Source organism: Flavobacterium psychrotrophum (assembly GCF_003403075.1).
Taxonomy (GTDB): Bacteria; Bacteroidota; Bacteroidia; order Flavobacteriales; family Flavobacteriaceae; genus Flavobacterium; species Flavobacterium psychrotrophum.
In genome coordinates, this window is the sequence record NZ_CP031557.1 from 230,686 (window position 1) to 461,371 (window position 230,686).

Genomic DNA, 230,686 nt, shown 5'->3' on the forward strand with positions numbered 1-230,686 from the left:
TACTATGCATCACAATTAGTCAATAAAATTCCAATAAATATTGACGAACTTAAAAATCAAGAGTATGAATTATTCAATCCAATAACAATTTTACCAGAATCAAACAGTTCTGTTAATCTAGTTCTCGGAGATGTTCTTCACCGCTCAAAAATGAGTATATCGAAATCAAGTAATTATTATTTAGAAGCATACTACCAAAAGAAACCAGAGGGAAAATGGTTTTTCATTGACAAGTTGTATTTATATAACAAAGGTCAATATTCAAACTCAACAAGTCAATACATACAATTTTCAATTTTAAACACAGATGCAACAAGAGAAAAATTAAATAAAAAAATAAGACCTCAAAAAACAAATCTATATTTAGGAGCTTCTCAAAAGCATCTTTCTGGAAAATGGATTAGATATAGATATCTCATTTTTTACAGACCTTTGAGGAGGATTGCAGATTTATTTTATAGTGTGCCATTTTATACAAGTTTTGTTTTATCTTTTGCAATAGACAAATTCATACGAATTCCTATTATAAAAAAATATGGTAAAAATATTACTAGAGCAAATATTACATTTGGCTCACCAAAAGAAAGACCAGTAACTGAAGCTGCTTTCAATCAAATCTATTTAGAGCTTAGTAAACTTATCACAAAAGTCAATGACGGTGCAGATAGAAACGCATTAATTTCATTAGAAAAAAAAGATTCCTATATTATTCTCTCAAGATATAAGTTATCAATCAAGTTTTATATTTCTGGCGATAGATCTATTTACGTACAGGAATTAAATGCTCAATTAGGAAGTAGATTTACATATAACTTAAGTCTGGAAAATGCAATTTGGGGTAAAAATTATTGGGAATTAAAAAACTATGGGTTTATAAGTATTAAATCATTTTCAGTAAAAGTTTTAGATGCTTTTATAATACATTCTAATTACTAATTTAACTGTGGGTAATAGTTATTTACGCGATAGCTGTTTTAGTATTTCTTAGACGAAAACTACTAAATTGAAACTTGTTTATCCTTATTATTAAAAAGTCGCCACTGCGTAAGACGGCGGAGCATTGTAAAATACTTCATTTTACATACTCAAAAAGCATCAGGACTGGCATCAAGTGTTCGACTGTGATCCCTGACAGCCCACCACTACGAAAATCATTGAGAAATCAATGATTTTTTACTTTAAAAATGATTAATTATATAGTGAAATGTTGATTTTTTAAGAATTAATGTGATATTTGGTCTTCGATAAGATACCTCATAGTTTATATTTTTTTAGTAGATAAATTATGGCAAATTTAATAGCGACTATCACTATTAAATTATAAGAATTTTTTCGGCTTCAAAAAATGGCTATAGTAAACAATAAGTACCAGAGAAAAAACTACCATATAGTACACTGAACAAAAGTGAGATCTTGTGCAATCTCTGTTATTGGAGGGTTTTATGGCCATCTCCCTCAATGAATCATCATAGATACGTTTATTCCGATTATCAAATTTGATTGTTTATATCTAAAAATTAAAAGTAAATTCCTGCGGTTAAATATAGTAACTTCACTCTGACTTGGGATAGTTCTTTTTAACAATTATTAAGCCTTCCCAACCTTTCTGATTAAAAAACAATCTATATAAGTATTGATTATTTTTTTAGTCCTATTTTTACGTAATCCATACCAACTGCTGCAACGCCATGAAAAAAAACATACTGCTTTTTTGCTGCCTTTTTATTTTTAGTAATGCCATAGCCCAGGATTATGATACGCTTTGGGAGAAAGTAATAGCTTTTGAAGCTGAAGGACTCATAAAATCGGCGGCAGCGCAAACCGATACTATTTATCTAAAAGCAAAAAAAAGTGATAATGAAGCACAGCTACTTAAAGCCTTTTTTTTCCGGTCGCGCTATATGCAAACCCTTGAGGAAGATGCCCAGCTTCGCATAATTGAAGATATACGGGCTGAAATGAAAACCGTTTCGCCGCCCACTAAAGCCTTTATGCAAAGCCTTTATGCAGAAATGCTGAATGATGTGTATAACCGAAACAGTTCTACAATAAACAACCATGCAGATGTAACCGATACCGAAACTGCCGCTATAACACTATGGGGAAGTAATAATTTTAAAGCCGCCATTATAAAAGCATACAAGAAAAGCCTGGAACCTAAAGAGCTATTGTATAAAACTCCACTTTCGGTTTATAACGAAATACTCGATGTAAGCCCGATGGCACCCGACAGAGATCGCCCCTTATATGATTTCCTGGCGGAAAGGTATATTAATGAATATAAACCTTATGAAAAAGACTATAAGGAGATGCCGAAAGAAATAGCAAAAATGTTGCTGGGCACTTATGGCGTTTTTCAGAAAATATCCATTCCCGATAGTGTTGCCTTTACCAAAGACCCGATATATAATAAACTGCAACTGCTACAGAATATAGAAAAATGGTATGCTTTAAAAAAAGATACACTAAGCCTGCAAAGGGCCATAATGCGCAGGCTGGCATTTGTTTATGTGTCGTTTCCTTCGGCGCTAAATAAAGAGCAGGTGTATATGGATACCCTACAGGAGCTTATAAAACAATGGAAGGATAGCCCTTATGCTTACCGTGCAAAAGCAGAGCTTGCCCGCATGTATGTACAAACGGCTACTAAAACACTACACCCGGAGTATAACGATAAGGCATTGCAACTGTGCAATGATATAATAGCCCATTTGCGGGTAAACGATGTGGCAACACGGGCGCAGGTTTTAAAGAACAAACTGGTAAACCGCACGCTTGCTATATTTGCAAACAGTAGCGCATTGCCAGGTAAACCGCAACTGGCAAGGGTTACATATAAAAACATCAATTTTGTTCAGCTTGATGTTTTTAAACTGATCTATACAAAAGCGCAGGAATTTCCTAAGGTGATTCCTAAAAGCTATGCAGATTCGCTTACCGCAGGGAAACAGCTGTTGAAAAAGATAGAATACATACTGCCCGAACGGCACGATCATTTTGAGTATTCTACGGAGGTTATTATTCCCGGGCTTGCTGCCGGTGCTTACCTGGTGCGTGCGGTAGATGATAAAGGCGTAGCGCTGGGTTATGAGTTGCTTACCATAAGCGGTATTAACATGGCAACCGTTGAGATACAAGACGATAATAATGCATGCCAGATACTTAATGCCGAAACGGGTGCCCCTATTGTAAACGCAGTAGTAACCATAGACGGTAAAAAGGTAAAATTAGACAGCGAAGGGCGTTTTATGTACAAACCAGAGAAGGTAAAGAAAATACCCAACCACCCCACAAACAATGTTTTAGTAGCCGTAGCAGGAGATACACTTATAGACCATTTCCGCAAGTATGCGCTGTATTACAAAGATACCAAAGCTGAGGATGATGAAGAGTTTCCGGTGGCAGCAAAGCTGTTTACAGACAGGGCCATTTACCGACCGGGGCAAACCGTATATTTTAAAGGCATTATTTACCAGAAACGGAAACAAAAACTCAGTACCGTGCCTAACCTGTATGTATCGGTGGTTATAAACGATTCTCACTATAACGAGTTAAAAAGTTTCAGGCTAAAAACAAATGAGTTCGGGTCGTTTACCGGCAGCTATACACTGCCCACAAACGTAATGACGGGCGAGTTTATGATAGAGCTGGATGAGGATAACGAGATGGAAACTGACCCAGCCTATAATAAAAGGCACGACGAGCATCCTTTTTGGGACTATGCCGATTTTGATTTCGACGATGTAAGTTTTCGTGTAGAGGAATACAAACGGCCTACGTTTGATGTAAGCTTTGAACCCGTAACAGACGATACCCGCTTGGGCGAAAAAGCAACGCTTACAGGTGTGGCAAAAAGTTTTAGCGGTGTGCCGGTATCTGGGGCAACGGTAACTTATAAGATAACAAGAACCGGGGTTTGGAGCGGCAATGGCTATTCTTACACTGAGATAGGTAAAGGCACCGCCGTTACTGATGCCGAAGGCAAGTTCGCCCTTAAGTTTACAGCCCTGGCAGACCAGGCGGCGGCTCCGGCTAAAATGCCGGTTTTTACCTTTAACGCAAACGCCGAGGTAACCGATATCAATGGTGAAACCCACAGTGCAGAGGGAAGTATGAGGGTGGGATATCATTCGCTAATGCTTACGGCAGCAATAACGCCAGAGGTAAATCCTAAAAATAAAAATGTGCTTACGCTAAACAGCACTAACCTTAATGGTGCGTTTAACCCGGCAAAGGGAACGGTGAACATTTATAAAGTGGTGCCTAAAAAAGGCCCATATCTCAATCGCCCCTGGCCGTCACCGGAAATACAAACCATCCCGCAGGACGAATTTGAAAAAGCATTTCCGTATTATCCGTATTCGTCGGAACAGAAAGACACCGTAGTCTATTCAGGAAAAGTATTCGAAAAAGAAATAAACACCGACGAGGCTAAAGAGCTGACCCTTACCGATTTTAGAGCATGGCAATCGGGCTTGTATGAAGTGGTATATACCGCCCGTGATTCGGCGGGTTATAAAGTAGAAACAAAACGACAGTTTACCCTTAAACGCGATGACGATAAGGCCGCGCCAGATAATCTGCTTTTTGAGAGCAGGGTGGCCGATTATAAAATCAGTGGCAACAACAGCTATGCCATACTGGAGTTTCGCTCTACATTTCCGCTGTATATAAACATCAGTACGCTCGACAAAAAAAGTGTGTTTTTTAAAACCGTACAGATAAAAGATGGCTTAATAACGGTAAAAGTACCGGTTACATTAGTGCAGGATCATTTTACCTACCAGGTAGATTATATATGGCAAAATACGTTTGAGCATAAAGCGCCCTATACATATATAGATCGTTCGCTAAAAGGGCTTGAGGTAGAAACGCAAACCCTTACCGATAAGCTAAAGCCCGGCAAGAGCGAAACCTGGTCGTTTACCATAAAAGGAGGCAAAATGCCTGCCGAGGTACTGGCCTCTATGTATGATGCGTCGTTAGATAAGTTTACCAAAGCAGATTGGGAATTTAATACCGACAACGATAATATATTTAGTGATTATGAAAAGGATAAGAATGATTATATCGACCTGTCAAGCCGTAGGTTAGCGCGTAACGATCGGTTAAGTATAAATTACAATAATAATTACGGCTATGTAAACCAGGGCTTTTTTGATTACGAACAACGGTTAAATACCTTTGGTTTTAACATCAATAAATCGGATAATATTTATGCGAAAATTGAAGTGGGCAATGTAGTATACGCCAATGGCCTTAGCGTTGTTACCGGTATAGTAACTGATAGTAATGGTATGCCTTTACCTGGTGTAAGTGTAGTAACCGATAAAAAACTGGGTGCGATTAGCGATTTTGATGGCAATTACCGCATAGCCGCCGCAAAAGGGAGTAAGCTGTATTTTAGCTTTATAGGTTTTACATCGGCTGATGCGGTAGTAGACGGCAAGATTTTAAACATTGCCCTTGCCGAAAATAGTGGGCATTTGGATGAAGTTGTAGTAATAGGTTACGGTACCACACATGCACAAAGTTTTGGGGCTGGGGGCGATATTATTACGGTTACCAGTAAAACACTAGAAGGCAGGCCTAATGCTTCGTTTATTCAAATGCTGCAAGGGCAAGTGCCGGGTTTAAACATGCAACGTATGTCGACGACCGGAAGCGTTACAACAGTTGTATTGAGAGGGGCAGCATCTATAAATGGCGTGGCAGAGCCTTTGTTTATTATAGATGGCGTTCCGGTTTCGGGAGAGCAATTCAGAAAAATGAATCCTAATGATATCAGTTCTGTAACCGTCTTAAAAGATGCAGCGGCCACATCTATTTATGGAAACCGGGGAGCTAACGGTGTTGTACTCATAAATACACAAAATGCCCAAAAAGAGCTTGAAGCCCTAAAGCAGGTGGAGTCGCGCAAAAGCTTTAACGAAACGGCCTTTTTTTACCCGCAGCTAAAAACTGATAAAAAAGGCAACATCAGTTTTACATTTACAACGCCGGAGTCGCTTACCGAGTGGAAACTGCGCCTTTTAGCCCATAACAAAAACGTGCTTTCAGGATATTTTCAGGGCACCTTTGTAACCCAGAAAGACCTGATGGTGGTGCCTAACATGCCACGGTTTTTACGCGAAAAAGATACGGTTGTGGTATCGGCAAAAATAACAAACCTTACACCCGAGGCTAAAAACGGCAGCGCCCTGCTGCAACTTTTTGATGCGGCCACTATGCAGCCGCTTGATGAGCAAATGATAAACATACAGCCGGTAGTGCCTTTTGCTCTTGCCCCTAAAGGCAGCAGCATTGTGAGCTGGACGTTTACAGTACCCGTAGGCATACAGGGCGTGCAGTATAAAATTGTGGCTAAAGCAGGCGATTTTAGCGATGGCGAAGAAAACATACTGCCGGTACTGAATAATACGATTTTAATTACCGAAAGCGTACCCCTGTGGGTAAAATCTGGCGAGACTAAAACGTATACGCTTCAAAACCTTAAAGATGCTGCACCATCTGTAAAACATCAATTGCTATCGCTTGAATATACAACTAACACGGCATGGGTGGCCTTAAAATCATTACCATATCTCACCGAATTTGAATACGAATGTTCTGAACAGGTGTTTGCACGCTTTTATGCTAATAGTATTGCAAAGCATATTTTAGACAGCAACCCCAGAATAAGCGAGGTGTTTAATTCGTGGAGAGAAAAAGGCGCAAACTTAAATAAACTTGCCCAGAATGCCGAACTAAAAAGCATTGTACTGGAAGAAACCCCCTGGCTACTGGAGGGTAAAACAACCGAGGAGCAAAACAACCGCCTGGCTACCCTTTTTGAAATGGATAAGTTAAGCAGTGGCCTTGCTGCTAACCTCAATAAACTTAGGGATAGGCAAATGCCGTCGGGTGGTTTTCCGTGGTTTGAGGGTGGCAAAGAAGACGCTTTTATTACCCGCCATATTGTAGCCGGGCTGGGGCATTTAGAAAAGCTGGGCGTGCTCCAAAAAAGCGATTCTGAAAGTGTAGCGCTTATTACTAAAAAGGCAATTAATTATCTTGATGCTGATTTTCTCGACGGATATAAAAACCTGAAAAAACAAAAAGAGTATAAAATTACCACCCATACTAATGAGTTGCATTACCTGTATATGCGCAGTTTTTATGGTACAACCTTAAAGCCCGGAGATACCCTTGCAAAAGTAGCGGAATTGTATGTAGCTGAGGCTAAAACACATTGGAAGGACTACCCGCTTTATGAAAAAGCCATGCTTGCGCTAGTAGTATCGCGAAGCGGCGACAGTATAATGGCCAGTAAAATTATTGCCAGCCTTAAAGAAACATCGGCAAACAATACCGAGTGGGGCATGTACTGGATAGCGAATACTCCGGGCTATTACTGGTACCATGCCCAGGTAGAAACCCAAGCCGTGCTAATGGAGGCTTTTAGCGAAATAGCTAACGATACCCAAAGTATTGATGCCATGAAGGTATGGCTTATTAAGCAAAAGCAAACCCATAACTGGGCTACTACTAAGGCTACAACCGAGGCCGTGTATGCCCTGATGATGCAGGGCAGCAACTGGCTCGCCGAAAAAGAAAGCACGGTTATGAAACTGGGCAATAGCGAAAAGAATATAAGCGATAAGATGGGCGCGGTAGAAAAGGAAGCCGCGACCGGTTATATGAAATTGCGATGGCAGTCCCAGGAAATTAAAAATGAACTCGCGCAACTTACTATAACCAATAATGGCAAGGTACCCGGTTATGGTGGTTTTTACTGGCAGTATTTTGAAGATGCCGATGCTGTAAAACCCCTGCCGGATGGTGCCATAAACATTACCAGGCAGCTCTATTTAAAAACAACGGGAGATGCACCCTTACAGCCTGTAAATGAAAATACAGTAGTAAAGGTGGGTAATAAACTTACAGTACGGCTTATAATAACCGTTAAAGAAGATCTGGAATATGTGCATGTAAAAGACCTGAGGGCAGCGGCGTTAGAACCAGCCGATGTGCTTAGCAGCTACCATTACCTTAATGATGCGGGGTATTATAAGAGCACCCGCGATGCCGCCACACATTTCTTTTTTGCAAAACTGCCACGTGGCACTTATATATTGGAATATGATGTTACAGCAAATACTGCTGGTAACTACAGTAACGGGCTTAGTACTGCCCAGAGCATGTATGCCCCAGAGTACGGCGCGCACGGAAAAGGTAGTAGAATTACCATAGATTAGTACTTCATTTCTAAATGGCAATAGGATTATTTTTATAGAAATGAAAATAGCCATTATTGGATGATGGCAAAGGAAGTAGCTACATTTAACAGGTGAAAGTTATTTATATCTTAATACACAAATTTTATGGTAGGTAGTTACTAATTTATGGAATTTCTTATTCACTCTTCAAACCTAAAAGTAGATATTTTAGATTAGGCTTGAAACTCAAACTTTGTTAAACAATTGTGTTCGATAAACCCTCATACATTAAAAATAGATATTTTACTCCAAATTTTAGCTCTCAATATTGACCAATTGTGTTATGAAATCATAAAATGAATATTCCAAAGTAAAAATATATGCGACAACAAGCGTTTCTTTAAATTATTAATAATCAATGAATTTAATATTTTAAATCTCATTAAATATAGTTAAAATAGGTATAAGGTGTTCGACTGTGATCCCTGACAGCCCACCAATTACAAACTCTTCAGGAAGCTGAGGAGTTTTTTTATTTTATTCCCCCACAGGTTTTGGTCCCTAGAAATGGCTGTTGAGTTGTTAAACCAATCAAAAAACCGATAGTATATGTATTATCCGTTTAAATATATATATTTGTGTAGAAGTAAACAACGAAATGGGGGCAAGGAAAAATTGGAAAACTTACTTAAGCCAAGTGCTCACAGCAATTGTATTAATCCTTTTTTTTAAAGCACACGCCCAGCAATCTGACTTCAGTACACTCTACAAAAAAGTTTCAGAGAATATTTTTTATGACCATTCTAATATAACTAATATTCTTAGTTATTTAAGTAATAAAGCTAGCGGTTACCAAGAAACAGCCCAGGTAGATATTATGTATTCTGACTATTATTATTCCAGGGAGAATATGATAAATCTGTTGAACATATATTCAGGGCCGGAGCGAGTTATGAAAGTATAAATGATTCATTAAAATTAGGAATAGTTTTAAGAAAAGAACGTTTAGCCCACAACCTCAAGCTACAAAGCCAGTTTGACGATTATGGAAATATTGCTCATGAAATTATAAAAAAACATACTAAAACCTGGTGTAAAGGTTTGCAGCTAAAAGCAGGTTTTGAAAGAGCTAATAATCTTATTACTAATAACAGGCTTAAAGCCGCAAATAGTGTGCTAAATGCTACATATAGTCAATTTGCACCTACTGTTACAGCTGATAATGACCTGTATGCTGAGTACATTATTTTAAAGGCTTTAGCAACTAAAGAGAGCAAGTATCAAAATTTTGTAACAGCGCTTGAAAGATATAAACCGGCAAAAGCTTATAACAAGTTTAATAAAGCCACGCTATTGCTACTGCTTTCAGATAAGTTACGAGAAAGCAATAATAAGGATAAGGCCATTTCTATATTGCATGATGCCGAAAATGAAACATCTGTTTTTCAAAATCCTTATGTAGACAGCAATATATATGAAAGGCTTTCAACATATTTTTCCGGAAACATCACGCCTGAAACACAAAAAAAGTATAACGAGAAATTTCTTGCTGCCTATAACAAGATACAGGAGAATGAAATAACGGCATTAAACAGTTTTTATAAATTATATAAAGGCGACCTCGAAAATGCCTACAAAGCCAGAGAAGCAACGCAATATATTTATTACTATGTACTTGGACTGGTAGTATTCTTAATACTAATTTTATGGTATGCAATGTATGTTTATAAAACATTACGAATGCGTAAGCTAAAGGAAATTATAAGTTATCTTGAAGTGCCTAACAAGCTCCTGGAGAAAATGAAACCTGCGCCCGGCACTGAAAAAAAAGAAGAAAAAATAAAGGAAAAGAAAATTACCATGCCGGATGAGACCGAGCGTATGATACTCGAAAAACTGAAGGTTTTTGAACAGTCGGGCAAGTTTATCAATCCGTCAATGTCATTAGCCATGTTAGCAGGTGAAACGGATGTAAATACAAAATACCTGTCTGAAGTTATAAATAAGCATTATAACGATAATTATAATACATATATTAATAAGCTCAGGATAAATTATATAATAGAAAAGCTTAAAAATGACCCAAGCTACCTCAATTATAAAATTAGCTACCTGGCAGAAGAAAGCGGGTTTGCGTCGCACAGTAGCTTTACAACTGTATTCAGGAATATTGCAGGAATATCGCCCACAGAGTTTATAAACGTTATAAGCAAACAATAATGAATATAAGCAAGATTACATATTTGCTGTATTTTCTACTATTTATGTTATGGATGGGATATCCTTTGCATTGTTATGCACAAAAAAAAGGTAGTACTGAACAAGTACCATTAGATAGTATTATTGCACGTTCAAAGCTCAGCATGTATAAAAACCCTGACAGGCTAATATATTTAGGCGATTCTGTTTATAAAAGCTCAGCTAAAGATTCTCCGGAAAGGGTTAAGGCATTAATGCTTAAGATAAATGGCTACACTGCAAAACGCGACTATGAAAAAAGCCTCAAATTGCTTTTAAAAGCACAGGAAATTGTTCAAAAAACAAATGATATTGATTTGCAGGCATTAGTAATTAACAGGCATGCCATTATATATCAGCAATTAAAAATATATGACAAGGCGCTTGAAAACGTAGATAGAGGGAATGAATTTATAAAAAATCATCCTGTAAAAAATGCCGAATTTTTGCAGGCTACAAATTTTCTGGTAAAAGGAATAATATATAAAGAGCAGCTAAGCTGCGAGCTTGCCATAAACTACTTTAACAAGGCCGTTGCTAAGTATGGAGAGACAACCAGTATAAAAAAAGCTTATCCAAATCTTAGTATAGCAGAATATAATAAGGGGCAATGCTATGCGTCATCCCAAAATTATGAAATGGCAGAACAGTGTTATAAAAAAGCCATAGCTAATGCAAGTGCGGTAAATGCTAACAGCCTTGAGGCTTTTGCACTAAAGGGACTTTCAGATTTATACCTGCACCAGGAGAAGTATGAACTGGCAATAGCTAATTTGCAAAAGGCGCTTGAACTTTGTAAAGATGTGGGAGATTTATTGCTTGAAGGGACCATATATCATGGCCTTGCAGAAAATTATCTTTTAACCGGAAATACAAAAAAATTTACATACTATAGAGAACTGTCTTTAAACAGCCAGAACACTATAAAAGAGGCTGAGCGAAAAGCCATCAGCGATTCTGTAAATGGCCTTGCCAAATCTCATAAAGAAAGTATAAGCATGCTCAATAATCAGTTTTTTAAGTTTATTAGCCTGCTTACCGGAGTAATTTTATTGACTGTTTTTTTTGCTGCCAGGTATTATATAAGGTCTAAGAAAGCTATGGCGGGGCAAAAAAACAAACTCGACTTAATATTAAGCACACAACAGCAGCGTGAGGCCTAAAAAAGGGTTAGGAAACTAAAGTGCCGATGTATAATGTGTTACATTTGTAAAAAAGCTTTCTAAATTCCCGAATTACAAAAGCCATTAAATAGTTAAAGGGTTAAGTTTTCGTCAAATTTGCTTTTTGAGTTTAAAATTTAAAAAACATTTTACTTAATGGCTGTAAAACTACTCCGACCAAAAAAGCTGACAGGGCAAATCCAGACGGATCAAACCGGTGCTCATTTGCCTGCCCGGAAGAACATGATTGCAATGCTACTTGTTGCTTTTTGTTTCTTTTGTGGCAATTTTGCTAATGCGCAGTTGGCGCTCGAAAATTTTAGCAACGGAATACCTTCAACCTGGGCGCAGGTAAACACACCTACAGGCAGTGCCACATGGGGTATTTCTACAGATGGTTACCAGGATAGCAGTGCGGCCTATATAAACCCGGCAGCAGCAAATATAGGTGCCGGAAACACGTCTACACATTACCTTATAACGCCACTGGTTACTGTACCGGCCAATGGCGAAATCAGCTTCTACACAAAACAGTCTGATGCTGTAAACCATGGTAACATTTACCAGGTGCGAGTATCTACCGCAGGACAAACAGACCCTGCCGGCTTCAGTACTATTTTAGCAACCTGGACAGAAGCTGAATTAAACACTGCCACACCAATAGGCTACGAACGCAAAACGGTAACCATACCATCGAGTATTGCTCCGGGTCTTGGTGTATACATTGCGTTTGTGGTAATAAATGATCAGCCTGCTGCTGCCCCTGATGCAGATACATGGTATATTGATGATGTATCAGTAACTTCGGCACAGTTGTGTGCCCCTGTGCTTGCAGACAGTTTTCAGGCTGCGGGTATCAGTACTACATCAGCCACACTTTCGTGGGCACACGCTACAGCTACAAACTTTGAAATACAGATAGTAGCCAATAATGAAACGCCTGGCACAGCAGGTACAGCTACAGGAAACACTTATAATGTATCAAACCTGGAGCCTGCAACAACCTATGACGTTTATATAAAAACGCTTTGCTCATCATCGTCAAGTGTATGGGCAGGACCATTTGAATTTACAACACGTACAGCCGGAACCTCTTGCGACACGGCAATTGTTATTCCGGTAACAAGTACTCCTTATGTATATGCCTCAAACCTGGATTTATTTCAAAATCCAGATGTAACTTATACTACGCATGGCAGCAACTGTTTACCTGCTACGGTTACTGAAAATTATCTGAACGGAGATAAGGCTTTCTTTTCTTATACACCAACCCAAAACGGGTACATAAACATCAAACAATTTACGCTTCCTTACGAGCAGGGAACAGGATGTTTTGGTAATGCACTAACCGGTGTTTTTGTATATGAAGATTGTGCATCGGTAGGGGTAAACTGTTTAGCAGGTTTAAATACTACTACAACAGAGGTGCCTAAATACATTTCTAACTTATATGTAACAGCCGGGCATACCTACATTATTGTTATATCATCTGTATTTGATACTGCAACAAGCATCTGCTTTAATTTTGAATTAAACTTCTCTGTTTGCCCTGCACCAAGTATTTATACATATAAAGATTTATTGCAAACCAGTATATCTGTATCATGGAATAATCCTTCGGGTGCTGCAAGCTGGCAATATGCAGTTCAGCCTGCTGGTGCCGGAGTTCCTACAGTAGCCGGCACGGTTACCAATACAAATACAGACAATCTTATTAATACAGGCCTTGTTGCAGGAACTGCTTATGAGCTGTATGTAAGATCGGTTTGTAATGGTACACCGGGCGAGTGGGGTATACCTTTAGCATTCACCACGCAGTGTGAGCCATTTAACACGCCATATACCGAATCTTTTGATGGTGCAACAGAATCTGACCCTTCAGCATGTTGGACACCTTTAAACATAAATGGAGATGATGTGGTATGGAGAAACTCGTGGGAGAATTTTATGATCTCTACGGGCAACAACGCTACAAATAATAACGACATGCTTGTTTCTCCTACTATAAACCTTGGCACAACACCAAAAAGGCTAAGGTTTAAATACCAGACTTCGGGTGGCGTTAGCCGTTTCTCGGTAGTACTGTCTACAACAGGTATTGGTGCCGGCAACTTTACAACGGTAATAATGCCTACAATTAGCCAGGATACTGACTATGAAGTTGTAGAAAAAATAGTAAATATACCTACCAATATTACCGGAAACGTAAATATTGCATGGTATGTAGATGCAGGAGCAGATGAAACAGCATACAGCTTAATTCTTGATGACGTAGTTGTTGAAGATAAACCAGAATGTTCTGATCCGTTAGCGCTTACTGCCGTAGATATTACAACAGCCGCAGCTAACCTTTCATGGCAAGCAGGCGATACAGAAACACAGTGGCAAATTGTAGTACAGCCAAAAGATACCGGAGTGCCTACAGGTACAGGTATACTGCTTACAGATACTGCTTATGCTGCAACCGGCCTTACACATGCCACGCAGTATGAATATTATGTAAGGGCATATTGCTCTTCTGCGCAGCAAAGCAACTGGGCAGGGCCGTTTTATTTTACAACGCTGTGTAGTGTATTTGATACGCCATTCTATGAAAGCTTTAACGATGACGATCCGGGTACGCATAAATCGTGCTGGACTACAAATGATGTGAATGAAGACGGGGTAGCATGGCAAATTACAGCTAACGCAACATCAATTCAGGGCAACAGGTTTTGGGGTACACCATCATATGATGACTGGTTAATATCTCCTGCAATTAATGTAGTGGGCACTAAAGCCTTAAAGTTTGATTACAGGTCTGCATTTTCAGTTTTCTATCCTAACCCAAGATTTGGTGTTGAGGTTTTAATGTCTACTACAGATACTAATCCTGAAAGTTTTAGTGTGGTAATGCCATTAATGACTTTTACTAATATTGAATATCTTCAAAAAACGATATATATAAATGCTAACGGACCTGTTTATATTGCATTCAGGGTACCGCCTGCATTCTCTACAGTAGGGGGTACATCAATATTAAATATAGATAATGTAAGAATAGAAGATGCTCCGGCCTGTCCGGATCCATCAGCACTAACCGCATCTGGCATTACCCAGAGCACGGCAACGCTTGCCTGGTCTACAGGGAATCTGGAAACACAGTGGGAAATTAAAGTTCAGACAGCTGGTACAGGCTTGCCTACAACAGCAGGAACACTAACAACTAATAATACAGCTTATCCTGCGGCGTCTTTACTGCCAAATACAACATACGAATACTATGTAAGGTCATATTGTAGTGCTACAGAACAAAGCCAGTGGGTAGGGCCATTTACCTTTACCACGCTTTGTGAGGCATTTACAACACCTTTTACAGAAACATTTAATACAAACTCAGCATCAGAGGCATGCTGGAGGGTAATCAACGGAAATTCTGATTCTTATACATGGAATACTAACATAACCATTAATACATATGAAGGTAACCAGACAGCAGGTATGTTTACCGGCAGTAACGGTGCTAATGATGACTGGCTAATTTCTCCAACAATAACCGTTAGGGCAGGGCAGCGTTTACGTTACTATTACAGGGTATACAGTTCAGATTTTCATGAAGATATAGAGGTTAAATTATCGACAAATGGTATAGCTCCTGCCGAGTTTACCACGATGTTATATGAAAGAGATTTTTATGATGATCCGCCGCTAAATAATGTTGAGTGGAAAGAGAAAATCATAAACATTCCGGCAGGTATAACGGGTGATGTTAATTTTGCATGGCATATACCTCAAAAAGAAGAAAATTGGGAAGGATACCGCGGGCAGATGTTGCTTGTAGACAATGTTGTTGTAGAAGATATACCGGCTTGTCCTGCGCCATCTAACCTGGCTATTAACGGAGTAACAGATACAACTACCACACTTACGTGGGATGCTAACGGTGCAGAAACACAATGGTATGTATATGTGCAGCCTGCAGAGCTTGATGCTCCCGTAGGAGATGGAGATGCGCAGTACCGTAGCCTGGTAAGTACTAATCCTTACACGGCAGAAGGTTTAACACCGGCTGTAAAATATGAGTACTATGTAAAATCGGTATGTAGCGGTACAACTACCAGCGAGTGGGTAGGGCCGTTTGAGTTTACTACAATGTGTAGCTTTGAAAATCTTTGTGAATATACAGTTACTCTAAGCGGAGGTCCTACAGGTGGTGTAGGCGGAGGCATAGACGTAATGCAAAATGGTGTAAAACTCCAAACGATGGAGTTCCCTACAAGTGCGTGGAACGAAGTGCCGGTACCTGTAGATTTTACACTGTTTTTATGTACAGGAGTTGAGTTTTCATTATTCTGGGATGCAGTAGGTACAGCACCGGGCCAATATCCTGGCGCTATGGTTACAGTAAAAAATAGCGAAGGAGCTGTTGTATGGACAGGAGACCTTGGTAACATTACACCAAGGAGCACCATATACAGGGCAATATCAACCTGTGGGCCTATTACATGTCCGCAGCCTACAGATCTTGCCGTAAGTGCAACCTCTGTGCTATCATGGACGGCTGGCGGTACAGAAACGCAGTGGGAGGTAAGCATCCAGCCGGTGGCTAATAATACATTGCCACAATCAGGTACAATTGTAACTACAAACTCATACACACCACAGGATTCAGATTTCCTAAACCTGCAATCAGGAAGCTATGAGTTTTTTGTAAGGGCAATTTGTGGTTCAGGAGACAATAGCTTCTGGTCAGGGCCTCATACATTTGTACGCAACGACGATGCATCAAGAGCAATTACAATTCCTGTAAACGCAGGCGAAGTTTGTGAGCAGTCAGTAAGTACAGCAAGTTTTATGGGTGCTACTGCATCGGCAGAGCCTATGTCTTGTAACGGTGCTAATGCCGGCGATATATGGTTTGACTTTACTGCAGCATCTAAGGTTCACTTAATATCTTTAGGTAATTTTTCTGCAAGGCACCAGTATGAAGCAGGTAACAGTGCCGATGTTATTGAGCCAAAAATTACAATGACATTATACAAAGTAAACGGTACGGCATTACAGGAAATGGCTTGTACTTACAACAATATTATCCTGGCTGTTTACAGCACAGAGTTAGAAGTTGGAGCAAGCTATAAAGTAAGGTTAACGCTAAATAGTACAATTCCAAACATAAGTACATTCGATGTTTGTGTTACCACACCGGCAGATACCTGTGGACTGGATATTGTAAACGGAGGCTTTGAGAGCCCTCAGGCCGGTTTTGGAGGATTGAGTAACTTCTATTCTCAAAACATAGTACCGGGATGGAGAAACAACTTACTGGAAACAGATGCACCTTCATTATATGAAACATTGTACATTCAGAGTGGGTTAGGCCTTGACGGCTTTACACCATATGAAGGCGGACAAATGGTACAGTTAATGGCTCCTGATTCAGATCAGCCCCTGCCGGATCCTGCCGATCTTGTAAACATAAAAGGTATGTTCCAGGATTTAGATAGTAGCGAAATCACTAAGTACGCATATAGTTTTTCTTATTTATCAAGAAGCCAGGGCAATGCCGTGCAGTTATATGCTGGCCCGCCTGCAGGTCCGTTTGAGTTGTTACAAGAACAAAACGGCGTTATGACGTGGAGCAATTATGAAGGTACATATAATGTTCCTGCGGGACAAAATGTTACCCGATTTATATTCAGGGCTAAAGACAACGGAATAGGCAATATGCTTGATGCGGTAAGTATAGTGGCACAAACAGCAATACTTACACAGCCGGTTACACTTAGCTGTACACAACTATCTACAAATCTGGAAGCAGAAGGTGTAGGCGTATGGACAGCTGACGCAGGCAACCCATCTGAAGTTACTTTTGCAAATGCAACTTCGGCTAATACAACAGTAAATGGCTTTACACATTCAGGAGCATATAAATTATACTGGACTACCCGCTACTGCCAGGAAAGTGTAATAATTACAAGCCAGGCTAATGATGCCGTACCGGCAGTTACCACACCGGTTACATATTGCCAGAATGCACAGGCCGATGCACTTACAGCACCTGCGCTTACAGGCTATACACTGGTATGGTATGATGTGGCTCTGGGCGGTACGCCGCTTGCTGCCGTACCTGTACCGGCTACCGCTGCTACAGGAACTACAAATTATTATGTAGCTTATGTAAACGGTGATGGCTGCGAAGGTGCCAGGGCTGCTATTCAGGTAATAGTTAACCAGGCTACAGCTGTGATAACGGAGTTTAACTATGCTGATAAAATTTGTCTTGATACAAATGAAACTATACTGCCGGTAACAGCCGAAGGCTTTAGGGCAGGTGGTACATATACATCTGCTACGTTAACAGTTAATGCAACGACCGGGCAAATTGATGTTGCTTCGGCAACAGCGGGTACACATACAGTTACTTATACCGTAACCGGTAATACTACAGAATGTTTAAGCGGAGGCACACACTCGTTTGAAGTTGAGTTTACGGCTCCGGTTACCCCGGTTACCGCATTTACTTTTGCTGAAAGCTACTGTGTTGATAGCGCAAACGCGCTTCCTGAACTTCCTGCAGATTTTACTGCCGGAGGTACGTTTAGTGCACCACAGGGTGTTGTAATTAATTCTCAGACAGGAGAGATTGACATCGTAGCCAGCCAGCCGGGAACTTACGAAATTAAGTATACCATAGCTGCTGCAACCTGTAATTTGGGTGGGTCGTCTACAGATTCTGTTACTATATACGGTAACCTGTCTGCTACTATTACACAGGAATGCCGGGATAACGATACATGGCTTATAGCGACTATAAATGGTGCAGCATCTGATGATGTATCTTTTGAATGGACTAATACATCTGGTGCAGAAGTTGGTTCTGGTAATGCTGAATTTAATATTACAGATTATTACAGCAATACTACACTAACATTACCGTTGAATCTTACAGTAACGGTTTCTGTTGGCAACTGTACTGCCGTAGCACAACATACTGTAGAAAGTATTATGTGTAACATTCCTAAAGGTATATCTCCTGATAACGATGGGCTTAACGATAGTTTTGACCTTACTGGTATGGAGGTAGACAAGATTACGATCTTTAACCGTTATGGTCTTGAACTATGGCATTACAACGGTAGATATACAAACCAGTGGCACGGGCAGGACAGCGGCAACAAAGAGCTGCCTACCGGTACTTATTTCTATAGCATTACACAGGCTGGAGGAAAAACAGTTACAGGATGGGTGTATATCAACCGCAAAAATTAGTGAATATCATTAGATTGAGTATAGAAAGTATTGCATTTCAGGTCTTGGAACATAGGCATCTAAATACTGAAGTGCATTATAGATTTTAAGTTTTGTTAATAGACGGTTCGCTTTAAGCGACCGTCTATTTCTGTTTTTTTGAAAAAATATTGTTAAAAAAGTGAAAAAGATTATTGTTTTAATATTTATCCTGATGTTAGGTGTAAAAGGATTTGGACAAAATCCGCCAAACGACTGCGTAAATGCCATAACAGTTTGCGGTAACGGAGTTTTTGCATCAAACGCTACCGGCATAGGAAATATTCAGGAGGTTTCAGGATGCGGTGGGCTTGAACATAATTCACTTTGGCTCCATATCAATATTGTACAGGCGGGTACGCTTGGTTTTGATATTATTCCTGACGACCCGGATGTAAATGTAGATTATGATTTTTGGGTATATCCGGCAAATGCGCTGTGTGGTAGTCTTGGTTCTCCAATACGTTGTGCAACTACAAATCCCGGGTTGGCAGGCTTGTCGAATAATCGTACCGGTATGTCTGGGAGTACTTTAGTTACACAGGCAGGACCTGGTGCAAATGGTAATGGATATGTAAGGTGGCTACAGGTTTCTCCGGGACAGTCATACTATATAGCCATAGACCGCCCCGAAGGAGATGGTGGTTTTACCCTGCAATGGACAGGTACAGCTACAAACGGTACCGGTGCATTTCCTGAATCGCCTATTGCAAACCAGCTTGGCGAAGTGCGTTCTTGTAGTAATACGCCAGGCCTTGGTATATTTGACCTTAATGCGCTGCGTACTCAGATTAATCCTGATACGACAAACAATACAATCAATTTTTATAGCTCTCTTTCAAACGCTATAGACGGAATCTCACCGCTTAACAATATAATTTCTAACAGTACAAATCCCCAGCAGATTTATGCTAAGGTTACTAATAATGCTTCCGGTTGCTCTTCGGTTACCGATTTTTCATTAGTAGTATATGCACTTCCTAGTGCTACGGTTTCCGCGTCACCCGCACAGGTTTGTTCTGGAGACAGCACTACCGTTACATTTTCGGGAACACCTAATGCTATAGTGTACTATAAGGTTAATAATGGTTCGGTGCAAAACATTGCGCTAAGTAGCTCGGGTAGTTATGTTTTAAATCAGGTATTTACACAAAATACTACATTTGTACTTCAAAATGCTACTATTCTAACCTCTGACGGAAGTGTAGTTTGCGACCAGCCTTTAAGTGGTACTGCTACTGTTACGGTGTCTGCACTTGCACCTTTTAATGTCAGCCAATCTACCGTAATTTGTGGGCAGGGAGATACGACACTTCAACTAACAGGTGAACCAAATGCTGTAGTAGAATATTATATAGAGCCAAATGCCACATCGCCTCAATACATAACTTTAAGTGCTTTGGGCAATGGTAATCTTATCTTTAATGGCCTTACACAAAATACGACAGTAAATTTTGTAGAAATGACTGCGGCAACAGCACCAAATTGTGTGCAGCAACTGGGACAGCGTGTACAAATTGCAGTCAACCCGCTTCCGGTGGTCAATCCGGCCACGACGCCGTATTCATTATGCGATGACGGCACGGGTAGGGCTACCTTTACACTGTCTGCAAAAAACAATGAGATAACCAATAATAATACAGGCTACACGGTACGCTACTACGCCACGCAACTGCTTGCAGAGGGTGGAGCTACAGGTACCGAGCTTGCCAACAGCTACTATAGCGCTACCACAACAATCTATGCCCGTGTGCAGGATGCTACCACAAACTGTTATGTTGTAACACCATTACAATTGCAGGCACTGTCAAGCCCAACGCTAAGCCCCGTTGCAGGCCTAGATGTCTGCGAAGACGGCAGGACAGGCTCCGGCACGTTCAACCTTATTCCTGCGGGTGCCGCGGTTGTCAACAACCAGGCAGGCTATACAGCTACCTTTTACACTAGCCAGGCCTTCGCCGATGCAGGCGGTACAGCAGGCCAGATCAGCAGCCCGGGTACCTACAGCAGCACAGGTGGCACGGTGTACATCAGGGTAGTAGCCACAGGAGTGACAGGCAACTGTTATTCGGTAGGGCAGGTAATCCTGACGGTAAACCCACGCCCGGTGATCAACCCAATCCAGGATATAGTACTTTGCGACGACACTGCCCCTGCATTAGACGGCAAGGAAGTGTTTGACCTTACGAGCCGTAATACGCAGGCTACGAGCGACCCTACGGACGTTGTAACCTACTACAGGAGCAACAGCGATGCGCAGCTTGACCAGAATGCGATCATCTCACCTGCGAGCTACCAGAATGAAACCCGTGACAGGCAACAGGTATGGGTTAGAGTAGAAACAATACACGGCTGTTATGATGTAGGGAGTTTTACCCTGATCGTTAACCCGCTACCATTAGCGGATTTAAGCAGCCCAATTTTCTACGCGTGTGAAGAAACCCCGGGTGAAGGCTTGTTCTATTTTGACAGGCTGGACCCTGTAATGATGGGCGGGCAGGCCGGTTATACGGCACTGTACTATGAAAACCAGGCCGATGCGGTACCTGGCAATGCGAACTTCATTACGGTCAACCCGTACCTTTCGGTAAACAAAACGATCTATGCACTGGTAACCAATACGGCTACGGGCTGTAGCGTTGTTGCACCGGCCCAACTGGAAGTACAACCGGCGCCTATCGCACCAAACCCGACCGATCTTGAAGAATGTGACTTCAACAACGATAATGTAACTACGTTCAACCTTCAGGATGCACTGGATGAGATCCAGGCGGCAATGGGAGGTACGGTAACCCTTACGATCCATGAGACGTCAGCGGATGCGAACTACCAGAACGGGACCAACCCGATCACCACGCACCTTAATGACTATACAAACATCGAGGCACAGACCACGGGAGGCATCCAGACGCTTTACATCCGTGTAAACTCAGCGACCACCTCATGTTTTGACGTAGTACCGCTACGCCTTGTGGTGCACCCTGTGCCTACAGCGACGGACCCACTTGAGGGCTATGCACTTTGCGACAACGGCGCCAGCGATACCGACGGGCAGGCAATCTTTGACCTTACCAGCTACCAGGCTATCGTGCTGAACACGATGAACCCTGCCCAGTTTACAGTAACGTACCATACCGACCTTAGCAGCGCACAGCTAGGCACGCCTGCTATCGCTACCCCGGGCACACATACGTCAGCCACAGCTACAGTATACATCAGGGTAACGAACAACGCTACGGGCTGTTACGACATTGTACCGCTAAACCTTGTGGTGAACCCGCTACCGGTAGTAACGAACCCAACACCGCTGGTACTTTGTGATGAGGACAACCCCGGCGATGAGGTCGAGGAATTTGACCTTACCGGTAAGACAGACGAGATCACAGGAGGCGTAAACGGTTTAACCACCACGTTCCACACGAACCTTGCGGATGCAGAAGCAGGTACCGGTGCAATCCCCAACCCTGAGACATATGAAAATAGAAGCTCTCCTGCGGTACAGCCCATCTTTGTAAGGGTTACTGATAATGTAACGGGCTGCTACCGTATCGTACTACTGGACATCCGTGTAGAGCCACTGCCAATATTGGTACAGCCAACAACAGATGAACTTACAGTATGCAGCACGACCAATAATAACCTAGGTAACTTTGACCTTGACCGGATCGCAGCAGAAATGATAGATGGCGGCACGGACATGACCGTAGCCTTCTACTATACCATGACCGATGCCGAAAGGGGGAATAATGCCATAACCGGTACTGCAAACTTTGAAAATACCGATAATACGACACTTTATGTAGTAGCGACCAATACCCTTACGGGTTGCCGCAGCATTGTATACACCATTACCCTTATTGTAAACCCTGCCCCGGCAGACGTACAGCTTACCGACCTAAGGGACTGTGATGATAATGATGCTACTAATGACGGGCGTGTGGTATTTGACCTTACACAGCAGGATGCAGCTATATATACCCTTACGGGAGAAGTACCGGGCAGCCTTGTGATCCGTTACTTTATTGACGAGCCAAGCGCTACTGCCGGCTTCCCAAGGATTACCAGCCCTGCTGCCTTTGCAGGGATTGACAACCAGGAGATCTGGGTAAGGATAGAATACCCTGCAACAGAATGTTTCATTGTAACAAGCTTTAAGCTGTTTGTAGACCGTCCACAGGAATTGGCCCATGCTACACCGCTTATTGTATGTGATGAATTACCTAATGACAACAAAGCTCTTTTCGACCTTACATCGAAAGACGACGAGATACTTACACCAACCGGTATAGGAGAGCAAAACCTGGTGCAGTACTTTATATTAGAGGCAGACCGTGATGCAGCCATAAACTGGATTACTACACCGGAAGCCTTTGAAAACACAGTCGCAGGCTACCAGACGCTATATGTACTGGTAACCACACCACAGGGCTGTATCAGCAAAGAAACCCTTACGCTGATCGTTAACCCTTCGCCAAACCCTAACATCAATCCGTTGACACTGGAGCTATGCGACAGCCATGATGCAACAATAGGCGATGGTATCGAAGAATTTGACCTTACCGATGCAGCGGTTAACATCCTTGCAGGCGATACACAATCAGTGCTTACCTATTATGCCAATGCTGCCGATGAGGCAGCAGGCATTGCGATACCTGATGAGACAAAATACCTGAACGTAACCCCTTGGGATGATACGGTAATCGTACGTGTAACGCGTACCGATACCCAACCGGGCTCACCGGCATGTTCAGTGCTTGTAACACTGCCACTGCACGTTAACCCACTGCCACCGGTATACGACAGCACAGGCGTAGTACCATTGTATGCAATCTGTAACGATCCAACAACCGGCTTTGAGACGTTCAACCTGATCGGCCATGTAACCGACCTTATTACGGCCGCAGGCGAAGTGCCAACGAACTTTGACATCAGGTTCTATGCCAGCATTGCAGACATAACAGCAGGCAGGGCACTGCCACACCTGTACACCAATACTACGGCAGGCCACCAGCAGATATGGGTAGTGGTAACCAACAGGACAACAACCTGTTCAATCACTACAACACTTGAGCTTTACGCCGAACAGGCAGCGGTAGCCAACCCGGTAACCTCACCGGCCAACAGCCCAATGGTGGAATGTGACTATGACAGCACGAACGACGGCTTTACGGCCTTTGACCTTACCCCAGCAGGCGCAGAAGTACTGGGCAGCCAGAACCCTGCACAATATACGCTGGGCTACTACACCAGCCAGGCCGCAGCCGAGGCAGGCGACATCACGGCAGCGGAATATATAGCAACGCCTGCAGCATTTACCAATACGGTATACCTTGGGCAGACGATCTGGGTGAGGGTAACCAACACCAGCACGTTCTCACCATGCTATGCAGTAACCAGCTTTAACATCAGGGTAAGTTTGCTGCCAACACCAAACATCACCAGTGAAGACAACGATGATACCTTGTGTGTAGAATACAGCAATGGCAACGTAAACAAACCGGTGTACCTGCATGCAGGCGACACCACGGCAGGCAACACCTACCAGTGGTACCTTAACGGTACGGCAGTAGCCACGAACGGCACCTCAGAAAGGTACACAGCAACCGAAGAAGGCCTTTACACGGTAGAAGTATGGAATGCAGACAACTGTATCTCTGATGCAGTGGCACCATTTGAAGTATTCCTTTCGGGGCCAGCGGAGATCATTAATACAGGCTATGTGGTAAGCAACGCCTTTGGGGACAACCAGACGGTAACGGTGCTTGTACAAGGCTATGGCGACTACCAGTACAGCCTTGCCCCTGAAGATGCAGACGGCAATGCCACACCACTGGGCCCATGGCAGAACTCGAATGTATTTACCAATGTACCACTGGGCTTCTTTACGGTATACGTTCGCGATGCGAACACCCTTGAGATCAATCCATGTGATATGCTGAGGATACCGGGTGTAAGCGTAGTGGACTACCCTAAATACTTTACGCCAAACGGTGATGGCATCAACGACTACTGGAACATCATCGGCTTACAGGGCACGGGGGCAAGGATCTTTATCTTTGACCGTTACGGCAAGCTGATCAAGCAGCTCAGCCCTGACAGCAGGACCGACAAAGGCCAGGGGTGGGACGGTACCTACAACGGTAACCCGTTACCGTCAGACGACTACTGGTTTACGGTTGAGTTCAACGAGAACGGCCATGCAAGGACCTTTAAGGCACACTTTGCGATGAAGCGATAACAATTAGTTTGCAGTGTTAAGAAAATATAAGATCACAGTAATAAGAAAACTAAAACAGGAATTATATATGAGAAAAATTTATCTTGGAGTTTTACTGGCCTTTGTAGGGTTTACGGATGCTGTAGCACAGCAGGACCCGCACTACACACAGTACATGTACAACATGAACGTAATCAACCCTGCATACGCTGGCAGCAAGGAGAACTTAGCCTTTGGGCTTTTATACCGCAAGCAGTGGGTAGATGTAGACGGAGCCCCGAGCACGGGCACGTTTTCAGGCCACAGCCCTGTGGGCAAAAATGTAGGATTGGGCTTATCGGCGATCACCGATAAGATCGGTCCGGTGAATGAAACCAATGTATATGCCGATTTCAGCTACACGCTGAAACTTGGTGGCGCGCACAGGCTTGCCCTTGGCTTAAAGGCGGGCGCTACCTTCCATAAAGTAGGATTGTTCAGCGATATTGGCAACGGCTTTGTACCGGACCCTAATGACCCTGCATTTGCAGAAAACGTAAACAACACCTACTTTAACATAGGAACAGGAGTGTTCTACTACACCGATAACTACTACTTAGCGTTTTCGGTACCCAACATGCTAAAGAGCAAACACCTTGACCTTACCCAAAGCGGTACCGACTACCGTTTTGGTTCAGAAGTATCGCACTACTTTTTAACAGGAGGTTACGTATTCCAGGTAACCGACAACTTCAAGCTGAAGCCCTCGTTCATGGTAAAATCAGCCTTTGGTGTAGACCCGTCTATCGACGGTTCACTAAACGCGCTGTTCTTCGAGAAATTTGAGATCGGAGCCACTTACAGGTTAGACGATTCATGGGGTGGTATGGTAAACTATGCCATCACACCGAACCTGAGGATTGGCTATGCATACGACCACATCGTATCCGACCTGAAGGTAACCACACCTGCCTCACACGAGATCATGCTGTTGTTTGATGTCAACTTCCCGAAAAAAGTATCACGTTCACCACGTTATTTCTAACCAAAAGCAAAAGACAGGACCATGAAAAATTTATATCTTACCCTTGGCTTTCTGCTTATAGCTGGTTCGGCGATGGCGCAGAGCGAAGAAACGAAGGCTGCCGACAAACTATTTGCGAGGCTTGAGTATGTAGACGCGGCGCAAGCCTACCTAAAAGTAAAAAAGAAAGACAACTATGTAGCAAAGCAACTTGCCGAAAGCTACTACAATATGTTCAACAGCAAGGAAGCGGTAAAATGGTTTGCAGAAGCCACCAAAACGCCCCAGGATGCCGAGACGTACTACAAATATGCACAGATGCTTAAAGCAGAAGGCAAGTATGAGGAAAGCAACGTACAGATGCAGAAGTTTGCACAACTGGCACCAAACGACCAAAGGGCGGTAACCTTTAAACAAGACCCAAACTACCTGCCTAAGCTCCGCAACCAGGCCAAACTTTTTGATGAAAAGGTACTGGACATCAACGACAAGAAATACGGCAGCTTTGGCGCGGTACTGACCAATGACAACACCCTGTACTTTACCAGCGCAAGGAACACGGCAAGGAAAACCTATGGAGCCAACGATGAGCCGTTCCTTGATTTGTACCAGGCTACCTATAATGCCAACGGTACGATCAGCGAACCCACCCCGGTAAGCGATGTGAACAGTAAATGGCATGACGGCCCTGCTTCGGTAAGCCCTGAGGGCAACACATTGTACTTTTCAAGCGAGAGCTTTAAAGAAAAGAAACAATATGTAAAAGACAAGGAAAGCAACAGCAAGCAAGGTCAGGTATACCTGTACAAAGCCACAAAAGTCAACGGCAAGTGGGGCAACATCGAGGAACTGCCATTTAACGGCAAGACCTGGAGTACAGGCAACCCATCAGTAAGCAAAGACGGTAAATGGCTGTACTTCGCATCGGACCGTGAAGGCTCGATGGGTGGCAGCAACGACATCTGGAAAGTAGAGATCAAGGGCAACAACAGCTATGGCGAGCCACAGAACCTTGGGCCAAAGGTAAACACCGAAGGCAGGGAAAGCTTCCCTTACATCACCGATAGTGACAAGCTATACTTCTCAACCGATGGCAGGAAAGGCTTTGGCGCATTAGACGTTTATGTGATTGACCTTAAAAAAGGCACCGAGGCACAAAACGTAGGCCAGCCAATCAACACCGGAAAGGACGACTTCGCCTTTACGTTTAACGATACCAAAAAGATCGGTTTCTTCTCAAGTAACCGTGACGGCTTTGACAAGATCTACCTTGCTACCCCGGTATGTGGTGTAGAAGCCATTGTAATGGTCAGGGACTCAAAAACAGGCAAAGCCATTGCAGCAGCCAAAGTGGCTATAGTAGATGAAAAAGGCAATGTTATCGAAACCCGCACGGCAGACAATAAAGGGCAGGTAAACTACAACATCGACTGTGACAGGCCATATACCGTACAGGCCAGTGCAGAAGGTTATGTAAACAACACCTTCCCGGTAGCCAAGACCGCAGGCGGAGAGGTAACGGTAAATGCTAACCTTGACCCGATCGAAACGATCGTAAAACCAACAGAGATCGTGCTTAATGAAATATTCTTTGAATACGACAAGAGTAACATCACCAAAGAAGCAGCCTTTGAGCTTGACAAGGCGGTAGCCGCGATGAAAAACAACCCGGCCCTTGTGGTATTGGTTAAGTCTCATACCGACAGCCGCGGCAGTGACCAGTACAACATGAGCCTGTCGAACAGAAGGGCAAAGAGTACGGTACAATACATCATCTCAAAAGGCATTGCTAAAGAGCGTATCTCAGGCAAAGGCTATGGCGAGAGCGAGCCTAAAGTTAAGTGCACAGCATGTACCGATGCTGAACACGCACAAAACAGGAGGAGTGAATTCCTTATCGTGAAGCAGTAAGCCAAACGTATAAGCACAAATAGATTTAGGGTAATTTTTTCTCAGGCCTGCCGGATGTTAACAGCAATCCGGTGGGCTTTTTTTATTAAGCTATGTACGATTAATAACATTTATTAATAACAGTATATTTTGACTCAGTAGGCAGTCTGACGTAGCATTTGGTTAAACTTTATATTATTATAAGTAAGTTAGGAACTGCTTAAAGATGGGCTTCATAAAATGAAGATTAACGGGACACTACATAATTTACTTTACTGATTATTAACGAAAACGTATTAGTTGTATGGTTTATGTATAGTCGAAAACGTTTGAATTTTAGTGTGAATTTTATAAATGTATAGTTTTAATATACTTTATTCTACAACATATAAAGATTAAATCGGCTAATATTGCGTAAATCAAAACAAATATGTTGAAAAATTATCAAAAATTTAAAATAATCAGTTGTGTAGTGATTCTGTTACTATCCGGTGGACTATACGCACAGGTTACAGTAGTAGGTAGTGGAAGCTATACAAATACATTTCCGGGAACAGACTCAGCCGGAAGAAATGGTTTTCCTTCAGGTTCGCCACAGGTAAGTGGTAATGCAGTAGGTAAGCCCGTGCCAACAAATGACTGGTGGTCATCTTTAGTTAAAGAGAACCATGCCGGTAACTTGTTTAATTATCCACTGGCAATGCGCACTGTAAATCAGGGGCTTGTTGTAAGCTATATTGTACCTACATCTACGCCAAATGGCAGTAGCCAGCCGTTAGATGATAGCCAGCCTATAACTGTTGGTGTTACGGGCTTAAATGCCGGGCAGGCTACAGTGTCTGATTTCTCTGACTGGACTGTAAATATGAATTGGAGCAATGCCGGACATTCATTTACAGCAACAGCCGGTATTGGTATGCCCTTTCTTTACTTTACCAAGAATACTTCTGATACTGCAGAGATAAAAATTAATGAGGGAACAGTAACGATTAGTAATGAGATGCTTATTGTAACTAATTCCCATCAGGGAGCTGATTTTGCAATATATGGGCCTGTAGGGAGCACCTGGACACAGACAGGAAATGTTTACACTTCTACTTTAAATGGCAAAAACTACTGGTCGATGGCATTTATACCGCCAACAGCAGCCGACATAACAAGTGTTGCTAATGAGTATAAAAAATATGCTTATGTATTTCCTACTAATACAACCGCTACATGGAGTTACAATCAAAACACATCTAAGCTAACAACGATATTTAATGTAACTACTGCTGTAAAAGAAGGTACTGAAACGAATGTGCTTTTAGGATTATTACCACACCAGTGGGCACATTTGGCTTCAGGATCTGCGCAACCAGCCGGATACAGTTACAGTTCTATACGAGGAGAGCTTAAAACCCTTAATGGTAATACCTTTACTGTTGAAAACACGTTTAAAGGCATATTGCCCACATTGCCTTATCTTGATAATTACAGCCCGGGGTTTAATCCTGCTGTATTGGGCAATAAAATTTCACAAATTGAAAATGATGAATTAGCAACCTGGACAGATTCTTATAATGAAGGCCAGGTTATGAACAGGTTAATACAAACAGCACGCGTTGCTGATGAAATGGGTAATACAGCAGCCCGGAATAAAATAGTGGCTACTGTAAAAGAACGCCTTGAAGACTGGCTTAAAGCAGAGTCTGGTGAAGTAGCTTTCTTGTTTTACTACAACAGTGCCTGGTCTTCCTTATTAGGATATCCGGCAGGGCACGGGCAGGATAATAATATTAATGACCACCATTTTCACTGGGGTTATTTTATTCATGCTGCCGCATTTATAGAACAGTTTCAACCGGGCTGGTCTGCACAATGGGGCAATATGATAAATTTATTAGTGCGAGATGCTGCCACAAGCGACAGAAACGACCCTCTGTTTCCTTATTTAAGAAACTTCAGCCCTTATGCCGGGCACAGTTGGGCTAATGGTTTTGCAACCTTCCCTTTCGGCAATGATCAGGAGTCTACATCGGAGAGTATGCAATTTGCTTCATCCCTGATTCATTGGGGTACAATTACAGAAAATAATGCCATAAGGGATTTGGGTATTTATATTTACACAACAGAGCAAACGGCAATTGAAGAATACTGGTTTGACCAGAACCAACGAATATTTAAGCCGGGGTATGGTTATAAAATAGCTTCGAGAATTTGGGGCAATGGGTATGATAACCAAACATTCTGGACGGGCGACATTGCTGCGGCTTATGGTATAGAAATGTACCCTATACATGGCGGATCATTATACTTAGGGCATAACACAGCTTATGTACAGTCTTTGTGGAATGAAATAACAACAAAAACAGGAATACTAAGCAACGAAGCTAATGCTAACCTGTGGCACGATGTTTACTGGCAATACTTATCTTTTATCCATCCGCAGCAGGCTATAGATCTATACGACTCTTATCCTGATAGGGAACTGAAATTTGGTATTTCAGATGCCTTTACATATCATTGGTTACATGCCATGAATACATTAGGAACAGTAAATACGGCTGTTACTGCAAACTATCCTATTGCTGCCTCATTTGTTGCTAACGGAGTAACCACTTATGTAGCTCACAATTACTCTGATGCACCCATTACAGTAACATTCTCAGATGGATATTTGTTAAATGTGCCTGCTAATGATATGGTAACAAGCAGGGATATTGATGCAGAAGGGGTTTTATCATCAGATTTTTATCAGGCTTATCCCGGTGGCAGTGTTAATCTTACTGCAACTATAACAGGTAGTGGAGTAACTAAGGTAGCATTTTTTGACGGAGAAACGCTTATTGGAGAAGATGTTGCTGCGCCTTACCAAATACAGGCACCTGATTTAACTTTGGGTATTCATACAATGTATGCAAAAGTATATGTAGAAGACCAGTTTAATGTAACAAATACCATTAATGTACAAGTTGGAGAACAGGTTCCTTACGATGGCGCTGCATTTCAGATTCCGGGTGTAGTACAGGCCGGAAATTATGATGTGTTTCAGGGAGGAAATGGTCAGAATATTGCTTATTTCGACAGTTCAGTAAACAATCAGGGTAATTATAGAACCTCAGAATATGTAGATGCCTCTTTAGATACACAGGAAGGACCTACGGTAGGCTGGATTACAGCAGGGGAATGGATGGAGTATAGTATTAATGTACAAACATCCGGTTTATATGATGTAACCTTAAGGTATGCTTCAGGAAACACGGCAGGCGGCGGGCCTTTCCATTTCGAGATTGATGGGGCTGCTATAAGTGCGAATGTAGCTTTTGCTACTACCACAGACTGGGGTACATGGGCAAATAAAATTATAACAGGAGTACCACTTACACAAGGAGAACATATTTTACGCCTTGTTGCAGACAATGGAGAGTTTAATCTTGGTAAAATGACATTTGCTTTGGCCGGGCCTCTAAATTATATTCCACCTGTAGCCCATGCCGGACAAAATGTTGTTGTTGTGTTACCTGCGTCTACAGCCGTACTGGATGGATCATCAAGCAGCGTTGCAGCAGGCCAGAACATAACGTATAGCTGGCAACAAATTTATGGTCCGTCTGTAATAGTATTTAATGATAATGCAGTAGTGTCTCCGGCTATTTCTAATCTTGCAGAGGGTATTTATAAATGTACTCTTACGGTTAGCGACGGCACGCATACAGCAACAGACGAGGTAATGATAATTGTTTCAGCAACCGGAAATGCAAGTCCGTCGGTTACAATTAATACACCGCTTAACGGTGCCAATTATGTTCAGGGCGCTACAGTTATTATTAACGCATCTTCAACAGATCTTGATGGTACTATAACGTCAGTAAAGTTTTATGACGGAACAACGTTGATAGGAGAAGACACTACAGCACCTTACAGTTTTGAATGGGCATCGCCGGGTGTAGGCAACCATAGTATTACTGCAGTAGCTACAGATAACGGAAATGCCCAGGGTACATCTCAGGTAGTTACCATAACGATATCTGAACTTATGACGTGTACAGAAATATCAAATGAAGCACAACAGGGCGCATTTTCAACGGGGTATAGGGCAACTTTCGAAACTGTTGGCAACACGGTGAAAATCAATTTTGAATTGCTTGATACCGATAAGGTTGGTGTAGTAGCATATCTATGGCAGCAAACACCTTTTGCAGAAACACAAATGGATAACGTTTCGGGGCTTAGCTTCTCTAAAACTCTAAACGGGCAAACAGTTGGTCAGGATATTACCTATGCGGTTAAATTTGCCTTTGCGGGAGGCCTTGCCGTTACTAAATATTTTACCTATACGGTTGGCGACAATTGTTCGCTAAGTGTCGAAAATCCGCAGTGGAGTCAATACGTTACGCTATATCCTAACCCATCACGCAGTATTGTGCACATTGACTCAAAATTAGCAATAGTATCTAAGATAGAAATATATTCTGTTTTAGGAAGCAAAATGATGGAAACCACAGCAACTGAAATTAACGTAGAAAGTTTGTCTGAGGGATTGTATTTCGTGAAGATATATACAGGAAACAAATCAATAACAAGGAAATTACTTGTTGAAAGAAATTAAACCTTTAAGAGCAAGGTATCATACCAGATACCTTGCTTTTTTTTACCAAACCGATTTATTGAACTAACTAAATCTAAATTTATGAAAGAAAATTACCAAAAACATTTTAGTTTTCTCATGCTCCTTTTTTGCATCCTGGCATCGCAATATAGCAGTGGCAGCATGGTGAAAAGTACTGATAATTCTATCCTTGTAAAGGATATTGCAGGCATGAGTTATGAAACTACACCATGCGCAGGAACCAGTGCTGTAGCAGACCAAGGTTCTTTTTCTACAGGCTACAGCTATAGCTTTCATACAACGGGCAACGATGTAACGGTTACTTTTGAACTTCTGGATACTGATAAAGTTGGCGTGGTAGCTTACCTGTGGCAGCAGGCACCTTTTTCTGAAACGCCTATGGATAATGTGTCCGGGCTTCGATTTTCAAAAACCATTACGGGTCAAACAGCGGGTACAACAGTAAATTATGCGGTTAAGTTTGCTTATGCAGGCGGGCTATCGGTAACGCAATACATAAGTTACGTAGTAGGAGAAAACTGCGATGGCGGAGGTAACGAAGACACCCAGGTACCTACAGGCTTTACTGCTACTGCCGGTACTATAACAGCAACATCGGCAGAGTTGCTGCTAAACGCTACAGACGATTCCGGTAGTGTAATTTACACGGTTACTTATGGCACTACTACAACATCTGTTACAGGTACTTCGGGTGTGCAGAAGGTATTCGTTATCAATGGGCTTACACCAGAAACGGCTTATAGCTTTAGTGTTACAGCCAGCGATGCAGCCGGAAACACAGCACTTAATAATCCTGTTGTAGTAACAGCTACTACACTTGAAGATGCTAATACACCATGTGCAGGAACCAGTGCTACAGCACAGGATGGTACATTTTCTACAGGCTACAGCTATAGCTTTCATACTACGGGTAACGATGTAACGGTTACTTTTGAGCTTCTGGATACTGATAAAGTTGGCGTGGTAGCCTATTTGTGGCAACAGGCACCTTTCTCTGAAACACCTATGGATAATGTTTCCGGGCTTAGGTTTTCAAAAAACATTACGGGGCAGACGACGGGTGCAACAATAAATTATGCGGTTAAGTTTGCTTATGCAGGCGGGCTATCGGTAACACAGTATATTAGTTATGTAGTGGGAGAAAACTGCGATGGCGGAGGTAACGAAGATACCCAGGCACCTACAGGCTTTACGGCTACTGCCGGTACAATAACAGCAACATCGGCAGAGTTGTTGCTAAACGGTACAGACGATTCCGGCACTGTAATTTACACGGTTACTTATGGCACTACTACAACATCTGTTACTGGTAGTTCGGGTGTGCAGCAGGCATTCGTTATCAATGGGCTTACGCCAGAAACAGCTTATAGCTTTAGTGTTACAGCCAGCGATGCAGCCGGCAATACAGCACTTAATAATCCTGTTATCGTAACAGCCACTACACTTGAAGATACTAATACACCATGTGCAGGAACCAGTGCTACAGCACAGGACGGTACATTTACTACAGGTTACAGCTATAACTTTCATACTACGGGTAACGATGTAACGGTTACTTTTGAGCTTCTGGATACTGATAAAGTGGGTGTGGTAGCATATTTGTGGCAACAGGCACCTTTCTCTGAAACACCTATGGATAATGTTTCCGGGCTTAGGTTTTCAAAAACCATTATGGGGCAGACGGCGGGTGCAACAGTAAATTATGCAGTTAAGTTTGCTTATGCAGGTGGGCTATCGGTAACGCAGTACATAAGTTATGTAGTAGGAGAAAACTGCGATGGCGGAGGTAACGAAGATACCCAGGCACCTACAGGCTTTACTGCTACTGCCGGTACAATAACGGCAACGTCAGCAGAGTTACTGCTAAATGGTACAGATGATTCCGGTAGTGTAATTTACACGGTTACTTATGGCACTACTACAACATCTGTTACAGGTACTTCGGGCGTGCAGCAGGCATTCGTTATCAATGGGCTTACACCAGAAACAGCTTATAGCTTTAGTGTTACAGCCAGCGATACAGCCGGAAACACAGCACTTAATAATCCTGTTGTCGTAACAGCCACTACACTTGAAGATACCAATACACCATGCGCAGGAACCAGTGCTACAGCACAGGACGGTACATTTACTACGGGCTATAGCTACAACTTTCATACTACGGGTAACGATGTAACCATTACTTTTGAACTTTTGGATACTGATAAAGTAGGTGTGGTAGCTTATCTGTGGCAGCAGGCACCTTTTTCTGAAACGCCTATGGATAATGTTTCCGGGCTTAGGTTTTCAAAAACTATTACGGGTCAAACAGCGGGTACAACAATAAATTATGCGGTTAAGTTTGCTTATGCAGGCGGGCTATCGGTAACAAAATATTTTAGTTATATGGTGGGAGATAATTGCACATTAGAAATTGTAGACAGGCAATTTGATAATGATGTCAAACTCTATCCAAACCCTACGGATACAGGAGTGGTACATGTCGTTTCCGAATTTTTAAGAGTGTCTAAAGTTGAAGTATATTCTGTTTTAGGCAACAAACTATTTGAAACGACAGAAAGAACTATTTCAGTCAATAATTTACAAGTTGGAATATATTTATTCAGGATATATGCAGATGATAAATTTGTAACTAAAAAACTGATTATTAAATAGCAAATATTACGGTAAGCATCTTGAAGAAATATCTCAGAGTCTACTGTTAAAAGGCTTCATTTTATAATAAAAGTAGTCAAGTTTCATAAAACCTGTGATTTACAAAGTCACAGGTTTTTTTATACAGCGTTAAATTTAAGCGCGGTGTAATTCATGAATGCGGCTTTGGCTGTCTGTCGGCTATATAATGAATGTAAAAATAGTTTGTGAAAATAATCTTAAGAAACATAAGCATACAGTGTAAAAGAACTTAAATTTACAGGTTTATTAGTATTTAAATCCCTACAAAAATTATTAATCAAATGACTGTTTTTTTAGCTGTCTTTTCATCTTTGCTATTGCTGTTTACCATAATGTCGCTAATAAAGAATGACTATTGGGTGTTCAGAGTTTTTGATTATCCTCGTCTACAAAAATTTGTTCTGTCTGCTGTATGTTTAACGTTGTTGCTTTCAAATTTAGAGGCGCGCTCCACTATGTTTTTAGTATTTGTGCCTTTAATAGCGCTTAACCTCATATATCTGGGCTGGCTTATTTGGCCATTTACTATTTTTTCTGCAAAACAGGTACTTCGCATCTCAAGCCAAAAGAAAGATGACCAGATTTGTGTAATGATATCTAATGTGTACCAGGATAATGATAATTATGCAGGCTGTCTTGCTGAAGTGCAAAGGGCTAACCCCGATGTCGTCTTGTTGCTTGAAACTAACGGTGCCTGGGATACTGCTACAGCTAAACTTTCTGAAACGTATAAACATAGCGTTAAAGTGCCTTTAGAAAACACATATGGTATGCTACTGTATTCTAAACTGGAGCTAAAAGAAAGTGTGGTGCACTATATGGTTGAAGATGGTATACCAAGTATACATACCCGTATTGTTTTAAAATCGGGCAGAGAGGTACAGCTTTATGCCGTGCATCCTACGCCGCCCGTTCCTAACGAAAATCCGCGTTCTACAGAGCGTGATAAAGAACTGCTTTTAGTGGCAGATCTTGCCAAAGAGTGTAAACTACCCGTTATAGTGGTTGGCGATCTTAATGATGTGGCGTGGAGCTACACGACTGAATTATTCCTGAAAATGAGCGGGCTCCTGGACCCGAGGCGGGGCAGGGGATTTTATAATTCTTTTCATGCACATTACCCCATTATGCGTTTTCCGCTGGATCATGCTTTTGTTTCCGCCGATTTTAAACTCGTAGGTATGAAGCGTCTCAGGAATTTTAAATCAGACCATTTTCCCATTTACATTCACCTCCAGTATGAAGCTGCGGCAGAACTGGAGCAGCAACCCCTGGAGACAGATAGTGAAGATATAGCCCTTGCAGAAGAGAAAAAAGCTAAAATATAATATACCCACCTGCTGAGGTAAGGATTAACCTGTAATAAGATTATTAACGCTATGACTATTTTTCCTACGCAATATTCTGTTTTATCTGCTAAGGCTTTACAAAGCTATCTGGCAGAGCAATATGGTTTTGCTGTCATCGGTTGTCAGCTTATAACACATAATGTAAGCGATACCTACTTAGTTGAGGCTGCTTCGGCCAAATATGTATTCAAAATTTACAGGGATGCCCACAGGCCTTATAATGAGATTATGGGGGAGATGGAGCTTTTAGACTATTATGAAAAAAATGGCGCAAGTGTTTCTTATCCTGTAAAAGACATATCGGACAAGTGGCTTCAGTCTTTTAATGCAGCAGAGGGTATACGCTACGGAGCGCTCTTTACTTATGCGCAGGGAAAAAATGTTTATATGATGAGCGATAAGCAGCTGGAAATGGTAGGCACAGAAATGGCAAAGCTGCATATACTGTCTTCATCTGCCGTATTAAATTATCCACGCAAAAAATATACAATAGCAACTACATTTACAGAACCTTTAAAGGTAATTCAACCCGCTTTTAAAGAAATGGAGGAAGAGTACAATTATCTTGTAGCGATTGCGGCTGATGCAGTACATGAGTTATCAAAAATTGATACATCAAATTTTAGCTACGGATATTGCCAGTATGATTTCCTGCCAAAGAATTTTCATTTTGATGGCGAGGATAAATTAACCTTTTTTGACTTTGATTTTGCCGGAGAAGGATATTTAATAAACGACATTACAACATTCTATATCCACTTTTTCTTCGATGTTTACTATGGAAAACTTACTAGGGAGGAAGCCGATAGGAGCTTTAACGTGTTTCTTGAAGCGTATAGAAAAGTAAAGCCTGTAAGCAAAGATGAGATAAGCAGTATACGATATTTTGGCTTAGGCTTCTGGCTGTTTTATTTTGGTTTTCATCAGGAAAACTTTGATGACTGGTCAAACTTTTTCTACACACCGGCATTTATAAAAAGCAGGATACCTCTAATAAAAAGGTGGATGGAGTATTAAGATCAGATACTGATTAAGCATCACGGTTTGCGGTCATTTCGCAAATTATTTTTTCACGATGGTTTAATCCCCACTGTACAAGCGTATCGGTAACAGGTACTACTGTTTTGCCATATTCTGTAATAGTATATATTACGCTTAAGGGCTTTGTTTGTACTTCGGTTCTGGTAATAAGTAAGTTTGCTTCAAGCTCTTTGAGCTCTTTACTGAGCATTTTTGCAGAGATACCTTCAATTTCCCGTACCATTTTTTTAAAGTTAATAACCTGGTGTGCCCTGTTGGTAAGGTAGCGCAATAGGCGCAGCTTCCACTTACCACCCAGTATATCAAGGGCGTCATGTATTGCCCTTAGTTCTTCGCTGCATATGGTATCTCTCAAGATGCCGTTGTCGTTAATTTTTGCCATACTGGTTACGCTTATGTTACCGGTTACCTGGTGTAAACCTATAACAAAATTAATCAATCAACACGGTAGTTTTGTGCTTTAACCATTAAAATCAAATCATGAAAACCATACCCAGGGTAGTAGTAACAGGAGAAAAGGACGGAAAATCGGTAATCATAAAAGATGAAATTACTACTAATACATCAGAACATTTTCCAGGGCTCATAATATCAGATATATGGGCTACAGATGCAATGCCGGCGGGGCAGGAGCAAACTACCATTAAAAATACTGCTTTCCCTAACACACCAGTGAATGGTACTTATTTCAGGTATGTACAAATACCTCCCGATACAGAACTTGGTGTAAAGGCAGAGCCGGGCAAGCAGCACCCGATGATGCACAAAACGCAAACGCTGGATTACATTATAATTTTATCAGGTGAATTATACCTTATAATGGAAGAGGGCGAAACGCTGCTTAAACCGGGTGATATTGTAATACAAAGAGGTACTAACCATGCCTGGAGTAACAGGGGTACTACGCCCTGCATTCAGCTTGCCATACTTATTGATGCTCAAAGTTAATGAGTTCTTTAAGTACTTTTTCTAATGCTTTTCCTTTGGGCGTAAGAATGTAGTTAAAACTTCTGCCGTATTTTTCTTTATATATAACTTCTGCGGCAATAAGCTCTTTGAGTTGCAGGGCAAGTATCCTGTCGCTTATGTGAGGCAATACTATTTTAAAGTCAGAAAACGTTCGTTCATTATTTTCCAACAAAGAAAAAACAAGAGATAGTTTCCAGCGTCCGCTGATAAGGGCAAGTGTTTTGGAGGCATTGCAAAATGCATTTAGGGTAACCTCATTTTCAAAGTTGGTAGAACTTTCTTTTCGCATACTAACAATTTTGTAAGCAGCACTATCAACGGTGCTGCTGCACTAATTTTGTACAAAAATAAACTATAATGGACTATACAATTACAGGTTTTCACCATTTTGCCATCAAGGCACAGGACTTTGAAGTAACAGTACGTTTTTATGAAACCCTTGGGTTTGAAATAGTGCATGGCTGGAGCCTGCCGGACTTTAATTTAAAGCAGTGTGTAATGATGCGCAATGCCCTTATAAACTGTTATATAGAGATATGCGATAAAGATGCTGATTTCCCTTCGCAGGGGCGCAAGCATATACATGGTGAGGGTTATGTGCAAAATGCAATTATGCATATATGCTTTACGGTAACAGATGCAGCCGCGGCCTTTGAGGCAGCACTAAAAAATGGAGCCGTTCCACTATCTGATAAAGAGACATTGCAATTAAATAGCGGAGTAAAATCTGTTTCGGTATCAAACAGCCTGGTTTATAGCCCTAATGGAGAGGTCATAGAGTTTTTAGAACAGGTTGTTTTTTGATGTAAACTGCCGGAGTAAAAAATCCCGACTGCAAAAAAATGCAGCCGGGACACTGATAAAACCCACAAAGTATAATAAGAGAATTCTTTAGTTCTTAATAATTTTTTCTGTTGCTGTTTGTCCGTTTACAAGGCCTATCTCTACAAAGTATACACCTTTTTCAATATTTGAAAGGTTTATCTCATTAGCAGCATTTGCGTAAACAGTTTGTCCCAACATGTTATAAATAGCAACCTGCTTTACAGGAACGTCACTTTTTATAAATACAGTTCCGTTAGTAGGATTAGGATATACCTTAACCAATAGGCTGTTGAACTTATCGGCCGAAAGGCTGCCGGTAATAACTATTTCTATATCATCAAACAAGGTATCATCTGCAACAGATGTAGCTCTTATTGTAGCTGTGCCGTTTGCAAGAGCTGTAACTAACCCGCTTGTGCTTACAGATGCAAATTCTGAACCTGATACTACAGACCATACTACACTACTATCTGTAGCATCGTCTGGGCTTACAGTAGCAACTAGTTGCAGGGTACCATTGTCTGTTATAATTGTTGCCGGTACATCATTTTCTGTTGTAACTATTACAGCAGTAACCGCTACAACCTGGTTTGTAATAATAATATCAATACTGTCAGATAATGTGCCATCGGCTACAGATGTTGCAGTAACAGTAACGGTGCCGTTTGCTGTAGCTGTAACAAGTCCTGTTGCACTTACCGATGCAAATGCCTCACCTGTAGTAACTGCCCATGTTACGCTGTCATCTGTAGCATCGTCTGGGCTTATAGTGGCAACTAATTGTAGCGTACCACCATTTGTAATAATAGTTGCATCGGCTTCATTTTCTGTAGTTACCGTAACTGCCGTAACCGCTACAACCTGGTTTGTAATAATAATATCAATACTGTCAGATAATGTGCCATCGGCTACAGATGTTGCAGTAACAGTAACGGTACCGTTTGCTGTAGCTGTAACAAGTCCTGTTGCACTTACCGATGCAAATTCACCACCTGTAGTAACAGCCCATGTTACGCTGTCATCAGTAGCATCATCAGGGCTTATAGTAGCTAATAGTTGTAATGTACCACCATCAGTAACAATAGTCGCATCTGCTTCATTTTCTGTCGTCACAGCAACTGCGGTAACAGCCACAACCTGGTTTGTAATAGTAATGCTTATGGTACCTGTGATAGCAGGCGTTGCTGAAGAAGTTGCCGTTACAACCACAGTACCGTTTGCCGTTGCCGTAACAAGTCCTGTAGTGCTTACTGTTGCAAACTCAGCACCTGTGGTAACTGCCCAAGTAACATCTTGTGGCGCAGCTGCTGGTGTAATGGCTGCTGCAAGTTGTAGCGTACCACCATCTGTATTAATGGTAGCAGGTGCACTGTTTGCTGTTGTGACGGCAAGTGCTGTAGCTACCGGTCCTGTTACATTTAGCGTATAATCATGGTAATTTCCACCAGCTTCGCGTCCGCTAAAGTTAGCGCATGCCTGCCCGGCTCCTACTTGTTGAGCGCTACTATCGCCCCACACGGCTAATACCCTAAGCCTGTAAGAACCGGCGGCTACGCCCTCAGGAATGGATATAGTTCCTGTAGTTGTTTCTATGGGTGACTCCCAAGCCGGATGGCCTGCAAGTAATAATTCATTAGTATCATCAAAATCGCCGTCGCCGTTAAAGTCGGCATAAATAGCAAAAGACATCCAGTTACCTAATGTAATAGAGTAAGGAACGGCTGTGCCTGGCAGCGCTGATGTAGACATTGCTGTATAATTAAATGTAGTACACTGACCTATGGCAGGTGCATTAGTTATACTGCCCAGAGTAACATTTCTTAAACTGTAGTTTGTGCAGGTATTAGATATAGTCCTGAACGTAGGGGAACAATATGTTACCTGGGCACTAGCTACAGTAGACAGTAACGAAATTACCAGGCCAAATGCCAGGCCAAGTTTCTTAGAGAACGAAACGTAATTTTTTTTCATAAAATTTTGATTGTTTAGTGTGGTTTTGAGTTAATAGGCATGATGTTTTTAAAATAAAACAGCACGACGTAAACTTCTTGTTTTTAATGTGGTTAGGTTGTAACTATCGTTTCAAAACCTGTTACTAATGTTTCAATAGCATTGAAAGACACGAATCTGAATTGATTTTGGGACAAAGTAGCCAGCCCAAACTCATTGGTATGCAATTTGTGCTTTTCTTCTACATATCGGCGCACAGTAAGGTAATTTTTCTGCTCAAAGGCAATGTTGACACGATTTGCATAAATTCTGAAATAGAATGCCACCAGTAAATTGGATTAAAACAGGGTATTTTGCGAAAACGAAATAGTTAAATCAGCTAAACAAACAATCTATGAAAACGAAACACGTTACAACACTACTTTTATCTTTTTTAATAAGTCCGCTTTTGGTTTCTTGTGGGGACGATGATAAAAGTGGTTCTGAACCTGTAAAAGCCCGACTGAACCCTATGCAGGCTGACCCAACCATCTTTCAGGATAATGGCACCTATTATTTATATGGTACAAACAATAATCCCAATGTAAAGGGAGAAGGCTTTGCAGTATACACTTCTACTGATATGCAAAAGTGGGAAGGGCCTGCCGGTGCACACGATGGCTTTGCTTTTAAAAAAGGAGATGGTTATGGTACTACAGGGTTCTGGGCGCCACAAATATTTAAACACAATAATAAATACTACATGGCTTATACTGCCAATGAGCAAATAGCCATAGCAGTTGCCGATAGCCCTGTAGGGCCATTTACAAATGCAGGTAATCCGCTGCCGTCTACCGGTAAGCAAATAGACCCATTTGTGTTTTTTGATAACGGCAAGGTTTATCTGTACCATGTAAGGTTAGATAACGGCAACCGCATTTTTGTTGCAGAAATGGAAGATGACCTTAGTGCTATTAAACCCGGAACGCTTACCGAATGTATACATGCTACACAGCCATGGGAAAATACTGAAAATGTAAGCTGGACAGTAGCAGAAGGGCCTACCGTTCTAAAGAATGGCAGCTTATATTACCTTATATACTCGGCTAACGATTTCAGGAATAAAGATTATGCAGCAGGCTATGCCACATCTTCAAGCCCTATGGGCCCCTGGACAAAGGCAACTTCAAGCCCGTTTATATCCAGGCAGCAGCTAAACTACCCGGGTACAGGTCACGGCGACGTGTTTTACAATCCGGCTGGAGATATGTTCTACGTGTTCCATACCCATTTTTCGAACACAAAGGTAGACCCTCGTAAAACTGCAATTGTGCCAATAACATTAAGTTCAGGTACATTATCTGTAAAAGCAGGAGCAGAAATGATGTGGCCTTATACTGAATAAGTTTGCCATAAATTATAACAAATAGCTACAACGACCTTCAGTGCATACTGAAGGTCATTTTGTTTTTGGGCGGCTTTAAATCCTATTTGTTTCTTCTCCTAACGAGGCCGATTTAATGTTTTTAGACTTTCCGTTACCAAAGTAGTACACAGCCTGAAAGAAAAACCGTCGCGTTTCCCAGCGGTTTGTCCAGTCGGTAGTTACATTATTTACCTGTGTTACCGTGTTGTAAAAGCTTCTTTTTAATAGATTACTACAGCCGGTACTAAGCTGAAGCTTTTTCTCGAGCAGGCTCTTTTTTACACTTACGCTCATATCATAAGTAGCGCGCGAATAGCCGTTAGCAGCAGTAGTCCTGCCGTTATAAAATCCGCTTATATTAATATTCCAGTCGTTTTTAAGTGTAAAGCTTTCATACATGTTTGCTGAGTAGCCCCAACCACTGCCGCTGTAAGTAAACCCCGGTATATAAGCCGACTCACTGTTGTAATTGCCATCAAGGCTTAGCTGCATACTCCACCATTTGTTTACCTCATAAGGCATAGAGGCCGAAAAGCCCAGCCTGTTGCCTTTAGCCGCATTGGCCTGATAGGTAATGTTGTAGTTATCGCTTTCCTGATAATCTATAACATTGGTAAAGCCATTTTTGTACCGGTATCCATAAAGGCTGAGGTTTAAAGCACTTTTGTATACATAGCTCAATTGCAGGCTGTGGTAAAGTTGTGGCCTTAAGGCAGGGTTACCTTTTTCGAGTGTGTAAGCATCAATATACTGGTAGTAGGGGTTTAGTGCCAGGTAGTTTGGCCTGCCAATGCGTCGGCTGTAACTAAGCTGATACTGGCTGTTGCCTTCTTTATAATTTGCAGAGAACGACGGGAAAAAGTTGGTATAGCTTTTATGGTTAGTTTGATTATTAATGAGCGATGCCGCAGTGTAATTCTGGTGTTCCATACGAAGTCCAGCCATAAAGTTCCATTTTTCAAGATCAAGCGATGCCTGGGTATAAGCAGAGGTTAAATGTTCTTTATAAGAAAAATCATTTACCAGCAGGCTGTCGGGTATAATTAACAATCCGGCATTATTAGTATCATAGCGGTTGTAATACGTCATATCAACAAACGAATATTTAGCTCCTGCTTCAAGAGTAACGCGCTTCCCTATTTTTTGAAGCAGGTCGGCCTGTACCGTGGCAACATCATACGTAGTTTTATTAGCCCCGTTAAGTTGCATAAACACATCGGCCGGGTAGTCGTTACGCAAATAACCGGAGTTGGTAGTTTTATAATGCGCATAATTAGCCTGTGCATCAAACTTAGTAGTAAGACTATCAGATGTGTAGTTGTAAAATAAGTTGCCTGTAATGCGTTCGCTGGGGCTTTTAATGTGTTGGCTAAGGTTTACAGTCGTTACGGGCAGGCCATTCATATATTCTTTAGTAGTGCCGTAAGTGTTCTCATCAGCGCCGGAATAGTCATATTGCAGCTCGGTACTTATCAGTTCATTTTTGCTCAGTTTCCTTTCTGCCGCCAGGTTTACATTTTTAGATGTAGTTACCGGCAGCCATTCATTGCGCTGGTCTATGTTGCGGGTACCTTCGTCTAAAAGGATGGTTTGTTTTACCTTGCGATGGTTTACAGATTTACCGTCGTAGTACGAAGCGTTTCCGTTTATGGTCCAGAGAGAGTCGTTATAGAACAGTCGGGTACCTTGTTGTGCCTTAAAATATTCGCCATAACCTGTATAGGTATAAACATTACCACTAATCCCGGCGGCCCGGTTCTTTTTCAGTACAATGTTTATAATACCTGCAGTTCCTGCCGCATCATAACGTGCCGATGGCTGGGCAATGATTTCTACATTCGCAATATCACTACCTTTAAGCGAGCGTAGGTATTCGCGCAGCGCGTCGCCCTGTAGCAAACTTTTTTTGCCATTTATCATAACCTGAACATTACTGCCCCTAAATATGAGGTTCTCATCTTTATCAAGGCTCATACCGGGCAACTGGCGCAGGGTTTCAAGGCCGTTATTGCCATTGCCCAGACCGGTTTTTTCAATGCTGTATATCATTTTATCCCCCTTTAGGGTTACGGCATCTTTTTTTGATGTGAGCGTAACTTCATTTAACTCCGTAGCATCAGGTAAAAGGGCAGCTTTTATAGTAAGGGGGAAATCTTTTTTTGCAATATCTTTTACCAGAGGAGTATACCCTACATAGCTAATGATAAGCTTACCCGAGGTAAATTCATTAGGGGTATTAAAGGTAAAGGTACCTTTGTCATCTGCTGTAACAGAGATAATTTCTTTTTGTGCATCTTTAAGTAGTACCGATGCAAAAGGTAATGCGTTACCTAAATTGCGATCTGTAACGGTTCCGGAAATGTCCTGTGCCTGTAATAGGGCAGTAGTGAAGGTGAATAGTAAGAGGAGTAATTTTTTCATGGTGTAATAATTTGAAGCAATATTACACTGTGGTAAAAAGTTTAAAATCTAAATAATATAAAGCGGACAAAATCTGCCACAAACAGGCTTTTTGAACGGTACATGGTTTTGATTGTGTAAAAAGAGGGGTTTGTACCTTAAAAATTGCAGTTGGTAGCAGCAGGCTTTGCATTATGGATAAAACATATAATTTAGCAGTATGACAAAGAAATTAGAAATTCGCTACCATATCATTTTCTGGCTCGTATTTATTTGCCTTGACCAGTTATTTAGCAACGTGCTGAGTGGTAAGCAAAGCATGAATATACTTTGGTCGGTTTTACAAAACACAGGATTTGTGGTTCTGAATATGCTGGTGTTCTACATCAACTATTTATGGATATGCCCGCGCACGATTCCGCAAAAAAAGTGGAAATGGTTTGCGTTGGGGCAAATAGGTTTCCTGTTTCTTTTTCCGGCATTGCGCTATCCTTATGAAGAGATAATTATTTTCCACATTACCGGTATGCACAACTATTTTGGAGATATTGATGCTCCTTATTATGTATACGATAATTCGCCTTATGTAATAACTATTGTGCTAATAAGCCTGGTAGCCTATTTTGTAAAATATCTTTTTGAAACCATACAGCAGGTTAATAAACTGCAACTGGAAAAAAAGCAGGCCGAACTTTTAGTACTCAAAAGCCAATTAAGCCCCCATTTTTTATTTAATACATTAAATAGCTTTTATTCAGATCTATATGATGCAGAACCAAAAGTAGCTTCAGATATTATGAAGCTTTCTGAGATGCTGCGGTACGTAACCTATGAGAATGAAAATAATACGGTGTTACTTAAGGATGAAACTGAGTTTTTAGAGAATTATATCGCCTTGTTTAACAGGCGGTATGACGGAACCATACCTGTAGTTTTCAAACATACCACAAAAGAAAGCCATACCCGTATACCTGCGCTGCTACTTATACACTTTGTAGAGAATGCCTTTAAGCATGGTGTGATAGACGATAAAAACTGCCCCTTATTTTTTGATCTTGCAGTAAATAATAACAGGCTGCTATTTACTGCAACAAACCACATAAGGAGAAGTGTGCACTATGACGAGCCGGGCATAGGCTATAAGAACATCAGGCAGCGGCTTGATATTATGTTCCCCGGCAGCCATACGCTGGATGTAAGAGAACAGGAAAATATGTACATTGCATCGTTAAGCATACCTTTACTACCATGAGCGAACACCTTACCTGCATAATAGTAGACGACGAGCCGCCTGCTATACGCCTGCTGCAAAAATATGCCGAACAAATGCCCGGCCTTGAGTGTGTTGCAACCACCACTAAAGCCATTGAGGCATTACAACTTATAGAGCAGCACCAGCCTGATATTGTGTTCCTGGACATTCAAATGCCCGACCTTACCGGGTTGCAGCTCTCTGCCATTATAAAAGATAAGGTAAAGATTATTTTTACAACGGCATATCCGCAGTTTGCAGTAGAGGGTTTTGAACTTAATGCTGTTGATTACCTGCTTAAGCCCGTAGCATTTAACCGCTTTATTACTGCCGTAGAAAAATGCCGGAAGGTAGCCGAGGCAGTACAAGTCAATACACAACCCGAAACTAATACGGAAGATTATTTTTTTGTAAAGACTGATGGCAAGAACCGCTATAAACGCATTGCTTTTAACGATGTATATTATATAGAAAGTATTCGAAACTATGTAGTAATACACACAAAAGACGAGCAGGTTATTACCTACAATACACTTAAGAATTTTGAAGAGAATTTACCCGAGCCGCTTTTTATTAAAATTCACAAATCCTACATTATTGCACTCTCAAAAATAGAAAAGACAGATAGCAATGAGGTGTGGTTACTTAATAAATCGCTTCCGTTAGGGGACACTTATAAAACCGAATTTTTTAAAAAAATAAACAAGTTCTCTTTCTGATAAAACAATAAACTCCGGCAACTGCCGGAGTTTATGTTAGCTTCGTGTTCTTTCAGTCACTATTTTCAGAACCGACATTTATTAAAACAATTTTGGAGTCAGCTTTGTGTTCCTGGTGTAAACCTTGTGTTCCTTGTGGTAAAACAGCAACAAAATTAAGCTATACTACTGTTCATTTTAGAAATAAAAAGCCTCCATATCTGCTAGCAACTCAGTATGTGTAGGCTGCCAACCGAGTACCTCTCTTGTTTTTGCACTCGATGCAGGGCAATGAAACGATGCAAAATGTGTAAACCATGTAAAGTGTTGCTGTGCTTCCTCTGCTGAAAGGCTTACTAAGGGAAGATTAAGGCCTTTGCTGATGCTACCGGCTATTTCTGCAAACGGAATACCTTGTTCTGCAACAGGGTGAAATACCCTTTGTTCCGGTGCTTTCTCAACAATAAGGCGGTATACGGCAGCGGCATCAAAGCGATGTACTGCAGGCCATAAATTTTGCCCGTCGCCTATATAAGCCGACTTGCCATTTTCTTTTGAGATATTCATAATAAAATGTACAAAGCCATGATCGCCTGCACCATGTGTGGTAGGAGGGAGGCGCACAATATATACATTTGCACCCTTTGCGTTAGCGCTGGCAGCGGCCTCTTCAGACGCAATTCTCGGCATTACTTCAGCACTTACGGTAGGCACATCATCTTCAGTAATAATGTTCTCACCACGCAGCAGGCCGATACCCGACGTAATAACAACAGGTTTTCCTGTGCCGGAAGTAGCATTGCCAAAAGTTTCGATAACCAGGCGGTCTGCCTCACAACTGGCTTTGTATTGAGAAAAGTCGTGGTTAAAGGCCGTATGGATAACAGCATCACATTCGGTAGCGCCACGGCGAATGATATCCTGGTCGTTGATGTCGCCAAGGAGCACCTCTGCACCGGTTTGGGCTAAGGTTTCGGCGGCACTTTCAGACCGCACCAGGCCTAATACTTTGTGTCCTGCCGATAATAGTTCTTTTACAACTGCAGAGCCTACAAAACCAGAGGCCCCTGTAACAAATACTCGCATAATTATAGTGTTTTAAGAACTACAAAGAACTATAATAATGATTGTAAAAACGTGGTCATTTGACCATACTTATAATTTAGCGCAGCAGTTGCGCATGACGAATGCGGGTAAGTGTTTTTAGCGAAATGCCAAGATGTGAAGCAATCATGTGTAGGGGTAATCGCGCTATCAGGCCCGGGAAACGTTGCGTAAAATCATCATATTTTTCTTCGGGGCTGGCACTTAGTATAGTTGCCATGCGTTGCCTGTTATAGTACATGGTACGTGCCACAAGCTGTTCAGAAAACTGTTTAAGCAGCGGAATGTCTGCCAATAGTTTATTGAAATCGGCTTTTTGCCATAGTAATACCTCGGTAGGTTCTACGGCGCCAATGGCAATTGCCGATGGAATTTCTTTATCATAACTTTCCACATCAAGCGTCCAGGTCAGTTCTGGCGAAAAATGCAATACGTGTTCGTTGCCGTTTGCGGTGGTTATAAAGTTTCGCAGCAGCCCGCTTACAATAAATACTTTGTGGCGGCATACCTCTCCCGGTTCTAACAACAGCTCGTTGCGGCGCAGCGTGCGGGCAATGGCGCAGCTGCTAATGGCGTGTATTGCATCATCTGTAAGTGTAGTTTGTGTACCCAAGTATTTTTGAAACTGCGATTCCATACCACAAAAATATTAAATATTTATTTCTTCGATTGATGTGAGATGGATTTAAAAATCTTCTGCTACCTCAAACTTCATCGATGCTCCTGTTACAGGATGTACAAACTCCAGGTAAGCCGCGTGCAAATACAAACGGTCAGCACCGGTGCCATAAAGATCATCTCCGGTTATGGGAGCATTAAGCCCCAGTTCGTGGGCGGCGTGCATACGTAGCTGGTGTGTGCGACCGGTTAATGGCCAAAAGTGTATTTTAGTTGAGGTTTCGTTACGCTGTATCACTTTCCATTTTGTTACGGCTTTTTTTCCAAATTCAAAACAAACCAATTGCCTTGGGCGGTTATCAAGGTCGCCACGCAATGGCAAGTTTATTTCGCCTTCATTTTCGGTAATTACTTTAGAAAGCTGCGCCGTGTACCGCTTTACAACTGTTCGCTTCAGGAACTGCTTTTGTATGTCCTTATGCGCTTCTTTGGTTTTAGCAACTACTAAAAGACCAGAGGTAGCCATGTCCAGCCTGTGGATAATTAGCGGTTCTATATTGCCAAAGGCGAGTTTAAGGCGGGCATAAACCGAGTCGTGTACTGTAATGCCGGGAACCGAGAGTAGTTCTGCCGGTTTGTTAACCACTACAAAACTATCGTCTTCATAAACAATCTTAAGTTCCTTGCCTTCGCCGGGATTTAGTAAAAAAGGGTTGTCTTCTATAACCATACCTTCAAGCATATGCTCCAGTATGGGTTTGCATTTTCCTGTGCAGGCAGGGTAGTATTGTTTGTGTTTTCTTACCTCAGATTTAGGCGGCGCTCCCCACCAGAATTCTGCCATGGCAAGCGGTGTGTAACCATGCAAAAACGCATATTGCAATAGCTTGGGCGTGGCACATTCTCCGGCAGCTGCAGGTGGTTTACCAAATACGGTTTCGCTAAAAATAGCGTGCAGGCTCTTTAGCTTGCCGTCTTTATTAAGAAATGCATATTGCTCAAAAAGCTGTTGTTGTAACGCACCCGATTTTTCTTTACGTTCTTTTTTCAGGGTTTCTATCCTGTCGTCAAATTGCGCCAATTCTGCTTTAGCTTCATCAAGGCGGTTTTGCCAGCCGGCAGCCAGTACATTAAACTGGTGCTTTTCGTGCAGGCTGTGCTTTATCATCAGGGCTTCAAATTCGGCATACTCAGCACCGGTTAAAATTTGCTGCTGTTCTTCACGCTGTTTTTTTCGAAGCTGTTTATTATCCTTCAGTTCCTTTTTTGCAGCGGCTATTTCCTGTTCTGCCTGTGCAGAGAGTGCCGCCATACCGGTTTTAAGGCTGAGGTAATTTTCATTTGCCTCAATACCTTTTACCTCGTCATTAATACTGTTAAGAATGTACTGTTCCTTCAGGAAAAAACTGTCTTCTAACAGCATGTCAAACACGGGCGGTACAAACTTTGAATGGTTGTTAGAGCCTGCCAGCTTTCCTGAAAAAGCAGACAGATAACCCAGTTTTCCATCGGCATCCTGAACCACGAGCACACCAAACATCTTGCCTATAACAAGGCCTTCCTGATCTTCTTTAAGCCCAAAATTATGGTCAAGATCTGTATGGGCTTCAAGGTACTGCTGCAATTCTTTTGCTGCAATTTCTGTTAGCGGATGTGGCTCATAGAAAAACGGAAAAGTAAAACGCTCAGGAAGTGCTATGCCTTTAATAGCGTTTTCAGAGAAATAGGTAATGCTGTTCTGGCTGTTGCCCACGGGTTTAATTTTTTTTGCGAAATTAATAAATAAAAAAAGGTAACGGGATTTTACCTCCGTTACCTTTCCAAAAAACTAACTACTATTTACGTACTACTATTTCTTGATTATTTTTTGCACTGTTTTTGCGCCATTGCTAAATTCTGCTTCAACAATATAAACGCCTTGTGCAACTCCGGTAAAGTCAACTGTATTGGTTTTACCTGTTTTAATAAGCTGGCCTATCTGGTTGTATACCTTAACTGCTTTTACCTGCTGGTTAGAAACAATGTTAAGATTGTTTTCTACAGGGTTAGGGTAAATGCTGAATGTTGTTTGGTTTACATCGCCAACGCCCAGGCTTTCTATGAATATAACAATTTCGATATCGTCATATTTTGCAGGATCCTGTACAGATGTTGCACGCACAGTTACCGTACCGTTAGCAACAGCCGTTACAAGGCCATCCTGATCGATGGTTGCAAGAGTATCGCCACTAACAATGCTCCAGGTTACATCCTGATTTGCTGTAGTAGGTGCAGCTGTAGCAATAAGCTGTAGTGTACCATTCTCTGTTGTAATAGTTGCTGCTGCATCATTTTCAACAGTTACTACGATGCTTTCTACAGCAATTACATAGGTTACGGTAACTTCTATATCATCATATTTTGTAGGATCCTGTACAGATGTTGCACGCACAGTAACCGTTCCGTTAGCTGTTGCCGTTACAAGTCCGTTAGCATCTACCGTTGCTACTTCAGTACCCGAAACAATGCTCCAGGTTACAGTAGTATTTGTAGCGTTTGCCGGTGTTACCGTAGCTACAAGTTGTAATGTGCCATTTTGTGTTGTAATAGCCGGTGCAGCGTTACCACTAACGGTAACCGTTACAGCTGTTACAGCCACAATTTGGTTAGATATTGTAATCTGTATCTCATCAAATAGCTCAGTACCTGCAATTGTAGCCCTTACGGTAACCGTGCCGTTAGCTGTTGCAGTAACAAGTCCGTTAGCATCTACCGTTGCGTTTGCACTACCTTCAGTAATTGTCCAGTTTACAGTATTTGCTACCGGAGTTACCGTAGCTGTAAGCTGAAGCGTACCTGCATTTGTAGTAATTGCTGCTGCTACATTGTTTTGTGTTGCAACTGTAATGGCTGCCGGGATAGGTTCCCAGTAAACATCATCCCAGTACATTCCTGCCCATGTTGTGCCAGGGTTTCTAAGTGCAAGGCGTGCATTAGCTGGTACTGTTACAGGTACAGTAAGTGTTCTTTCAGCATCTGCGCTGTTGTAGCTGCTGTTTGTAATGGTAAGGCTCTCGATAATTACAAAAGTAGCTGCATTATTGATGTCGGTAATGTAACCAAAATCTAAAGCTCCTGTATTGTTTGCTTTTGCTTTGAACCTGAACTGGTGCGTACCGGCATTAACATTGCTGAATTGCGGTAAAACTACAATCGAAACAGTATTTGCACCGTACCCAAACTGATATATCTGGCTTGTTCCTGAAGCAGGTTGTGTGCCCGAAATTATCTGGCTCGCTCCTCCCAGGCGAATGCTGTCCCAACAAGTTGGCACAACGCCCATTTCGCAACAAGAAAGACTGTCAAAATTCTCATATAAATAACTTATTGGCTGGCAGTCATTAGTAGGTGCGATAGTAACAGTTATGTTAAATTCTCCGTAACTGGTTGTGTTTTCTACCGAAGTAGCCTTTACAGTAACCGTACCGCTAGCTGTTGCCGTAACAAGTCCGTTAGCATCTATAGTTGCTATATCATTACCTGCAACAATGCTCCATGTTACGTTTTGGCTGGTTGTTGCCGGAGTTACTGTTGCTACTAATTGAAGCGTGCCATTAGCGGTAGTTATCTCTGCCGCTGCATTATTTTGTGTAGTTACAACAACGGTAGGTGCAGGTAGTGCTTCAGTAATATTGAAAGTATAATCTTCAATTTCACCAAAAGAGTTATATCCGCAGGCGCCGCTGCCTATCCAGCCGTTAACTACTTTAAGGCGTATCCTTGTTGCACCAAGTGCTGCATTTTGAGGAACGTTGGCTGTAAAGGTTAGTGTACTTGGCTCTTCTCCGGATGAAGCATATACCTGCTCATCATCAGAGAACGTAAAGTCGTGGTTCCAGTCAATCCATGCCGAAAGGTATGATGTACCTAATGATGCAGTATGGAAGTTAAGGTTAAAGTTTACGCTACTGCCTTGAGGAGCAGTAACCGACTGTGCTGTGTAATTTGCATAACCGGCAAGTGAGTTGTCATTACTACAGCCCGTACTTGTATTATTAATATTTGTAGTACCACCGGTAGTGGCTACACCAGAAATATAAACATAATCTGCACATCCGTTAATGAAGTATGCCTCGCAATATCCCGGTTCTGGTATTGTTACAGCAACCTGTATTTCGCCATAGTTAGCGGTATTTGCTACAGATGTAGCACGCACGGTAACAGTTCCTGTAGCTGTTGCGGTAACAAGTCCGTTAGCGTTTACTGTTGCAAAGGCAGTACCTTGTGTAACGCTCCATGTAACGTTTTGGCTTGCTGTTGCAGGAGCAATAGCGGCTGTAAGCTGTAGCGTTCCGTTTGCTGTTGTAATCGTAGCCGGTACATTATTAAGTGTACTTACAGTAACAGTGCCTGCTGCAGGCGCATCTACAGTAGCTATAGAAAGTACTGCAAACCTTATTTCGTTGCCATATTCAGCCGATGCATCTCCACTAAATGTAAAGGCAATACCTGTAATTGTTTTAGCCTGGTTTGCAGCATCAATTGCAATGCTATTTTCATACAGCCTTGGATTTTCTGCATTACCCTCCATGTTGTTGTTAGTCCTGTTAACACGGCCTATGCCTTTAATAGCAAATCCGCTGTTATCATACCAGTCTTTAGCTTGCAGTGTGGCCTGTTGGCTGCTGCCGTCGCTAAAGTTTACTGTAGCAGTAAACGGTAGGTTAGTAGAGCCTCCACCTGCTGCTGAAGATAGTATGTATACCGTTTGCTTGTTTTGCGCCTCAAAAGAAAGCGTACCTGAACTCTGGTTGTTGATAGAGTTTGTTACATAAGATGGTGTAAGGTATAGTGCGTTTGACCCTGAGTAGTTAGCCAGCTGGTAGCTGATGCCCGGGGTAGAAGCACTATTTATTATACGGTTTACAGGTAAGCCATATACAGGTGTAGTGCTGCCTGCAGTACCTTGGAAGTCAAGAGATACAAGCGCCCTTGAATTAACTTCGTCAAGGCCTATTTGTGATGTAACAGATGCGTTACCCACACCGTTTGCAATAATATCATAGTTATAACCTGTAATGCCATTTCCTGTAGAAGGTAGGGCAACAGTTATCTCAATGTCGTCAAATTTAGTAGGATCCTGTAAAGATTTTGCGCGTACTACAGCAGTACCGTTAGCCAACGCTGTTACAGTTCCGGTAGCGCTTAACGTTACAGCTGTATCTCCAGACACAAGAGACCATGCCACCAGTTGGCTGGCCGTAGTAGGTGCTACGGTAGCAACAAGTTGTAATGTTCCGCCCACAGTAGTAATTGTTGGTTGTGCTCCGCCTTGTACAGCTACTTCAACCGATTCTACAGCTACAACCGGCCTTGCATAGATACACCTTACACCAGCACCCTGACCGCGTGGCGCACCAGCAGCCGGATTAGCTATGGTTGTACCTATATACATATATTTAGCACCTGTGCTAGATGTAGTAGAGCTCCAGTAGTAACCACGTGCACCTACATAAGTAAAGTCGCCGTTAGTGTTGCTCCTGTAGCCATTGCCCGGTAATTTTAAAGAACTGGCAAAGGCCGATGCAGGGTTTGTAATGCTCTCTGCTGTAACCAGCGCCTGCCAGTCTTCCTGAGATGGTAATTTCCAATCCTGGCCAAGAAGTGCTTTACACGGGTCGCAGCCATTAATGTCGCTGGCTTGTGCCGGGGTAGCACCTGTCCAGGTGTCTGTAAGAGCATTGCCAGACCACCATGAAGCGGTACTACTACCGGTTATATATTGGCCTGTATTGTTTTCAAGTCCTGATGGATTATTAGGAGTTGATGAAGCACTGGTAGCCGAATCACGCTTTTGGTGTCCGTCTGCCCAGCGTCCCCATTGGTATAGGTCGCCATAAGCAGCTTCATCTGTAATAGCCCCGGCTATAGCGGTACTACCCAGGTTTTGTTGCAGCCATACTTTACCATCGGCACCGCGCACAGTAGCATAGTTTACCTGTTCGCCCATATAAGTAAGGGTAATACAGCTTGTATCGCCTGTATTAGGTCCTGGCTCAGCCCCGCTGCACACAGCCGGAGGCGCAGTTATGCTTATCCTTTTTACTTTTGCATTCCCTTCAGAATAAGTTAGTATTAGATAATCGTTTGCATTATCTACAATCAAATCGTTGTAGGTAGCCTGCCCGGTGCTTACAAAATCACCACCAAGAATAATCCAGCTACCTAGTGTAGAATCAAATTTATAAACCCTGTTCTTTAAAAAGTTATCATCTTCCCAGTTACTCGCTGCTACATATACCTCGCCACCCAGTGTTACTGCAAGAGCAATGTACTGTACCCTTCCTTCGGTAAAGTTAGCTTCGCCAACCTGTACCCAGGCTGTACCATCAAATTTCTTTACATTAAGCTTTTGTCCGTCTGCACTGTTAGATGCATATGCTACATAGATATTGTTGTTTCCGTCTATCGCAATATCAGTATTGTACTGCTCTGAGCTAGAAGCAGCACCTACTGTTGTACCGCCTACAAGTTCCCAACTGTCTGAACTTGTAGCTGTAGTGCTTATTTTATAAACCTGTGCTGCACCACCTGCAATATTACAGGTGTATACGGTATTGTTTGCAACAGCCATTTCGGCATAAGATGCTCCCCCGGAAAAACCGGTATTACCTACCTGTTCCCAGGCACCGTTAACATAGCGTTTTACAGTACCGTTGTTTTCATTATTATATGCAAAAACCACATTGTCCTGAGATACTCCTATGGCCTGGTAGTTAACCCCACCGTTAGTAACCTGCGGAAGTAATGACCATGTAGTGCCATTAAATTTACGCACAGCCATACCAGACTCAGGATATCCCAACTGGTTACTGTAATATACATTGCCCTGATTGTCTGTGGCAAGTGCGTTAAATGTAGCAGACCCCGTGGTTATACCGGCACTTCCGCCTGCGTAGGACCATGTGGTGCCATTAAACTTTTGCACAGAACCTTTTGCTACAGAAGTATCATAGTATGACAAATAGTAGTTACCATTGCCATCCATGACAAGGTTGTTGAACGAGGCACCGCCGGCAGAAACGGCTTCTTGCGAGCCAACGTTTTCCCAGGCTTGCGCACCTGCTTTGTGCACTTGTAGCATAACAAATAGTAAAAGACAGACAATTTTTATAGTGCCTGTGTATTTGTTAGTTACATAATGCAATAGTAAATTATTTTTCATAATTGTGTATTGATATTGATACCGCAAATTTATTTTATTTAGATTTAATAAAAATAACAAAACACCCGAATTGTGAAAATTTAGCTACAGATTGACTATTTTTTTTAACTGTCGTGTTTTTTAACATTTTTTCAGTCTTAACATAAAATTTGAAGATAATTTTATGACAAAAATGTTTAGCTGAGGTTCGTCACAATGCTTCTTTAAAATTATCTTTTCGAAAATGGTACTTAACGGGCAGATTGAGATAAAATAGTACATTTGTGACAGAACGTTTTTAAATCTATGGAAGATAAATTTGTTTTTTGTCTTGAGGCTGTTCGCGATGTTGAGGCAGAAAGTACGACAGAAGTGCTTAAAAATCTGGAACAGCTTGCGTTTGACCTGGGTATTGGCAGTATTTATAAAACCTGCGATACCATTGAGGGTATGGAAGAGAGCCTGAACGCATTACTGTATGACGATCATAATTTTAAAAATTATGAAATCATCTACCTTGTGATGCCCGGGGAAGAAAATAGTATTCGTATCAACGATTACTATTATAGCATGGAAGAGATTGCTGAACTTTTTGATGGTAAGATGAAAGGAAAAATCGTGCATTTTGCAAATGCAAAAGCACTGGACTTAACCAGTGAAGAGGCACAATATTTTTTAGATGTTACCCGTGCAAAAGCCGTATCTGGCTATGGTCATCCTTACGGGCAGGGAACCAGTGCGGGACTGGATAAAGCATTTTTTAGCCTGTTTCAGGATTCTGATGATGTGATAGATATTGTAGAAGAACTGCACGAAAAATATTATGCCGTTTGCAAGGCACTCGATTTCAGGTTGTATTATTAGGGCTTTATAAAAAAAAGGAAGGCCATTCTCTCACTGAATGGCCTTCCCGCATTTACTAACCTAAACTTAATCTAACCAAATTAACTTCTTTCCTTTTGGTATGGCTATAGTGCCATTTTTTAGAACCAATGGTACCATGGCTGTTTTTCTTGGGCCAACTTCTGTATCAGAAGAGTGGGTATGAAAAACATAGTACATATTTCCTTTTTTATCATAAAACACATCGCCATGCCCGGTGCCGGGATATTTTAGCCCCTGCCTCGAAATAAATGGGGTAGTGGTCTTTTTCCATGGCCCATACAGGGTTTTAGAAATAGCATAGCCCACAGCATAATCTTTACTCCTAAAATCGTTAGCAGAATATACCATATAATACAGGCCATCTTTTTTAAGTACAGTTGGCCCTTCAGTAACTGTCCACTGCACTTTTTCTGTATCTTCCCACTGCTCGGTAGCGGTTATACATTCTTTTAGTGTGGCAGGCTTTATAGCACTCAGGTCTTTTTCCATCTCAGCCACAAATATGCGGTTGCCATTATCAAGCCTTACATGGTACATATAGGGTGTTCCGTTCTCAAAAAAGATAAACGGGTCTATCTGGCGCACATCAGACGCTAAAGGTTTTCCATCGTTTTTAAATGGTCCTAACGGGTTGTCGCTCGTTGCAATGGCTATTTGCTCGTTAGCGGTATAGGCCATGTAAAATTTGCCGTTGTGCTCAAATATCTGCGGTGCCCAAAAACCGGTATCGCCATAGCCATCTCCTTTTTTAAAGGCAAAGCCATCTGTAGCTCCGGCAGGCCCACTCCATTTTTTAAGGTCGGTTGATGTATATACTAAAAAACCTTCGCCCTTAATAGCCTTATTTTCTTTAGTGCCATATAAATAAAAAGTTCCCTTGTGTTCAAAAATAGTAGGGTCTGCAAGCAGCGGATTTTGAGCCATTGCTAATGCGCTTATTATAAACAGGCATAGCGATAAATAAATTCTCATAATTGTATTATTTTTCAGTACTGAAACGATATTCAGAAACAGTGTGGTAGGTAGCGCCCGGTTCTAATAATATAGAAGGGAAACTCTTTTGATTTGGTGCATCAGGGTAGTGCTGGGTTTCCATAGCGAAAGCCGTACGGAAATCATCTTTAGCACCCGATTTGAATGTGTTTTTACCCTGCATAAAGTTGCCGCTGTAAAACTGCAGCCCCGGTTCCTGGGTATACACATCCATTACTATGCCCGATTTATCACCTACAACAGTTGCCGCTTTTTGAAGGTCATTGCCTGCTGTGCGGTTTAGTGCAAAGTTGTGGTCATAACCTTTTCCGTTCTTTAGCTGTTCATTATTTGTTTCTACACGCTCTCCAATAGTATGAAATGTGGTAAAATCAAACGGTGTACCGGCTACTTTATCCAGTTTGCCAAAAGGTATAAGACCTCCGTCTACAGGTGTGTAAGTGTCTGCGTTTATCAGTACCTTATGGTTTAAGATAGTACCACTACCTTCGCCGTTAAGGTTAAAAAAGGCATGGTTAGTAAGGTTTACCGGTGTTTTTTTATCGGTAGTTGCCTCATAATCCATCTTAAGGTTTTGATTGTCATCTACGCTGTAGGTAACTTTTACGTCAAGCTTTCCTGGAAAACCTTCTTCGCCATCAGGAGATGTGTAGGTAAATACAAGCGTCTTATCGTTAGGCTGCTGCACATTCCATACTACATACTGAAAGCCTTTTTTACCTCCGTGCAGGCTGTTTGCATCGTTGTTTAACGGCACATGGTATTCTTTGCCATCTACCTTAAAAGTACCTTTAGCAATGCGGTTACCCACACGGCCTATAGTAGCACCAAAATAAGGCTCGGTACTTTTCTGGAAACCTTCGGTACTGTCTGGGCCTGCTACTACATCGGTTTGCTTTCCGTCCTTATCAGGAACCCAGAGCCCAATGATACGGGCTCCGAAGTTCGTGAAAGCAACATTAATGTTTTTTGCCTTTATATAGTACAATCCTACCTCTTTACCGTCTATAGTAGTGGCAAAGTTTTGCTGTTTTAATGGTGCGGCTGTAGTATCAGTTGCTGTAGTGGTTTCCAGCTCTTTATTTTCCTGCTTTTTATTGCCTTCGCATGAAAGCAGTAGCGAAGTGCACAGTAATGAAGCAGCTGCTATTTTATAAACTTTCATATTATTTTACGCCGTTTAGCTTCTTAATAACATTTATTTCGTCCTGGCGGTATGGTGTACCATCCTGGCGGAATACATCATGAAACCAGATATCCGGCTCTGCACCCGATGGTACCGGGGTATCCCAGGCATAAATGGTATTCGATTTACCCGCAACAAGCCCCCAGTTTATAGCCCCTATATTTTCTTTTTTCATAAGTGCCATATGATTAAAGAAGCTGTTGTTTTTAGTACGCGCCATGTATTCAGTACAAATAAGTGGCCTGTCATGCGTTTTAAGCATGTTTATAATATGTTGGTGATCATCTAGCTGCTCATAAAAATGGTAGGTTATAATATCTGAGTTTTGTGCCTGAATCGTGTTTAGGTCAACTAAATCCCATTTCCATAATCCTACTGATATAGGCTGAGACGGGTTTGCCTCACGTGCCCACTTAAACACATTTTTTACAAGTGCAAGGCTTTTGTTTCCTTTATTGCTGTTGCCCGGTTCGTTATATAAGTCCCAAAGCAATATTCTCTTATCGTTGCCAAAAGTTTTAAGGATGTCTTTTACATACACCTCAAGATCTTTGTCGTTAGCATGTTCAACTTCCGGGTATCCGGGATCCTGCATCCAGCCGGAGTTGTGTTTTCCGGGAACTACATCCGGTTGTTTGCCTATAGCAGGATTAGGGTTCCAGCAGTCGTCAAAAAATACAAATAAGGTTTGTATATTGTGTTTTGTTGATATTTCAAGGTATTTATTAATGCGGTTTTTAAAACCCTTTGGGTCTGCTTTGTAAGCAAGGCTGTGCAAAAACACTCTCATAGTATTAAAGCCAATACTTTGTGCATAGCCTAGTTCCCTATCTATAGTAGTAGGGTCAAAAGTACTTTCCTGCCACATTTCGAGCTGGTTTATGGCAGTGCTAGGGTAAAAATTAGCGCCGCTCATCCATTTATGGTCAGCATACCATTTGTCGGCTTTTTCTTTGGTCCATTTCTGGCCTTGGGCAGATAGAGTTAAACTTGTAATACAGGCGAGTAAAATGAAAATTCTTTTCATAGGTAATTGATTTATTCTGATGGTATTTGTAAAATTTCTTTGTTAGATACAGGTGTGCCCAGGTTTGGTGTACCATCGGCATTCCAGTTTATTTTTTGCATCCTTGGCGAACGTTTGTTTCCACAGCCTTCGCCGGGATTGTCGTTAGCGTGGTATAAGATCCAGTCTTCTTTGCCATCTGCCGATTTAAAGAAAGAGTTATGACCCGGTGCGTATACACCGTTCTTTTCGCTCTTTACAAAAATAGGTTCGGGGTGTTTTGTCCATGATTGTGGGTTCATAGGGTCTGTACCTTTAAGGCGCAGCATACCCAGGCTGTAAAAATCAGTCCAGCATCCGCTTGATGAGAATATGATAAAAACATCATTGCCATGCTGTAAAAACTGGGGGCCTTCGTTAACGCTTACATGTGGTGGGTTAACAGCATCGTTAAGATCGCCCTGCTTTTCCCAGTTATAGGTAGGCTCAGAAATCAACACACGGCCACCCTGTATTGTCCAGGGGTTAGACATTTTAGCAATGTAAATGTTTTGTTGTACATTAACATCGCCTTCCCATCCTGCCCATATCATGTACAGTTGGTTCTTGTAGGTAAATACATCGCCATCTATAGCCCATCTGTCTGGGTCTGCGGCAATTTTACCTTTTAATTCCCATGTACCTTTAAAAGGGTCCTCATTTTTATTTTCGAGCACATACATACGGTGATTTTTGTTTTCACCATCATCGGCTGCAAAATAGGCATACCATTTATTGTTAATAAAATGAAACTCCGGTGCCCAGATTTCTTTAGACCAGGCGGTGCCGGCCGGGGGAGACCATACCAGTGTGCTTTCGGCATTCTTAAGATTGGCCAGGTTTTTTGTTTTCCACAGCATAAGCTTGTTGCCTAGTGTGTGTGTGTAATAGTAGTACCCATTATGATAGGTACTGTAAGGGTCTGCGCCCGAAGGCAACAGCGGATTTGTAAATGTTTTTTGCGCAAACAAATTCATGCACGCAAACAATGCTAACAGTAATACTTCTTTTTTCATTCAGGTTATTTTTCTATTCCAAATTTTTTAACCAGTACATCATACTCTTGTTTAGAGATGGTAATCATGCAGCCATGCCTTACGTTTTTTGGCATACTGTATTTATCCCAGTCGCTATAAAACGTATAGCCGGATGCCTGGTACCAGGGGCCGTTAAGGTTATCTGCCATAGACAGTCCGTAAGAAACGCCCGGATATTGTTCATAATACATATACCATGCTTTGCCATCCGGCGAAGGTATCAGGGCGGGGGCTTCCCTGAAATTAGGGCTTATAGATTCTGCCGGTAATGAATATGGGCCTGTAAGCGATGGTGCCTTGGCTATGCGTATGGTTTTGCCCGTAGTCCAGTAAAGAGTGGGATATGTTTCGTCTTTTAATATGGCATAATAACTGTCGCCTACCTTACGGATGGAAACATCTATAGTACCAAAGCTCCATTCAAAGAGTTTTTTAGGCGGCCCTTCAAATGTTTTCAGGTCTTTGCTTACTACATAAAGAGTGCGCTGGCTTGCCCAGTAGTCTTCTCCGCCTTCTTTATGCGGTGTGTGCCATGTCATTATGAATTTGCCCGAAGGTGCATCATAATACAGTTTGGGTGCACCTATACGCTGTAAAGCTTCGGCATAGCCGGGTGTTGCCTTAAGGTTTGGGGTATATACCGAGTGCTTTTTCCAGGTAATTAGATCATTTGATGCCCAGATGTTAATGTCTGGCGAAGCGTCACTTACATTTCCTGCTATGTAATATTTTCCGTCAGGTCCTTTTACAATATCAGGATGCCCTTGGTATTCTTCGGTTACCCGTTTGCCATTGTTTAGTCGCTGCCAGTGAAGCCCGTCTGTACTAACAGTGTAGTAAAGTTTACCATAATCTTCGTGCGTCATGTGGGCAAAAAGATAGGCCTGGTTTACTGCTGCATCACCTTTTTTTACCTGCCCGGGCGGGTCTGGCTGCTGTGCGAAGCAGGTGCTTACTGTACAACATAGCAAAAATGCTTTTAAAAAGTTATGTAACATTTCAGTGTTTTTTTAGATACATAATCCCATGGCGGTTAGCAATAAACCGCCATGGGAATAATAGTATTAATTAATAACCATGATTTTGTGTCAGGTTAGGGTTGTTGTCAACCTCACTTTGTGGTAATGGCAGGCGTATAGATTTGCCTACAATAAAGTTGTTAAAGTCAGGATCTCTTTGTGCAATAACATCAACAGCCGCCTGAGTGTCAAGGTCGCCCCAACGCTTAAGGTCTAACCAGCGCACGCTTTCGCCACACAGTTCCAGTACCCTTTCTTTTTTAAGGCGTGCCAGGAACGAGTCATGGTTATTGCCTATTTCCGGGTGAGCCGTAGCAAGTGAAACCATTTTAGCCCTGGTTCTTACCATATCTACATATTGGTAAGCATCAGCTGTTTGCCCCAGCTCATTAAGCGCTTCGGCGTACATAAGCAAAATGTCGGCATAGCGTACCAGCCTGTAATTTACTTCAGCATAGTAATCTTCGTTATTACGGTAATAATCTCTTGCTCCCTTGCGGAACCATGCTTCATCAGTTCCCCACTGCCAGGTACGGCCATAAGTAAGGTCGCCAAAATCTGCTTGTAGCTGCGGGTAGAAAAGAGTATGGCGCAGGCGCTCATCAATACCGCCATTTTGGTTAGGCTCTTCTTTAAAGGCGCCTATAAGCCAGTTGCGTGCCTGCCCGTCTGACCAGCCGATGCTGCGAGGAGCAAAAAACTGTTGCCTGGAGTTAGACATGGCTGCATTTGCATCTTCTCCTGTACCACCCAGACGCTCTCCACTGAATTGTATTTCAAATACCGACTCAGTATTGTTTTCGTTTGCAGCAGTAAAGTTGTCTTTATAGTTAGAAACAAGGCTGTATTGTGCACCCTCGCCACTAATAAGAAAATCCATAGCAAGCTTTGCATCGTTCCAGCGGTGCTGCTGCATGTATAGTTTTGCAAGAAACCCTTTAGCAGCACCTTTCGTAGGCCTTCCGGTGTTGTTAATATCCCATGATAATGGTAGTGCAGCAAAAGCCTCGTTAAGATCTTTTTCGACCTGTGCAAATACCTCTTCTTTAGTGTTTTGTGCAGGGCGGTCTGTAGGCTCTGAAGGCTCAAGTACCAATGGGATATTTTCCCAAAGCTCTGCCGCATAGAAGTAATGCACTGCCCTCATAAATTTAGCTTCAGCTAATATTGACTCTTTTCTGGCTGCATCTGTAAATTCAATGTCCGGCACATTTGTGAGTACCTGGTTACAACGAAATATGGCCTTATAAGAGTCTCTGAAAGTTACGCTGTTACCTTCCCAAAAGTTATAATTTACATAGTTAAAACGTGTCCAGTCTGCAAGTTCTGCCCATGGGCTTTTGCTAAAGCCTTCATCAGACGTAAGATCCATGCGGAAATACATCCATCTGGCCCAAAGCCCGTCTTTATAGAACATGGCATAAATAGCGTTAACACCTTTTTCTGCATCTGTAGGTGATTTCCAAAACTGGTCTGCAGGAAGGTCATTGGGGCTTGTAAGGTTTAGCTCATCCTCGTTGCACGAGTTAAAGAACAGGAGCGCGCCCAGTAATGTACTATATAATAATATTTTTTTCATTGTTGCAATTGTTTTTTGATTAGAAACCAAGTTCCACTCCTACTGAATAAGTGCGTACGTTAGGGAATGCTCCAAAATCTACACCTCTTTCAAAAATGTTGTTGTTAACAAACTCAGGGTCAAGGCCTCCGTATTTTGTTATTGTAATTACGTTTTGAGCCGATACACTAAGGCGTGCCCTGTCAAAACCAATTTTAGAGACCAGGTCTTTAGGTAATGTATAACCAATACCTATGTACTTTAACCTGGCAAAGCTACCGTCTTCAAGAAAACGGTCTGTATCGCCGCGGTTACTTAGTGAAGTGTCTTTATTGGCTCTTGGGGTTGTTGTGCTTTGGTTTTCCGGTGTCCATGGCTGTGCACCGGCGCGGTAATTGTGGTCGCCGTTAAAAACGTCTACAATACTGCTATAGCCATTATAAACTGTAGCTCCAAATGATCCTATCCAGTTCATAGAAAAGTCAAAACCTTTATAAGTAGCACCTGCATTAAAGCCCATTTCAAATTTAGGCCATGGACTACCGTCTACAATTTTATCTTCGTTTGTTATCTGTCCGTCATCGTTAATATCCTTGTAGCGAATATCTCCCGGTACAGCAGTAGATTGTATTATTTGTCCGGCAGAGTTTACGTGTGCATCAATTTCTGCCTGGTTTTGGAATATACCATCTGTTTGCAGCACATACCACATACCTACCGGTTGGCCTGCGCGTGTTACAGTATTGCCCGAGTAGTTTTCATTTAAGCCATTACCTAGTCTTACAAGTTTGTTTCTCAGGCTTGTAAAATTAATGCTTGCGTTGTAGCTAAAATCTTCTGTTATCTGGTCGTTCCAGGCTACATTAATTTCAAAACCTTTGTTTTGTACAGTTGCAGCGTTAGAGATAGGGTTACCTCCATCGTTACCTGTGCTCATAAGAATAGGGAAACCAAATAACACGTCTTCGGTTTTTGCGATAAAGTAATCTCCGGTTACGTTAAGCCTGTTATCATACATTCCTAAGTCAAAACCAAAGTTAGTTTGTTTAAGTGTTTCCCACTGTAACTTTGAGTTAGCAAGCTTTACCTGTGTTGCTGCTTCCTGCATTTTCTGGTCTTTGCCAAATACTGCGGCACCAAAGGTGTTGATAAAGGCCATATATTCATATTCGCCTATGTTACCACTACCAAGTTCACCATAACTTACACGAAGCTTAAGCTCATTTATATCTTTTACATTAAAGAACTTTTCATTGTTTATTCTCCAGCCAACGGAAACCGATGGAAAGCTTGACCATTTATTAGCATCGCTAAATTTTGATGATCCATCTCTACGAACGACTGCGTTTAAAAGGTAACGGTTATCGTAGTTATACTCTATCCTGCCCAGATAAGATAGTAGTAACGATTCGTTTCTGAAGCCACCTACTAAAGGATTATTACCCTGGTTTAAAACATCAAAATACGATCCTGTAGACGGGTTAATAAGCAGATTACGTTTTTGGCCATTTAGCTGCTCATAGCTTTGTTTCTGGTAAGTTGTACCTGCAAGAGCGGTAACGCTGTGCTTACCAAAGTCTTTATTAAAAGTAATTGTATTTTCAAATAATTGATTTTGAGATTGTGCCCTGTTTTGGTTTGTTAAAGATGGGTCATCAGGTTGGTTAAGTGTCCAGCTCCCCTTTTTTCTAAGATATACAAAGCTGTCAAAGCTGCTTTCGTAAGCAAGGTTTACGCGGTATTTCAAAAAGTCCCAAGGTTGTATTTCTGCCCATACGTTACCCCTTATCCTGAAGTTTTTAATATTCTGGTCTATAAGGTTAGCAATAGCTACAGGGTTTGCTGCAAAGGTTTCTGCAACACCAGATTCTCCATAACCATAACCACCCGGGTTGCGGGCATCACGAACCGGAATTGTAGGATACATCCTTATCGCATCAATAAATGGGTTACCCCTCATAGCCTCCGGTCCACCGGTTTCGTTAGCCTGAGAGTTTGATAGTGCAAGATTTTCTCCAATGCTGAATATGCCTTTCTTGCCACTGGTATTTACACGGAATGATATCCTGTCAAAATCAGTATCAATCACAGTACCTTTATTACCAAAGTAGTTGGCAGACATAAAGAATGTAGAATTATCTCCACCACCCGAAAAGTTAACGTTTTGATCTTGTATCATACCCGTACGGAACGTTTCTTTCTGCCAGTCGGTATTAACATCCATATTAAAATTTTGTCTTGCCTGGCCCGCGTTGTCATAAGCCATATTGGTGATGTTTATAAACTCATCCCTGCTGGCAAGATTGTATGTAGGCACATTGGTAATACTCAGTTTAGAACTGGCCTCAATTTTAAGCGGTCCTTTTTTACCTTTCTTGGTTGTAATAATTATTACACCATTTGCAGCGCGCGACCCATAAATAGCAGCTGCGGCCGCATCTTTAAGAATCTGGATAGATTCGATGTCATTCGGGTTAAAATCGCGGTTAGCGGTAGTAATGTTACCGTCAATTACATAAAGAGGGTTAGAGTTCTGGAGGTTTTTAAGTCCGCGAATCTCTATTTTAGCTTCAGATCCCGGCTGCCCGCCACCACGTACACTAACACCGGTAGCAAGCCCCTGCAGGCTTTCTGCTACAGTTGTGCTTTGCCTTTTTTGTATTTGGCTGGCATCAACTACAGATATGGCACTGGTAAGGTCTTTTTTCCTCTGTGTACCATAACCTACAACAATTACCTCTTCCAGTTGGGCGGCATCCTCCTGTAGTGTGGCATTAATAACGGTTTGGTTGTTTACAGCAACTTCTACCGTTTTAAACCCGATGCTGCTAAACACCAGCGTACCGTCGGCCGGAGCCTGTACGGCATAATTACCATCAAGGTCTGACGAAATCGCAGTGCCAGTACCTTTAACGGCAACGTTAACAAAAGGTGCGGGTTTACCGTCTGCGGTACTAACGGTTCCCGTTACCTGAATGCCGGCCTGCGAAAAGGCGCTTTGCGCACCAAACACAGCCAGCAATAGCAGGAATTTTGTGTTAATGATTAAATTTAAAATAGTTCTCATAGATTTCATTTTAGAAATTTTGATCCATTAGGGTTAATTGATACAAATTGACGAAGTTGCATGCTCTTTTACACTATATTATAGTATTTCTTAATCAGGTTATAAAACTGTAAATTGCCAATGATACAATATATATACGCCTTTTTTTGTAATATTAGAATTTTGGTTAAAAAAACACTTCAACTACATCGTTTTCAAAAGTAGATTATTTAACAGGCATGTGGTGGTATGAAAATGTTTCATTCTTTGTTCAAAACGTGCCAATGTTAAAATTTTGGCTATAAAAATACAGCTGTGAACTATTTTGTTGAAATATGATACTAAATGTATGCTTACGAAAACGTTGTCTTGCGTTACTTTGCACCTATGAAATATATATGTATATATGCCTTCTTTTTTCTGTTTACTGCTACCTTAAGTGGTCAGAATTATTCGTTTAAGCACCTGCAGGTAGAAGATAAACTGTCGCATAACTCTGTTATATGTATGCTGCAGGACAGTAAAGGCTTTATGTGGTTTGGTACAAAAGACGGTTTGAACCGATATGACGGGTATAATTTTAAGGTTTTTCAGCATATACCAGAAGATAGCAGTAGTATAGGCAGTAATTTTATACGTTGCCTCTATGAGTTTAATGACTATTTGTGGGTAGGCACAGATACCGGCCTTTTTAAATATGATGAAAAAACAGAATCTTTCTCGCTTATTGAGGCTACCAGAAACCTACCCATATTAGATGTTGAAAGTAATAATGACGGTAGCTTATGGTTTATAGCTGCGGGAGGCCTGTTTAAGTTAACAAAAAATAATGATGCAGATGCAAGGCCGGAAAAATATGACCAGCTTTATGTAAACTATATAACACACAATAATAAGGGCGAAGTTTATGTAGCCTCATCAGATGCGTTGTATAAATATGTGCCGGAAAATAATTCATTTCAAAAAGTTGATCTTGATTTTAATTCTGGCAATAGCCGGGTTATAATTACTGCCATTGCCGTAGATGGTAATAATGGTGTGCTTATAGGTACAAAAAGTCACGGAGCGTTTTTATATGATTTAAAAAAACGAAACCTCAGTTCGCTAATTCCCGATGGTGATAAACCTCTTTTTGTACGCCATTTTTTAAAGAAAGGAAATGAACTGTGGATAGGAGGAGAGTCTGGCTTGTATGTGTACAACAATAACACCCATGCTTATAAAAGCCTTAAAAAAAACTATGGTGATCCATATTCCCTATCAGATAATGCGGTGTATTGCCTTGTATTAGATAAAGAGCAGGGTGTGTGGATAGGTACCTATTTTGGTGGTGTTAATTATTACCCCAAGCCTTTTACACCTGTTAATAGGTATTTCCCAAAGGTGGGGGAAAACTCTATAAGTGGCAATGCTGTAAGGGAAATAAAAAAGGATGGATACGGTAACTTATGGATAGGTACTGAAGATGCCGGGCTTAATAAACTTAATCTTAAAACGGGTAAGTTTTCAAGCTACTCTACAGGAGCAGGCAAGGGCGGCCTTTCACATTATAATATACATGGTTTGCTTGCGAGGGGTAACGAGCTATGGATAGGTACCTTTGAGCATGGCCTTGATATTATGGATATACCGTCTGGTAAAATCATAAAACATTATGGGCAGGGCAGGGGTGGTCTTAAGAGCGACTTTATATTTTACATATACGAATCTAAAGCGCACGATATTTATGTACTTACTTCGTCAGGTATTCATAAATATCTTCCGGAAACGGATTCGTTTAAATTAATGGATGGCTTTCCTGAAATGTACCATTATACCTACCTGATAGAAGATCATGCCGGTGTGCTTTGGGCCGGTACATATTGGGATGGTCTGTATTATTATAATCCTAAAACCCGTAAGAAAGGGTTTTATCGTTTTGAGCAGAAAAATAAGTCGAGTATAAGCTGTAATGAAATAAACGGCATTTTTGAAGACAGCAGGAGCCGCTTATGGGTTACCACAGAGAACGGACTTAATGTTTTAGAAGCAAATGGAAAAGGATTTAAGCGTTACACAAAAGCAGATGGTTTTCCCAGCAATGTTACCTATGCCATGCTGGAAGATAAAGAGCATAAATTGTGGATAAGCAGTAGCAACGGCCTGGTGCAATTTGATCCTGAAAATAAGGGCATAAAAGTATTCTCTAAATCAAATGGTTTATTGAGCGACCAGTTTAACTATTGTTCTGCTTTTCAGGATGCCGATGGCGAAATGTATTTTGGCAGCGTAAAAGGGCTGATAAGCCTAAATCCTGCTGCCTTTACCAGGAACAACTTTAATCCGCCGCTTTACATAACAGATATATTTATTAATAATAAAGATGTGCCTGTAGGTAAAGAAGATTCGCCTTTACAAAAATCAATTATATTTTCTGATGCTATTGTGCTTGATAATCATCAGAGCACCTTTAAGCTTGAATTTGCGTCGCTTAGTTTTACCTCTACCGAAAAAACCGAATACTGGTATAAGATGGAGGGGCTTAATGATAACTGGCTGGCATTAGGTAAAAATCATGAAGTTAATTTTACCGAGCTGCCGGCTGGCGATTATGTATTTAAAGTTAAGGCACTCAATAATTCTGGTGTATGGAGTAAAGAATATGGAGTACTGGCAGTAACGGTGCTACCTCCATTTTATGCCGGTAAAATTGCTTATGCGCTTTATTTTATAATACTGGTTATCATGGGGTATTTCTCATTGCGTTACTATCACCGGTATACACGGGGTAAAAATAACCTGCGTATCCGACAGTTAGAAAACGACATGGAACGTGAAATATACCAGGCAAAAATTGAGTTTTTTACTAATGTGGCGCATGAAATCCGTACTCCGTTAACGCTTATAAAGAGCCCTTTAGAAAAGTTACTCAGGCAGAAATATAAATCGCCCGAAATACCAAAGAATCTTGGTATTATGGAAAAAAATACGTCAAGGCTTCTTAATCTTGTAAATGAGCTTCTTGATTTCAGGAAGGCTGAAATGAAACACATAAAACTGAGTTTTGTAGAAGTAAATGTTTCTGAGGTTATTGCAGAAACGCATGAGCGTTTTAGCCAGATGATACAAGATAAAGATTTAAGCTTTGAAATGAATATGCCGGTTGAAGATGTATATGCCTTTGCAGATGAAGAGGCACTACGTAAGGTATTGAGCAACCTTTTTGGCAATGCCATAAAGTATTCAAGAAACATTGTAAGCGTATTATTGATTGCTGATGCTGATAGTTTTGAGGTTATCGTAAAAAATGATGGACAACTTATACCTCCCGATTTCCAGAAGAGGATATTCGAGCCTTTTTTCCGTATGCCTGCCGATGAACAAAGCACAGGGACAGGTATTGGCCTTTCGCTGGCACATTCGCTGGCTCTGTTGCACAATGGTATGCTGTATATTGATAGTAACGAAACACAGCTTAATGCCTTTGTGCTTAGTTTACCCATACACCAGAGTGAAGAATATAAATCGCTTAAGGCTTCGCCGGTTATAATAGAGAATATGACGGAAACCGGGAGTGAAACATTTAACAAGCAGGCACCACTTATACTTGTTGTAGAAGATAATAAAGAGCTGGCAGATTTTATTTTTTCTGAGCTATCAGAATGGTATAATGTGCTGGTGTCAAAGAATGGTGAGGAAGCGCTTAAAATGATTGCAAAGCACGAAATAAAGCTTGTAATAAGTGATGTAATGATGCCGGTTAAAAACGGAATTGAATTATGTAAAGAGATAAAGAAGACAGAGAAAACCAGCCATATTCCGGTTATACTCTTAACAGCCAAGAGCGCATTAAGTGCAAAGATTGAGGGATTAGAATCGGGGGCAGATGCCTATATTACAAAACCTTTTTCTATTGATTACCTTTTGGTACAGATGGCTAATTTAATTGAAAACCGTAAAAATATACTGGGGCATTTCTCAAGCTCACCGCTGGCTCACTTAAAATCGCTGGCAAGTGCGGGTGTAGATAACACTTTTTTAAACAGGCTTGATAAGGTTATAGAAGATAATCTTAAAGACCAGGAGCTGAGTGTAGATAAAATAGCCGATTATATGAACATGAGCCGCTCTACGCTTTACAGAAACATACGCGAGCTAAGTAATTTATCGCCCAATGAGCTGATTAATCTAAGCAGGCTCAAAAAGGCCGCACACCTTATTAAAACCACAAATATGAAAGTGTATGAGGTGGCCGAAACAGTAGGATACAAATCTCAGACAAGTTTTGGACGTAATTTTCAAAAGCATTTTGGAATGACACCTACTGAGTTTGAAAAGAGTGATCTTGCAGAACAAACGGAAAAAGCAAAATAGGGTAAAGGTGGTTAGAGCCGCTTTTACCCTATTTAAGGTAATTTATATCAGGTCTAAAACCCTTTCAAGCGCCATACCCCGGCTGCCTTTAATAAGTATGGTACTATGTGTAAATATTTTGCCGGCCAGCATTTCTTTAAGAAGGTCAAAACTCTGTGCAAAATAGAAATTAGATTGTGCGGTGCGGTTAGCATAAAAGTCGTTGCCTACAAAATATACGGTAATATCATGTTCATTTTCCAGCAGGCTTACCACTTTTTTATGTTCGTCATGGCTTTCAGGGCCCAGCTCAAACATATCTCCTAAAAAGGCTGTTTTGTTTTCGCCGTCAAGCTGTACAAAGTTTGCTATAGCCGCTGCCATACTGCTTGGGTTTGCATTATATGCGTCAAGTATTATATGGTTACCATTTTTTTCTATCATCTGCGATCGGTTATTAACCGGTACATATCGTTCTATGGCTTCTTTAATCAGCTCATCCGGTACCTGAAAATAATTACCAATAGCTATTGCCGCACTTATGTTTGCGGCATTATATATGCCTATAAGATTAGACTGTATGTGCAGATCTTTGTAATAAAGGCTTACCATCGGATCTGCTTCTATATCACTAACCGTAACATTACTGTTGTGCTTATGTGCCGAAAATGTAAAGCATGCTATATCCTTTGTCTTTTCGCTCTGTATTGCATCATCCCGGTTTACAAAAGCCATCTTGGTATGCTGTTCGAGGTAAGCATACAGTTCGCTTTTACCTTTTATTACACCTTCATAACCCCCAAAACCTTCAAGATGCGCCTTACCGAAATTTGTAATGTAGCCAAAGTTTGGTAGTGCCAATTCACACAAAAACTCAATTTCTTTTTGGTGGTTGGCTCCCATTTCTACAATACCAATCTCAGTATCTTTTGTAAACGAAAGCAGTGTAAGCGGAACGCCTATATGGTTGTTAAGGTTGCCTATGGTGGCAGTAACACTGTACTTTTTGCTTAGCACTACATTAATAAGCTCTTTAGTAGTAGTTTTTCCGTTGCTGCCGGTAAGTGCTACAACGGGCAGGCCTAATTGCTCTCTATGATGCCTTGCAAGTTGTTGCAGTGCTTCAAGGCTGTTTGTTGTTAGCAGGGTAGTAGTACCGTTATCAAATGCGGGATTGTCTATAACTACATATTTGGCACCTTTTTCCAGTGCCTGGGATGCAAAGTTGTTGGCGTCGAAATTATCGCCTTTAAGGGCAAAAAACAGGCATCCGGGAGTTATCTTACGGGTGTCGGTACTTATGCCGGAACATTCTAAAAAGTAAGAATACAGTTTTGATATTTGCATAGGGTATATAAAAAAAATAATGCCCTAAAATTAGGGCATTATTTTCTAAATTTATGTTTTACAGAATTAGTTTCTGGCAGTTTTTTTGCTGCTTTTTGGTCCTACTTTAGACATAGCACATCTAAATCCGATGTAGTCTGTAGCCATATCCTGCGGATAGTACCTTCTTTGTGCAGGGTCTAACCAGTAAGCCCTGTCTCTCCAAGAACCACCTTTAAACACACGAACGTCGTCGTTAATAAGTGTAGTTCTTCTTTTAGTATCTACTTTTTTGATTAGGCTTTCACCTGCACTGTCAGCAGAAACTTTGTTTTGAGGAGCGTTGTACATCTTTTCAGTAAACTTGTTTTCAGGAGTAGCTCCATCTTCTGCGCCAAACGAGTAGTAGTCGCGGATAGATTGCTTATCACCATCTTTGTAGTTCCTGTTATCGCCTCTTGTATAGTTTTGCCTTAGGTAAGCATCGTCTTCAGTTATAGGCTCCTGAGCTATTTGTCCAGGAAGGTTTCTGTACTGGATACGACCGTTAGCAAGGGTGTCATACTGTATAGTTTCAGTTGTTACAACTTCAGCTCTTCCGTCTTCACCAATTTTGTTTTTCATGTAAACGTTACCCCTGTAGTAGTTAAAGTCATTTGCTTCATCATCTACTATAGGACGGTAAACGTCGGCTACCCATTCAGCTACGTTACCAGCCATATCATAAAGGCCAAAGTCGTTTGGTGGGTAAGATTTTACAGGAGCAGTAATGTCAGCATTGTCATCACTCCATCCTGCAATTCCGCCGTAGTCACCTTTATTTTGTTTAAAGTTGGCAAGCTGGTCACCTTTTTTAACTCTTTTACCATTACGGGTGTACATACCTTTCCAAGGATATTTTTTGTTACCACGGTACAGGTTGTACTCACGGTTACCTACAAGTGCTATAGCAGCATATTCCCACTCAGCTTCGGTAGGAAGCCTGTATTCAGGAAGTATAAGTCCTGAAGTTCTTTGAGCATATACGTTTTTAGCCTCTTCTTTACCAGCAAGTTTGTTGCGTGGCCCTTTTAGTGCAATTTCCTCGTTACCACCGTAGCTTTTGCTAGGGCTTTCAAGGTAAGCTTCTGTACTAAAGGTGTTTTCTGCAGTAACATCTTTTATTTTAGCGTCTTTTTTAATGTAGCCTTCTTTTTCAAGCACGCCTTCATTAACACGGTCAGTTCTCCATTTGCTAAACTCAACAGCCTGAATCCAGCTAACACCTACTACCGGATACTCGCTATAAGCAGGGTGTCTAAGGTAGTTATTAGTCATGGTTTCATTATATCCAAGGGCACTTCTCCATACAAGGGTATCAGGTAGTGCACCTACATAAATGTTTTTGTAATTTTCTTCTGTAGGAGGAAAAATAGTTTTAAGCCAGTCAAGGTATTCCATGTACATAACATTGGTAACCTCAGTTTCATCCATAAAGAAAGATTGTACGTGCTGCTGCGTTGGAGCATTGTTCCAATCGTGCATTACATCGTCCTGAACCCTACCCATGGTAAAAGTTCCTCCTTCTACCTCTACAAGCCCGGGCGCAGCTTCCTGCTTCTTGTACTTAGAATTGTGCTGGAAACCACCCTTCTTGTCATTAATTTTCCATCCCGTAGCGCTCGAGGTGTTACCTCCGCCTGAGCTCTTCTTGCTGCAGCTGGTAAAACCCAATGTTACTGCCAGCGCTAGTAACATGTTTAAAGCCGTGATTTTGTTAACTTTCATCTTTCTGTAGGTAAATAAATTTCGTGGCGCAATATAATAATTAACCATTAAACTGCAACACTGTTTTAATATTTTTGCTAAAAATCTAAAATTATGTTAAATGTACATTTTAATAACGCTCCTTTTGAAGTAATATTGCAAAAGGAATTATTAAATATTTTTTTTTACCTGTAATATAACGCTTTTTTTAGCGTTTTCCAATTGATGAAAAAGAGCTTTTTTTATATACTAATTTTGTTTTCAGCGCTTTTACATGCTCAACAGCGTGAAGATGTCATCTTAAACTGGACCGAAATAGCCAGTACAACAGTGGGAGACTATACTGTTAGCATACCTCATTTTGATGCGTCTTATATGGATTTTAACGCATCTGCGGGTGTGCTTTTATTTCGTTACGGTATTGCTGTGGGTGGTAAGCTTGATGATAGTTCTTTGCGTATTACTAATTTAGTGTATGAAGATGTAAGTGCGGTGCAGCTTGGTGGTCTTAATCGGGCCAATATGCCGTCTGTCATTAATGCGGTGCTTAGCTCTGTAAATGCAAGGGGGCAATGGTCTGCCAGGTTAAGCCTTAATCCTATTATTAAGAGTGGTTCGGGTTATAAGCGTGTAAAGTCATTTAGCTTTACTTATGATAATGACCGCAATGCACAACGTAGTACTTCCGCTGCTAACATTATATCTAATTCGGTGCTTAATTCCGGTGGGTGGCACCGTTTTTATGTAGAAAAGTCGGGTGTCTATAAAATTACACGCGCTTTTTTAAGTAGCCTTGGTTTTGATACCAATACAGATCCGCGTACTATAAAAATTTACGGCAATGGTGGCCGTATGCTTCCAATGTCAAACAGTACGTATTATCCTATGGATCTGGCTGAAAATGCCGTTCGGTTTGTAGGTGAGGAAGATGGTGTGTTTGATAGTAATGATTACATCCTTTTTTATGCCGAAGGGGTTGATAACTGGAATGCGGAAAGCCGTACAAATAATAATCTTTTTTCAGACCGCTCGTATTACTACGTTACAGCGGGTGCATCACCGGGTAAGCGTGTCCAGGCGCTGGTGCAGCCTACGGCGTCTCCTGTAATTACAACAGGTGTTTTTGATGACTACCTATACCATGAAAAAGATCTTGTAAACATTGCAAGGCTTGGTCGTAAATGGCATGGCGAAGCGTTTAATGTAGAGAACGAACAAACTTTTGAATTTTCTGTACCCGATATTGTAACAACAGAGCCGGTAACCCTGGCGGTAAGTGCTGCTGCTAATTCTGTAAGTTCGTCTACTATGGCGGTTGAAGCAAATGGTGCAGCTGCGGGTACGATAAGTTTTATAGGTACACCAAGTAGTCTTGTTCTTGCAATAGATGGTTATTATTCGGGCACATTTGTATCTGCGGGTAGTACTATAAAAATTAAGCTTACCTATAATAATAATGGTGTGCCTTCTGCCGGTGCGTGGCTCGATTATATAACCCTGCAGGCAAAACGTACACTTAAGGGCGGTATAAAGCAATATAGATTTAAGCTTAATGCAGCACAGTCAGCTCTTGGGCCGATAAAATATGATTTCACATCGGCGGCTTCTATTAGTGAGGTTTGGGATGTTACTGATATTTATAATGCCACGACAATGGCTAATACTACGGGTGCTTCGTTTTCTTTTACGGGCAGTGGGGGCGAGGTGCGGCAATATGTTGCAGTAGTACCGTCAGATTACTATATGCCGCTTCGCGATGCTAAACCCCGGGTGGCTAACCAAAACCTTAAAGGGACAATATTTAAAAATGCTCAGGGGCAATTTCAGGATATTGACTACCTTATTATAACACCACAGTTTTTAAATGCCAGTGCTGAGAGCCTGGCAGCCATCCATCGTAACCGCGAAGGGCTGAATGTAAAAGTGGTAAACCTCGAAAGTATCTATGAAGAGTTTTCGTCTGGTAAGCAGGATATAGGAGCGATACGCAATTTTGTAAAGTATGTTTATAACAATGCGTCTTCTGTAGATAAGCGGGTTAAATACCTTAACCTTTTTGGAGATGCGTCTTTTGATTATAAAAACCGTATTCCCCGAAATACAAATATAGTGCCTACAGTGCACGGTATAAATCTGTCTAACACGGGAGAGGGTAATTATAGCCTTACAAATACCTTTGTTACAGACGATTTTTATGGTGCAATGGATGATAATGAGGGGTTGATGACGAGTGCTTCAGACTATGGACTTGATATAGCTGTGGGGCGTATGCTGGTAACGACCGTTGCAGATGCCGGGCAAATGATAAATAAGGTGGTAGAATATCTTAGTGAAGAGTCGTATGGCCGCTGGCGTAATGAATATGTTATGCTTGCTGATGATGTTGATGTGAGGGGGACTGATGTTTTTATAGACTCTCTGGAAGGCATTGCAGGATCAATTGCGCAGTATAAAAATTTTATCAATATGCGCAAAGTGTACATGGATGCCTATGTGCAGCAGGCGTCATCGGGTGGGCAGCGCTACCCGGATGCTAAAGAAGAACTTTTGCGTTATATAAACTATGGAGCGCTTGTTGTAAACTATTTGGGACATGGTAGCGAACTTGGTATGGCTTCAGAACGTATTTTTGGAGCAACAGATGCTCAGGGTCTTACTAACCAATATAAATATCCTTTGTTTATAACCACTACCTGCGAGCTTACTAAATTTGATAATCCATATTTGGAGTCAACTGGAGAGCTTATATATAAAAACCCTGTAGGTGGTGCAATTGCTATGATAACCACAACCCGTGCTATATTTATAAATGAAGCGAAAGAACTTAATAAATTGCTTTCCGGGTATCTTTATTCATATACGCCAACTAATACATATGATTACCCCAGTATGGCAGAGGCTTTTAGAAGGACAAAAGCTTCTGTAAATGGCCCCAGCCAGTTTAAAACCTGTTCATCTTTCATTGGCGATCCTGCGCTGCATCTTGCTGTGCCAAAGATTAATATCGTACTTACAAAAATTAATGATGTACCTGTGGCAGAGTCTACAGAAACACTAAAATCGTTGTCTTATGTAAAGCTGTCAGGACAGGTTACTAACGAGGCCGGTGTTGTTCTTAGTGGTTACAATGGCGAGGTTCAGGCTACCGTTTTTGATAAGCCTACGGCGCGTACCACGCTAAATAATGATAATCAAGATATAAAGAGACCGTTTACTACACTCGGCGAAGCCATTTTTAGGGGAAATGCTACAGTAACTAATGGCCAATTTGATTTTGGCTTTGTAGTGCCGCGAGACATTCGCGTGCCGGTGGGTAACGGGCGCGTAAGTTTTTATTCTAAAAAGAATGGCGTTCTCGAAGATCAGACGGGGGTAGATGTTGCTATCCGGGTAGGTGGTGTTAATCCTAATGCAGAGGCAGATACGACCCCGCCCACAGTTACGCTGTACATGAACGATGAATCGTTTGTTTCGGGCGGTATTACAAATGATGCCCCTATATTGTTGGCATATCTTGCAGATGCGCACGGTATCAACACATCAAGTGGTATAGGCCATGATATCATAGGGATACTTGATGGTAATGAAACAAGTCCATTCCTTATGAACGATTATTATGAAGCCGATGCTAACGATCATACACGTGGCAAGGTGCATTATCCATTTGTAAACCTTTCTAAAGGTATTCATACCCTTACTTTTAAAGCATGGGATGTGTATAACAACCTTGTTACCACAGAAATTCAATTTGTAGTAACCGGTAGCGATGAATTGCAGTTAGAGAAGGTGCTTAATTATCCTAACCCGTTTGTTAGTTATACAGAGTTTTGGTTCAATCATAACCGTCCTTTTGAGCCGCTGGATGTTCAGGTGCAGATATTTACTGTAACAGGTAAGATAGTGCGTACCCTTAATCAGCAGGTAACTACAGATGGCTTTTTGAGTCGCGATGTTAAATGGGATGGCCGCGACGATTTTGGCGATAAAATAGGTAAGGGTGTGTATATTTACAAGCTTACCGTACGTTCTTCATCCACAAATAAAAAGGCAGAAAAGTTTGAAAAACTTGTATTGCTGTAAAAAATAGTATATTTGTCTCCCTTAAATTCATACAACCACATAATGAAAAAGATTCTTTTAGCAGCCCTTTGCGTCTTAGGTGTCCAGGTGGCTAAAGCCCAAAATAACGATCGTGTTATAACTACCGGTGTTCCCTTTTTACTAATTGCCGCAGATGCCCGTGCCGCGGGTATGGCAGACCAGGGTGTTGCAACATCATCAGATGCTTACTCACAACAATGGAATCCCGCTAAGTATGCTTTTGCATTAAAAGAGCAGGGTGTTTCATTTAGTTATACACCATACCTTACAAGTATTGCAAATGATATTTCGCTTGGGCAGGTAACATATTACAATAAAATTAATGAACAGAGCGCCTTTGGCGCCAGCCTTCGTTATTTTGGTCTTGGAGATATTGAGCTTAGGCAAACACCAGATCCGGATGAGCCTGTAGTAACACGCAGCCCAAATGAACTTGCTGTAGACCTTTCGTACTCGCTAAAACTTAGCGAACATTTTTCGATGGCAGTTGCAGGTCGTTTTATTAACTCTAACCTTCGTATTCCGGAAGCCGTAGGTGGTAGCAGCGATGCAAGCGCAGCCAGGACATATGCATTTGACGTAGCAGGTTTTTATCAAAGCGAAGAAACGGCTTATACAGATTTTGATGGTCGCTGGAGGGCTGGTTTCAACTTTCAGAACCTTGGGCCTAAAATTAGCTATGACGGTAATGATATAGATGATAACTTTATTCCTGCCAATTTAAGGCTGGGTGGTGGCTTCGATTTTATTTTTGACGAATACAATACTGTGGGTGTTAGTGTAGAGTTTGCTAAGTTGCTTGTTCCTACACCTCCTGCAACTGTTGCTCCTATAGATGCAGATGGCGATGGCGAAATAAGCGGTGCAGAACAGGAAGTTGCAAACCAGGCATATGATGATAAGCTAAGTAGTTATAACCGTACAAACTGGGTGTCTGGGGCTTTAAAATCATTTGGAGATGCTCCGGGTGGTTTTGGCGAAGAGCTAAAAGAAATAACGTACTCTGTAGGTGCTGAGTATACTTACAATCAGGCGTTCAACCTGCGTATGGGGTACTTTAATGAGAACCAGCAAAAAGGTGCGCGTAAGTTTTTCTCTCTTGGTGCCGGTTTTAAATACACCACACTTAAGATAGACCTTTCTTACCTGTTCTCTGCTTCAACAGTAAGAAACCCGCTTGAAAATACATTACGTTTTTCGCTTACCTTTAACTTTGGCGACGATTACGACGAATATTAGTAGATGGAACAATTAAGTATTACCACAACGTTTAACGTTTATCCGTCTGCAGCGGCATTGCCTGCCGATGTGCAGCAGCTAATGGAAAAAGCTGTAGCGGCCAGGAATAACGCATATGCACCTTATTCTAAATTTAGGGTAGGAGCAGCTTTGCTGCTTGATAACGGCGAAGTGGTTGTAGGGTCTAACCAGGAAAATGCAGCATATCCCAGCGGGCTTTGTGCCGAGAGGGTGGCTATATTTCATTCAGGTGCAGTTTATCCGCATGCTAAGATTTTGAAAATGGCCATAACCGCCGCTTCTGAGGGTAGGCTGGTTGATAGTCCTATACCGCCTTGTGGTGCCTGTAGGCAGTCAATAGGTGAATATGAGCTAAAGCAGGATACGCCTATTGAGATCTGGTTTATGGGAGAAGAAGGCAAAGTATACTGTTCTGAATCGTTAAAAAACTTACTGCCCCTTGTTTTTGGGAGCAAAGATTTATAGTACAAAGGGGATTGTTTTTTCAATCCCCTTTATTTTTTTACCCTGTATTTTAAAAAATAGTAAAATACTTGGTGTAAATTTTTTAGTTATAAAAGGGATGTGCTATTTTTGCCTGTCGCAAATTTGTGTGAGGAAAACAGTTTGCGTATCTCTTTAAATTTTTTTTAAGTACCACGAGCAACATTAATTGAGCAATGAAAGAAATAACAAAAGAAGTATACCTGAAATGGTATGAAGACATGCAATTTTGGAGAAAGTTTGAAGACAAGCTTGCGGCTTTATACATTCAGCAAAAAGTTAGGGGTTTCCTCCACTTATACAATGGCCAGGAAGCAGTATTAGCCGGGGCACTTCATGCCATGGAACTTGGTAAAGACAAAATGATAACTGCTTACCGTAACCACGTTCAGCCTATAGGTATGGGTGTAGACCCACGCCGCGTTATGGCAGAACTTCTTGGTAAAGGCACAGGTACTTCTAAAGGGCTTGGCGGTTCTATGCACATCTTCTCTAAAGAAAAAGGTTTTTATGGCGGTCACGGTATTGTGGGTGGCCAGATACCTCTTGGCGCAGGTCTTGCCTTTGCCGATAAATATTTTGAAACCGGTGGTGTAACCATGACCTATTTTGGTGACGGTGCTGCACGCCAGGGATCGCTTCACGAAGCATTTAACATGGCTATGCTATGGAAGCTTCCTGTAGTATTCATCGTAGAAAATAACGGTTATGCAATGGGTACATCTGTAGAGCGTACCGCTAACCATACAGATATCTGGAAACTTGGTCTTGGTTATGAAATGCCATGTGGCCCTGTAGACGGTATGAACCCTGTAAAAGTAGCTGAGGCTATGACAGAGGCTATAGAGCGCGCACGTCGTGGCGATGGCCCTACCTTCCTTGAAATGAAAACGTACCGTTACCGTGGTCACTCTATGAGTGATGCACAGCACTACCGTACTAAAGAAGAAGTAGAAGAGTACAAAAAAATAGACCCTATTACCCAGGTGCTTGATGTTATCAAAGAAAATAACTACGCAACGGATGAGGAAATAGAAGCTATTGATAACAGGGTTAAAGATCTTGTTGCTGAATGCGAGAAATTTGCTGAGGAGTCTGACTATCCGGAGCTAAGCGTAATGTATGACGTAGTGTACGATCAGGAAAACTATCCATTCTTACCACATAAACTAAAATAACACATGGCAAAGATTATAACCATGCCGCGCCTTAGCGATACCATGACAGAAGGTACCGTTGCAACGTGGCTAAAGAAAGTGGGCGACACAATAAAAGAAGGTGATATACTTGCAGAAATTGAAACTGATAAGGCCACTATGGAATTTGAGGCTTTTGATGCAGGTACTTTATTATATATAGGAATCCAGGAAGGCGATACTGCCCCTGTAGACAGTGTTCTTGCCGTTATAGGTAAAGAAGGCGAAGATTATAAGGCACTTCTTGACGGTAAAGGTGGCGATGCCCCTGCTGAAGAGAAGAAGGAAGCTCCTAAAGCTGAGGAAGCTAAAGCTGAGGTTAAGGAAGAGAAAAAAGAGGAGCCAAAAGCGGCTGCTCCGGCTGAACTTCCTAAAGGTGTTATAGTAGTTACTATGCCACGCCTTAGCGATACCATGACTGATGGTACTGTAGCTACATGGCTTAAAAAAGTAGGAGACGAAGTTAAAGAAGGAGATATCCTGGCTGAGATCGAAACGGACAAAGCTACTATGGAGTTTGAATCTTTTAACGCCGGTACATTACTTTATATTGGTGTTAATGAAGGCGAAACTGCTCCTGTAGACAGTACACTTGCTATCATAGGACCTGCGGGAACTGATGTTAGCGCGTTTAAAGATGGTGGTGCTCCTGCCGTAGCTGCTCCTAAAGAAGAAGCTAAGGCTGAAGATAAAAAAGAAGCTGCTCCTGCAAAAGAAGAGGCTAAAGAAGATACTACTGAAGAAGTTGCTACTGCAAACGGAGGCAGGGTATTTGTATCGCCACTTGCTCGTAAAATAGCTAAAGATAAAGGTGTAGACCTTGCTAAAGTAAAAGGATCTGGCGAAAACGGACGTATTGTTAAGAAAGATATTGAGAACTATACTCCGGCTGCTGCTGCACCGGCTCCGGCTAAAGAAGCTGCTCCTGCTGCTAAAGAAGCTGCTCCTGCTAAGGCTGCTGCTCCTGTATACGTTCCGTCTGGTGAAGTTGCTACAGAAGAGGTTAAGAACAACCAGATGCGTAAGGTTATTGCCCGTCGCCTGGCTGAATCTAAATTTACCGCTCCTGAATATAGCCTTACCATAGAACTTGACATGGACAGTGCTATTGCAAGCCGTAATGTTATTAACGCTGTGCCGGATACTAAAGTGTCGTTTAACGACATGGTAGTTAAAGCATGTGCTATGGCGCTACGCAAGCACCCACAGGTTAATACCCAGTGGAAAGAAGACGTTACTATTTACAACAAACACATTAGCATAGGTGTTGCTGTTGCTGTAGAAGACGGCCTTCTTGTACCGGTACTTAAATTTACCGATAACATGAGTCTTACTCAAATTGGTGCTTCGGTACGTGATCTTGCTGGTAAAGCGAAAAACAAAAAACTGGCTCCTGCCGAAATGGAAGGTAGTACGTTTACCGTATCTAACCTTGGTATGTTTGGTATCAGCGAGTTTACTTCAATTATCAACCAGCCTAACTCGGCTATCCTTTCTGTAGGTGCTATCATCCAGAAACCGGTTGTTAAGAACGGACAGATTGTAGTAGGCAATACAATGACGGTAACACTAACGTGCGATCACCGTACTATTGATGGCGCTACAGGGGCACAATTCCTGCAAACGCTTAAACAATACATTGAGAACCCTGTAACCATGCTTGCATAAGTTATAGTGTTTATAGTATATCATGAACCCGTGCTGAAAAGTACGGGTTTTTTTTGGCCTCACCCCAGCCCTCTCCGAAGGAGAGGGAGCGGCTTCACTCAGCCGTACTGTCATCGCGAGCGGAGGGACGGAGCGTGGCGATCTTTTTAGAATTATCATTTTTAATAATAGTGTTTATCGACTGACGCCAAATTGTTCTTACAGCTATTGTATCTTTACATTATGTTAGACCTTTTTAACCCTGAACCCGATACCTCCCAAAACCTACTCCCCAAAGATGGCACCGTGAATTACTACGGCCACATCATGCCATTGGCGAAAGCCAATCATTATCGTGATGTGCTGCTCAATACTATAGAATGGCGCAACGACGAGGCTGTTATTTTTGGTAAGCTCATTATCACAAAACGTAAAGTAGCCTGGTATGGCGACCGCCCGTTTGAATATACCTATAGTAATACTACCAAGCACGCCCTGTCTTGGACACCAGAGCTCTTAGAACTTAAAAAACTGGCTGAAGAAGTTACCGGAGAAACCTATAATTCCTGTCTTTTAAACCTGTACCATGATGGTAATGAAGGTATGGCCTGGCACAGTGATGCCGAAAGAGACCTGAAGAAAAACGGCGCCATTGCCTCACTTAGTTTTGGTGCAGAGCGTAAGTTTGCTTTTAAGCATAAGGAAGACAAAAGCGTGGTCGATGTGTTTTTAGAACACGGCAGTTTGTTAGTAATGAAAGGTACAACTCAAACCTACTGGCTGCACCGCCTGCCACCTACAAAAAAGGTTACAACTCCGCGGGTAAACCTTACATTTAGGACTATAACAGAGTAGGTGCTGTATCATTTTTATTTCTTATTTTAGCCCTACAAACACAAACCATGAAAAAAATATTTCTTCTTGCCTTATCATTAGGCTGTATTTCGATATCCTGCGCGCAGAAAAAGAAAAAATCTGCTGATTATAAAGTAGACCAAAAGTCGGTAGAGGCTACGCTTAAGTTTTTATCGTCAGACGAATTAAAAGGGCGTATGTCCGGCAGCGAAGGACTTGAAAAAGCAGCCGTTTACCTTGAAGATATTTTTGTGAAAAATGGTGTAAAGCCTTACTTCGCTACCTTTAAAGATACACTTACCAACTATGATAAAGCCACTACCTACAATGTTGTGGGCTATATAGAAGGTACAGATCCTGTACTTAAAAAAGAATTTGTGGTACTGGGTGCACACTATGACCATATAGGGGTAGAGGCAAACCCTACCGGTACAGACAGTATTTATAACGGCGCTAACGATGATGCATCGGGTACTACGGCGGTGGCAGAAATGGTTAATTATTTTGGCAAGATGAAGAATAACAAACGTAGCGTGTTGTTTTGCTTTTTCTCTGGTGAAGAGGAAGGGCTGTTAGGTTCAAGATCGCTGGCTGCCAAATTAAAAAAGCAGGATTTTAACCTATATACCATGCTGGAGTTTGAAATGGTGGGTGTACCCATGAAGCGCGATATCCTGGCATATGTTACCGGTTGGGGTACCAGTAATATGGGGGACAAAATGAACGAGTATGCCGGTAAAAAACTGGTAGGCTATCTTGATGTAGAAATGAAATATCAATTGTTTCGCCGTAGCGATAACTATAGTTTTTATAACGAGTTTCATAAACCATCGCAAACGGTATGTACCTTTGACTTTGAAAATTTTGACTATTACCATCATGTGGATGATGAGTATGAAAATATGAACCTTGCCTCTATGACTAGCTTTATTCAGCAGATGGTACCGGTAATAGCTAAAATGGTTAATGCGCCGGCTGGCGATATTGTAGTAAAAAAATAATGAGTAAAAATATAATTATTACGGGTACAAGCCGTGGCATAGGCCTGGAGCTTGCCCTGCAGTTTGCCGCTGAAGGTCATAAAGTTCTCGCACTTTCGCGCAAAATACCGCAAGCTTTATTGGGTAATGAAAACATTACCTGCCTTTCGGTAGACCTTGCCGACGAAAAGTCTTTAGAAACTGTATTGCCGTTTATAGAAAGCAATTTTAAAACGGTTGATGTCCTTATACATAATGCAGGGGCTTTAGTTTTAAAGCCTTTCGGCGAAATTACTGCGGCTGAGTTCGAGTATATTTATAAAGTAAATGTATTTGGCGTAGCTGCCCTTAACAGGCTTGTCTTGCCATACATGCCTACGGGTAGCCATGTAGTTACCATAAGTAGTATGGGTGGGGTACAGGGCACCATGAAGTTTGCGGGGCTAAGTGCTTACAGCAGTAGCAAAGGTGCGGTAATAACACTTAGTGAGCTATTAGCTGAAGAATATAAAGAAAAAGGAATAGCCTTTAATGTACTGGCACTAGGTGCGGTAAATACTGAGATGCTTCAGGAGGCATTCCCGGGATACGAAGCACCGCTTTCGCCAAAGCAAATGGCCGACTATATTTTTGATTTTGCCCTTACCGGAAATAAGTATTTTAATAGTAAGGTGTTGCAGGTATCATCTACCACCCCTTAATAAATGACAGAGGTATTAGCTAAATATGTGCCCGAGCATGCGGTAGAGCCTGCTTTTGAGCTGATAAAGCTGTATGGGGTGCATCTTAAAATTGTAAACGAGCGCGTTACCCGCCATGGCGACTATCATCGCGATGGTGCTGGTTACCATCGTATTACGGTTAATGCCAGCCTCAATAAATATCGGTTTTTTATTACGCTCATACACGAAATTGCACATTTGGCTGCTTTTGAAAAGTACGGGCGTAATATAAAGCCCCATGGCGACGAATGGAAGTCTACATTTCAACGGCTGATGGTGCCATTTATAAGACCGGAAATTTTTCCTTCACATTTGTTGCCACTTATTGCACGCCACTTTCGTAATCCAAAAGCCAGTAGCGATACAGATGCCACATTATCGCTTGCGTTAAAGCAATATGACGAAAAAGATGAAGATAAGCACTATATCTTTCAGGTGCCTTATGGTGCGCTTTTCAGGATCTACAATGGCAAAATTTTTAAAAAAGGCGCACAGCGTATAAAAAGGTTTGAATGCCAGGAAGTAAAAACCGGGCGCGTTTATCTTTTTAATCCAAATGCCGAGGTAGAATTGCTCCCTTAAGCATTGTTTGTTATAAAGTGTATCTAAAATTGAGATTCTTGCATAGGGTAAAGTTATTTTAACCTGTTATGTTAAAAATATAGATTACTTGTTTTTAATAATAAGTTAATGTTATATTAGGCATTACCAATCTAAGACCTCTTTAATGAAACCAATATTACACATAAGGCAGATATTGTCTGCTGTTTTTTTTCTGTTTTCAGTAAGTTTATTTGCTCAGCTACCTGCTTTTACATTAACTGTTACGCCCACACCACAAACCTGCCTGGGTAATGGGGCATTAACATTTACTACATCGGGTACGGTTTCAGGAGCAAGCATTTCTTACAAAGTATATTTATTGCCAGATACAACTAACCCAATTACCACTACTGCGGCCACATCGTTAAACAGCCTTGTTAGCGGCAGATACACTGTAGAGGCTATACAAATGCTTAACAACCAGTCCAGCTCTGCCTCGGTTACTACCGAAATAATAAATGCTGTGGCAGACCTTAGTTTTACGCCTGTTCCCGGTAATGTTACCTGTAATAACAATGGTACAATTATGGTAAATGTTACGGCGGGTAATGCTGTTTCTTATCAAATTATATCGGGCCCGGTAACAAAGCCTTTACAAAGTTCAAATATTTTTACGGGTCTCCCTGTAGGTTTGTATGGGGTTAGGGTATACGATAACTGTGGTGAAGCTGTTGTGGTTTCGGTAACACTTATACAGGTTAATACCAGTATAAATATTGGGACTGTTACCCTTCCGGGAGGTGCATTGCCATCGTGCAATACTATAAATGTTAGTAACATTGTTTTGGCACCGCCACCATTACAGGTAATTTACCCATTAACGTTGCGATATACTGTAAGTCCTCCGGGGGAGGTACCCCTGTTGTTATTACCAGGACGCTTACATCTGCACCGGATGATAGCCAGGCTGTTTTTGCACTTCCATTTTACAATGGTCAGCAGTACAGTTATACCCTTGTAATTACAGATGGTTGTGGTAATAGTTTTACAAGTGCCAATAATCAGGTAAATACAAAATTTGATGTAAATGCAGAGCTTCAGTTTCCTGATTGTGACGGGCGTTATTTTATACTGGCTCCTAATAATTATACAGCACCATATACCGTAACATTTACTTCGGCTCCGGCAGGCTTTAATGCTGCTGATTATAGCAGCTCATTTCCTACTTATACTACATCCGGCGCTCAGTTTGGCAGCCAGTCACAACAAGTGCCAGAGGGGTCTTACACAGTATCTGTAACAGATGCGTGCGGACGTACTGCGGTACGTACATTTAATGTAATACCGCCCGAAATTTTGCAGCGGGTTGTAACCGAGGCTGAATGCGGTAGCACTACAGGCAATTTGTCTGTTGGCCTGCCGGGGCGTACTATAGCAACAGTTAGCATAACGGCGGCTCCGGCAGCGTATACAGGGCCTGTGCCAGATGATCTTTCGGAGTTTATTAACCCTCTTGGTGTTTTTGTACTTGGCAATACGCCGCTGGGTGATTATACATTTTTTATTACAGATACCTGTGGAGATACCTATACAGCCAATGTTACATTACAACCTACGGGTGCTACAGGCGGCGTTGTGGTAATTCCACGCCCTGGTTGTGAAGAGGGTAAAGGATCTGTAAGGATATATGCCGAAGGCAATGTAGATTTTACATCAGTTACGATTATAGCAGCACCAACTGCATTTACTGAAAATTTACCTTATAACATTAGTTCAAGCATAAACCAAACGGGAAATACTGCCGGAGACGTTTATGTAAATTCATTACCTGAAGGGGAATATAAAATGCGTTTTACAGACAGCTGCGGGTTTACCCAGGAGCAGACTATAACAGTAACAGGGTTTCATGTGAATTCCAGTGAAGTTACAATTATTGAACACTGTGGATCATTTGATATTGACCTTGAATATTATAGTACGGGTGGGTATGCGCAATCATTCTGGCTGCAAAAGTATGATGAAGCAACCGGTACCTGGGGGCATCCGGTAACGGGAGTACCTTACTCTTCCGGACTTCCAGACGTGAGCAATGCTGTGCCGTTAATTGTAAATACGGTTAACATTAATAACCCTTATGTTGGGAGGTTCAGGATACTTAAGTTTTTTTATACTTATGGTAATGGAACAAGCGTTAATAGCCGTTGTATGGAACCGATAGAGGAGTTTACCTTTGATGGCGGGCCAAAGATAGTTGATGCCTACTCCTTTCCATGTGATAATGGCCTGGTAGAAGTAGCACTGGAGGTTACAGGTGTACCACCTTTTATTTACAGCATTACCAGTAAGAACGGCGATACGTCATTTAACATAGATAATCAGGGTAGCAGCCTATTTTCCGGGCTTGAACCAGCAAATTATAATTTTCAGGTTACAGATAGTTGTGGTAATGTGCGCAACAGGGATTTTCTTATTAGAGAAGAAGATCCCATACTCATTACACCTGATGGCTTTTGCGAAGGCGAATACAGTACGCTTACTGCGCCTGGGCTGGTATCTGTTACTTACAAATGGTATAAGCAGGGTAATCCCGGCACTGTACTTAGTACTGCTCCTATGCTGGAGTTTACCGCATATAATTCTGCAACGCAGTCGGGTACTTACGTTCTTGAAATTAAAGCTGTAAACCCTCAGTCGTGCCTTAACCAGACCCTAACTTATAATGTAGCGCCTAATGTTATACCAAATGCAGGTGCAGATGGTACAGACAGTCTTTGTAATCCTTTTACAGCGCTGGATCTTACAACATATTTAGGGACATCATTTGATACGTCAGGAGCCTGGACGGATAATGATGCTACAGGCGCATTAACGGGTGGCTCATTTAATACAGCTCTTGTATCTGCCGGAACTTATCACTTTACCTATACTGTAAACGGCCTCTGTAATCTTATGGATACAGCTACAATAACCATTACTTTAAAAGATACCCCTACAGCACCAAGCCTCCCTCCAATTGCGGGTGTATGCGAAGGAGCTACGGTTATACTTGGGTCGCTTACTTTACCGGGTGTTTCATTTTCATGGACAGGCCCTAATGGATTTACCTCAATAGATCAAAACCCTGTACTGGCAAATATAACGCTGGCGCAGGCAGGAGATTATTACCTAACTGTTTCGGCATTTGGCTGTACTTCGCCGCCATCTAAAGTTACGGTTACTGTAAGCCCATTACCTTATGCAGGTGTTGACGGAACTGATACAATTTGTAATACAGGAGGCAACATTATGCTTAGTTCTTACCTTGGCGCAACATATACCACAGGTGGCACATGGACTGATGTAGACGGCGCGGGAAGCCTTACCGGAGAGGTGTTTAACACAGCGGGTGTTTCCGGAGGTATATATCATTTTAAGTATTCTGTTACAAACTTTTGCAATGTCACAGATGAAGCTATTGTTACCCTGACGCTTAATACCATATTAGCAGCACCGGTACTTGCACCTATACTTCCTGTTTGCGAAGGAGCAAATGTAACGCTTGCAGCTGCGGGAACAATTGTGCCAAATGCGATATATAATTGGACAGGCCCTAATGGTTTTACATCAAACCAGCCTAATCCGGTTATTGTTACTGCAAGCCCTGCGGCATCAGGTATTTATTCACTAATTGTAGAAGTTAACGGTTGTCCTTCTCCGTCTGCTACAGTAAGTGTTGTGGTAAATGCTAATCCGCAGTTTGTTATTGACGGCGATGCTGTACTGTGCGATGGGCAGACTGGCTTGTTAAACGTAAATGCATCAAACTTTATCGGTGCTACTTACAAGTGGTATCTTGATGATGTATTGCAACCATCGGCTACTACCGGTAGTGTACAGATATCTGAAACAGGTGTTTATAAGGTAGAAGTAACAACAAATACCTGTACAACAACACAAGAATTTTTAGTCTCGCCAAATACCAATGCTTTTAACGTAGAATTAGAAGCCGGTTGCGAAAATGAGCGTTATATAATACGTGTTAGTAACCTTGACGAAATTCAGGACATAGCTTCAATAACATGGGAAGGCCCGGATGGATTTAATGCTGTAGGAGAGTCGGCAGATATTACTAATGGCGCAACGGGTATTTATACAGCCCTGATAACAAATACTGATGGCTGTAGTGCTACAGGAAATGTTACTGTAAACAATTCACATTGTTTTATACCTAAGGGGATATCTCCGGGTGATGGACAGTACAATGATAATTTTGACCTAAGCAACCTTGATGTAAGGCATATAAAGATATTTAACCGCTACGGCATGCAGGTGTATGAAAAGGCCAATTACCTTAACGAATGGTATGGGCAGTCTGATAAAGGCGATTTGCCTACGGGCACTTACTTTTATGTAATTACGCTAAGCGAAGGCAAGCAGGTTACCGGATGGGTATATCTTTTAAAAAGGGTGTAAATACAGATAACCGGTTTAAAGCAAAAAAGCTTAGGTACTACCTAAGCTTTTTTGTTATTGTTGTTCTGGTCATGATGATGATGTTCTTCTTCATCTGCCAGGAGGCTCTCGCGTACTTTTTTGAAAAGGTCTGATGAGTATACAAATTCTACAATCGACTTGTTTCGGGTTTCAAGTATCTGTTCGTTATCGCCTTCCCATTCTTTAACCCCATTTTTTAGGAATACGATCTTTTCGCCTATCTGCAATACCGAGTTCATATCGTGGGTATTAATAACCGTTGTTATGTTGTACTCTTTGGTAATTTCCTGTACAAGTTCATCAATTACGATACTTGTTTCAGGGTCAAGTCCAGAGTTAGGCTCATCACAAAACAGGTATTTAGGATTGTTTACTATAGCTCTTGCAATAGCAACCCTTTTTTGCATACCACCCGATATTTCATTCGGGAATTTTTTATTAGCATCTTTCAGGTTTACACGATCCAGTACTTCGTTTACACGATCTTTTATATCCTTGGAGCGCTTATTGGTAAACATCTTAAGCGGAAAAGCCACGTTTTCCTCAACACTCATGCTGTCAAATAGTGCGCTTCCCTGAAATACCATGCCTATTTCGGTACGAAGGGCACGTTTTTCGTCTGGGTTAAGTTCGCTGTATATACGGCCGTCAAAAGATATGGTTCCTGCATCGGGTGTGTGGATGCCCAGCAGTGTTTTTAGCATAACTGTTTTACCGGAGCCGCTTCGGCCAATGATAAGATTGGTCTTACCCGACTCGAATGTAGTAGAAATACCCTTAAGTACCTTAGCTTCGCCAAATGCTTTTTCTATGTCTTTTACCTCTATCATTAGCTTAGTAGTAGTTGGGTTAATATGTAGTCAATAAGGATAATTACCACGCAGCACCATACAAATGATGTTGTACTGGCTTTACCTACCTCAAGCGCGCCACCTTTCATATAAAAACCATGAAATGATGGAATTGTAGCAAGCACAAACCCAAATATGGCTGTTTTAATAAAGGCATATACTATATGAAAAGGAATGAATTCTCTTTGAATACCGGTTAAAAATTCGTCGCTACCTATAAAGCCTCCATAAACCCCTGCAAGCCATCCGCCTATGATGCCTAAAAATATAGATACGGCTATTACAAATGGATATAGTAAAAAGGCCATGATTTTAGGGAAAACAAGGTAATTGAGCGAGTTAACACCCATAACCTCTAGTGCGTCTATCTGCTCTGTTACGCGCATGGTACCTATGCTCGATGTAATGTATGAACCTGCACGCCCTGCCATGATGATGGAAAGGAATGTAGGAGAGAACTCTAATATTACAGACTGCCTGGTGGCAAATGCAATCAGCGATTTAGGAATAAGCGGATTTGTAAGGTTTAGTGCCGTTTGTATGGCAACAACACCGCCTATAAAGAACGATATAAAGGCAACGATACCCATAGATCCGGTAATGAGGTCGTCGATTTCTTTAAAAATTAGAGGCCTCATAACCACCCACTTGGTTGGCTTGTTAAATACCTCTTTTAGCATAAGGAAGTACTTGCCTATCTGATGTAATGCTTTTATCATTTAGTGTCAGGAAATATCGGCTAATGTACCGATTTACATCCGTTTTTTATTGTTAGTTAATAGTTTTTTAATATTTGCGTTATTAAAAAAGCTTCTGTTTCATCTTTTTCCAGCGGTACTTTCTAATAAATTTTGCCTGCTCGGCAGATACTAAAAGTGCTTTGCCTTCGCGCTTAGCCTTAAGGAAACCATTTATGTAATCTACAAATAATAAAGGCTTCTTTTTTCGCATGGCAAGCTTGGCACCTGCAATGGCTGTTATTACAAAACCATAGCCCAAGGTGTAAAATGCTTCGCCCTGTTTGTAGCGTGCTGCTTTATTATAATTGGCTCCCGTAGGTTTTAGGTGCTTTACTTTAAGGCGCTCTATGGTAACTACTTTCCAGTCATAGAATTTTGCGATAAGCTCATCGGCGGTGTCCCAGCCCATGGCAGTACGCAGGCCGCCCATTTGTTTGAACAAATCTTTACGGTAGGCTTTAAATGCCCCGCGAATGTGGTCTTTATCAGTCAGGTTCTCGATTACCCAGTTGCCATTTTTTTCGATATAAGCAAAGCCACCTGCCATGCCCACTTTTTCATCGGCCTTAAATGCATCAAGAACCGTTTCAAAATAATCGGGAGGGAGTATAAGGTCGGCATCCAGCTTTACAATGATGTCATACTCTTCGTCTACGGTAGCATAACCGGCATTAAAAGCCTGTATAACCTTACTGCCGGGCAGGTGTATGGCCTGCGAATCTTTGTTTACCAATGATATCCACGGGTATTTTGCGGCAAACTCCTGCACTATGGCAGCAGTCCTGTCGGTAGAATTATCGTTTACCACCACTGCTTTTGCAGGGAGTATGGTTTGTGCCGCAAGCGACTCAAGGGTTACGCCCATAAAGGCTTCCTCGTTGTGCGCGGGTATTATTGTATAGTATTTCATCCTGAAATATAAAAGAACTGCAAATATCCTTAATTTTGCGCTAACCGAAAAACGAAACCTTGGATAAGAACGTATTTGTAATCATTGTTACCTATAATGGCGCCCGCTGGATCGATAAAAACATTCAGTCGTTGCTGGCATCGTCTTATCCGGTGCGCATTATCGCGATAGACAACCAGTCTACTGATAACTCAGTAGCGCTGCTAAAGCAGTATCCCGAAGTACAAGTTATAGAAAGTGACAGTAACCTTGGATTTGGCAAAGCCAATAATATAGGGATGAAACTTGCCATAGAGCAAGGGGCTGATTACCTGTTCCTGCTCAACCAGGATGCCTGGGTTTTTAAAGATACTGTAAAAAGCCTTGTCCATAAAATGGAAGCTAATACGCAGCTTGGCTTGCTTAGCCCAATGCACTACGTAGCTAATGAAACAGATCTTGATGTATCTTTTTCAACATATCTAAATCGTAAAAGCGGAGATTTAAATCGAATACCATTAGTGCCGTTTGTAAACGCCGCTGCCTGGATGCTGAGTAGTGATTGTGTGAAGAAGGTGGGATACTTTGAGCCGCTTTTTGGGCATTATGGTGAAGACCGTAATTATTGTGACCGTGTGTTGTACCATAAATTTCTAATAGGTATTGACACTGATGCTAAAATTGTACACGACCGCGTTATTACCCGCAACTTTAATAAAGACACAACCCAGAGCAAGTATAAAATATTAGCTACACTTATAGACCCTAACCGAAGCATTTTTAATGCCTACAAGCAGGGACTTAAAGAAGCACTGGGCCTGCCAAAATACTTTAGCAAGTTTTATAGCAAGGCTGAGGCAAGGAAGATGCTGGGCACATTGCTGAAATATTATGCCAACCATGTATTTAACACCGCACCCATAAAGGTTGCCAGAAAAAACGCCCTGTAATGGAAAAACAAAAAGTAGCCCCAATGAAGCAGGTGGTGTGGTTTGCGCTATTTAATTATCTGGGTACGGGTATAGGTGTTATTTCTACCTTGTTTATTTACCCTAATGATAAAGAGCTACTGGGGATGATGCGCTACATAGACAGCTTGTCGCAACTACTGTTTCCTGTTATGGTGTTAGGGGCAAGCCAGGCACTTATAAAGTTTTATCCGGCGCTGGATGAGCGCCACCAAAAACAGCTTTTTAATTATAGCATTATATCGGTACTTGTTGTAAGCCTTATAACTTTTTTAGGGCTTAGTATTTATGCAAATGTTATTGAAGATGAATATATAAGCCTGGCATATTATGCTTACCCTATAGCAATAGCCCTGGCCTTTGTAGAGCTTTTTAAAAAACAGCTACAGGATTTGCAGCGCATTGCTGTACCTACGCTTTTTGAAAAGGTAATTCCTAAAATAGTGCTCCCCGCGGCCTTTTTGTGGGTTATTTATGGTGTTGCTACCACACAGGATGCTATTTGGCTGTACATTTCAGGCTTTGTTTTTATAATGTTATTTACCGGAGTATACCTGTTTAAATATTATAAGCCGGGATTCAACTACCGTTTTAAAACCTTGTTTGGCGAGATTTCCCGAAAAGATTATTTCCGTTACAGTTTATATGCGCTTGCAGGTAGTTTAGGTTCGCTACTGGCTTTTCGTATCGACGGACTTATTATTCCGAAATATATTTCGATGGAGGCAAACGGTACCTTTAGTATAGGCTCAATGCTGGCTACAACGCTTCAAATTCCAGCTGTGGGGATGTTTGCCCTGTATGCACCTATTATCAGCAATTACCTAAAAGACCACAATTTAAAAGATCTTGATGTAAAATATAAAGAAATAGCCCGCCTGCTTTTCTTTATTGGGGCTGTATTGTATGGCTGTATCTTCTTGGGTATTGAAGATCTTTTCCGCCTGATGCCTGATTATAATAAGTTGAAAGATTCTATAGCCATTGTAGAGATACTGGGTTTTAGTGTGCTGATTAATATGGCTACGGGCTTTAACGGAGAAATTATTACCTATTCTAAATATTATCGCTTTAATCTTATAGCTGTAAGTATCTTAGTGATTTTAACCGTATCGCTTAATCTCTTATTCCTTAATATGGGTTACGGAATAGTAGGTGTTGCGTGGGCATCGTTTATTAGTATGACGCTGTTTAACATCAGCAAGCTGGCCTTTATCTATAAAAAGTTTAAGCTGCTGCCCTTTGATGTTAAGTTCTTTAAAATGGGGGTGATATTCTTGCTGGCGGGAGTTGGCGTGTATCTGCTGCCGAATACTGCAAGCCACCTTTTAAACCTTATGTATAAAACGGGGCTATATGGTTTAATATCCATAATGGTTATATACAAATTAAGGCTAGTCTACCAACTTAACGTTTGGGTAAATAAGGTTTTGGAAAAATTTGATAAACAATAGAGACTTACTTTTGGTAGTAATAAATTTCTTACCCTTTGTAAAAAGGGATACATTTTGCTACTTTAGCGCAAACTAATAAACCTTTTATCATGGCAAATAAATTTGCAGACATGCCCGACGAAAAATTACTGAGATTTGAAAAGACTATAAGCGCTATAGTAATCATGTTTTCTATAGGCATGCTATTATTGCTTGTTGCTGTAGTTTATACAAGCTTTAAAAATGGATTTTCGGCAATGAGTGTAATTCCATTAGGGCTTGCACCCATTGGCTTGCTTAACTTTAATAATCTTAAGGAAATAAAAAAAGAGATAAAGGTTCGGGGATTAAAGTAACATATGCACAAATAAAAAAGACACAAATTTCAATTATCTACACAAAGTTTGTTTTTGTGAAAATAATTGAAATTTGTATCTCAGTTTGCTGTAATACAGTTGTTTTATTTAAATTTTATAGATAAACGCATTAACGTTCATTCCAGCACCTACGCTTGCAAACAATACCACATCGCCTTTATTAAGTGCCTGTTCCGGCAGTAAGCCTTTCATTAGCATATCATAAAGCGTAGGGATTGTTGCTACACTGCTGTTACCCAGTTTGTGAATGCTCATAGGCATAATGCCATCGGGTGGGGTAGTGCCATGCAGTTTATAAAAACGCTGAATGATAGCCTCATCCATCTTTTCGTTTGCCTGGTGTATCAGTATCTTTTTAACATCGCTAAGTGCCACGCCGCTTTTTTCAAGGCACTCTTTCATGGCCTTGGGTACATTACTAAGTGCAAATTCGTAAATCTTTCGCCCATACATTTTAATGTAACGTACATCCGGGTTATGTTCTTTATTGTAAGAATTTCCAAAGAATAAGAAGTAAGCTTCATCATACGTATATGATGCTGTAATATTAGCTAATATGCCTCCTTCTTCCTCTGTAGCTTCAATAATGCTTGCTCCGGCACCATCGCTGTAGATCATGCTGTCGCGGTCGTGCGGATCTGTAACGCGGCTCAGGGTTTCTGCTCCAATAACCAGGCAGCGCTTTGCCATGCCCGATTTAATATATGCCATAGCCTGTATAACGCCTTCTACCCAACCCGGACAGCCAAACAGTATGTCATAAGCTACACAGCGCGGGTTTTTAATACGCAGGCTGTGTTTTACGCGGCTGGCAAGGCTTGGTACTAAATCTGTTTGTATAGTACCGCTTTTTACATTGCCAAAGTTATGCGCAAGTATTATATAATCAAGGGTTTCAGGGTCAATTCCACTGTCTTTAATGGCTTTCTCTGCGGCAAAGTAAGCAATGTCGCTTGTAAGCAGGTTGTCATCTGCATAGCGGCGTTCTTCTATCCCGGTTATTTGCTGAAATTTTTCGGTAACTACTTCATTAGAGTAAGATAACGGTTTCCCTTCCTCATCAAGAAACTGATGGCTTGCAAAATCTATATTTGGGATAATTTTATTAGGAATGTAAGAGCCTGACCCCGTTATTCTGATGTTCATTTTATTTGTGCCTGTTTATTTTGTAATAGCTAATGTAGCGATAAAAATGATGCAACAGCGTTAAAATTGCTATGCTTGCATATAAATTTTGTTGCCTGTAAAAATAGTATTTTTTTTTAAAACCTGGCTTATAGTGTAGTATGTAGTTTTATTTTCATAATTGTGGCAATAGATAACGCACGTGTTTTTGCTTTTTCGGCAGTTTCCCCTTCAAAAAGTGTATCGATTGTTTCATTAAAATGACGCAGCCATACTTCAAAATGCGTGTCTGTAAGTGCTTCCATGGCGTTGAGGTGCACATGTATTTCCATTACATTCTTACGATAGCCGTTGCGCTCCAGTAAGGTTTGTTCCCAAAAATCGGTAAGTGATGGCATATGGCTTTCAAGATGAATTTTTGCCACATCGGTAAATATGTAATTTATTGCAGGATCTGCCAGCAACTTTGTGTAGAAAGCCCATAGCAGTATGCTAAGGTCATTCCTGGTTTGAATGTCTTTCATTTCAAATTAAATTGTAGTACGAAATTCGTGAAATCCGTTTGTACGTTTACTGACTTTTATCAGTAAATGTACAAATAACCCGTGTTAAAATTATTTAATACCTTGTATGCAGTACAAAGCTTTTAGTATCTTCGGTCTACAAACCACCATCATGAAAACAAAAATCTATCTGGGCATTAGCCTTTTGATTGCTCTATTAAGCGCATGTACTACAAATGATGAGAAGAGTGAACAAACTTTACCAATTGCAGGGTACTATAAAGTAAGATCTATGACATCTAATATTGCTGTCGATATTAATGATGACGGCCATGCGTCTAATAATATGCTGGATGAGATGTCAGATTTTTTTGAACTTTCGCACAGGCATTATTATGATTTAGAAATTAAGCATAATCAATATACCCAATCTAAGTCTAAACTCATAGATTTTAAGCTGCCACACATGAATATGTATTTTGAATACCCATCTACACCACAAGGCTTTAATACCTACACAAACAGCGGGCCTCATTATTTATTTGAGTATGATTATAAAAAAAAGGTAATACATCTTAATGTTCCTGAATTTAGTAATCAGTCAGGCGAAGATTTTGGGCGCGCAGATCATGTTGATGTTGTGAATGACGATACTATAAATGCTACGGTTAAAAAGAAATATTATGATTTCAGGACGGCTCAATGGGTTGAGCTTACACTGGATATTAAGTACTATAAGGTAGATTGGCCATATAATATCGACTAATAATCAGTATTTATTCATCACTGTGCTACACAAAAAAAGCTGCCCGAGGGCAGCTTTTCATATATTAGGTCATCTTAATTTTCCATATACGCCTCAATTGGCGCGCATGAACAAATCAGGTTACGGTCGCCGTATGCATCATCTACGCGGCGTACGCCCGGCCAGAATTTATTTTCATGAAGATATTCTAACGGGTAAGCAGCTTTTTCGCGACTGTACGGGAAATCCCATGTATCTGTAGTAAGCATTGCCAGTGTGTGTGGCGAATTCTTAAGGACGTTGTTCTTGTCTTCTGCGCTTACTTCATCAATCTCTTTGCGGATAGCGATCATCGCATCGCAAAAACGGTCAAGCTCTTCAAGGTTTTCACTCTCGGTAGGCTCTACCATTAGTGTGCCCGCTACCGGGAACGATACTGTAGGTGCATGGAAACCATAGTCCATTAAACGCTTGGCTATATCAGTAACCTCAACACCATTCGCCTTAAACGGACGGCATTCTAATATCATTTCGTGCGCTGCACGGCCCATCTCGCCGGTATAAAGCGTATCATAGTGGCCTGCAAGGCGTTCTTTAATGTAGTTAGCATTCAGTATAGCATGCTCTGTAGAACTCTTAAGCCCTTCTTCGCCCAGCATTGTAATGTAGCCGTAAGAAATAAGGCATACAAGCGCAGAACCCCATGGTGCTGCAGATATAGCTGTAATGGCTTTATCGCCACCTGTAGTAATAACAGGGTTTGTAGGCAGGAATGGTACTAAGTGTTTAGCCACACATATAGGGCCTACACCTGGGCCACCACCACCGTGAGGTATGGCGAATGTTTTGTGCAGGTTAAGGTGGCAAACGTCAGCACCAATAGTACCCGGGTTTGTAAGGCCTACCTGAGCGTTCATGTTAGCACCGTCCATATAAACCTGTCCGCCATTTTCATGGATGATGTTTATAACCTCGATGATAGAAGCCTCATATACACCATGTGTAGACGGGTAAGTTACCATAAGGCAGGCAAGGTTATCTTTGTGCAGCTCAGCTTTTGCCCTAAGGTCTTCTACGTCGATATTTCCGTTTTCAGATGTTTTGGTAACCACAACCTCCATGCCGGCCATGTGGGCAGTAGCAGGGTTAGTACCGTGTGCTGAAGCAGGTATAAGTGCAATATTCCTGTGGCTCTGGCCAATAGATTCCTGATAAGCACGTATAACCATAAGGCCTGCATATTCGCCCTGTGCGCCACTGTTTGGCTGAAGGGTAGTACCTGCAAAACCGGTTATTTCGCTTAGCTGGTCTTCCAGTTTCTTAAGCATGGTCTGGTAACCTTCTGCCTGCTCTACAGGGGCAAAAGGGTGAATGCTGTTCCAGTTAGGTAAGCTTAGCGGCAGCATTTCGGCAGCGGCGTTAAGTTTCATGGTACAAGATCCAAGCGATATCATAGAATGATTAAGGGCAAGGTCAAGACGCTCCAGTTTTTTGATGTAGCGCATCAACGCCGTTTCGCTGTGGTATTTGTTAAATACATCATGTGTAAGGAACGTACTGTTACGAACAAGGCTCTCAGGAATATGAACCGTTTCGGTAAGGCCGGTTACAGCCTCGGCAGTTTTGCCGGTAGCTTCTGCAAATACAGCAATAATATCGTTAATGTCTTTAAGCGAAGTAGTTTCGTTAAAGGCTATAGCAATCGTGTTTTCGTCTACATAATAGAAGTTGATCTCTTTAGCTTCGGCAGCAGCCTTAACTTTAACAGCATCTGCCTTAACGGTAATGGTATCAAAGAATGCAGTATTAGTCTGGTACACGCCAAGCTTGTTAAGCGCATCGGCAGTTGTTACGGCACTTGCATGAACTTTATCTGCAATGTACTGTAAGCCTTTAGGACCATGATATACGGCATACATACCTGCCATAACAGCAAGCAGTACCTGTGCAGTACAAATGTTAGAGGTTGCTTTTTCGCGTTTTATGTGCTGCTCACGCGTTTGTAGCGCCATGCGTAGTGCACGGTTGCCGTTCACATCTATAGTAACGCCAATAATACGGCCCGGCATAGAGCGCTTGTACTCTTCTTTAGTAGCAAAGTAAGCTGCGTGTGGCCCTCCGTATCCCATAGGGATACCAAAGCGCTGTGTAGTACCTACTACAACATCTGCACCAAGCTCGCCCGGCGATGTAAGTTTTACAAGGCTTAATATATCGGCAGCAACGGCTGTTTTAATATTGTTTTCTTTCGCCTTAGCAATAAAAGCGGCATAGTCATGTACCTGGCCAAATTTGCCAGGGTACTGTAATATTGCGCCATAAAAACCTTCAGAGAAATCAAATTCCTCGTGGTTACCTATAACAAGCTCTACGCCTATAGGCGTAGAACGTGTTTGTAGTACGCTAAGTGTTTGCGGAAGTATCTCTTCGCTAACGAAGAATTTATTTACGTTGTTTTTCTTTTGGTCGCGTGTACGCACATCAAAAAGAAGTGCCATAGCCTCGGCAGCAGCAGTACCTTCGTCAAGAAGAGAAGCGTTAGCTATCTCCATGCCGGTAAGTTCTATTACTGTAGTCTGGTAGTTAAGCAGTGCCTCAAGGCGGCCTTGTGCTATCTCTGCCTGGTAAGGCGTGTAAGCAGTATACCAGCCCGGGTTTTCAAAAATGTTGCGCTGTATGGGTGCAGGTACAATGGCAGGGTGGTAGCCCAAACCTATAAATGACCTGTATATTTTATTCTTGTTGCCCAGTTGCGTAATATGGTTTAGGTACTCATATTCTGTAAGCGCGGGGTCAAGGTTTAGCGGTGCTTTCAGGCGGATGTCATCCGGCAGGGTTTCATAAACCAGTTGCGCTATATTTTCTACGCCAATGGTTTTAAACATCTGTTGCAGGTCAGCCTCTCTGGGGCCGATGTGCCTTAAAGCAAAAGCATCTGTTTTCATATATTTAGTTGCGTGTTTTTTAAAGGCACAAAATTAGTGATTTATCTTCAAATTAAAATGCAAACTGAATCGCGAATTTGTGAATTTTTCATTCCAGATATGATACCGTTGTGATATTCGCTAAATTTGTGGAATGAAGGCGATAAAACAAATTTTTTACCTGTATATACATGGCAGTGTACACGTAGCTGTAGCCGTTTTGGCATTGGTGTTAATGACTAACCATATGTTTTGGCTGCCCTTTAATTTACCTATGGCAGGCTTTGCTTTTTTCGGGACATTGTTTGGCTACAATTTTATAAAATATGAAGAGCGTTTTCGCAGGCATTTGTCAATAAGTACCTTTCATAAAACTGTGGCAGCAATAAGTATTTTAGCATTGCTGCTGGGCGGATGGTGCTTTTTGCTGCTATCGTTAAAAGCCCAGCTTGCTGCACTTGTTTTGGCAGTATTTGCAGTACTGTATGCTGTGCCTGTTTCGCCCAAGGGTAATTTGCGTAGCCTGGCCGGTATAAAAATTTATATCGTAGCATTATGCTGGGCAGGTGTAACCACCATGATGCCGCTGCTTAATGCCGGACTGGACCTGGGACATGATGCCTGGCTTAAATTTTGTCAGCGCTTCTTACTCGTGATTATCCTCATCCTGATTTTTGAAATCATCGACCTGAGCGTAGACGACCCTGCCCTTAAAACCGTTCCCCAAAAAATAGGTCTGAAAAATACGCGTTTGCTGAACATACTATTATTATCTATTTTTTACTTTCTTGAATTTTTTAAAACAACAGTTGATGTGAGGCAGCTAATTGTTAATGTTGTTTTGATACTTGCTGTAGGGCTGTTTACCATGTTTGCTACACCGCACCGCAATAAATATTATACATTGTTCTGGGTAGAAAGTGTGCCTGTTTTATGGCTTGTGCTTATATACCTGCTTACATCTGGGATATAAAACAAAAAGCTCCGCTATAGCGGAGCTTTGATTTGTTGGGGCAATATATTTTTTTAGAAGTTGTAACGCATGCTAAAGTTCCAGGTACGGCCGTTACCAAAGAATACGTTATTGGTTACGTTTATACCCCTGTAGTTAACAGATGTTGGTGTAACCTGGTTAGCAGTGGTAATTTCTGAAAGATATACTTCGTCAAACACGTTGTTTACGTTTAATCTGAATACTAATGAAGTATTTGAAAAGTTAAGCTTGTATGTAACACCTGCATCTACAAGATCGTAAGAAGGTATTTCTACATTATCTTTTATTACTGCTGATGAGTATAGTTTATCATAAGTTCTCCAGTCAGCATCTACGCTAAGTCCCTTAGTTATTTTATAAGAAGCGCCAAGGCCATATGATGTTTGCGCTGCACCACCTACTTTTCTGCCATCAATTTCGTTTACAGACTGGCCTTTTAAAGAAGTAGTTCCTGTTTTATAAACGTCATCTGCTACAAGGTTCCTGCTTTCGTCATATATTCTTGTAAACACATTATCTTTATATTTCCAGTTTCCGATAGAAGCAAAACCCTTAATGCTAAAATCTGATGTAGGGTGTGCTATAGCCTCAAGTTCTGCACCTGTATGAAACTGGTGTAAGCCTGAGTTTACGGTAAAGAGCTGCTCTTCGTTACCGGTAATGGTATTAACCGCAGTATTTTGGGTTGTAGTTACCCTGTCTTTCCAGCGTGTCATGTAACCATCAAGGTTAATGTCTATTATATCACTCCTAAAGCGGTAACCTGCTTCAAGACCGGTAATCTTTTCGTTTTCTGTAAATGGGTTTACAGCGTTGCCAAAGCTTAGATAGATGTTATCGTGGTAAGGCTGCCTTGAATAAAAGCCTGCATTTGCAAAAATTGTATGCTGTTCTGCCAGGGTATAACTTGCACCGCCTTTTATGTTGTAACCGGTATTGTTTACTTTGTCTGATTTTTCTTCTGCACGTGAATATTGCTGACGATCCCAACGTACGTGGCTCTGGTTAGAAACCGCACCCTGAACAAAAGCAGAAAAATCATCTGTTTTATATTCTGCCTGGCCAAACACACCAAGGTAGCTTATACGCTCGTCATAATCGTAATCAATTTTTTGAGTGTTAGATGGTTTGTTTGTAAAAGCACTCCACGGATTAGCGCTAAACTGTTCTGTAACCGTGTAATCAGGATACTGTACGTTATCGTTTACAAAAAAGCCATTTAAGCCCATAAAGTTTGATACTTCCCTGTAGTGTGTGCCCTTGTATGTTCTAAGATCTACACCTGCGTTGTAGCTAAAGTTATCATTTATTTCATGGTTAAAGTTAGATACTACACCATACCACGCGTGGTTGTTAACCGAGTTGCGAATAAGGTATGAGTTGGCTACATTACCTATACCATCCGTCAAAGCCCTGTTATTGTTGCGAATGGTTGTAAAATCTATATGGCCATCTGCAGTATATTTTTTATTACTTGATGACCCATAGTTACCTGTACCACCACCACGACCCCAGGAAGCATAAGCTACTGTGCTCAGGTTCATTTTATCGCTAATGGTAAAATCCCAGTTAAAGTTAGCTACCGGTTTGTGGTAGTAGTTAACCCTTTCGCTTAAATAGTCGCCATCAAGAAAGCCGTAGTTGTTGTTGTACTTGCGGCCTTGCTCAAGGTATCTTGATATCGCTTTTGTGTAGTTTTGGTCATGTTGTTGTGGCGCGCCAAATACAAGTATGTTAAACATATGCCTTTCGTTTGCCTTGTAACCAAATGATAAAAAGTAATTATAACCTTCGCCATATGTACCACGGTTGTAACCATCACCACTCCATTTTGTGAGCATGGCACTTGCGCCAAAACCGTTTTCCATAAGACCGGTATTGTAGCCTACAGTTGTACGGTTGTAATTGTCATTACCTATCATAGACTGGGCAAAACCGCCCTTACGCAGGTCTGTAGCTTTAGTTACAATGTTTACCGTACCACCTACAGATGATATGGCAAGTTTAGAAGACCCCAGTCCGCGTTGCACCTGTACCTGGTTTGCTACATCGGTCATGCCGCTCCAGTTACTCCAGTACATATTTCCATCTTCCATACCGTTTATAGGCTGTCCGTTTAGCATAAAGGCTGTGTTGGTCTGGTCAAAACCGCGAACAAACATCTTAGAGTCTCCATAACCACCCGCCTGGCTGGCAACATATATACCCGGTGTATTTTTCATAACCTCAGGAAATTCCTGGTTACCCGATTTTTCCTGTATTTCTTTACGGCTGATGTTACTAACGGCTACGGGGGTACGCCTATCCTGGGCAAGGTCAATTACACCTTTACCTACAATTACAACAGCATCAAGCTCTTCAGAATCCTCAGCAAGTGTTACCGGGCCCAGATTTAACGGGGTGCCTGCTACAACCGTAAACGGGAGGGTTTGAGAAGAAAAGCCCATAAAGCTTATGGTTATACTACCCGATGTTACAGATGTGCTGATGGTAAAAGTACCGTCTATGCCCGTTGTTGCAACATCCTGTGTGCCTTTTACCTTTACTGTAGCGCCTGGCAGCGGAAGGTTCTTAACATCATTTACCGTACCGGTAATGGTTTCCTGTGCCATAATTGCTCCTGAGAGAAGCATAAAGGCGGCCATTAGAAAACCCTTTAAAGATTGTTTCATCCTGTTTCTTAATTTTAGTTAGTGGCGCAAAAATTACCTCTTATACCAAAATACAGGTTAAGAAAGGGTTAATACGTTAATTATTGACGTATCATAACGGTTGATAAACCTTTAACTAACATATTTCTTAAATAAAAGTTAAGCCGTTTAATCTTGGATTACATTTTAGTGATGTTTTTAAAATGTTACAATTTTGTGTTTTTAAACTTGTTTTTGTATAATTAAAACAAAAATCAAGGATCAGAACTTATACGAGATTTTTAAATGCTGATTCAATTTTTTCAAATTCAAACTCAAAACCTTGCTCTATCAGCTGGGTTGGAATCACATTACGGCTTTTAAGTACAAGCTCAGTTTCAGTACCAAGTAGGGTTGCTCCCATTTGTAATAACCACTTAGGCTGTGATATGCCAAAGGGTACACCGGCAGCTGTGCGCAATGCTTTCATAAATAAGTCATTTTTTACCGGTGTGGGTGCTACCACGTTTATCACGCCATCAATTTTCCTGTTAATAATAAAATCAACAGCTCTGGCAAAGTCACTTTCGTGCAGCCAGCTTACAAACTGATCGCCACTGCCCTGTTTGCCACCAAGCCCCAGCTTTGCCAGTTTCAATAACATAGGAAATGCTCCTCCATTTTTACCTAAAACAATAGATGTTCTTAAGGCTATTTTTTTTGTACCTGGAGTTTCTGCTGCAAAGAATACCCGTTCCCACATTTTAGCAACATTCATACTAAAGTCATCGCCAATTTCTCCTGTGGCTTCATCCATCTGTTTGTCTTTGCTATGGCGATAAATGGTGGCAGTACTTGAGTTGAGCCAATTTTTGGGCGGGTAATTGCATTGTTGTATTGCCTTACTCAAAATGATCGTACTGTCTACCCGGCTTGAAATAATTTCTTGCTTATTTTTTTCGGTATAGCGACAGTTAACCGATTTTCCTGCGAGGTTTATCAATGTATCGGCACGTTCCAGTTCGCGTTCCCAGCCTGTAAGAGTCCTGGCATCCCAATGCACATACTTTACATTGCCATCTATACGGGCATTGCCACGGGTAAGGATAATAATCTGATCTGCAACATCCTTAAAATGTGCAACAAGCACCTGACCTAAAAAGCCTGTTCCTGCGGCAATAACTAATTTTTTCATGATGGTTATTATTTAATGAGGAAGAAATAAAAGAAAATAAAGAAAAGAATAAGAAACCTGTAACCCAGCCAGCTTATGCAGAGCCTTGCCGAAAGGTGCAGCAATTCAACCCTGCGCAGGTGTTCAAAAAACATGACGGTTGAGGTAATTAAAAACCATAGTGTGTGCGTTTCAGCGGGGATGTTTACTATTGTATTTGCAATTATCCCTAACCCTAATAATAACGATCCAAACAACGACACTGTCATGAGGTTACCAAAGTATTCAAAACGTGTTTCTTTATTTTGATTGCGAATGAACATCCATTGAAACGGTAACTGCCCAAAAGCGAAAATCATCTCCATATAAAAGGGTAAGATAGCTACACCATAATTCATAAGTTGCGCATAACGGTATAGTACCAGGGTGGTTATTACTCCTGCAAATAGTATATAGGTAATGCGGTACTTTAGGTTAAAGTCGGGGATGCATTGTACTTCTGAATTATTTTTTCCTGAAGGAATAATCACTTTACGATTGTACGAAATGAACGAATACAGCTTTTTCAGAAATGAATATACAAATTTTGTTTTTCCTGCTTTTTCAATAATGGGAAATGAATGCCCCAGCACTTTTAGCAGGCTATCTATACCATAGGTTACTGTTTTAGTGTAGTGGTCTATAAGGGCTATTTCATTACGGGCGCGGTCAGGGTCTACAAAAGCATAGGTATCTGTGCTGAGGTCGGTATAAGGCAGACGGCCGTTTTCATCGAGCATACCTGTTTTTACAAAACCAGCCGTATATGCCCTGCATAACGGGCAGTCTTTATCATAAACCAGGGTTTGGTGGTTAAGGGTTTTCATGAGTTCAGGCTTTAAATACAATGCGTTCTTCAGTAGTGTTTTGTCTTGCTTTTCTTTTTCCACGGAAGAAGAAATACAGGTTCAGGAATAACATAATACCCAGATAGATGCTAAAACCTCCTATTTTGTAGCTCAGGGCTTCTACCAAAGACTGGTAAGTATCGTTATATAAATCCATTTGAAGTATCATGAGTGCAAAACCAAGGTTAAGCAGGTAAAAACCGGTTTCAAAAAGCTTATTAGTAGCTGTGGCTATTTCTTCACGGCCTTTAAAGATATCGAGCATAAAAACTTTTGCGTTTTTAAATAAGGTACGGCTAACAATCAGGGTAAGTGCTATCACCAAAGGAAGATAGATAAAGTAACCGGTAAGGATTTTTGTAGTTTCCATGATGTAAATGATTAATTGTTATTAAATGAATTTGTTGATGTATTTGGTAATAATAAAAAGGTTGGTATAATGCAGTATGGCAAGCAATACTATTATAAAGCCTGTTCTGGAGGCGAGTATCTCTATAAATGCGGTCAGGGTAGTAATGCGTTCCCAATGGATTAGCGTAGTGGCAGTATATCCCAGGTTTACCAGGTAATAGCCTGTAAGCAGTATTTTGTTTATGCGGGTGCACAAGTCCTGATGGCCCGGTACCAGAGATAGTACGTATGTATTGCCATTGCGATAGCATATTTGCCCTACCACCACGATAATGTAAATGGTTATAGTAAGAAACAGGCCGTATGCAATGAGGTTAAGATTCATTAGACGTTGTTTTATGTATAATGATGGTAAGAAATATAGCGAGCAGTACAGGCGTAATGTAGAGGTAACAGCCATCAATTTTAAGAAACATGCAAAAGAAGTAACTTATTACACCGGTAAAATAGATGTATAATGCCTTTCGGTTATGACCAATGATCAGGGCGGATAGCGCGATAATTACCTGAAGAAGTCCTGTTAGCATAGTAGAATATGCTGCCCAAAACCATAAGTCATTGTCTATAATACCCAATAACGCAATTAGAAACGGCAAGCCTACTGCAAATACGTTTACATATTTTAGTATTTTCATAATATTGATATTTTTAAACTTTCAGAATTAATTGAAATAACGAAGCAAAATTTTTTATTTCATGATTTTCATTACCAGTCGGCCTATCCAGTTGTCTTTATATTCGGTAACTTTTTCGATCATATTATCTGCTTTTAGCACAAAGTCGTAAAGCTTTGCCGTTTGCTCTTTAAATTGACGGGCTTCGGCACTGGTATCACTAATATTTGCCGACGAAACTTCTTTAAGTACTTTAAGCGTTGGCTTTATTTCGCGACGGCTGCGCTCCTGTGCTACTTTTACAGCAACTTCATCAAGATCTTTTTCGGCTATAAAAAACTCTTTACGTTCCCCCGGTTTCAGGTCTTTATAAATAAGCCCCCAGTCCATAAGAGCCCGCAAATTCATGCTGGCATTACCACGGCTTATATGTAGTTCTTCCATTATGTCTTCCATAGACAACGCTTCGGGTGCAACCATAAGCAAGGCGTGTATTTGTGCCATGGTCTTATTAATACCCCATTGGCTGCCTAGTGCTCCCCAGGTTTGTACAAACTTATTTTTAGCTTCTCTGAATTCCATACACCAAAGATAATTAATTGTTTTTAAACTTTCAGTAATTTTTGAAAGTTTATTTTGTTCGATTTATTCAGAAATCTAAAAACCCCGAAGCTTACACTCCGGGGTTTGTCCATTATCTTACATCTGTTATCTTCTAGTCTCTTAAAAGACCAGCTCTTCTTAACAATGCCTCTGGCTTAGGCTCCTGCCCCCTAAAGCGTTTATACAACGTCATAGGATGTTCTGTTCCGCCTTTGCTAAGCACAAACTCTTTAAACTTAGTAGCTGTTTCTTTATCAAAAATACCTTTCTCCTGAAATAACTCAAAGGCGTCGGCATCTAACACCTCGGCCCATTTGTAGCTATAATATCCGGAAGAATACCCACCCTGAAAAATGTGGCTGAAAGCCGTACTCATAGCATTTTCCTTTACGTCAGGATATAACTGTGTGTCAGAGAATTGTTGTGTTTCAAAATCTTTAAGGCTTGTAATGTGCGATGGGTCTTCGCTATGCCAGCCCATATCCAGCAACCCAAAGCTGAGTTGGCGCATAGTAGCAATACCCTCCTGAAAACTGGCGCTTTCTTTTATTTTGTTGATGTATTCGATAGGAATGATTTCGCCGGTTTCATAATGATGTGCAAACAAAGCCAGGGCTTCCGGCTCGTAGCACCAGTTTTCCATAACCTGGCTAGGCAGTTCTACAAAATCCCAGTATACGCTGGTACCGCTAAGGCTTGGATAAACGGTATCGGCAAGAAGGCCGTGCAGTGCATGCCCAAACTCATGAAATAACGTGGTAACCTCATTAAAGGTTAGCAGGCTTGGTTTGCTTGCTGTAGGCTTGGTAAAGTTGCATACTATACTTACGTGCGGGCGTTCGTTAACTCCATCCAATACATATTGGTTCTTGAACGATGTCATCCACGCGCCATTACGCTTTCCTTTTCTCGGGAAGAAGTCGGCATAAAAAATAGCTACAAGATCGCCCTTTTCGTCCTTTACCTCATAGGTAGTAACGTCTTTATGGTATACATCAATGTCTTTTACCTCTTCAAAGGTTAGCCCATATAATTTACCGGCAATGGTAAAAGCACCGTTAAGCACATTTTCCAGTTTAAAATAGGGCTTCAGTTTTTCATCATCAAGGTTGAAAAGTTTTTGTTTGAGCTTTTCGCTATAATAAGCACCGTCCCATTTTTCAAGCTGTTCAATGCCATCAAGTTCTTTAGCAAATGCTGTAAGCTCATCAAATTCTTTTTCGGCGGCAGGCTTAGCTTTCGCTAAAAGATCATTAAGGAATGACTTTACCTTCTCCGGACTCTCAGCCATGCGCTCTTCTAAAACAAAGTTAGCATGAGAAGCATAGCCCAGCAATGTAGCACGTTCGTGGCGCAGCTTTACTATTTGCAGTACAATTTGCTCATTATTATATTCATTATCCTGAAAACCTTTTGCGCCAAATGCCAGCGCCAGCTTTTTGCGTAGCTCACGGTTGTTGGCATACGTCATAAACGGCAGGTAACTTGGGTGGTCCAACGTAAAAACCCAACCTTCTTTTTCCTGGCTTGTAGCCGTTTCCCTGGCAGCTTCAATGGCTCCTTCCGGTAAACCGGCCAGGTCGGCCTCGTTTGTAATGTGCAGGGTAAAGGCATTGGTTTCGTTCAATACATTTTCTCCAAATTCAAGACTCAGTTTACTCAGTTGTTTGTCTATTTCGCGCAGCTGGTTTTTTTTGTCTTCAGGCAGGTTTGCACCATTACGGCTAAAGCCTTTATATTGCTTGTCAAGTAGCGTAGTTTGCTCAGCAGTAAGTGTCAGGCTGTTTTTTTGGTCGTAAACGGCTTTAACACGCTCAAATAAATCTGCGTTAAGGCGAATGTCATTACCAAATTCAGACAATAGGGGAGAAACTTCCTGCGCTATCTTCTGTATCTCATCATTGGTTTCTGCAGAGTGCAGGTTAAAGAATATACTTGAAATCTTATCCAGCGTATCGCCACTGTAGCTCATGGCTACAATAGTATTTTCAAATGTGGGCGCTTCGGGATTGTTTACAATAGCATCAACCTCGGCGCGTGCTTTCTCGATACCTTCTTTAAAAGCAGGTAAAAAGTCTTCAGTTTTTATGCTGCTAAAAGGCGCAGTATCGTGTTTTGTGGTAAATTTTTGTGTAAGTAAGCTCATAACAATAGGTTTAGATACGTCCGTAATATTTGCGTATCTCTTTAGTTACAGATGTAAAGCTGCTACGGTTATCAAAAACCGTTATCACTTCAATTTCGTTATTATTAATTCGGTATAAAAAAGATGTTTGTTTGGTTACGACGCAAATTCTTAGTTTGTGAAAAATAGCAGATTCTATGCAACTTTCAGGAAAGGAAGAAATTTGCATAATTTTTGAACGTAAAGTTTCGGCGAAATCTTTTTTTACTTTTTCAGACCACTCTTTAGACAGATAATCTGAAACTTCGACTGCTTTTTTATTTGCCAGATCAGAAAAGACAACCTTCATTATGATATACGTTTATAGACTTCTTCCCAAGGAACTTTTTCGCCCCGGTCAAGTTGTTCTATACCATATTGAATTTCCAGTTTTTGATCTTCTGTAAATTCATCGTAAAAGTCTTTTTTCTCTTTAGTAAGGAGATTACGTACTTTTTCAATCAATTTAGAATCCTCTAAATCAAGTATCATCTTTACCAGTTCTATTTTAGAAGCCTGAATATCCATAACAAATCTCTTTTCCCTCAAAGTTACAAAAACTATTCCGTAATCTTTAAAAGACATTTTGGCATTTGCCTACACTTTATGACTTATTATAAATCAATGAGTTTTCTATTCCTTTTATGGTGTTATACCAGCCTTCATCTGTAATGATACACAGGTCTAATAGCTGGTCTATGGCTTCATCCTTAAGTGCGGATTGAACAGAATTAATCGCCGCGGTACGGGAATTCTCAGAAATTATTGATAATTTAAAGCCCAAAACGATACTAAACTCACCATCGCGGGTTTGCCCATACTGGTAAACTTCTTTAATGGTGCTCACCCTTTTGAACTGGTCATTGAGTTTGCGTATAATCTGGCTGTTTAATGGCCTCGACGGTGTGCCCAGCTGTACTTGTGTATCTTTTTCAATAGTAACAGTTTTAATATTCTCCCGGTTACGCTCTAAAACAAAAAAGGTGTCAGTGTCATTGTCTATCACCACCCGGTCAATTTGGTTTTCCTCGCAAAAGGAAATCACGTCTTTTGAAACCATCGCGGTATAATGACTGCCCTGCTTAGCCCAATTTTCTAAAGTGCTTTCGCTTGTAAAGGCCCCTAATACCTTTAAACCGTCTACATTATAAACAGAAGTGAGGTTGAGTGTAGTGCCTTTTTTAAGGGTTTTCCAGTCGCTTCCAAACGTGCCGTCGTTTACCGAAGGCAGGAGCAGGAAAGAGTTGCCTGTTATCAGTTCATCAAGTACCTTCTTATAGTCATCGCTCTGGTTTGTTTTATTGTATATATGTATCAGCTTAATAAGCCTGTTGTTATCCGGCTCGGTTTCGCTGTTTTGTGGTACCTGATCTTTTCCGAAAAGCTTTTGAAAGAATCCCATTTTAATAATTAAGGTTGGATGTGTTTTGGTTCAGAATATTGACTAAAATACAAAAAAAAGCAACCCGAAGGCTGCTTTCAATTTTATTGTTTCAGGCTTTCCGATGCTTTATTTACGGCATCTTTAAGGCTTAGCTTATAGGCTATAATTTTTGCCTGTACCAGCTTATCATGGCTGCCTAGTATTTGTGCCGCAAGTATACCGGCGTTCTTGGCGCCGTTTAGCGCTACGGTTGCTACAGGTACGCCGCCAGGCATTTGCAGGATAGAAAGCACACTATCCCATCCGTCTATGCTGTTGCTGGATTTTACCGGTACACCTATTACCGGTAGCGGACTCATACTGGCTACCATGCCCGGTAGGTGTGCCGCACCGCCTGCACCCGCAATAATTACGTTTATACCGCGTGTATGGGCTGTAGTGCTGTATTCAAAAAGTTTTTCGGGCGTGCGGTGTGCCGATACGATATCAACTTCCGTTTCGATGTTAAACTCTTTTAATATGTCTATGGCATCCTGCATTACCGGCATGTCCGATATGCTGCCCATGATGATTCCTATTTTCATGTTTATTAGTTGTTGGTAGATGGTTGTCTGTTGTCAGGAGCTTCACTCCGTTGCCATCTTCCTAATTTAAAATTCAAAATAACTACTCGCTAATTACCCTAATGGTATTCTTTACTTCTTCGGCTACTTTTCGGGCTTTAGCTATATCTTCATTTACTATGGTTACGTGACCCATCTTGCGGAATGGGCGTGTTTGTTTTTTGCCGTAAATGTGTGGGCTAACACCGTCCTGGCCCAGTATCTTTTCTATGTTTTCATATACTACGTTGCCACTATAACCTTCGGCACCTACAAGGTTTACCATAATGCCGGCTACCTTACTGTCGGTATTGCCTAGCGGAAGGTCTAATATAGCGCGTAGGTGTTGTTCAAACTGGCTGGTGTAGCTGGCTTCTATAGAGTAGTGTCCGCTGTTGTGCGGCCTTGGGGCAACTTCATTTACCAGAATTTCGTCATCTTCCGTCTGGAACATTTCTACAGCAAGTAAGCCCACGTGGTTAAAGGCCTGCGATACATTTAGCGCTATCGCACGGGCTTTATCGGCCACAGCATCATCTATACGCGCCGGGCAAATAACATACTCTACCTGGTTAGCTTCCGGGTGAAATTCCATTTCTACTACAGGGTAGGTTTTTATCTCGCCAGATGGTGTACGCGTTACAATAACGGCAAGTTCATTTTTAAACGGTATCATTACTTCGGCAATGCACTGCACATCGGCCAGGCCGTTAAAACTTTCGGCACTGCGAATTACCTTTACACCATTGCCGTCGTAGCCACCTTCGGTGCTTTTCCATACAAATGGGTAGGTAAGTTCTTCCTGCTCTACAGCCAGTTTCAGGTCGGTTAGCGACTCAAAACGTTTGTAAGGCGCTGTAGGAATATTATTGGTGGTGTAAAAATCTTTTTGTGTGCCTTTGTTTTGTATCTGTTTCAGCGTTTTTGGCGAGGGGTAAACCTTTATGCCTTCAGCTTCAAGTTTTTCTAAGGCTTCAATGTTTACAAGCTCTATTTCAAAGGTAAGTACGTCTACCTGTTTGCCAAAGTTGTAAACGGTATCAAAATCCATAAGGCTGCCCTGAACAAAAACGTTGCTGCCCACTTTGCAGGGCGCTTCATCGCTGGGGTCGAGCACATAAGTTTGTATGTCAAATTTGCGGGTTTCGGTCAGTAGCATTTTGCCCAGCTGCCCGCCGCCTAAAATTCCAAGTTTAAAATCGGAAGAAAAGTAGTTCATTATAGCCGTGTTGTTTGGCATCAAAGATACTTATTATGGCAGGAATTCGCAATCGTAAATTCTTGTAGTATTTTTCACTTAAATTTAGCATTTGGGTATGCATTTATATTCGTATTTTAGAGGTTCAATAAACATTCAGAGCCTTTTATAATATAAAATCCCCATTTATGAGATTATCTGTAGAAAGAAAACCCGTTAAAGTACTACCGGATACAAAACGCGTAATAGCCCGTTATTTTTTTAATGGAGAGGAACGCGCCATAGAACTTGTAAAGAAAATACTGGCGCTGGAAAAAGAAGAGATATTTTCGCTGATATCGCCCCTGTTGCAGGATTTTTCTAAAAGGCACCGTAACATAACCCGTAAATTATTGCGCAACAGTGAGCGTGTAAAAAAATATGTGGCTACAGCAGGATTTGACTACAACAACCTCGATGAAAATACAAAGTTGCTTATAGGGTCTTATTTTACGCACGAATATTCTATAGAATCGGCTGCATTTTTTAATCCCAGCATTGTGCCGGATCCTGACCAGACTAACCTGGAGGAAGGCCAGTTGCGTGTTATCATCAGCTTTAGGGCAGTGGGCGAGGGTCACGTAAGTTCGGTGGTATTTCGCAGGGCAATGATTGATAAGCAATGCAATATTACCGTAATACCTGCCGGTAATTATATAGATGAGGCCGAAAAAATACACAATCTGGTATACAACAAACGCCTGTTTCTTAAAAAGGCCGAAGAGGCCGATATCGACGAGCGTTTTACAAACATGGTAGCAAAGGAGTTGGATGAGCGTTTTGATTATGAACAGCTCAAAAAAATTGTGATAGAAGCCCGCGCCGAAATTGAAGAGCCAGAAACCTTAAGGCAGCTTAACCTTATATTGGCACTTAGCGACAGCTACCGCCGTATAACCTTTAGTAAAGATACCGATATTAGTGACCGTGTTATTTTCCCGATATCTGATTTTGAAAGTAAAGGCATTGAAGATGCCCGCTTTGTAAAGTTTACCGACGAAAACGGCAGGCAGAGCTACTACGCAACCTATACTGCTTATGATGGTGTGCACATTATGCCAAAGCTGCTGCGTACAACCGATTTCTACGAATTTAAGACCAGCCCGCTAAATGGGGCAGGGGCTAAAAATAAAAACCTGGCACTTTTTCCGCGTAAGATAAACGGAAAGTTTGCCATGCTAAGCCGTATTGACGGATGGAACAATTACCTTATGTACAGCGATAACATTAATGAGTGGGATGACCCTATTAAAATTCAGGCGCCTGAATTTCCGTGGGAGTTTGTACAAATAGGCAATTGCGGTTCACCTATAGAAACCGATGCAGGATGGCTTATCATTACCCACAGTGTGGGCAGTATGCGCCGCTACAGCATAGGTGCATCATTACTGGATATCAACGACCCTTCGATAGAAATAGGACGCTTAAAAGATCCGCTTATTTTACCTAACCCTGACGAACGCGAGGGTTATGTGCCAAACGTTGTATACAGTTGCGGTTCTATCATTCACGGTGAAGACCTTATCATTCCTTACGGATTGTCTGACCATAGCTCGGGTTTTGCTACCGTTAAGTTACAAACACTGCTGGACAGGCTTACTACGGGAGGGTAGGTAAGTGGTAAGTAATCAGTGTTCAGTAGCTTTACTCATACTACTTGACATTTATTAGTCAACTTTTTTAAGGACGAGACATAAATTACAAACCCCGGTAGACTACTTCTGCCGGGGTTTTTGCTTTTATAATTATATCTTATTTGATTAAGATGCTGAATACTGCGACTAAATTCTAAACACTGATCGCTAAACACTTCAACTGATTACCTATCTTTGCACCAAATTTATCTTATCATGGAAAATGATACGGCCGGTAAAAATCTATCCGGCTTTTATACCAAAAACCCTGTACTAAAAAATAAAGAATTCCGTGCTTACCTTTGCCTGCGTTTTGGGCTGTTCTTTGCCTTAAGCATGCAGATTACCACAATTTTTTACTGGGTATACCAAATAACTAACGATAAACTTTCACTAGGCTTTGTAGGCCTTGCCGAAGTTATACCTGCGGTAGGCTGCTCACTTCTTGCAGGGCATTATGTAGACCTTTCAGAAAAGCGCAAAATGGTGCTTGCCTGCGTAATTTCTTATGTAGTGCTTGGGGTATCGCTGTATACACTTACAACACCTTTTTCGTTTGAAAAGCTGGGGCTTCACACTACGCTGTATCTTATATACTTCCTGGTGTTTGTAGGCGGTGTTATACGGTCGTTTATGGGGCCATCGCTGTTTTCATTATTCGGGCTTGTGGTGGCAGATCGTAAGCTTTATGCAAACGGAACCAGCTGGAGCAGTATGGCATTACAGCTAGGGGCAGTACTGGGGCCTCTTGTAGCAGGTGTAATGATTGCCATAGACGGTGTTGTAACCGGAATGTTTGCGGTAGTGTTTATCCAGATTTTATTGCTGTTTCCTATTATATATATAAAGACTAAACCAGTAGTTAAAAAAGAACAGCGCGAACCCATATTGCAAAGCCTTTCGCAAGGATTACGTTTTGTTGTAAAAACACCTGCCCTTTTAGGGGCACAGCTGCTCGATATGTTCTCTGTACTTTTTGGCGGAGCCATAGCATTATTGCCGGTGTACCAAAAAGAAATACTGCATGTAGATGAGGTCGGATTTGGGTTATTGCGTTCGGCACCGGGAGTAGGTGCGCTCATAACGCTGGGTATCCTGGCATTTTTTCCGTTAAAGACAAATCCGGGTAAAAAGCTGTTTGCTGCTGTAGCCGGCTTTGCCCTTTGCATCATTACTTTTGGGCTTTCTACTAATTTTGTATTGTCGTTTGCGGCGCTGATGTTTAGTGGTATGTTCGATGCCATTAGCGTAGTGGTGCGCGGTACGATACTTCAGCTTGTAACACCAGACCATATGCGGGGCAGGGTAGCCTCTGTAAATACCATATTTATAAGTAGTAGTAATGAGCTTGGTGACTTTGAAAGTGGCGTTATGGCACACTGGCTGGGTACGGTAAGGGCTGTAGTAACCGGGGGCTGTATAACGCTTGGGGTTATTATGGTAACGTTTTTTGCTGCTCCGGAACTGCGTAAGTTTGATTTTGAAGAAGATCATGACAAGCAACAATAAAAATATAGCATTAAAAAGGCCCGTGCATAACACGGGCCTTTAAAAAAGAAGAAAGTTGCTTGTTTGCATTTTATCATTCCTTCAGCTTATTATCTGTTTGCTTCCTAAAGTACAGTTTTACAAGTTCCGTTCCCCTCCGTCACTATCTGTAGTTTGCTTGGCACCCATCATTTAAGCGAACTTTAAAATGGTATTTAAATCTATTACTAAAGTAAATAAAATTACATTTGCTTTATCGCCGGGTGATACTTTTATTGAAAATTTAGAGAAATCTTTTTTTTGCTAAAAAATATGTGGGTTAATTGCTGAAAGTGCTCAATGTTTGTGTTAAATGTACAGTAATTAACAACCTTCTAAAACGTTGTAGTAGGTGTTTGTCTTATCTTATTATGCTTAAAAATGCTAATCTCACATTTTTTCTGCTAAAAGGCTTACCGTTTCACCTTCGCTTTTGCTAATCACGATGGTTGCAATACCATTGCCAATAAAATTAGTTATTGCTCTGGCCTCACTCATAAATTTATCTACACCCAGCAAAAAGGCTAAACCTTCTACAGGAATTTTATGTATGGCCGTAAGCGTTGATGCCAGTACCACAAAACCGCTGCCGGTAACACCCGCTGCGCCCTTGCTGGTTATCATTAATAAACCTATTATAGTTAGTATTTCTGTAAAAGAAAGATGCACATCATACAACTGGGCAAGGAAGATTACCGACATTGAAAGATAAATCGATGTGCCATCTAAATTAAAAGAATAGCCTGTAGGCACTACAAGCCCCACCACCTCTTTACTGCAACCGGTTTTCTGGAGTTTTTCCATGAGATTAGGTAAAGCGGTTTCAGATGATGAGGTACCCAATATAATAATGAGTTCCTCCTTTATATATTTAAGAAACTCCAGGATGCTTATTTTGTAATAGCGCAATATGCTACCTAATATTCCAAAAATAAACACCGCCATAGTAATATATACAGCACCCATTAATCTTGCCAACGGTATGAGGGTATGCAGGCCAAACTTGCCAACTGTAAATGCCATGGCGCCAAAAGCACCTACCGGGGCAAGGTACATTACAAACTTTAGCAGCTTAAATACAAAACCCGATACTTTGTAGAGGTAACCTATAACTACTTCGCGTTTTTTATAATAGTTTAGGGCTACACCGCAAATAATTGCCGCCAGTAGCACCTGCAACGTTACATTGTCCAAAAAAAATTGTAGCCAGCTAAACGTACTGCTCTTATCAACGTACTTAGAGGCATCTTGCAGGGTAAGCCCTGACCGGTCTATATGGCCGGGTTTAAGCACATAAGCTACCGCAACACCTATGGCAAGGGCAAATGTGGTAACGATCTCAAAATATATGAGTGACTTAACGCCAATGCGGCCTACCTTTTTAAGATCGCCCATACCGCTAATACCAAGCACTATGGTTAGAAAGATAATAGGTCCTATAAATACTTTGATCAGCTCAATAAAATACTTGCCTACATTTTCGAGCTTAACCGCTTGTTCAGGATGATAATGCCCTAATACTACACCCGACGTGATGGCGATCAAAACCCAAAAGGTTAGATTGGTAACTATCTTAAGCAGGAAAACCTGTGTTTTGCTAAAATCGCGATCCATTTGTTTGTTTTTATAGTTGTACAAGATAGCAATAAGCGCTTATAATTTTATTTTCTGCAAAATTTCTTTAGCTGCTGCTTTGTAAGCGGCGGTATGTTTTATAAAATCTTCCTGTAATATACGTTGTAGTTCGGGGTATATCCAGGGTTCTGATTTACCAAGCAGATAGAGGGTACGCATAGCATATGCTTTATTAGCCACTTTACCCCCGGGGTTAATAAGCCAGTCAAAACAGGCTTCAGTTATTTGCTGTAGTTGTTGACTGCTAACAAAGTCTTTTTGCTTTTGATGCTGCGTTATTGCAAACAGGCATATTTTAGAAACAGAGCGTATGGCACCATCATTCCTGTATTTAGAAAGTGTGTCGCAAAATTGTGGCAGGTATTCGGTTAACCATACTATTTTATTTTCCAGTACAAGCTCCAGTATCCAGCAGGCTTTGTGGTGGTTTTTGCCTGTAATATCTAAAGCGCAGCTAATAAGCACAGGTAGCAGTTCTTTATCCTGAAATACAAAGCCAGATAATCTGTCGCGCACCGGGCGGTGGGCAGTGCTGTTTGCAATCTCAATTATAAAGTCCTGCGGGTTCATGTGCTTAAATTCAGTCTTTCAAAAATATAAAAAAAGGCGGAGCCGCAATGGCTCCGCCTTCAACAATAGCTATGGGAAGGCTTATTGTTTGATAAACATTTTAGTAGATTGTGTGTTTTGTCCACTAACTTTTATCAGGTAACTTCCGTTAGCAAGGCCTTCAATGTTAATAGCAGAAGCTGTTCCGCTCAATGTACCTTGTAGTAATGTTTTGCCTGTAACATCATATACAACATAGCTTTCGGCATTTTTACCGTTTGACATATTTATATTCAGTACTGTATTAGCAGGATTAGGATATAGTGTGAATGCCGTTGCATACGGGTTATTTACACTGGCGGTACAATCTGCATCAAGCTCTATTTCAATTTCATTAGATACATAGTAAAGACCGTTTAGTTTACCTACACATTGAATTGTGGTCGTAGCATATTCTTCGGCACTGTATGTAAATGTAGAATCGTTTGCTCCTTCAATATCTTCGTAATAATCTACATCAGCGCGTTTAACCTGCCAGTAATATTCATCATATTCAAGTCCGTTTGTAAGGCTGGCTGTAGCTGTTTCGCCGGCGCAAAGCACCTTTTTGCCATCAATAACCGGGGTAATGTTTTCTATATTACAGTTAAGGTTTGCATTTACAATAATAGGTGGCGATGTTGATGTGCTCATAGGGCAAACTGCAGGTGCAGCAACAACGCGGTAAACTCCCGGCTCTGTAATTGTGTATGTAATTGCTGTGGCTCCCTCTATAGGCTCGCCATCTTTGTACCACTGCACTATAGTATAAGGAGACGAAACTGTGTTTGTAATACTGTCGCCTTCGCATATGTAGAACCCGGTTTCATATTGGTAAACTACCGTTTCTGTATATTGATGTTCTATCAACAGGCTTGCCCAGTTGTAGCTGTCTATAAGTAAAACGTTAGAATCAAAAGTTTCTCCATCTTTTGTAACTACTACTTTAATGTTATTAACATCGTAAGTATACCAGTCATAGGTAAAGCTGGCGCTTGTAGCACCTTCAACAGGGCGATATATCCCGTCTGAAAAATATACAGGTACAGCATACCATTGATAGCTGTCATAGGTTACATCTCCTGTAACGGTAGCAGTACCATAAGATTCAAAAGAGGGGCATAGCATAGTATCTCCCTCAATGGTTGGTGCCTGTGCATAGGCCGAAAACGTGAGGCCAAGCCAACACGAAACAAGTAATAATAATTTCATAGCAATACGTTTTTGAATTAATTAAAAAATTGTAGTTAATAGAAAGGATAAAATTAACCATTCAATCCGCTTGATTGCTAAGTTGCTCAGTGATAAAGCGTGACACCCTGCGTGACATTATGTGACATTGCCTAAAAATTATAGGATACGCCCATATTACCATAGTAATTAACAGGTAAGCCGGGATAGTAATAGCGTGGAGGTGCTCCATTAGCACCTGTTGCATTTACCAATACCATAGAAGCATAGTGTGTATCAGTAATATTATTTACACCTGCCGAGATATGCAGGCCAAGGCCAAAACCTGTAGTGTAACGCCAGCCTGCTTTTGCATTAAGCAAATTATAGCTGCTGTTATAAACGGTGTTGGCATCATTTATTGGGGTAGTGCCGGTGTAATAATAATCAGAGCTAAGGTACAGCCCATGTGGTATATTTAAGGTTAAACCAGCATTAACTTTAGTTGAAGGAACACCCGTAAGGTCGTTACCGCTATAGTCAATGTCATTGTTTACAAATTCTTTAAATTCATATTTACCTACAGACAGGGCGGTGTAAGGAATAAGAGTCCACCCACTAGCCGTTTCCAAGTTATATGTTAACGGTATGATGTAAGATGCAGATGCTTCAATGCCCTGGTGTAGTGTCTTGCCTGCGTTTACGCCAATGTACTGGTCATCGCCCACACGCTGCGCTACAAGCAGGTCGTTTATTTCCATACGGTACAGGCTCAGGTCAAGATACAGTTTACGGTCAAAATAAAATTGTTTGGTACCAAGTTCTATGTTATAACCATTCTCAGGCTTAATGTTTGGGTTTATAGTTCCACTTGCGGTAAGTGTTTCTTCAATTGCCGGCAATGAGAAGCCACGGCTTAGGGATGCATACACGGTTTGATATTCTGATGGCTTAAATAATAATGATACCTGCGGCGACCAGATGCCGTCATAGCTGTAGTTTTGAGTTGAAGCAGCACTTGCATGAAAAGTATTGTTGAGGTTAAAACTGGTCTTGTTATAATTTACACCCGCCTGTAGTTCTAACTTTTTACTAAACTCCAGCCTAAGCTGCGCAAACGCATTAATAAAATCCCTGTCCTGTTTGTTGGCAGTAAGCCTGTCGCCCTGTAGCGTCCCGTTGCCGTTATTGTCCTGGTAATTGTTTTCGAGAGTGCCGCCATCATAACCATCCTTAAAATATTCAATTCCCGCAATAAAATGAGTTGCAATAGCACCGAGTTTTGTATTTCCGGTAAACTGTGTACGCCCACCGTAGCCTGTGCTGTTTTGTTTAAGAATGTCAAAGGGGCGCGGCTCATAACTATCTTTCGCATTTATAAAAACAGAGGTTGCATTACTCAACCAGTTGGTAATTTTAAAGTCATACGCCAGTCCGCCCATATAGCTGTGGTATTGTTCATATCCCTTGCTTGCCGCCCAGGTAGGTGCCGCCGCCCGTGGGTTGTTATCAAAGCTTGTTTTAGATACCGAACTGGGTATGTATGCCTTCATGTAGGTATAGTTGCCAAAGTAAGTAAGCTTGCTGCTTTCCTTGCGGAAAAGATCGCCTGCCAGCGTAACACCCTCACGGTAGTAGCTGCTGTTTTTGCGCCAGCCATCACTTTCCAGTTTATGATAATTAATATTCAGGCTTCCGCTTTTAGTGTTGTAGCCATAATTATAGGTGTTTTTTAGTAACCCGAACGATCCTGCCGTGGCACTTACAGTTGCGGTGCTTCGCTCGCCTGTGGCATATTTTGGGTCAATCAGTATTGCACCGCCTAGCCCGGCACCATACAGGCTACTAAGTGGGCCCTTTATTACTTCGATTTTGTTGATTACTTCAAGGTCAATGTCTTCAATGGTAGTTTCGCTGTCGCCGGATGTAAGGGGAATGCTTCCATAAAATGCCCGAATCTTGTTAGTGCCATAGGGTGTTCGTGCCCCTATACCGCGTATAGAAATGCGGTTGGTATTAATGGCCCCACTTTGCATTTGCACACCGGGCAGGGTGTTTAGTACTGTAGCAATATTTGTATTGTCATTGCGCTGAATATCTTTTGCGCTTACTATACTTATAGATGCAGGGGCATCTAGAGGGCGGTTGCTAATGTGGTAATTGCTTATTATTACAGCCGGTATGGCATAGCCTACAGTGTAGCATACCGTAAGTTTAGTGGTGTCAAGTGCTGTAGTTTGCTTTTGGATGGTATCCTGAGCAAAGGCAATGGTTGAAAATAATATGAATGTGGTGGCTAGCAGTTTTTTTAACATTTGATTAGTTCTGGTTATAAGTGCATTTAAGATTTTACCACAGCGAACACAAAGGCTTTCACAAAGTATACTATGTAGATCGCATTTGGCGTAAGGACACAAGACTTTGTGTTCTTTAGATTGCTATTATAATCGCGAAGCTTGGTGCTCCCTGTGAAAAACCTTGTGTCCCTTGTGGTAAAAAATACATGTAAAATTAAAAAAAATCCTGCGGTTTTGCGGCCGCAGGATTTTTCAGAAAAATAATATAGCAAGATGAAAAAAACTATTTTGTGGCGGTAACCTTCCATAGGGTATTACCGCTGTCGTCGTTAACCAGAAGCGATCCGTCATTCAGTACGGTAACATCTACCGGGCGTCCGTATGCTTTGGCTTTTTCGGCATCGGCTAAAAATCCGGTAAGAAAATCTTCCGGTTGGCCGGGTTTACCATCTTTAAACGGAACAAACAGTACTTTATAACCGGTAAGCGAAGCACTATTCCATGAACCGTGCTGGCCTATAAAAGCGCCATTCTTATACTTTTCAGGAAATGCGTCTTTAGTATAAAACGCAAGCCCTAATGATGCTGTGTGCGCTCCCACGGGAACATCGGGTACTATGGCTTTTGCTACCAGCTTTTTGCCCTGGCCTTTCATGCGAGGGTCTTCAATCTGTCCGTAGTATGAATAGGGCCATCCGTAAAAACCACCCTCTTTAACGCTGGTAATATAATCGGGCACCAGGCCGTCGCCCAGTTCGTCGCGTTCATTAACGGCAGTCCATAGTTGTTTTGTAACCGGATTCCAGTCCATGCCCACCGGGTTACGTAGCCCGCTGGCATACACACGCTCGCCGGTACCATCGGGGTTTACCTCCAGTATGTTGGCACGGCGTACCTCATTACTCATGCCATGCTCTGCTACGTTACTGCCAGACCCTACAGATATGTATATCTTAGATCCATCTGCACTGGCTATCAGGTTGCGCGTCCAGTGGTTGTTGTAGCCACCCGCAGGTAGTTCTACTATTTTTTTGCCTTTGCCTTGTAACTTGGTGTCACCATCTTTATAAGGGTATTGGTACAATCCATCGGTATTGGCAACATAAAAACTGTTGTTTAATACTAACAGGCCATAGGGTTGGTTAAGGTCTTCGGCAAAAACCACACGGGTTTCAAAAGTGCCGTCTTTATCTTTATCACGAAATAGTGTTATCTGGTCTGCACTCGATGCAGTGCCGCTTTCGGCTACAAAAATGTCGCCATTAGGTGCTATATAGGTATTTCGCGGGTTCTTAAGGTCGCCTGCAAATTTGGTTACTGTAAACCCGGTAGGTGCTTTAGGGGTATTAGTACCCCAGTCTTCCATGCCGTTTCTATGGGTAACACTTTCGGTTGCAAAAGGTGCCGGCAGGTTTAGCGGGCCTATGGCTGTTTGCACCGTAGTGCCGCCTTCTGCCTTAGCTTCCTGCTTTTCTTCTTTATCAAGTTTTTCTTTTTTACAGGCAGTAAGGCACAGGGCACCGGCAAGGGCTATAGAAAATAATGCGGTTTTCATGAGTGGTATTATTGATGGAAAATTAATAATCACACTAATTTAGTTGTAAACCTCCTTTATGTTGTGTTAAACGGCTGAATATTAAAGCTAATTTAACATTCATAAAAAAAGTAGAAAATACCGTTAAGCATATAAGTCGCTGTGGTACAATTAGTATATTTGCAATTCAATTACAACTCAATATACACAGGTGATACAGCTTCACGACAAACACTTTGTCCCTTTTCTATCTGCCGCAGACCTCGATGCTACACTTCAGCGTATGGCAAAACAGGTTACAGAAGACCTTAAGGGCGAAACTCCCATATTCATTGGGGTGCTTAATGGTGCCTTTATGGTAGTTTCAGATTTTGTAAAACATTATAAAGGTAACTGCGAAGTAAGCTTTGTAAAAGTAGCTTCTTATGAAGGTACAGGCAGCACGGGCGAAGTAAAGCAACTCATTGGCCTTAGCCAGAGCCTTGCAGGGCGCAGCGTGGTTATAATAGAAGATATTGTAGACACGGGCAATACCATAGAAGAACTGAAAAGAATGTTTGAAGGCCAGGGGGTAAAGCAGCTTAAGATAGCTACGCTTTTTTTTAAGCCCGAAGCCTACACTAAAAACGTACCGCTGGATTATATAGGCTTTGAAATACCCAATAAGTTTATTGTAGGGTATGGCCTTGATTATGATGGCCTGGGCCGCAACCTACCCGAAATTTACCAGTTAAAGGAATAAATACTAAACACAATCTATACAACAATGATCAATATTGTACTTTTTGGAAAGCCGGGCGCCGGCAAAGGTACCCAGGCAGAATTTTTAAAAGGAAAATACAATCTTACGCACATTTCTACAGGCGACATTTTTAGGTTCAACATCAAAAATGATACGGCACTGGGTAAAGAAGCCAAGTCTTTTATAGACAGGGGCGACCTGGTTCCGGATGCGCTTACAATAAAAATGCTTCAGGATGAGATAGAAAAGCATGAAGGTACTGCGGGTTTCCTGTTTGACGGATTTCCGCGTACTGTGGCACAGGCAGACGAGCTTGATACATTTGTTATCTCTAAAGGATGGCAGATTGATGCAACCATTGGCCTTGAGGCTGATGACGACATTCTTGTAGCACGCCTTTTAGAGCGTGGAAAAACAAGCGGGCGTGCCGATGACCAGGACGAAGCCCTGATTCGCAACCGCTACCAGGAATATAATGAAAAGACCGCACCACTTGTTGATTATTACTCTAAGCAGGGTAAATATTATGCAGTGGACGGCATAGGGTCTATCGAGGAGATAACCGAGAGGTTAAGCCTTGTTATAGATAGTCTTAACTAAATAACCATCCGTTGGAAATAGCCATAATATTATTTCTTATTATTTTAAACGGGGTGTTCTCTATGAGCGAGATCGCACTGATCTCTGCCCGTAAGAACCGCCTCGAAGCTGCTGCCAAAAAAGGTAATGCCAGTGCACAAACCGCACTGGACCTGGCAAACGCGCCTAATAAATTTTTGAGCACGGTACAAATAGGTATTACACTTATTGGTATCCTTACCGGTATATACTCCGGGGCACAGGTTACAGATGATGTAAATACATTTGTGTCTTCCTTTGCTGTTTTAAAGCCGTATGCCGAAAATTTATCTGTAGGTATTGTAGTTGTAATACTTACATTTTTTTCGCTGGTATTAGGAGAACTCCTGCCTAAAAGGGTAGGACTTACGTTTCCTGAAACTATAGCAAAAATGGTTGCTGTACCCATGAAGTACATCAGTATTATTACAGCGCCGTTTATCTGGTTGCTTACCATAAGTACTGACGGGCTTATGAAAATCTTCAACATTCGCCCTACGGCAGATGGTAAAGTTACCGAAGAGGAGATCAAGGCAATAATAAAAGAAGGTACAGAAGGTGGTGAGGTACAGGAAATAGAGCACGACATTATGGAACGTGTTTTTCATATTGGCGACCGTAAGGTAAACTCGCTGATGACCCATAGAAAATCTGTTTCTTACCTGAGTACTGACTATAATAAAGACAGTATTCGCGAAACCATGCTAGAGGAGTTGCATTCTGTATACCCGGTATGCGAAGGCAATAACCTTGATGAGGTAATGGGTGTAGTACTTCTAAAGGATATTTTCGCTAATTATGAAAACTCGGCCTTTAGCCTGAAAGACATTATTAAAGAGCCTGTGTATCTTATAGAGCATACATCTGCCTATAAAGCCTTGGAGATATTCAAAAAGACGAAAGTACACTATGCGCTGGTTACAGATGAGTATGGTGTGTTTCAGGGTATCATTACATTAAATGATATTCTTGAAGCCCTTGTGGGTGATGCTGCCGACTTCTACGAAGACGAGTTTCAGCTTGTTGCAGAAGCCGATGGTACCTGGACGGTAGACGGGCACTATCCGCTTCACGACTTTTTAACCTATTTTGACCTTGACGACCTGATACCCGATTATGAGGTAACTACCGTAAGCGGCCTTATTATGACAGAGCTTAGCTATATACCCAAAGAAGGAGAGAAGCTGGCATGGCATTTGTATGAACTTCAGGTTGTAAAAATGGAAGGTGTTAAGATTGATACCGTAAAAGTACGTTCGTTAAAAGAGTAGTAATCAGTTATGGTTTGCAGTAGCTTCACTTATAAGCAGAACGATTAAAGTAATGACATTAAGTAATAAACAAAATAGCCGGAGGTAAAAAACTTCCGGCTATTTTTTTTGTAAAAAGTTGCTGTAATATTTTGGACTTATTTTGAAAAGTATATATTTGCACTAATCAATTTTAATCAACCAATTATGAAGAAAATTATCTACCTCTTTATTGTTTTAGGTGCTCTGTCAGTTACTGCACAAACTAAGAAAAAAGCAGTTACAAAAAATGCTACAACTAAGACTGCTGTAGCTACATCTGCTGTAGAGAAGCCTGAAGAAAAGAAAATATTTATAGCTAAAGATGATGTCATCATCCAAGATGGCAGGGCAGTGCTGACTTTTGAGAATATATATTTTGAAGATTATGCAAAAAATCTTTATCCCGTAGCGCTACAGTTACTAGCTGAAGAGTCTCAGTTTATAGATACCGAGATGACTAGCAGTAAGCTAAATAATATGATGCTTACAGCATATGTTAATGCTAAGTATTCAATAGCAAACGAAAGTACTTTTAAAGCAAAAACCATTACTATATTTTTTTACGACACATATGATGCATGGTCACTAAATGTAACATTTGATGCTACAGGTAGTAATGGGGTTAACTTCGAAGATAAGTATATTACTTTTTTTGACAAGGCAGGGGTTAAAGAAATGAAGGCTGCTTCGTTAACTAAAAAGCAATAAAATAGACATGATAACAAAATCGCCGGAGGTATATGCTTCCGGCATTTTTATTTTCAGGATTTTCTGTTAAGCTTTCTTATATAGTTAAACTTCCGGATTTTAGGATATAAAGGTTTTAGTTATACTTATGACTAAAATAATGGCAATCAAATGCATCAATTAACAATGCCCTATCATGGTAATACTAAGGGCAGTATTCTAAATTCATAAAAATAACGTACTTTTGCACCCTGAAAGTTTTTTTTAGGGCTTTCAGGCTTTTGAATTTAAACTTTAAACTAAAAAAATGACAGAAGGTAATTTTGTAGATTATGTAAAGATATATGTGTCTTCCGGTAAGGGAGGAAAAGGATCTACGCACCTGCACAGGGAGAAGTTTATTGAAAAAGGCGGCCCCGATGGTGGCGATGGTGGCCGTGGTGGGCACGTTTTTCTGGTGGGTAACAAGAGTTTATGGACGTTGTTTCATCTTAAGTTTGCACGCCACATTAAAGCAGGCCATGGTGGCGACGGTGGTAGCGCACGCAGCACCGGTGCCGATGGTGATGATAAGTTTATAGAAGTGCCGCTGGGTACCGTGGTAAAAGACCAGGAAACTGGTGAGGTGCTTTTTGAAATAACAGAGCACGGCCAGAAGCAGATAATTGCTAAAGGTGGTAAAGGTGGTTTGGGTAACTGGCATTTCCGTACCTCTACAAACCAAACGCCGCGTTACAGCCAGCCGGGTATGCCGGCTGAGGAGAACGATATATTATTAGAACTTAAGGTACTTGCCGATGTAGGTCTTGTAGGCTTCCCTAATGCGGGTAAGAGTACGCTGCTTAGTGTGCTTACATCTGCCAAGCCAAAGATTGCCGATTATCCATTTACCACGCTTAAGCCCAACCTGGGTATTGTGGCATACAGAGATTTTCAGTCGTTTGTAATTGCAGATATACCGGGTATTATAGAAGGCGCTGCCGAGGGTAAAGGCCTTGGACATTACTTCCTGCGACACATAGAGCGTAACTCGGTACTGATATTCCTTATTCCGGCAGATGCCGATGATATTAAAAAGGAGTATGAAATATTGCTGGACGAACTACGCCGCTACAACCCTGAAATTTTGGACAAGGAGCGCGTAATTGTAATTTCTAAATGCGATATGCTGGATACAGAACTTACAACCGAAATGAAAGCTAACCTTGATGTTACCTTTAAGAACACGCCATATTTAATGATATCGTCTGTAGCACAACTTGGGCTTACAGAGCTTAAAGATAAGCTTTGGCAAATGCTGAATGTGCCGGCTGTTTAGGTTGGTTTTTTTGAGAATAGATAGAAGATAATAGACCGCCCTGATGAGGGCGGTTTTTTTGTGTGGTGCTGTCATTGCAAGCGCAGTGCAGTTCAGCGATCTCAAAAAAGGAACGCGGATGACACGGATGCTTCGCAATCGCGGATTAGCGCAGATTTTTCGGTGCATTTCTTGGAGGAACTGAGCGGAGGAATCTCAATAAAAATTATAAGATTGCCACGGTTGTTCCTCCCTCGCAAAGACGGTACGTGAAGAAAGTATCCAAATCCGGTACTGTCATTGCGAACGCAGCGCAGCGGAGTGTGGCAATCTCATAATTATAAAAATTCTTTATTTGTCTTTAGTGACTGATGGTGTTTAACGGCATCAATAAATAAAGGAAATTCGGGGACTTCTTTTTTTACAATTTCTTTGTAAGCCATAAACATTTGGTTAGCCGCTACGTTAAAAGGCATCTTTCCTGTGCCCGTGCATAGGCCGGGTACGGCAACGCTGTTTATCTCCGGATGGGATATACGGGCAGATAAAATTCCCTTCATGGCAAGGTAGGCATTAACCGATTCAGGTATTTGTTGGCTGCCGGGTACCCTCATGGTTGGTGCACAAACAATGAATTTTCCCGACCGGGATTGCATTATTTCGGTTTGCCCCACCAGCAATTCGTTAAGGGAGAGCTGTTTTATCCTGCGCTGAAGCTCAGCTTGTATGTCCCAGCCGTATTTCTGGGAAATAAACAAATCGAGTCCGCCATCCATAAACCCGAAAGAATTTCCCGGACTAACAATAGCATCGCACTGCGCATCAAAAATATTGGCGTCAACAATCTGCACATTAGGGTCAAATTCAAAATGCTTTTGCCATGCAGCGCCAAGTGCTGGGGTATTGTAGTGTACGAGTTTTATGTTGAGGTTGTGTGGCATTACTTTTTTACGATTGGTTCTTATCTCTAAATTTACAGTTTGCAAACCGCTAATCCTTCTCCTTTACAATAAGCGAATAAAATTCTAAATCCTTCCTGATATGGATTGTATTCAGGTGTTCCCATTTTTCTCCTGATTTACGGTATATTTTAAACGCGTTTGATTCTTTTTGCTTGGATACAGAATCGCCTTTTTTTAATATATCATCCATATAGCTGTAAATAGAAAAGTATTCGCCGTTGGGAGAAACTTTAATTTCCCTGCCATTTCGGCCATGCATCGCTACATCTAAAATTACAGCTTCTATTTTTTTGTCGTAAAGCGCTTTAAGACTGGAATACGATGAAAATTTAAGATAGCCCAAAAAACCAAGCATGAGGGTAATGGCAAATATTGTTTTAAAGCGTTTCAGGAAAATCTTCTTTTTATCGCCGTTGCAGTCATTCTCGTTATAGAGCTGCCCCATTATTTTTTTAAAATCCATATCAGAAATAAAATCCAAGTTTTTCATGGTGCTTCTTTCTTCCCCAAATTTACATTTTTAAAATCTATTCGCTACTTTTACGCAAATAAAGACCGTAAAGAAACTCTCCATAAATGCGTACACATTTTATCGCCATAGGGGGCGCTGCCATGCACAACCTGGCACTAGCCCTGCACAGTAAAGGATATAAAGTAACCGGCAGCGACGATGCCATTTTTGAACCCAGCCGTACCCGCCTCGAAAAGAAAGGCCTGCTACCGGAAACACTGGGCTGGTTCCCTGAGCGCATTACAGCCGATATCGAAGCCATCATCCTAGGGATGCACGCCAAGGCCGATAACCCTGAGCTGCTTAAGGCGCAGGAACTCGGATTGAAAATATACAGCTATCCGGAGTTTTTATATGAGCAGAGCAAGAACAAAACCCGCGTAGTCATTGGCGGAAGCCACGGCAAAACTACCATTACCAGTATGATACTGCACGTAATGCACTACCACAACATTGAGGTAGACTATATGGTAGGTGCTCAGCTGGAAGGTTTTGATACCATGGTGCACCTTACCGAAGATAATGACTTTATTGTACTGGAGGGTGACGAATACCTTTCATCGCCTATGGACAGGAGGCCGAAATTTCACTTATACCAGCCTAATATTGCCCTGATAAGCGGCATAGCGTGGGATCATATCAATGTGTTCCCTACGTTTGAGAACTATGTAGAGCAGTTTGAAATATTCATACAGCAAATAACCAACGGCGGTATCCTTGTTTACAATGAGAACGATCCTGAGGTAAAACGCATTGCCGAAGCAGCGACTAACCCCATACGGAAGCTGCCTTACAGCACGCCGCAGTATGGTGTAGAAAATGGTATTACGCTTTTAGAAACGCCTGAAGGGCCAATGCCAATATCGGTATTTGGGGCACACAATCTTAATAACCTTGCCGGAGCCAAATGGATCAGCCAGAACATGGGTGTAGATGAAGCCGACTTTTATGAGGCCATTGCTACCTTTAAAGGGGCAAGCAAGCGCCTTGAAAAAATAGCCGAAAATGGTAAGAATGTCGCTTATAAAGATTTTGCGCATTCGCCTAGTAAGGTTGCCGCTACTACACGCGCCGTTAAGGAGCAGTACCCTGATAAAACACTTATTGCCTGTTTAGAGCTGCATACCTACAGCAGTCTTAATGCCGACTTTTTAAAAGAGTACCGTGGCGCGCTTGATGCTGCCGATGTTGCGGTAGTGTTCTATAGCCCCGATGCGGTGAAGATAAAACAACTTGAAGAAGTTAGTTATGAGCAAATAGCGGAGGCTTTTAATAGGGAAGACCTTATTATTTACACCAACCCCGCTGCATTTAAGCAATACCTGTACGAATTAAAATATGATACCAAAGGTGCTGCATTGCTGCTTATGAGCAGCGGCAACTATGGTGGACTTAATTTTGATGAGGTTAAAAACCTTATTTAGTTTTTCTGTTTATAGTTCAAAGTTAATAGTTTGTTGTTAGCTTCACTCTGCTCCCCGTCACTGTAAAGGCCTATATTAACCCTGTACAACATCTGAGAGTAGATGAAAAACGACACTATACTCAAATAAGGAATGAGCTTCACTCATACGAGATATAATCCTGCGTAAGCATGACACTGTCATTTGCGAGGTAATGAAGTATGAGTGAAGTTCCAACTATAAACTCTGAACTATTTAATTTCCACCAGCGGCCACCCATTTTTATCCCATTTCAGTTCGGTAATAATGAGCTTGGATGCCCCACCATCGGCAATGGAGTAGCCGTGTGCCACAAAATACTCTTTACCATCTATCTTATAAACCGAGTTGTGTCCAAGGGCGGCATATTTAACGCCGTCGCCTATGGCAAAGTCGGTACCGTTACCGTCCAGCATATCATAACCGGCTTTATCTACATACGGCCCGGTGACTGATTTAGACCTGCCCACCACCACATGGTAGTTGCTGTTTACACCCCGGCAACACATATCAAAAGATGCAAACAGGTAGTAATAATCACCGTGCTTGTACACAAATGCGCCCTCTATCTGGCTGTCTTCTAAACCATAATTATACAGCTTTTGAGTACTTGGCCTGCGTGCTATGGTATGCCACTCTTCCGGCAGGGCAAAGCCCGCCATATCATTAGTCATTTTCACAGCTTTCAGTCCATCCCAAAACGAACCAAATACAAACCACGGCGTGCCATTATCATCTACAATAATATTAGGATCTATGGCCTGCCACAGGTCGCGTCCCAGTACAGACTGCACTATCTTGCCCTGATCGGTCCATTTGTATTTCGGGCTTTTTTGGTTTAGGGTAGGGCTGGTAGCATGTCCTATCGCTGCATCGGGTTTGCCCGGAGTAGCATTACAGGCATAAAAAATATGGTACTGCCCCTTATAGAAAATAATATCCGGAGCCCATATATCTCCCTTAAATGACGGAAGCGCTTTTAGTACCCATTCGGGCAATGTTTCAAAAATAGGTTTACCCTCGGTCCAGGTCTTAAGGTCTTTAGAGTACATGGTACTAATGCCCTTGCCGGTTCCAAAAACATAGTAGGTGTCGCCATCTTTTGCCATTACAGGATCATGTACACCGGGGTTCTTAGGGTTAAAGGGTAAAACCGGTAATTCCGGCGGTGGAAGTACCTGGCTGTATGATGCAAATGTTGCAGTCAGCAGCCCACATAATAGTAGTTTTCTTAGCATGATTAATAAAGTGTTTAATTTACACTTATGCTAAGATATAAAAATTTACAACGTTATAGTTGTTTTGTTTGTCAAAAATAGAGGCGTGAAATTCTAAGTTTAGTTTTTTAAATAAAAATGGTTTACACCACAATAAAATTTATGTAGCAGTAAAGGCACTATTTTGTATTCATCGGTGTTAATACACTAAACCAATTTATAATACCATGAAAAAAATCGTTGCTTTTGCGGCACTATCAGCCGTATTGTTTTCCTGTTCTAATAATGATGATTCTAATGCCGCGCCGGACGAAGAGCCTTTTTTTAGCTTTAAAGTGGGCGATGTATGGGCTTATAGAAACTATAACCAAAACCATGGAGGTACATTTGTGCCTACAACAACAGATACGGTTAAAATTATTGGCACACTAATTTTTAACGGCAAAACCTATTTTGATTTTGAGACAACGAGCTACATGTCAGGGCAGGTCGTCAATTCTCTACACACTTACCAACGCGTCAATGAAGATGGGCATCTTGTAAACCAAAATGAAAGGGTTTTACACCCGGGGTCTGATACTGATTTTACGGATCACTATCCTTTTACAATAACCTCAGCCGACACATTGGGGTTTATGGCTACAAGGTTATATGCTCTTCAGGATGTTGATGTTGAAGGAGCTGCGTACAGCGCATATAAATATGAAAGTTATTATACACCTAATGAAAATGGTGGAGCTGAAGGTGTAGGTTATCAAACTTTTTACAGCCCGGGAGTCGGACTTGTTTTGAGCAGGGATCGTTATTTGACTGATGCAGACATAAGATTAGAAACGCGGCTTATTTACCACAAATAATAAAAACGCCTTCGGGCGTTTTATTATTTTTAAAGATGTATGCAGCCTTGAGCAGAACAGAATCACTGTGTACTGAATTTACATTTATATTAAATCTAAAAATTGCAACGTTGTGGTGGCTGGGTAATGTAAAAAAATTACGCACAGCTTATCGCAGCACCTAACTTTTGACTTCATGACCTTTAAACTTTCCGGCCAATCTATTTCTTATAGCGGTAATGTCCTGTAACTTCATATTCAAAAAGTACATCTTCCAGCACCTGCCCATGGCCTATGTTGTGTACAATTTTATTACGTCCGTTGACATCCTTTTTATTTACGACAAGGCCTATGTGTGGTACACCGCTGGCAAGCTTCCAGGTTACAATATCGCCGGGCTTATAGTCAGTCGCAGTTTTAGTTACCGGTATTGATGTCCCCTTACGGGTAAAAAAGGTTTGCAGGTTGGGTACGCGCCGGTGGTCAATATTGGTATCGGTGCTTTTAAGTCCCCATATTTTTGGATATTTTCTAAAGTTGGCAGCCATATCCTCATGCACTTCTTTTTGCAGGTCAATGCCCAGTTTCCGGTAGGCTCTGATTACTACATCGGTACACACGCCCTGTCCTTTGGGCACGTCGCCGTTAGGGTAAGACAACTGCGCGTAACGCGAATTATATTCGATAGTATTGTCTACAATGCTTAGTGTCGCATCAGAAAGCTTTTCGTAAAAGTCTTTCTGCATAAAAGATGATAAGCTAAGCGTAATAAAAAGAATAAAGTATTTCATGTTGAGTGGTTTATAACCCCAACGTAATATAATTAGCCTGTAGTATATTTAGCGTAGCCGATTTTAATTATCTTAGTACCAACCAATCATTACCCAATGGAAGACTTGCAACAAAACATATCCATAAAATACTGGGCTGAAGACGACCAGCCACGCGAAAAATTAATGCTTAAAGGCAAAGCTGCCCTTAGCGATGCCGAACTGATAGCCATACTCATTGGTTCCGGCAGCCGAAATGAAAGTGCTGTAGAACTGAGTAAGCGCATTTTAAAGAGCGTAGATAACAACCTGAATGCCCTGGGTAAACTTGGGCATAAACAGCTGATGGCTTTTAAAGGTATAGGTGATGCAAAGGCGGTAACCATAGCAGCGGCGATGGAACTGGGTCGAAGAAGGCGTGAGGAAGACGCGCCCGACCTTAAAAAGATTACCAGCAGCAAGGCGGTATTCGAGATCATGCAGCCTTTAATAGGCGAGTTGCCTCACGAGGAATTCTGGATTATTTATCTCAATAATTCTAACAAGGTGATATATAAAACCCAGCTTAGTAAAGGCGGGCTTACCGGCACCGTGGTAGATGTGCGATTGGTGTATAAAACGGCGTTAGAACACAATGCCGTGGGTATTATTTTGGTACACAACCACCCCAGCGGAACACTCATAGCCAGTGATGCCGACAAACAGGTTACACGCCAACTTAAAACCGCGGGCATGGCCCTCGACATTAAAGTGCTGGACCATGTTATTGTTACAGAACACAGTTATATGAGCTTTGCGGATGAGGGAATATTGTAGAGTTTTGTCATTCCGACGGTAGGAGGAATCTCTAAATAATCAGAGATTCTTCGACTCCGCTGCGCTGCGCTCAGAATGACAGAACTAATAAGCATAATCACTTTAATTAAATAATCTCCTATATTCCAACGGGCTTACATTGGCTTTAGCCTTAAACAGTTTACTGAACGACTGCGGGTGTTCAAAGCCCAAGCGATAGGCTATTTCGCTAACGGTAAGTTCTGTAGTACTTAGTATTTCTTTTGCCTTATCTATAAGTTTACTATGTATGTGCTGTTGTGCGTTTTGTCCAGTGTGGGCACGCAGCATATCGCTAAGGTAGCCGGGCGATACATTAAGGTAATCTGCCAGTTCTTTAACTCTTGGCAGGCAGGCTTCGGTACCGTTAAAATGATCGGTAAGCACCTGTTCCATTTTAGTAATAAGGTCATTATTGGCCTGTTTCCGTGTAATGAACTGACGGTTATAAAAGCGGTTGCAATAATTAAGCAATAGCTCTGTTTGCGACACCATTACATCCTGGCTAAAACCATCTATAGGCTGTTGGTATTCTTTTTCAATTGCACGCATTATGCCATTTATCATATCTTCTTCTGCCTCACTAAGGTGCAGGGCTTCGTGCGTAGCATACGAAAAGAACCCATATTCTTTAATGGTTTTATCCAAAGCATATCCCCTTAAAAAGTCCGGGTGAATCATCAGCCACATACCGTTAACGCTAACATCACTACCCTCGGTACTTATTACCTGTCCTGGCGAAAAAAAGGTCATAATCCCATTATCAAAGTCATAATAGTTTTGTCCGTATTTCATTCTCCCTTTAAAATCGCGTTTGGTGCAAATAGAGTAAAAATTATATTGCAGGCTTGTAAGGTTTTCATCCATAATGCAGGGCACATCTTTTAGGTTGATAACACTTACCAGCGGATGCAGCGGAGCAGGAAGACACAGCAGGCGGTGCATATCAGAAATGCTTTCAGGCGATGCTATTGTAGTTGCTGTTTTTTTCATCGTGCTAAAATTTAGAAAGAAAAGCTACCGTAAAGATAGCTTTTCTTTTGTGAGGCAAAGTATTAAAGTGTAGCAAGGTCTATAACAAAGCGGTAGCGTACATCGCCTTTTTCCATGCGCTCATAAGCATCGTGAATATCTTCAATGCCAATGATCTCAATGTCTGAAACAATGTTATGCTCAGCGCAAAAGTCCAGCATTTCCTGGGTTTCTGCCAGGCCGCCAATGCCGCTTCCGGCAACGGCCTTACCTCCGGCAAGTAAAGAGAATGCCGGTATCTGGTACGGTTCACTCGGCGCCCCAAGGGCAATGTGTGTACCACGGCTTTTTAGCATATTAAGATACAGGTTGATGTCGTGCGGGCCTGATACGGTATCTACAATAAAGTCGAATGTTTTGGTAACGGCAGCTACCTGATCCGGGTCTTTTGTAACTACAAAATGGTGTGCACCCAGTACCTTTGCATCCTCTTCTTTAGCGGGCGATGTACTGAGTACGGTAACATCGGCACCAAAGGCTACGGCAAATTTTACAGCCATATGGCCTAATCCGCCAAGTCCAAGCACGGCCACTTTATGCCCGGGGCCTACCTTCCAGTAGCGCAGGGGAGAGTAGGTAGTAATACCCGCACAAAGTAGTGGTGCTACAGCAGCCAGTGGTAACTTATCAGACACGTGCAGGGCAAATTCTTCTTTTACAACAATATTGTTGCTATAACCGCCTTGCGTAGGCGTGCCGTCTTTGCCCATAGCGTTATAAGTTTGCACACCCTCGCTACAAAACTGCTCCAGGTCTCCCTTACAGTCTTCGCAATGCCCACAGCTGTCTACCATACAGCCTACACCGGCAAGGTCGCCAATTTTAAAATTTGTTACGTGCGCGCCTACCGCAGCTATACGCCCTACAATTTCGTGTCCCGGTACCATAGGGAATATCCCCGGAAACCAGTCGTTTTTTATCTGGTGCAGGTCGCTATGGCATACCCCGCAGTACAAAATATCGATCAACACATCATGTGCACCTACTTCACGGCGTTCAAAATCCCACGGTGCCAGGTTTGTTTCTGCACTTTGTGCAGCATATCCTTTACTCTTTGTCATATTTGTTGTTTAAGTTTGTTATTGGTTTACCAATGTCATGCCCCAGGCATCATAGCGGTCGCCGGTTACGGTTCCTAAAGGTACAATACTTTCCAGGCGTTTGTTTTCTTCGGCACTTAATACTATAGATGCTGCCTCAATGTTCTGCTCTACATACTTTACGCGTTTGGTACCCGGTATGGGCACAAAGCCTTTGTTTACTGCCCAGGCAATTGAGAGTTGCGACGGTGTAACACCCTTTTCTGTAGCCAATGTAGTAATGGCTTCCAGTAATTCGATGTTTTTGTAGAATTGTTCTCCCTGAAATTTCGGGATACTGCGGCGGAAGTCGTTCTCTGCAAAATCATCCGGGCTTTTTATGTCACCCGAAATAAAGCCACGTCCAAGTGGCGAATAAGGTACAAAGCCAATGCCCAGCTTTGTAAGCGTATCAAACACGCCTGCCTCTTCTACAGTGCGTTCAAACAGCGAGTATTCAGACTGCACTGCCGTTACCGGATGCACGGCGTGGGCTTTTTCGATAGTTGATGATCCTACTTCAGATAGGCCGATATATTTTACCTTGCCTTCTTTAACAAGATCAGCCATTGCGCCCACGGTTTCTTCGATAGGTACGTTGGGGTCAAGGCGGTGCATATAATACAGGTCAATATAATCAGTACCCAGGTTCTTAAGCGAACGCTCTACGGCTTTTTTAATGTAGTCTTTAGAGGCGTTTATCTTCCAGGTAAGTTGTTCGTTATCGTCTATTTCCCAGGCAAATTTTGTGGCAATTGTATAATTGTCACGGTTACCCGAAATGGCTTTGGCAATAAGCCTTTCATTCAGCATAGGGCCATAAAGATCGGCCGTATCCAGGAAGTTGCCGCCCAGTTCGAGCGAACGGTGTATTGTTGCAATTGCTTCGGCTTCATCTGCCTTACCATAAATATCTGCACCGGCTAATGATGTCATGCCCATACACCCTAATCCTATGGCGGGTACTACAAGACCCTGATTGCCTAAGTTTACTTTTTTAATGCTCATGTTTTATTTTTTTTGAATTGATAATTGAACACTACAAAGTTGCTATAATCTTATTTTGAAACTGTAGCCAGATTGATGGGTGTTGTATCCAAATTGATACTGAAGTGGTTTAAACTTTTTCAATTGGCTGTAAAATGTTCTTTTCGCCCCAAATTCCGCCTATTTTCTTACTCCGTAGCGCTGCTATGCAGTGCCAAAAAGCCAAAATTTGAAGCAAAAATCCCTATTTTTAGCTTCAATCAAAAAAGTTAAATCACTTCACTGTAAAAATTCAGGCCCCAATTTGGAGCCTGAAAAAAGTTAGATATTAAAAACAAAGGGAGCCTTGCGATGATATGATGTATCGTTTAGCTGGCTGACCAAAAAACTGGCGAGTGTTGTGGCACTTATGGCATTGCCAGGACAGTCTTTTAAGTTTATGCTTACATCAGCAAGGTCATCTGTTAGTTCTATTAAAGGCAAACGCACCATAGTAAAGTTGAGATTACTATTTATCAACAACTCATATTCTTCCTGCTTATCGTGAGTAGAGATGGGGTAATTGGTATACATCCAGTCTGTTGCCATTTGTGTACCGGCTGTTTTGTCATCATCCGGAGTGCTTACATTAAGTCCGGTTGTAACAATGTAGCGGTTTATGCCCAGTATGTTAGCGGCTTTAATGATATTTTGAGCACTATGGCTAAAAATTGTAGGTTCGCTGGGCGGTAATCCCAGTCCCAGTGTGCTTATTATTGCACAGCAACCGCTAAGGGTATCATATATGCTCTGATATTCAGTAACATCGCCGGTTATAATTTCGGCACTATCCATAAAAGGCTTCAGGTGCTGTGGGTTTCGTACCAGCATTTTTATGCTATAGCCTTTTTGTAAAAGGTTTTTTACGAGGTATTGGCCAGACTTTCCGGTGCCGCCTATAACGGCTATTTTTGTATGTAAGTTCATGAGATATCTCTTTTATAAAATTATTGCAAATAAAAACCTGCCCGCTATATGCTTAGCAGGGATGCAGTTGAGGTACTGCTATTGTGTAATATTTTATAAAGAGATCCTAATATTCCAAAAGTATAAATTTTTAAGGAAATTTTATATTATGGGTTTGTTAATCTGCTTTACCAATAATTGCCGTTGCTTTAACTTTGTATTAAAATACAGGCTATGAGCAATTACACAATGACCTTTTACTGCCGGGACTGCCTCGCTATGCCCGAAGATGTGCGGATGCGCCAAAAGCACCTGCGTGAAGAAGTAGTTGATAAAATGCAAACGCATAAGCTTGAACTGGTTGACTTTAATCTTACAGAGAATTATCAGCATTACCCTGAGTATGCTACCCGTGGCAGGCATAAAACACTGGTTGAAATAAAGCTGGACTTGAGCCGTGCCGATATGAAGACGCGCGAAAGTATTTATAACCGTTGTTTTATAGCGTTGCAGCAGCACGAAGTAGAACTTAGTGAATGGACACATCACGAAGACGGTAAAATACCGCAAAGCATCCTTGTGTTTGATATGAAACAGCAGGCACAGGCATCTTAAAACTTGCTTAACCTTATAAAAGTATTTTAATTTGCCTGCCAAAATCATTACCTTGCATACCTATATTTTTTGGTATGATAAAAACCGGTGCTATCCGCTTTTCTTATAATAAAGGCACATCATTTACTTTTCCTGACATTACTGCAAATGCCGGAGAAACACTGTTGATAACAGGAGGTTCGGGCAAGGGGAAAACCACACTCTTACATCTTTTAGGCGGGCTGTTGCGTCCGCAACAGGGTGAAGTTTCTATAGACGGAACTAATGTCGCCACACTTTCAGATAAACAACTCGACCGTTTCCGCGGGCAGTATATTGGCATTGTATTGCAGCAGGCCTATTTTGTTGCGGCACTTTCTGTACTCGAAAATGTTGCGCTTGCTTCATGGTTGGCAACAGGTAAACAGGCTACAGATAAAGCGAAACAATTACTGGAGCAATTAGGCCTTGGTGAGCAGCTTCATAAACTTCCGTCACAACTCAGCATTGGTCAGCAACAACGCGTTTCTATTGCGCGTGCGCTTATAAACAGCCCTAAGCTTCTATTGGCAGATGAGCCTACCAGCAGCCTTGACGACGAGAATGCGTATGTAGTGGCAGATATGCTCTCGGCGCTTGCAAAGCAGTTTGGTACCGCGCTGGTAATTGTTACGCACGACCAAAGGCTTAAAGACCGTTTTCCTAACCAAATATCCCTGTAAACAATGATAACCAAAATAGCCTGGAAAAATATTTGGTACAAGCCGCTTAATACTGCGCTTAGCATTATACTGCTTACCGCCAGTGTAGCCATTATTACCCTGCTGATACTTTTGCAGGAACAATTCGAGAAAAAATTTAGTGATAACATAGCGGGTACCGATATGGTACTGGGCGCACAGGGCAGCCCGTTACAGCTCATACTTTCTGCCATTTATCAGGTAGATGCCCCAACGGGAAACATCAGTTATGACGAAGCCAAGGTGTGGATGCACAACCCTATGGTAAAGACAGCTATTCCCCTTGCCTTTGGCGATAATTATAAAGGTTTTAGGATTGTGGGTACGACGCCCGAATACCTTACACATTTTGATGCCGTATTTAAAGAGGGAACGGTTTTTACTAAAGATTTTGAAGTAGTGGTGGGCAGCGACATTGCCGAAAAAATGAACCTTAAAATAGGTGAAAAATTTTTTGGCGCGCATGGCGATGCTGCCGAGGGCGAAATGCACGAAGACCATGCTTATATTGTTACCGGAATTACAAAACCTACAGGTAAGGTCATAGACAACCTTATATTGTGTAATGTACCCAGCGTTTGGGCCATGCACGACCATGAGCATGACGAGGCTGTGGCCGAAGCAGGGGAGCACCACCACGACCATCATGAGGGAGAAGAAACTCATGAACATGAAGAGCACCATGACGAAGCAATAAGTGAAGAAGGTAAGGAGATAACCGCAGCCCTTATAAAATTTAAAGGCCCGCGTGCCATAGTAATGTGGCCGCGCATGGTAGCCATGAATACCAAGATGCAGGCAGCATCGCCGGCTATAGAAATTAACCGCTTGTTCTCATTGTTTGGTATAGGTTTACAGGCACTGCAATATATGGCTATGGGTATTATGCTCATATCTGGCATCAGTATTTTTATTGCACTTTATAACACGCTGAAAGAGCGTAAATACGAATTTGCACTTTTGCGCGTTAATGGGGCAAGCCGCCTGCAATTACTGGCACTTGTGCTTATAGAGAGCCTGCTGCTATGTGTTACGGGGTTTCTTTTCGGCACGGTTGTTGGGCGCATAGGGCTGGCACTGCTTTCGGGCAGTAGCGAATCTGAGTTTAAAATGGCTTTTAACCCCTATGAGTTTGTGTGGCAAAAAGAAGGATATTTACTGGCACTCACTATCTTTGTAGGGATTTTAGCGGCGGTAATACCCGCTGTAAAAGCATATAGTCTAAATATTTCAAAAACACTTGCAAATGCGTAAGATAATAATAGTGGCAGCCCTGGCCATTTCGGGTTTATTTTTTGTTTCAATGGCATCACCATCGGTTAAAACCGAACCTGCTCCGGTAAGTACCGCAGTATATAATGATACCCTGAACTGGAAACAACTCGCAGAGATAAAATACCTTAAAAAACCAAGCAAAGATTATCCTGAAGGGGTAATGTTTCCGGTTATAAATACCAAACTTAAAGCAAAACAGAGCAAAACCATTGTAATGAGTGGCTTTGTAATACCTATAGACGAGAAAAGCTATGCACTTAGCAAAAATGTATTTGCATCATGCTTTTTTTGCGGACAGGCAGGGCCGGAAACCATTATGGGGATCAAATTTAAAAACCCGGGACAAAAGTTTAAGACAGATACCTATGTAACGCTACAGGGTACCTTTCGTTATAACGACAATGATGTGGAAGACTGGATCTACCATATAGAAAATGCCGTTGTAGTAAAAAAATAAGCCATGAAAATTACCAATAAAAAAGCCGTTTTCTTTGACCTTGACCATACCTTATGGGATTTCGAGAAAAATTCCGCACTGGCCTTTGAGCACATACTTACACAAAATAATGTACAGGTAGATGTGGCACATTTTATTTCGCTGCACGTACCCATAAATGCAAATTACTGGAAGCTGTACCGCGACGGGCTTGTTACTCAGCAACAGCTACGTTATGGCAGGCTTAAAGATGTATTTGATATACTGGAGTATAAGGTAGACGATGTGCTAATTAGCAAACTTTCTGAGGAGTATGTCGCAACCCTTCCGTTAAATAACCATCTGTATGATGGAGCACTCGAAATACTGGAATATCTTAAGCCAAAGTACAGCCTGCACATAATTACCAATGGTTTTCATAACGTGCAGGAAGGCAAGCTGAAGAATAGCGGGCTTGAAGGTTATTTTCAGACTGTAACAAATAGTGAAAATGCGGGTTGTAAAAAGCCACATCCGGCTATTTTTGAATATGCGCTGGCAGCAGCTAATGCCCTGAAAGAAGACAGCATCATGATAGGCGACTGTATCGAAGCTGATGTACAGGGCGCGCTGGATTGTGGTATCGACGCTATATTTTTTGATGAACACCGTGCGGGAGCGCACGCTTCTATACCGCGGGTTAACCACCTGCTGGAACTTAAAAACCTGCTTTAATTATATGAAAAAGATCGTTTTGTTTTTTGCCCTGCTTTTTGCAGGGGCTGCATTCGCCCAGAGCGAAAATATTAATAACTATAAGTATGTAATAATTCCTGAAAAGTTTGACTTCTTTAAGGAGGCAAATAAGTATAACCTTAACAACCTTACAAAAATGGCCTTAGAAAAGTATGGTTTTACTGTACTTTACACTAACCAGCAGATGCCCGCTGAGGTTGCCCTAAACCGCTGTGGCGCATTATATGGTGATCTTATAAATGATTCGGGAATGCTTACCACTATAGTTTCAATTGTACTGAAAGACTGTACAGGCAAAGTATTATTTACATCAGAAAAAGGAAAGAGTAAGCAGAAAGATTATCAAAAAGCATATTATGAGGCTACACGCATTGCAGGGGCATCATTAGCAGATCTTAACTACCAGTACAATGGTGCTGTAATAGCTGTGCCTGCTACACCTACGCCGGCAGTGCCACAAGCTACTGCCGTTGCTACAAATAGTAATAGTACTGCTACGGCAACAGCTACTGCAGTAGCTGTTGTGCCGGTACCTGTAAATAATGAGAACCAGCTTTTTGCGCAACCCATTACTAACGGTTATCAACTGGTAGATACTACACCTAAAGTGGTGCTTAAGATGTACAAGACATCTCAACCCGATTCATACAGTGCGCAGGGAGACGGTAAAAACGGTGTTGTATTTAAAAAAGCAAATGAGTGGTTTTTTGAATACTACCAAAATGATAAGCTTGTAAGTGAGAAACTGAATATTAAGTTTTGATTTTAGATTAAAATCAAAAGCTTGAAGTTATAAAAAGAAAGTCCCGGGCAAAACCCGGGACTTTCTTTTTATAATTGATACAATTTTATGACTCTGTACTTTTAAAATGTTTCGACTAATACCCGTACTTCCCTTTCCAGCGGTTTCTTAAAAAATCCCTGGTACCATTCTCACGGCTATTGTTTCCCGGTTCATAAAATGGCGTGTTGCTTATAGCATCGGGCAGGAACTCCTGATCAGCAAAGTTATTATCAAAATCGTGGGCATATTTATAGTCGTCGCCATACCCCAGTTCTTTCATCAGCTTTGTTGGTGCATTACGCAGATGCAATGGCACAGGCAGGTCTCCCGTTTGTTTTACAATGCTTTGTGCTTTGCCAATGGCCATATAGCTGGCATTGCTTTTAGGCGATGTTGCCAGGTAAATGGCGCACTGGCTTAGCAATATCCTCGATTCAGGGTAACCTATAGTACTTACTGCCTGAAACGTGTTATTTGCCATGATTAGTGCCGTAGGATTGGCATTGCCTATATCTTCGCTGGCCAATATCAGCATACGGCGTGCTATAAATTTCAGGTCCTCTCCGCCTTCAATCATCCGCGCCAGCCAGTAAACAGCCCCATTAGGGTCGCTGCCACGCATCGATTTTATAAAAGCGGAAATTATGTCATAGTGCTGCTCCCCGGTTTTGTCATACAAAACGGTATTTTTTTGAGCAAGCTGCATTACACGTTCATTAGTTATTTCTATTTCTTCGCCTTCACTTGCGTTTATAACCAGCTCAAAAATATTAAGCAATTTACGTCCGTCACCTCCGCTCAGGCGCAGTAGTGCTTCTGTTTCTTTAAGGTCAATTTTTTTAGTTTTCAGGTAGGCATCTGCCTCCATGGCGCGGTGTAGCAGGGCTTCAAGGTCTTCGCGGGTAAACGCATTTAAAACATATACCTGGCAACGCGAAAGTAATGCGGGGATAACTTCAAAACTGGGATTCTCTGTAGTAGCCCCTATAAGAGTAACCCAGCCTTTTTCTACTGCTGCAAGCAGCGAATCCTGTTGCGATTTACTGAAACGGTGAATCTCATCTATAAACAGTATGGGGTTTTTAGCGGTAAAAATACCACCACTCTGTTTGGCTTTGTCTATAACCTCGCGCACATCTTTTACACCTGCATTAATGGCACTCAGTACATAAAAGGGGCGGTTGCTCTCCTGCGCCATAATTTGCGCCAGGGTAGTTTTTCCTGTGCCCGGCGGCCCCCATAAAATAAGCGATGGTATGAGGCCGCGCGCTATCTGGTGGGTAAGCGACCCGTTAGGCCCAACAAGATGTTGCTGGCTTATATATTCTGATAAATGCTGCGGGCGTATGCGTTCTGCCAAAGGTGCTTCCATAGGTGTAAAATTACAGATTTATATGAATATGGCGTGTTTGAAAAATGCTAAAAGAGCATACTGCGATTGTTATATGCTTTTCAATAAACACTTATGATTTCACTGACATTTTAACAGTAAAATATTTTTGGTGGTCTTTTTGATGTGCTTACCGCATGAAAGACAATTACGATCAATTTAAATTCTCGCCTTCTGTAATCCTGTGGCCACTTGCCTTTGTGCTCGTGCTTTGGGTTGTTTACTGGACAGAAGTGCGTTTTCATATATACCTTACTGAATATGGTATTTTGCCACGTACCCTAAAAGGCCTGCGCGGAATTATCCTGAGCCCTTTTTTGCACGGCAGCCTGGAACATTTATATAATAATAGTATTCCGTTGTTTTTACTGGTGGCCGCCGTACGGTATTTTTACAGGCGCTATGCCTGGCAGGTTATTGTATATGGAATATTAGTTTCGGGGGCTATTACCTGGCTAATAGGGCGGGGTGGAAGCTACCATATAGGTGCCAGTGGACTCATTTATGCATTGGTAAGCTTTGTGTTTTTTAAAGGTATTTTTACAGGTTATTATCGGTTAGTTGCCGTTTCTATGATTGTTACCCTGTTGTATGGAGGAATGGTTTGGTATGTCTTTCCAGGAGTAGATGAGGAGATAAGTTGGGAAGGACACCTTGGCGGATTTATTGCCGGACTGATTTTTTCGCGTATTTACGAAACGCCTGAGTATGAAAAGCAAATTGTTTACGACTGGCAGCGGCCGGATTTTGACTCATCTAAAGATCCATTTATGAAGCGCTTTGATGCCAATGGGGTTTTTGTAAATCCACCCAAGCCGGAAGATATTGAAGTGGTTGATGCCGAAATACTTTCGCCACCCGCTGCTACTATAAACTATGTTTATATTTATGTGCCGGATAAGGGAAATACTGAAGCTGAGGTATAAAAAAACAGCCACTAAGGCTGTTTCATATTTTTTAAAATCAAAATTAACTTCTTTGTCTTACAGCCTCATATAAAAAGGCACCACAGGCTACAGAAACATTTAGCGAACCTATGCTGCCAAACATTGGTAGTTTTGCTTTCTCATCTACAATTTTAAGTACCGACGGATTAATACCGCGGTCTTCGCTGCCCATTATAATAGCTAAAGGCTCATTAAAAGAAAGGTCATAAATTGTGCTGTCTGTCTTTTCTGTTGCGGCTACGGTTTTAATACCGGAGCCCTGAAGGTGGAAAATAGCATCTTTAATATGTTCTACTTTACAAATAGGCACATTAAATACGGCACCGGCCGAAGTTTTAACGGTATCGCCATTTACAGGTGCAGACCCTTGCTTTTGTACAATAATACCATCTACACCGGTACACTCTGCCGTGCGGATGATAGCGCCAAAGTTACGGGCATCACTAAGCTGGTCCAGTATAAGGAACAGGGGAGTACGGCCGCTTTCTAATACTGTTTCTACCAGTGTTTCAAGATCCTGAAATTTTATAGGGGCAATGCTGGCCACAGCGCCCTGGTGGTTGTTTGGCGTAAGCCTGTTTAATTTTTCAACAGGTACATAACTAAAGTTAATACTGTTTTGCTTAAGGGCTTTCATCAAATCGCGCATAAGGTCGCCCTGTGCGTCTTTTTGTATAAATACCTTATCAACTTCCTTACCTGCGCTTATTGCTTCAATAATGGCCCTGATGCCAAATATCTGGTGATCTTTTTCCATAATGCAAAGGTATAAAAAAACCATCCCCGAAGGGATGGTCTTTCTTATTAACTAACCAAATTATTAATGTTCGTCTTCTTCAAATCCTGTACGCTTACGTCCGGAAAAGATAAGTACTGTTTCCGGGTCATAATCAAATACACCTTTAAAGTAAATACTGTCTACTACAACACCTGATTCTGTATGTGCCCCATTTTTAATAATCTTACCTTCCGTAATGGTAACTTTAGAATCATCTGCAAAATTGGTAAGGTTACTGCCACTAAAGGTTAGATTTTGCAGATCATACTGTACTACAGATTCCAGGTACCATCCATAAAACTGGGTAGCGTCAAAACGGTCACTTATCCAAAGGCCACCATTATTATCATCATAAGTGCGATGTAGCGCATTTGCCACCTGTACAGTGCCGGTTTCATCACTAATATTTATAAACCATTCACCATTCATAGTTAATGAAGGTTTGCCGTCAGCATCATAGTCAGCATACCCATCTTCATCACATGAAATTACAAATAAGATTGCAACAACCGGCAGAAGTATATATTTAAATTTTTTCATGTTTCAGTTTTTTAAAATTACCTTGTAAAGTTCCTTACCGCTGTACCATAAGTTGCAGAAGCGTATAACACCCATGTGAAGTTGTTTTCACTAACAATAGTGCCAATGTTTGTTTCCACACTTATTCCTGATTCAGATGTGTTTGTCTGATAAGGTGCATAAATACGTTCATCATCGATGTTATAGAATGTAAATTTTATGAAATTCTTTGCATCGGCAATGCCTAATCCCCCTGCATTGTCAGAGGTATATACTCTATCTGCAATCTTCACAATATTATTAGCATTTCCATTACGATAAAAAGTACCTTCAAGATTAATTGTACTTGGTTCGGCACTTAATACTATAATAGTCCTGCGTAGTTGAGCTGAAAAGCCATCTTCATTTGCTGATGAGTAATAAAGGTCATATACCCCCGGTGTCGTAGGATCTACGTTTCCGGTAGTTGTAACTTCTACTTCGTCTTCGCCAATTAAAGATACAGCACCCTGATCAGTAAAAGAATCTCCCTCAGTTAGTACCACCACGGCTTCTCCATTTAGAGTCATCTCTGGGTATACAGTTACCCTCGATCCTATAGGATCTTCATTTTCGCATGATGTAAGGCCTGTAGCTAACACCATTGCCAAAATCCCTAATTTAAATATATTTTTCATAAGCTATTTTTTTATTCAGGTTTTTGATCCCACCAAACGTTTTCAAGTAAGTTAGCATGCTGGGTTATATTAGGGTTTCTATTAGCCTCATCATCCGGATAGAATAATATACTGGGCTGGTTTGTACCCGAAAGTACAGAAATTAGTGATGGAATACGATTACCAATGCTATAATCTTGTGTGCCCGTAGATACCACTTCAGGAAATTTAGTTCTTGTAGACTCTATCCATGCTTCGATATTATTGATATATGGTAATGATGCCCATTTCTGTACGATTACCTGTCTAAGAGCTGTTTCAACATTACCATTAGGTACATATTCGTAAACACCACCCGTACCTGTAAGGTCATTTGCTAAAACACCTGTTTGGGCTACTGTCCAAGGAGAGTCAGATTCTCGAGTTGGATCATCTTTTGTAAAATCGGTATTGATATTAATAAAGAAACGACTTTGATAAATAGTCAAAGAAGAAAGCACCCCAGCATCATATTTTTCTTTAGCTCCTGCACCGCCTGCATAACGAATAAGTGCTTCGGCCTGCATAAAATTACTTTCTACTGTACTCATTAGGAATACAGGGGTTTTAGGCCTTATGTTTGGCCTTGCATAAGCCTGTGCTGTGTTGTTAAATGTATTGCCGCTTCCTTGCGCTATGGAAGTATATTCTCCATTAAGGGGGCTACGCCTATATACAACCTTAAGCCTTGGGTCATCATTAGCATCATAGAAATCATGAAGCGCATTACTGGCGATGTGGTTACCATCGCCAAGCCCACTACCACCTGTTGAGAGAAAGGTACCGTAAAAAGGGTTGGTTTTATTCACAACATTTACAAAAGTTGCAAATGCGGCTTCTTGTGTAAGGAAATTGTCCTCTGCCATCAGGGCATTTACCGCTGCAGGATTGGCTTGTGGCGTATATGCCATGCGCAGGTATATTTTTAATTTCAGCGTGTTTATAAACTGTTTCCATAAATTTATATCACCGCCATAAATTACATCCTGGCTAGGGAAAGCCGCAGTTGTTGGATTGGCATCATAAGCAGCTACTGCAGCATTAAGCTTAACAATCAGGTCGGTATAAATTTCTGCACCTGTGTCTACTTTTGGAGTTATATTTCCACTTGTTCCCTGAAGTGCTTCTGAATATGGTACGTCATTAAAAAGGTCTACTAATAACTGATATGTATAGGCTCTTAATGCCTCTGCTATAAGAAGTGTGGCGGTATCACCGGCTTCTTCAGATTCTGCAGATACATACTGTAGGTCTGTTAATGCTCCTGCATATAATTGTGTCCATGGAGTATTAGCATAACCTGTGTTTAAGTTATAAGAGTCAATATTTTCAAACTGGCTGGCAGATGGAGCCTGTGTATGATATTGTGCAAGGAAGCCTCCCAGGCTTGTTAGCTCACCGCCTACAACTGTGGCGATATTGGCTTGTGCAGATGTTAATGCCAACCCCGCATTAATTTCGCCGGGATAGTTAGGGTCTGTATTTATATCAAGATCCTTATCACACGATACAAACAGCCCTACAAGCATTACAATTACTAATTTATGTATATTTTTCATAGTGCTTTTTAATTAAAAGTTTGCTTTTAAGCTAAAACCAATGCTACGGGTAGAAGGGTTAGCGCTGAATTCGCCGAACTGGCTTGAAAGGTCGTTACCAAAAGTAGAAACTTCCGGGTCAATATACTGGTTGCTCCTTGGTGTCCATATAAACAGGTTACGGCCAATTATTGACATTGAGAGTGCGTTGATAAAAGTGCCTTCCAGTACTTTTGATGGCAGCTTATAGCTTAGTACAACCTCACGAAGTTTTATAAATGATTTATCTATTACATTAGCGCGGGCATTTGCATCTGCCCGGTAATAATCATCCATGTATTCGCCGCTGATAGGCTTATCATTAGGCGTGTAAACTGTATTGCCACTGCCGTCTACACTACGTGTTACAGAATTTGGCACAATAAACGGTTGGCGGTCATTGTATGTGGTTGTAATAGAGTTACCGGTAAAACGGGTAATGTCTGCAGTACGTGAGTACATCAAACCTCCCTGACGGATATCGAAGGTAAAGTCTAATGAAAGGCCTTTCCAACTAATGTTATTACTAATACCCATTGTATAGTCATATTGGCTGTCGCCATAAATCTGCTTGGTTGAGGCAGCTACCGGTACACCATTGTTATCTACAACAATGCTTCCGTCAGGTGCATATTCTGGTACGTAACCGTTGATTAGTCCTACATTTTGACCTTTTACGGCAAGATATTCATAAGTGCTAAGGCCTCCAAGTTCTACCTGGCTTAGCCTTGGGTCCAGTTCTTCCAGTACTGATTCTGCTTTTGTATAGTTTACACTGGTGCTCCAGCCAAAGCCATCCGGGTTTTTAGCCCAGTTAAAAGTAACTAAACCTTCAAAACCTTTAGTGCGAAGCGTACCCACGTTAGCAACCTGCGATGTATAGCCGCTTGACGGAGCAAGTGGCAGCGCAAGAATCTGGTTATCTACTTTTGCATTAAAATAAGTAGCATCAATGGTAATAAAGTTTTTAAAGAAAGATAGCTCTGTACCAACTTCAAATTCTGATCTGATTTGCGGTTTAAGATTCGGGTTTGGCATTCTGTTGCCAATACTGTAAGCGCTTACACCGTCAATAGGAAAGTTAACACCGCCAAACCCAGGGTTAATGTTGGTAGGTACATTAACACTAAGAACCTGGTAAGGATCTGTATCGCCACCGGCCTTACCATAACCTACACGTAGTTTACCATAATTAATTACTTTTTCTATATTGGCAAACGTCCTGCTAAATACCCAGCTAGCGTTACCACCTGCATATAGCTGCGACCTGTTTGCGGCCGGCAGGGTAGAGTACCAGTCATTACGAATGTTACCGGTAAGGAAAAGCTCTTCATTAAATGATAATGTTGCGGTATCATATAAGCCATATATTTTTCTGTTTGTATTAACTGTACCAACAACAGGTATTTCAGCACTGTTTGCAAGGTTGTAATATCCCGGGATATCCTGAGATGCAACTGAAGCAGTAAGGCTACCTGTTTTTATATCATTAATGTTAAAACCTACTGATGTTGATAGTTTTATCTTTTCTGAAATATCAAAGTTGAAATTTGCAAGTAAATCATGGTTTACCTGCTTGTAGTTATAAAAACTTTCAGAGTAGCTACCAGGGCCTTCGGTTTGGGTATTGTTGTTTGGGCTACCCGGTGCTGCGTCTACTTTTGCAAACCATATGCGTGTGCGGTCATTATAGCTGTCTAAACCTAAACGGTAAGTAAACGATAGCCAGTTTGCGGCCTCATAAGTAAATTCTGTACTACCATAAAATCTTTCTTTGCCATTTTTACTACCGTTTTCATTAAGTGAAAAGTACGGGTTAGTTACACCATAAGGCGTGTAGTAATTGTCTACATTATGAAATGGGTTATTGTAGTCCTTAAATTCTGTTATAGGAATATCCACAGGAATTTGCATAAGGTTGTTATACACTGTTGTACCCTGACCTGTTGCTACAGAGCTACCACTTGTGTTAACATAATTAAGGCTGCCGCTCATGCTAAAGTTCTTAATTTTTGTAGCGCCGGATAATGAAAGGTTATTTCTTTCAAATGAGTCGGCATCAGTAGGGTAAATACCGTCTTGTGCTGTGTTAGAAAACGAAAGCCTTACGGTACTGTCGCCATGGCCGCCCGATATTGCTACCGAGTTTATCCTTGATGTACCTGTTGTAAAAAAGTTTTCAAGTTGGTCTTTTTGTGCAGAATATGGTTTTATAAGCTGGCTGTTGTTAACAACGTTACCCCAAATTCTGTCTTGACCATCAAATTTTGGCCCCCACGAACCGTTTTCGCCAAGGTAGTGAACACCATCCCATCCCTGTCCAAAGGTAGATTGGTATTTAGGAGTACGGTTAATTTGTGTAAAGGTCATTGTAGTAGTAAAATCTACTGATAGTTTGCCTTGCTTACCTTTTTTGGTGGTAATAAGAATAACACCGTTAGCAGCTCTTGAGCCGTAAAGTACAGTAGCAGATGCACCTTTAAGCACTGTCATGCTTTCAATATCCTGCGGGTTAACGTCGTTAACACCGTTACCAAAGTCATAACCGCCATTAAGGCTTGATGAAGAGTTGGTTACGTTGCTTATCGGGATACCGTCAACAATGTAAAGTGGCTGGTTAGAGCCCGATAAAGATTTAATGCCCCTGATCATTACACCAGATGATGCACCCGGGTCTGTAGAAGAGTTAGAAATTACAACCCCGGCCACTTTACCCTTAAGGGCATCCGAAATGTTTGCCTGCTCACCCCTTACAATCTCTTCAGATTTTAGTGTAGTAGTGGCAGCACCGATAGATGATTTCTCTCGTTTAATACCTACAGCCGTTACAACCACGCCTTCCAGTTCTTTAGCTTCGCTGGTAAGGCCTACGTTTAAGGTTTGCTGCGAAGCAGAAACCTCTTTAGTACCCATACCTATGTAGCTAAATACAAGGGTTTGTTGTGGTGTGGCGCTGATTGAAAATTTTCCATCGAAATCGGTTTGTGTACTGGTGGTTGTACCTTTTACTAAAATAGTTACCCCTGGTATGGGGAACCCCGTTTCGTCCGTAACAGTTCCTGAAACTGTTCTCTCCTGTGCAAATGAGATTTGCATCATTAACACGCTGAGCAGTGTTAATAAAACATGTAGCTTAGTTTTCATTAGTAAATAAATTGAGTTAGTCAATCTCAAATGTCTAAATTAAAGTTAATTAAAACAATAATTTTATGATAATTTTTAGACAATAGTTTGTTTTATTTTATTTAAGTGTTAAATAAAGTGTTAAAAAGATGTTTTGAAACTGATGTGTACTATTGAGTTTGAAAGCTTTATGTTTTGTGAATTTGTGCTTCCATTTGCGTAAATAATGTTAAATAATCCATTATTTGTTAATAGTCCAAATCCAAATCCAAGCCCAAGAAGGCGGTTTTTAGTATTGGCGGCTTCATCCTGATAATAACCGTAATCTGTTATGGTATGTATATAAATATTTTCGGCAGCTACAAAACGGTATTCTGCAAGTAAGAGGCTGTAAAGGTTTCCCTGAAGGCTGTTTTCGTTAAAACCGCGTATAGAATTTATCCCTCCAAAGTATTGCAATTCATTAACAATATAGTTGTTGCTTTTGAGGTAAAAATTTTGCGTGCGGATGTTGATGATGTTCTTCTTGTTAAGGTAAATATTATAAGCTGCGTTAATTTGTGAAAAATACTGGCTGCTGTTGCCTGCCTTGCTGTTTCGATTTCCTGTTCCACCCTTTATATATAGCAGTGCTTTTTGCGGAAATAAAAAATCGGTGCTGCTGTAGGATGCAAAATCAAACGTACTTGTCCAGAACTTGCTGTTATAGTCGCTTAGGTTGCTACTGTCTGTATTTTGTATGTCGGTAGACTGGGTTTTTTGATAACCAAGATAAAGTTTTGAATTATAATTGAAATAGTAGCCCAGGTTAAGGTCAGTCACAGTATTCTGAAACGTACTATCTTGTTTAAATATTTTCAGGCTTGCTTTTGCTCCGATAGGACTACGGAACATATACGGCAGTTCTGTGCCGAGGTTAAAGGTGGTTTGTTTATTACCGTCGCTTTTCCAGTAGAGATTAAGCTTTTCGCCGGTATTTAAAACATTTACAAGTTGCAGATCCAAGTAACCATTAAGTCGTACTTTGTCCTGGTCATCATTGCTAAAACCTATAAAACCGTCAAAAGTGTTAGGCTTGGCTTTTTCAAGATAAACGTAGGCCTTGGTAGTGTCTTGTTTAAATAATATCTCGGGGTACCGGGGCTGTGTTACAAAGCGCAGGCTGTTAAAATCGTTGTATACGCGTTGCAGGTTTTCTTTGTTGAATGTTTTTTTGCGATACTGCCTTAAAATATTCCGGCGTATGCCTTCGGGAAATTTTGGGTAGCCTTCCAGTACAATATCGTCAAGCTGTCTTTGCCTGCCAAGTGTCATGGTTAACTGTGCGGTGAGGAGGTTTCCTTTTTTTTTATAGTTAATGAGCTGGAGGCTGCTTAATGGGTAACCCTGTTGTTCCAGCAGGGCGAGGTTGCGCTTCATAAAGCCATCAGCATCTGCAAGTGAAATGCTAATGCTGTCCTGTTGTATGGTAAGCAGTGTTTTTTCTTTAGGGCTTAGCTTGCGGGTATATATAAGTAGTGAGTTGGTTTTAGTGCCTACCGCATACATAAATACAAAAGTACTGTCGTTGGTTTTAAGATTGCCGGTAATGCGGCTCTCAAGATATCCGGCTTGTTGTAGCGCGGTAGACAGTCTGTTGGCTTCTGTTTGTATGCCTTTAGCGTTAGGGTGTGCTTTTTGGTAGGATACAGAATCGAGTATTTTTGTTTCGCGTGCATTTTTTCCCTCAGCTTTAAGATACAGCGTTTGTGCTGTAGCCTGCAATGAAAAAAATAGTAGTATATATATAAGGAGTGCTCTTTTCAACGGAAGATTTTGTTGCCTGTAAAAATAACGTAAATATTACAAAAATAATATATACTGGCCTGATGCTTAACAAGGCATTTGAAAATTAATGGATTATGGTTTGTTTTGTAAATTATAATTTCTACATTTGCAACCCCGTAAAAAGCGGGTTATTTAAACATAAGAAATTTTTAGTATTAATTATGCCAACAATTCAACAATTAGTAAGAACAGGGAGAGCCCAGATAACTAAGAAGAGTAAATCGGCTGCTTTGGATTCTTGTCCTCAAAGAAGGGGCGTTTGTACACGTGTGTACACCACTACACCTAAAAAACCAAACTCTGCAATGCGTAAAGTTGCAAGGGTGCGTTTAACAAATGGTAATGAGGTGAATGCGTACATTCCTGGAGAAGGACACAATCTACAAGAGCACTCGATAGTATTAGTTAGAGGTGGAAGGGTAAAAGACTTACCGGGTGTAAGGTATCACATTGTTCGTGGTGCTTTAGATACGGCAGGTGTTGCAGGTAGAACTCAGCGCAGGTCTAAGTACGGCGCTAAGCGTCCTAAACCAGGACAAGCTCCGGCAGCTCCTACAAAAGGTAAGAAAAAGTAATTATTAAAAGCTTTTAAAAGAAAGACATGAGAAAAAGACAGGCCAAAAAAAGACCACTTTTACCAGATCCCCAATTTAATGACCAACTGGTAACACGTTTTGTGAACAACCTAATGTGGGATGGTAAGAAATCTACAGCTTTTAAAGTATTTTATGATGCTATTGAAATTGTAGAGAACAAAAAACAAGATGCAGAAAAATCTGCGCTTGAAACTTGGAAAGACGCTCTTACCAATGTAATGCCGCACGTAGAAGTACGTAGCCGCAGGGTAGGTGGTGCAACATTCCAGATACCAATGCAAATACGTCCGGACAGGAAGATATCCATGGCAATGAAATGGATGATTCTTTATGCAAGGAGGAGAAATGAAAAATCTATGGCTCAAAGGCTTGCAAACGAAATCTTAGCTGCTGCTAAAGAAGAAGGTGCTGCTGTTAAAAAGAGAATGGATACCCACAAAATGGCTGAGGCTAACAAGGCGTTCTCTCACTTTAAATTTTAATTAGTTAAAGCGTAAAGAAAAAATAAAATGGCAAGAGATTTAAAATATACAAGAAATATTGGTATCGCTGCTCACATCGATGCTGGTAAAACAACAACTACAGAGCGTATCTTGTTCTATACCGGTAAATCTCACAAAATAGGTGAGGTGCACGATGGTGCTGCTACTATGGACTGGATGGCTCAGGAGCAGGAAAGGGGTATTACCATTACTTCTGCTGCTACTACCTGTACCTGGAATTTTCCTACAGAGCAAGGTAAAGCGTTGCCAGAAACTCTGGGTTACCACTTTAACATTATTGATACCCCGGGGCACGTTGACTTTACCGTAGAGGTAAACCGTTCTCTTAGGGTTCTTGATGGTTTAGTATTCCTTTTTAGTGCTGTTGATGGTGTAGAGCCTCAATCTGAAACTAACTGGAGGCTTGCTGATAACTACAGGGTACCACGTATGGGTTTTGTGAACAAAATGGACCGTCAGGGTTCTAACTTCCTTAACGTATGCGACCAGGTTAGAGATATGCTAAAATCTAACGCCGTTGCGATCACTTTACCAATTGGTGAAGAAGATGATTTTAAAGGTGTTGTAGATTTAGTTAAAAACCAGGCTATTATTTGGCATGATGCTACACAGGGAGCTACTTTTGATATTGTTCCTATTCCTGCAGATCTTGTAGAAGAAGCTAAGGAATTAAGGAGTAAGCTTATTGAAGAAGTTGCTGCTTATGATGAAAACCTGCTTGAAAAATACATGGAAGATGAAAACTCTATTACAGAGGAAGAAATCAACAATGCATTAAGGAAAGCAACTATCGATATGGCTATCATACCGATGATTTGTGGTTCTTCATTCAAAAACAAAGGTGTTCAGTTCATGCTTGATGCTGTTTGTAAATATCTTCCTTCTCCAATGGATAAAGAAGGTATTGTAGGAACAAATCCTGATACTGACGAAGAAATACTTCGCAAGCCGGATGTAAAAGAGCCATTTGCTGCTCTTGCATTTAAAATTGCTACTGACCCTTATGTAGGCCGTCTGGCTTTCTTTAGGGCTTACTCTGGCCGTCTTGATGCAGGTTCTTATGTGCTTAACACACGTTCTGGCAACAAAGAACGTATCTCTCGTATCTACCAGATGCATGCTAACAAGCAAAACCCTATCGAGTACATCGAGGCAGGTGATATTGGAGCGGCAGTAGGTTTTAAAGATATCAAAACGGGTGATACGCTTTGTGATGAGAAAAACCCAATTGTACTTGAGAGTATGGATTTCCCTGCTCCGGTAATTGGTATCGCGATTGAGCCTAAAACAAAAGCTGACGTGGATAAAATGGGTATGGCTTTAGCAAAACTTGCTGAAGAAGATCCAACGTTCCAGGTTAAGACTGATGAGGCTTCTGGCCAAACTATCATCTCTGGTATGGGTGAGCTTCACCTTGATATCCTTGTTGACAGGATGCGTCGTGAGTTTAAAGTTGAAGTAAACCAGGGCGAGCCTCAGGTTGAATATAAAGAAGCGTTTACAAGGTCTGCACAACACAGGGAAGTTTACAAAAAACAATCTGGTGGACGTGGTAAATTTGCTGATATCGTGTTTATTATTGAGCCGGCAGACGAAGGTGTTGTAGGTCTTCAGTTTATAAATAATGTAAAAGGTGGTAACGTTCCTAAAGAATACATCCCATCTATCGAAAAAGGATTTAAAGCTGCTATGAAACAAGGCCCTCTTGCCGGTTATGAAGTGGACAGTCTTAAAGTAACGCTTCTTGACGGATCTTTCCACCCTGTGGATAGTGATGCGCTTTCTTTTGAATTAGCTGCTAAAATGGGTTACAAAGAGTCTGGCCGTGCTGCCGGTGCTGTTATCCTTGAGCCAATAATGAAAATGGAAGTTATTACTCCGGAAGAGAACATGGGTGATATCGTGGGTGACCTTAACCGTCGTCGTGGCCAGGTTAATGATATGGGTGACAGAGCTGGTGCTAAAACCATTAAAGCTTTTGTTCCACTATCAGAAATGTTTGGTTATGTAACTACGCTAAGGACGCTTTCTTCGGGTCGTGCAACTTCAACAATGGAGTTTTCGCACTACTCAGAAACGCCTTCTAACATTTCAGAGGCAGTTATCAAAAAAGCTAAAGGAAACGCTTAATTTACAAGAAAATGAGTCAAAAGATCAGAATAAAATTAAAATCATACGATCATAGCCTGGTAGACAAGTCTGCAGAGAAGATCGTTAAGACTGTAAAAAGTACAGGAGCAGTAGTAACAGGACCAATTCCGTTGCCTACCCACAAAAAGATTTTTACCGTACTGCGTTCTCCGCACGTAAACAAAAAATCTAGGGAGCAGTTTGAAGTTAGTTCATACAAAAGGCTTCTTGATATCTACAGTTCATCTTCAAAAACTATCGATGCCCTAATGAAATTAGAGCTTCCTAGTGGTGTAGAAGTAGAGATAAAAGTGTGATAATTTCACCTTATATATAAAAACCCGGCTTTTGGCCGGGTTTTTTGTTTTTAGGATTGTTTTTGATAGCCTGATTGGTATTTAATATTTGTTAGTTTATTTATATTTTCTTCTTTTCTATAAGAAATAATTTAACAATTAATTATTGGATTATTTCTTGTTAAAATTATCACAAAATGAATTAAGGCGTTTTTATATTTACTACTTTGTTGTTGTATTACAGGGGAATAAGCCGAACAGAAACCCTTTTAATGATAGTAGGCATAATTTAACACCTTATCAACCACAATGAGAAAAATTAATTTCTTTTTTAATTTAATTGCACTATGCTTTAGTGTAGGTTTTTTTATTAGTTGTTCTAATGATAATGAGGTAGGCGCTACTCAAGAGCTTGCTTCAGATATAAGTACATATTTAAAATCATCTTATGGGCAAAATGTCAGGATGGGTGAATCTGTAAATGTTAAAATTGGAACGGCTTCAGCTTTGAGTAAATCAGCTTCGGGTAAAATTTATACTGTTACCGAGGTTTTTGTAGGTGCTGAAACAGATGCTCATGCATATGAAGTTGCTGATAACGCAACACATACGGCACTTTTTTTTGTAGATATAAATAGAGATAACTATACTGCTAAAATTGTAGATTATAAAACTTCGAATGTTATTAAACTTGTAGATGTTAATTTGTCTCCTGATTATGCTGGTACCAAAGGTTTTGATCTTATAAAGGTTATTACTGATCCTGGTCACATTGATCCGCCTTCGAATCAAACATTGGATTGGCATTACACATATGGTCCTCCGTACCCATACCAAGGTAAGTGTTATAGACAGGTTTTTAGACAGTATTTTGTATTAGGGATAGCTTTCACTAAGGAGTTGATTGTTCTTGATCCACGCAGTAGTAATGGTCTTGCATTAGCAATTCCTTGTGACACTACTTATGAGGAATGGATAAAAACCCAGCCGAAATAAATTTAGAGAGGAAATCTAATTGTTGTATTTCTATTTTTTGGTGTGAATTTGATAACTCGGCATCAATTAAATATGTTTTATTACTTAAAAAGCAATCTAAACCCCGAAAAGCCTTAATAATTTTCGGGGTTTTCCTTTTTAGATGACTCCTTGTATGTGTAATTCTACTCAAAATATCCTATGCGAAATAATGTTTTTTATTTTTTATTTTTTATTTCAATATCAATGCCTGCTTTTGGTCAGGTATTCATCACCATTGATAAAGATACTCATGAGTTTATTGAAGATGTAAGCTATTCACTATTTAAAAATAAAAAGGTTGTGCATAGTGCTATAACCTTGTCAGATAAAGTTACTGCTATCAGTCCCGATGTTGTGTTTGATTCCATCACATTGTCCAGGGTAGATTATGAAACCCTGGGTGTTTCAAAACAACATATGGATTCTGTATTTTATCTTACTAAGAAAATATTTTATCTGGACGAGGTGGTGATTGGTTCGGGTAATAAGAAAGAGATATTACTGGGGGAAGCCAATAGGTTTGTTAAAAGAAAATCGTCGAAAATTCAGAATGAGTTGGTTTATGGTTTAATTTTTTTTAATGGGACACCGCAGGACTATGTTTTAGATAAGCTGGCTTTTTATGTAGAGAAGGTAAAAGTTAGAACTGCATATAAGGTGAACTTTAACAGTGTTGATGAGGAGTATGTGCACGAGGGTTTTCAGCTTGCTAAGCCCGGTGAACTTATTTTTTCGACAGATACCTTATATCTTAATTCGACAGATAAAAATAAGATTGAGGTAGCTTTGCCGAATGACTTTCACCTGCCTTCTACTAAAAAGATGTTTGTGTGGATACAGTTAATTGGTTATTATGATGAAAACGGTAGAAAGTATACTCCTGAGTTGGATAGACAGACAAAAATTAAGTTCCAGATGTCTAACCAGACTAATTATTATTCACGTATGGCTGATGGGTATAAGAAAGACGGGACGACTGATTTTATAGCTAACATGAATGCTATGTATAATTATGAGTACGCTTATCGTTTCTTTTCAACACCGCCTAAGAGTGCTTTAGTGGCTCCGGCGATAGTGTTATATGCGCACAAACCACAGTCAAAGCCTGTCGAAATGCAAAAAAAAACAGAGTAGATTCTTGTGCATGTGATATATCTCTGGAGTATTTACCTCCAGAGATTTTTTTTAGGCTATTTTTAAAGGTTTTTCCTGGGTATAAAGAGGCTTAATTACAGTAAGTCGGATAATTTTCATTTATTTTTTTGTAACTGTTTGATTTTCCCGTTTTAATAATTACTTTTGCACCCCTGTTTGGAGTATTCTATTATTTCAAATTGAAGGGAATTTAATAATTAATAATAATAATCTATGTCTGGGTTAATTGGTAAAAAAATCGGCATGACCAGTATTTTCGATGAAAACGGGAAAAACATTCCTTGTACAGTTATCGAAGCTGGCCCATGCGTTGTTACCCAAGTCAGAACCAACGCGGTTGACGGGTATGAAGCGTTACAACTTGGTTTCGATGACAAAAAAGAAAAGCAAACCGTAAAATCGGAAGCCGGCCACTTTAAAAAGGCGGGTACTGTTGCTAAGAAAAAAGTCGTTGAATTCAAGGAATTTGAAGCAGAGTACAAACTTGGTGATACTATCACTGTAGATTTGTTCGCTGAAGGAGAATTTGTAGACGTTCAGGGTGTTTCTAAAGGTAAAGGCTTTCAGGGTGTTGTAAAACGTCACGGATTTGGTGGTGTTGGACAAGCTACACACGGTCAGCACAACCGTCTTAGGGCGCCGGGTTCTGTGGGTGCGTCATCTTATCCATCAAGGGTATTCAAAGGGATGCGTATGGCAGGAAGAACAGGAGGAGACAATGTAACAGTACAAAACCTTAGAGTTTTAAAAGTGGTTGCGGATAAAAACCTTATCGTTGTTAAGGGTGCTATACCAGGACACAAAAACTCTTACGTAATCATTCAGAAGTAATGGAAGTAAAAGTATTAGATATCAACGGAAAAGAAACTGGCAGAACGGTAACCCTTTCTGATTCAGTATTCGCAATTGAGCCTAATAAGCATGCTGTTTATCTTGATGTTAAGCAATATCTTGCTAATCAACGTCAGGGTACGCACAAAGCTAAAGAAAGAGCTGAAGTAAAAGGTAGTACACGCAAAATCAAAAAACAAAAGGGTACAGGTACTGCACGTGCAGGTTCTATCAAAAACCCATTGTTTAAAGGTGGTGGTACTATTTTTGGCCCAAGGCCAAGAAGCTACTCTTTCAAGCTTAACAAAAATCTTAAGCGTCTTGCTCGTAAATCGGCATTCGCACTTAAGGCAAAAGAGTCAAATTTAGTGGTTGTTGAGAACTTTGAGTTTGATGCGCCAAACACTAAAAATTTCATTAACGTTTTGAAAGCTTTAGGGTTAGAGAATAAAAAATCTTTATTTGTGTTGGGTGATACAAATAAAAATGTATATTTGTCCTCACGCAATTTGAAGGCTTCTAGTGTAGTAACTTCTTCAGAATTAAGTACTTACGCGATACTTAACGCAAACAGTCTGGTTCTTTTAGAGGGGTCGTTAGCAGGAATTGAAGAAAATTTAAGCAAATAATAGGGATATGAGTATCATAATTAAACCTATCGTAACTGAAAAAATAACAAAAGACGGTGAAGTTTTTAACCGTTTTGGTTTTGTTGTTGATAAAAGAGCTAACAAAATACAAATTAAGAATGCTGTAGAGGCTGCTTATAGTGTATCTGTTACTGAAGTTAACACCATGAATTACAGGGCTGATAGAACGGTTAAATACACTAAGAGTGGTTTAATCTCTGGTAAAACAAGTGCTTACAAAAAAGCAATTGTACAGGTAAAAGAAGGTGAAACAATAGATTTTTATAATAATATCTAATAGAACATGTCAGTTAGAAAATTAAAACCTATTACCCCGGGTCAGCGTTTTAGAGTTGTGAATAGCTTTGACACTATCACAACTGATAAGCCGGAGCGTTCTTTGATCGCACCGAAAAAAAACTCAGGCGGTAGAAATAGTCAAGGAAAAATGACCATGCGTTATACAGGCGGTGGTCACAAACAAAGGTATCGTATTATCGATTTTAAACGTACTAAAGCTGGAGTTCCTGCTACGGTTAAAACTATCGAGTACGATCCAAACCGTTCAGCATTTATATCTTTATTGTATTATGCTGATGGTGCTAAAACTTATGTTATTGCACAAAACGGACTTCAGGTTGGCCAAACTGTAACTTCTGGAGAGAATGCTGCTCCGGAAATTGGTAATGCTATGCCTTTGAGTAAAATTCCTCTTGGAACCGTTATATCTTGCATCGAACTACGCCCGGGCCAGGGAGCTGTAATTGCACGTAGTGCAGGTACATTTGCTCAGCTAATGGCAAGGGACGGTAAATATGCTACAATTAAAATGCCGTCTGGAGAAACAAGACTTATCTTGTTAACCTGTTCTGCAACAATTGGAGCAGTATCTAACTCAGATCATCAGCTTATCGTTAGCGGTAAAGCAGGTAGGTCTCGTTGGTTAGGCCGTAGGCCAAGAACAAGGCCGGTAGCAATGAACCCTGTTGATCACCCAATGGGTGGTGGTGAAGGACGCTCTTCTGGAGGTCACCCACGCTCTAGGAAAGGTCTTCCGGCTAAAGGTTACAGGACACGTTCTAAAGTTAACCCGAGTAATAAGTATATCGTAGAACGTAGAAAGAAATAATAAGTAAGATATGGCACGTTCATTAAAGAAAGGACCTTTCGTTCACTATAAGTTAGATAAGAAAGTTCAGGAAAATATCGAAAAAGGTAATAAAGGTGTTGTAAAGACCTGGTCTCGCGCTTCTATGATTACCCCCGATTTTGTTGGACAGACTATCGCAGTACACAACGGTCGTCAATTCGTACCGGTTTATGTAACAGAGAACATGGTAGGTCATAAATTAGGAGAATTTTCACCAACACGCTCTTTTAGAGGTCATGCTGGTGCTAAAAACAAAGGTAAAAAATAATAGCAATGGGAGTTCGTAAAAGAGAAGCAGCAGATGCAAGAAAAGAGGCTAATAAGTCAATTGCTTTTGCAAAATTGAACAACTGCCCTACCTCACCTAGGAAAATGCGCATAGTTGCTGACCTGGTAAGGGGACAGAAGGTAGAATTAGCCCTTAATATATTGAAATTTAACTCTAAGGAGGCTTCACGCAAGCTTGAAAAACTGCTTCTTAGCGCCATTAATAACTGGCAGCAAAAGAATGCAGAAGAAAGCCTTGAAGAAGCTGGTCTTTTTGTAAAAGAAATAAGGGTAGACGGCGGAATGATGCTAAAAAGGCTTAGGCCAGCACCACAAGGTCGCGCCCACAGGATAAGGAAACGCTCTAACCACGTTACTATCGTACTTGGAGCTACAAACAATAATACACAAAGCAATTAATAAACAGTATGGGACAAAAGACAAATCCAATAGGAAATCGCCTTGGTATCATCAGGGGTTGGGATTCTAACTGGTATGGCGGAAACGATTACGGCGATAAAATTGCCGAAGATCACAAGATCAGAAAGTATATCCATGCCCGTTTATCTAAAGCTAGTGTTAGTAAGGTAATCATCGAGAGAACCCTTAAGCTTGTAACCGTTACTATCACCACTGCCCGTCCCGGTATTATTATCGGTAAAGGTGGCCAGGAGGTAGACAAGCTAAAAGAAGAACTTAAGAAAATTACCGACAAAGAGGTTCAGATCAACATCTTTGAAATTAAAAGGCCAGAACTTGATGCTTACTTAGTAGGTACAAGCATTGCCCGCCAGATCGAAAGCCGTATCTCTTACAGAAGGGCTATCAAAATGGCTATTGCCGCTGCTATCCGTATGAATGCAGAAGGTATTAAGGTGATGATCTCAGGTCGTTTGAATGGTGCTGAAATGGCACGTTCTGAAATGTTCAAAGAAGGTCGTATCCCTTTATCAACTTTCAGAGCCGACATTGACTATGCTTTGGCTGAAGCTCACACTGCTTATGGCAGGATGGGTATCAAAGTATGGATCATGAAAGGTGAAGTTTACGGTAAAAGAGATCTTTCCCCGTTAGCAGGTATGGACAAAAAACAGTCTAAACCTTCAGGATCTCAGGACAGACCTCAAGGCGGAAGGCCGAACAGGGATGGTGGTAAACCTAACCAACGCAAAAGAAAGTAATTATTTTAAACCAAAGAAGTAATGTTACAGCCTAAAAGAACAAAATACCGTAAGGTACAGAAAGGTAAAATGAAAGGCGTGTCTCAAAGAGGTCACGAACTTTCTAATGGTATGTTTGGTATAAAATCTTTAGATTCGTCTTTTATCACTTCTCGTCAGATAGAGGCTGCCCGTATCGCGGCAACCCGTTTCATGAAGAGGGAAGGTCAATTATGGATTAAAATATTCCCGGATAAGCCTATCACCAAAAAGCCTCTTGAGGTACGTATGGGTAAAGGTAAAGGTGCAGTTGAATACTGGGCTGCCGTTGTTAAACCAGGAAGAATTATGTTTGAAGTAGGAGGCGTACCTCTGTCTGTAGCTAAAGAGGCACTTCGCCTGGCTGCACAGAAGCTTCCTGTAAAAACTAAGTTTATCGTTGCAAGAGATTTCGAAGCATAATCCAAAATTATTATGAAACAATCAGACATTAAAGATCTATCTGCAGCTGAGTTACAAGGTAAACTTGGTGAGTTACAGAAAACATATGCCGACCTAAAATCAGCCCATGCTATTACTCCAATTGAAAACCCACTACAGATCAGGTCTGTACGCAGGTCAATAGCGAGAGTAGCCACTGAGCTAAGCAAAAGAGAGTTACAATAATTGTATTCTGCTGAAAGATGGAAGAAAAAAGAAACTTAAGAAAAGAGCGTATAGGTGTTGTTACCAGTAACAAAATGGAGAAATCAATTGTGGTTTCCCAAACTACTAGAGTAAAACACCCATTATATGGTAAGTTCGTACTAAAAACTAAGAAGTTTGTAGCACACGACGAAAAAAATGACTGTAACATTGGAGACAGGGTAAGGATAAGTGAAACTCGTCCTTTAAGTAAAACCAAGTGTTGGAGGTTAGTTGAAATCATTGAAAGAGCGAAGTAATTATGGTACAACAGGAATCGAGACTAAAAGTAGCAGATAACACGGGAGCTAAGGAAGTTTTAACTATCCGTGTATTAGGAGGAACGAAACGTCGTTATGCCTCTGTTGGAGATAAAATTGTGGTAGCAGTTAAAGATGCAACACCAAACGGAAACGTTAAAAAAGGTGCTGTTTCTACCGCAGTTGTTGTACGTACCAAAAAAGAAGTGCGCCGTGCTGACGGATCATACATCAGGTTTGACGATAACGCTTGCGTATTGTTAAATGCTGCCGGTGAGATGAGAGGTACGCGTGTTTTTGGTCCTGTAGCAAGGGAACTTCGTGAAAAACAATTCATGAAAATTGTATCATTAGCACCTGAAGTGCTTTAATTGTTATTAAGATGATAAAGCTAAAAATAAAATCAGGAGACACCGTAAGGGTAATTGCCGGAGACCATAAAGGTAGCGAAGGTAAAGTACTGCGTGTACTTCGTGAGAAAAACAAAGCGATCGTAGAAGGTGTTAACCTTGTGTCTAAGCACACAAAGCCAAGCGCTAAAAGCCCACAGGGTGGTATCGTTAAGAAAGAGGCTCCTATCCATATTTCTAACATTGCACTTGTAGACCTTAAAACTAAGGAAACTACAAAAACAGGTGTTAGGAAAGAAGGAGATAAGAACGTGAGGTTTTCAAAAAAATCTAATCAAGTATTATAGTGATGGCTTACATACCAAGATTAAAACAAGAATATAAGGACAGAGTAGTATCTGCACTTAAAGAAGAGTTCGGTTATAAAAACGTAATGCAGGTTCCTAAACTTGAGAAAATCGTTTTAAGCCGTGGTGTTGGCGCCGCTGTATCTGATAAGAAACTTATCGACTATGCAGTAGAAGAGCTTACAAAAGTTACCGGCCAAAAAGCGGTTTCTACCATTTCTAAGAAAGACGTTGCTACGTTTAAACTAAGAAAAGGTATGCCAATTGGCGCTAAAGTTACCCTTCGTGGTGAGAGGATGTATGAATTCCTTGACAGGCTGGTTACAGCTTCATTACCGCGAGTGCGTGATTTTAACGGTATTAAGGCTACCGGTTTTGACGGTAGGGGTAATTATAACCTGGGTGTAACTGAGCAAATCATTTTCCCTGAAATTGATATTGATAAAGTTAACAAAATATCAGGATTAGATATTACCTTTGTAACCTCGGCACAAACCGATAAAGAAGCGAAGTCATTATTAACAGAACTAGGTTTACCTTTTAAAAAGAACTAAGACATGGCTAAAGAATCAATGAAAGCCCGTGAGGTTAAAAGGATAGCTACGGTAGCTAAATATGCAGAAAAACGTAAAGCCCTTCTTGAAGCTGGTGATTACGAAGGACTTCAAAAACTACCTAAAAATGCTTCACCTGTACGTGTGCACAACCGTTGTAAACTAACAGGAAGGCCAAGAGGTTATATGCGTCAGTTTGGTATTTCACGTGTTACTTTCCGTGAAATGGCTAATAACGGTTTAATACCGGGCGTTAAGAAGTCTAGCTGGTAATAATATCAAAGAGTATAAATTGGTAACAGGTTCGGCCCTATAGGGCCGAAAACCGTTACCGCAAATCAATTAATATGTATACAGATCCTATCGCGGATTTTTTAACCAGGGTTAGAAATGCAGTAAGGGCAAACCACAAAGTGGTAGAAATCCCTGCTTCTAACCTAAAAAAGGAAATCACTAAGATTTTGTTTGACCAAGGATACATCCTTAGTTACAAATTTGAAGACAACACTGTGCAAGGTGTTATCAAAATCGCTCTTAAGTACGACAAAGAGACTAAAGAGAGTGTAATTAAAGATATCCAGAGAATCAGTAAACCGGGTTTACGTAAATATGCAGGTGCTGACAACCTACCAAGGATCCTTAACGGATTAGGTATTGCTATCGTTTCTACATCAAAAGGATTGATGACTGGTAAACAAGCAAAACAACTTAACGTAGGTGGCGAGGTAATTTGCTACGTATACTAATCTAAAAAGACTTATACGATGTCAAGAATAGGTAAAAATCCAGTAGCAATACCAGCCGGTGTAACTGTAGAGGTTAACGGAAATGTTGTTACAGTAAAAGGAAAAAATGGCCAGCTTACTCAGGAATTTTCTGATGTTACAGTTAAAATCGAGGATGGTCAGGTTATAGTAGAAAGATCTTCTGATCATAAAGATCACAGGTCTAAGCACGGTTTATACAGATCACTTATAAACAACATGATTGTAGGTGTTTCTGAAGGTTTTACAAAAAGTCTTGAGCTTGTAGGTGTAGGTTACAGGGCGTCTAACCAGGGTCAAAAACTGGATATCGCTCTTGGTTTCTCTCACAACATTGTTCTTGAGGTGGTTTCTGAGGTAGTTGTAGAAACTGTATCAGAGAAAGGTAAAAACCCTATCATAAAACTTACATCTTTTGATAAACAACTTTTAGGTCAGGTAGCGGCTAAGATTCGTTCTTTCCGTAAGCCAGAACCTTACAAAGGAAAAGGTGTTAAGTTTGTAGGTGAAGTATTGAGAAGAAAAGCAGGTAAATCAGCTTAATAATTATAAAGATCATGTCATTAAACAAATCTGAAAGAAGACAAAGAATTAAGTTCAGGATCAGAAAGATTGTAAGCGGAACTGCTGCTAACCCAAGACTTTCTGTATTCAGGAGCAATAAAGAAATCTATGCTCAAATCATAGATGATGTAAATGGTGTAACTTTAGCCGCTGCCTCTTCAAGAGACAAAGGTGTTACTAAAGGCACTAACATCGAAACTGCTGCTGCAGTAGGTAAACTTATCGCTGAAAAAGCGTTACAGGCAGGTATCCAGACTATCTCTTTTGATAGGGGAGGTTACCTTTACCACGGACGTGTTAAATCATTAGCGGAAGGCGCAAGGGAAGCCGGACTTAAATTCTAAGAAGAAATTATGTATCATAATTATAAAAACGTAGAAATAGTAAAACCAAGCGGCCTTGAACTTAAAGATCGTCTGGTTTCTGTTAACCGTGTAACTAAAGTAACTAAAGGTGGTAGAGCTTTCGGCTTTTCTGCAATAGTTGTTGTAGGTGATGAGAACGGTGTAGTAGGCCATGGCCTTGGTAAATCTAAAGACGTGTCTGAGGCTATTGCTAAAGCTGTTGAAGATGCCAAGAAAAACCTTGTGAAAATTCCTCTAAGCGGACAGTCTGTTCCTCATGAGCAAAAAGGTAAATTTGGTGGTGCACGTGTGCTACTAATGCCTGCTTCTCATGGTACAGGTGTAATTGCCGGTGGTGCAGTACGTTCAGTACTTGAATCAGTAGGTATTCACGATGTATTATCTAAATCTCAGGGTTCTTCAAACCCTCACAATGTTGTTAAAGCTACTTTTGATGCCCTTCTACAAATGAGGAGCGCTGCGACTGTTGCAAAACAAAGAGGCGTTTCTTTAGAAAAAGTATTTAAAGGTTAATTCAAAGGAAATCATGGGAAAAATTAAAGTAAAACAAGTAAGGAGCAAGATCAACTGTCCTCAAACTCAGAAGCTGACTCTTGAGTCTCTTGGTCTTCGTAAGCTTGGGCAAGTTGTTGAGCACGATGCTACTCCTGCTATCCTTGGAATGGTAAACAAAGTTAAACACTTAGTTTCTGTAGAAGAAGCTAACTAACAACAACAGGAAATGGATTTAAGTAACTTACAACCCGCTGAAGGTTCAGTTCATAATAAAAACAAAAGGGTAGGCCGTGGTGAAGGTTCTGGTAAAGGTGGCACTGCTGCCCGTGGCCATAAAGGTGCCAAATCACGCTCAGGTTACTCTAAAAAGATAGGTTTTGAAGGTGGTCAGATGCCACTTCAAAGGCGTGTTCCTAAATTCGGCTTTAAAAACATAAACCGTAAGGAGTATGCTGGTGTAAACCTTGACACGCTTCAAATTCTTGTAGACAATGGTGTTATTACAGATACTATTGATTTTGCAGTACTTGTTGCAAACCGCCTTGCTACTAAAAATGAAGAAGTGAAAATTTTAGGAAGAGGAGAGCTAAAGGCAAAACTTAAAGTTAGTGCCCACAAATTTACTGCTACTGCTAAAGCTGCTATTGAAGCTGCTGGTGGCGAAGTAGTAAATTTATAATCTAAAACGCCAAAAAGCCTTATGAAAAAATTTTTTGAAGCATTTGCCAATGTCTGGAAGATTGAAGAACTAAAAAATAGAATTTTAGTTACTTTGGGATTATTACTTGTGTACCGTTTTGGTGCTCACGTAACACTTCCTGGTATTGACGCTACAGGGCTTACAAATTTAACTAAGCAGGCACAGGGCGGTATTGGATGGCTAATCGATGTATTTACAGGTGGTGCGTTTTCGCAGGCATCTGTATTTGCATTGGGTATCATGCCTTATATTTCTGCATCTATTGTGGTGCAACTTATGGGTATTGCTGTTCCTTACCTGCAAAAACTGCAGAAAGAGGGCGAAAGTGGTAGAAAAACCCTAAACCAGATTACGCGTTGGTTAACCATCGCTATTACTATGGTTCAGGGGCCTGGTTATATCTATAACCTTTACAGGACACTACCGCCTGAGGCGTTTCTTATGCCTTCAGACTCGTTCCAGTTCCTTTTCTCATCAGTAGTTATCCTTATCACTGGCACAATCTTTGCTATGTGGCTTGGTGAAAAAATTACAGATAAAGGTATTGGTAATGGTATTTCGCTACTTATACTTGTAGGTATCATCGCAAGGATGCCACAGGCTTTTGTGCAGGAGTTTACCTCTGTAGTAACAGAGAATAACGGAGGCCCTTTAAAGCTGCTTCTTGAAGTTGTAGTTTGGCTTGTAGTAATAATCGCATGTATACTTATGGTTATGGCCGTAAGAAAAATACCTGTACAATATGCAAGACGTACTGCGTCTGGCGATTTTGAGCAGGATATGTTTGGCGGAAACAGGCAATGGATTCCACTCAAGCTTAATGCTAGTGGTGTTATGCCTATCATTTTTGCCCAAGCTATCATGTTTATTCCTGCTGCACTTGCAGGGCTTTCTAAATCTGATATGGCACAAACTGTTACCGCTAAGTTTCAGGATGTGTTTGGTTTAGCCTACAATGTAGTTTTTGCGTTATTAATTATAATTTTTACGTACTTTTACACCGCGATTACAGTGCCTACCAATAAGATGGCAGATGACCTTAAAAGGAGTGGTGGTTTTATACCGGGCGTAAGGCCGGGTGTTGAAACCGGAGACTACCTTGACAGGATCATGTCTCTTATCACATTCCCTGGCTCGTTATTCCTGGCGTTCATTGCCGTGTTCCCGGCAGTGGTTCGCAACTTTGGGGTACAGCCTCAGTGGGCATTATTTTATGGTGGTACATCACTGTTAATTATGGTCGGGGTTGCGATCGATACTATTCAGCAGATCAATTCGTATCTATTGAATAGGCATTATGATGGTTTGATGAAAAGTGGTAAGAATAGAAAAGCAGTCGCTTAATAATTTTTATGGCAAAACAATCAGCAATAGAACAAGACGGATCAATTATTGAGGCATTATCAAATGCTATGTTCCGTGTTGAATTAGAGAATGGGCATATAGTAATCGCTCATATTTCAGGAAAAATGCGTATGCACTATATCAAGTTGCTTCCGGGCGATAAGGTAAAACTGGAAATGAGCCCTTATGATTTGTCTAAAGCAAGAATTACTTATAGATACTAAAGCTACTAAAATGAAAGTAAGAGCATCAGTAAAGAAAAGAAGTGCCGAGTGCATTATAGTGCGCAGGAAAGGCAGATTATATGTTATTAACAAAAAGAATCCTAGATTTAAACAAAGACAAGGATAATTATGGCAAGAATTGCAGGGGTAGACATACCTAAAAACAAAAGAGGAGTTATTGCTTTAACCTACATCTTTGGTATTGGCAGAAGCAGGGCACAAGAGATATTAAGCAAAGCTCAGGTTAGCGAAGATAAAAAAGTGCAAGAGTGGAATGACGACGAAATAAGCGCAATCCGTGAAGCTGTTTCTTACTTCAAAATCGAAGGTGAACTTCGTTCTGAGATTTCACTGAACATCAAACGTCTAATGGACATCGGCTGTTACAGGGGCATACGTCACCGTTCAGGCCTTCCACTACGTGGTCAGCGTACCAAGAATAACTCAAGGACTAGAAAAGGTAAGAGAAAAACTGTTGCTAACAAGAAAAAAGCAACTAAATAATAAGAAGTAATGGCTAAAGCGAGTACAAAAAAACGTAAAGTTATTATAGAGTCTACAGGTGAGGCGCACATTAGTGCTACCTTTAATAACATCATCATCTCTTTAACAAACAAGAAAGGTGAAGTTATTTCATGGTCATCGGCTGGTAAAATGGGCTTCAGGGGTTCTAAAAAGAACACTCCTTATGCTGCCCAGATGGCTGCTGAAGATTGTGGTAAAGTAGCTCTTGAGGCTGGCCTTAAAAAGGTTAAAGTTTACGTTAAAGGGCCAGGTAACGGACGTGAGTCTGCAATCAGGTCGCTACACAATGGAGGTATCGAAGTTACTGAGATCATCGACGTAACACCTATGCCGCACAACGGCTGTCGTCCTCCAAAGAGAAGGAGAGTTTAATTTATTTTATAGTATAATCAAAGAACAGGGTAAGGATTATCGGAGGATGAGACCTGAATTCATAATCCCCTGTTCATTTAATTTTTAGAAATGGCAAGATATACTGGTCCACAAACTAAAATCGCCCGTAAATTCGGTGAGGCGATCTTCGGAGATGATAAATCTTTCGATAAAAGAAATTACCCTCCTGGGCAACATGGTTTAGCCAAGAAAAGGGGTAAGAAATCTGAATATGCTGTTCAGCTAATGGAAAAGCAAAAAGCTAAGTATTCTTACGGTATCCTTGAAAAACAATTCAGGAACCTGTATGAAAAAGCCGCTGCCACTAAGGGTGTTACCGGTGAAGTACTTTTACAGCTTTGTGAGGCAAGGCTGGACAACGTGGTATACAGAATGGGTATTGCTCCTTCAAGAAGGGCTGCTCGTCAAATTGTAGGCCACAGGCATATTACGGTAAACGGTGAAGTTGTAAACATCGCTTCTTACCACGTAAAAGCCGGAGATAAAGTTGCTGTACGTGAAAAATCAAAATCTCTTGAGGTTATCACAAATTCTTTATCAAACTCTGCTCATGTTTATGAGTGGATTACTTGGAACAACGATCTTCAGGAAGGTACTTTTGTAAGTGTTCCTGCACGTATCCAGATTCCGGAAAACATCAAAGAACAACTGATCGTTGAGTTGTATAACAAATAATAATTGACATTAGTCGACAATATGGCAATATTTAATTTTCAGAAGCCCGATAAAGTTATCATGATTGATTCTACAGATTTTCAGGGGAAATTCGAGTTCCGCCCCCTGGAGCCTGGTTACGGATTAACAGTTGGTAACGCACTTAGAAGAGTTTTGCTTTCTTCGTTAGAAGGTTATGCTATTACTTCTGTTCGTATAGAAGGTGTAGAGCATGAGTTTTCTACGATCGCCGGAGTTGTTGAAGATGTTACAGAAATAATCCTGAACCTTAAGCAGGTGCGCTTTAAGCGTCAGATAGAAGATGTAGATAACGAATCTGTTTCTATAGCTTTTACTGGTAAAGACCAGCTTACTGCAGGAGACTTCCAGAAATATATTTCAGGTTTTCAGGTGTTAAACCCTGAGCTTGTTATCTGCAACATGGACAGCAGCATTAACATAAACATGGAGCTTACTATTGAGAAAGGCCGTGGTTATGTTCCTGCAGAGGAGAACAAAAAGCAAAATGCAGCTATAGGTACTATTTTTACAGATTCAATCTTTACTCCGGTAAAGAATGTAAAATATACAATAGAAAACTTCCGTGTGGAGCAGAAAACCGACTATGAAAAGCTGGTTTTTGAAATCATTACAGATGGTTCTATTCATCCTAAAGAAGCGCTTACTGAGGCAGCAAAAACACTGATTCATCACTTTATGCTGTTCTCTGATGAAAGAATAACACTGGAGGCCGACGAAATTGCACAAACAGAATCTTATGATGAAGAATCTCTTCACATGAGGCAGCTCCTTAAAACCAAACTGGTTGATATGGATCTTTCTGTTAGGGCGCTTAATTGCTTAAAAGCGGCTGAAGTTGATACATTAGGAGATCTGGTATCGTTCAACAAAAATGACTTAATGAAATTCCGTAACTTTGGTAAGAAATCATTGACTGAGCTTGATGAGCTTGTTGCCTCTAAGAACTTACATTTCGGGATGGATTTAACGAAATACAAATTAGATAAAGAATAAATCTGTGCCTTTTAGGTAAAGATAAATTACAAAGCAATGAGACACGGTAAAAAAGTAAATCACTTAAGCAGGCAAGCCGGGCACAGGAAACTGATGCTTGCTAACATGGCCTGCTCACTTATAGAGCACAAGCGTATTAATACGACTGTAGCCAAAGCTAAAGCGCTTAAGCAATATATTGAGCCTCTAGTAACAAAATCTAAAGACGATACTACCCACAACAGGCGTATTGTTTTTGCTTACCTTCGCAATAAATATGGCGTTACTGAACTTTTTAGGGAAGTAGCTGCTAAAGTAGGCGATCGTCCAGGTGGATATACCCGTATTATTAAATTGGGTAACCGTCTTGGTGACAACGCTGATATGGCGATGATAGAGTTTGTAGATTTCAATGAACTGTACAACGCAACTAAAAAAGAAGCTAAGAAAACTACACGTCGTAGCCGTACTGCCAAGAAAGCAGACACTGCTGCTCCTGTAGCTGAGGCTCCTGCAGTTGATACAGCTGAGAATACAGAAGCTACTGAATAATCATGATTAACTGATTTTTCAATATAAAAAAGGATAAACTTTCGAGTTTGTCCTTTTTTTTTGCAATCCTTAACCGTTTTAGGATAAGGTAAGTGTAAAAGTCAGTACGTATTTTACTATCACGATTTTTTAAAGTAAATTTGCACGCAACACAACAACATCAAACTACATAAATGAAATACAAGAGCAGAGACAAGGCGATACTCTTACTGGCAGATGGCACCATTTTTTACGGAAAGTCAATAGGGCTTGAAGGTACCGTTTTCGGTGAAGTATGCTTTAATACAGGTATGACGGGTTATCAGGAAATATTTACTGATCCTTCATATTTCGGGCAGATCATGGTGGCTTCTAATGCCCACATTGGCAATTACGGTACTAATGCAGAAGAAGTAGAAGCAGATAAGATTATGATTTCCGGGCTGGTTTGTAAAAACTTTAGCTTTAGCCACTCAAGGGTTAACAGTGATGAAAGCCTTAAACAATATTTTGAAAAGCAAAACCTGGTAGCAATATCTGATGTAGATACGCGCGCGTTGGTTAGCTATATTCGCGACAATGGCGCCATGAATGCTGCTATTTGTACCGAAGACTGCGACATTGAAGAACTTAAAAAACGTCTTGCTGCTGTGCCAGACATGAAAGGCCTTGAATTAAGCAGTAAAGTTTCTACAACAGAGCCTTATTTTGTAGGCGGCCCTGAGGCTAAATATAAAATATCGGCACTTGATCTTGGTATCAAAAAGAACATTCTTCGTAATCTTGCTAAAAGAGATTGTTACATAAAGGTATTCCCTTATGATGCTTCTTACGAAGACCTGAGCAACTTTAACCCTGATGGATACTTCCTTTCAAATGGCCCCGGCGACCCAGATCCGCTTGTGGTAGCGCAGGAAACTGCACGCCAGATATTGGCTAAAAACGAACCCGTATTTGGTATATGCCTTGGCCACCAGGTGTTGGCGCTGGCTAATGGAATTCCTACCTATAAGATGTTTAACGGACACCGTGGCATCAATCACCCGGTTAAAAATCTTGTAACCGGTGAGGGTGAAATAACCTCTCAAAACCATGGTTTTGCAGTAGACAGGGAAGCACTTGAAAAACACCCTGATTTTGAAATTACACACCTGCACGTTAACGACGGCACTGTAGCGGGTATGCGTATGAAAAATAAAAACTGTTTCTCAGTACAGTACCACCCTGAGGCCAGCCCCGGCCCGCATGATGCTACTTACCTGTTTGACCAGTTTATACAAAACATAGAAAAAGGTAAACACAATAATTAAAACTTAAAAAGAACCGAAAGCAATTATGAGTATTATTATTAAAGTACACGCAAGGCAGATACTTGACTCTCGTGGCAACCCTACAGTAGAAGTTGATGTAATTACAGAAAACGGTATTCTTGGAAGGGCAGCTGTTCCTTCTGGGGCTTCTACCGGAGAGCACGAGGCAGTTGAGCTTCGAGATGGCGGAAAAGACTATATGGGCAAAGGCGTTCTTAAAGCCGTAGAGAACGTAAATACTACTATAGCTGCTGCTGTTGTAGGCCTGTCTGTATTTGAGCAAAATGCTATAGATAAAACAATGATAGACCTTGATGGTACGCCAAATAAAGGTAACCTGGGTGCAAATGCAATCCTTGGTGTTTCTCTTGCTGTGGCTAAAGCTGCTGCTAACGAGCTTGGCCTGCCACTTTACCGTTACGTGGGTGGTGTTTCAGGAAACACGCTTCCTGTGCCAATGATGAACATCATCAATGGTGGTTCTCACTCTGATGCGCCTATCGCATTCCAGGAGTTTATGATCTTCCCTGTTAAGGCTAAGAACTTTACACACGCTATGCAAATAGGTACAGAGGTTTTCCATAATCTTAAAAAAGTACTTCATGACCGTGGCCTAAGTACTGCTGTGGGTGATGAAGGTGGTTTTGCACCTAACCTGGCAGGTGGTACTGAGGATGCTCTTGATACTATTAAACTTGCTGTTGAAAAAGCAGGTTATACTTTTGGAGATGATGTTAAGATTGCTCTTGACTGTGCAGCTTCAGAATTTTATGTAAACGGTAACTACGATTACACTAAGTTTGAAGGTGAAACAGGTAAAATCCGTAGTTCTAAAGAGCAGGCAGAATATCTTGCTGACCTTGCTGCTAAATACCCAATTATCTCTATTGAAGATGGTATGCAGGAAAATGACTGGGATGGCTGGAAGTACCTTACTGAGCTTGTAGGCGATAAAGTGCAGCTTGTAGGTGACGATTTATTTGTTACTAACGTAGAGCGCCTTGCTACAGGTATTGAGAAAGGTATTGCTAACTCTATCCTTGTTAAAGTAAACCAGATTGGTACGCTTACAGAAACTATTGCAGCAGTGAACATGGCACACAATGCAGGTTATACATCTGTAATGTCTCACCGTTCTGGCGAAACTGAAGATAACACAATTGCTGACCTTGCTGTGGCGCTTAACTGTGGCCAGATCAAGACTGGTTCTGCTTCACGTTCAGACCGTATGGCTAAATATAACCAACTTCTTCGTATTGAAGAGGAACTTGGTGATGTAGCTTATTTCCCTGGCGAAAAAGCTTTCAAAATAAAAAAATAAGCATCTGGCTTACTTTATAATACAGAGCCTTCCGGAAACGGGAGGCTTTTTTTATTAGTTATTAAAAAAATGAATTTCATGGTAGGGCTTTTCTTTATTTAAATGTTTAGTTTTGTATAACCATTTAAAATCAACCACTTTATGAAACTAAAATTACTTTTTATCTTCCTGTTTGTTACTACCGGTGTTTTTGCCCAAATTATAAATATACCTGATGCAAATTTTAAGAATAAATTATTGCAGGCCTCCCTTACCAATGGGGTGGCTAAGGATATTGCGTATCAAAATATAGTTGTAGATATTAATGGCGATGGAGAAATAGAGCAAGCTGAGGCGCTACGCGTATATAGATTAGGACTTCAGGCTTCATCTATAGCCTCATTAGAGGGCATCTCTTATTTTACAAACCTTTTGGATCTGTATTGTACAAATAATCAACTCACAAGTCTTAATGTTCAAAGCCTTGGCAACCTTAAGCAATTCAGTTGTTCTAATAACGCCATAACTGCCTTAAACCTGGCTGGTTTAAGTAATTTGGAAACTGTAAATGTTTACAGTAATCCACTTGTTAGCCTAAACACTTCAGGATTATTAAACCTTAAGATAATTTCGATAAGTAATACATTATTAAGAGAGGTTAATCTAAGTAATAGCCCTCTTTTAGAGTATTTCAATATTTATAATAACTCGGATCTTAGAAGTATCAATATTAAAAATGGCGGTAATATCTTGTATCCTAGGGAATGTAATATAATAAATAATCCGTTATTAGAATCGATATGCGTAGATGAAGATGAGGCTGCGATAATGCTTGATAACTCTGATTTTGCTAATGTAACAATGTCGACAGACTGCGAAGGAGCTACACTTTATAATACTATAAGAGGGCATTTACAGGTAGATATTGATGGAAATGGATGTGATGCAAACGACAATAGCCCATATATGGTTAAAGTCAGATTATTTGATGGTACTATAGACAGGTACCGTTTTACAGATAGTAATGGAGACTACTTTTTTATAACTCAGGATGGGGATTATAGCATATCTCCTGCTCTTGAACAGCAATTGTTTAGCTATGCACCGGCAAATGCAAGTATTGTTTTTGCAACTGTAGATAATTCTGTGTTTACCCAGGATTTTTGTTTGGCAGCGAATGGCCTGCATCCAGATCTTGAAATTATAATAACCCCTTACATTTTTGCACGCCCGGGTTTTAATGCCAAGTACAGAATATCATGCTATAATAAAGGCAACCAGCCGTTATCAGGTTCATTTATATTTAATTTTGATGATAATGTGCTTGATTTTGTAGAATCAACACTTGCGCCATCAGCAACAGGAACTGGTACTATAACATGGTCGTATGAAAACCTGCTGCCTTTTCAACATAATACAACAGTTGTAACACTAGCAGTAAACTCGCCGTTAGATACACCTGCGGTTACAGTGGGAGATATCCTGAATTTTAGTGCCCAGGCTGTAGTAGAAAATGATGCTACACCAAATAATAATACTTTTAACTTTGCCCAGACAGTTATAGGGTCTTTAGATCCTAATAATATTGTTTGCCTTGAAGGTGCTTCTGTACCTACACAAAAAATAGGGGAGTACCTGCACTATACCATAAACTTTGAGAACATTGGTACCGCGGCGGCAGAATTTGTAATAGTTACAAACGAAATTGATGCTGATAAATATGATATAAATTCAGTAGAAATATTAGATAGTTCAAACCCGGTACAGGTTTCGCAGGATGGTAACGTTCTTACCTTCAGGTTTGATGACATTGCCCTTGCCCCGGCTGCTTATGGCAATGTGTCGTTTAAAATTAAATCTTTAAATACGCTTGGCGAAGGCGATGCTGTAATGAGCCAGGCCAGCATAGTATTTGATTATAACGAAGCTATAGTTACTAATGAGGCTATAACTACATTTGATGATTTTGCGGGAACAGATGGGTTTTCTTTAGGCAATGTAACGTTGTTTCCTAACCCTGCTCATGACATTCTTAAGGTTGAATCGCGTACGTTACTTACCGCAGTATCTATTTATGATATCCAGGGTAGAAAGCTCTCTGAGCAATTAATAGATGATGCTCTAACGGCTACATTAAATATTAGTGCGCAGCCAGCCGGTATCTATATCCTCAAAATCATTACGAAGGAAGGCAGTACCTCCCGAAAAATAGTTAAGCAATAAAGTAAAAGCCTTCCGGAAACGGGAGGCTTTTTTTGTCAAATTCTAATCCATATTCCCCGAATTCTAAACCGTATCTTTATATTTAAAAAGGAAACGATACATTTGTGCAGATTAAGAAATTGTTTATGAAGTTTTTAAAGGCCTTGCCTGTTCTACTGCTTTTATGGTGCTATGCACCGGCCTTTGCGCAGACTGTAGTGCTGGATAGCCTTTTTACAGCGCTTAAGGCTGAAAAGAATGCAGCCCCAAGGGCGCAACTGCTTAATCTTATCTCCGGAGAATATAGTGATTCTGATCCTGATAAAGCTTTAGAATATGCAAAACAGGCCCTAACTGTTTCAAGAAATCATAAATTACCGCAGCAGCAAGGCGATGCCTGGCTAAATATGGGTAATGCCAATATCCTGCTTAGTAAATATACCGATGCTTTAAAGGCCTTTACTAATTCGCAGTCGGTTTATGAAGAGCTTATAAAATCAGATAAAAGCGAAGATGTTAAAGACGGACTTGCCCGTGCTTACGGTAGTATAGGTATAGTATGCAACCGCCAGAATAACTATGCACGTGCGCTGGAATATTTTTTTAAAGCCCTTAAGCTTTATCGCGAAACCAGGCAGGATGATATAGCCGCAAGGATATATAATGGCATAGGGGTAGTGTATGAATCGCAAAAAGAATATGATAAAGCCCTTAAGTATTACAAACAGGCGCTCAGCCTGCAGGAAGCGTCTAATGACGAGACCTGGACAGTAACAACAAGCAACATAGGTAACATCTACCTGGCCATGGGGCGTGATGACGACGCACTTGCGACCTATAAAACAGCTGAGAAAGGCCTGGCTGATCTTACAGACAGGAGCTACCTGGGAGAATTGTATAACAGTTATGGCAATTATTACCGTAAAAAAGGGCTGTTGCAAGAAGCTAAGGAGTATTATAACCGTGCGCTTGCACTATTTAATGAAGATGAGGCGCTTTTTGGGGCTTCTGCCACGCTAGAATACCTTGGGCGCATAGCAGAGCAGGAAAAGAAGTATAAGGAGGCTGTAGCGCTTTATACAAAGTCAGCTGAATATGGTGCTGAAGTGGGGGCTACGGGGCAGGTTAAAGATTCTGAAAAAGCCCTGAGTGAATTGTATGAAAAACAGGGGAACCTTGAAGAAGCTTTTCGCCACTATAAAAAATACAGTGCCGCGCACGATAGCATTGTAAGCAGCGAAAATATTAAAGCTCTTGTGAGGGAAGAAATGAACTTTGAGTTTGAGCGCAAAGAAGTACAGCGTAAGCTGGAAATAGAAAAGAAACAGGCTTTGTATAATGAGCAGGCAAAAAGGCAGTCGCTGCTGCTTATATTTGGCGGGTTATTTTCGTTACTAGTATTTGGTATTATGTTTTTGGGCTATAACCGCCGTCAGATAAAAAAGACCCTTACGCTGCAACGCGACCTTGCTGAATATGAGCAAAAAGCTTTGCACCTGCAAATGAATCCGCATTTTGTGTTTAACTGCCTTGGTGCGATATCAGGGTTTATCGTTCAAAATGGTAAAGACTCGGCTATAAAGTACCTGTCAAAGTTCAGTAAGCTTATGCGATTAACGCTGGAGTATAGTAAAGAATCGCTTATACCCATAGATAAAGAGATTGAGAGCCTGCAAAATTACCTGGAGCTGGAGCAGTTGCGCTTTAACCAGATTTTTGATTTCAGCATTATTAAAGATCCCACTATTGAAGATGATATGGCGCTTCCGCCCCTTTTAGTACAGCCCTTTGTAGAAAATGCAATTATGCATGGCCTTGTACCTAAAAAAGAGCGCGGAACCATTACTGTAGACTTCAGGCTGCACAATGAAAAACTGGTGTGTACCATTGCTGATGATGGTGTTGGTATGAAGAAAAGCATGGAGTTGAAGCAAGATTCGGTTACAGTGCATAAGTCTATGGCTCTTGAAATTACGCGCAAGCGCCTTGAGGTGATACAGGCATTTACAGCCAAAGAAGCTAAGGTAACGATAGAAGATGGTGCTGACGATCAGGGCAATGCCGTTGGAACAAAAATTACATTATATTTACCCATACAATATTTATCTGATATAAAATGATTTCGGCAGTACTGATAGACGATGATAAAAACCTGCGCAATGCCATGAAAGGATTGCTGGAAATGTATGCGCCTGAAATTGCCATAGCCGGTGAAGCTGACAGCGTTAAAACTGGGACGGCGGCTATAGCAAGCCATAAGCCTGATGTGGTTTTTATGGATATACAACTGGGCGATGGTACTGGCTTTGATATACTGGAGCAGATTACAAAAAAGCAGGGAGGGCTTGCATGTCACGTAGTGTTTATAACGGCACATGAGCAATATGCCGTTAAGGCTTTTCGCTTTAGTGCGCTTGATTATTTGCTGAAACCGGTAGATCCGGAAGAACTCAGGAAAGTGGTGGAGAAGATTAAAAAAACATTATCTGGCAACGACAGTTTTTCGCACATTGACCTGCTGCTGGAAAACATTCGCAAAAAAGTAGATAAGTTTAAGCGTATTGCGTTATCTACTTCAGATGGTATTCACCTTTTTGAGGTAAGCGATATCATAAGGCTTGAATCTCAGGATAATTATACCAAATTTTACATTAAGAACAACAAGCCGGTGCTGATTGCAAAAACGCTTAAAGAATATGAAGATTTGCTAAGCGAGCAGGGTTTTGAACGCATTCACCAAAGCCATCTTATTAATCTGGCATATTTAAAATCATATATTAAAAAAGACGGCGGCTATGCGGTAATGGCAGATAATAGCAACCTGCCCATAAGCCAGCGAAAAAAAGAACGTTTACAGGAGTTGCTAAAATCGCTTTAGCGAATTCTAAGTCAATAATGGCAAATTCTAAATAGGCCATACAGCTTAAATCAGGAATGCTATTTTTGTAAACCTGCGTAATAAAATGAAGCTATGAAATTTAAAATGTTTTACCTGTTATTCCTTATTGTAACTGTTGCAAAGGCGCAGGTAATAAACATACCCGATACTAACTTAAAAGCGGCATTACTTGCAGCCAGTGCTGCTAACAGCATAGCGTTTGACAGTAGTGGCAGTGCTATTGTGATAGATGCTAACGGTAACGGGCAGATAGAACTGAGTGAAGCAGATGCAGTACGTAGCCTCAATATTTCTGACAAGTCAATCAACAGCATGGAAGGGCTGCAATATTTTTCAGATCTACAGTATCTGGACTGTGCTGCTAACAACCTTACGGCTCTGAATGCTTCAGGATATCCTCAGCTGAGATATCTTTATTGCAATAGCAATGTAGTTACCACATTAACGCTTAATGGTTTGTATCATCTTGTAGAACTTGATTGTAGCTACAATAACATAGCCTCGCTTGATTTTACAGGTTTACAGTCGCTAAGTACAGCAGACTGTTCTGAAAATCTCCTTACGTCACTCGACTTTTCGGGTTGCCCTATGTTGGCAGACTTTTCATGCAATAATAATGACATAACAACAATTAATATTAAAAACGGTGCTGTACAGGGCGCTGTATATACGTACAATTCATGGGGCAATAATCCGCTTGCATACATATGTACAGATGAAGATGAAATAGCAGCTGTAAATATAATGCTTACACAAAACGGATATTCCGGTGTTAATGTAAATACATACTGTTCTCTAACTCCCGGCGGCGATTATAATACCATAACGGGCGCGCTTATATTCGACGTAAATAATAATGGTTGCGGCCCGGAAGATATGCCACGCTGTTTTGTAAAACTGGCAATTACTAATGGTATCGATACAAGTTATAACTTTACTAATGAGCAGGGCGGGTATAACTTTTATACACGGGAAGGTGACTTCAGCGTACTGCCCGATTTTGAAAATGATGCTTTTTATAGTGCGGCACCATCTCAGGCCACGATATCATTTCCTGTTGTTGACAATTCTGTTGCTACACAAAATTTTTGTGTTACGCCAAATGGTGTGAAGAGCGATGTAGAAGTGGTAATGGTGCCATTATCAAGGGCAGTACCGGGGCAGCCCGCCCGATATAAAGTTGTTTATAAAAACAAAGGTAATACAGAAGTAGATGGTACTGTTAGCTGCACCTGGAACTATGATACGTTTAGGAATATCTCTAACGTATATCCTGCGCCAAGCAATGTTGGGGTAAACCTCTACCAATGGAATTTTGCCAACCTGCAGCCTTTTGAAAACCGGGAAATCATAATGACACTTACAGTAAATAATACTACAGATACTACTCCGGTTAATATAGGAGATGCATTGCCATTTACGGCACACGTCGATTTTACCGGTAGTGATGCCCTGCCTGCAGATAATGATTTTGCCCTGGGGCATAAAGTACAGGCAGCACAGCAGCTTAACTATATACAATGTCTGGAAGGCGAAGCATTGCCTGACAGTGCTATGGATAATTATCTACATTATGTTATATCATTTACTAATACCGGTGCTGATGTTGCCCGTAACGTAGTTATTTCCCAAAGATTTGACGTAGAAGAGTATGACATAAGCACGCTTGAAGTATTAAATAGTTCGCACCCTACCGTGGCGCGTTTAGCTAATGGTATAGCGCAGTTTACTATGGAGGGAGCTAACGTAGCAGAAGGTAACGGGCATGGTGATATACTAATCAAAATTAAACCTAAACGTCCCGGAAGGCCTGCAAGGCAGGTTAACGGTATGGCAAGCATAACTTTTGATTATGAAGCACCTATTTCGACTAATACAGAAACTACAGTATTTGAAACCTTGAGTGTTGATGAGCATGAACTGGATATTTCTGTAGTTATCTATCCAAACCCGGCTTCGGGAATAATTAAAATAGCTGCTGATAACCTGGTAAGTTCTGTAGAGCTATATGATATACAAGGCAGGCTTTTACAGGCGGTTATTGTTAATGATGTACATCTAGATATTGACCTTTCTGCGAGGGCATCAGGACTGTATTTTGTAAAAGTACGTACAGAAAAAGGTATAAAAGTTGAGAAGATAATAAAGCAGTAATTGCTACTGATTATAAACACAAAGTGCGGCCCTTTTGGAGCCGCACTTTTATATTTAATAAGGAATTTGTTATCCTTTAAACTCTACCGTTTTAAGATCGCCATCTACAATAACCTTTAAAAGGCCGTGCTTGGTTAAGCCTTTCATTGCTGCATCCCATTTCTTACCGCTTAGTCCTGCCTGTGTTTTAAGGGCATCAAGGGCAAGTTGTCCTGCTGCCTTTACAAGCTCAGCAACCGCTTTTTCATCTTCAGTAAGCTCAGGGCCTTTTTTCTCAGGGCGCATCTGTGGGAAAAACAATACTTCCTGTATGCTTGGGTTGTTAGTAAGGAACATAATAAGCCTGTCCATACCTATGCCAAGGCCCGATGTAGGTGGCATACCATATTCGAGCGCCCTTAAAAAGTCGTTATCTATAAACTGGGCAGCCTCTACATCGCCTCGCTCGCTAAGTTTTAACTGTGCCTCAAAACGCTCACGCTGGTCTATAGGGTCGTTTAGCTCGCTATAGGCATTCGCGATTTCCTTACCACATACCATAAGCTCAAAACGCTCTGTAAGTTCAGGGTTATCGCGGTGTTCTTTACATAATGGGCTCATCTCCTTAGGATAGTCGGTAATAAAAGTAGGCTGTATAAAGTTGCCTTCGCATTTTTCGCCGAATATCTCATCAATAAGCTTGCCTTTACCCATAGTTGCATCTACGGCAATACCCATACCTTTCGCGGCTTCAAACAATTCTTCTTCAGTTTTTCCTGTAATGTCAAAACCTGTAAATTGTTTAATGGCATCCGTCATGGTTACGCGGGCATAAGGTGCCTTAAAGCTTACATGGTGCTCGCCAAAGGTAGCCTCTGCAGTACCGTTAACAGCAATAGCACAGTGCTCCAGCAGGTTTTCGGTAAACTCCATCATCCAGTTGTAGTCTTTATAGGCTACATATATTTCCATAGCCGTAAACTCTGGGTTGTGGGTACGGTCCATGCCTTCGTTCCTAAAATTCTTAGAGAATTCATACACCCCATCAAAACCACCTACAATAAGGCGTTTCAGGTATAGTTCGTTGGCAATCCTCATATACAGCGGAATGTCAAGCGAGTTATGGTGTGTAATAAACGGGCGCGCACTGGCACCACCCGGTATAGATTGTAGTATAGGCGTTTCTACCTCAAAGTAACCTTTGTCATTAAAAAAGTTACGCATGGCAGTGTATAGCTTGGTACGTTTTACAAATACCTCTTTAACCTGAGGGTTTACCACAAGGTCTACATAGCGCTGGCGGTAACGAAGCTCAGGGTCGGTAAAGCCGTCAAATACATTGCCATCGGCATCTGTTTTTGGCATAGGTAGTGGGCGCAGGGTCTTGCTAAGCAATGTAAAGTCTGAAACCCAAACCGATTTTTCGCCTACCTGTGTTGTAAACAATTTACCTTCTACGCCTACAAAATCGCCAAGGTCGATAAGCTTTTTAAACAACTCATTATATTTTGTCTTGTCCTCTCCCGGGCAAATTTCATCGCGGTTTACATAAATTTGTATACGGCCTTCGCTGTCCTGTATTTCGGCAAATGAAGCCTTGCCCTGTATGCGGAAACTCATGATGCGGCCTGCAATAACTACCTGTTTACCTTCAGAAAAATCTTCCTTTGCCTGTTTACTTGTAGTATCTACCGGAAAAAGGTTAGCGGGATATGGATTGATGCCGAGGTTTCTCAGCGTATCCAGTTTTTCTCTGCGGATAATTTCTTGTTCTGAAAGCTGCATGATTACTAAATATTATTTATGTTTTTAAGCCTGCAAAGATAGGTATTATTGGCGAATAAGCAATTGAGATTTTTGTAGTTATATCCTACCTGTGCAGGATGCACAACCTGACGATTTGTTTCGTAAATTTGTACATAACTATTAGTGTTTGCAATTATGAATAAGAAAATATATGTTCAGGATCTGGGAGAGAAAGATTATAAAGAAACATGGGAGTACCAGGAGCAGCTTTTTCAGCAAACACTGGATATAAAAATTGCGAACAGAAGAGAAGGGAAGGAAACAGAAACACCAAACCACTTTCTTTTTGTAGAACACCCGCATGTATATACACTGGGTAAAAGTGGCGACTTTGCGAACCTGCTTTTGAGCGAAAAACAGCTTGAAGAAAAAGGCGCAACCTATTATAAGGTAAACAGGGGAGGGGATATTACCTATCATGGCCCAGGCCAGATTGTGGGCTACCCAATACTGGACCTTGAGAATTTTTTTACCGACATACACAAATACCTGCGCCTGATGGAAGAAACCATGATACTTGTTATGGCAGATTATGGACTGAAAGGCGAACGCAGCGACGGCGAAACGGGTGTGTGGATGGATGTAGGTACGCCTTTTGCCCGAAAAATATGTGCTATGGGTGTAAGGGCATCGCGCTGGGTAACCATGCACGGTTTTGCGCTTAATGTAAATGCCAACCTTGGCTATTTTGATAATATCATTCCGTGTGGCATACGTGGCAAAGCAGTAACATCAATGCACGCAGAACTTGGCCGGGAAATTGATGAAAATGAAGTGCGGGAAAAAATACTTACCTATTTTTCAGGCCTATTTGAGGCGGAGATTTTTGTATCAGAAAAAATCACGCATGAAATAGTTTAATAGCTATTTGATTTCAGGAAAATTTAACTCAAGCTGCTCCGGCAATTGCCTAAAAGATAAGCGGTGGTATTTTGTAAGCCCGTATTTTCTTATGGCATCCCTGTGCTCTTTAGTGGGGTAGCCTTTATTTTTTTTCCAGTTATACATTGGGTATTCTTCATGCAGGCGGTTCATGTATTCGTCTCTGTGTGTTTTTGCCAGTACCGATGCGGCGGCTATACTCAAATACTTGCTGTCTCCTTTAATAATACAACTGTGCGGAATATCGTTAACGGGTTTAAACCGGTTGCCGTCTACAATAATATATTGCGGTGTCGGGGTAAGGTTCTTAATACATTCCTGCATAGCGAGGATAGAGGCATTCAGTATATTTATCTCGTCTATTACAATGGGTTCTATATGTACAATATGATAGCATAAAGCCTGCTGCTCTATAAGCGGCCTGAGTTTTTCACGAACTTTTTCTGTAAGTTGTTTGGAGTCGTTTAAAAGCTCCATTTTAAAATCTTCGGGAAGTAAAATGGCAGCCGCTGTTACCGGTCCGGCAAGGCAACCGCGCCCGGCTTCATCTGTTCCTGTTTCGAGTTGATACACAGAGTGTTTTGTTAAAAGCATAAATTTAAAACCGAGAATTGTATTTTGACGTAAATGTATAAGGTAATTACAACGGTTGAAAGTTAAAATTTAAATTATATGGATTTAATTTGTTATAATTCCTATTTTTGCTAACCTTTCTGCGTAATACTGTATTATTTTAGAGATATTTGCAGGATGGTACTATTAATTATTAATTTTTTACAATACACTATCATGAAAAAAAATACCATCAAAGGTATGTTTATCGCTGGTATACTTTTGTCTGGGGTGCAGTCTTTTGCACAAAAACCCGGGCAGCCTCAAACAAATTCGCCGCTTAGCCTTTCTCTTGCAAAAGAATATGGAGCTTTAAGGGAGCAAGCACTTAAAATGGCTAAAGAAAAAGGATGGCCTGTACGTAAAGAAAAAGCTGATGGTTCTATTGCAGAGCTTGTAGAAGTTTCTCCTGAAGGTACTCCTTTATATTATACTACTTCTAATGCCGGTTCGGCAATAACGTCCCGTGCTAATAAGCTATATCCTAGTGGAGGTCTTGGCCTTTCGTTAACTGGTCTTAATACTAAAGCCGGTATCTGGGATGGAGGCGGTGTAAGAACATCGCATACAACATTTGGTGGACGTGCAACATCTCAGGATGGTAGCCCTACTGCTGCTGACCACCCTACACATGTTGGTGGTACAATGATAGGTTCTGGTGGATTTAGTAATCCTCAGGCACGTGGAATAGCATATGAGGGTACTCTTTATACATATGAGTGGACTAATGATTATGAAGAAATGGCTGCTATAGCTGGAGAGATAGTTGTGTCTAACCACTCATACGGACTTGATTCATCTGATCCTATTCCTGCAAACAGGCCGGAGGTATATAATTACGGAAAATATTCAACCCGTTCAAGGTCTGCAGATGCAGTGGCATTTGATAATCCAAAATATCAAATTGTAGCGGCTGCAGGAAATGACAGAGGTGATGGTATTAACCCCACTAAAAACGGTAATGATTTATTGTCATGGATGGGAGTTTCAAAAAATGTGTTAGTTGTAGCTGCCGTACAACAAGTAGATAACTATACAAGGCCGAGCGATGTGCGTGTAGCTTCTTTTACAAGTTATGGCCCTACAGATGATTTCAGGATCAAGCCGGATATTGCTACTAAGGGTGTGAGTGTTTTCTCTTCTGTAGCGAGTGGTATTACTGCTTATGATTATATGAATGGTACCTCTATGGCATCGCCTGGGGTTTCAGGGGTTGTAATGTTATTGCAACAGCATTGGAATAATCTGCATCCTTCAGACGACGAAATGTTTCCAAATTATATGAGGTCTGCTACGGTAAGGGCGCTTGTAGCACATACTGCAGATGAGATAGGTGCAAATGCCGGTCCGGACCACATGACAGGCTGGGGACTTATAAATGCTGAAAAGTGTGCACAACTTATAAGCAATGAAACAGCGGTTACACAGATATTGCAGGAGCGTACCCTGCAGTCATCAGGTGTGTATACTGTAAATGTAAATTCTAACGGTGTTGATCCGTTAGTTGCAACTATTGCATGGACAGATCCTGCAGGGGCTACTGCTAATAGTGTTACAGATTCATCTACAGCTGTACTGGTTAATAATCTTGACTTAAAGCTTACAAGTAGTTCTGGTGAGGTGTTTTATCCGTGGAGGCTTGTAAATAGCTGGACGAATCCTGTTGCTGAAAAAGGGCTGAATAATGTTGATAATATTGAGAAAGTAGAAATAGCAGCTCCGGCAGGTACTTATACTTTACAAGTTTCGCACAGGGGCACTCTTAGAGGTGGCTCTCAGGATTATTCGCTTGTTGTTACAGGTATAGATGGCACAAATGCAGTTAAAGAGTTTAATGATGATAGTCTTGCTGTGTGGCCTAATCCTGCATCTGATGTACTAAATATAGATTTTAACAACGGGTCATTTGATAATGCAGAGCTATCTATTTATGATGTTCAGGGTAGAAATGTTTCAAAGAAATCAATTTCAGGCTCACACAATGCTGTAAATATATCTAATTTGTCTTCAGGAATATATTTTGTGAAGATAAATGAGTCTGGTAGCCAATATGTGAAAAAGATTTTTGTTAAATAATTGCAATAAAATCACATACGAACGCAACCTTGTTGGTTTAATTGCATCATAAATACATATATGAATTAACGTCGGTCGTATGACCGACGTTTTTTTTAATAAATATGTAAATATGCGGCGGATAAACATAAATATGTTGTGGATTTTTTATCTTCATTAAACAAAATGGTCATTTTGGCTAAGAATATGCAATGTTAAAAGTTTGTTATATTAAAATAAATTAATAGATTTGCAACTTAACTAACTCAAATTAATTTAAATATGAAATCAAAGTTTACTTGGATTTTTACGCTTTTACTGGCGTTTTTTATTCAGTTTTCCTTTGCTCAGGACCGTGTCATTACGGGTGTAGTTACTGATGATCAGGGTTTTCCTGTTCCGGGAGCTGATGTAATGATTAGTGGTGTTGCTCCAGGGGTACAGACTGATTTTGAAGGAAAATTTAGTATTAATGCTAAAAACGGCGACAAGCTTGTGGTTTCCTTTGCGGGCTTTGAAGCTCAAACTATTACAGTTGGTAATGCATCTGTACTAAATATCCAGTTAGGAGCTAAAGTTCTGGATGACGTAATTGTAGAGGCTTACAGGACTACCTCGAAGGCTAAGTCTAGTATTGCTGCTGCAACAGTTACATCAAAAACTATTGAAAACAGGCCGAATGCTTCATTCGTGCAAATTTTGCAAGGTCAGGTTCCGGGTCTGAATATATCTTCAGGTTCAGGACAGCCGGGTGCAAACAATACTACGGTAATACTACGTGGTGCAGGTTCAATCAATGGTAATATAGAGCCTCTTTATGTTATTGATGGTGTTCCTCAGAATTCTGATAACTTCAGGAGTATTAACCCTGCTGATATCGAGTCTGCTTCAGTTCTTAAAGATGCTGGTGCAACGTCTATATACGGTAACAGGGGTGCTAATGGTGTAATCATTGTTAAAACTAAGAGAGGTCGTTATGATGCTCCGCTTACTATTAAATATAGTGGAATTACAGGTTTTTCTGAAATGCAGAAAAGCAGGTATGATGTGCTTAACAGCCAGCAGTTACTAACGCTTCAGAGGACTATGAACACCGGTATGGGTGGAGGTATAAGGCCTGAGGCTCTTGGTGGAACTAATGGTGTTGCGTTAACAGATGCTCAGATTGCAGCGGCTCCAAACTATGACTGGAAAGATTATTTCTTCAGGACCGGGGTTTCTCAAAACCATGTACTTAATCTTAGTAACGGTAGTAAAAACCTTTCGTCTTTTACGTCGCTTGCTTTCTTAAAGCAGGAAGGTATTCTTAGAGGTACAGACCTTAAGAGGTTTAACTTTAGGAGTAACCTTAATGGTAAGAGTGATAATGACAAGTTTAACTACTCTACTTCATTAACAATTAACTATTCTGTTAGTAATACAGCTTCAAACTTAGGTTCGGGAGCGGTTAACCAAAACTTTGTGGTTGGTGCTGTACAGGGTGTTCCTTATTTAAGTCCTGCTAACTATATTAGTGGTCTTGATCTTGCCCTTAATCATAGCTCGCTTGATTATACACCACTTTTCCTTTACGATAAGTTGAGGAACTTTACTAATCAGTCTGATGAGGTTAAGGCAATTGGCCAGGCTCAGGCAAGTTATAAAATCACGCCAGATCTTACTGTAGGTTCTACATTTGGTGTAGACTATACTAATATCATTGGTCTTAGCTCTCAGCATCCTAATGGTTTTACCCCATTATATTTTATTCAGGATACACCTCAGGAATATACCGGAGATCAGACAGAATCTTTCTCTCGTAGTGTGTCATTTACAACTAACACCAATCTAACGTATAACAAAACTTTTGCTGAAAAGCATACTTTTGAAGCATCAGTTTTTACAGAGTACTTTAAAGCGCATGCTAAAGGTTTTGGTTATACACAAAATGGTCTTGATCCTATTTTCTTCTCGCCGGGTACAAGTAGAGGCTGGATTGCTTACCAATCAGGTAACAGCTACTATGTTCCGGATGCTTCATCAAGTAAAGCAGAGGCAGGTTTGTTCTCTTACTTTGGTTCGGTAGATTATGATTATGATTCAAGATTTGGTCTTAATGCTACAGTAAGGAGAGATGCGTCTTTCAGGTTTGCTGATAGTAACAAATGGGGTACGTTCTGGTCTGTTTCAGGCCGCTGGAATATAGATCGCGAAGAATTTATGCAGGGGTCTGTATTTGATATGTTAAAACTAAGGGGTTCAATAGGTACTGCGGGTAACCAGGATATTACCGGTGGTGGTGTTTTTGGGTCTCCTTCTTTAACAAGATTCCAGTATGGTATCAGTTCAGGATATAACAATAATCCTGCTTACGCACTAACTACTCTTCGTAACCCAGATCTTAAATGGGAGACAATCAGGCAGATTGACTTTGGTGTTGATTTTGAATTATTCAACCACAAGCTAAGGGGTGTTGCAGACGTTTATGACAAGAAAACTACCGATCTTTATCAGCCGGTGCCTATTTCTGCAGTTAATGGTAACACAAGTATAAACTCTAACTTCGGTTCACTTCGTAACAGGGGTGTTGAATTACAATTGTCTTATGATGTTTTAAGAGGTAAAGATTACCTTATTACCCTTAACTTTAATGGTTCATACAACAAAAACGAAATCCTTAAGCTTGCAAACGAAGATGGCTTAATCTGGGATGGTGGTCTTACAGCTGACAGGGAAGGTGATGTTATTTCTCAATATTACCTTGTTAAATATGCTGGTGTTAACCCGGCAAATGGTAACCTGCTTTTCTATGATAAGGATGGTGCACTTACTGAAAGCCCTACGGATGCTGATAGGAAATTTAATAATAAATCTTCGTTACCTAAATACCAGGGTAGTTTTGGCCTTGATGCAGAGTACAAAGGTTTCTTTATTAATACTATGTTTACTTATGTTGCAGATATCTACAGGTTTGATTATGACCTTGCCAACCTTCTTGATCCTGCAAGTATAGGTAACTTCAATAAGTCTAACAGCTTACTAAACTACTGGACACCGGATAATAGGGTTACTGATATCCCTGCCCTTAATGCTACGAACAAATCTTTAGATTCTTTCTCTGACAGAAACCTTAGAGATGCTTCTTATTTAAGGATGCGTTATGCTAGTGTAGGTTATAATTTTTCTAAAGAGTTATTAGAGAAAACACCATTTACAAGTATAAGGGCTTATGTTCAGGGTGAGAATTATCTTACCTGGACCAAATGGAGAGGATTTGATGCTGAAAGTAACCGCCCTAATGACCAGTCTCAATATCCAACTCCAAAAACACTTTCTATTGGTGTAGAAGTTCAATTCTAAAAAAAATGCATGATGAAAAAAAATAAATTATTTGTAATTGCTTTTGCTTCATTGTTAGGAGTTTTTTACTCTTGTGATGATGCTATAAATATTAAGCAGCCCGGCGAGATTAATGATCCGGATATTGTTTACAGTAATCTTAATGATCTTGAGAGAGGACTTAAAGGTGTATATTCCGCATTGTCAACGGAAAGTACTATTGAATTTACATCTATTTTTACAGATGAAGTTTCAATTGGTATAAATAACGGTGGACAGGGGATTATTGATGGTACTTACAATTTCCAGCTTCGTGCAGGTTCAGATGCACCTATAGCGATATGGCAAAATAACTACACGCTAATTAACTTTGCAAATAGGATTTTACTTGCTTCTGAGAAGGTTAAGCCAGTCTTAGATACTACTGATCCTAATTTTGATGAGGAAGATTATTACCAGTACAATAGCATTATGGGGCAGCTTTATGCCATAAGGGCATTTGCTTATTTACAGTTGGAAACCTATTTCTCAACAAATATGGCAGACGATGCTGCGCTTGGTGTTATGTTGCTTGATTTTGTTCCTAATGATGATTACACTACATTCCTGCCAAGGAGTACAAATGGTGAAATATTTGCATTTATCAATGCAGATCTAGAGAAAGCTACTACTATGCTGACTTTAAATCCTGATACAGATATTACACTTATGAACCCAAGGGTTATTAATGCCATGAAGGCACGTATGGCAGTTTATAGAGAAAAATATCAGGATGCTGTAACTTATATCAATGCTCTTGGTAGTATTACTCTGGGTACTAGTATGGGAAATTATAATGCACTTTGGACAGATACTGCAAGTACTGAGATTATCTTCAAACTTGCCCGTGTGAATGGTGATTTCCAGATAGGTTCTTACTGGAACTCTCAAAGTAGTACTATTACAGGATCTCCTTTCTTTGAAGTAAGCCGTTCGCTATATAATGCTTATGCTGCTACAGATTACAGAAATAAAGAATCTCTTGTTGATGGTACATCTAAAATCGCAGTAAATCCTGCTACAGTGCCTAATTTCAGGGCTAACGATGTGCTTGTAATTAACAGGTATCCAGGTAATACAGCTCAAAGTGATGTGCTTCTTAACGATGTTAAAGTATTTACCTACGGTGAGATGACGCTACTTAAGGCAGAGGCTTTCGCAGGTTTAGGTCAGCTAAATGGGGCTAGTAATTCTGTTGCTGCTTTAATAAGGCAGATGGAAAGGGCACGTGGTGTAACTACTTTTGCTTTACCTGTTTATGCTAATGCTACTGAGGCTTGGGCTGCTATACTTAATGAGCGTAGGAAGGAACTTGCTTTCCAGGGCTTTAGGTACACTGATATTAAGCGTCTTGGTGTAAAAGCGGGTAATCTTGGTATCGACAGGTATTCAAGAGATTGTGACCAATATGGTTCTTGCTCTCTTGCTCCATCTGATGACCGATTCACCATGCCTATCCCTACTTCTGAATTAGTAGCTAACCCTAATATCCGTGGGCAACAAAACCCTGGTTACTAAAATTAAATTTTATGAAAAATATATTTCTAAAAGCAATATGCTTAGCAGCTGTGTTAACAGTTATGACAAGCTGCGATAGTGATAGTGTGTTTTACCATGGCGACCAGTCTTTAGTTGGTTTTAACAAAACTGAAGCAAGGCTACCGGTATACGCCGCTGAGGACAACAAATCTAACGTACTTTATGTAGAGGTTGGTGCAACAGCCGTAGCTGATCACGACAGGACATTTAAAATTGAGGTTGATGAAGCATCTACAACGGCTTTACCTTCATATTACACTATAGATCAGTCTACCCTTTTTATTCCAGCTGGTGAATATATAGGTAAGATAAAGATTACAGGTAATTATGATGCTATTCCGGAGCTTGTTAGAAACACGATTACACTTAACCTGATTGAAGTGCAGGATGCAGATACTTATAATGATGATAAAATGCAGTGTGTTGTAAGTATTTATCAAGGGTGTATAAAACCGATAGCTGATAAATATAGTATTAGTGTATACGATCCAACTTCTGTTCCGGCTTTTGATGCAGTGCTTAAACCTGTAGCTGATGTAGATAATACATACAGTATTGGTAATCTTTGGGGAGATTTTGTTGCTGCTGCAACTGGTCAGGCTAGCTTAGCTGGGCAGTATCCTTGGCCTGCTGAAATTGAAATCAGGTGTGATAATTCTGTAATTGTTTTGTGTACTGATTCTGGTACTCGTCCGGTTGGTACTTCAGGTACCGGTACTTACGATGAGGGCACAAAATCTATAAACGTTACTATTGACGAACATGTCTTTACTAATCCTATGATGGTATCTATAGATCTAATTGCTAAGTAATTTTAGATTATTTATAAGTTTTAAAAAGGGCTATCTGAAAAGAGAGCCCTTTTTTTGTGCTTACTATTTTGCGGGGCTAATTGTGTACAATAGATATTAAAAATTTATCTTTGCCGTTATACTCTATAAAAAATAGTATGTTCAAAAAACTTCCTGTATTTTTATTTTTATTGCTGCCTTTTGTGGCGCTTTCTCAGTCAGGTCGCCTTATGCGTCCCGGAGCTTCTAAAACAGCTTCAGATACTACATCTCGAGGAAAAGTGCGTCCTGATATGAAGGCTACAACTGCTGCTGATACTATTGCTACTATTGCTATGTACAAAATTATTACGCTACAGCGTGATACGATTGCTATAGATACTGCACTTACTATACAAAAAGAGTATGCTACTAATTATCTACGCAGAGATAATTTTGGTTTATTACCACTTCCTAATGATGGGCAGAGTTATAATACTTTAGATTTTGGGCTTACAAAGTTTGATCCTTTTCCTTCATTTGGCTTTAAGGCCAAGCATTTTGCTTATATGGATGCTGAAGATGTAAATTATTATAGCGTTGCAACGCCATATACAGATCTTATGTACCGCTCTACACAATCTCAGGGACAAATTCTGGATGCACTTATTGCGGTAAATACATCAGAAAACCTAAACCTGTTTGTTGGCTACAAGGGGTTAAGGTCTATAGGTAAGTACATCAATTCAATTTCCAGTAATGGTGTTTTTAGGTTGGGGGGAAGCTACAATACAACGAGTAAGCGCTATTTTCTGAAATTTCATTTTACAGGTCAGGATTTTTCTAACGAAGAAAATGGCGGAATTGTAGATACATCACTTTTTGAAAGCGGCGAGAATCCTTATACAAACAGGGAGCGGCTTGAAGTATATTTTAATGATGCCAAATCTTTGCTTAAAGGCAATCGTTATTTTATCGATCATACCTTCAGGCTTAGCAAAACAAATCCGAATAGTATAGTTTTGCATCATCAGTTCAATTTCGAAAACAAGTTTTTTGAGTTTACCCAACCTACACTTAGCGATCGTTTTGGTTCTGCCTATACTACCAGTATAAATAATAAAACACGCTATAACAGGATGTACAATCTTGTAGGTGCGGCTTATTCAAATCAAACTGTTGGCGATATAGAGTTTTACGTAGAAAATTATAATTATAATTATTTTTACAGAACGGTAATCTATAATAACAATCCTAAGCCAAGAATTCCGAATAGTATTAGCGACGAAATATATAACTACGGTGCTAAATATACGTATCATAAAGATAAGTGGTATGGTACTGCATTAGTTTCAAATTCTATTACAAACCAGTCGCTTTCAAACATCGACCTACAGGCGCGTTACAAGTTTGACGAAAGGAATGTAATTTCTGCCAAATATCAGAATATGAATAAGCTTCCGGATCTTAATTATAATTTATACCAGAGTGATTATAAGGAATACAACTGGAGTTATAATAATAAAAATGAGAAAATCAATAGCTTTGAGTTTGATGCCAAAACACAATGGCTTGATGCGTCATTACAATATACTATTTTAAAAGACCATTTGTATTTTAAAGATCAATTTATTCCTACTGCACCTGATACGATTTTGAATGTTAAGCCATTTCAGTATGCCGGTACAATAAATTATCTATCTTTAAAAGCACATCGCGAATTTAAATTCTGGAAACTTGGCTTTGATAATACAGTACTATACCAAAATGTGCAGCAAGGCGAAGGTGTACTTAATGTACCATCATTTGTAACGCGTAATACACTTTACTATTCTGACCTTTGGTTTAAAAAGGCATTGTTTATACAAACGGGTGTTACATTCCAGTATTTCTCTAAATACTATGCAAATGATTATAATCCGTTAATTGGGGAATTCTATAGCCAAACTGATAAAAAGATAGGAGGATTTCCATTAATGGATTTCTTTATTAACCTTAAAATACAGGAATTTAAGCTTTTTGTAAAGGCAGAACACTTTAATTCGTCAATGAGCGGATATAATTTTTATTCTGCACCAAATTATCCATACCGCGATTTTACCGTGCGCTTCGGAATTATTTGGAATTTCTTCTCGTAAACGCTTATTATGTGGTTTAAATTATAACCAATATCTTTGTACAACATTTAGAATTGGCAAAAAAAATCTAAAAATGAAATACGCTAAAAATATACTGGAGACTATTGGTAACACGCCGATGGTAAAAATAAATAAACTGGCAACAGATGTTAGCGCTTTGGTTTTAGCTAAGGTAGAAACATTTAATCCGGGTAACTCGGTAAAAGACCGTATGGCTGTAAAGATGATCGAAGATGCAGAGGCAGACGGTCGCCTTAAGCCGGGAGGTACTATTATTGAAGGTACCTCAGGCAACACAGGTATGGGCCTGGCATTAGGTGCTATTGTAAAAGGTTACAAATTAATCTGCGTTATTTCAGATAAGCAGAGTAAGGAAAAAATGGACATCCTGCGTGCTGTGGGTGCCCGTGTAGTGGTTTGCCCTACAGATGTAGAGCCTACCGATCCGCGTTCTTATTACTCGGTTTCTAAGCGCCTTGCAGAAGAAACGCCAAACAGCTGGTATGTTAATCAGTATGATAATATGAGTAATACTGCTGCACACTATGAGCAAACGGGGCCTGAAATTTGGGAGCAGACAGAAGGTAAGATTACTCATTTTGTAGTAGGTGTAGGTACAGGCGGAACAATATCAGGTGTTGCAAAATACCTTAAAGAACAAAATCCGGATGTTAAGATTTGGGGTATAGATACCTACGGATCTGTATTTAAAAAATACCACGAAACCGGTATTTTTGACGAGAATGAAATTTACTCTTATGTCACCGAGGGTATTGGTGAAGATATACTTCCTAAAAATGTTGATTTCTCATTAATAGACGGCTTTACAAAAGTAACAGATAAAGATGCGGCCGTGTATACACGCAGGCTGGCACTTGAAGAGGGTATTTTTGTAGGCAACTCTGCCGGGGCTGCAATTAAGGGTTTGCTTCAGCTTAAAGACCATTTTAAGCCTGAAGATGTTGTTGTTGTGCTTTTCCACGATAGTGGCAGCCGTTATGTTGGCAAGATGTTTAACGACGACTGGATGCGCGAGCGCGGTTACCTGGAAGATGATATTACTAAAGCAGAAGACCTTATAAAAGACCATAGCGATAAGCCACTTGTTACGGTACGGACAGAAGAACTGGTAAGCCATGCGATAGACCGTCTGCGTAAATACAAAATATCACAAATACCTGTGGTAGATGTTGATGGTTTTGTAGGTTCACTTGACGAAACAGACCTTTTCCGTAGTTATGTGGAAGATAAAGATATTGCCGATAAGCCTGTTAAGGAGATTATGGGCAAGCCTTATCCTATTGTGAAAGCTGCTACATCGGTAGATGAAATTTCGAAGCTTATTAATAAAGACAACCAGGCCGTACTTGTAGAGCTTGCCGAAGGTAAATACCATATTATTACCAAACACGATATTATAAGTTCGATTAAATAATACTAAGCCGGATTAATTCCGGCTTTTTTTATGGTATGGGTTTTGCGTTGATGATCACTTATTTTTACTAAAAAGATTATGAATTTTACGGCTATAGATTTTGAAACGGCTACAGGGCATCCTCATAGTGCCTGTGCTGTTGGTATTATTACCGTTGAAGATGGTGTGATTACTGAGGAGTATCATGCCTTGATTCAGCCGCCTGATAATGAGTACTGGTACCGTAACATTATGGTTCATGGTATTAAGCCGGCAGATACGCTTGATGCTCCTACCTTTGATACCCTATTCCCAGAAATTCACAAGCGCCTTTTTGGTAAGAACATCGTTGCACATAATGAAAGCTTTGACCGTAACGTTTTGGCAAAAACCATGCGCTGGTATGGACTGTATTATGACGAACTCGAAATTGCTGACCGATGGGAATGTACCGTTAAGATTTACCGTGCCAAGGGTTATAAACCCGCTAATCTTAAAGCCTGTTGCGACCGCCACAACATTCCGCTTGTACATCACGAAGCACTTAGTGATGCCCGCGCCTGTGCTAAACTTTACATGATACATAACGGGCAGGTGAAATTGAAGATGTAGATTATACTTTATATGGTTAGTATGTTAGACGATGCTACAGAAACGTCTAAAATTCTAGTATACTGACCATCTAACAATCTAGTGATATACCAAGTTTGCTACATTATTCGTTATCTTTGGATAAAAGTTACTTTTACAATGCAGTTCAAAAAAATCCATATACTTTTCCTGTTGCTTGTTTCTTTTGGTGCAAAGGCATCAATGATCCTTTTGCCAATGGACGAAGTTTCACAACAAAACCATCTAAAGGCATACGGCATTACATACTGGGTGCTTAACAAAAGCTATAAGGCAAACTGGTTGCTTAACTACCGGGGTGGCTCATTTTTGCTGCCCGATGCACAGGAAATACGCCGAGAATGCCAGATACGTGGTGTAAGTTTTGAAGTGTTGAGCGATGGGCAGGCTAACAGCATACTGGATGAGATCAGTAGCCCATCTCAGAACATGGAGAACGTATTGCTCGAAAAAGCACCTAAAATTGCCGTTTATACCCCACCGGGCAAGAAGCCTTGGGATGATGCTGTAACCATGGTGCTTACCTATGCCGAGATACCTTTTACAGCCATATATGACGAGCAGGTGCTTAGTGATGGACTCTTGCTGTATGACTGGCTGCATTTGCATCACGAAGATTTTTCAGGACAGTATGGTAAATTCTTTGGCGCTTACCGCAATGCCCCGTGGTATATAGAGCAAAAGCACGATGCCGAAGCGCTGGCCACTAAGCTTGGCTTTAGTAAGGTATCTGAAGAGAAGCTGGCTGTAGCCCTTAAAATCAGGAATTTTGTTGTAGGAGGTGGCTTTATGTTTGCCATGTGCTCTGCAACCGATAGTTTTGATATTGCCCTTGCTGCAGAAGGTGTAGACATTTGTGAACCCATGTTTGATGGCGACCCAAGCGATGCAAATTACCAGTCTAAAATTAATTACAACAATACGTTTGCGTTTAAAGATTTCATACTCGAGCGTAACCCAGTAGTATATGAATTTTCAGATATTGATACAACTAACAAGCGCAACATTCTTCCGGATAACGATTATTTTACCCTTATGGAGTACAGTGCTAAATGGGATCCAATTCCGTCGATGCTGTGCCAGAACCATACACAGCTTGTAAAAGGCTTTATGGGGCAGACAACAGCATTTGCAGGCGACATTGTAAAGTCTAACATACTTGTGATGGGCGAGAACAAACAAAACGGCGAGGCACGGTATATTAACGGGACTAAGGGCAAGGGGATGTTTACCTTTTTTGGTGGCCACGACCCTGAAGATTATCAGCATAGGGTGGGAGATGCTCCAACAGTTTTAGATTTGCACCCTAATTCTCCGGGATACAGGCTTATCTTAAACAATGTGTTATTTCCTGCGGCTAAGAAGAAAAAACTTAAAACGTAATATTTATACAGTTTATACAATGTGAAAAGCTACCTTGGGTAGCTTTTTTAATGGATTAGAGTGGTTGATTATTTATACTAGTCAGCGTTATATAATAGTCTACAGAACCCCAGAGGGGTGACATATCTATAGCCAAGAAAATTATCTCAACAGAAATGAGCTTCAGAGAAGCGGGATTTACATACCGCTTCTCTGAAGCTCGTGCTGTATTTACATCTTAACCTATAAACATGTCGTCCCTCCGGGACTCATCTTTAGCTGGTGTTTATAGACAAAAAAAAGAGCTGCAATTTGCAGCTCTTTTACTTTTATATTGCGTAGTTATCAATCGCGAATAAACTATTTCGCGATGTTTACTGCCCTTGTCTCACGGATTACGGTAATTTTTACCTGCCCCGGATACGTCATTTCAGTTTGTATCTTGTGCGATATCTCAAAAGAAAGGTTAGCAGCCATATCGTCGCTTACTTTTTCGCTTTCTACAATTACACGCAGTTCACGGCCTGCCTGGATGGCATAAGCGCTCTTAACGCCCTGGAAACCGTAAGCAATATCTTCAAGGTCTTTAAGACGCTGAATGTAGCTGTCAAGCACCTGGCGGCGTGCTCCCGGCCTTGCTCCCGATATAGCATCACATACCTGGATGATAGGCGAAAGCATCGATTTCATTTCGATCTCGTCGTGGTGGGCGCCAATAGCGTTGCATACCTCTTCTTTTTCACCATATTTTTCAGCCCACTGCATACCCAGTAGCGCATGCGGAAGGTCACTTTCTACATCCGGCACCTTACCTATATCGTGTAGTAGTCCGGCACGTTTTGCAAGTTTAACGTTAAGGCCAAGTTCTGCAGCCATGATACCACAAAGTTTAGATACCTCGCGGCTGTGCTGTAGTAAGTTTTGTCCGTAAGACGAACGGTATTTCATACGGCCTACGATCTTGATAAGTTCCGGGTGAAGCCCGTGGATGCCAAGGTCGATAACAGTACGCTTACCAACTTCTATAATTTCATCTTCTATTTGCTTGGCAGTTTTGCCTACAACCTCCTCAATACGGGCAGGGTGTATACGGCCATCTGTTACAAGCTTGTGTAGTGCAAGACGTGCAATTTCTCTCCTTACAGGGTCAAAGCACGAAAGGATAATAGCCTCAGGGGTATCATCAACAATAATTTCTACACCGGTAGCAGCTTCAAGCGCACGGATGTTACGCCCTTCACGGCCAATGATACGGCCTTTAACATCATCAGATTCAATGTTGAATACCGATACACAGTTTTCTACTGCTTCCTCAGTACCCACACGCTGAATGGTGTTGATGATTATCTTTTTAGCCTCCTGCTGCGCAGTAAGCTTTGCTTCTTCTATAGTATCCTGAATGTGGCTCATGGCGCTGGTCTTGGCCTCAGCCTTAAGGCTCTCCACAAGCTGGTTCTTTGCTTCATCGGCAGATAGTCCGCTTATTACTTCAAGCTGGTCTACCTGGCTTTTGTGCAGGCGGTCTATTTCGTGCTGCTTTTTTTCAAGGTGTTCTACACGGGTGTTGTAGTCTGCCAGTTTAGTTTCAAATTCATCACCAAGCTTTTTGCTTCTAGCAAGCTCATTGCTTACCTGGCTTTCTTTATCACGGGTGCGTTTTTCAGCTTCAGATATTTTCCTGTCTTTAGCAAGTATAACCTGCTCATGTTCGGCTTTAAGTTCAAGAAACTTTTCTTTAGCCCTTAGCTCTTTATCTTTTTTAAGGTTTTCACCTTCTGTAGTAGCAACTTTAATAATGGTTGCGGCTTCCTTTTTCGCATTGTTCAGCGTGCTGTCTGCACTCTTCTTCTCCAGGTTCTTAGCTATGAGAAACCCTATCCCGAATCCCACTGCTATACCTACAATAATAAGTACTATCTCCATAGTTAGTTTGGTTTAATGTATATAAATAAAAAAGCCTGCATTAGGGGTATTGTATAAACTCGTAAGGACAAGTTTTAGGCTAACCCGCTGTTCAAGGATCTGCGACGAGGCAGCGTGCTATAGAAGCGGCGATTCGCCCATTTTAAAGAATTGGCGTTGAGTTTATCAAATATGTGCTAATGCAGGCAGTATTGTTTGACGTATGTTTAAAGAACGTATTGTATATTAAAGGAGATCGTCTAATTTTTCATCCATAAGCTTCAGCTTCGCAACGGCTTCGTCTATTTCCGCAGAGCGGTCTATGCCTTTTTGCTCAGTTTGCGAAGCAAATTGCAGGGCGCACATGGCCAGTACATCCTGCTTATCGCGCACGGCATAGTTTTCTTCAAACTGTTTTATCATTGCATCAATTTTTTTAGAGGCACTCCTCAGTCCCTCTTCCTGCTCCGGATTTACCGTTAGCGGGTACACCCTGTCTGCAATTGATATTTTTATTTTCAGTTTATCATCCATAACTTCCTTATTCTGAAAGTTGGGCTATACAATTATCTATGTCGCGGATCAATGAATTTATCCTCAGCTTTGTCTCCCTTTTGTTGTCATCACTGCCTAGTAACGAATTGGCCATTCTTAAAGATTCATTTTGCTGCTTTAAAGCAGTAATTTCACCCTCCTGCCTGCCGATATGCGCGCTAGCCTTTTGTGCATAGTGCTCAAGTTCATGGTTTGCCTTTTGCAGTGTCTCCAGTTTTAATTGAAGCTTTGCAAGTTTACTTTCCAGAGATTCAACTATTTCGGATAATCCGCCCATGCCGGTTGTTTTTCATTACATGATTTCACAAAGTTAATATTACTTTAATTACAAACAATAGGTTTAAGAAAAAATGTGATTTTTTTTGAAAAAGCAGCACTATTTTTCACTATTGGCAATTATAAGATTAAGCTAATGTGCCTTGTTTTTTTAGCTGATTTTTATATTTTAGCCCTATGAGATTTTACTATATACTACTTCTTTTATCGCTAAGCGTTTCAGGGCAAACACAGTATCCCCAGGATTACTTTCGTTCACCTATGGATTTGCCTGTGCATCCGTCCGGTACGTTTGGAGAATTGCGCACCAACCATTTCCATGCCGGGCTTGATTACCGTACCAACCAAAAAACAGGCTATCCGGTATATGCAGCTGCTTCAGGCTATGTTTCACGCATTAAAGTCTCATCTTACGGCTACGGAACAGCCCTTTATATCGACCATCCTAACGGATATACCACTCTTTACGGGCACCTTTTAAAGTATGGGCCTAAGATAGAGGAGTATGTGCGCAAAAAACAATACGAGAAAAAATCATTTGAAATAGAAATTTTCCCAAAACCGGGAGAGATTACAGTAACCCAGGGAGAGATTGTAGCATTTTCCGGTAACAGCGGAGGGTCGGGCGGGCCTCACCTGCACTTTGAATACCGCGATACCAAGACGGAAATGATCATCAATCCATTACTTTTTGGGCTTGACAAAAAAATGAAAGATCCTAAGCCGCCTACAATCTATAGTATACTTGTATATCCGCTGGGCGATAATGGAGTGGTAGATGGCTCTAAGGTGCCAATGCTTATAAATATCCACCCACAAAAAGACGGTAGCTACCTGGCCGACAAGATTTCTGCCAAAGGGAAAATAGGTTTCGCGGTAAATGCTACAGATAAATCTACGGGAAGTTCAGGTAATAATGGTATTTATAAGGCAGAGCTACTTTTTAACGGGGCACCAAACTTTAGCTGCGAGTTTAACACCTTTGCTTTTGACGAGTCGCGTTATGTAAATAATTATATCGATTATGAGCGCTATTACAATACAGGCCAGCGCTACCAGAAGCTTTTTATTCAAACGCCTTATCCGCTTACGTTACTAAAACACAACCAGCGCGACGGCCAGTTTGAAGTAGTGCCGGGCGATACCCAAAACTACCGCATTGAGGTTAGCGACTACCACGGCAACAAGACGTTTGTAAACGGTAGTATACAATACAGCGATGCCCCGGGTACAGTTATGGTTCCAAAACACGTTACGCCTTATTTAGTAAAATCTGCCAACGACAATAATTATACTAAAGGTGGCGTTTCAGTATTCGTGCCCGCGCACGCTTTTTATGAAGATTTTTATATGGATTTTGACGTAAAAGATTCTGTGCTTTACCTGCATCACCCTACGGTGCCGGTACATTCGTATGTACAGGTATCTTTTGATGTAAGCCATCTAAGCAAAGATGAACTTGCAAAAACCTTTATAGCGGGCTATGCCGGTAAACGTTTTAGCTACAATTCCAGTTTTATGGATGATGGCCGCCTTACCGCCAAAGTAAAAACACTTGGCAATTTTAAGCTGGCTAAAGACACCAATCCTCCAAAAATATTTGGCGCCACTTTTAAGGAAGGGGAGTGGCTTACTAAGGCAGATACCATTGGCATGAAGATAAGCGACGACCTTTCGGGCATTGCTACCTACGATACCTTTATAAACGGCAAGTGGGCGCTGATGCACTATGATTATAAAACGCGTACCATATTCCACAATTTTAGCGATGGTGTAGTAGATGAAGGCCGCAACGAATTAAAAGTTGTGGTTACCGATAATGTTGGAAATTCTACTACCTTTGAAACTCATTTTTTCAGAACACAAAAAGACTAACCCTGTTGAAAACGATAAATAAGCTTATAACGCTCACAATATTGCTGTTTTTCTGTACGGCATTTGCCCAAAAACCACCCATGATATACGGTATTGCCCTCGATGAGAGCGACCAGCCTTTAGAAAGTGTAAAGGTGTATTATGACGATATAACCGGGCATCATGAAACGTTTAGCGACCGTACCGGTTTTTATAAACTGGAAATTCCGGTAGAGCGTAAGGTGGTGGTCTGGTTTTCGCACAAAAGCTTTAGGGGAGAACTCTTTGTAGAGATGGAACACATGAAGCCGGGGGTAAGTTCTGAATTCAACTTTAAGGCAGGTACCCAGATGGTAACCCTCGAAATTGATAATTTTGACCATAAAGCGGTACAGGCAATTACCGTTATAGAGCCGGAAGTTATTCGTAATATACCGGGGCTTAATCAGGGGGTTGAAAATATAATAAAATTAATGGGAGGTGCCAGTGGCAGTAACGATCTTAGTACACAGTATTCTGTACGCGGGGGTAATTATGATGAAAACCTGGTGTATGTAAATGATGTAGAGATCTACCGCCCGTTCCTTGTGCGTTCTGGCCAGCAGGAGGGCTTAAGTTTTACAAATACAGCCATGGTGCAGAATGTAGACTTTTCTGCAGGTGGTTTCCAGTCAAAATATGGCGATAAAATGTCTTCGGTTTTAGATGTTACGTATAGGAAGCCTACAGGTTTTGGCGCGCAGCTTGAGGCCAGTTTTCTTGGCGGAAGCTTAACTCTTGAAGGTGTTTCTAAAGATAAAAAATGGAGTGCCATTGTAGGCGGGCGTTACCGTAACAACAGCCTTTTAGTAAACAGCCAGCAGACAGAGAGCAACTACAAGCCAACTTTTGCCGATGTGCAGAGTATAGTAAACTATAAGCCGAATGATAAATGGTCATTCAATTTCATTGGCAACATTGCCCAGAATAATTATAATTACCAGCCTTATTTCCGCCAGACCAATTTTGGTACCGTGTCAGAGCCTATTGCATTGCAAATAGTATATGACGGGCAGGAAAAAGACCGCTACCGTACCTTTTTCGGGGCGCTTACCGCAGATTATAACATATCTGAAAATTCTAAGATAAAAATTATTGGGTCCGCTTATCATACACAGGAGCAGGAATATTTTGATATCCTTGCGCAGTATGCCCTGGGCGATGTAGACAGTAACATAGGTAGCGACACCTTTGGTGATATAAAGTTTGCCCGTGCCGTAGGTTCACAGCTTAATCATGCCCGTAACGACCTTGATGCGCTAATAACAAATGCAGAAGTTAAAGGCACACATGATATAGGGTCTAACCGTATAGAGTGGGGCGCTAAATATACCCGCGAAGACTTTCGCGACCGCCTTGTAGAGTGGGAGGTAATTGATTCGGCCGGATTCTCTATCCGCCCTCCGGTGGTAGATTATGTACCAAACGACCAACCTTATAATCCATATACAGGAGCGTTGGTGCCGTACCAAAATGTACGTGCTACTAATTTTGTGGTTATTAATCGCCTTTCGGGCTATGCGCAATGGAGCAGAAGGGCAATGCTGGGCAATAGTAAGTTATTTATGAATGCCGGTGCGCGTGTGCAGCAATGGCAGGTAGATGGCGCAAGCGAGCCGGGTAAAAGCCAGGTTGTGGTAAGCCCGCGTGGGCAACTGGCCTTAAAGCCAAACTGGAAAATGGATATGTTATTCCGTTTATCCGGAGGTGTATATAGCCAGCCGCCATTTTATCGTGAGCTCCGCGACTCTCTTGGGCAGGTGCGCCCTAATGTAAAAGCGCAAAATTCGTATCATATAGTAGCAGGTAACGACTTTAGCTTTAAATGGAAAGGACGTCCGTTTAAACTGGTTACTGAGGCCTACTATAAAAAGATGGATAACATTAATACCTATACCTTAGAAAACGTACGTATTCGTTACCGTGCCAACAACGATGCTGTAGCATATGCTTATGGTATGGATGTGCGTATGAATGGCCAGTTTGTGCCAGGAACAGAATCCTGGGTAACGCTGGGTTACATGAAAACCGAAGAAAATTACCAGGGTAAAGGTTACATTGCCCGCCCTACAGACCAGAGGTTGAAGTTTGCCGTATTGTTTCAGGATTATGTGCCTAACATTCCTAATATGCGAGTATACCTTAATATGGTATATAATACCGGGCTGCCGGGTGGTTCGCCATCGTATGCAGATTCGTATAAGTACCAAACACGTCTTAACGATTACCGCCGCGCCGATGCCGGTTTTGCTTATGTATTTGTAGACCGCAACGACAGTAAACTTAATAAAGACCTTAAACAGGACAGTTGGAAAGCTCCGTTTAAAGAGCTTACGCTGGGGCTTGAAATATTCAACCTCTTTAATAACCAGAATGCAATAACCAATACATGGGTGCGCGATGTGTATACCAAGAGTTCTTATGGTATTCCTAATTTCCTTACAAGCCGCGTATTTAGCGTTAAGCTTACCGCGAAAATATAATTTGTAATAACTTTTTCCTATTTTTGGTATACATACCCCGTATATGAAACTACATTCACTACTCGCCTGTACACTTGCGGCAACCCTTATGGTAAGCTGTAAAGAAGACAAGCCAAAGCCAAAGGTTATTTACAATAAAGAGAAGCAGGCTGCTGCACCTAAAAAAATAGATTCTACCCAGATAAAGGTGGCAGATTTGCCTATACACCTTGAGGGTACAAAATACCTGATACACCCGGTGGGCGACATACGCATTTATGATGACAGTAAAAGTAGTTATGGCAGTAGCCGTACTAACAGTTCTGTAAGCTATGCAATATCAAACTACAATCGTTTTGAAATTACGGGCTATTTTGAGAATATAAAATTTCAGCACGTAGACTCTACTGCATTGCGCCCGCTGACAGATAAAAAGCTACAGATACAAACGGTTACCTATCTTAATACAATAGCAGAAAAGACAAAAAAGCAAATATTGGTGTATGCGCTGGTAGATAGTGATACTAACCAGGATGGCAGGGTAGATGCTAACGATATAAAATCGTTATATGTAAGTGATATAAGTGGAGCGGGTTTCAAAAAGCTGTCAGGAGATGTGCAGGAATTGGTAGACTGGAGTGTTATTGATGCGCAAAACCGTATTTACTTCCGTACACTGGAGGATATCAATAAAAACGGTGCCTTTGATAAGGATGATGTGGTGCACTACCACTATGCAGATTTATTGTCTCCGGAGTGGGAAGTTAAGGACTATGCTCCTGTAGATGTTTCTCAATAAAGCAATAAATCTAAAAAATAGTTTTTCTGTAATAAATTTGGTGTTTTAAAGTAGGTTTAAGCTTACAGGAAGTGCCTGTTTTTACACTCTTATGGTCATGGTTACAACTAAAAAAGTGCTAATTTTACTAAATCGTAGTAGTAGCACAATAAAATATTCAGAATTGTGTTATTTATAGGCAATCTGTATTAATTCAAATAATTTAATAATGGATAATGGGGAATGTTTGGTAAAAAATGATTTTGCTTAAAGAAAACCCTTCAAAAAATGGGGTGAGGCTAAGAAATGGAACAATAAATTAATGTTAAGAATGGATAAAAGAAATTAAATTGTTTTTTTTTACCACCTAATAATATAAATTTGCCAATCTTATGCAAAAAGAAATTTAACAAATAAGAACTATTATTAAAAAATCAGAAAACTAAATTTTTAAAAAAATGGCAAACGCATCTGTTCAGAAAGTTGAAAAAAAGGAAGGTTCTAAGGGGTCTAATATATTTGCAGGACTTGCAATAGTTATATGTCTTTTAGTAGGTTTTGGTGTATGGAAATTTATCATGGGAGACCCTGGTAACTTTGAAGGTGGAACTACAGAAGGTCACCCTCTAGGATTTTTAGGTACAGTTTATAAAGGTGGTGTAATTGTTGCCGTACTTCTTGGCCTTTTATTAATGGCTCTTGTATTCTCTATTGAGAGGTTTATTGTAATCTCTAAAGCTGCCGGTAAAGGTAACATCGAAACGTTTGTTGCTAAAGTACAGGCTCAGATTAAAAATGCAAACATTAACGAGGCTATGGCTGAGTGCGATAAGCAACAAGGTACTGTTGCAAACGTGGTAAAAGCAGGTCTTCTTAAATATGAAGAAGTAAAACGCGAAGGTTTTGACAGCGAAAGGGCTGAGGCTGCTATCCAGCAAGAGCTTGAAGAGGCTACGTCTCTTGAAATGCCAATGCTTGAGAAAAACCTTGTAATCCTTTCTACACTTGTATCTATTGGTACACTTGTTGGTCTTCTTGGTACAGTATCTGGTATGATCAAGGCGTTCTCTGCGATGGGTGCCGGTTCTACTCCAGACTCTGCTCAGCTTGCAGTAGGTATCTCTGAAGCACTTATTAACACAGCTACTGGTATTGGTACTTCTACTGTGTCGATCATTGCTTACAACCTTTTCACAACTAAAATTGACAAACTTACTTACTCTATTGATGAGGCAGGTTTCACGATCACTCAAACTTACAGAAGGTTTAGGGCTCGTGCTAACAACGCATAATTAATACCGGGAGTTAAAAGTTTTAAATAATAAGGCAGGAAAGCGTATCTTTATGGATGCGCTTTCTGTAAGCCGGTCAGAAAATAAAAATAATAATGGCTAAAGTTAAAATACACAGGAAGAGTACAAGGATAGACATGACCGCAATGTGCGACGTGGCGTTCCTGCTGCTTTCGTTCTTTGTTATGACTGCCACTGCTAAACAGCCGGAACCAAAGCCGGTTGACCCGCCAGCATCTACAGTACTGTCTAAGCTTCCTGAGGAAGGTGTGGCTGTAATTACGATAGGTGAGAAGCAGGTTTTCTTTACAATACCAAGGTCTGCCCGTAAAGGTACCATAGAGCGTATTGCCAAAGAAAAAGGTTTGACATTTACACCAAGTGAAATAAATGCTTTTGTAGGTATGGATGGTTTTGGTGTGCCGCTTAACCAGCTTAAAGGTTTGTTAAATAAAACACCAGCACAAAGAAATATTCCGGGCCTTCAAAAAGGTATTCCTTATGATAGTATCAACGACCAGCTAAGCGACTGGGTTAAGCAGGCAAGGGAAGCTGAAAAAGCAGTTCTTGACGAGCGTATAGCAAGTGGCGAGCAGGATGTTGTTTATAAGGATATGGATGTTGCCATTAAAGGTGATGCCAAAGAAGATTATACCACTGTAAAGAGGGTGATTGATATCCTGCAGAAACAAAACAAGAACAGGTTCTTTTTAGTAACAGGATTACGTAACGAAGATTTTTAATATTATAAAGAGTAATATAAAATGGCAGAATTAAATACCGGCGGTGGCGGTGGCGACGGCAAAAAGGTAAGAAGTAAAAAAAGTAACCCCGGGGTAGACCTTACCGCGATGGTAGATTTGGCTTTCCTTCTTATTACCTTCTTCATGCTTACCACTACGCTGTCAAAACCACAGTCGATGCCTTTGGCTATGCCGGATAAAACTGAAGATCCAACAAGTAAAAATACGCCAATCCCTGAAAAGAGGATGATGACCATACTTATTGGTAAAGATAACAGGCTTTTATGGTATATGGGGAAATTTGAAACTCCAATCATACCGCCAACAGAGGCTGGTTATGGTAAAAATAGCATCAGGAAAGATATTCTTAAGAATACCGCATTTGCAAAGCAAAATGCGGATAAGCCTGATGAGGGCCTTATTGTAAACATCAAGGCAAGCGATGCAGCTAACTACAAAAACCTTGTAGATATCCTGGACGAGATGGCAATCAACAAAGTGCAGTTATATGCTATAGGTGATATTACACCGGCGGAGATTGACCTGTTGAAGAAAACGGATTTATATTAAGCTTTGGCGTTTAACCAAAATATAAGTAAATTATGTCAAAACTAGATATATTTAATAAACAGTGGATTGACCTTGTTTTTGAAGGACGTAACAAAAATTACGGTGCTTACAAGCTAAGGTCAGAAAATCCTAAAACAACTGTAGTAGCCCTTATACTGGGTTCTGTGTTTTTCGCTGCTGCCATAGGCGCACCGGTTATCATTAGCAAATTGCCTAAAGATGAAACGGCTAAGCAGGAAGAAGAACAAATTATTGAAGTAATGGATATACCGGAACCACCGGTTGAGATATTACCACCACCACCACCACCGGTTGAAGCTTATCAGGCTCCAAAATCGATAGTGGAAGAGGTTAAATTTAAGCCTCTTGAGGCGGCTAAGAAGGAAGATGTTCCTGAAGATCCGCCTAAGCAAGAGCAGTTTAAAGATGCTGACCCAAGTTCTCGTAACGCAGAGGCCAGTCCTACAGGTGATATCAACATTGGTAAGCCTTCAGGAGATCTTGATAAAGGTGTAGAAGTGCCGGATAACCAAGTCTATAACTCAGCAGGTCTTCAGGTGCAGCCTGAATTCCCGGGTGGTATAGCAGCTTTCCTTGGTTACGTTCAGAAAAACTTCAGGATTCCTGAAGTAGACCAGGACATGACCGCAAGGATCTACGTATCATTCGTAGTTGAAAAAGACGGTACACTTACAGATATTAAAGTGCTTAGGGATCCGGGTTACGGACTTGGTAAAGAAGCAATGCGCGTTCTTAAATCGGTTAAGACCAAATGGTCTCCGGGTATACAGAACGGTAAACCGGTAAGGGCTTCTTATAACCTGCCTATTACGATTAATATTAAATCATAATAAAATACAGCGATGGCATCTTACAGACGGCAACGCTACCACTCACAGAAATCGCTCAACGGGCGATTTCTGTTTGTTTTGGGCATAGCGTTTTTTCTGATTTATGTATCTTTAGGTTACATATTGATCTTTACGGATTACTTTCCGTTAAACATTTCAGCAAATGGCAGGCTTATGTTTGGCATATTGCTTATGGTATATGGTGTTTTCAGGTTCATACGTTTATGGCAATCAAGAAACGACCGATAATGAAAGCATTTTTTATACCGCTGATTTTTATTTTATTTGCTGGTGCAGCATCTGCACAGCAAATTACAGATCCTTCAAAAACATCAGCCTTACCACTTGCAGATTATATTGCCAGCACTTCGGTGCTCGATGTGCAGCCTGGCTATCCGGGAGGGATTAAAGAATTTTATAGTTTTATTGGTGATAATTTTCATGTTCCGGATGTGGATAAGGAAATGCAGGCTAAAATTTTGCTGTCATTTGTTGTAGAAAAAGATGGTACTCTTACAGATATAAAGGTATTGAGGGATCCTGGTTATGGAATGGGAGATGAGGCAGTACGGGTTTTTAAGCTTTGCCCCGAGAAATGGACACCGGGATATAAAGAAGGGCTACCCGTAAGGTGTTCTTATGTTATACCCATTACTATCAACCTTAAAAGTGCAGAGCCTCCAAAAAAAATATAATATGAAAAAGATAATCCCAGCATTGTTTGTTGTGTCTTTCCTTGGATTCGGAATTTTTATTTCCTGTAATGACAAGACAACAAGTGATAAGCAGCCGGTAGAAACCATGCTGGCCGGTACACTTACCATACAGGCTGATAATACTGTTCAGCCCATTGTTGAAGATGTGCTTGCTGTGTTTCAGAGTATTTATGCCAATGCAAAAATTACACAGGTGAACCGTAACGAGGGCGATATTGTAAACGCATTACTTAATGATTCTGCCAGTGTAGCAATATTAACGCGCACACTTACCGAAGGTGAAGAGGCGCATTTTGCTAAAGTAGGTATCAAGCCGCGTACTACGTTATTTGCTACAGATGGTATTGCTTTTGTAGCATCGCGCACGGCAAAAGATACGGTGCTGAGAATTGATGATGTTTACAGGATAATGAAAGGGGAGGAGACATCTTCGGCTAAGCAGTTGGTGTTTGACAGTGCTAACAGTAGTACAGTATCATACCTTATGGCTAAAACAGGTGTAGATAAAATCCCGTTAAAAAATGTTTATTCCCTTAAAAATACTGCCGAAGTACTTACATTTGTAGATAACAATCCCGGTGCTATTGGCGTTATAGGTGTGAATTGGCTGGTACAACCACCTGTAGAATTAGAACAAAGCATAAAAAATGTGCGTGTTCTTGGCGTCAATAATGTTAAAAAAGGAGTGGCAGGTACAGAATATTATAAACCATCGCAAAGCAATATAGCTGCAGGTTTGTACCCTTTTACACGCAATGTGTACCTGTTAAATTATCAGGGCAAACAAGGCTTAGGCATGGGATTTGCAAATTACATTGTAGCACCCGACGGACAAAGGATAATCCTCAAATCAGGACTGGTGCCGGTAAACATCCCGCCAAGGGAAATTGAAATAGTAAAATAATTAACTACTAAATAGTACAAAGGAGAAATTAAAATGACCAAAATGAAAGAATTTAAATTCCTCGGTGCGTCATTGTTGCTTGTTACAATGGCAAACGCGCAAGATGCAAACGAGGCTAAGAAAGCAATTGATGCCGAACAATACCAAAAGGCTAAAACAACATTAAAATCGCTTATTTCATCTGCCCCAGATGAAGGTAAAAATTACTTTTTGCTTGGCGATATTTACCTTACGCAAACAGAGCAGGATTCTGCGGCACTTTACTTCAATAAAGGTAAAGCGGTTAAGAACAATGCTGATTATAACAATATCGGCCTTGGCCAGATCGACCTTAATGCCGGTAATGCTGCCGGAGCACAGGCCAAGTTTGATGCTGTAGAAAAAGAGCTTAAAAAGAAAGATGTTGAGCAGCTTATTTATATAGGCCGCGCATTTATCTATGCTGAAAAGCCGGATTATAAGAAAGCTGTTGCTACACTAAACAAAGCTGTAGCTAAAGATGCTAAGAATGCGCAGGCGTTTCTTTACCTTGGTGAGGCATACTACCGTGACCGCGACCAAAACAATGCATATAAGAACTACCGTACAGCTTCTGAACTTGACCCATCATTACTAAGGGCGCAACTACAGCTTGGTGTTATTACCAAGAATACAGGTGCTGCGTTTCCGGAGGCGGTTAAATTCTTTGAAGGCATTGTAGCTAAAAGCCCTAACTATGGCCCGGTTTACCGTGAGCTTGCTGAAACATATTACAAGTGGGGTAATGTAGATTATGCTAAGAAGCCTGAATATAACGCAAAGGCACTTGAATTCTACAGAAAGTATATGAGCCTTACCGACTATTCACTTAACTCTCGTATGAGGTATGCTGACTTCCTTCTTTTAACAGGCGACTATAAGGCGCTTGAAACAGAGGCTAAGGCAATGCAGCAGATGGATAAGGTTAACCCTCGTATACTGCGTTACCTGGCGTACTCATCTTATGAGAATGGTAATTATGAAGCGAGTGTTACTGCAATGAAAGAATTTATTGCTAAGGTAGAACCTAAGCGTGTTATTGCGAGAGATTACCTGTATCTTGGCCTTGCTAAACTGGCTACCACTGTAGGTAAAGACGATAAGGGAAACAGCATCATTACAAACCAGGCTTCTTTTGATGAGGCTATTGCCGATATTAAAAAAGCTGCTGAAACTGATATTGATATTACTGCTGAGTTTAATGAGATTGGTAAAAAGCTGTTTACCCAAAAACTATATGGCCCTGCGGCTGTAGTGTTTGAGGTGGCTACTACCAACCCAAATAACAAGAATGCGTTTTATGACAACTTCTACCTTGCTTACTCAATCTACTATGGTCATGTAAACAAGTCTGATGCTGACAAGAAACTAAATGGCGAGCAGCTAAAGAAAGCAGATGCTGCACTTAATAAGGTAATTGAGCTTTCTCCGGATGCCCAGGACGCATTCCTTTTCAAAGCCAGGATAAACAAAAACCTACAGACTAACGAAGGGTATGCAGAAATGGCAAAAAGCTATGACTCATACATTACTATAGTTACAGGTAAAGGTGCTGCTGAAACAGCTAAACCAGCGGTTTCTAAAAACCTTTTAGAAGCTTATTCTGATGCCGGTGCTTACTATGTTGTTACAGATAAAGCTAAGGCTAAAGATTACTTTACAAAAGCTCTTGCCATAGCACCAACAGACAGCTATGTAAAAGGAGAGCTTGCAAAGCTTAAATAATACATTGTAAAATATATGGTTAAGGCCCTGCTAATGCGGGGCCTTACTATTTTAACACAGGGCGTAAATTAATTGCGTATCTTTGCGGCCTATTTTTTATACAAAATGTTGAAGAAGGAATTGCAGCTGGCTGTAGAAAAGGGAGTAATGCTTCCGCTAATGGAAGAGTTTTATACCATACAGGGTGAAGGTTTTCATACCGGTACAGCAGCTTATTTTATACGCGTAGGCGGTTGTGATGTAGGGTGCCACTGGTGCGATGTAAAGGAAAGCTGGAACGCAGACCTGCATCCGCCAACTGACATAAAAGACATCACGGCATCTGCTACAAAATATGCCAAAACTATTGTTATTACCGGTGGGGAACCGCTTACCTGGGATATGGGTCCCATTACGGCATCGTTAAAAGAAGCCGGAATGCGTGTGCATATCGAAACATCAGGAGCGTATAAGCTTAGCGGGGACTGGGACTGGATTTGCCTTTCGCCAAAAAAAAATAAGTTACCAACCGAAGAGGTATATGCCCATGCGCATGAGCTTAAGGTTATCATACATAATAAGCACGATTTTATTTTTGCCGAAGAGCAGGCAGCTAAAGTAAATGATAATGCCATACTCTTTTTGCAACCGGAATGGAGCAAAAAAGAAGCCATGACGCCGCTTATAGTAGATTATGTGATGGAAAATCCTAAATGGAGGGTATCGCTACAAACGCATAAATACCTGAATATACCGTAAACAAATTATAAACTACAAATACCAAACAAAATGAAAAAGTTACTTTTTGCAGTTGCATTTTTATTTGTGGCAAACTTTGCTACAGCACAAGATGCAGCTTTTAAAACCGATGTAGAAAAACTAATACAGCTTGCCGGAGCAAACTCTCAAATGGATGTTGCTAAAAAACAGGTTGTGGATATGATTCCTGCTGCAAAAAAAGAAGCCTTTGGGAAAGAGTTTGACGCTATTATAAAACCTGTAAGGGAAAAACAGGTAGCTTTTTACCTAAAAGAGTTTACACATGATGAAGTAAAGCAGCTTATTAAATTTTATGAGTCGCCGCTTGGTAAAAAAATGTCTGAAAAAGCAGTAAAGCAGGCTGAAACAAGCATACAGGATTCTCAGGAAATAGGCATGGAAATACAAGGCCTTATGATGAAATATATGCAATAATCATTTATTGCGTTGCAATGAAAATGCCGGCTAAAGCCGGCATTTTTTATACATATAATTTTGCGAGATAATCAAAGTGTTCTCCTTCGGTAACAAGTTCGCATTGAAGCCCGTTGGCGTGTGCTGCGTTCTGGAGAGTGTTATAATCAAGATACAGCCAGTCAAAATCTTCTTCCTGCTGGCCTTTGTAGCGAATGCTGAAGGTAACTTCGCCATAGTAGCCTTCGGCGGGTATCCATTTGCCGCCATCCTCATCTTCGTCAAACATATAAATAATGTCAGAGGAGTCGATTAGTATTTGCCCGCCCGTATTAAGCAGCGACTTTAATTTTTGCAGGTATGCAGATACATTTTTGAGTTTGCCAAATATACCCGTACCATTCATTAGTAAAAGTATAGTATCATATTTATTGGCGGTAGTTAAAACACGGATATCTTCGGTAAAAGCATTTTTAATGCCGCGCAGTTGGCAGGCTTTAATGGCGCTTTCAGAAATGTCTATCGCTGTTACGGTAAGTCCTTTATTTTGCAGGTAGAGGCTATGGCTTCCGGCACCGCATCCTACATCCAGTACTGCGCCTTTTGCAAGCTCCATTGCTTTTTGCTCAATAGCGGGCATATCTTCGAAGTTCCTGAACAGATATGCAACATCCATTTCATCTTCTTCGCTAATAGATGTTTCTGTAATGATGTCTTCTGGGGTGTTTCCGGTTTGGTAGTCCAGTATTGCTTTGCCAAAAAGGTCTTTCATAATCTACTTTATTTACGGCAAAGTTACCTAATAAGTGCAAAATGCCCGCGATATTCTTTGCCATCTTGTCGATGTACTACAAACCAATAGTCAGTACTTGGTAGCGGAGATCCGTTTAATGTACCATCCCAGCCTTCGCTATCGGTTCTTAAACCTGTAATAAGTTTACCAAAGCGATCATAAATGTATATCATAAGATCCGGTTCTGCTATGGATGAGAATTTTATACGCCAGGTTTCGTTTATATTGTCGCCATTTGGTGTAAAATATTTAGGATAGGAGAGTAGGTAGGTAATTACCGGTCCATCGCCGCCACATCCCAGTTTATCTCTTGCATAAACAGTATATTTTCCGGGAGGCAATCCGCTGAAAATGTTGCTATCCTGCCAGATGTAGTTATCAAGTGAATATTCTATATGTTCTTGAGCAGCTCCTGCAGAGCCTGCGGTTATGGTTATGGTGTTATCCATTTCGGTCCAGTCAGTAATATCTACCTGTTTTATCGCTGCTGCTGCTGTGGTAGTAAGTGTAATGGTTTTAGCATCGGTACATAAATTACTATTGGTAACCGTGATGGTATAATCTCCGGCATGCTCAGGGTAAATACTTTGCGTGGTTTCTCCGGTAGACCATTCATACATTATATAACCGCTATCTGCTATAAGGGCATTGGGCTGACCTTCGCATCCATGCTGGTTTTGGTTCATGGTGAGTTCAGGCATCCGGAGTGGCACTAACCTAAACGTGTTTATTGCATAACATGCAGGTGTGTTAATTAGTGTTGCCCTTGCATAAATGGTTGTAATGCCTGAAACCGTAGCATTTGCGCCAATCTGGTTTATGCCTTGTGAAGCATCGGCCAGTGAGAAATGATAGGATATGTTTACGTTAGCTGCTGTTTGGCTGCCTCTTATTATGTTGTCTTGTTGAGAAAGGTCATATGATTCGACAAGGTCGTTACCTGCATCACATTGTGTCAGGTCTGCTGCGGGATAAGCGTTAACGGGAGGAGGCAGGTTAGATACATTAAAAACCAGTGTTTCATCATGCCCGCACGGATCCTGTACCTTTACTGTATAAATGGCAGGGTCGAGCCCGTTAAATGTACTGTTGTTTCCGTTATTTAGGGTAAACGGTATGTTGTTTTTGTGAGTAATGGTATAGGTCATAGGAGATACACCTTCGGTATTTATCCTGATATTGGCGGTGCTGCCGCCGCAGTTAAGCAATTCAGCGCCTAAAACCTTAAGGTCGTTATAGTAAGAAAAGTCATAAATGGGTTCTGTACAGTCTTTAATACCATCAGTTGCTGCCGTGCTAAAAGCCCTATATGTTTTTAATACCCTGTAATGGCCTGTTGGGTACATAAGGCTGTATGTTAGGGTATTGTTTGTAAGGGCTATGCTATTTGTTGCGCTTATAATAGTACCATCATATTGCATACTGCCATCAGGGTGCCCCCAAATACCGGTGCCTGCTCCGTATTCGCGCTGCAGCCAAAATTTTACTGATGCTGTGGGAGTACCTGTGTGGTACATTTCGAGGTCAAAAGAACCACAGTAAGGCGTATAGGTAAAATCATTACGCGAAATTTCATTTCCTACTATGGCAATGCTTTTTGTTACGGTACCCTCACAGGCATTTGTGAGTGAAAAGGTATAATTGCCCGGCGGTATTCCTTCAAGGTAAACGTCGCCATCCGGATTAATAAGATTAGAAATGTTTTGTGGTAACAATTGGCTGTAAGCTGCCGGTGCGGCTGTAATGCTGGCAGCCGTTAAATTTTTAGTAAGCATTACAGTGCCCATACCGGGGGCACAATCCTGGCGTTGTAATACGGCAATTGTAGAAAAGGTATAGTCTGGAACAACCACAACAGTAGGCGGTTTGTAATGATAGCCGCAGGTGTTATAAACATCAAAAATATAAGTTCCCGGAGGTAGCCTGTCAAGTTTAAGCCCTTCGGCAGGGATAACAAATGCGCTTACGTCTTGTGGTAGTGTGGCGCTGTACATTGTAATGTATTCTGGCGGTGCACTTGTGATTTTTATGGTTTGTATTTCGCGTGGAGCAATTGCTACAGTTATTGACCCAAGATTGTTAATACAGTCGCTGTTAGAAGCGCTCCCGTTTGCTACAGGATCAGGATCAGGCAAAAGTTCCTTTTTTGCAGTAGCGGTATTTCCGCAGGCATCGGTAATTTTTATTTCGTAGGTGCCGTTTGGTACACCATTTTGCTCATCGCCAAAGATGTTGAGTACATCGTTAAAAGGCCCGGGATATAAAGAATTAAGAGAAGCCGGGAAAAAACCGGGAGGTGACTGTATGAAAGATGCATTGTAAGGAGGTACAAACTTATCAAGAGATAACAGTACTACTTTGTTGCAGCCTACATCGTCAAAATTTAAAAAAGCGTATAGTTTTTCTTTAACAAGGTTTTGTGGTAGCGAATAGTTATTTCCGCAAGGATCAGTAACTACCAGATCATAATAGTAAGGGGTGTCATAATAAAAAGGAATTACCTGTTCTATTACCTCATAGTCGTCACTGCCGGTTGTAATTGTTTGTGTGAAATGCTGTAATGCCCCTCCGTCGGGAGGATATACTGTAAATGTGGCAGTAAGAGGATATGCAATAACAGGGGTTGTAAGATGTGTAATGGGGTTGCCTACTGTTATATGATTACAATCTGGTAATGCAGAGTCTGGAAATTTGGCCGGGCCAATGTTAAGAACAGGTGCTTTAGAAAAAACATTTAAAGATACTACCGGTGCGCTTCCGCAGGCATCTGTAGCCTTGATCATGTAAAATCCGGTGGGCAGGTTTTGAAATGTGTTAGATGCCTGGGCAGGCGCGGTAACAGGGCCTGATATTATTTCATAGCTAACCGCTGTGCCTGTTGTTGTAGTTGCACTTATTGTGCCGTCATTTCCGCACACGGCATCTGTAGCCAGTGCTGTAAAGCTAAACAAAACAACTTTATTTTCTATCTCAACAGTTGCTTCACCTGTCTGGTTTATGCCATTAAGAGTTTGGGTTGCTACTACTTTATAGGTGCCTGCCTGTTGCCCTGAGAGTGTACCTGAAGGACCGTCATAAATGGCAATACTAACGTTTGGAAGCTTATATATTTTGTAATTTATAGTACCCTGTTGTACAGCGCCGGTAGCGCTAAAGGTGAGGGTGCCATTACCTGTGCAGGTTTCGGGTGTTGCTGTTGCCTGTAATGCAATAGTTTGCGCGCCGGTAGTTAACACAAACAAAAGCGTTACTAATAAAAACGCTATTTTGTTAACCCGGAAACTGCTAAATATTTTTTGTTGGTTTGAGGTAATCATAATTAAAATTAAGTTTTATTGCACTTAATTTTCTTTTTTAATTGCCCCACAAGGTAATTAAAAAATATTTTTCAAAAAACATGAATACTATTTATTTGATAAAAGTTATAGCTGTAACAAAACATTCTGGTTTTAAAGAAATATTAACTGCTGTTTGCACCTTATTGATGTAATAATTGTTTGTTAATCATTAAAATAGTTGTAATTTTGCGCACCTTTTCGGCATAATGGGTTACGATAAGGATTTTAAAATCATTTTTTATGTAAAACGCTTCTGCTGTTTTATTTATGCTTTTAACCCGTATAAAACGCAGGATACAAATTTTAAGGATCAGCATGTCTGAACAAACAAAAACAAACGAAGAGTTTCTACAGGAATTTAACTGGCATAACTTTGAAGAAGGTATTGACCCGGTAGATGAGCAAAACCTAAGGGAATTTGAAACTCTTGTTGAGAAAACTTTCATCTCGACTGACAGTGACGAAGTAGTAGAAGGTACAGTAGTAAGAATCACTGACAGGGATGCAATTGTTGATATCAACGCTAAGTCGGAAGGTGTTATTTCTCTTAACGAATTCCGTTACAACCCAGGTCTTAAAGTGGGTGACAAAGTAGAAGTACTTATCGACGTTCGCGAAGACAAATCAGGCCAGTTAGTTCTTTCTCACAAGAAAGCACGTACTATCAAGGCTTGGGACAGGGTTATCAATGCTAATGAAACTGGCGAGATCGTTAATGGTTTCGTTAAGTGCAGGACTAAAGGTGGTATGATCGTTGACGTTTTCGGCATCGAGGCATTCCTTCCAGGTTCTCAGATAGACGTAAAACCTATCAGGGATTACGATCAGTATGTAAACAAAACTATGGAGTTTAAAGTTGTGAAAATCAACCACGAATTTAAAAACGTTGTTGTATCTCACAAAGCTCTTATCGAAGCTGATATCGAAGTTCAGAAAAAAGAAATCATCGGGCAGCTTGAAAAAGGCCAGGTACTTGAAGGTGTTGTTAAAAACATTACTTCTTACGGTGTATTCATCGACCTTGGAGGTGTTGACGGTCTTATCCACATCACTGACCTTTCTTGGAGCCGTATTAACCACCCAAGTGAAGTTCTTGAACTTGACCAGAAACTTAACGTTGTTATTCTTGACTTTGATGACGAGAAAACACGTATCCAGCTTGGTCTTAAGCAACTACACCCACACCCGTGGGATGCTCTTGACGGCAACCTGAAAGTAGGTGACAAAGTTAAAGGTAAAGTAGTAGTTATTGCTGACTACGGTGCATTTATCGAAGTTGCTGAAGGTGTAGAAGGACTTATCCACGTTTCTGAAATGTCTTGGTCTACGCACCTAAGATCTGCTCAGGATTTTGTTAAAGTTGGTGATGAGATAGAAGCAGTTATCCTTACACTAGACAGGGAAGACCGTAAAATGTCTCTTGGTATCAAACAACTTTCTCAAGACCCATGGACTGATATCACTTCTAAATACCCTGTAGGCTCTCGCCACTCAGGTATCGTGAGAAACTTTACAAACTTTGGTATATTCGTTGAGCTTGAAGAAGGTATCGACGGTCTTATTTACATCTCAGACCTTTCTTGGACTAAGAAAATTAAGCACCCAAGTGAGTTTGTAAACGTAGGTGATAAACTTGATGTTGTAGTTCTTGAACTTGATGTTGACGGACGTAAACTTTCTCTTGGACACAAACAAACTCAGGCTAACCCTTGGGATAAATATGAAGATAGCTTTGCTGTAGGTACTGTACATACAGGTGAGATATCTGAAATTGTGGACAAAGGTGCTACTGTAGAATTTGGAGACGATATCGTTGCCTTCATACCTGCACGCCACCTTGAGAAAGAAGACGGAAAAAAACTTAAAAAAGGCGAATCTGCTGATTTCAAAGTTATTGAGTTCAACAAAGAATTCAAGCGTGTTGTAGCTTCTCACACTGCCACATTTAAGGATGAGGAAGAGAAAAACTACAGGTCTCAGTCTGAAAACAACAACAATACTTCATCTTCTAGCAACAATGCAGAAAAGAGCACTCTTGGTGACCTTGACGTATTAGCTGAGCTGAAAGAAAGAATGGAAAGAGGAGAGAACAACAAATAATCTCTTACAACCATTTTAAATACAGAAACCTCCGCAGTAATGCGGAGGTTTTTTTGTTATATTTGTTACAATGGAAAAAACACTTTATGTTATTGCAGGCTGTAACGGTGCCGGGAAAACAACAGCATCCTTTACCATATTACCTGAAATATTAAATTGTAAAGAGTTTGTAAATGCAGATGAAATCGCCAGAGGGCTCTCACCATTTCAACCTGAAACAGTTGCTTTTGAAGCCGGCCGCATAATGCTTAATCGTATTAACGAACTTTTAAAAGAGGGTAAGACTTTTGCCATAGAAACAACACTGGCCACTAAAAGCTATAAGTCTAAAATACTTGAAGCGCAGCAAAGTGGCTATAAAGTTACACTGCTGTTTTTTTGGCTTGAAAATGTAGATATGGCTATAACCCGGGTAGCAACCCGTGTATCAGAAGGAGGGCACAATATTCCGGAAGATGTAATAAGGCGAAGGTATATGGGCGGGATAAAGAATTTATTTAGTATTTATATAGATATTGTAGATGAAGTAATTGTTGTAGATAATTCGAGAGACTATTCGGTTGCTGTTGCGGAAAAAATTAAAAATCACAAGTTGACAATTTTAGATAATAAAAGATTTGATAAAATAAAGAGGTTACATGGAAGAGAGTAAACGAACCCCGCATCAGCAAAAAATTGTTGACGCGCTGGCAAAAGTTCACGATGATCTTTTGGCTTTTAAAAAGAGGATGAATAGTCCGCTTGTAGTAATGCAAGGCGACCAGATTGTTAAGATAAAGCCATGGCTTGATGAAAAAATACAAGTAGAAAAATAGTAAAAACCTCCGCAGTAATGCGGAGGTTTTTTTGTTATATATTTGGAGTAAAACTATGCTATGTTAGCAACAAATTTTTTTGCATGGTACTTAAAAAGAAGCAATACATTTAGGTCAGAAAAAACATACATTTTGGTTTTTGCAAATAATTCTACCAACTCGTTTTGGCTGCTCCATCCTCTTTTTTCAGTTCATTAGCTAAAATCCTTATAGAGGCATTAAAATTATCTTCGACAATTTTTTTTGTTTCTGCATCAACAACTTTTCCTTTAGCATTCCAGTAAGAATCAAACGGGAAACGTGTTTTTTCTCCATCCTTTACTTCGGTGTAAATCTCAATATTTGAATAAGTAATTTTTAGCATACTTTCTTTAACTTCAAGATTAGCTTTATAATCGGCCAGATATACGGTTTCAGTGCCATTTTTTTTAACGCTTTTAATACCGTTATTGGCTGTTTCAATAGTTATTGTCCTGTTTTGGTCATCGCTGCTAACAACGTCTCTTACTCCGGCATATCTTTTTTGAATATATTTTTTTGTCCTTGCGTATAGCGAATCGGAAGATATTCCGTCGAAATTTAAAACAACATAATTTTGAGTAATATCTTTCTTAGAAGCTAATCCGGTTCTTGTTGCTACAAGTTCCTGAGAAAATCCTGTACTGCAAATCAGTAGAAATAATAATAGTGTTTTCATAAGATAATTAATTTGGGGTTTATTGTTGTGTAGTATCAAAGTTAGAGGTTAGTCTTCCTTATTTTTTCTTAAAAATATTGTGCTGTAGTTAATCTTTTCTAAAATTCAACTTCCCTAAAAACCGTGGTTTGTCTTCGGGCGTATATGTCCCTATAATCTTTAACAAACAGATCATGAAAACTCCAAAATTTTTATCAGCAGCAATTGTTGCTTTTACAATGTTTATTAGTGGCGCTACAGTAGCGCAGACAAAAATGGTAGGTGGCGCGGCCATGTACCCTACAAAAAATATTATAGAGAATGCCGTTAACTCTAAAGATCACACTACACTTGTTGCAGCAGTAAAAGCAGCTGGCCTTGTAGAAACACTTAGTGGCAAAGGGCCATTTACGGTTTTTGCACCTACAAATGCAGCTTTTGATAAATTACCAAAAGGTACTGTAGACAACCTGCTTAAGCCGGAGAATAAAAAAATGCTTACGTCTGTACTTACATACCATGTGGTAGCCGGTAAATGGAGTGCTGCAGATATTGCTGCAGCCATTAAAAAAGGCAATGGCTCTTATGAAGCTAAGACCGTACAGGGTGGCAAGCTATGGTTTAAAATGGATGGAAAAGACCTTTGGGTAATTGACGAAAAAGGAGGAAAAGCAAAAGTTACTATTGCAGACGTTAACCAGAGTAATGGTGTTATACATGTGGTTGACACAGTATTGATGCCAAAATAATTTTTTAAAGGGAGTTCGCATCTCGCAATTAAGCCTCGCAATACTATTGCGAGGCTTTTTCTTTACCTAATTGTTAACGGTATGCTATTTCGTTTACGTTGCGTAAACATTAAACAGAAGTATGGTAATGTAGCATTGTTCTTAATTTAAAGGTGGTGTAATGTAGTTGCTACAATTTTGCAGGTATTATTTAACTACAACACAAACCATGATTAAAAACTACACGAAAAATTTTTTGCTACTGGGAGGTTTGCTTCTTGCAAACGCCGCTGGAGCTCAAACACTCGTTCATTACTGGAATTTTAACAATCCGGCCAGTGTGTCAAGCATTACGGCTGTATCGCAGTCTATAGTGGGCAGTCCATCTATAAATGCTGTGGCAGGCGGTACAAGTTTTATTGAATTTGATGGAGGTACAGGACAAAATTTTGATGTCGAAAACCTAAATGCACAAAACAGCGATGCAGCCGGAACCCACCTGCGCTTTAGTAACCCTATAGGTGGTGCGCTTGTTTTTGCAGTTCCTACTACAGGATATGAAAATGCGATTGTGCAGTTTGCTACAAGACGTTCAGGGTCAGGAGCAGGCACACAGCAATGGTCGTATTCTACAGATGGTACTACTTTTATTGCTTTTAATACAGTAAACCCTAATAATGGTAACCCCGCACTTGCAACGCTTGATTTTAGTGCTATACCTGCAACAGACAATAACCCGAACTTTAAACTTAAAGTTGAATTTATTGTAGGCCCGGGTGGCGATGGTGGTAATAACCGCTTTGACAATTTTACACTTAAAGCCGCACCTCAGGCCGGTACTGTAGATACTACAGCACCTGTTGTAACGCTTACACCAGCGGCTAACAGCACAAATGTAGCTGTTAATACTCCAATAACTATTGCATTTAATGAAGCTGTGAGGCTTATAAATGATACCGCTATAACTAATGCAAACGTAGCATCTCTTGTAGAACTGCGCCAGGGTAGTGCAACAGGTACTCCGGTAGCGTTTACGGCCGTTTATGCTAATAATACTATAACTATAACACCTGCAGCCACACTTGTTAATAACCAGCAATATTATGTTGCGCTATTGCCAAATAAGGTTGAAGATGCAAGCAATAATGCTGTAACAACAGCAGTTGCATCGGCTTTTACAACTATCGCCGTGCAAACACAGCTTACCGCAGGAGATATGGCCTTTGTAGGCTACAGGATGAATGCAACCGATGCTGACGACCAGATAGCGCTTGTAACTTTTGTAGATATTGCCGCCGGTACCATGATAAACTTTACCGATGCTAAATATACCACAAACACGCCTGCACAATGTACAGGTGGTTTTGTATGGACGGCTAACAGCTGCCTGCCTGCAGGATCTGTTATAACAATACAAACAGATACCCTTGTGGCAAACACAGGTACTGCAACCGGTAGTGGTTTTGGCCTTAGCTCTAATGGCGACCAGGTAATTGTGTACACAGGTACTGCTGCTGCGCCTAACTATATTACAGCGCTAACCTCTATAGGGTGGGTTGCAACAAATGCGTCGTGTAGCGGTAGCGCCTCTATGCTTCCTGCGGGCCTTACAGATTTGGTTTCTGCATCTAACCTTAGTACTGCTGCGGGTAACGTGGCAGGCAATACAGTAAATGCTTACTATAACGGTATTCAGGCAGGAACTGCTGCAGCACTTAAGCTGGCTATACTAAACCCTGCAAACTGGGTAGGTGTAGCAGGGGGAACTGCTGCACAGGTATGGCCGGCGTGGGCATTTCCATCATCGCCATCTGTACAATCTGCTTTAGTAGTAAACAATACTACCATACAGCTTACATTTAATAACGAGCTAGATGCCCAGGCAGCTGCGGCAGTAGCTAATTATACGGGTATTAGTGGCCTTGCAACGGCTACGGTAGCAGCTAATGTTGTAACACTTACTTACAGCACGGCATTTGCTGCCGGTACTGCTTATGAGCTTACGGTAAATAATGTAGAAGACGAAGCCGGACTTACAATGGCATGCCCTTACACATTCAGCTTTAACTACAATACAACTGTTTCTTTTGAAGAGACTTTTGTAGTGGTTAATGAGGGTGTAGGTACACTAAACTTTGTTGTAAACCTTGAAAACCCGGGCGTAGGATCTGTAGATCTTGTGGTTAAAGGAGCTCCTTTTAGCACTGCCGACAGTAATGATTTTACGTTTGCTACACGCACGCTAAACTTTACGGGTTCGAGCGCGCTTACACAAACCATTTCTATCCCGGTTATTGATGACACTATTGCAGAGCAGGCAGCAGAGTATTTTGTACTTAGCCTTGAAAACCCTGTGGGTGTAACTATAGATGGCGATACTTTTGCTACAATATACATTAAAGATAATGACGTGGTAGCACCACAACCGGATAACAGCATATCTCTAAATTATGTAAGGAGCTTTGACCCGTCTGGCGCTAATGATAGCACTTGCGAAATTGTAGCCTATGACCCTGTTAGTAAAAGGCTGTTTGCTACAAGCGCTGTAGAGGGCAGGCTTGACATTGTAAACTTTGCTAACCCGGAAGCTCCTGTAACAGTATCTTCTATAAACATGGCGCCTTATGGTGGTGTTACCAGTGTAGCGGTTAAAAATGGCGTTCTTGCTGTAGCTTCGCCAAATACCGAAGAACATCTTAACGGTTCAGTAGTGTTTTTTGATACTAACGGAACGTTTCTTAAGCAGGTAACTGTTGGCGCATTGCCGGATAACGTGTCTTTTACACCGGATGGTACAAAAGTACTTACTGCTAACGAAGGCCAGCCAAACAGCGATTATAGTATAGACCCGGAAGGATCTGTAAGTATTATAGATATTAGCGGTGGCGTTGCAAACCTTACCCAGGCTAATGTAAATACACTATTGTTTACAGCTTACAATGGTGAGGCTGCACAAAATGCACTTATTGCATCGGGTGTACGTAAACTAAAGCAGTCCAGCAGTATGTCTCAGGATTTTGAACCGGAGTATATAACTACAAGTGCTGACTCTCAAAAAGCATGGGTTACTCTTCAGGAAAATAATGCTATTGCAGAGATTAATCTTGCTAACGGTACCATTGCAGATGTTTGGGCGCTTGGCACTAAAGATATGAGCATACCGGGTAACGGTTTTGATATTTCAGATAATAATGATGAGGTACTTATTGCTAACTGGCCGGTAAAAACATATTTTATGCCTGATGGTGCTGCTACTTACAGCGTGGGTGGTGTTAACTACATCGTAACGGCTAATGAAGGCGACGAAAAAGAATATACAGGTTTTGTAGAGCGTACTACAATAGGGGCAAACAGCTATGTGTTAGATGCAGCTGCTTTCCCGAATGCTGAGGTGCTTAAAAAATCGTTTAATGCAGGAAGGTTCAGGGTTACCGCATTTGATGGTAAAAATGATGCCGGTACCGCTTATGATGAGATATTTGCTTTAGGATCGCGTTCATTCTCAATTTTTAATGCAGATACAAAAGCACTTGTATATGATAGTGGTGACGATTTTGAATTATTTACATCAACAAATCCTGCTATAAGCAGTTTGTTTAACTCAGATAGTGAAGACAATAGCCCAAAAAGCCGCAGTCGTGCAAAAGGTCCTGAGCCCGAAGGTGTGGCAATTGCACATATTGCTGACAGGGTATTTGCTTTTATAGGCCTTGAAAGGATAGGTGGCGTTATGGTATATGATGTAACAGATCCTAACAATGTAAAGTTTACAGATTATAAAAACAGCCGTACGGTATCTGCTTATGGTGGCGATAATGGCCCGGAAGGAATTATATACATTAGTAATACAGATAGCCCTGACAACAAGCCTTATGTTATTATAGCTAATGAAATAAGCGGTACGCTTACCATTTTTGAAGTAAATACAGAAAGCCTTAGCCTGCCGGATTATACACAAAATCCTAAAACTTTTGTGGTATTCCCTAACCCGTCAGAAAGCGGTACGGTTTACTTTAACCGTATGGCCGACGTAGAAGTATATGATTATAGTGGCAAGCTGGTACATGCAGCTAAAGATGCCCTTACTATAGATACTCACAAACTTGCTTCAGGTATTTACCTTGTAAAAACATCTGAAGGTATTGTGAAAAAACTCATCATAAAGTAGTGTTAGTTTCGTGTTTTTAATTTTTTCCATCCGGAAAAAATATGATCCTGCCCGTTCCTGGGCAGGATTTTTTTTCGTTTATATTATCTCACAGAGAAACTCAAGGCAGATAAAAAATTAACTAAACGACCTTGTGATTGAACTTATAGGACTATAATGGTGTTTTTCATTGTGAGACTTTGTGCCTCCTTCGCGAAACTTTGTGTTACCCCCAACTGTCCAACTATCCGCACCGCTTCTATTGCCTCTTTTACATCATGCACCCTTAGTATCTTCGCACCTTTTAATAACGAAACCGTATTTAAAACCGTGGTTCCATTAAGTGCTTCCTGTGGTGTAGTGCCAAGTAGTTTATAAATCATCGATTTTCGTGAAATGCCACTCAGCAATGGTAGTCCTGTAATCTGGGAGAATAGTTCGAGCTTGCTCATAACCTCATAATTCTGTTCCAGTGTTTTGGCAAACCCAAACCCGGGATCGATTATAATATCTTCAATGCCCTGTTTACGTGCGGCAGCTATTCTTTCGCTAAAGTAAAAAAGCATCTCGTGCATGATGTCATCATACTGCGTAAGGGTTACCATAGTTTGCGGATTGCCGCGCATGTGCATCATGATATAGGGTACTTTATACTTGCCTACTGTTTCGAGCATGGTATCGTCCAGCAGTCCGGCGGCAATGTCATTAATAATGGCAGCTCCGGCTTTAATAGCGGCTTTGGCAACCTTAGCCCGAAACGTGTCAATAGATATAAGTGTGCCGGGAAACTGTTGTAGTACAAGTTCAACAACAGGTACTATGCGCTCTATTTCTTCCTGTTCGGTTACAAACGCGGCATTGGGCTTGCTGGAATAGGCACCAATGTCTATAAAGGTGGCGCCATCGGTAAGCATTTTTTCTGCCTGGGCCAGTAGTGTGTTTTCATCTTTATATTTACCGCCGTCAAAAAAAGAGTCAGGCGTGCAGTTTAAAATCCCCATTACTTTTGGGGTGCTGAGGTCGATAAGCCTGCCGTTACAGTTGATGTACATAAGCTGATTTTTTACTACATTTGAAAAAAATTCATACAAAGATACTACTTATAATGAGCAACACCTCGCAGCAATATGACAAGGTAATAGCCGCTTGCAGGCAATTGTATACAAATAAAATGAAAGACTACGGTGCAGCATGGCGCATACTACGTTTACCATCGCTAACCGACCAGATATTTATAAAGGCACAACGCATACGCAGCCTTCAGGAAAATGAGGTGCGCATGGTAAACGAAGATGAGACCGGCGAGTTTATAGCAATCGTAAATTACTCTGTTATGGCGCTGATACAAATGGAACTGGGCATCGCTACCCAGCCGGACCTTGACGCTGAAGAGGGGACACGCCTGTATAACGAAAAAGTAGAATTGACCAAAAACCTGATGCTGGCCAAAAACCATGATTATGGTGAGGCGTGGAGGGATATGCGTGTAAGTTCGCTAACCGACCTGATCCTGCAAAAACTGCTTCGTGTAAAACAGATA

Annotated in this window: 184 protein-coding genes and 1 other RNA gene (2 of these 185 running past the window's edge); 119 read left to right on the forward strand and 66 right to left on the reverse strand. The window is 40.9% G+C overall.

Annotated features, from left to right (window positions below; genetic code table 11):
* From DYH63_RS00980 to DYH63_RS01040, 12 genes are all read left to right on the forward strand, one after another.
* Positions 1-936, forward strand: partial view of a hypothetical protein gene (locus DYH63_RS00980; protein ID WP_116787021.1) — the 3' portion only. It extends 294 nt beyond the left edge of the window; the window shows 936 of its 1,230 coding nt (coding positions 295-1,230); its start codon lies beyond the left edge, outside the window; the stop codon is at positions 934-936.
* 752 nt (positions 937-1,688) lie between these two features.
* Entirely contained in the window at positions 1,689-8,237 is a 6,549-nt protein-coding gene (locus DYH63_RS00985; RefSeq protein ID WP_116787022.1) for an alpha-2-macroglobulin family protein, read from the forward strand.
* Between the two features lie 1,062 nt (positions 8,238-9,299).
* On the forward strand, positions 9,300-10,418 hold the full coding sequence (locus DYH63_RS00995; protein WP_116787024.1) for a helix-turn-helix domain-containing protein: 1,119 nt from the start codon (positions 9,300-9,302) through the stop codon (positions 10,416-10,418).
* A 143-nt stretch (positions 10,419-10,561) separates the two neighbouring features.
* Positions 10,562-11,599, forward strand: a complete 1,038-nt coding sequence (locus tag DYH63_RS01000; protein WP_162926880.1) for a tetratricopeptide repeat protein — start codon at positions 10,562-10,564, stop codon at positions 11,597-11,599.
* Positions 11,600-11,755: 156 nt separating this feature from the next.
* Positions 11,756-18,847, forward strand: coding sequence for a choice-of-anchor J domain-containing protein (locus DYH63_RS01005; protein WP_116787026.1), 7,092 nt, complete (start codon positions 11,756-11,758; stop codon positions 18,845-18,847).
* Positions 18,848-19,007: 160 nt separating this feature from the next.
* The gene (locus tag DYH63_RS01010) at positions 19,008-25,103 is read left to right on the forward strand and encodes a T9SS type B sorting domain-containing protein (protein WP_116787027.1); all 6,096 of its coding nucleotides are present in this window, start codon (positions 19,008-19,010) and stop codon (positions 25,101-25,103) included.
* 67 nt (positions 25,104-25,170) lie between these two features.
* Positions 25,171-26,106, forward strand: a complete 936-nt coding sequence (locus DYH63_RS01015; RefSeq protein WP_116787028.1) for a PorP/SprF family type IX secretion system membrane protein — start codon at positions 25,171-25,173, stop codon at positions 26,104-26,106.
* A 21-nt stretch (positions 26,107-26,127) separates the two neighbouring features.
* Positions 26,128-27,996, forward strand: a complete 1,869-nt coding sequence (locus tag DYH63_RS01020) for an OmpA family protein (protein ID WP_116787029.1) — start codon at positions 26,128-26,130, stop codon at positions 27,994-27,996.
* Positions 27,997-28,405: 409 nt separating this feature from the next.
* Positions 28,406-32,566 carry a glycosyl hydrolase gene (locus DYH63_RS01025; protein WP_162926881.1) on the forward strand — a complete coding sequence of 1,387 codons (4,161 nt, stop codon included), beginning with the start codon at positions 28,406-28,408 and terminating at the stop codon, positions 32,564-32,566.
* Between the two features lie 81 nt (positions 32,567-32,647).
* Entirely contained in the window at positions 32,648-35,242 is a 2,595-nt protein-coding gene (locus tag DYH63_RS01030) for a T9SS type A sorting domain-containing protein (RefSeq protein ID WP_116787030.1), read from the forward strand.
* A gap of 476 nt (positions 35,243-35,718) precedes the next feature.
* Positions 35,719-36,591 carry an endonuclease/exonuclease/phosphatase family protein gene (locus DYH63_RS01035; RefSeq protein ID WP_205528273.1) on the forward strand — a complete coding sequence of 291 codons (873 nt, stop codon included), beginning with the start codon at positions 35,719-35,721 and terminating at the stop codon, positions 36,589-36,591.
* Between the two features lie 51 nt (positions 36,592-36,642).
* Complete coding sequence (locus DYH63_RS01040) at positions 36,643-37,629, forward strand: phosphotransferase (RefSeq protein WP_116787032.1); 987 nt, start codon at positions 36,643-36,645, stop codon at positions 37,627-37,629.
* Positions 37,630-37,642: 13 nt separating this feature from the next.
* On the opposite strand, the gene DYH63_RS01045 is transcribed toward DYH63_RS01040, so the two are convergent.
* A complete protein-coding gene (locus DYH63_RS01045) occupies positions 37,643-38,035 on the reverse strand; it encodes a winged helix-turn-helix transcriptional regulator (RefSeq protein ID WP_116790708.1) in 393 nt (130 codons plus the stop codon).
* 98 nt (positions 38,036-38,133) lie between these two features.
* On the opposite strand from DYH63_RS01045, the gene DYH63_RS01050 reads away from it, so the two are divergent.
* On the forward strand, positions 38,134-38,601 hold the full coding sequence (locus DYH63_RS01050; protein ID WP_116787033.1) for a cupin domain-containing protein: 468 nt from the start codon (positions 38,134-38,136) through the stop codon (positions 38,599-38,601).
* Here the strand turns inward: DYH63_RS01050 and DYH63_RS01055 are convergent.
* Complete coding sequence (locus DYH63_RS01055; RefSeq protein WP_116787034.1) at positions 38,582-38,911, reverse strand: winged helix-turn-helix transcriptional regulator; 330 nt, start codon at positions 38,909-38,911, stop codon at positions 38,582-38,584. The genes DYH63_RS01050 and DYH63_RS01055 overlap by 20 nt on opposite strands.
* 68 nt (positions 38,912-38,979) lie before the next feature.
* Between DYH63_RS01055 and DYH63_RS01060 the strand changes: the two genes are divergently transcribed.
* Positions 38,980-39,426: a VOC family protein gene (locus DYH63_RS01060; protein ID WP_116787035.1), complete on the forward strand. Its 447-nt coding sequence runs from the start codon at positions 38,980-38,982 to the stop codon at positions 39,424-39,426.
* A gap of 87 nt (positions 39,427-39,513) precedes the next feature.
* On the opposite strand, the gene DYH63_RS01065 is transcribed toward DYH63_RS01060, so the two are convergent.
* The gene (locus tag DYH63_RS01065) at positions 39,514-41,418 is read right to left on the reverse strand and encodes an Ig-like domain-containing protein (RefSeq protein WP_116787036.1); all 1,905 of its coding nucleotides are present in this window, start codon (positions 41,416-41,418) and stop codon (positions 39,514-39,516) included.
* 490 nt (positions 41,419-41,908) lie between these two features.
* Between DYH63_RS01065 and DYH63_RS01070 the strand changes: the two genes are divergently transcribed.
* A complete protein-coding gene (locus DYH63_RS01070; RefSeq protein WP_439952035.1) occupies positions 41,909-42,781 on the forward strand; it encodes a glycoside hydrolase family 43 protein in 873 nt (290 codons plus the stop codon).
* Between the two features lie 75 nt (positions 42,782-42,856).
* Here DYH63_RS01070 and DYH63_RS01075 read toward each other — a convergent pair whose 3' ends face one another.
* Positions 42,857-45,223: an outer membrane beta-barrel protein gene (locus DYH63_RS01075; RefSeq protein WP_116787038.1), complete on the reverse strand. Its 2,367-nt coding sequence runs from the start codon at positions 45,221-45,223 to the stop codon at positions 42,857-42,859.
* Positions 45,224-45,422: 199 nt separating this feature from the next.
* Between DYH63_RS01075 and DYH63_RS01080 the strand changes: the two genes are divergently transcribed.
* Together DYH63_RS01080 and DYH63_RS01085 are read left to right on the forward strand one after the other, a co-directional pair.
* A complete protein-coding gene (locus DYH63_RS01080; protein ID WP_116787039.1) occupies positions 45,423-46,454 on the forward strand; it encodes a sensor histidine kinase in 1,032 nt (343 codons plus the stop codon).
* Entirely contained in the window at positions 46,451-47,173 is a 723-nt protein-coding gene (locus DYH63_RS01085) for a LytR/AlgR family response regulator transcription factor (protein ID WP_116787040.1), read from the forward strand. The genes DYH63_RS01080 and DYH63_RS01085 overlap by 4 nt, the downstream gene beginning before the upstream one ends.
* 177 nt (positions 47,174-47,350) lie before the next feature.
* On the opposite strand, the gene DYH63_RS01090 is transcribed toward DYH63_RS01085, so the two are convergent.
* The 4 genes from DYH63_RS01090 to DYH63_RS01105 form a co-directional block, all read right to left on the reverse strand.
* Positions 47,351-48,238, reverse strand: coding sequence for an SDR family oxidoreductase (locus DYH63_RS01090; protein WP_116787041.1), 888 nt, complete (start codon positions 48,236-48,238; stop codon positions 47,351-47,353).
* A 76-nt stretch (positions 48,239-48,314) separates the two neighbouring features.
* Positions 48,315-48,893: a Crp/Fnr family transcriptional regulator gene (locus DYH63_RS01095; RefSeq protein ID WP_116787042.1), complete on the reverse strand. Its 579-nt coding sequence runs from the start codon at positions 48,891-48,893 to the stop codon at positions 48,315-48,317.
* A 48-nt stretch (positions 48,894-48,941) separates the two neighbouring features.
* Positions 48,942-50,627 (reverse strand): RluA family pseudouridine synthase, encoded by a 1,686-nt coding sequence (locus DYH63_RS01100; RefSeq protein ID WP_116787043.1) that lies wholly within the window; start codon positions 50,625-50,627, stop codon positions 48,942-48,944.
* Between the two features lie 96 nt (positions 50,628-50,723).
* On the reverse strand, positions 50,724-56,078 hold the full coding sequence (locus tag DYH63_RS01105) for an Ig-like domain-containing protein (protein ID WP_116787044.1): 5,355 nt from the start codon (positions 56,076-56,078) through the stop codon (positions 50,724-50,726).
* 285 nt (positions 56,079-56,363) lie between these two features.
* Here DYH63_RS01105 and DYH63_RS01110 point away from each other — a divergent pair, with 285 nt between their 5' ends.
* On the forward strand, positions 56,364-56,921 hold the full coding sequence (locus tag DYH63_RS01110; RefSeq protein WP_116787045.1) for a DUF6642 family protein: 558 nt from the start codon (positions 56,364-56,366) through the stop codon (positions 56,919-56,921).
* A gap of 66 nt (positions 56,922-56,987) precedes the next feature.
* Here the strand turns inward: DYH63_RS01110 and DYH63_RS01115 are convergent, their stop codons facing one another.
* The 7 genes from DYH63_RS01115 to DYH63_RS01145 form a co-directional block, all read right to left on the reverse strand.
* Positions 56,988-57,914 (reverse strand): glycoside hydrolase family 43 protein, encoded by a 927-nt coding sequence (locus DYH63_RS01115; protein ID WP_116787046.1) that lies wholly within the window; start codon positions 57,912-57,914, stop codon positions 56,988-56,990.
* Between the two features lie 7 nt (positions 57,915-57,921).
* On the reverse strand, positions 57,922-59,100 hold the full coding sequence (locus DYH63_RS01120) for an aldose epimerase family protein (RefSeq protein WP_116787047.1): 1,179 nt from the start codon (positions 59,098-59,100) through the stop codon (positions 57,922-57,924).
* Position 59,101: 1 nt separating this feature from the next.
* Complete coding sequence (locus DYH63_RS01125; protein WP_116787048.1) at positions 59,102-60,148, reverse strand: glycoside hydrolase family 2 TIM barrel-domain containing protein; 1,047 nt, start codon at positions 60,146-60,148, stop codon at positions 59,102-59,104.
* A gap of 11 nt (positions 60,149-60,159) precedes the next feature.
* Entirely contained in the window at positions 60,160-61,182 is a 1,023-nt protein-coding gene (locus DYH63_RS01130) for a glycoside hydrolase family 43 protein (protein WP_116787049.1), read from the reverse strand.
* A gap of 5 nt (positions 61,183-61,187) precedes the next feature.
* A complete protein-coding gene (locus DYH63_RS01135; protein WP_116787050.1) occupies positions 61,188-62,201 on the reverse strand; it encodes a glycoside hydrolase family 43 protein in 1,014 nt (337 codons plus the stop codon).
* A gap of 70 nt (positions 62,202-62,271) precedes the next feature.
* A complete protein-coding gene (locus DYH63_RS01140) occupies positions 62,272-63,801 on the reverse strand; it encodes a RagB/SusD family nutrient uptake outer membrane protein (RefSeq protein WP_116787051.1) in 1,530 nt (509 codons plus the stop codon).
* Between the two features lie 19 nt (positions 63,802-63,820).
* Entirely contained in the window at positions 63,821-66,847 is a 3,027-nt protein-coding gene (locus tag DYH63_RS01145; protein ID WP_162926882.1) for a SusC/RagA family TonB-linked outer membrane protein, read from the reverse strand.
* Positions 66,848-67,213: 366 nt separating this feature from the next.
* Between DYH63_RS01145 and DYH63_RS01150 the strand changes: the two genes are divergently transcribed.
* Positions 67,214-71,179 carry a hybrid sensor histidine kinase/response regulator transcription factor gene (locus tag DYH63_RS01150; RefSeq protein WP_116790710.1) on the forward strand — a complete coding sequence of 1,322 codons (3,966 nt, stop codon included), beginning with the start codon at positions 67,214-67,216 and terminating at the stop codon, positions 71,177-71,179.
* A gap of 42 nt (positions 71,180-71,221) precedes the next feature.
* Here DYH63_RS01150 and DYH63_RS01155 read toward each other — a convergent pair whose 3' ends face one another.
* Positions 71,222-72,505 (reverse strand): UDP-N-acetylmuramoyl-tripeptide--D-alanyl-D-alanine ligase, encoded by a 1,284-nt coding sequence (locus DYH63_RS01155; RefSeq protein WP_116787052.1) that lies wholly within the window; start codon positions 72,503-72,505, stop codon positions 71,222-71,224.
* Between the two features lie 66 nt (positions 72,506-72,571).
* Complete coding sequence (gldJ, locus tag DYH63_RS01160) at positions 72,572-74,251, reverse strand: gliding motility lipoprotein GldJ (protein WP_116787053.1); 1,680 nt, start codon at positions 74,249-74,251, stop codon at positions 72,572-72,574.
* Between the two features lie 204 nt (positions 74,252-74,455).
* Here gldJ and porU point away from each other — a divergent pair, with 204 nt between their 5' ends.
* The 11 genes from porU (at position 74,456) to DYH63_RS01215 (ending at position 90,469) form a co-directional block, all read left to right on the forward strand.
* The gene (gene porU / locus DYH63_RS01165) at positions 74,456-78,310 is read left to right on the forward strand and encodes a type IX secretion system sortase PorU (protein ID WP_116787054.1); all 3,855 of its coding nucleotides are present in this window, start codon (positions 74,456-74,458) and stop codon (positions 78,308-78,310) included.
* 42 nt (positions 78,311-78,352) lie between these two features.
* Positions 78,353-79,570 carry a type IX secretion system outer membrane channel protein PorV gene (gene porV, locus DYH63_RS01170; RefSeq protein WP_116787055.1) on the forward strand — a complete coding sequence of 406 codons (1,218 nt, stop codon included), beginning with the start codon at positions 78,353-78,355 and terminating at the stop codon, positions 79,568-79,570.
* Between the two features lie 3 nt (positions 79,571-79,573).
* Positions 79,574-80,056, forward strand: a complete 483-nt coding sequence (locus tag DYH63_RS01175) for a cytidine deaminase (RefSeq protein ID WP_116787056.1) — start codon at positions 79,574-79,576, stop codon at positions 80,054-80,056.
* A gap of 194 nt (positions 80,057-80,250) precedes the next feature.
* Positions 80,251-81,252 (forward strand): pyruvate dehydrogenase (acetyl-transferring) E1 component subunit alpha, encoded by a 1,002-nt coding sequence (gene pdhA, locus DYH63_RS01180; protein WP_116787057.1) that lies wholly within the window; start codon positions 80,251-80,253, stop codon positions 81,250-81,252.
* A 3-nt stretch (positions 81,253-81,255) separates the two neighbouring features.
* On the forward strand, positions 81,256-82,938 hold the full coding sequence (locus tag DYH63_RS01185; protein WP_116787058.1) for a pyruvate dehydrogenase complex dihydrolipoamide acetyltransferase: 1,683 nt from the start codon (positions 81,256-81,258) through the stop codon (positions 82,936-82,938).
* Positions 82,939-83,160: 222 nt separating this feature from the next.
* On the forward strand, positions 83,161-83,772 hold the full coding sequence (locus DYH63_RS01190) for an alpha-ketoglutarate-dependent dioxygenase AlkB family protein (RefSeq protein WP_116787059.1): 612 nt from the start codon (positions 83,161-83,163) through the stop codon (positions 83,770-83,772).
* Positions 83,773-83,819: 47 nt separating this feature from the next.
* Positions 83,820-84,773, forward strand: a complete 954-nt coding sequence (locus DYH63_RS01195) for a M28 family metallopeptidase (RefSeq protein ID WP_116787060.1) — start codon at positions 83,820-83,822, stop codon at positions 84,771-84,773.
* The gene (locus DYH63_RS01200) at positions 84,773-85,453 is read left to right on the forward strand and encodes an SDR family NAD(P)-dependent oxidoreductase (protein WP_116787061.1); all 681 of its coding nucleotides are present in this window, start codon (positions 84,773-84,775) and stop codon (positions 85,451-85,453) included. Before DYH63_RS01195 ends, DYH63_RS01200 begins: the two co-directional genes overlap by 1 nt.
* Before the next feature lie 3 nt (positions 85,454-85,456).
* Positions 85,457-86,056, forward strand: coding sequence for a SprT-like domain-containing protein (locus DYH63_RS01205; protein ID WP_116787062.1), 600 nt, complete (start codon positions 85,457-85,459; stop codon positions 86,054-86,056).
* Positions 86,057-86,201: 145 nt separating this feature from the next.
* Positions 86,202-87,038 carry a hypothetical protein gene (locus tag DYH63_RS01210; RefSeq protein ID WP_116787063.1) on the forward strand — a complete coding sequence of 279 codons (837 nt, stop codon included), beginning with the start codon at positions 86,202-86,204 and terminating at the stop codon, positions 87,036-87,038.
* Positions 87,039-87,286: 248 nt separating this feature from the next.
* On the forward strand, positions 87,287-90,469 hold the full coding sequence (locus tag DYH63_RS01215; RefSeq protein ID WP_116787064.1) for a T9SS type B sorting domain-containing protein: 3,183 nt from the start codon (positions 87,287-87,289) through the stop codon (positions 90,467-90,469).
* Between the two features lie 41 nt (positions 90,470-90,510).
* On the opposite strand, the gene DYH63_RS01220 is transcribed toward DYH63_RS01215, so the two are convergent.
* The 3 genes from DYH63_RS01220 to DYH63_RS01230 all read right to left on the reverse strand — a co-directional run bounded on the left by DYH63_RS01220 (position 90,511) and on the right by DYH63_RS01230 (position 92,991).
* Complete coding sequence (locus tag DYH63_RS01220) at positions 90,511-91,320, reverse strand: ABC transporter ATP-binding protein (protein WP_116787065.1); 810 nt, start codon at positions 91,318-91,320, stop codon at positions 90,511-90,513.
* Positions 91,320-92,060, reverse strand: a complete 741-nt coding sequence (locus DYH63_RS01225) for an MlaE family ABC transporter permease (protein ID WP_116787066.1) — start codon at positions 92,058-92,060, stop codon at positions 91,320-91,322. Before DYH63_RS01225 ends, DYH63_RS01220 begins: the two co-directional genes overlap by 1 nt.
* An 82-nt stretch (positions 92,061-92,142) precedes the next feature.
* The gene (locus tag DYH63_RS01230) at positions 92,143-92,991 is read right to left on the reverse strand and encodes a glycosyltransferase family 2 protein (RefSeq protein ID WP_116787067.1); all 849 of its coding nucleotides are present in this window, start codon (positions 92,989-92,991) and stop codon (positions 92,143-92,145) included.
* Between the two features lie 59 nt (positions 92,992-93,050).
* On the opposite strand from DYH63_RS01230, the gene DYH63_RS01235 reads away from it, so the two are divergent.
* The 3 genes from DYH63_RS01235 (at position 93,051) to DYH63_RS01245 (ending at position 95,727) form a co-directional block, all read left to right on the forward strand.
* Positions 93,051-93,920: a glycosyltransferase family 2 protein gene (locus DYH63_RS01235; protein ID WP_116787068.1), complete on the forward strand. Its 870-nt coding sequence runs from the start codon at positions 93,051-93,053 to the stop codon at positions 93,918-93,920.
* A complete protein-coding gene (locus DYH63_RS01240) occupies positions 93,920-95,392 on the forward strand; it encodes a lipopolysaccharide biosynthesis protein (RefSeq protein ID WP_116787069.1) in 1,473 nt (490 codons plus the stop codon). The genes DYH63_RS01235 and DYH63_RS01240 overlap by 1 nt, the downstream gene beginning before the upstream one ends.
* An 89-nt stretch (positions 95,393-95,481) precedes the next feature.
* Entirely contained in the window at positions 95,482-95,727 is a 246-nt protein-coding gene (locus tag DYH63_RS01245) for a redox-active disulfide protein 2 (protein WP_116787070.1), read from the forward strand.
* A gap of 108 nt (positions 95,728-95,835) precedes the next feature.
* Here DYH63_RS01245 and DYH63_RS01250 read toward each other — a convergent pair whose 3' ends face one another.
* Both DYH63_RS01250 and DYH63_RS01255 read right to left on the reverse strand, forming a co-directional pair.
* Entirely contained in the window at positions 95,836-96,894 is a 1,059-nt protein-coding gene (locus DYH63_RS01250; RefSeq protein ID WP_116787071.1) for a 3-oxoacyl-ACP synthase III family protein, read from the reverse strand.
* A gap of 128 nt (positions 96,895-97,022) precedes the next feature.
* Positions 97,023-97,397, reverse strand: coding sequence for a group III truncated hemoglobin (locus DYH63_RS01255; protein ID WP_116787072.1), 375 nt, complete (start codon positions 97,395-97,397; stop codon positions 97,023-97,025).
* A 151-nt stretch (positions 97,398-97,548) separates the two neighbouring features.
* Between DYH63_RS01255 and DYH63_RS01260 the strand changes: the two genes are divergently transcribed.
* Positions 97,549-98,142, forward strand: coding sequence for a hypothetical protein (locus DYH63_RS01260; RefSeq protein WP_162926883.1), 594 nt, complete (start codon positions 97,549-97,551; stop codon positions 98,140-98,142).
* A 74-nt stretch (positions 98,143-98,216) separates the two neighbouring features.
* Here the strand turns inward: DYH63_RS01260 and gcvP are convergent, their stop codons facing one another.
* Positions 98,217-101,066, reverse strand: a complete 2,850-nt coding sequence (gene gcvP / locus DYH63_RS01265; RefSeq protein ID WP_116787074.1) for an aminomethyl-transferring glycine dehydrogenase — start codon at positions 101,064-101,066, stop codon at positions 98,217-98,219.
* A gap of 133 nt (positions 101,067-101,199) precedes the next feature.
* On the opposite strand from gcvP, the gene DYH63_RS01270 reads away from it, so the two are divergent.
* Positions 101,200-102,018, forward strand: coding sequence for a hypothetical protein (locus tag DYH63_RS01270; protein WP_116787075.1), 819 nt, complete (start codon positions 101,200-101,202; stop codon positions 102,016-102,018).
* 53 nt (positions 102,019-102,071) lie between these two features.
* On the opposite strand, the gene DYH63_RS01275 is transcribed toward DYH63_RS01270, so the two are convergent.
* From DYH63_RS01275 to DYH63_RS01335, 13 genes are all read right to left on the reverse strand, one after another.
* Positions 102,072-104,711, reverse strand: a complete 2,640-nt coding sequence (locus DYH63_RS01275) for a TonB-dependent receptor (protein ID WP_116787076.1) — start codon at positions 104,709-104,711, stop codon at positions 102,072-102,074.
* A 247-nt stretch (positions 104,712-104,958) separates the two neighbouring features.
* Entirely contained in the window at positions 104,959-105,864 is a 906-nt protein-coding gene (locus DYH63_RS01280) for a TIGR01777 family oxidoreductase (RefSeq protein ID WP_116787077.1), read from the reverse strand.
* 8 nt (positions 105,865-105,872) lie between these two features.
* Positions 105,873-106,709 carry a thiol-disulfide oxidoreductase DCC family protein gene (locus DYH63_RS01285; RefSeq protein ID WP_116787078.1) on the reverse strand — a complete coding sequence of 279 codons (837 nt, stop codon included), beginning with the start codon at positions 106,707-106,709 and terminating at the stop codon, positions 105,873-105,875.
* A 4-nt stretch (positions 106,710-106,713) separates the two neighbouring features.
* Entirely contained in the window at positions 106,714-107,100 is a 387-nt protein-coding gene (locus DYH63_RS01290) for a hypothetical protein (RefSeq protein WP_116787079.1), read from the reverse strand.
* 21 nt (positions 107,101-107,121) lie between these two features.
* Positions 107,122-107,466 (reverse strand): hypothetical protein, encoded by a 345-nt coding sequence (locus DYH63_RS01295; RefSeq protein WP_116787080.1) that lies wholly within the window; start codon positions 107,464-107,466, stop codon positions 107,122-107,124.
* On the reverse strand, positions 107,456-107,776 hold the full coding sequence (locus tag DYH63_RS01300) for a hypothetical protein (protein ID WP_116787081.1): 321 nt from the start codon (positions 107,774-107,776) through the stop codon (positions 107,456-107,458). Before DYH63_RS01300 ends, DYH63_RS01295 begins: the two co-directional genes overlap by 11 nt.
* Before the next feature lie 54 nt (positions 107,777-107,830).
* Positions 107,831-108,337, reverse strand: coding sequence for a GbsR/MarR family transcriptional regulator (locus DYH63_RS01305; RefSeq protein ID WP_116787082.1), 507 nt, complete (start codon positions 108,335-108,337; stop codon positions 107,831-107,833).
* A 133-nt stretch (positions 108,338-108,470) separates the two neighbouring features.
* Complete coding sequence (locus tag DYH63_RS01310) at positions 108,471-110,504, reverse strand: M3 family metallopeptidase (protein ID WP_116787083.1); 2,034 nt, start codon at positions 110,502-110,504, stop codon at positions 108,471-108,473.
* 10 nt (positions 110,505-110,514) lie between these two features.
* On the reverse strand, positions 110,515-110,832 hold the full coding sequence (locus DYH63_RS01315; protein ID WP_116787084.1) for a type II toxin-antitoxin system RelE/ParE family toxin: 318 nt from the start codon (positions 110,830-110,832) through the stop codon (positions 110,515-110,517).
* Positions 110,832-111,107, reverse strand: coding sequence for a hypothetical protein (locus DYH63_RS01320; RefSeq protein ID WP_116787085.1), 276 nt, complete (start codon positions 111,105-111,107; stop codon positions 110,832-110,834). The genes DYH63_RS01315 and DYH63_RS01320 overlap by 1 nt, the downstream gene beginning before the upstream one ends.
* A gap of 19 nt (positions 111,108-111,126) precedes the next feature.
* A complete protein-coding gene (locus tag DYH63_RS01325; RefSeq protein WP_116787086.1) occupies positions 111,127-111,924 on the reverse strand; it encodes an SseB family protein in 798 nt (265 codons plus the stop codon).
* Between the two features lie 83 nt (positions 111,925-112,007).
* The gene (gene purE, locus DYH63_RS01330) at positions 112,008-112,490 is read right to left on the reverse strand and encodes a 5-(carboxyamino)imidazole ribonucleotide mutase (protein WP_116787087.1); all 483 of its coding nucleotides are present in this window, start codon (positions 112,488-112,490) and stop codon (positions 112,008-112,010) included.
* Positions 112,491-112,572: 82 nt separating this feature from the next.
* Complete coding sequence (locus DYH63_RS01335; RefSeq protein WP_116790711.1) at positions 112,573-113,727, reverse strand: 5-(carboxyamino)imidazole ribonucleotide synthase; 1,155 nt, start codon at positions 113,725-113,727, stop codon at positions 112,573-112,575.
* A 167-nt stretch (positions 113,728-113,894) separates the two neighbouring features.
* On the opposite strand from DYH63_RS01335, the gene DYH63_RS01340 reads away from it, so the two are divergent.
* On the forward strand, positions 113,895-115,358 hold the full coding sequence (locus DYH63_RS01340) for a glycoside hydrolase family 130 protein (protein WP_116787088.1): 1,464 nt from the start codon (positions 113,895-113,897) through the stop codon (positions 115,356-115,358).
* A 237-nt stretch (positions 115,359-115,595) separates the two neighbouring features.
* The gene (locus tag DYH63_RS01345; RefSeq protein ID WP_116787089.1) at positions 115,596-116,888 is read left to right on the forward strand and encodes an MFS transporter; all 1,293 of its coding nucleotides are present in this window, start codon (positions 115,596-115,598) and stop codon (positions 116,886-116,888) included.
* A 408-nt stretch (positions 116,889-117,296) separates the two neighbouring features.
* On the opposite strand, the gene DYH63_RS01350 is transcribed toward DYH63_RS01345, so the two are convergent.
* The 5 genes from DYH63_RS01350 to DYH63_RS01370 form a co-directional block, all read right to left on the reverse strand.
* Positions 117,297-118,520: a cation:dicarboxylate symporter family transporter gene (locus tag DYH63_RS01350; protein ID WP_116790712.1), complete on the reverse strand. Its 1,224-nt coding sequence runs from the start codon at positions 118,518-118,520 to the stop codon at positions 117,297-117,299.
* 39 nt (positions 118,521-118,559) lie between these two features.
* Positions 118,560-119,111: a HEAT-like fold family protein gene (locus tag DYH63_RS01355; protein WP_116787090.1), complete on the reverse strand. Its 552-nt coding sequence runs from the start codon at positions 119,109-119,111 to the stop codon at positions 118,560-118,562.
* An 81-nt stretch (positions 119,112-119,192) separates the two neighbouring features.
* The gene (locus DYH63_RS01360; protein WP_116787091.1) at positions 119,193-120,341 is read right to left on the reverse strand and encodes a T9SS type A sorting domain-containing protein; all 1,149 of its coding nucleotides are present in this window, start codon (positions 120,339-120,341) and stop codon (positions 119,193-119,195) included.
* 131 nt (positions 120,342-120,472) lie between these two features.
* Positions 120,473-122,614: a TonB-dependent receptor gene (locus DYH63_RS01365; protein WP_116787092.1), complete on the reverse strand. Its 2,142-nt coding sequence runs from the start codon at positions 122,612-122,614 to the stop codon at positions 120,473-120,475.
* 265 nt (positions 122,615-122,879) lie between these two features.
* The gene (locus DYH63_RS01370; protein ID WP_116787093.1) at positions 122,880-124,151 is read right to left on the reverse strand and encodes a PQQ-dependent sugar dehydrogenase; all 1,272 of its coding nucleotides are present in this window, start codon (positions 124,149-124,151) and stop codon (positions 122,880-122,882) included.
* Between the two features lie 190 nt (positions 124,152-124,341).
* Between DYH63_RS01370 and hpt the strand changes: the two genes are divergently transcribed.
* The 5 genes from hpt (at position 124,342) to obgE (ending at position 128,787) form a co-directional block, all read left to right on the forward strand.
* Positions 124,342-124,872 carry a hypoxanthine phosphoribosyltransferase gene (gene hpt, locus DYH63_RS01375; protein ID WP_116787094.1) on the forward strand — a complete coding sequence of 177 codons (531 nt, stop codon included), beginning with the start codon at positions 124,342-124,344 and terminating at the stop codon, positions 124,870-124,872.
* A gap of 24 nt (positions 124,873-124,896) precedes the next feature.
* Complete coding sequence (locus DYH63_RS01380) at positions 124,897-125,472, forward strand: adenylate kinase (RefSeq protein WP_116787095.1); 576 nt, start codon at positions 124,897-124,899, stop codon at positions 125,470-125,472.
* Between the two features lie 62 nt (positions 125,473-125,534).
* The gene (locus tag DYH63_RS01385; protein ID WP_240409045.1) at positions 125,535-126,761 is read left to right on the forward strand and encodes a hemolysin family protein; all 1,227 of its coding nucleotides are present in this window, start codon (positions 125,535-125,537) and stop codon (positions 126,759-126,761) included.
* A 186-nt stretch (positions 126,762-126,947) separates the two neighbouring features.
* A complete protein-coding gene (locus DYH63_RS01390; RefSeq protein ID WP_116787097.1) occupies positions 126,948-127,490 on the forward strand; it encodes a hypothetical protein in 543 nt (180 codons plus the stop codon).
* A gap of 286 nt (positions 127,491-127,776) precedes the next feature.
* On the forward strand, positions 127,777-128,787 hold the full coding sequence (gene obgE / locus DYH63_RS01395; RefSeq protein ID WP_116787098.1) for a GTPase ObgE: 1,011 nt from the start codon (positions 127,777-127,779) through the stop codon (positions 128,785-128,787).
* Between the two features lie 317 nt (positions 128,788-129,104).
* Here obgE and DYH63_RS01400 read toward each other — a convergent pair whose 3' ends face one another.
* Complete coding sequence (locus DYH63_RS01400) at positions 129,105-129,707, reverse strand: macro domain-containing protein (protein ID WP_116787099.1); 603 nt, start codon at positions 129,705-129,707, stop codon at positions 129,105-129,107.
* A gap of 49 nt (positions 129,708-129,756) precedes the next feature.
* A complete protein-coding gene (locus DYH63_RS01405; RefSeq protein ID WP_116787100.1) occupies positions 129,757-130,218 on the reverse strand; it encodes a hypothetical protein in 462 nt (153 codons plus the stop codon).
* An 86-nt stretch (positions 130,219-130,304) separates the two neighbouring features.
* On the opposite strand from DYH63_RS01405, the gene DYH63_RS01410 reads away from it, so the two are divergent.
* Entirely contained in the window at positions 130,305-131,663 is a 1,359-nt protein-coding gene (locus DYH63_RS01410; protein ID WP_116787101.1) for a UDP-N-acetylmuramate--L-alanine ligase, read from the forward strand.
* A gap of 230 nt (positions 131,664-131,893) precedes the next feature.
* Here the strand turns inward: DYH63_RS01410 and DYH63_RS01415 are convergent, their stop codons facing one another.
* Positions 131,894-132,919 (reverse strand): family 43 glycosylhydrolase, encoded by a 1,026-nt coding sequence (locus DYH63_RS01415; protein WP_240409046.1) that lies wholly within the window; start codon positions 132,917-132,919, stop codon positions 131,894-131,896.
* Between the two features lie 206 nt (positions 132,920-133,125).
* Here DYH63_RS01415 and DYH63_RS01420 point away from each other — a divergent pair, with 206 nt between their 5' ends.
* Positions 133,126-133,755: an META domain-containing protein gene (locus tag DYH63_RS01420; protein WP_116787102.1), complete on the forward strand. Its 630-nt coding sequence runs from the start codon at positions 133,126-133,128 to the stop codon at positions 133,753-133,755.
* 200 nt (positions 133,756-133,955) lie between these two features.
* On the opposite strand, the gene DYH63_RS01425 is transcribed toward DYH63_RS01420, so the two are convergent.
* The gene (locus DYH63_RS01425; RefSeq protein ID WP_116787103.1) at positions 133,956-134,525 is read right to left on the reverse strand and encodes a DUF1287 domain-containing protein; all 570 of its coding nucleotides are present in this window, start codon (positions 134,523-134,525) and stop codon (positions 133,956-133,958) included.
* Positions 134,526-134,621: 96 nt separating this feature from the next.
* Here DYH63_RS01425 and radC point away from each other — a divergent pair, with 96 nt between their 5' ends.
* On the forward strand, positions 134,622-135,320 hold the full coding sequence (gene radC / locus DYH63_RS01430; protein WP_116787104.1) for a RadC family protein: 699 nt from the start codon (positions 134,622-134,624) through the stop codon (positions 135,318-135,320).
* A gap of 102 nt (positions 135,321-135,422) precedes the next feature.
* On the opposite strand, the gene DYH63_RS01435 is transcribed toward radC, so the two are convergent.
* The 4 genes from DYH63_RS01435 to DYH63_RS01450 form a co-directional block, all read right to left on the reverse strand.
* A complete protein-coding gene (locus DYH63_RS01435) occupies positions 135,423-136,331 on the reverse strand; it encodes a helix-turn-helix domain-containing protein (protein ID WP_116787105.1) in 909 nt (302 codons plus the stop codon).
* A 62-nt stretch (positions 136,332-136,393) separates the two neighbouring features.
* A complete protein-coding gene (locus tag DYH63_RS01440; protein ID WP_116787106.1) occupies positions 136,394-137,431 on the reverse strand; it encodes an NAD(P)-dependent alcohol dehydrogenase in 1,038 nt (345 codons plus the stop codon).
* 18 nt (positions 137,432-137,449) lie between these two features.
* Positions 137,450-138,457, reverse strand: a complete 1,008-nt coding sequence (locus tag DYH63_RS01445) for an aldo/keto reductase (RefSeq protein ID WP_116787107.1) — start codon at positions 138,455-138,457, stop codon at positions 137,450-137,452.
* A gap of 300 nt (positions 138,458-138,757) precedes the next feature.
* A complete protein-coding gene (locus DYH63_RS01450) occupies positions 138,758-139,402 on the reverse strand; it encodes an NAD(P)-dependent oxidoreductase (protein ID WP_116787108.1) in 645 nt (214 codons plus the stop codon).
* Positions 139,403-139,615: 213 nt separating this feature from the next.
* Here DYH63_RS01450 and DYH63_RS01455 point away from each other — a divergent pair, with 213 nt between their 5' ends.
* The 6 genes from DYH63_RS01455 to DYH63_RS01480 all read left to right on the forward strand — a co-directional run bounded on the left by DYH63_RS01455 (position 139,616) and on the right by DYH63_RS01480 (position 143,924).
* Positions 139,616-139,996: a hypothetical protein gene (locus DYH63_RS01455; protein WP_162926884.1), complete on the forward strand. Its 381-nt coding sequence runs from the start codon at positions 139,616-139,618 to the stop codon at positions 139,994-139,996.
* Between the two features lie 74 nt (positions 139,997-140,070).
* On the forward strand, positions 140,071-140,697 hold the full coding sequence (locus DYH63_RS01460; protein WP_116787110.1) for an ABC transporter ATP-binding protein: 627 nt from the start codon (positions 140,071-140,073) through the stop codon (positions 140,695-140,697).
* A 3-nt stretch (positions 140,698-140,700) separates the two neighbouring features.
* Entirely contained in the window at positions 140,701-141,969 is a 1,269-nt protein-coding gene (locus DYH63_RS01465) for an ABC transporter permease (protein ID WP_116787111.1), read from the forward strand.
* Positions 141,962-142,447 carry a hypothetical protein gene (locus DYH63_RS01470; protein ID WP_116787112.1) on the forward strand — a complete coding sequence of 162 codons (486 nt, stop codon included), beginning with the start codon at positions 141,962-141,964 and terminating at the stop codon, positions 142,445-142,447. The genes DYH63_RS01465 and DYH63_RS01470 overlap by 8 nt, the downstream gene beginning before the upstream one ends.
* Before the next feature lie 3 nt (positions 142,448-142,450).
* Complete coding sequence (locus tag DYH63_RS01475; protein WP_116787113.1) at positions 142,451-143,140, forward strand: YjjG family noncanonical pyrimidine nucleotidase; 690 nt, start codon at positions 142,451-142,453, stop codon at positions 143,138-143,140.
* 4 nt (positions 143,141-143,144) lie between these two features.
* A complete protein-coding gene (locus DYH63_RS01480) occupies positions 143,145-143,924 on the forward strand; it encodes a hypothetical protein (protein ID WP_116787114.1) in 780 nt (259 codons plus the stop codon).
* Between the two features lie 115 nt (positions 143,925-144,039).
* On the opposite strand, the gene DYH63_RS01485 is transcribed toward DYH63_RS01480, so the two are convergent.
* On the reverse strand, positions 144,040-145,317 hold the full coding sequence (locus DYH63_RS01485) for a replication-associated recombination protein A (RefSeq protein ID WP_116787115.1): 1,278 nt from the start codon (positions 145,315-145,317) through the stop codon (positions 144,040-144,042).
* 155 nt (positions 145,318-145,472) lie between these two features.
* On the opposite strand from DYH63_RS01485, the gene DYH63_RS01490 reads away from it, so the two are divergent.
* Positions 145,473-146,261 (forward strand): rhomboid family intramembrane serine protease, encoded by a 789-nt coding sequence (locus DYH63_RS01490; protein WP_116787116.1) that lies wholly within the window; start codon positions 145,473-145,475, stop codon positions 146,259-146,261.
* Between the two features lie 43 nt (positions 146,262-146,304).
* Here the strand turns inward: DYH63_RS01490 and rlmB are convergent, their stop codons facing one another.
* The 6 genes from rlmB to DYH63_RS01520 form a co-directional block, all read right to left on the reverse strand.
* Complete coding sequence (gene rlmB, locus DYH63_RS01495; protein WP_116787117.1) at positions 146,305-147,039, reverse strand: 23S rRNA (guanosine(2251)-2'-O)-methyltransferase RlmB; 735 nt, start codon at positions 147,037-147,039, stop codon at positions 146,305-146,307.
* A 63-nt stretch (positions 147,040-147,102) separates the two neighbouring features.
* Entirely contained in the window at positions 147,103-147,600 is a 498-nt protein-coding gene (locus DYH63_RS01500; RefSeq protein ID WP_240409047.1) for a lipid-binding protein, read from the reverse strand.
* Positions 147,601-147,617: 17 nt separating this feature from the next.
* Positions 147,618-148,256, reverse strand: coding sequence for an immunoglobulin-like domain-containing protein (locus tag DYH63_RS01505; protein ID WP_116787118.1), 639 nt, complete (start codon positions 148,254-148,256; stop codon positions 147,618-147,620).
* A gap of 11 nt (positions 148,257-148,267) precedes the next feature.
* On the reverse strand, positions 148,268-149,833 hold the full coding sequence (locus DYH63_RS01510) for a SusD/RagB family nutrient-binding outer membrane lipoprotein (RefSeq protein WP_116787119.1): 1,566 nt from the start codon (positions 149,831-149,833) through the stop codon (positions 148,268-148,270).
* Between the two features lie 12 nt (positions 149,834-149,845).
* Positions 149,846-152,995 carry a SusC/RagA family TonB-linked outer membrane protein gene (locus DYH63_RS01515; protein ID WP_240409048.1) on the reverse strand — a complete coding sequence of 1,050 codons (3,150 nt, stop codon included), beginning with the start codon at positions 152,993-152,995 and terminating at the stop codon, positions 149,846-149,848.
* 120 nt (positions 152,996-153,115) lie between these two features.
* Complete coding sequence (locus DYH63_RS01520; protein WP_162926885.1) at positions 153,116-154,780, reverse strand: BamA/TamA family outer membrane protein; 1,665 nt, start codon at positions 154,778-154,780, stop codon at positions 153,116-153,118.
* 182 nt (positions 154,781-154,962) lie between these two features.
* Here DYH63_RS01520 and rpsL point away from each other — a divergent pair, with 182 nt between their 5' ends.
* The 40 genes from rpsL to DYH63_RS01720 all read left to right on the forward strand — a co-directional run bounded on the left by rpsL (position 154,963) and on the right by DYH63_RS01720 (position 184,168).
* Positions 154,963-155,376 (forward strand): 30S ribosomal protein S12, encoded by a 414-nt coding sequence (rpsL, locus tag DYH63_RS01525; protein WP_116790716.1) that lies wholly within the window; start codon positions 154,963-154,965, stop codon positions 155,374-155,376.
* A 26-nt stretch (positions 155,377-155,402) separates the two neighbouring features.
* On the forward strand, positions 155,403-155,879 hold the full coding sequence (gene rpsG / locus DYH63_RS01530) for a 30S ribosomal protein S7 (RefSeq protein ID WP_116787120.1): 477 nt from the start codon (positions 155,403-155,405) through the stop codon (positions 155,877-155,879).
* Positions 155,880-155,906: 27 nt separating this feature from the next.
* Positions 155,907-158,030: an elongation factor G gene (gene fusA, locus DYH63_RS01535; RefSeq protein ID WP_116787121.1), complete on the forward strand. Its 2,124-nt coding sequence runs from the start codon at positions 155,907-155,909 to the stop codon at positions 158,028-158,030.
* An 11-nt stretch (positions 158,031-158,041) separates the two neighbouring features.
* On the forward strand, positions 158,042-158,347 hold the full coding sequence (gene rpsJ / locus DYH63_RS01540) for a 30S ribosomal protein S10 (protein WP_020213633.1): 306 nt from the start codon (positions 158,042-158,044) through the stop codon (positions 158,345-158,347).
* A gap of 288 nt (positions 158,348-158,635) precedes the next feature.
* Positions 158,636-159,322, forward strand: a complete 687-nt coding sequence (locus tag DYH63_RS01545) for a hypothetical protein (RefSeq protein ID WP_116787122.1) — start codon at positions 158,636-158,638, stop codon at positions 159,320-159,322.
* A gap of 180 nt (positions 159,323-159,502) precedes the next feature.
* Positions 159,503-160,477: a hypothetical protein gene (locus DYH63_RS01550; protein WP_162926886.1), complete on the forward strand. Its 975-nt coding sequence runs from the start codon at positions 159,503-159,505 to the stop codon at positions 160,475-160,477.
* 234 nt (positions 160,478-160,711) lie between these two features.
* A complete protein-coding gene (rplC, locus tag DYH63_RS01555; protein WP_116787124.1) occupies positions 160,712-161,329 on the forward strand; it encodes a 50S ribosomal protein L3 in 618 nt (205 codons plus the stop codon).
* The gene (gene rplD / locus DYH63_RS01560; RefSeq protein ID WP_116787125.1) at positions 161,329-161,958 is read left to right on the forward strand and encodes a 50S ribosomal protein L4; all 630 of its coding nucleotides are present in this window, start codon (positions 161,329-161,331) and stop codon (positions 161,956-161,958) included. Before rplC ends, rplD begins: the two co-directional genes overlap by 1 nt.
* A 7-nt stretch (positions 161,959-161,965) precedes the next feature.
* Complete coding sequence (rplW, locus tag DYH63_RS01565) at positions 161,966-162,256, forward strand: 50S ribosomal protein L23 (RefSeq protein ID WP_116787126.1); 291 nt, start codon at positions 161,966-161,968, stop codon at positions 162,254-162,256.
* A 6-nt stretch (positions 162,257-162,262) separates the two neighbouring features.
* Positions 162,263-163,087 carry a 50S ribosomal protein L2 gene (rplB, locus tag DYH63_RS01570; RefSeq protein ID WP_116787127.1) on the forward strand — a complete coding sequence of 275 codons (825 nt, stop codon included), beginning with the start codon at positions 162,263-162,265 and terminating at the stop codon, positions 163,085-163,087.
* A 10-nt stretch (positions 163,088-163,097) separates the two neighbouring features.
* Positions 163,098-163,376 carry a 30S ribosomal protein S19 gene (gene rpsS, locus DYH63_RS01575; RefSeq protein WP_014085019.1) on the forward strand — a complete coding sequence of 93 codons (279 nt, stop codon included), beginning with the start codon at positions 163,098-163,100 and terminating at the stop codon, positions 163,374-163,376.
* 5 nt (positions 163,377-163,381) lie between these two features.
* Complete coding sequence (gene rplV / locus DYH63_RS01580; RefSeq protein ID WP_116787128.1) at positions 163,382-163,795, forward strand: 50S ribosomal protein L22; 414 nt, start codon at positions 163,382-163,384, stop codon at positions 163,793-163,795.
* 8 nt (positions 163,796-163,803) lie between these two features.
* A complete protein-coding gene (rpsC, locus tag DYH63_RS01585; RefSeq protein ID WP_116787129.1) occupies positions 163,804-164,556 on the forward strand; it encodes a 30S ribosomal protein S3 in 753 nt (250 codons plus the stop codon).
* A 21-nt stretch (positions 164,557-164,577) separates the two neighbouring features.
* Positions 164,578-164,997, forward strand: coding sequence for a 50S ribosomal protein L16 (gene rplP / locus DYH63_RS01590; RefSeq protein WP_054407931.1), 420 nt, complete (start codon positions 164,578-164,580; stop codon positions 164,995-164,997).
* A 12-nt stretch (positions 164,998-165,009) separates the two neighbouring features.
* Positions 165,010-165,201, forward strand: a complete 192-nt coding sequence (gene rpmC / locus DYH63_RS01595) for a 50S ribosomal protein L29 (RefSeq protein WP_116787130.1) — start codon at positions 165,010-165,012, stop codon at positions 165,199-165,201.
* 17 nt (positions 165,202-165,218) lie between these two features.
* Positions 165,219-165,479: a 30S ribosomal protein S17 gene (gene rpsQ, locus DYH63_RS01600; protein WP_116787131.1), complete on the forward strand. Its 261-nt coding sequence runs from the start codon at positions 165,219-165,221 to the stop codon at positions 165,477-165,479.
* A gap of 2 nt (positions 165,480-165,481) precedes the next feature.
* The gene (rplN, locus tag DYH63_RS01605; protein ID WP_116787132.1) at positions 165,482-165,850 is read left to right on the forward strand and encodes a 50S ribosomal protein L14; all 369 of its coding nucleotides are present in this window, start codon (positions 165,482-165,484) and stop codon (positions 165,848-165,850) included.
* An 11-nt stretch (positions 165,851-165,861) separates the two neighbouring features.
* Positions 165,862-166,176, forward strand: a complete 315-nt coding sequence (gene rplX, locus DYH63_RS01610) for a 50S ribosomal protein L24 (protein ID WP_116787133.1) — start codon at positions 165,862-165,864, stop codon at positions 166,174-166,176.
* 2 nt (positions 166,177-166,178) lie between these two features.
* Positions 166,179-166,730: a 50S ribosomal protein L5 gene (gene rplE, locus DYH63_RS01615; protein ID WP_116787134.1), complete on the forward strand. Its 552-nt coding sequence runs from the start codon at positions 166,179-166,181 to the stop codon at positions 166,728-166,730.
* A 3-nt stretch (positions 166,731-166,733) separates the two neighbouring features.
* On the forward strand, positions 166,734-167,003 hold the full coding sequence (rpsN, locus tag DYH63_RS01620; RefSeq protein ID WP_116787135.1) for a 30S ribosomal protein S14: 270 nt from the start codon (positions 166,734-166,736) through the stop codon (positions 167,001-167,003).
* A 74-nt stretch (positions 167,004-167,077) separates the two neighbouring features.
* Entirely contained in the window at positions 167,078-167,476 is a 399-nt protein-coding gene (gene rpsH / locus DYH63_RS01625) for a 30S ribosomal protein S8 (protein ID WP_116787136.1), read from the forward strand.
* Between the two features lie 18 nt (positions 167,477-167,494).
* Positions 167,495-168,037 carry a 50S ribosomal protein L6 gene (rplF, locus tag DYH63_RS01630; RefSeq protein ID WP_116787137.1) on the forward strand — a complete coding sequence of 181 codons (543 nt, stop codon included), beginning with the start codon at positions 167,495-167,497 and terminating at the stop codon, positions 168,035-168,037.
* 14 nt (positions 168,038-168,051) lie between these two features.
* Positions 168,052-168,402 (forward strand): 50S ribosomal protein L18, encoded by a 351-nt coding sequence (gene rplR / locus DYH63_RS01635; RefSeq protein ID WP_116787138.1) that lies wholly within the window; start codon positions 168,052-168,054, stop codon positions 168,400-168,402.
* A gap of 9 nt (positions 168,403-168,411) precedes the next feature.
* Positions 168,412-168,936, forward strand: coding sequence for a 30S ribosomal protein S5 (gene rpsE / locus DYH63_RS01640; protein WP_116787139.1), 525 nt, complete (start codon positions 168,412-168,414; stop codon positions 168,934-168,936).
* 13 nt (positions 168,937-168,949) lie between these two features.
* Positions 168,950-169,132, forward strand: a complete 183-nt coding sequence (rpmD, locus tag DYH63_RS01645) for a 50S ribosomal protein L30 (RefSeq protein WP_116787140.1) — start codon at positions 168,950-168,952, stop codon at positions 169,130-169,132.
* A 12-nt stretch (positions 169,133-169,144) separates the two neighbouring features.
* On the forward strand, positions 169,145-169,597 hold the full coding sequence (gene rplO, locus DYH63_RS01650; protein WP_116787141.1) for a 50S ribosomal protein L15: 453 nt from the start codon (positions 169,145-169,147) through the stop codon (positions 169,595-169,597).
* A 21-nt stretch (positions 169,598-169,618) separates the two neighbouring features.
* Positions 169,619-170,962, forward strand: coding sequence for a preprotein translocase subunit SecY (secY, locus tag DYH63_RS01655; RefSeq protein ID WP_116787142.1), 1,344 nt, complete (start codon positions 169,619-169,621; stop codon positions 170,960-170,962).
* Positions 170,963-170,970: 8 nt separating this feature from the next.
* Complete coding sequence (gene infA / locus DYH63_RS01660; RefSeq protein WP_007136545.1) at positions 170,971-171,186, forward strand: translation initiation factor IF-1; 216 nt, start codon at positions 170,971-170,973, stop codon at positions 171,184-171,186.
* Between the two features lie 10 nt (positions 171,187-171,196).
* Complete coding sequence (gene ykgO, locus DYH63_RS01665) at positions 171,197-171,313, forward strand: type B 50S ribosomal protein L36 (RefSeq protein ID WP_002987490.1); 117 nt, start codon at positions 171,197-171,199, stop codon at positions 171,311-171,313.
* Between the two features lie 2 nt (positions 171,314-171,315).
* Complete coding sequence (gene rpsM, locus DYH63_RS01670) at positions 171,316-171,690, forward strand: 30S ribosomal protein S13 (protein ID WP_116787143.1); 375 nt, start codon at positions 171,316-171,318, stop codon at positions 171,688-171,690.
* Positions 171,691-171,699: 9 nt separating this feature from the next.
* On the forward strand, positions 171,700-172,083 hold the full coding sequence (gene rpsK / locus DYH63_RS01675) for a 30S ribosomal protein S11 (RefSeq protein WP_116787144.1): 384 nt from the start codon (positions 171,700-171,702) through the stop codon (positions 172,081-172,083).
* A 90-nt stretch (positions 172,084-172,173) separates the two neighbouring features.
* Positions 172,174-172,779 (forward strand): 30S ribosomal protein S4, encoded by a 606-nt coding sequence (gene rpsD / locus DYH63_RS01680; protein ID WP_116787145.1) that lies wholly within the window; start codon positions 172,174-172,176, stop codon positions 172,777-172,779.
* Positions 172,780-172,800: 21 nt separating this feature from the next.
* A complete protein-coding gene (locus DYH63_RS01685) occupies positions 172,801-173,793 on the forward strand; it encodes a DNA-directed RNA polymerase subunit alpha (protein WP_116787146.1) in 993 nt (330 codons plus the stop codon).
* Positions 173,794-173,829: 36 nt separating this feature from the next.
* Complete coding sequence (gene rplQ / locus DYH63_RS01690; protein WP_116787147.1) at positions 173,830-174,324, forward strand: 50S ribosomal protein L17; 495 nt, start codon at positions 173,830-173,832, stop codon at positions 174,322-174,324.
* Between the two features lie 173 nt (positions 174,325-174,497).
* Entirely contained in the window at positions 174,498-175,613 is a 1,116-nt protein-coding gene (carA, locus tag DYH63_RS01695; RefSeq protein WP_116787148.1) for a glutamine-hydrolyzing carbamoyl-phosphate synthase small subunit, read from the forward strand.
* A 25-nt stretch (positions 175,614-175,638) separates the two neighbouring features.
* Positions 175,639-176,934 carry a phosphopyruvate hydratase gene (gene eno / locus DYH63_RS01700; RefSeq protein ID WP_116787149.1) on the forward strand — a complete coding sequence of 432 codons (1,296 nt, stop codon included), beginning with the start codon at positions 175,639-175,641 and terminating at the stop codon, positions 176,932-176,934.
* Positions 176,935-177,075: 141 nt separating this feature from the next.
* A complete protein-coding gene (locus DYH63_RS01705) occupies positions 177,076-179,136 on the forward strand; it encodes a DUF7619 domain-containing protein (protein WP_116787150.1) in 2,061 nt (686 codons plus the stop codon).
* A gap of 125 nt (positions 179,137-179,261) precedes the next feature.
* Positions 179,262-181,235, forward strand: coding sequence for a tetratricopeptide repeat protein (locus tag DYH63_RS01710; RefSeq protein WP_116787151.1), 1,974 nt, complete (start codon positions 179,262-179,264; stop codon positions 181,233-181,235).
* Positions 181,232-181,993 (forward strand): LytR/AlgR family response regulator transcription factor, encoded by a 762-nt coding sequence (locus DYH63_RS01715; protein ID WP_116787152.1) that lies wholly within the window; start codon positions 181,232-181,234, stop codon positions 181,991-181,993. The genes DYH63_RS01710 and DYH63_RS01715 overlap by 4 nt, the downstream gene beginning before the upstream one ends.
* A 93-nt stretch (positions 181,994-182,086) precedes the next feature.
* Positions 182,087-184,168, forward strand: coding sequence for a DUF7619 domain-containing protein (locus DYH63_RS01720; protein WP_116787153.1), 2,082 nt, complete (start codon positions 182,087-182,089; stop codon positions 184,166-184,168).
* 69 nt (positions 184,169-184,237) lie between these two features.
* On the opposite strand, the gene lysS is transcribed toward DYH63_RS01720, so the two are convergent.
* Positions 184,238-185,932 (reverse strand): lysine--tRNA ligase, encoded by a 1,695-nt coding sequence (lysS, locus tag DYH63_RS01725; RefSeq protein WP_116787154.1) that lies wholly within the window; start codon positions 185,930-185,932, stop codon positions 184,238-184,240.
* 156 nt (positions 185,933-186,088) lie between these two features.
* Here lysS and lipB point away from each other — a divergent pair, with 156 nt between their 5' ends.
* Positions 186,089-186,814: a lipoyl(octanoyl) transferase LipB gene (gene lipB, locus DYH63_RS01730; RefSeq protein WP_116787155.1), complete on the forward strand. Its 726-nt coding sequence runs from the start codon at positions 186,089-186,091 to the stop codon at positions 186,812-186,814.
* A gap of 3 nt (positions 186,815-186,817) precedes the next feature.
* Here the strand turns inward: lipB and rnhB are convergent, their stop codons facing one another.
* A complete protein-coding gene (gene rnhB / locus DYH63_RS01735) occupies positions 186,818-187,429 on the reverse strand; it encodes a ribonuclease HII (protein WP_116787156.1) in 612 nt (203 codons plus the stop codon).
* Positions 187,430-187,624: 195 nt separating this feature from the next.
* Here rnhB and DYH63_RS01740 point away from each other — a divergent pair, with 195 nt between their 5' ends.
* From DYH63_RS01740 to DYH63_RS01775, 8 genes are all read left to right on the forward strand, one after another.
* Complete coding sequence (locus DYH63_RS01740) at positions 187,625-189,523, forward strand: S8/S53 family peptidase (RefSeq protein WP_162926887.1); 1,899 nt, start codon at positions 187,625-187,627, stop codon at positions 189,521-189,523.
* 261 nt (positions 189,524-189,784) lie between these two features.
* Positions 189,785-192,841, forward strand: coding sequence for a SusC/RagA family TonB-linked outer membrane protein (locus tag DYH63_RS01745; protein WP_116787158.1), 3,057 nt, complete (start codon positions 189,785-189,787; stop codon positions 192,839-192,841).
* A 9-nt stretch (positions 192,842-192,850) separates the two neighbouring features.
* A complete protein-coding gene (locus DYH63_RS01750) occupies positions 192,851-194,377 on the forward strand; it encodes a RagB/SusD family nutrient uptake outer membrane protein (RefSeq protein ID WP_116787159.1) in 1,527 nt (508 codons plus the stop codon).
* 11 nt (positions 194,378-194,388) lie between these two features.
* Entirely contained in the window at positions 194,389-195,210 is an 822-nt protein-coding gene (locus DYH63_RS01755) for a DUF4843 domain-containing protein (protein WP_162926888.1), read from the forward strand.
* A 137-nt stretch (positions 195,211-195,347) separates the two neighbouring features.
* Entirely contained in the window at positions 195,348-197,306 is a 1,959-nt protein-coding gene (locus DYH63_RS01760) for a putative porin (RefSeq protein WP_116787161.1), read from the forward strand.
* Positions 197,307-197,379: 73 nt separating this feature from the next.
* Complete coding sequence (locus DYH63_RS01765; protein ID WP_116787162.1) at positions 197,380-198,741, forward strand: pyridoxal-phosphate dependent enzyme; 1,362 nt, start codon at positions 197,380-197,382, stop codon at positions 198,739-198,741.
* 78 nt (positions 198,742-198,819) lie between these two features.
* Entirely contained in the window at positions 198,820-199,332 is a 513-nt protein-coding gene (locus tag DYH63_RS01770) for a 3'-5' exonuclease (protein WP_116787163.1), read from the forward strand.
* 138 nt (positions 199,333-199,470) lie between these two features.
* Entirely contained in the window at positions 199,471-200,733 is a 1,263-nt protein-coding gene (locus tag DYH63_RS01775) for an asparagine synthetase B (RefSeq protein ID WP_116787164.1), read from the forward strand.
* A 339-nt stretch (positions 200,734-201,072) separates the two neighbouring features.
* Here the strand turns inward: DYH63_RS01775 and rny are convergent, their stop codons facing one another.
* From rny to DYH63_RS01795, 4 genes are all read right to left on the reverse strand, one after another.
* Positions 201,073-202,635 (reverse strand): ribonuclease Y, encoded by a 1,563-nt coding sequence (rny, locus tag DYH63_RS01780; protein WP_116787165.1) that lies wholly within the window; start codon positions 202,633-202,635, stop codon positions 201,073-201,075.
* A 55-nt stretch (positions 202,636-202,690) separates the two neighbouring features.
* A non-coding RNA gene (gene ssrS / locus DYH63_RS01785) (6S RNA) lies at positions 202,691-202,797 on the reverse strand.
* Between the two features lie 63 nt (positions 202,798-202,860).
* Positions 202,861-203,148 (reverse strand): cell division protein ZapA, encoded by a 288-nt coding sequence (locus DYH63_RS01790; protein ID WP_116787166.1) that lies wholly within the window; start codon positions 203,146-203,148, stop codon positions 202,861-202,863.
* 7 nt (positions 203,149-203,155) lie between these two features.
* The gene (locus DYH63_RS01795) at positions 203,156-203,446 is read right to left on the reverse strand and encodes a hypothetical protein (RefSeq protein ID WP_116787167.1); all 291 of its coding nucleotides are present in this window, start codon (positions 203,444-203,446) and stop codon (positions 203,156-203,158) included.
* Positions 203,447-203,622: 176 nt separating this feature from the next.
* Between DYH63_RS01795 and DYH63_RS01800 the strand changes: the two genes are divergently transcribed.
* The 12 genes from DYH63_RS01800 to DYH63_RS01860 all read left to right on the forward strand — a co-directional run bounded on the left by DYH63_RS01800 (position 203,623) and on the right by DYH63_RS01860 (position 216,570).
* Entirely contained in the window at positions 203,623-205,320 is a 1,698-nt protein-coding gene (locus DYH63_RS01800; RefSeq protein ID WP_116787168.1) for a M23 family metallopeptidase, read from the forward strand.
* A gap of 14 nt (positions 205,321-205,334) precedes the next feature.
* A complete protein-coding gene (locus DYH63_RS01805; RefSeq protein WP_439952036.1) occupies positions 205,335-207,821 on the forward strand; it encodes a TonB-dependent receptor plug domain-containing protein in 2,487 nt (828 codons plus the stop codon).
* Positions 207,822-207,864: 43 nt separating this feature from the next.
* Complete coding sequence (locus DYH63_RS01810; RefSeq protein ID WP_116787170.1) at positions 207,865-208,599, forward strand: hypothetical protein; 735 nt, start codon at positions 207,865-207,867, stop codon at positions 208,597-208,599.
* 437 nt (positions 208,600-209,036) lie between these two features.
* Positions 209,037-209,870: a MotA/TolQ/ExbB proton channel family protein gene (locus tag DYH63_RS01815; RefSeq protein WP_116787171.1), complete on the forward strand. Its 834-nt coding sequence runs from the start codon at positions 209,037-209,039 to the stop codon at positions 209,868-209,870.
* Between the two features lie 95 nt (positions 209,871-209,965).
* Positions 209,966-210,613, forward strand: coding sequence for an ExbD/TolR family protein (locus DYH63_RS01820; protein ID WP_116787172.1), 648 nt, complete (start codon positions 209,966-209,968; stop codon positions 210,611-210,613).
* Positions 210,614-210,634: 21 nt separating this feature from the next.
* The gene (locus tag DYH63_RS01825) at positions 210,635-211,183 is read left to right on the forward strand and encodes an ExbD/TolR family protein (protein ID WP_116787173.1); all 549 of its coding nucleotides are present in this window, start codon (positions 210,635-210,637) and stop codon (positions 211,181-211,183) included.
* 32 nt (positions 211,184-211,215) lie between these two features.
* Positions 211,216-212,034 (forward strand): energy transducer TonB, encoded by an 819-nt coding sequence (locus DYH63_RS01830; protein WP_116787174.1) that lies wholly within the window; start codon positions 211,216-211,218, stop codon positions 212,032-212,034.
* A gap of 248 nt (positions 212,035-212,282) precedes the next feature.
* Entirely contained in the window at positions 212,283-212,729 is a 447-nt protein-coding gene (locus tag DYH63_RS01840; protein WP_162926889.1) for an energy transducer TonB, read from the forward strand.
* Between the two features lies 1 nt (position 212,730).
* A complete protein-coding gene (locus DYH63_RS01845) occupies positions 212,731-213,654 on the forward strand; it encodes a PstS family phosphate ABC transporter substrate-binding protein (protein WP_162926890.1) in 924 nt (307 codons plus the stop codon).
* A gap of 42 nt (positions 213,655-213,696) precedes the next feature.
* Positions 213,697-215,397, forward strand: coding sequence for a tetratricopeptide repeat protein (locus DYH63_RS01850; RefSeq protein WP_116790717.1), 1,701 nt, complete (start codon positions 213,697-213,699; stop codon positions 215,395-215,397).
* Between the two features lie 105 nt (positions 215,398-215,502).
* On the forward strand, positions 215,503-216,135 hold the full coding sequence (locus DYH63_RS01855; protein WP_116787178.1) for a 7-carboxy-7-deazaguanine synthase QueE: 633 nt from the start codon (positions 215,503-215,505) through the stop codon (positions 216,133-216,135).
* A 30-nt stretch (positions 216,136-216,165) separates the two neighbouring features.
* Complete coding sequence (locus tag DYH63_RS01860) at positions 216,166-216,570, forward strand: DUF2059 domain-containing protein (protein ID WP_116787179.1); 405 nt, start codon at positions 216,166-216,168, stop codon at positions 216,568-216,570.
* Between the two features lie 46 nt (positions 216,571-216,616).
* On the opposite strand, the gene DYH63_RS01865 is transcribed toward DYH63_RS01860, so the two are convergent.
* Both DYH63_RS01865 and DYH63_RS01870 read right to left on the reverse strand, forming a co-directional pair.
* Complete coding sequence (locus DYH63_RS01865) at positions 216,617-217,321, reverse strand: class I SAM-dependent methyltransferase (RefSeq protein ID WP_116787180.1); 705 nt, start codon at positions 217,319-217,321, stop codon at positions 216,617-216,619.
* Between the two features lie 23 nt (positions 217,322-217,344).
* Positions 217,345-220,659, reverse strand: a complete 3,315-nt coding sequence (locus DYH63_RS01870; RefSeq protein ID WP_116787181.1) for a T9SS type B sorting domain-containing protein — start codon at positions 220,657-220,659, stop codon at positions 217,345-217,347.
* 336 nt (positions 220,660-220,995) lie between these two features.
* On the opposite strand from DYH63_RS01870, the gene rpsA reads away from it, so the two are divergent.
* The 3 genes from rpsA (at position 220,996) to DYH63_RS21205 (ending at position 223,595) form a co-directional block, all read left to right on the forward strand.
* On the forward strand, positions 220,996-222,780 hold the full coding sequence (rpsA, locus tag DYH63_RS01875) for a 30S ribosomal protein S1 (RefSeq protein ID WP_116787182.1): 1,785 nt from the start codon (positions 220,996-220,998) through the stop codon (positions 222,778-222,780).
* 70 nt (positions 222,781-222,850) lie between these two features.
* Positions 222,851-223,432 (forward strand): ATPase, encoded by a 582-nt coding sequence (locus DYH63_RS01880; RefSeq protein WP_116787183.1) that lies wholly within the window; start codon positions 222,851-222,853, stop codon positions 223,430-223,432.
* Positions 223,419-223,595, forward strand: coding sequence for a hypothetical protein (locus DYH63_RS21205; protein ID WP_162926891.1), 177 nt, complete (start codon positions 223,419-223,421; stop codon positions 223,593-223,595). Before DYH63_RS01880 ends, DYH63_RS21205 begins: the two co-directional genes overlap by 14 nt.
* 151 nt (positions 223,596-223,746) lie before the next feature.
* On the opposite strand, the gene DYH63_RS01885 is transcribed toward DYH63_RS21205, so the two are convergent.
* Complete coding sequence (locus DYH63_RS01885; RefSeq protein WP_116787184.1) at positions 223,747-224,292, reverse strand: DUF4468 domain-containing protein; 546 nt, start codon at positions 224,290-224,292, stop codon at positions 223,747-223,749.
* 173 nt (positions 224,293-224,465) lie between these two features.
* Here DYH63_RS01885 and DYH63_RS01890 point away from each other — a divergent pair, with 173 nt between their 5' ends.
* Positions 224,466-225,020: a fasciclin domain-containing protein gene (locus DYH63_RS01890; protein WP_116787185.1), complete on the forward strand. Its 555-nt coding sequence runs from the start codon at positions 224,466-224,468 to the stop codon at positions 225,018-225,020.
* Positions 225,021-225,228: 208 nt separating this feature from the next.
* Positions 225,229-229,167 (forward strand): choice-of-anchor I family protein, encoded by a 3,939-nt coding sequence (locus tag DYH63_RS01895; protein ID WP_116787186.1) that lies wholly within the window; start codon positions 225,229-225,231, stop codon positions 229,165-229,167.
* Between the two features lie 143 nt (positions 229,168-229,310).
* Here DYH63_RS01895 and folP read toward each other — a convergent pair whose 3' ends face one another.
* Entirely contained in the window at positions 229,311-230,198 is an 888-nt protein-coding gene (gene folP / locus DYH63_RS01900) for a dihydropteroate synthase (protein ID WP_116787187.1), read from the reverse strand.
* 53 nt (positions 230,199-230,251) lie between these two features.
* Between folP and DYH63_RS01905 the strand changes: the two genes are divergently transcribed.
* Positions 230,252-230,686, forward strand: the 5' portion of a protein-coding gene (locus DYH63_RS01905) for a DUF1599 domain-containing protein (protein WP_116787188.1). The gene runs 108 nt beyond the window's last position; the window shows 435 of its 543 coding nt (coding positions 1-435); the start codon lies at positions 230,252-230,254; its stop codon lies beyond the right edge, outside the window.

Bases quoted from the DNA above. Each gene is read 5' to 3' on its own strand.
- rpsN (WP_116787135.1), top strand. From the start codon at position 166,734: ATGGCTAAAGAATCAATGAAAGCCCGTGAGGTTAAAAGGATAGCTACG.
- DYH63_RS01245 (WP_116787070.1), top strand. From the start codon at position 95,482: ATGGCAAATAAATTTGCAGACATGCCCGACGAAAAATTACTGAGATTT.
- DYH63_RS01270 (WP_116787075.1), top strand. From the start codon at position 101,200: ATGAAGGCGATAAAACAAATTTTTTACCTGTATATACATGGCAGTGTA.
- DYH63_RS01475 (WP_116787113.1), top strand. From the start codon at position 142,451: ATGAAAATTACCAATAAAAAAGCCGTTTTCTTTGACCTTGACCATACC.
- DYH63_RS01485 (WP_116787115.1), bottom strand. From the start codon at position 145,317: ATGGAAGCACCTTTGGCAGAACGCATACGCCCGCAGCATTTATCAGAA.
- rpsQ (WP_116787131.1), top strand. From the start codon at position 165,219: ATGGAAGAAAAAAGAAACTTAAGAAAAGAGCGTATAGGTGTTGTTACC.
- DYH63_RS01715 (WP_116787152.1), top strand. From the start codon at position 181,232: ATGATTTCGGCAGTACTGATAGACGATGATAAAAACCTGCGCAATGCC.
- DYH63_RS01515 (WP_240409048.1), bottom strand. From the start codon at position 152,995: ATGAAAACTAAGCTACATGTTTTATTAACACTGCTCAGCGTGTTAATG.
- DYH63_RS01205 (WP_116787062.1), top strand. From the start codon at position 85,457: ATGACAGAGGTATTAGCTAAATATGTGCCCGAGCATGCGGTAGAGCCT.
- DYH63_RS01410 (WP_116787101.1), top strand. From the start codon at position 130,305: ATGCGTACACATTTTATCGCCATAGGGGGCGCTGCCATGCACAACCTG.
- DYH63_RS01435 (WP_116787105.1), bottom strand. From the start codon at position 136,331: ATGAAAAAAACAGCAACTACAATAGCATCGCCTGAAAGCATTTCTGAT.
- rpsE (WP_116787139.1), top strand. From the start codon at position 168,412: ATGTATCATAATTATAAAAACGTAGAAATAGTAAAACCAAGCGGCCTT.
- DYH63_RS01850 (WP_116790717.1), top strand. From the start codon at position 213,697: ATGAAAGAATTTAAATTCCTCGGTGCGTCATTGTTGCTTGTTACAATG.
- DYH63_RS01420 (WP_116787102.1), top strand. From the start codon at position 133,126: ATGAAAAAAATCGTTGCTTTTGCGGCACTATCAGCCGTATTGTTTTCC.
- DYH63_RS01020 (WP_116787029.1), top strand. From the start codon at position 26,128: ATGAAAAATTTATATCTTACCCTTGGCTTTCTGCTTATAGCTGGTTCG.
- DYH63_RS01685 (WP_116787146.1), top strand. From the start codon at position 172,801: ATGGCAATATTTAATTTTCAGAAGCCCGATAAAGTTATCATGATTGAT.
- DYH63_RS01050 (WP_116787033.1), top strand. From the start codon at position 38,134: ATGAAAACCATACCCAGGGTAGTAGTAACAGGAGAAAAGGACGGAAAA.
- DYH63_RS01190 (WP_116787059.1), top strand. From the start codon at position 83,161: ATGTTAGACCTTTTTAACCCTGAACCCGATACCTCCCAAAACCTACTC.
- DYH63_RS01445 (WP_116787107.1), bottom strand. From the start codon at position 138,457: ATGAGCATTAAAAAAGTAAACTTAGGCAATCAGGGTCTTGTAGTACCC.
- DYH63_RS01005 (WP_116787026.1), top strand. From the start codon at position 11,756: ATGGCTGTAAAACTACTCCGACCAAAAAAGCTGACAGGGCAAATCCAG.
- DYH63_RS01770 (WP_116787163.1), top strand. From the start codon at position 198,820: ATGAATTTTACGGCTATAGATTTTGAAACGGCTACAGGGCATCCTCAT.
- gcvP (WP_116787074.1), bottom strand. From the start codon at position 101,066: ATGAAAACAGATGCTTTTGCTTTAAGGCACATCGGCCCCAGAGAGGCT.
- DYH63_RS01840 (WP_162926889.1), top strand. From the start codon at position 212,283: ATGAAAGCATTTTTTATACCGCTGATTTTTATTTTATTTGCTGGTGCA.
- ykgO (WP_002987490.1), top strand. From the start codon at position 171,197: ATGAAAGTAAGAGCATCAGTAAAGAAAAGAAGTGCCGAGTGCATTATA.
- DYH63_RS01790 (WP_116787166.1), bottom strand. From the start codon at position 203,148: ATGGATGATAAACTGAAAATAAAAATATCAATTGCAGACAGGGTGTAC.
- rplD (WP_116787125.1), top strand. From the start codon at position 161,329: ATGGAAGTAAAAGTATTAGATATCAACGGAAAAGAAACTGGCAGAACG.
- DYH63_RS01080 (WP_116787039.1), top strand. From the start codon at position 45,423: ATGACAAAGAAATTAGAAATTCGCTACCATATCATTTTCTGGCTCGTA.
- rplE (WP_116787134.1), top strand. From the start codon at position 166,179: ATGGCTTACATACCAAGATTAAAACAAGAATATAAGGACAGAGTAGTA.
- DYH63_RS01860 (WP_116787179.1), top strand. From the start codon at position 216,166: ATGAAAAAGTTACTTTTTGCAGTTGCATTTTTATTTGTGGCAAACTTT.
- DYH63_RS01090 (WP_116787041.1), bottom strand. From the start codon at position 48,238: ATGCGAGTATTTGTTACAGGGGCCTCTGGTTTTGTAGGCTCTGCAGTT.
- rpsS (WP_014085019.1), top strand. From the start codon at position 163,098: ATGGCACGTTCATTAAAGAAAGGACCTTTCGTTCACTATAAGTTAGAT.
- rpsK (WP_116787144.1), top strand. From the start codon at position 171,700: ATGGCTAAAGCGAGTACAAAAAAACGTAAAGTTATTATAGAGTCTACA.
- DYH63_RS01185 (WP_116787058.1), top strand. From the start codon at position 81,256: ATGGCAAAGATTATAACCATGCCGCGCCTTAGCGATACCATGACAGAA.
- DYH63_RS01260 (WP_162926883.1), top strand. From the start codon at position 97,549: ATGAAAACAAAAATCTATCTGGGCATTAGCCTTTTGATTGCTCTATTA.
- rpmD (WP_116787140.1), top strand. From the start codon at position 168,950: ATGGGAAAAATTAAAGTAAAACAAGTAAGGAGCAAGATCAACTGTCCT.
- DYH63_RS01705 (WP_116787150.1), top strand. From the start codon at position 177,076: ATGAAACTAAAATTACTTTTTATCTTCCTGTTTGTTACTACCGGTGTT.
- lysS (WP_116787154.1), bottom strand. From the start codon at position 185,932: ATGCAGCTTTCAGAACAAGAAATTATCCGCAGAGAAAAACTGGATACG.
- rplX (WP_116787133.1), top strand. From the start codon at position 165,862: ATGATAAAGCTAAAAATAAAATCAGGAGACACCGTAAGGGTAATTGCC.
- DYH63_RS00985 (WP_116787022.1), top strand. From the start codon at position 1,689: ATGAAAAAAAACATACTGCTTTTTTGCTGCCTTTTTATTTTTAGTAAT.
- DYH63_RS01795 (WP_116787167.1), bottom strand. From the start codon at position 203,446: ATGGGCGGATTATCCGAAATAGTTGAATCTCTGGAAAGTAAACTTGCA.
- DYH63_RS01545 (WP_116787122.1), top strand. From the start codon at position 158,636: ATGAGAAAAATTAATTTCTTTTTTAATTTAATTGCACTATGCTTTAGT.
- DYH63_RS01085 (WP_116787040.1), top strand. From the start codon at position 46,451: ATGAGCGAACACCTTACCTGCATAATAGTAGACGACGAGCCGCCTGCT.
- DYH63_RS01035 (WP_205528273.1), top strand. From the start codon at position 35,719: ATGTTTTTAGTATTTGTGCCTTTAATAGCGCTTAACCTCATATATCTG.
- DYH63_RS01105 (WP_116787044.1), bottom strand. From the start codon at position 56,078: ATGAAAAATAATTTACTATTGCATTATGTAACTAACAAATACACAGGC.
- rpsA (WP_116787182.1), top strand. From the start codon at position 220,996: ATGTCTGAACAAACAAAAACAAACGAAGAGTTTCTACAGGAATTTAAC.
- DYH63_RS01415 (WP_240409046.1), bottom strand. From the start codon at position 132,919: ATGCTAAGAAAACTACTATTATGTGGGCTGCTGACTGCAACATTTGCA.
- rpsC (WP_116787129.1), top strand. From the start codon at position 163,804: ATGGGACAAAAGACAAATCCAATAGGAAATCGCCTTGGTATCATCAGG.
- rlmB (WP_116787117.1), bottom strand. From the start codon at position 147,039: ATGGAAAAAGATCACCAGATATTTGGCATCAGGGCCATTATTGAAGCA.
- DYH63_RS01895 (WP_116787186.1), top strand. From the start codon at position 225,229: ATGATTAAAAACTACACGAAAAATTTTTTGCTACTGGGAGGTTTGCTT.
- DYH63_RS01755 (WP_162926888.1), top strand. From the start codon at position 194,389: ATGAAAAATATATTTCTAAAAGCAATATGCTTAGCAGCTGTGTTAACA.
- pdhA (WP_116787057.1), top strand. From the start codon at position 80,251: ATGAAAGAAATAACAAAAGAAGTATACCTGAAATGGTATGAAGACATG.
- folP (WP_116787187.1), bottom strand. From the start codon at position 230,198: ATGTACATCAACTGTAACGGCAGGCTTATCGACCTCAGCACCCCAAAA.
- DYH63_RS01800 (WP_116787168.1), top strand. From the start codon at position 203,623: ATGAGATTTTACTATATACTACTTCTTTTATCGCTAAGCGTTTCAGGG.
- DYH63_RS01300 (WP_116787081.1), bottom strand. From the start codon at position 107,776: ATGAAAATACTAAAATATGTAAACGTATTTGCAGTAGGCTTGCCGTTT.
- DYH63_RS01075 (WP_116787038.1), bottom strand. From the start codon at position 45,223: ATGAAAAAATTACTCCTCTTACTATTCACCTTCACTACTGCCCTATTA.
- rplV (WP_116787128.1), top strand. From the start codon at position 163,382: ATGGGAGTTCGTAAAAGAGAAGCAGCAGATGCAAGAAAAGAGGCTAAT.
- DYH63_RS01865 (WP_116787180.1), bottom strand. From the start codon at position 217,321: ATGAAAGACCTTTTTGGCAAAGCAATACTGGACTACCAAACCGGAAAC.
- infA (WP_007136545.1), top strand. From the start codon at position 170,971: ATGGCAAAACAATCAGCAATAGAACAAGACGGATCAATTATTGAGGCA.
- DYH63_RS01175 (WP_116787056.1), top strand. From the start codon at position 79,574: ATGGAACAATTAAGTATTACCACAACGTTTAACGTTTATCCGTCTGCA.
- DYH63_RS01855 (WP_116787178.1), top strand. From the start codon at position 215,503: ATGTTGAAGAAGGAATTGCAGCTGGCTGTAGAAAAGGGAGTAATGCTT.
- DYH63_RS01765 (WP_116787162.1), top strand. From the start codon at position 197,380: ATGAAATACGCTAAAAATATACTGGAGACTATTGGTAACACGCCGATG.
- DYH63_RS01450 (WP_116787108.1), bottom strand. From the start codon at position 139,402: ATGAACTTACATACAAAAATAGCCGTTATAGGCGGCACCGGAAAGTCT.
- DYH63_RS01775 (WP_116787164.1), top strand. From the start codon at position 199,471: ATGCAGTTCAAAAAAATCCATATACTTTTCCTGTTGCTTGTTTCTTTT.
- DYH63_RS01030 (WP_116787030.1), top strand. From the start codon at position 32,648: ATGAAAGAAAATTACCAAAAACATTTTAGTTTTCTCATGCTCCTTTTT.
- DYH63_RS01845 (WP_162926890.1), top strand. From the start codon at position 212,731: ATGAAAAAGATAATCCCAGCATTGTTTGTTGTGTCTTTCCTTGGATTC.
- purE (WP_116787087.1), bottom strand. From the start codon at position 112,490: ATGAAAATAGGAATCATCATGGGCAGCATATCGGACATGCCGGTAATG.
- DYH63_RS01125 (WP_116787048.1), bottom strand. From the start codon at position 60,148: ATGAAAAGAATTTTCATTTTACTCGCCTGTATTACAAGTTTAACTCTA.
- DYH63_RS01370 (WP_116787093.1), bottom strand. From the start codon at position 124,151: ATGAAAACCGCATTATTTTCTATAGCCCTTGCCGGTGCCCTGTGCCTT.
- DYH63_RS01745 (WP_116787158.1), top strand. From the start codon at position 189,785: ATGAAATCAAAGTTTACTTGGATTTTTACGCTTTTACTGGCGTTTTTT.
- DYH63_RS01760 (WP_116787161.1), top strand. From the start codon at position 195,348: ATGTTCAAAAAACTTCCTGTATTTTTATTTTTATTGCTGCCTTTTGTG.
- DYH63_RS01255 (WP_116787072.1), bottom strand. From the start codon at position 97,397: ATGAAAGACATTCAAACCAGGAATGACCTTAGCATACTGCTATGGGCT.
- DYH63_RS01480 (WP_116787114.1), top strand. From the start codon at position 143,145: ATGAAAAAGATCGTTTTGTTTTTTGCCCTGCTTTTTGCAGGGGCTGCA.
- DYH63_RS01285 (WP_116787078.1), bottom strand. From the start codon at position 106,709: ATGAAAACCCTTAACCACCAAACCCTGGTTTATGATAAAGACTGCCCG.
- rpsJ (WP_020213633.1), top strand. From the start codon at position 158,042: ATGAGTCAAAAGATCAGAATAAAATTAAAATCATACGATCATAGCCTG.
- gldJ (WP_116787053.1), bottom strand. From the start codon at position 74,251: ATGAAAGTTAACAAAATCACGGCTTTAAACATGTTACTAGCGCTGGCA.
- DYH63_RS01220 (WP_116787065.1), bottom strand. From the start codon at position 91,320: ATGATAGAGGTAAAAGACATAGAAAAAGCATTTGGCGAAGCTAAGGTA.
- DYH63_RS01870 (WP_116787181.1), bottom strand. From the start codon at position 220,659: ATGATTACCTCAAACCAACAAAAAATATTTAGCAGTTTCCGGGTTAAC.
- DYH63_RS01505 (WP_116787118.1), bottom strand. From the start codon at position 148,256: ATGAAAAATATATTTAAATTAGGGATTTTGGCAATGGTGTTAGCTACA.
- DYH63_RS01335 (WP_116790711.1), bottom strand. From the start codon at position 113,727: ATGAACTACTTTTCTTCCGATTTTAAACTTGGAATTTTAGGCGGCGGG.
- obgE (WP_116787098.1), top strand. From the start codon at position 127,777: ATGACAGAAGGTAATTTTGTAGATTATGTAAAGATATATGTGTCTTCC.
- DYH63_RS01880 (WP_116787183.1), top strand. From the start codon at position 222,851: ATGGAAAAAACACTTTATGTTATTGCAGGCTGTAACGGTGCCGGGAAA.
- DYH63_RS01350 (WP_116790712.1), bottom strand. From the start codon at position 118,520: ATGGATCGCGATTTTAGCAAAACACAGGTTTTCCTGCTTAAGATAGTT.
- DYH63_RS01325 (WP_116787086.1), bottom strand. From the start codon at position 111,924: ATGGGATTCTTTCAAAAGCTTTTCGGAAAAGATCAGGTACCACAAAAC.
- DYH63_RS01490 (WP_116787116.1), top strand. From the start codon at position 145,473: ATGAAAGACAATTACGATCAATTTAAATTCTCGCCTTCTGTAATCCTG.
- DYH63_RS01550 (WP_162926886.1), top strand. From the start codon at position 159,503: ATGCGAAATAATGTTTTTTATTTTTTATTTTTTATTTCAATATCAATG.
- DYH63_RS01240 (WP_116787069.1), top strand. From the start codon at position 93,920: ATGGAAAAACAAAAAGTAGCCCCAATGAAGCAGGTGGTGTGGTTTGCG.
- DYH63_RS01060 (WP_116787035.1), top strand. From the start codon at position 38,980: ATGGACTATACAATTACAGGTTTTCACCATTTTGCCATCAAGGCACAG.
- rpmC (WP_116787130.1), top strand. From the start codon at position 165,010: ATGAAACAATCAGACATTAAAGATCTATCTGCAGCTGAGTTACAAGGT.
- DYH63_RS01290 (WP_116787079.1), bottom strand. From the start codon at position 107,100: ATGGAAACTACAAAAATCCTTACCGGTTACTTTATCTATCTTCCTTTG.
- DYH63_RS01110 (WP_116787045.1), top strand. From the start codon at position 56,364: ATGGAAGATAAATTTGTTTTTTGTCTTGAGGCTGTTCGCGATGTTGAG.
- DYH63_RS01310 (WP_116787083.1), bottom strand. From the start codon at position 110,504: ATGAGCTTACTTACACAAAAATTTACCACAAAACACGATACTGCGCCT.
- DYH63_RS01885 (WP_116787184.1), bottom strand. From the start codon at position 224,292: ATGAAAACACTATTATTATTTCTACTGATTTGCAGTACAGGATTTTCT.
- DYH63_RS01470 (WP_116787112.1), top strand. From the start codon at position 141,962: ATGCGTAAGATAATAATAGTGGCAGCCCTGGCCATTTCGGGTTTATTT.
- rplC (WP_116787124.1), top strand. From the start codon at position 160,712: ATGTCTGGGTTAATTGGTAAAAAAATCGGCATGACCAGTATTTTCGAT.
- rplN (WP_116787132.1), top strand. From the start codon at position 165,482: ATGGTACAACAGGAATCGAGACTAAAAGTAGCAGATAACACGGGAGCT.
- rplP (WP_054407931.1), top strand. From the start codon at position 164,578: ATGTTACAGCCTAAAAGAACAAAATACCGTAAGGTACAGAAAGGTAAA.
- DYH63_RS01710 (WP_116787151.1), top strand. From the start codon at position 179,262: ATGAAGTTTTTAAAGGCCTTGCCTGTTCTACTGCTTTTATGGTGCTAT.
- DYH63_RS01115 (WP_116787046.1), bottom strand. From the start codon at position 57,914: ATGAGAATTTATTTATCGCTATGCCTGTTTATAATAAGCGCATTAGCA.
- DYH63_RS01385 (WP_240409045.1), top strand. From the start codon at position 125,535: ATGAGCGAGATCGCACTGATCTCTGCCCGTAAGAACCGCCTCGAAGCT.
- DYH63_RS01360 (WP_116787091.1), bottom strand. From the start codon at position 120,341: ATGAAATTATTATTACTTGTTTCGTGTTGGCTTGGCCTCACGTTTTCG.
- DYH63_RS01405 (WP_116787100.1), bottom strand. From the start codon at position 130,218: ATGAAAAACTTGGATTTTATTTCTGATATGGATTTTAAAAAAATAATG.
- DYH63_RS01390 (WP_116787097.1), top strand. From the start codon at position 126,948: ATGAAGAAAATTATCTACCTCTTTATTGTTTTAGGTGCTCTGTCAGTT.
- DYH63_RS01380 (WP_116787095.1), top strand. From the start codon at position 124,897: ATGATCAATATTGTACTTTTTGGAAAGCCGGGCGCCGGCAAAGGTACC.
- DYH63_RS01400 (WP_116787099.1), bottom strand. From the start codon at position 129,707: ATGCCACACAACCTCAACATAAAACTCGTACACTACAATACCCCAGCA.
- rpsM (WP_116787143.1), top strand. From the start codon at position 171,316: ATGGCAAGAATTGCAGGGGTAGACATACCTAAAAACAAAAGAGGAGTT.
- DYH63_RS01275 (WP_116787076.1), bottom strand. From the start codon at position 104,711: ATGAAACAATCTTTAAAGGGTTTTCTAATGGCCGCCTTTATGCTTCTC.
- DYH63_RS01045 (WP_116790708.1), bottom strand. From the start codon at position 38,035: ATGGCAAAAATTAACGACAACGGCATCTTGAGAGATACCATATGCAGC.
- secY (WP_116787142.1), top strand. From the start codon at position 169,619: ATGAAAAAATTTTTTGAAGCATTTGCCAATGTCTGGAAGATTGAAGAA.
- rplR (WP_116787138.1), top strand. From the start codon at position 168,052: ATGTCATTAAACAAATCTGAAAGAAGACAAAGAATTAAGTTCAGGATC.
- rnhB (WP_116787156.1), bottom strand. From the start codon at position 187,429: ATGCTTTTAACAAAACACTCTGTGTATCAACTCGAAACAGGAACAGAT.
- DYH63_RS01025 (WP_162926881.1), top strand. From the start codon at position 28,406: ATGTTGAAAAATTATCAAAAATTTAAAATAATCAGTTGTGTAGTGATT.
- DYH63_RS01200 (WP_116787061.1), top strand. From the start codon at position 84,773: ATGAGTAAAAATATAATTATTACGGGTACAAGCCGTGGCATAGGCCTG.
- DYH63_RS01500 (WP_240409047.1), bottom strand. From the start codon at position 147,600: ATGAAAAAATTTAAATATATACTTCTGCCGGTTGTTGCAATCTTATTT.
- DYH63_RS01280 (WP_116787077.1), bottom strand. From the start codon at position 105,864: ATGAAAAAATTAGTTATTGCCGCAGGAACAGGCTTTTTAGGTCAGGTG.
- DYH63_RS01055 (WP_116787034.1), bottom strand. From the start codon at position 38,911: ATGCGAAAAGAAAGTTCTACCAACTTTGAAAATGAGGTTACCCTAAAT.
- DYH63_RS01740 (WP_162926887.1), top strand. From the start codon at position 187,625: ATGAAAAAAAATACCATCAAAGGTATGTTTATCGCTGGTATACTTTTG.
- DYH63_RS01120 (WP_116787047.1), bottom strand. From the start codon at position 59,100: ATGAAAGTTTATAAAATAGCAGCTGCTTCATTACTGTGCACTTCGCTA.
- DYH63_RS01040 (WP_116787032.1), top strand. From the start codon at position 36,643: ATGACTATTTTTCCTACGCAATATTCTGTTTTATCTGCTAAGGCTTTA.
- DYH63_RS01440 (WP_116787106.1), bottom strand. From the start codon at position 137,431: ATGACAAAGAGTAAAGGATATGCTGCACAAAGTGCAGAAACAAACCTG.
- DYH63_RS01340 (WP_116787088.1), top strand. From the start codon at position 113,895: ATGAGATTATCTGTAGAAAGAAAACCCGTTAAAGTACTACCGGATACA.
- rplQ (WP_116787147.1), top strand. From the start codon at position 173,830: ATGAGACACGGTAAAAAAGTAAATCACTTAAGCAGGCAAGCCGGGCAC.
- rplB (WP_116787127.1), top strand. From the start codon at position 162,263: ATGTCAGTTAGAAAATTAAAACCTATTACCCCGGGTCAGCGTTTTAGA.
- DYH63_RS01810 (WP_116787170.1), top strand. From the start codon at position 207,865: ATGAAACTACATTCACTACTCGCCTGTACACTTGCGGCAACCCTTATG.
- DYH63_RS01065 (WP_116787036.1), bottom strand. From the start codon at position 41,418: ATGAAAAAAAATTACGTTTCGTTCTCTAAGAAACTTGGCCTGGCATTT.
- DYH63_RS01355 (WP_116787090.1), bottom strand. From the start codon at position 119,111: ATGAACCCGCAGGACTTTATAATTGAGATTGCAAACAGCACTGCCCAC.
- DYH63_RS01135 (WP_116787050.1), bottom strand. From the start codon at position 62,201: ATGTTACATAACTTTTTAAAAGCATTTTTGCTATGTTGTACAGTAAGC.
- DYH63_RS01345 (WP_116787089.1), top strand. From the start codon at position 115,596: ATGGAAAATGATACGGCCGGTAAAAATCTATCCGGCTTTTATACCAAA.
- DYH63_RS01210 (WP_116787063.1), top strand. From the start codon at position 86,202: ATGAAACCAATATTACACATAAGGCAGATATTGTCTGCTGTTTTTTTT.
- DYH63_RS01145 (WP_162926882.1), bottom strand. From the start codon at position 66,847: ATGAGAACTATTTTAAATTTAATCATTAACACAAAATTCCTGCTATTG.
- DYH63_RS01365 (WP_116787092.1), bottom strand. From the start codon at position 122,614: ATGTTAAAAAAACTGCTAGCCACCACATTCATATTATTTTCAACCATT.
- DYH63_RS01140 (WP_116787051.1), bottom strand. From the start codon at position 63,801: ATGAAAAAAATATTATTATATAGTACATTACTGGGCGCGCTCCTGTTC.
- DYH63_RS01890 (WP_116787185.1), top strand. From the start codon at position 224,466: ATGAAAACTCCAAAATTTTTATCAGCAGCAATTGTTGCTTTTACAATG.
- lipB (WP_116787155.1), top strand. From the start codon at position 186,089: ATGAATAAGAAAATATATGTTCAGGATCTGGGAGAGAAAGATTATAAA.
- DYH63_RS01425 (WP_116787103.1), bottom strand. From the start codon at position 134,525: ATGAAATACTTTATTCTTTTTATTACGCTTAGCTTATCATCTTTTATG.
- DYH63_RS01095 (WP_116787042.1), bottom strand. From the start codon at position 48,893: ATGGAATCGCAGTTTCAAAAATACTTGGGTACACAAACTACACTTACA.
- fusA (WP_116787121.1), top strand. From the start codon at position 155,907: ATGGCAAGAGATTTAAAATATACAAGAAATATTGGTATCGCTGCTCAC.
- radC (WP_116787104.1), top strand. From the start codon at position 134,622: ATGGAAGACTTGCAACAAAACATATCCATAAAATACTGGGCTGAAGAC.
- carA (WP_116787148.1), top strand. From the start codon at position 174,498: ATGAAATACAAGAGCAGAGACAAGGCGATACTCTTACTGGCAGATGGC.
- DYH63_RS01195 (WP_116787060.1), top strand. From the start codon at position 83,820: ATGAAAAAAATATTTCTTCTTGCCTTATCATTAGGCTGTATTTCGATA.
- DYH63_RS01295 (WP_116787080.1), bottom strand. From the start codon at position 107,466: ATGAATCTTAACCTCATTGCATACGGCCTGTTTCTTACTATAACCATT.
- DYH63_RS01000 (WP_162926880.1), top strand. From the start codon at position 10,562: ATGTATAAAAACCCTGACAGGCTAATATATTTAGGCGATTCTGTTTAT.
- DYH63_RS01815 (WP_116787171.1), top strand. From the start codon at position 209,037: ATGGCAAACGCATCTGTTCAGAAAGTTGAAAAAAAGGAAGGTTCTAAG.
- rplF (WP_116787137.1), top strand. From the start codon at position 167,495: ATGTCAAGAATAGGTAAAAATCCAGTAGCAATACCAGCCGGTGTAACT.
- DYH63_RS01455 (WP_162926884.1), top strand. From the start codon at position 139,616: ATGAGCAATTACACAATGACCTTTTACTGCCGGGACTGCCTCGCTATG.
- DYH63_RS01720 (WP_116787153.1), top strand. From the start codon at position 182,087: ATGAAATTTAAAATGTTTTACCTGTTATTCCTTATTGTAACTGTTGCA.
- DYH63_RS01510 (WP_116787119.1), bottom strand. From the start codon at position 149,833: ATGAAAAATATACATAAATTAGTAATTGTAATGCTTGTAGGGCTGTTT.
- DYH63_RS01320 (WP_116787085.1), bottom strand. From the start codon at position 111,107: ATGTCTTTTAAAGATTACGGAATAGTTTTTGTAACTTTGAGGGAAAAG.
- rpsD (WP_116787145.1), top strand. From the start codon at position 172,174: ATGGCAAGATATACTGGTCCACAAACTAAAATCGCCCGTAAATTCGGT.
- DYH63_RS01305 (WP_116787082.1), bottom strand. From the start codon at position 108,337: ATGGAATTCAGAGAAGCTAAAAATAAGTTTGTACAAACCTGGGGAGCA.
- DYH63_RS01830 (WP_116787174.1), top strand. From the start codon at position 211,216: ATGTCAAAACTAGATATATTTAATAAACAGTGGATTGACCTTGTTTTT.
- rplW (WP_116787126.1), top strand. From the start codon at position 161,966: ATGAGTATCATAATTAAACCTATCGTAACTGAAAAAATAACAAAAGAC.
- DYH63_RS01155 (WP_116787052.1), bottom strand. From the start codon at position 72,505: ATGCAAATATCAAAACTGTATTCTTACTTTTTAGAATGTTCCGGCATA.
- DYH63_RS01150 (WP_116790710.1), top strand. From the start codon at position 67,214: ATGAAATATATATGTATATATGCCTTCTTTTTTCTGTTTACTGCTACC.
- eno (WP_116787149.1), top strand. From the start codon at position 175,639: ATGAGTATTATTATTAAAGTACACGCAAGGCAGATACTTGACTCTCGT.
- porV (WP_116787055.1), top strand. From the start codon at position 78,353: ATGAAAAAGATTCTTTTAGCAGCCCTTTGCGTCTTAGGTGTCCAGGTG.
- DYH63_RS01465 (WP_116787111.1), top strand. From the start codon at position 140,701: ATGATAACCAAAATAGCCTGGAAAAATATTTGGTACAAGCCGCTTAAT.
- DYH63_RS01820 (WP_116787172.1), top strand. From the start codon at position 209,966: ATGGCTAAAGTTAAAATACACAGGAAGAGTACAAGGATAGACATGACC.
- DYH63_RS01250 (WP_116787071.1), bottom strand. From the start codon at position 96,894: ATGAACATCAGAATAACGGGGTCAGGCTCTTACATTCCTAATAAAATT.
- DYH63_RS01825 (WP_116787173.1), top strand. From the start codon at position 210,635: ATGGCAGAATTAAATACCGGCGGTGGCGGTGGCGACGGCAAAAAGGTA.
- rny (WP_116787165.1), bottom strand. From the start codon at position 202,635: ATGGAGATAGTACTTATTATTGTAGGTATAGCAGTGGGATTCGGGATA.
- DYH63_RS01130 (WP_116787049.1), bottom strand. From the start codon at position 61,182: ATGAAAAAAGAAGTATTACTGTTAGCATTGTTTGCGTGCATGAATTTG.
- rpsL (WP_116790716.1), top strand. From the start codon at position 154,963: ATGCCAACAATTCAACAATTAGTAAGAACAGGGAGAGCCCAGATAACT.
- DYH63_RS01315 (WP_116787084.1), bottom strand. From the start codon at position 110,832: ATGAAGGTTGTCTTTTCTGATCTGGCAAATAAAAAAGCAGTCGAAGTT.
- porU (WP_116787054.1), top strand. From the start codon at position 74,456: ATGAAAAAGAGCTTTTTTTATATACTAATTTTGTTTTCAGCGCTTTTA.
- DYH63_RS01750 (WP_116787159.1), top strand. From the start codon at position 192,851: ATGATGAAAAAAAATAAATTATTTGTAATTGCTTTTGCTTCATTGTTA.
- rpsH (WP_116787136.1), top strand. From the start codon at position 167,078: ATGTATACAGATCCTATCGCGGATTTTTTAACCAGGGTTAGAAATGCA.
- DYH63_RS01460 (WP_116787110.1), top strand. From the start codon at position 140,071: ATGATAAAAACCGGTGCTATCCGCTTTTCTTATAATAAAGGCACATCA.
- DYH63_RS21205 (WP_162926891.1), top strand. From the start codon at position 223,419: ATGGAAGAGAGTAAACGAACCCCGCATCAGCAAAAAATTGTTGACGCG.
- rplO (WP_116787141.1), top strand. From the start codon at position 169,145: ATGGATTTAAGTAACTTACAACCCGCTGAAGGTTCAGTTCATAATAAA.
- DYH63_RS01070 (WP_439952035.1), top strand. From the start codon at position 41,909: ATGCAGGCTGACCCAACCATCTTTCAGGATAATGGCACCTATTATTTA.
- DYH63_RS01225 (WP_116787066.1), bottom strand. From the start codon at position 92,060: ATGATAAAAGCATTACATCAGATAGGCAAGTACTTCCTTATGCTAAAA.
- DYH63_RS01015 (WP_116787028.1), top strand. From the start codon at position 25,171: ATGAGAAAAATTTATCTTGGAGTTTTACTGGCCTTTGTAGGGTTTACG.
- DYH63_RS01230 (WP_116787067.1), bottom strand. From the start codon at position 92,991: ATGAAATACTATACAATAATACCCGCGCACAACGAGGAAGCCTTTATG.
- rpsG (WP_116787120.1), top strand. From the start codon at position 155,403: ATGAGAAAAAGACAGGCCAAAAAAAGACCACTTTTACCAGATCCCCAA.